The organism is Advenella incenata, assembly GCF_004217095.1.
GTDB classification, from domain to species: domain Bacteria; phylum Pseudomonadota; class Gammaproteobacteria; order Burkholderiales; family Burkholderiaceae_B; genus Advenella; species Advenella incenata.
This window is the reverse complement of sequence record NZ_SHKO01000001.1, coordinates 461,371-692,056: the sequence shown is the minus strand read 5'-3', so window position 1 is coordinate 692,056 and position 230,686 is coordinate 461,371. Positions and strand designations below refer to the sequence as shown.

Genomic DNA, 230,686 nt, shown 5'->3' with positions numbered 1-230,686 from the left:
GCGAAATGAACACCACCAAGCTCACGGCCTGGCACCGGCAGATCGCGCGGCATCTCGGCGCCACCAGCCATGATAACGGCATCAAATTGCCGATCCAGCTCGGCGGTCGTGATGACATTTAAGCCATCTTCGGTGGCATCGCCGGCGGCGCCCACGTAGGTGGATGCCTGGAACTCAACGCCTTCGGCTTCCATTTGGGATACGCGACGCTCGATCAGGCTCTTGTCCAGCTTGAAGTCGGGAATACCGTAGCGCATCAACCCGCCAATACGATTGCTTTTCTCAAAGACCGTCACACTGTGACCGGCGCGTCCCAGTTGCTGCGCAGCAGCCAGCCCTGCAGGGCCGGAGCCGACTACAGCGACTTTCTTGCCGGTTTTTTTCAATGGCGGTTGCGGCACGACCCAGCCTTCATTCCAGCCCTTGTCGATAATGGCATGCTCAATGGATTTGATGCCGACCGGATCATTGTTGATATTGAGCGTACAGGCCTCTTCACACGGTGCCGGACAAATGCGTCCGGTAAACTCGGGAAAGTTGTTGGTCGAATGCAGAACCTCGAGCGCCTGCTTCCATTGCTGGCGGTACACCAGATCATTCCAGTCGGGAATAATATTGTTGACCGGACAGCCGGTATTGCAGAACGGAATGCCGCAATCCATGCAGCGTGCGCCCTGCACCTGTGCCTGCTTGTCGTCCAGCGCCAGGACAAACTCTTTATAGTGCTTCAGGCGCGCACCGGGCGCCTCGTACGATTCGGCGACCCGCTCGAATTCGATAAAACCGGTAATTTTACCCATGATAGATCTTTCCTTAAGCTGCTTTGCGGGCGGTTTGTTCTGACTGCCAGATTTCTGCCAGTGCACGTTTATAGTCGGTCGGCATGACCTTGACGAATTGCTTGCGGGCCTTGTTCCAGTCGCCCAGCAAATCGCGCGCACGGAAACTGCCGGTCAGGCGGAAGTGATTTTCCACCAGCGTGCGCAGGATCGATTCGTCGGTCTGACGCTCCTGCCCGCGCTGGACACAATGCCAGCCTTCCTGCCGGTTTTCCTTGAGCTGATCGTCGTGTGCGGCGACCTCGCCCAGTTCGACCATTGCCATATTGCAACGCAACTTGAGATCACCTTCGGGGTCCCACACATAGGCCACGCCCCCAGACATACCGGCAGCAAAGTTGCGGCCTGTTTCGCCCAGCACCACGACCGTACCGCCGGTCATGTATTCGCACCCATGATCGCCGGTGCCTTCCACGACCGTAGCGGCGCCGGAGTTGCGCACCGCAAACCGCTCGCCAACCACGCCATTGAAATAGGCATCACCGGCCAGCGCGCCATAAAGCAATGTATTGCCCGCAATGATGTGATCCGGCCCGTAGCCGCGGAAGTCATTGGGTGAGCGCACGATAATGCGACCGCCCGAGAGCCCCTTGCCCACGTAGTCATTGCCTTCGCCAACCAGATCGAAAGTAATGCCGTGCGCCAGGAAGGCGCCAAAACTCTGGCCTGCCGTGCCGTTCAACTGAATGTGAATCGTATCGTCGGGCAGCCCTTCATGGCCATATTTGCGGGCAACCGCGCCCGACAGCATGGAGCCGACCGTCCGGTTGCGGTTGCGTATAGGTACAATGAATGACACTTTTTCACCGCGTTCGAGCGCTGCCTTGCTGCGCTCCAGCAGTTGAATATCCAGCGCCTTGTCCAGCCCGTGGTCCTGCTCTTCGGTGTGCCGCACAGAAGTGTCCACATCAGGCTGATGAAAGACATTGCTAAAGTCCAGCCCACGTGCTTTCCAGTGCTCGATGCCGGCACGCGTATCCAGCAGATCGGCGCGACCAATGAGGTCGTCGAACTTGCGGATACCCAGTTGCGCCATGATCTCGCGGACCTCTTCGGCAATGAAGAAGAAGAAATTGACCACGTGCTCGGGCTTGCCCTGAAATTTCTTGCGCAGCACCGGATCCTGCGTTGCCACGCCTACCGGGCAGGTGTTCAGATGGCATTTGCGCATCATGATACAGCCTTCAACCACCAACGGCGCCGTTGCAAAGCCGAACTCATCGGCTCCCAGCAACGCACCGATGACCACGTCCCGGCCGGTTTTCATCTGGCCGTCCGCCTGCACTCGTACGCGACTGCGCAGCTTGTTCAGCACCAGCGTCTGCTGGGTTTCCGACAGGCCCAGTTCCCACGAGGTACCGGCGTGCTTGATGGAAGAAATGGGCGATGCCCCTGTGCCACCGTCATGCCCGGCAATCACAATGTGATCGGATTTGGCTTTGGCTACCCCGGCGGCAACCGTCCCTACACCCACCTCGGAGACCAGCTTGGTGGAGATGGATGCCGATGGATTGACGTTTTTCAGATCATGGATCAATTGCGCCAGATCTTCGATGGAGTAGATATCGTGATGCGGTGGCGGGGAGATCAGGCCGACGCCCGGTACCGAGTATCGCAGTTTGGCAATGTACTCGGACACTTTATGGCCGGGCAACTGACCGCCCTCACCAGGCTTGGCGCCTTGCGCCATTTTGATCTGGATCTGATCGGCACTGGACAGATACTCTGCGCTCACGCCGAAACGGCCCGATGCAACCTGCTTGATTTTTGAACGCAATGAATCGCCATCCTGCAGCGGCACATCGGCTTCAACGCGATCTGCGCCCAGCACCGAGGCCAGCGTATCGCCTTTTTTGATACCGCTGACGCCAGTGCGCAATTCGTTGCGGTAGCGCAGCTCGTCTTCACCGCCCTCACCGGTATTGGATTTGCCGCCAATGCGGTTCATGGCCACGGCCAGCACCGAGTGCGCTTCGGTCGAAATCGATCCCAGCGACATGGCGCCAGTGGCAAAGCGCTTGACGATGTCCTTGGCGGGCTCCACCTCTTCCAGCGCAATGGCTTTGGCCGGATCAACGCGAAATTCAAACAGACCGCGGAACGTCATGTGACGGCGCGACTGATCATTGATCAGTTGGGCGTATTCCTTGTAGGTGCGATAGTTATTGGCACGGGTGGAGTGTTGCAGCTTGGCAATCGAGTCGGGCGTCCACATATGCTCTTCCCCCCGAACGCGATACTCATACTCGCCGCCGGCATCCAGGGCATTTTTCAGGACCGGATCTTCGCTGTATGCCGCCTGATGCAGACGCAGCGCTTCTTCAGCTACCTGGAAGACATCGATCCCTTCAATTTTGCTTGGCGTGCCGGAGAAATATTTAGCGACCAGCGCCGATTGCAGGCCGACTGCCTCGAAAATCTGCGCGCCTGTGTATGACATATACGTGGATATGCCCATTTTGGACATGACCTTGTTCAGGCCTTTGCCCACGGCTTTCACATAATTGTTGACTGCCTTTTCCGGCTCCGGAAAGCCAGCCAGGGTTTCCATGACCAGATTCGGATAAATCGCCTCGGCACCAAAACCACCGAGTAGCGCAAAGTGATGCACTTCGCGCGCCGAGCCGGTTTCCACAACCAGGCCGGTGGCAGTGCGCAGGCCCTCGCGAATCAAATGCTGATGCACGGCCGAGGTGGCCAGCAAAGCCGGAATAGCCACCCGCTCGCCGTCCATATTGCGATCGGACAGAATCAGGATATTAAGCCCGCTGCGAACCGCATCCACGGCACTGGAACACAGTGCAGCAACACAGGCCTCGATACCTTCGCTACCCCAGCTTGCCGGATAGGTAATATCCAGCTCGGCACTGCGAAACTTGTTGTCGGTATATTTTTCAATATCGCGCAACACCGACATGCCGGCAAAGTCCAGGATCGGCTGGGACACTTCGATCCGCTGCGGCGGATTAACGTTGTTGATATCCAGCAGATTGGGCTTGGGACCAATAAACGACACCAGCGACATCACCAATTGCTCACGAATCGGGTCGATAGGCGGATTGGTCACCTGCGCAAACAGCTGACGGAAATAGTTGTAGAACGACTTGGGACGGGATGACAGAACAGCCAGCGGCGTGTCGTTACCCATGGAGCCAATGGCCTCTTCGCCATTTTTTGCCATGGGCTGGATAATGAATTTGAGGTCTTCCTGGTTCCAGCCAAAGGCCTGCTGACGATCCAGCAAGGCAGCCGGTGAACTCACCGCTTGCGGATGGTTTTTCTCATGAATGAGAATGTCATCGAGCTTGACGCGCAGACGCTTGATCCACTGACCATAGGGACGGTTATTGGACAATTGTGATTTGATTTCATCGTCGCCAATGATGCGACCCTGCTCCAGATCAATCAGCAGCATGCGACCTGGCTGCAGACGCCATTTTTTAATAATGCGGTTTTCCGGGACCGTAAGGGTGCCGGCCTCGGACGCCAGAATCACCATATCATCGTCGGTAATCAGGTAGCGGGCGGGACGCAAGCCGTTACGGTCAAGTGTGGCGCCGATCTGGCGGCCATCGGTGAAGGCGACTGCCGCCGGGCCATCCCAGGGTTCCATCTTGGCCGCGTTGTACTCGTAGAATGCACGACGATTCTCGTCCATCGTGGCGTGCTGCTCCCAGGCTTCCGGGATCATCATCATCATGGCATGCGACAGCGAATAACCGGAGGTCACCAGCAGTTCCAGGCAGTTGTCGAACGTAGCCGTATCAGACTGCCCCTCATACACAATCGGATAGAGTTTTTTCAGGTCGTCGCCAAGCACTGCCGATTCCATCATCCCTTCACGGGCACGCAACCAGTTGAAGTTGCCCTTGACGGTATTGATCTCGCCGTTATGAGCGATCATGCGATAGGGGTGGGCCAGCGGCCACGCCGGGAACGTATTGGTGGAAAACCGCTGGTGCACCAACGCCAGCGCAGACACGGCACGGGTATCGGCCAGGTCGCGATAGTAGATGCCAACCTGGTTGGCCAGCAGAAGCCCTTTGTAGACAACGGTGCGCACCGAGGCCGAAGGTACAAAATACTCCTGACCATGCGCCAGGCGCATATTTTGAATCGCGTGGCTGGCGGTCTTGCGAATAACGTAAAGCTTGCGTTCCAGCGCATCGGGCACCATCACGTCCGGCCCGCGGCCGATAAAGAGCTGGCGAATAAGCGGCTCGCAATCGCGCACGGTGGGCGACATTTCCATATCATGATCAATGGGTACATCACGCCAGCCGAGCAGGACCTGACCTTCATCGCGCACGGCGCGTTCCAGCTCCTTCTCACAGGCCAGACGGGAAGCCGTTTCCTTGGGCAGGAATACCATGGCCACTCCGTATTCACCCTCGGCAGGCAGCGTCACGCCCTGCTTGGCCATTTCCTCACGGTAAAGCGTATCGGGAATCTGAATCAGAATCCCGGCGCCGTCGCCCATGAGCTTATCGGCGCCCACGGCACCCCGGTGATCCAGATTTTCAAGAATCTTCAGACCCTGCTGAATAATGGCATGGCTTTTGCGGCCTTTGATATTGGCCACAAAGCCGACACCACAGGCGTCGTGTTCGTTGGCCGGATCATACATGCCCTGCGCTTTGGGCATGCGATGAGGACGATGGCCAATGGCAGAGGCGTCGACAACCGACACCTGACCATCGAAAGAAGATGAATGAACTGACATAGGAAAACTCCGCAGAGTGCTGCGTAAAAAAAATGCGCCGCGATTGGACCGGGATACTTCTTAATTCTTAAAACGTCTTAAACGCTATCGTGCAGCGCAATAAGGGAGAAGAAAGAATACTGCGATTCCCTATGCGTGGCAAGAAAATTAAATAGGGACGCACCCTAATATAACACGCACTATTTTGGTTCAATTTTAATTAGGGACGGATCATTAATTATGACGGTTTCAGGTACAATAAGTCATCGATTTCATTGCGCTTTTCCTATCGCGCTTATTTTTTAGCAAGGCCGCATCGCTTGCGCCTTCGTCACCATCAGGCCACCATGTCTTTTTCCACCCTTCCCCTTTCCGACGCCCAGCAGAAAAATCTGGCCGAACTCGGCTTTAAAACGATGACGCCGATTCAGTCCGCCAGCCTGCCGGCCGTCCTGGAGGGCCGGGATGTCCTGGCCCAGGCAAAAACCGGAAGCGGCAAGACACTGGCCTTTGCGCTGGGCCTGTTGCAACGGCTGAACCCTGCCTACTTCGGTTGCCAGGCGTTGGTCCTGTGTCCTACCCGGGAATTGGCCGAACAGGTTGCACAGGAAGTGCGCAAGCTGGCACGCGCGCTGGGCAATATCAAAGTGCTTGCACTATATGGGGGCACAGCATTGAAGCCGCAAGCAGAATCGCTCCAGCATGGTGCGCATATTGTTGTGGGCACGCCCGGCCGGGTGCTGGACCTGGTTGACCGCGACGTCCTTAATTTGTCTGCCGTCAAGGTTTTGGTGCTGGATGAGGCCGATCGCATGATCGACATGGGCTTTTACGAAGACATCAGCGCGATTACCCAGGCCTGCCCGCTCAAGCGACAGAACTTGTTGTTCTCGGCAACCTTTCCGCCCGCGATTCTCAAAGCCAGCGAGGGATTCCTGATGAATCCGGTGCATGTGCGCACGGACGACAAGCCTGACCATCCCGACACCGAGTCGTGGTTCGTGGCCACCGAAGACGCCGACCGGTTTGAAACTACCGCCACACTGCTCAATGCCTATCGTCCCGTCTCTACACTGGCCTTTTGCAACACCAAGGCTCAATGCGAAGCACTCTCCGACTCCCTGCTGGAGCGCGGCATCGAAGCCCGTACACTGCATGGCGATATGGACCAGCGGGATCGCGAAGATGTGCTGGTCGATTTTATCGGGCAAAGCTGCTCCGTGCTGGTGGCCACCGATGTGGCCGCAAGGGGCCTGGATATTGCCACGCTGGATGCGGTGATCAATGTCGATATGTCGCCCAACGCCGAAACCCATATCCATCGCGTGGGCCGCACCGGCCGGGTCGCCGGACGAGGCGGACTGGCACTCACCTTGTGCACGCCCAAAGAGAAATTTCGCGCCGAGCGCATTGAACAGGCGCTGGGCAAGCCGCTGGCCTGGCTGGACATGAATACGCTCAAACGCGCTCGCGGCGCCTTCACGCCCCCGATGCGCACGATCTGCATTCGTGGCGGCAAGAAGGACAAGCTGCGCCCAGGCGATCTGCTGGGGGCGCTGACCAAAGACCTGGGCTTGCAAGCCGATCAGGTCGGTAAAATCAGCCTTTTTGATTTTGTAGCCTTCGTGGCAATTGACCGCAGCATTGCGGAAGATACGCTGCAACGCCTGAGCCAGCGTCCCATCAAGGGCCGCTCATTCCAGATGCGCTTTTTGAGTTGAACCTGGCAGCGCGGGCGGGGTCGTCCAGCCATCAGGTGCCGCTAATCGTTTGCCCAACTGCCTTTTCCCACTGCTGCATGCACGCCTGCGCCTGGTCCCGGCTCATGGCGGGCTCAAAGGTTTTATCGATACGCCACAGCTGTTCAATCTGCTCAACGTCGGACCAGATGCCGCACTGCAGCCCTGCCAGATAAGCGGCGCCCAGCGCGGTCGTTTCCACCACTTGCGGGCGTAACACCGGGATACCCAGCAGATCGGCCTGAAATTGCATCAGCGCATCATTGACACTGGCGCCGCCATCTACCCTTAACTGCTCCAGCCCCGCGCCATCACGCGCCATGGCTGACAGCAGCGCGGCGCTCTGATAGGCAATGCTCTCGACTGCTGCGCGGGCAATGTGCGCTGCGGTCGTGGCGCGATTGATGCCGACCAGCGTCCCGCGGGCGTCTGCGTTCCAGTACGGCGCGCCCAGGCCGGTAAAGGCAGGGACGAACATGACGCCACCCGTATCAGGAACCGACTGGGCCAGCGCCTGCACATCCCGACTTCTTTTAATGATCCCTAGTCCGTCACGCAACCACTGGACGGCCGCGCCGGCTACAAAGACACTGCCTTCCAGCGCGAACTCCGGCTGTGGCTGGCCATATTGAGCAACCCGGGTCGTGAGAAGCCCATTTTCAGAAGCGGTAAAACGCGTACCGGTGTGCAGCAGGGCAAAGCAACCGGTGCCATAGGTGTTTTTAGCCATTCCGGCCCGCGTACACGCCTGGCCAAAAAGCGCACTATGCTGATCGCCCGCCACGCCGCAAATGGGCAGCGCATAACCCAGCAGTTCGGCCGGGATATCGCCATAGTGGGCGCTGGAGGCCATTACCTGCGGCAACAGGCTGGCGGGAATCTGGAACAGATCCAGCAATTGCGGGTCCCACTGTCCCGTATGCACATTGAACAGCATGGTGCGCGACGCATTGGTCACATCGGTGGCGTGCACCTTGCCGCCGGTCAGTTGCCAGATCAGCCAGCTGTCAATGGTGCCGAACAGGAGTTCGCCTTTTTCGGCACGTGCCCTGGCCTGCGGCAGATGCTCCAGCATCCAGGCCAGTTTGGTCGCAGAAAAGTACGCATCCAGGCGCAGGCCGGTCTTCTCCAGAATCATGGGCTCATACCCCTGGTCGCGCAACTGACGGCACAACGGTTCGCCCCGACGATCCTGCCATACGATCGCCGGCCCCAGGGGTTCACCTGTAGCGCGGTCCCATAACACTGATGTCTCGCGCTGGTTGGTGATGCCAACTGCGCGCACCCTGGCAATGTCTACCGCGGTCTGATGCAGCACCTTTTGCATGGTGACCAGTTGGGTACGCCAGATTTCAACTGCATCATGTTCGACCCAGCCAGATTGCGGATAATGCTGCGTAAACTCCTGCTGGGCAAGACCAACAATTTGCCCGTTGCGATCAAATAAAATGCTGCGGGAACTGGACGTTCCCTGATCTAGCGCCAGCAGATAATCCATGGTTGGCTCTCCGAAAATAAGTTCAGGCTGGCGCACCCCAATACGAGTGCACGTTACCTGCGATCAACGTTGTTTCGGCACAGTATAGCTTTTATCCCGGTAAACACTGAAGGGCCACAACGCATGAGCGCGCGCCAGCCTCACCAGCGCCTCATCGGACACCATGGGTTCAAACGACTCGGGCGCCGTATAGCGAAACTGCTGCGGATCCAGATGCGGCTCCAGCACCGTCAGGTGCTCGCCTTGCAGGTAGCCGTAGCGGTCACCATATTGCATGATGGCGCGGTCAGGCGTCTGCCGGGTCAAATCCTGGCCGATCATCGGGTGTTCACAAGCGGCGCCGGCCAGCGACAATAAGGTGGGCGCCAGGTCGATCTGACTGATAAGACGATCGTCGCGACGCGGCGCGACCGTGCCACCCAGAATAACGGCAGGAATATGAAAATGCTTCAGAGGGATCAGCTCGGCGCCGAACACCCGCGAATCATGGTCGGCCACCACCACAAACACGGTATTGTTCCAGTAGTCCCGCGTTTTGGCGGTTTCAAAAAACTGCCCCAGCGCATGGTCGGCATAACGAACGGTATTTTCCACGGTAGCCGGGTTGCCGGTAGTCTGGATACGGCCCTCGGGATACTCCCAAGGCGAATGATTGCTCACGCTGAAGGCTAGCGTGAGCACGGGCTCCTTGCGCGAGGCATCCTCCTGCAGCAGGCGATCCAGCTGATTGAACATATCTTCGTCGCAATAGCCCCAGGTGCCCAGAAACGCCGGATCCTTGAACTGCGGGCCGTCAATCACCTCGCGAAAGCCATTGCCCAGGAAGAAGCCTTTCATATTGTCGAAATGGGCTTCGCCACCATACAGAAAGCGGGAATGATAGCCATGCTGCTGGCCCAGTACGTCGGCGATCGTAAAGAAGCCGCTTTGCGCTCCAGGCAATTTGAATACCGATTGGGTGATGGTGGGTGGAAAGCCGGCGGATAGCGCCTCCAGCCCACGTACGGAGCGGGTGCCAGTCGCATAGGCACGGGTAAAGCCCCATCCCTGTTCGTACAAGGCATCCAGATTGGGCGTCAGCGACTGCCCGCCCAGCGTCTGCACATATTGCGCCCCCAGGCTTTCTTCGACAATCAAAACGATATTAAGCGGCCTGGCGCTGCTGACTGACACCTCCTGCCGGTGCCGGGTTGCGGGCCCCGTGCCTGAATCAGCAGCTACGTCAATACCGGCCGCCTCGCACACAATCTGGTTCATCTGCTCGACCGGCATCTTGCCATAGACGTCTTCGGCCGACATCTCGTACTTCATTGCATAGATGGCGTACTGCAGGCTATACATGGAGTTCAACGCCAGACTATTGACCATGCCATCGCCGGCGAATGCCACGGTAGACGGGTTGATGGGGCGCTTTTTCAGCGTCCCGCGAATCATGAGAAAGCACAGAGCCGCGTAGACCAGCGATTCAATGGGCCTGAGCCACCATGGGCCAAGCAGCGCCGACGTATAGCCTGAAAACAAATGCAGGGCCAGCGCAATCATGCCGGCAAAAAACAGCAGCCCCAGCGCCAGCACTTTTTTGTATCCTCGCCACAGCATCCCGGACACCTCTTTGGGGTGTTTCAGATACTCAACGAACAACCGGTTCGGACGGGAATCGTATTCATCAATAAATTGCGGCGTGCAGATTTCCATGAATACGCAGCCGAGCCACCACACGCCGAACCAGACTGCAGTCACGGTAACGAACCACTGGCGATCTTCCAGCCAGGGCATCAGCACCGCGGGCAACGCAACGTAGGTTGCGATCTGGTTCATGTCCATGCGCAATCCGCCCAGGAACACGCGGCCGATACCGTGGGCCGCCTGAACGCGCCTGCGCTGCCAAAGCACTAATAAAACACGACTGACAAAAAATACGAGAAACAGCGCCAGGACAAACGTAAGCAGTTGATATCGCAAAATAATTCCAGAATCAGCAGGAAACAGTGGAGTATACGCAACTCTACTGGGCCGAGTGTAAAATTTTTGTAAAACCCTGACCGTTTGCTACGACCTGTTCACGACTCCTTTGCCTGTTTATGTTTGCCCGGCAAGCGTCCGGCAAATGCATATGCGCCATCACAGGAAGGATGCCCAACCCTGGCCGCCACTGACGCTTGCGACCTATTCTTCCAGTGACTGGCCCTGCTCCTGAACCGGCTGGATGCGCGGACGCCCTCGCCTGCCCTGCATTGGCCGCCGGCTGGCCACCGAGCAAAGCTGGCTGATGAATCCCGCAGAACCCAATGCCCATTGGCCGTGCAGCGCCTGTGCAATCTGTTGCAATTGACCTGACGAGAGGCCCTCGGTATAGCGATATTTGTATGCCGCCTGCCTGTCAAATGGCGTGTTGCCGGAAGACCAGTAATCGGCGTGGTCATTCAGGACCGGGCAAGAGCCCATAAAGGCCCCGGTATGAAAGCCGGCCGAAGACCACGGCCACAACTCGCTGTCACTGGCCCCCTTTTCCCGGGCTACCCACGACTCCAGCCAGATCATGGCAGGGATGACCCATACACCGGGCTCGACCAGCGTGGAACGATAGCGTCCGCTGAAAACGGGACCACTGCGCAGTGTCGTTGCCAAGTTACGGCCCAGCATCTGGATCAGCCGCGACAGGGATTTTTCATCGCCGGGCGTAGCCAGCAACAGAATACCGTCATCAGTCAGGGTCCACGCATGCAACATGACCCCGTTCCGGGCAAGCCCGTCGAAAAGCCATTTCTGCAACGTGTCCAGAATCCGGCTGCCGGCTGCGGCACGCGTGGCAAGCGGAAACAGAAACCGGGCATGAACCAGTTGTGGAATGCCGGGAGCATAAAGCCGGGGTAAACGGGCCATGGAATGTGCTGTACTTTGGATGAGAAGCCGTCATGGCCCCGAAAACCGGAAAGACCCAAGGGTTACCGGCGATTTTTTTCCTATATTGTAACTATGATTGAAACAATGCTATGGTAGAACATAGCTTTAAATTTGGCAAAAAACCGACAACAATCATCATATCAGGAGCAGGGGCCTACCCATGAGCGACAAACTTGAACTTTTAAGTGAACATTACTGTTTTGATGGCACGCAGCGCTTTTATCGCCATAACTCGCGCGAAATTGGCCTGCCCATGCAGTTTTCTGTTTATATTCCGCCGCAGGCAGCACGTGGACCGGTGCCCGCCCTTATTTATCTGGCCGGTCTGACATGTACCGAAGAAACGTTCATGACCAAGGCCGGCGCGCAACGCATGGCTGCAGAGTTGGGTTTGCTGCTGGTGGCGCCAGACACCAGCCCGCGCGGCGCCAACGTACCGAGCGAAGATGACGGCTGGGATTTTGGCACCGGCGCCGGCTTTTATCTGGACGCCACCGAACCAGGCTGGAAAGACAACTACAAAATGTACAGCTACGTGACCAAAGAATTACTGGAATTTATTCCTGAATTTGGCGGCGACCAAAGCCGTACAGGCATTTTCGGGCACTCCATGGGTGGCCACGGCGCGCTCACCATTGCCTTGAAGAACCCCGATCTATTTCGCTCGGTATCGGCATTTGCGCCCATTAGCGCCCCAATGAACTGCCCTTGGGGTGAAAAAGCGTTCACCGGCTATTTGGGGAAGGATCGCACAAGTTGGGAAAACTACGATGCCAGCAAGCTGATGGAACAAGCCAACACGCCGTTCCCAGACGGAATTCTGGTCGATCAGGGCCTGGCCGACAAATTCCTGGCTGATGGCCAGCTGTTGCCGGAATTGCTTGAGGCGGCCTGCGCCAAGGCCGGCCAGCCCCTGACGCTGCGGCGTCATGAACATTATGACCACGGTTATTACTTCATTTCCACATTCATGGAAGATCACCTGCGCTTTCATGCAGAGCGCCTGAAGTAAAGGCTGGTCAGGCAACCGGCAGACCCGCAGCGGTCTTGCCCGGTTACCGCCCCACCCGAACGACCACTCACGGCGTATAGTGAATTGTAGTGGCAAGTTGTGGCACCTTTTTAAAAGCCTGTCTTCAAGGCACATGTTGCCCCGTTGCCCTTATTGCACAATGCACCGCAGAGTCAACGGATTGGGGAACAATTGGGCGCGCCACCGGTCTTACTAAGAGCACAACGCTATTGAAGCCAAGCAGAACATTAAACCGTCTATTTAAGCGAGCGCACTCGCAGCAAAACGAAGCCGGCGCTCAACTTTACCGGTATAAAACAGGTTTTTGTTACGGATTTTTGCGTATTTCCCAAGTTCGACGCTGTCGGTGCCGGGCGATACAACAGGCAGCAGGCGCTCGGCCCCAAGGCCGGCAACACGGTGAACAACTTGCTCAAATAACCATTTGAAACGGAACTTTTTAGCTTATGCCCACTCAATATTAGCACTCGGTGACAGAGAGTGCTAATATATAAGTACTTTGAATATTCCTTGTCAGGAGATATACAAAACCATGTCAAATCAAGCGCTTACACTGCAAAACTCGATTGCCTCCGCGATTACCAATCCTGGTGCGCTGGGTACGATCGAGTCTTACATTAGTGCTGTGAATCGCATCCCCATGCTCACGCCCGAGCGCGAGCAGGAATTGGGCGCGACCCTTCAGGAAAAGGGCGATCTGAACGCTGCGCGCGAACTGATCATGTCCCATCTGCGGCTGGTTGTCTCCATTTCCCGCCAGTATCTGGGCTATGGACTGCCCCACGCCGACCTCATCCAGGAAGGCAATATCGGGCTCATGAAAGCGGTCAAACGTTTCGATGTGACCCGTGGTGTGCGCCTGGTGTCCTTTGCCGTGCATTGGATCAAGGCCGAAATTCATGAATACATCATCCGCAACTGGCGGTTAGTGAAAATCGCGACCACCAAGGCGCAACGCAAACTATTTTTCAATTTGCGCAGCATGCGCCCCGATGGCCAGACGCTCACGCCAGAGCATATCGAAGGCATCGCCTCAAAACTCAACGTGCGTCCGCAAGACGTCAGCGAAATGGAAGTGCGCCTGACCGGCCGCGACATGTCGCTGGAATCGCAAGACGACGACAGCGATGATTTCGCGCCCATTTCCTATCTGTCCGACGAAGGAGAGCAGGAACCTGGTACGGTGCTGGATCGTCGGGCCCAAGACGATATGCAGGGTACCGGCGTCTCAAACGCCCTGGCGGTCCTGGATCCCCGCTCTCGTCGCATTATCGAGGCGCGCTGGTTGCAGGACGAGGGCGGTGGCTCTACCCTGCATGAATTGGCAGATGAATTCGGCGTGTCGGCCGAACGTATACGCCAGATTGAATCGGCCGCGCTCAAGAAAATGCGTGGCGCATTTGCCTCATAACGCTGTCATGCCATCAGGCCTTCAGGACATAAGGCCGTTTCGGCAGGCAACAAAGGGCACCCACTGCGGTGCCCTTTCCTTTTTCAGCAGACAAATTCCCGATACGTAACCGTCTGAAATATTCGGGATGAAATTGCCGGAACTTCCCCATGAACTGTTTGACTAATTACTATGATTCGCTCATCCCTGTCCTTGACACATGTTCGGATCCGTCCGTTTCTGCTTCTCCTCTTTCCCCTCCCCTTTGAAACGGATGTTAAGGGTGCTTCTTCATGAAGCACCTTTTTTTTGTCCGCGCCAAAAATATCGGTCTGCACAAAAACATATCCGGGTATAGTTGATTTCCGCCGTACCAGAAATGTTCTCGCATGGAAATCCAATACTTCGTATTTGCACTGGCCGGGCTGCTGACGATTGCCTGTTTTATGCCCTCGCTGGCAAGCCGGCTGGGTTTGCCGCACACCGTCACGCTCGCAATTTTAGGCGGCGCATTGGGACTGATCGTTCAGGCCAATGGCATTCACTGGCCCTTCATTGGCGATTTCCTGCATGCCCTGCACGGGTTTTCCATTTCGTCCCAGACCTTTCTGATTGTTTTCCTGCCCATCCTGCTATTTGAAACATCCATGGCGATGAATGTGCGTCGCATTATGGTCGACATCAGCCCGATACTGACCATGGCCATTGTGGCCGTTTTGGTCTGCACCGTGAGCGTCGGCATGATCATGGCCGAGTTCTCAGGCTACAGCCTGGCGGTGTGCCTGCTGCTTGGCGCCATTGTGGCCACTACCGACCCGGTGGCCGTAGTCGGCATCTTTCGCGAAGTGGGCGCGCCCAAACGCCTGACCACACTGGTAGAAGGCGAATCCCTGCTCAATGACGCTGCGGCCATTGCCCTGTACACCGTTTTCATATCCGTTATTACCCGCGATGCCCCGCTCAGTATTGAAAACATCGCTGGTCACTTTCTGTACAGCTTCCTGATTGGCGGCCTCATCGGCTTCATTTTTGGCCATATTACCTGCCGGCTTTTTCATTACATGCGCGGCTGGCCCACTGCCGAGATCAGCCTGACCATCTGCACCGCCTATCTGACGTTCTTTATTTCCGAGCATTATTTCCATGTTTCCGGTGTCGTGGCTACTGTGGTGGCAGGACTGGTTGTGGGTTCGGCAGGCCGCACGCGGATGTCACCCTCCACCTTCGAGCAGCTTGGGCACGCATGGGAGCAGTTCGGGTTCTGGGCCAATTCGCTGATTTTCATTCTGGCAGCCATGCTTATCCCGCGACTGGTCATTGACCTCGATTTCAAGCAGGCCTTGCTGGTTGTCCTATTGTTCATCACCACGCTTGCCGCCCGTGCTGCAGTCGTCTTTGGCGTCATTCCCCTGCTGACAATGTTCAAAATGTCGACTTATGTGAGTCGTCCTTTTCGCGCAGTCATGTGCTGGGGCGGCTTAAGGGGCGCGATCTCGCTTGCACTGGCGCTGGCGGTCACGGAGCAGACGGCAATTCCGGCCGATGTGCGTCATTTTGTCGCTGCGGCAACCACCTGCTACGTGCTGGCAACACTGCTGATCAACGGTCTTACCCTGCGCCCGCTAATTTCCAAGCTCGGGCTGGATCAGCTCAGTCCGGTAGAGCAAGGGCTGCGCAACCAGGCATTGGTGATCGCCCTGGATGACGTCAAGGAACAGACCGACGAACTGGCCGGCCTGCTCAAAATGGAGGCCAGCGCCAAACAACAGGTGGATGCCATCTTTGCCAAGGGGATGGCCGACATTCAGAAAGACGAAACCGACTATCTGAGCAAGGGTGATCGACTCTCTGTCGCGCTGGCGATTATTTCCAACCGGGAAGAAGAACTGTTTTTTGATTCGCTAAAGAAACAGCTGATTCCCTGGCAGGCGGCCCAGACCCTGCTGTCCAATGCCGAGAATCTGGGCGATGCTGCCCGTGCCGGTGGCGCACGGGCTTACACCCGCGCGCTGCGCTATGACATACGTTATACGAGTGCGTTCAAAATTGCCTTGCGCATGCAGACCAATTTCAATTTCAGCCCCTGGCTGGCTCATGAACTGTCCCAGCGGATTATCAAACTAATCAGCAAACACTCAGTGGTCAGCCAGTTGATCCGCTTCTGCCGCGATGACCTGAGGCCCCTGCTGGGACAGGAAATTGCCGGCAAGGCAGAACGCATCCTGGTCGCCAGGCTGCACACGATCGACACCGCCTTGAGCGCCCTGAACCTGACTTATCCGGTCTATGCGCACTGGACCCAGGAAGATTATCTGGCCAGGATTGCCCGCTCACTGGAAGTGACGCGCTATAACGAAATGCTCGAACAGTCGCTGATTACCAAGGAAGTCTATAACAACCTGATTGCCCAGGTGAATAAACGTTGGGAGCCGCTGTTTCGCCATCCCAGCCTGGACGTGTCGCTCAGCGCCAAGGAACTGGTCAAGCGCGTGCCACTGTTCGAAGAGATGGACGATACCGCCCTGACGCAGTTGAGCAAGCTGCTGCGGCCCCGCCTGATGCTGCCTAATCAAACGGTCCCGCAAGTTGACCGGTACGGCCACAAACTGATGTTCTTTGTCGCCTCCGGGGCGGTTCTGATCACGCTACCCGACTCTTCCCGCGTGGAACTGGGCTCAGGTGAAATGCTGGGTGAGTTGAGCATGCTCACCGATAAGACCCTGACGCAAAGCGTGCGATCCATGGGCTACTCCAAACTGCTGTTCCTGCAGGCACGGGATTTTCATGCGTTGATGAAAAAATTCCCTGATATCAAGGAAAAAATTGACCTGGTGGTCAAACATCGGCTGCGGGCGCTGGAAGTGTGGGAGCAATATGCTGCCAAATCGGTAAATGCAACAGACGGTATGGACGAATCGGAAACCGCCGCCGCCCCAGGGGGAATTTCGGGTAAACAAGAAACAGACGAGCCGGCACGCGCTGCGACGGATGCTGCCGGCACACATGCTACCGCAAATAATGATAGTGACAGTGGCACCACTTCCGACGGCGCCGACACTGCCTCGCCGGAGTCGGGGTTGCGTACCGATACCGCTGCCGATAGCAACAACGACACGGACGATGCCAAAGCACGCCCATCCGTGGCGCCGGCCCCAGCACAAGCGCTGCTGACATCCGGACGCCACGACGCAACGGAGCAGCCATGATTCTAAAAAACGGCCAGCAACGTCGACTCGATATTCCCCGCAAGTGGTTCTATCTCTTGCTCTTTTCACAAACGGCTGCGATCATCGTCGTTGTCGCGACCTGGGTGACCACGACCCACCCGGCCGGTTACGCACTGGCGCTAGGCTTATGGATGCTATCACTGCCTTATTTGCTCAAGGCCAGGACAGCCTTGCGCGATGAGCAGACGCTGAAACACAAAATACTCCGGGATGGGGCACCGGCCTCGGGCACGGTGCTGCACATCGAGCGGGCTGGCGAGCAAACCTATACCGATGAGTTTTACGATATCACATTGCAAACGTCGTTTTCAGCAACGCCCGTCGTGATCCGCTCCCTGCTGCCAGATCACATACGCATTACCGCGGGCCAGATCCTGCCGTTGCGCTATCTCGCCGAGCAAGAACAAGCGATAATAATGTTTGAATCCGACGGCGACGGCGTTGCCCGAACTGATATTGCGCCCCCGCAATCTGATCTCCCCTGATACGGCATCATCCCGCGAAACACTGGTTTTTAAATTGGAAACTAGGAATGATATCCATCACGATAACGTTTCTGCGATTACTCTTTTCTACACCTGATAGCCTGACCGACGGTTTATTATTCAATTTATAGGTTGTCGAGTAATTGGCCAGATGCGAGGTCTGGCTCATAAAAACCTGCGAGGCAATACCGCCGGCAACGCCAGGTTGATCACCGAAAGAGATAATTTTCTTGGTGCCTTTGTTATGCACGGGAGCACAACAAAACAGCAGGCGAAAGCAGGGGTTAGGCGCCAACAAGTGCGTCCCGAAGTTCGGGTAAGGGATGGGGAGCATGGCTGGCGGCGTTTTACAGCAGTCCGGAAATCCCAAATATCCGCCGCCTAATGAAGTAATGTTGTACATGTTTTGTTCCTGTCTTTTCTGTCAAATTTCGGAGCGCATGCGCAACGCATGCAATTCGGCGTCTCTCAACGCCTGGTCTACCGAAGCCACGCCGGGCTTAACCGCCAGCCATGGATCGGTGCCGCTGACGCCGTGCATCGAAGTATATTCGAAGCTGGCGCCGCTAAAAACGGTGCGTTCCAGCAAGGCATAATCGAACCTGGCATAAGCCAGCGCCGCCTGGCTAAAATCGGCTCCACTGCAGTCAGCCCTTTCGAACGACGCGTAGCCAAGGCGAGCATGCCTGAAATCGGCCTGCATCAATGCGGCGTCAGTCCAGACTGTTTTTTCCAGATCGGCTTCGTATGCGCGCATACCGTGCATCGTGGCCTCTGCGAACAAAGTATATTGACCCTGAACGCGACTCAAATCGGCGCCAGATAAATCCGCCTTGGCAAAGACCGATTGCGACAGGGTTGCGCCAACAAACAAGCAATCGTTCAGCAAGGCTTCAGTGAACTGGCATGCCACGAATACCCGGTCTGAAAACTGCTGTCCTTGCAGGTTGCAGCCAATGAACATCATTTGCTTGAACTGCTGGTTAAGGAACCGGGTTCGACGCAGGTCGGTTTCGTAGAAAACCAGGCGATCCAGCTCTCTTTTGCCAAATTCCGCGTTCACAAAAGACGAATCCTTGAAAACACTTTTGGAAAAGCTGGCGACATGCAGACTGCAATTGTCAAAGCAACAGGCCTGGAAAATCGTGCTATCGATGTGGGCGTCTTTCAGGTCCGCGCCTTTCAGGTTGACCTCGTTCCACGCCGCGTCGTGTATCCGGGCCACTTGCAAACTGGCTCGCTGCAGATCGCACTGCGTGAACACGCTGTCTGTCAATTGCACGCCATCCATGCGCGCATCGTCCAGGCAGCAATCAATGAACGTGCAGGCAGTCAGGACACAGCCGGATAAATCGGCACCACGAAAATTCACATGATCAAATGCCATGCCCGACAGATCCATGGCACGCACATCCTGGCCCGAAAAATCCTGTTCCGAGCACGGTTCTCCTCTCGTTTTGAATCGTTCCAGCAACACCCTAGCCATGGCCAAACAACGCCTCCATATCGACGGCATCGCGATGCATCGGATAAAGTTCCAGTTGCTGCCGATAGGCTTTGTCCAGGCGCGTCGCCGGGTCTATCCTTGCCTTGGAAACATTAGTCCTGAAAAAAGTCGCGTGATCGAAGTTGCATCCCTCCAATCCGGCCTTTTCAAACGTCGCCTGAATCAGATCTGCCCCGCGAAACGAACTGCCCGCCAGCTCAGCCTTATGAAAGATGCAATTGCGCGCACCAACAAAATCAAAATTGCAGTCATGAAGCACCGACTTTGTAAAATCAGTACCGTTCAGGTCGCTACGGGTGAACTGGCTGGATGACATGTCTACCGCCATGAAATTGCATTCCAGCAGGCGGCTGCCAACAAACCGGCATGCCGTCAGGGTGACATCTTCTTCAAATAAAATATTGACCAGCTTACATTGCGTAAAACTGCAAGCGTTCAAGCGGCATTCCGTCCAGGAAACATCCTTGAACGTCCCCTCCTGTACAACGAGACCCTCGAACTGACTTTCTGTCCATGCCACTTTGAATAAATCGCAGTTTTTCAATTGCAGGTTCCTGGCCTCGCCATCTGTGATAATGCAGGCATTGAAGCGACACGCCTCAAATATCGTATCATGCAGAATGAGCCCTTCTGGCATCAGACTGGACAAACTGGCCTGCGAAACATACGTCCCGACGAATGACAACTGGTCAGTATTGGTTTCATGAAACAGGCAATCGCGTAACTGCGCGTCGCTTATTCGCGCCATGGCAAGATTCGCATTGGTGAAATCAATCCGATTCATCCGTGCACGTGCGAACCGCGCCCGTGTCAGTACAGCTCGCGTGAAATCGATCTGTTCCAACTGCGCATCTTCGAAATTGACGCCCTCCAGGAAACTATCGGTAAAATTCGCGCCGCTAAGACGGATCCCGCGCAAGTCCGCACCAGTCAGATCCATATCCGACAAGTCTCGATTGAACTGATAACGGCGCATGACTTCCTGTCTCACAGCAGTGCTCTGATCCACGTCAAGCACGACCGCAGGCCTCTGGTATTGCGCCGTATACAAGTACGATTTGCGAGTGTTTTTTCTAAGCTGATCGATCGTCGCCAAACTCATTGATGCCTGCGCGGCGCGATCCTGGCCCTGAGCCTGCTCGCGCAACATATCAAAATGACTCAAGTCGGGCGGACCGGCGTGATCGATCTGGATCTGAGCCAGATCGGTCTCGTCCATGTCGGCGTATTTATCCATTTGTGCGATATATTCGCCAAGTTCGGGTGTGTCCTGCTTTGCTTGCTCGGCCATTCCCCTGGCCTGGTCCCGCCCGTCCACGCCCAGTTTTGTCAATCTCGCTCGTCGGTCCAATGTCGACATATTTATAAAATCTTCCGGCGGCCCAACAAATGGTGGATAGATATCATCGTAATCAAGTCCCTGGGTCTGCATCCATTTTTTTATCTCCGTCTCTTGCGTGTTGACGAAACGCGCAAGACGGTCAGCTAACGGGGACTCCTGCATCGCCAATTCATCTTGTATGTCGGGACGCAATAAATCTGCGGTGATCAGTTCTTCATCCAGCTCATAATGCTCGGACGCCACTTCTGGATCCATTCGATATTGCATGATTTGTCGGTAATGCCCAAGCGGGCGCGGCGCATTCTGCCGCTCTATTGCTCCCATGACCACCGCCACGTCGTCGGCCTCTTCGTCCCTGATTGGCACTGTCCCATGGAACATGACAATCATGGACAGGGTATCGGGCAGCAACCAGACAGTCGACGCAACCATATTATCCACTTCCACCAGATCATTATCATCTGAATGATTGCTGCCAGCGGCTTGCTTCAATTTCAGGAAACAACGGGCCCGTAGTTCCGGCAGCGTACCTTCCCAGCAGTGCTTCTGTTCATTCATATTCCATATTTGGAAGTGCTCGCCCAAGGGTAGCTCGGCGCGATTGCGCCACTGCTGATCAGATCGGGCCATATTGAATACTTCCGGATTCATATCCGGCAGGAACCCAGGGAACTCATATTTATGCCATTGCTCGCTGTAGGTTCCCTGCATGCCGATGCGATCAGGATGCGTTAACCCGATAGGCCCGAAGCAGGCTGGCTCGGGGGTGTCCTGGCGGTGCGCGATCCTGTGCAACGGATCCTCAATATTAGGCAGCGGTATCGCCTCGATACCGTTGACCTCTACCTTCGTCGTGCCCTTGCCTGCCGGGTTGGCCGCGACCTTCTCGCCGCCAAATGCATGACTCCAGTCAATAGGCATGGCGTCAAACGGCTCGGGGGTGGATATCGATTGGTTGATCCAATACCGCTGTCCGGATACCACCAATTGTTTCTCAAGCTCACCAATTTGCGCGCGCACCATGCAAGCCGTCTTGTCTGATTGATGCGCCGTATAGGCATGCCCGCTAATCAAATACTCTGGAAACGCCTTGGGCATGATATGGTCAAGCATGCCGCCGCTATCGAGCGTCGGCAACAGATCCGCCCAGATCCGCTGGTCGTCCTGCAGGAAATGTCCCTGCTGATCTTGTTCTACCAGGGCGTAGATTGCAACGCCCAGATACGGCCGACCATGCCAGGAGTAGGGACGCGTGAGCAGGCTGAATCGATCTGCTTTTATGGTTTTCATATGTGATCAGTGTTGCGATTTCTTTTTGGTGGGCTGATAGACGAAAATGCCGCCCAACTGTTTCATATCCTTTGTCTTGTCATTCAGAAAATCGGCCCGGGATTTGTTGATGCCCTGCACTTTGAATTGCGCGATACCTGCCTGCACCCTCACCGGCGACGGCAGCAGGAAGTACTTGCCGGTATTTGTCGTCAAGCCCGAGAGGTTCATGTACATCCCCGACATATTGATGCTATATCCATACAACGATATATTGATCGGAGACATCAGGATCTTGGCAATGAACAAGGACACCTCTACCGCCCTGATTTTCATAATGGTGTAATAGGTCTCATGAACGATTGGCGCCTTGCAATGAATCCCTGTATCGGTCAGCCAGGCAAGGAAAGAGTTATGCTCATGTAGCGACGGCTTATCCACTGTCTTGTTCAGTGTATTCTTATATTCAAGATCCACTTTGCCGACATGATGGTCGGTCGCATTTCCAATAATTTTTGCCATCTTGCACCTACCAACCGTTGATCGTCAGCCCGTTGAAGGACACGGTCTTTTTGTTTATCTTTTTGATTTTCACGTGTTTTTCCCAGGAAAGCACGTGCAGTATGGGCGTAAACACATGGCTGTTCTCCTCTGCCTGCGAGTGGGTGAACTTATACGGTGAAGGATTGAAAAAAAATGCGCCCATCAGCATATAGATGCCGGCCATTTCAGTTTTATGGGTGGCGGCCGCAGCCACGTTCAAACCGTTCATCTGCAGGTTAACGAACGATGCGCCCAGCTGTATCCCGGTTACATTAGTGCTGAAGGTGTAATCCAGTTTTTTCTGATCACACTCGAATGTGATCGTATCGCCGTTGCGATAATAGATCTGCCCGCCTGCATCGACAGTCAGGCCATTCTTGTAATTCATCACGGTATGCTGATCAACTGTGATGTTTTCCGCGGCCTCGAGCTCCGTTGTCAGATTCTGCTCATAAGCATTCGTAAAGGTACTTTTATAGAAAGCCATAATTCACAGTGATGATATTGTCAGGAGACTTTTGACTTACTGGCGGTTTCATGTTCATTGCCGGTTCGCACATACCTGATTGCGTGCAAGATTTTCTTCTTTTTGCTGCGGTTGTCATATTTATGCGATAACGGTGTCGCTACCACTGTCACGAGCATTTTAAACAGATTCAAATTCACCCATGCAGCCGCGCCATGACTGGTAACGACGGTTCCTAATGAATTGGTAGCGCCGGTACTCAGGAAAAAGACGCCATATGCGTTCACGTTAACGCCTGCGATCGTAGACGTGAAGTTCTTGCTCATTGTCTTTCTGTCGGTATCAACATCGAGATGGACACCGCTTACATGGTCCACCAAGACCAAGGCGTCGATTTTCAGCTTACCTGAATCAACAGTAATATCCAGCCCTTGCTTATAATTTTGTATTGAGATGCCTTCAACCGTCTTATGTTCCATGCCCTTCACCGTATAAGTGGCGGGTCCCTGAAACTTGTCCCGGTAACTACCTTTGTAAAGTGCCATGATTTACGTCCAGATAAAAATACCCGCCTGCCCTTTGATTACAGTCGCATACAAAAGGCACCTCAACCAAAAGCATCAATAAAAACAACACGTACATGAAAAACGCACTACTGCGGCGCCTGTCCTTCAACTGGTGGACCGGCCTGCGTGCGTGGCCTGTATCTCTGACCTAAACGAATGATTTTATTGAATACTTTACGATATAGGCAGGAGTAATTTACTTATAATCAATCTGTCATCATATTCGCACTAACCCTAGAATTGAAACAATTCATTCTACCCAGGCAAAAGCGGTTTGCCTGAAAATATCATATGTGTAGATGCCGCAAGGTCTAAACAGCCAGTCAACCTTAAACGCTGAAACATTTGGTTTCTATTTGGCTGATCACCTGAAACACCGGTGCACGAACCGATCCGTCGATAACGAGACCGATTCACACAAAAAAAGCGCCTTCGCGCTCTTTTTTTTCCTGGCCTTCGTGCCTCAAAGCAATTTCTGCAAATCGGCAGCAATGTCTTCAGGAGGCGTATTCGGCTTGAACAGGAGCCTGGATTCTCCCTTGGTATCGATAACATACAACCCAGAACTGTGTTCCATCATATAGCTTTTCCCGCTATCGACCTTCTTATAATACGCCTTGAAAGACGAAGCCGCCTTGGCGATCTGGTCATCCGAACCGGTCAATCCCATGAAGGAAGGGTCAAAGGCCGCTACATATTGCTTCAATACCTGCGGGGTATCGCGCTGCGGATCGACACTGATCATGACCACTTGCACCAGATCGCGTGCTTGCGGTTCAAGTTTTTCCTTCACCTGGGCCAGCTCAGCCATGGTCGTCGGACATACGTCAGGACATTGCGTGAATCCAAAAAATACCACCAGCACCTTGCCGCGATAAGCGTCCAGCAGGTTGATCTGCTTGCCATTGTGATCAAGCAGTTTCACGTTCTTGCCAAAACCCGTACCGGTTATGTCCGTTCCGGTAACGCCTGACAATGCACTCGCGGCACCAGCAGACGCGCCTGAGTTTGTCGTACCGGCACCACCGTTATTATCGCAGGCCGACAGGACTACCGCGAGGGTCAGCGCAAGCGCAGCCCTGGCCGCGATCCGCAAACGCATAGAAGACATCATTGCAAACTCCAGTTTTTTATGACAGGGCCGTTGCATGGCGCCCTGCCCATCAGCCGGTAATACCCGACATCAAAATCCAATGATCGATCAGCAGCGCCATGAACAGCAGCGACAGATAAAGGATCGAATAGCGGAAAGTCTTACGGGCCAGTTCGTCACTATATGCCTTGTACAGCTTGTATGCATAACCGATGAAAATGGCGCCCAGTATCAGCGCGCTGGATAGATACATATAGCCGCTCATGCGAATCACAAATGGCAATATGGTGATCACCAGGAGCATGAAGGTGTACAGCAGAATATGCAGGCGAGTAAAGTCTTTGCCATGCGTGACCGGCAGCATAGGCAGGCCCGCATTGCGATAATCGTGCTCGCGATACAGCGCCAGCGCCCAGAAATGAGGCGGGGTCCAGACAAAGATGATCAGCACCAGCAGCCACGCTTCTGCGGGCACGGCATTGGCCACTGCCGCCCAGCCCAATGCCGGCGGCATGGCGCCGGACAGGCCACCGATCACGATATTCTGCGACGTACGCGGCTTGAGGATAATGGTATAGATCAGCGCATAGCCGATGAAGGTGGCAAAGGTAAGCCACATGGTCAGCGGATTCACCAGATGATACAAAACCAGCATGCCGGCACCGCCGACTACGCCCGATAGAATGATCACTTGCAAGGCGGTAATCGTACCCTTGGCTGTCGGTCTGCGTGCCGTACGCAACATGCGCGCATCAATCTCGAACTCGATCAGGCAGTTGATGGCAAACGCAGCGGCAGCAAGCAGCCAGATTCCAATCGTTGCAGCAATCAGAATCTGCACCGGCGGCAAACCTGGCGAGGCCAGGAACATACCGATGACCGCGCAAAACACAGCCAATTGGGTTACGCGTGGCTTGGTCAGGACCAGGTACTGTCGCAACAGTCCGGCATCAGGATGGATAGCAGTTGTCATAGTGGCAAAAACGACCCTTTACCACCGCGGGACATCCGCACCAGCAGGGTCACGCAGGCTATGGTAAGCCCGGCAGCACCCCCTGTGTGCAGTACCGCGATAAGCAATGGCCATTGAAAGAAAATGGTTGTCAGGCCGGTCAGCACCTGAACAATAAGCAGCCCGATCAGCAAATGGGCTGGCCCTTTCAGACCGGCTTCCCGACGCGCTACAAAAGCCAGCGCAAACAGGAAAACAAAAACAAAAAAAGCAAAATTGCGATGCGTCCAGTGTATCGCGGTCAGCGCTTCCTGAGAAATAATTTCACCGGTCGGCAGCTCACCCAACGCCCGCACCAGGGAAAAACCGCCCCGATAGTCCATCTCGGGCACCCAGGCGCCATGACAGGTGGGAAAATCCATGCAGGCAAGCGCCGCGTAATTGGTGCTGACCCAGCCCCCCAGAAACAACTGCACAATCAGCACGATGAACCCCAACGCCATCCATGGCCGCCAGGCACGCGCACGCGCGGCAATGCCCACATGGGGCTTTTCACGGGCGGCCAGCCAGGTCATCATGGCCAGCAGCAGCATGCCCAGCACCAGATGCGTGGTCACAACCAGCGGCATCAGCTTGTGCGTCACGGTCCAGGCCCCGAAGGCGCCCTGCAGGCAGACAGCGATCAGGGTAGCGGTAGCCAGCACCGGCGATCTGCCAAGCTCACGGCGATAGCGCCATGCCATGTACACAATCGCAATAATCATCATCCCCAGCAACGTACCCCAGTAGCGGTGAATCATTTCGATCCAGGCCTTTGACATGGACACCGGGCCAAAAGGTTGCTGCTGCAGTGCATTTGCAATATGTTCGGAAGCGCCCAAAGGGCTGGCCTTGCCGTAACAACCCGGCCAGTCTGGGCAGCCCAGCCCTGAATCGGTCAGGCGTACAAAGGCGCCGAACATAATCAGATCCAGCGTAAAAAACCAGGTCAGAAACACCAGCCTGCGATAGCGGCTGCGAATCCGTTCAGTTACCGTGTTCATATGCATCAGCCGATGGTCGAGGCGTGCAGCAATTTGGCCAGATCACCGCGAAAACGCACGGGATCAGACTCATTGCCGGGGTAATGCATAATCAGGTTGCCATTGGGGTCGATAATCCACAGGTAGGAATCCATTTTCTTTTCGACCGCAACCGCATCCCCTGCACGATCGGCTTCGTCCAGCAGAAAATCGCTGAGCGCCTTGGGATCGACCCGTAACATGATCGTGCCTTTGTACGCTTCCAGCACTTTTTCCGGAATAGGCTGATTATCTGTCACAAACCAGATCCGCTGAATGCGGTTGACATTCTTGCCCTGACTGGCGTGCCCGTTGCGGGTGAAATGCAGTTTCTGTGCGCATGAATCCGGGCAGGCGCCGCCATCGGAGGTGACCAGCAGCCACTTGCCTTTGAGGGTATTCAGATCGAAAGGCTTGCCATCCAGCGTGGCCAGGCTGAGCGCTTCTGACGAGGGCATGGGCCGCTGTGGCTGAACAAAATTGCCGTAATTGGTCGCACCGTCTGGTCTCAGGGAAGGCACATAGTACAGCAACGCAGCTGCAATCATGGGCACGATACAGCTCAGAATAATCAGGTACAGGGGCATATTGGAACGCTTTGCGCCCGACTGCGTGGGAGTCCCGGATGACGATGGACGGTTGGTATTCATGACGACGACATTTCCTTTGTACTTTTCAGACGCAGCCGGATCAGGCTGATCAACAAGGCCAGGGCGGCAATGGCGGCAAAACAGAACCATTGCAATGCATAGCCGATATTCTTATCCGCATCAATAGAAGGATGCGGCCAATCTCGCACCAGCCCCTGCTCGGAGGAACCGGTTTGCAGCACCACCAGTGGCAGCATACTCAAGCCACTGGCCTTGCCAAATTCGGCCAAATCCAGATTCTGCACCTGAGGCAGCGGTCCGCTGCTTTGGGGAATCTGTTCAGGCAACTGCGCCACGGCCTTGCCCAAACTCCATAGTTCGAACAGGCGCGGCACCCGCAGAGCGATCTCACCGCTTACCGTCTGCCTGCCTTCAGGCAAGGCAAATTCAGGCATGGCGGACGGCGTCAGCACTTGAGGGAACCAGCCGCGCAATACCAATACCGCATCACGCGAATCATTGTCCAGCAACAGGGGGGTGGCAAGCCAATAGCCCGGGCGACCGTTCTGGTTGCGATTGACCAATACACTGAAGGCGCCTAGCCAATGACCGGCGACTGTTGCAGGACGCCATGCCACAATATCGGAAGACGGAATATGCTTGTCAATGGCCAGCGGCGGCAGAGCCTGCCCGCTTTCAATCTGCTGCGCAGTCGCGCGGCGCTCGTCGGCGCGATGCAACTGCCATCGACCCAGAGAAACGAAAATCACAGTCAGCAATGCCAGCAGAATCAGCATCGTTACTGTTTTCCAGTTTATTAATTTCCGTTTCATTACTACAATATTCTATTCCAGTCAGGAGTTAACCCATGCGTATCTTTATCGGACTCGCCTTTCTTGCGATCATAGGCAGTCTGGCATCGGCCTTTTTCTACCTTATGCGCGACAAAGGCACAACCAATCGCACAGTCAACGCACTTACCCTGCGTATTGCACTGTCCATTGCGCTGTTTCTGTTCGTCCTGTTTGCCCATTACATGGGATGGATCGACAGCACGGGCATTGATCAGCCTACTCGTTAAAACGGCGTTCCGGAACACGGCCCGGTTACACGCCCAGGGGCTGGTCAGCGCGTTTTTACCCGCGTCAAACCAGCCTGAGCCAGCTTCAATGCAAGCCTGTTGTGGGCACCGCTATGCTATCAACACCACGTTAAACATCATACCGCCAATGACTGCGCTTTGCTGTAACAGCACCCCGTTGCGCTGAAACAGCAAAGGGTCGGTTTTCCGACCCTTTGCCTTTTATCGAACCGCTGGGTAAATCAGAACCAGTAAACGAACAGGTACAGACCCAGCCAGACCACGTCCACAAAGTGCCAGTACCAGGCAGCACCCTCAAAACCGAAGTGATGATCGGCAGTGAAGTGACCGCGAATCAGGCGGATCAGAATGACAGTCAGCATGGTTGCACCGAGCAGCACGTGGAAGCCGTGAAAGCCGGTGAGCATATAAAACAGTGAACCGTAAATACCGGAATCAAAACGCAGATTCAGTTCGGAATAGGCGTGAATGTATTCCTCGGCCTGGAAGAACACAAATGTGAAGCCCAGAACAATGGTAATGAACAGCCACAAAATAGCGCTTTTACGATGGTCGGCACGCAATGCATGGTGAGACAGGGTCAGTGTCAGGCCTGAAGACAACAGCAACAGCGTGTTGATTGTTGGCAGCCAGAAAGGACCTACTGTTTCAAAATGACTTACGATGCCCGCTGGACCCAAGTTGGGCCACTGGCCGGTAAAGCCGGGCCACAGCAGCAACTGGTGATCCATGTCGCTCAGCCAGGGCGTAGTCACTTCACGCGCATACCAAAGCGAGCCAAAGAAAGCGGCGAAGAACATCACTTCAGAGAAGATGAACCAGCCCATACCCCAGCGGTAAGACAGGTCGATACGCTTGCTGTTCATGCCCGCCTCTGATTCACGGATGGCATCGCCAAACCATTGGTAGAGCACGACAAACAGGGCAAGCAGCCCAAACAGTACGAGATACTGCCCGTAAGGCACTTTGTTAATCCAGGTCACCGCGCCGATCAAAATGATCAGCATTATGGCACTTGTCTTAACTGGATGGGCCGAATCGGCCGGCACGTAATAATACGGTGCTTCTTTTACCTGAACCGAGTGGCTCGCACTCATAATGTTCTCCCTCATGGAACGCTTTGACCAACTAGGTGAGGCTGGTTATCGCCCAGCGCGCCACCATCACCAATAAAATAATAAACAGGACTGTCGCTATGATGCCACCCAGGATCAGATGTACCGGATTCAACCGGGAAATGTCATCCTGATAGCCCGAGCCGCGGCGCACGCCGAACAGCCCCCACAGCACTGCTTTCATGGTCTGAAAGAAGTTGAGCTTTCTCTTGGACAAATCCCGTAAATCTTCACTCATAGCTACATCCTTCCCATTTGTCAGCGGCGTTAAGCCGCGGACAGTACATGACCGAAAATCGCCCACAGGAAGATTGCAACTACCAATCCGGCCAGGATCAAACCAACAATCCTGTTCCTACGTTTTTGCTCTGGTGTCATAACGCGATGTTACTTGACAACAGGCGGCGTTTCAAAGGTATGGAACGGCAGCGGAGATGGCAGTGTCCACTCCAGTCCTTCTGCGCCTTCCCATACCTGGGCAGTCGCAGTCTCGCCAGCGCCACGATATGTTTTCAAAATGATGTACAAAAACAGCAATTGCGAGAATCCGAACCAGAAGGCACCGATAGTGGCGATCTGGTGGAAGTCCGTAAACTGCGGTGCGTAATCGACATAACGACGCGGCATACCGGCCAGTCCCAGGAAGTGCATCGGGAAGAACGTCAGGTTGAAAGACAGCATGGTAGACCAGAAATGGATCTTGCCCAGTTTCTCGTTATACATACGGCCTGTCCATTTTGGCAGCCAGTAATAGGTACCAGCAAAAAGGGCAAACAGCGATCCGGCTACCAGCACGTAGTGAAAGTGAGCCACAACATAATAGGTATCGTGTACAGCGATATCAATTGGCGCAACGGCCAGAATCAGACCGGTAAAGCCACCCAGGGTGAACACGAAAATAAAGCCGACGGAGAACAGCATGGGCGTTTCGAAGGTAAGCGAACCGCGCCACATGGTAGCAACCCAGTTGAACACTTTCACGCCCGTAGGAATGGAAATGAGCATGGTTGCATACATGAAGTACAACTGTCCGGTCACCGGCATACCCGTTGCAAACATATGGTGGGCCCAGACGATGAACGACAGCACGGCAATCGCGGCAGTCGCATACACCATGGACGCATAACCAAACAGGCGCTTGCGTGAGAAGGTAGGAATGATGGCCGACACAATACCGAAGGCCGGCAGAATCATAATATACACTTCAGGGTGACCGAAGAACCAGAATATGTGCTGATACAGAACCGGATCACCACCAGCAGCGGCGTTGAAAAAGCCTGTGCCAAAATGACGGTCGGTCAGCAACATGGTAACAGCAGCAGCCAGCACCGGCATAACAGCGATAAGCAGGAATGCCGTGATCAGCCATGTCCAGCAGAACAGCGGCATTTTCATCAATGTCATGCCAGGCGCGCGCATATTCAGGATGGTCACGATAATATTGATCGCACCCATGATGGACGAGGCACCCAGGATGTGCACGGCGAAAATGGCCATGTCCATGCCAGGACCCATTTGCAGCGACAGCGGTGCGTAAAGTGTCCAGCCGGCAGCAGTGGCGCCACCAGGAACAAAGAACGAGCCGGTCAGCAAAATGGCGCCGACAGGCAGCAGCCAGAAGCTAAAGTTATTCATCCGCGCAAAAGCCATATCGGACGCGCCGATCTGCAACGGAATCATATAGTTGGCAAATCCAACCAGAGCAGGCATGATCGCACCGAAAATCATGATCAGGCCGTGCATGGTGGTGAACTGGTTGAACAGATCAGGCTGGAAGAACTGTATCCCCGGCTCAAACAGCTCGGTACGAATCAGCAACGCCAGCGCGCCGCCCTCCAGCAGCATGATGAACGAGAATAACAGGTACATCGTACCGATATCCTTGTGATTGGTGGCGAACAGCCAGCGGCGCCAGCCCGTTGGGGCTGCGTGGTGATGGTCATCGTGTCCGTGATGATCAGGAGCGTGACCCACTACTGTACTACTCATTTTTGACTCCTTGCCTGCTGCGTGCCTGGCTTGCAGATATCACAGGCGCAATATTGCGAATATAAAGTTCCGAATGTCATTTTCATTGTGCTGCTACTTTCTGCTGCTCTGCAATCCACTTGTCATAATCCTCTGGAGAAACGACGCGGACTACGATTGGCATGAAGGCATGGTTCTGACCACACAGCTCGGCACACTGGCCGCGATAAGTACCCACCTTGTCGGTGCGGAACCAGGCATCACGCAGAAAGCCGGGAATGGCATCCTGTTTCACACCAAGCTCAGGTACAAAAAATGAGTGAATGACGTCGTCGGCAGTGATCACGACGCGGACTTTCTTACCTGCGGGAACAACCAGTTCGTTATCCACTTCCATCAGGTAAGTATTGGATTTCTCGGCGCGGCCTTCGATCTGATCGTAAGGCGTTGTCATATTGGAAATGAAATTGATACCCTTGGCCTTGCCATCCAGGTACTCGTAACCCCATTTCCATTGGTAGCCGGTTGCCTTGACTGTGATATCAGCGCTGCTGGTATCTTTCATTGCAACCACGGTTTTCGTTGCCGGCAGGGCCATCGCGATCACGATAATGAACGGAACCACTGTCCAGGCCACTTCCACGCCCATGTGCTCATGGAATACGGAAGCCTTGAAACCCTTGGATTTGCGGTGCGCCCAGATTGAGTAGAACATGACGCCGAAAACGGCAATAAAAATTACAGTACAGATAATCAGCATCATGATGTGCAGACTGTACATGCTTTCGGCTATTTCGGTGACACCCTTATGCAGATTGACTTGCAATACCTTAGGACCACCTGGCATATCCTGGACCTGAGCCCACGCCGTACAGGCTGGCAGGAGCGCTCCAAGACCAAGTAAACCTTGCAACTTCTTCATGTTGACCTCATTTTTGTGCGCTGTTCCGTTTTTTCGTATGAAACTGATCGGATCGCGCCTGATTATCGTAGCTGACGGCAGCCGCATAAAAAGCGAAGCAATCATAACCCTTTGCGGTACAGGATTATACCCAAGACGCCTTAATCTGTGTCAAAGATAGTTCATTTAACCATATAAAAGCGACAGCGAACCTGCCTGCGAACTTTTTGCGAATACAATCGTTGCATGTTTGACACGACATCGATGCAACTTTGAACCGAATCCCCGCCCTTTACGCAGCCCTGTTGCAATCCATACAGGAAGTGCCGCCCGAATACTCGCTGCCGCTGACCATTGCCGGCAAACTGGCCGGCTTTATTACGCCGCAGGCGCTCAAGGCCATTGGCCATCTGCCGCAAGTGCGCACCACCGCGACCGCCGTACACTTTGTCGATCCGGGTACGCCCCGCTTCGAACTGGAGCCAATGCTGGCCGATATCGCCATTATTCTGCGCGATGCGGGCCTGCTTAAAACCTGGCGCGATGAGCTGCTCACAGTATATGCCGAAGGGGAAGATCTTGCAAAAATGGAGCGTGCTGCCATGCGCCCCCTGGGACTGCTGACCCATGCCGTTCATTTGAATGCCTGGACGCCGGACCTGCAACTGTATATAGCAAAACGCGCCATGACCAAAGCCAGTGATCCGGGCATGTGGGATACGCTGGCCGGCGGCCTTGCCAACGGTTCGGAAGACTTTGAACACGCGCTGCTGCGCGAAACCTTTGAAGAGGCAGGGCTCAATGAAGACGTGCTGACCTGCCGTACGCCATTGCGCACGCTATTGCGCATGCACCGTCGCCTGCCCGAAGGCTACCAGGTCGAGGACATTTTGGTCAGTGACTGCATCCTGCCGCCTCACGCCACGCCGCGGAACATGGACGGCGAAGTATCTGAGATTCGCATCGTCAGCCAGCAGCAGGCCGTGCAAATGATTGCCGACAGACAGATCACACTGGAAGCTGCACTTGTTATACTGGAAGGCATGCTGAGCCGTACATCCGAAACATTGCTCGCGCGGTTTCGCGCGCAGCCGCAAAATCAGGGAGAACCTCATGACAAGCAGCAACCCGTTTGATCGGCCCGGCCTGGGGCCGGACAGCGCCAGCAATCCCATCATGCAAAGCCTGGACATGATGAGCAAGGCCTGGCAGCAGTTTGCACAAGTTCAGCAGGCAAGCAATCCGGTCTTTGCCATGCCCCCCGCCCTGAACCCGGAAGAACTGGACAAGCGCATCCAGGAACTCAAAAGCATAGAAAGCTGGCTGACCATGAACCTGTCCATGCTCTCGGGCACCATTCAGGGACTGGAAATCCAGCGCGCCAGTATTCATACCTTGAAGACATTTGTTGACACCCTGCAGACGCAGAACCAGGATCGCTCGCTGGACGACCTGTTCGGCTTGAAAAAGTCGGCACAGCCCGATGCGGCAACACCCACGCGCACAACCACCACTGATCACGAAGAAAACACGACGGCCCACGACAACGCCGGTTTTGCCAACGATTCGGTCAGCCAGGCATCGCAGGCCTGGTGGGACATGCTGCAGGGACAGTTTACCCAACTGGCCCAGGTAGCGACCCAGGCCACGCAGGCAATGCACAAAGAGCCCTCCCCCGTCAAAACGCCGCCCGGCCCCGGACCCGATGAGCCAGTAGAGCCGCAGGAGCCGGTCAAGCCGGCGACAAAAAAACGCGCGACGGCCAGCCGGCCCGCGGCAAAACGCAGCACGGCAGCACGCCGCAGTTCCTGATACTTACAAGCTAACGGGGAAGGCATAATCACTTCCCCATTTTTTTATCGCCCCCTTAACTCATTTCAAACTTTACGACACGTCTATCTATGTTAAATATCGTCATTCTCGCAGCAGGTATGGGTAAACGCATGCAATCGGATCTGCCCAAAGTATTGCATACTCTGGCTGGCAAGCCCATGCTGGCGCAGGTCATCGACAGCGCCCGGCAACTATCCCCCGATCGCATCATTGTCGTGGTCGGACATGGCGCCGACGCAGTCAAGAAAGCCTTTGCCGACCAGACCGACATTGAATACGCCCTGCAACAACCCCAGTACGGGACCGGCCACGCAGTCCAGCAGGCCCTGCCGCTGCTGGTTGGTGGCGAACAGGACTCCGATACCACCATCGTACTGTATGGCGACGTGCCCCTGGTGCAGCCGGCCACGTTAAAGCGCCTGTTGCAGGCGCGCGCCGATGGCATGGCCGTACTGACCGAAACACTGCAGGACCCGACAGGGTACGGACGCATCGTTCGCAACGAAAGTGGCCAGGTGCAGCGGATCGTCGAACACAAGGATGCAACCGAGCAGGAACATAAAATCTGCGAAGTCAACACAGGCATTCTGGCGGCTCCCACCGCAAAGCTGAAAGACTGGCTGAGCCGCATTAACAACAATAATGCGCAGGGCGAATATTATCTGACCGATACCATTGCACTGTCGGTCCAGGACAACGTACCCGTCAATGCCGCCCAGCCCGATGCAAACTGGGAAACGCTGGGCGTCAACAGTCGCGTACAGCAGGCGCAACTTGAACGAGCCTGGCAGGCCGAACAGGCACAGCGCCTGCTGGTCCAGGGCGTCACGCTGGCTGATCCGGCCCGCTTTGACCTGCGCGGCACGCTCGACTGCGGACGCGATGTGTTTATTGATGTCGGCTGCGTGTTTGAAGGCAAGGTTACCCTGGCCGATGGTGTACGCGTGGGCCCACATTGCGTTCTGCGCAATGTGACGCTGGGCGCTGGCACCCAAGTAGAGGCATTCAGCCATTTGGAACAGGCCAACGCTGCCGAGAACGTCAAGATCGGCCCCTATGCGCGACTGCGCCCGGGCACAGAGCTGGCGGCAGAGTCTCACGTAGGCAATTTTGTCGAACTGAAAAAGACCACGCTGGGCCAGGGCAGCAAGGCCAACCACCTGAGTTACCTGGGCGATGCCGATATCGGTGCACAGGTCAATATCGGCGCAGGCACCATTACCTGCAATTACGATGGCGTGAACAAATTCAAAACCATTATTGAAGATGGCGCGTTCATTGGTTCGGACACGCAACTGGTCGCTCCTGTGACCGTCGGCAAAGGCGCAACGCTGGGCGCGGGCACCACGCTAACCAAAGATGCACCGGCCGACAAACTCACACTCTCGCGCACCCGCCAGACAACCGTGGAGAACTGGACACGTCCGACAAAGAAACAAGATTGATGGCATGAACCAAGCCCCCACCCGCAATCCCGACACGCCAGCCCCGGCGGCAGCACCCAGAAATTCTACCGGCCTGCCGGCCCCGGCCCGTCAGTGGGCTGCGGGCGCACTGCTGTGCTGCATTGGCGTCACTGTACTGGACGCCAATATCGCCAACATCGCCCTGCCGACGATTTCAAGGGAACTGAATGTGGGCGAGGCCGATTCGATCTGGATCGTCAACGCCTATACGATTTCCGTGATGGCTACCCTGCTGCCACTGTCAGCAGTAGCCGAGCGCGTCGGTTTCAAGCTCATGTTTCGGCTGGGGCTTGCGCTTTTTACCATTGCCTCCCTGCTGTGCGCGTTGTCCGGCAACCTGCATAGCCTGGTGGCCGCCCGCATGCTGCAAGGGCTGGGGGCCGCGTCCATGATGTGCCTGTTTGGCGGACTGGTGCGCCACATTTATCCGGCTCACAAGCTGGCCGCAGGCATCAGCATCAACGCCATGACGGTCGGCGTCATGTCCGTCGTTGGCCCGTCGGTCGGTGCTGCCATTTTGTCAGTCGCCTCATGGCAGTGGATCTTCGGCTTTACCGTGCCTATCTGCCTGTTTGCCATGTATGCCGCCGGCTATTTGCCGGAAGCGGCCTCGCGCAGCAAAGGTCGCTTCGATTACCTGAGCGCCGTACTGAATATTTTTACCTTCGCGCTGTTGCTGATCGGCCTGGATGCCATCGGCCGCAATCCCGGCCGAGGCCTGTTCATGCTGGGCCTGGCTGCCATCAGCGGCTATGTGCTAATACGACGTTCACTGCCGCAGGCAACGCCATTGGTGCCGGTTGACCTGTTTCGCTTTCCGATATTCAAGTACGCCGTCATCGTTTCTGCGCTCACCTTTACTGCGCAGATGATATCCATGCTGGCGCTGCCTTTTTATTATCAACACAATCTGGGCATGCCGCTGCAAAAGGTCGGCCTGCTGTTCGGGGTCTGGCCGGTCGGCAGTGTTGTTATCGCGTCGCTATCGGCAAAGCTATGCCGATATTTCAAGGCCTCACTGCTGGCTGGCATTGGCGCCGCCCTGATGGCCATCGGCATCATTGCCCTGATGGCGCTGCCTGCCGATATTTCCCTGTGGTATTACGTCGCTCCCATGTTTGTGGCCGGCATGGGTTTTGGCTTTTTTCAAACACCCAATAACCGCGCCATGCTGCTGTCCACCCCCTTGAAGCGCAGCGGCGCCACCGGTGGCGTACAGGCAACCACCCGCCTGTTCGGCCAGGGTATTGGCGCAGCCTGCGTGGCCATCAGTTTTCATGTCGATCCGGTACGCGGCCCCATGTATGTCATGGGCTTTGCCAACGCACTGGTTATAATCGCCGTTATCATCAATCTGTTCCGCTATATAAAAGGTCTCGACACCGATGCCTGCTGAAGCAGCCCATCCCACCCGACGCGTCACACTGGCCGTTGCGCTGATCGTCAAGAACGAAGCGCAAAACCTGGCCGCATGCCTGGATTCGGTCGCAGGCTGGGTCGATGAAATCGTGATCCTGGACTCGGGCAGCACCGATGCCACCGAACAGATCGCCCGCCGTTACACGCAGGCTTTCTACAGCAGCACCGACTGGCCGGGCTTTGGCCCGCAACGGCAGCGCGCGCAAACGCATGTGACCGCCGACTGGATCCTGTGGCTGGATGCCGACGAACGCGTCACACCAGAACTGCGCGCCAGCATTGAAGCGGTGTTGCAAAATCCTCCCGACAACACCATATACCAAGTAGCAAGACTGAGCTGGGCGTTCGGCCAATTCATTCGTCATTGCGGCTGGTATCCCGGACATGTGGAACGACTGCATCCCAGGGCCCTCACGCAATACGACAAGGCCCTGGTACATGAATCGCTTGTCCTGCCACCCGGGGCGAAACTGGAAACACTGCAAGGCGATCTGCTGCACTTTACCTACGCCACGGTCGATGAGCATCTGCGCAAATCAGCAGGCTATGCCATTGCCTGGGCAGAACAGCGGGAAGCCGCCGGCAAGAAGGGATCGCTGGCAACCGCCACCTTGCATGCCGTCGCGCGTTTTTTCAGAACCTATTTCCTGCGCCTGGGTATACTGGATGGCAGGGCCGGCTTTCTGCTGTCGGTCATGGCTGCGCAATCAGTATTTAACAAGTATGCCTGCCTGTGGTCACGCACCCGGCAGGCCAGGCCGCCCGGCTGACTCGATACCATCACAAACATCATGAAGATCCTGCAGATCAATTTCGAAAAAGGCTGGCGCGGCGGTGAACGCCAGACGCTCTACTGCATGCGGGCATTCCGGGATGCCGGCCACCAGGTGAGCCTGCTGGCCCGTGACGGCCAGCCACTGGCACAGGCTGCACAACAGGAAAACTTTACGGTTGTGACACGCCAGCGACCATTTGAACAGGCACTGTATCTACTGCGACATGCCCGCGACTTCGACATTGTCCATGCACAAACCGCAGGATCGCTTACCTGGGCCGCCATCACCCGCCGTTTTTTTGGCAAGGCCCGCTTGGTATTCACCCGCCGCACCTCCCTGCCCGTCAACCCGCAACGACAATGGCGCACCTTAAGCAAGTGGCGCAAGGCGGATCTGTTTGTGGCCATCAGCCAGATGGCTGCGGCCGAACCCCGCCGGCTGGGAATCGATCCCATCCTGATTTCCAGTGCGATCGAGCCCAGGCAGATCAACACAGCGCATGCGCAGCAGGTCCGTGACGAATTTGCGATTGGCAACAAAAAGGTGCTGGCCACCAGCGCCGCGATGGTTTCCGTCAAGGATCCACTCACTCTGATTCGGGCCATCGCCCGCCTGCACGCGCTGCGTCAGGACTTTATTTTCCTGCACTTTGGCGCCGAGGGCGATTGCTCAGAACAAGCCCGGGCGCTGATCCGGGAGCACGGCCTGCAACAGGTTTATTACCTGGCGGGCTTTCGCCAGAATATCGAAGACTTATACAGCCTGTTCGATATTTTTGTCATGGCCAGTCGTGAAGAAGCGCTGGGCAGCAGCGTACTGGATGCGTTCGCTTTGCGCATACCCGTGGTATCGACCAATGCCGGCGGGCTGGCAGAACTGCTGGACGAGGAACGCGGTTACCTGTGCGAGACCGGCAATGATGAACACATGGCCGCCGCTATGCAACAGGCGCTGACGCATCCCATAGAGGCCAGCGCACGCGCCGACAAGGCATGGCAATACGTGCAGGATCACCATGATATAGGCCGCATGAGCGCACGCTATCTGGCGCAGTTCGAGAAATTAATCGGCCAGGGACGATAGCACCCCACAGATCGTGCATCGAGGTGAATGCAGCGCCTCGTTAGGTGTTGAAAAACATCTATAGAGTAATAAAGCGATCATTCATCGCTCGCCATGATCGCCGTCACATCATGGCCCCGGCTTCATCACCAGCCTGCTCTCTTTAACGCCACCCGGCGCTTATAGCCGACACAGCCTGCATCACTCAAGTGGCAACAGTGCCATTGGTCACCACCGTCATGGCATCGGATTCCGCTTCAATTGCATTCGATGATGCTTCATTGATGCATTACCCATCCATTGCCTCGTGACGCTTGCGCTGCGCTTCACACCTCAATCAATGGCAACCTGCGTTTCGAACTTGCTTCGATGGACCGAGAAAAAACTGCGCACATTCCGCACATTTTTCTGCGCGGTAAAAAAGCGGTGTACCAGCGCATGATAGGCTGGCATATCGCGAACCTGCACAATCAATACGAAATCGGGACCGCTGGATACCCGGTAGGCCTGAAGAATGCTTTGCTCGTGGGCCACGCGCTCTTCAAAATCGCTATAGGCTTCTGCCGTCTGCACATCCAGCGTAATTTCAACAATCGCCGTCAGCGTGGTGGCCACCAGGGCCGGATCTACGATTGCCACGGTTTTCTGGATAATGCCATGCTCATGCAATTGGCGTACGCGTCGCAGGCAAGTAGGCGCCGAAGCGTGCACCCGCTCGGACAACGCCTGGTTGGTCAGGCTGCTATCCTTTTGCAGTTGCTGCAAAATACGTTTATCCAGTTCATCAAGTTCCATTTTTGTCCTTGAAAGCGCACTTTCGAGCTGCCCTTCATTTGGCTCACTGTGAGCAGGCAGCCACAAATTTGCGTCTTATTACAGCTTTGTAATGAAATATAATTTCATATTTTAATATAAATGAAATATAACGTCGTTTTCATTCGTAAATGAATTAATATTTCATATGAATATCAAATTAGAACATTAATTTCTTCACTTGAGGCGCACAATACGTTTTTCCTATTCAGAATAAATGGAGTAAACGCATGTGCGGAATTGTCGGCGCTGTGGCGCAACGTGACATCACACCAATTCTTGTCGAAGGCCTTAAACGGCTCGAATATCGCGGTTACGATTCTTGTGGTGTTGCGGTGCATATGGACGGCGAACTACGCCGCACCCGCAGCACACAACGCGTAGCGGAACTCGAAACCCAGATCAAGGAAGATAATATCGCCGGCTTTACCGGCATTGCACATACCCGCTGGGCCACCCACGGCGTGCCTGCCACGCGTAATGCTCACCCGCATTTTTCCGGCCCTGCCAATGGCAAACCCCGTATCGCACTGGTTCACAACGGCATTATTGAAAATCACGACGAACTGCGTGACGAACTCAAGGGCCACGGCTACGTTTTCGAAAGCCAGACCGACACTGAAGTTATTGCCCACCTGATTGACCATCTGTATAACGGCGACCTGTTTGAAACAGTACAGCAAACTGTACGCCGCCTGACCGGCGCCTACGCCATTGCCGTATTCTGTCACGATGAACCCCATCGCGTGGTTGGCGCACGTCACGGCTCGCCGTTGATTGTTGGTCGCGGGGATAACGAGAATTTCCTGGCTTCTGACGCATTGGCGCTGGCCGGCACCACTGACAAAATCGTCTATCTGGAAGATGGCGACGTCGTTGACCTGCAGTTGCAGAAAATCTGGATTGTAGACATCAACGGCAAAGCCGTGGAGCGCAAAGTCAATATCGTGCACGCGCATACCGCCGCCGCCGAATTGGGTCCCTATCGCCACTATATGCAAAAGGAAATCTTCGAACAGCCTCGCGCCGTGGGCGATACCATTGACGGTATCGAATCCATCGAACCTGAACTGTTCGGCGATGATGCTGCAAAGGTTTTCAAGGAAATAGACAACATTCTTATCCTGGCTTGCGGTACCAGCTATTACGCTGGCCTGACCGCCAAGTACTGGATCGAGTCCATTGCCAAAATCGCAGTGAACGTGGAGATCGCCAGCGAATATCGCTATCGTGATAGCGTCCCCAACCCCAAGTCGCTGGTCATTACCATTTCCCAGTCTGGCGAAACGGCCGATACACTGGCCGCGCTCAAGCACGCACGCACACTGGGCATGGAAAACACGCTGACCATCTGCAACGTGCAGACCAGCGCCATGGTACGCGAATGCAAGCTCAATTTCATTACCCACGCCGGTGTGGAAATTGGTGTCGCCTCGACCAAAGCCTTTACCACCCAGCTGGTTGGCCTGTTCCTGCTAGCGCTGACCATCGCCAAGGTCAAAGGCCGGCTGAACGATGTACAAGAGAACCAGTACATCAAACAGCTGCGTCACCTGCCTACCGCGATTGGCGCCGTGCTTGCGCTGGAGCCACAGATCATCGCCTGGGCCGACCGTTTTGCCAATAAGGAAAACGCCCTGTTCCTGGGACGTGGCATGCATTACCCAATTGCCATGGAAGGCGCGCTCAAGCTCAAGGAAATCAGCTACATCCACGCTGAGGCTTATCCTGCAGGCGAACTGAAACACGGCCCGCTGGCATTGGTGACAGAACAAATGCCGGTGGTCACCATCGCACCGAACGACGAGCTGCTGGAAAAACTCAAATCCAATATACAAGAAGTGAGCGCGCGCGGTGGCGAGCTGTATGTGTTTGCCGATAGTGATTCAAAAATCAAGCCCAGCGAAGGCATGCACCTGATTCACATGCCAGAGCACTACGGTAAACTGTCTCCGATTCTGCATACCATCCCGCTGCAACTGCTGTCGTATCACACGGCGGTAGCCCGTGGAACCGACGTGGACAAGCCAAGGAACCTGGCCAAGAGCGTGACGGTGGAGTAAAGGGAGGCTTACTATTGCGAGTACAAATAGGTAATTAAAAATCAATATTTAGCCGTTTAAAGAGCCAAGTTCTTTAAACGGCTTTTTTCTTGCCGTGTGATTTTTTCTACGGCCCTGATCCGAGCTTGGCTTGCACAGGTTTTTATGGCACTTACCTGCCGTGGTCCAAGTGCACGGCGCCATGTTTAACGAGATTAAATCTTTCCTCAACCTTTGGCGTGACAAAATGGCGAGTCATCAGTTCGAAATCAGCGTCGCTGACTGCGAATTCGTGCATACCTTCAGCGTTGCGTTGGCATAACCGTGACTTGCATATTTCGTCCGGCATATCCAGATAATGTAGTTGATGATATACGCCTGCTCGCTCAAAAATATGGCGCATCCACATACGATTGGGAATCGTATTTGCAGGGAAATCCAGGGCCACGGAAACGCCAGCCAGCAGAAGATGCTCTACATGTAACCCCATCGCACTTTGCAACTGCGCGCTACGTTTAACATAATCGGAAACGTCTTTTATTTCGCCCACATACAGGCGACTTAACCAATGGTCCTCGCTAATGAGCACTGCATTATGATCTCGGGCAATATTGGAGGCCAACGTAGACTTTCCGGAAGCGATCTTCCCACAGAACAAATGAAGCGTTGTCATTTATCTCTCCCCGAGAAGATCTGTTCCGTATGAATTGTCAATTACGCACAACCAGCCGCCCTGACCATCTTTACGAAATACATAAGTAGCCCGTCTTGAAATTGCGGTTGCCATACCCGTCTTATCAATCGTATCCAATTTGGTCTCCATGATGACCAATGCGGTATCTCCACCCTCTATAACCACCATTTCGCCCTGGGTGACTTTGATACTGTGATTAAAGTAATCTGCGATAGCTTCAAATGCCTTGCGAATGTTTGCCTTGCCCTGTACGTTCATACCAGGTTTGACCACAAGCGTGGCATCATCGGTATAGAAATCCATTAATGCGTCGAAATTTTCCTCAGTAATGGCATGATCTGCCGAGGCAATGAGTCTTTTAAGCTGGTGTGAAGACATGTGAAACGCTCCTGTATGGGTCGAGACGGCCAGAGACAGGAAATAAAAAACCCGCCTCTTGGCGGGTTGCTTTGAAAATGAAAATGCGCTATCCCACCATTTGGTTAATGGTGATAATAATCAAAGAGAAAGGGGCGCATAAATTCATGAACAAATGATGCTTGATCAGCTTGTATTTGTCAATCTTTTAGTAAACATGCTGACCCGCAATTAATTTGGCAACAAGTCATTCTCTTAGCGATAAGTGATCGCCGGATACCCTTAAGCGTCATATTTTTTGATAATTAACTACATCCTCTTAAAAAATGCATGCTTTTACTTATCTTCCAGCCCAGTGAGGTACATGTGAGCTGATGCTCCGTCTGAAGCATCAGTATGCTACTGTTTTACAATCGTGATATACATGTTGATCCGTATATTGTCATTCAGAGACGCTTCGTAAAGCTCTGAACGACAATATGAGTGGCCTGGCAGAGCATATCGCGTTAAAACGGGTGCAGCATTTTTTCAGCACGGCGTGCGTAGTAAGCAAAAGTGGCTTGCGTGCGACGTGGCGTATTGATCCATTGCTGTGCTTCATGGCCTAACTCTGGAGATATGGGCTGTATCGTTCCGGCCGCCATGGCCAAGAGCTGGAGACGGGCCGCCCGCTCGAACATCACACCAAGAACACACGCCTCCTCAACGCTGGCTCCTGTCACCAGTAATCCGTGATGCGCCAGGAGAATAGCTTTTTTCTCTTTTAGCGCGCCAGAGATAATCTCTCCTTCTTCATTGCCCACTGGTATTCCTGGCCATTTTTTCAGGAAAGCACATTGGCCATATAGCACGCATGTATCCATATGCGCTATTTCAAGAGGTACTTCAAGCATGGAGAGGGCCGAGACATGAGGCGCATGGGAATGCACAATACACTGAACATCAGGTCGTGCACGATACAACCAAGAATGAAAGCGATTAGCAGGATTGGCCATCCCCTCACCCTGTAATACATTCAGATCCTCATCGATCAACAACAAATTTTCCGACGTTATTTCGTCGAAACCCAGACCCAGTCGCTGAGTCCAGTAGGTACCTGGTTGTTCTGCCCGGGCAGTTATCTGGCCGGACAACCCCGAATCATGACCAAACGCAAATAATGTCCGACAGGTCTGGGCAACCGCCTCGCGAGTCGACATTTTTTGGGAATTTAAATTGGCCTCCATGCTTTTGAGGGCTGAATTGACAATGTCAGATTTGCCAAGTTGCATAGTGTCTGCTGCCATCATTATCTCCTGTTACAGTTAAAGATTGTGATCATTGTTTGGTTGAGGCTAACGGTTTAGCCATGATTTTCTTCCATTTATCATATTCGGCAACGACAGCACTGCGAAATGCCTCAGACGTCGAACTGGCTGTTGTAGTCCCTTGGTCGGACAACAAGTGGACGTAATCCGGGTCTTTCAAGGCTTGCCGTGTCGCCTCATTCAATTTGTCGGCTATCGGTTTTGGCAAGCCCGCCGGACCGATTAATCCAGATATTGATCCAGAGAGAATATCAGGGTATCCCAACTCTGCAGTAGAGGGAAGATCAGGAGCGCTGCTGATTCGCGTGGTGTTCGCCAGGGCAATTGCGCGCAATTTCCCGGTTTTAACAAATGGCATAACGACGGGAGTTGCCTCCATGGTCATGTCTACCTGCTTGCCAACCACACTCGTTACCGACTCGGCCCCACTTTTGAACGGCACATGCAAGAACCTGGATCCAGTGTGTTCCTGCATAATGATCATCCCCTGAAATGGAGAGCTTCCAATACCAGCGCTGCCAAAGCTGATGCTTTCTGGCTTATCGTTTGCCAGAGCGATCAGTTCCTTCAAGGAGTTTGCCTTCATCTCCGGATTGACGGCTATCACGTGCGGCGTTGAGGCAACGGAAGAAATATAAGTAAAGTCTTTAAGACTATCAAAAGTTATATCAGCAGTGATATGCGGATTGACGGCAACAACGCCCAGCGTAGTGAACATGAGGGTGTAGCCATCTGGCTTGGCATGTTTAAGTCGTCCTGCGGCGATATTGCCTCCTGCTCCGGGCCTGTTATCAACAATGATTGGTTGTTTAAGTTGATCTGAAAGTACCTTGGCAGTGGCCCTTGCCACTAAATCTGTGATCCCGCCCGCGCCAAAAGGGACAATCAGCGTGATGGGCCCGGACGGGTATGCAGCAAATGCCGCAGAAATGCCAAAAACATATACTGCGACAGAACGAGCCAGAACGCCAATCCCGGCCTTGCCTATTTTCATCATGGTTATTCTCCTAATATATTTTTGTATTGGGTACTCGCGCTACATCGGACACTCGCAGCAATTATGACACTCGAGTGTCATATATGCAACCATTATGATATTTAGGACACGATAATTGTTTTACAATAAACGGACAACCTAGATGAAGAGAATGCAGTGCGAACAAAAATGTCACCTGACTCACAAGCCACAAGAACACGAATTAGCAAAAAAAAATCGCCCGACCAAAATTTTTTAGCCGAGCGACTCTCCGTTTTTCGCAAGCTCAATGGGCTTAGCCTGGAGCAGGTAGCAACACGGGCAGGAATTACCAAAAGCTATCTTTCAAAACTGGAGCGCGGCCTGTCTTCACCCACAATTGCCACTTTGCTCAAGCTGGCGCAAGCTTTGGGTCGAAGTGCCGAGCAGTTGATTGGGCAGGAGGCACAGGATGACGATATCGTTTTAGTGAAAGCGGGCGAGCGCATCCCATTTACCCGCTCAAAAGAGCGTGAAGGGTATGTTTACGAAGCCATCGCTGCCAGCCGCACACAAAAGGCCATGGCGCCTTTCATAATGACGCCACCAATATCAGTCAACGAAAAAACAGATCTTGCGAGCCATGCAGGTGAAGAATTTATCTTCCTCGTAGCTGGTGTTATGGACGTAATATTTGAAGATCGTGTAGTCAGGCTCGAAACTGGAGATTCTCTTTATTTCAATGCATCAATCCCACATAGGTCCAGATCAATAGGCAAGCCCGCACAGGCATTGGTTGTCGTGAGTATTCCCGATACCAACATGACAGAACAACAGCAGATATCGATCACCGTGCAAAAATCTTGATGATTGCAATTGGGTACCTGAACGATTCAAGTCAGGCAAGAAAAAAGACCGGGTGTTAACAAAGCAAAAACTTGGCACGTCGCATGGGTAGTACTCCGTGCGACGCAAGGCAATTCAGCGATTTACATCCACCACCACCCGGCCGCGCACTTTTCCAGCGAGCAATTCACTGGCCAATGCAAGTGTCTGCTCCAGCGATACGATTTTCTGGCCGATCACCGCCAGTTTGACTGGATCGAGATTGCGAGCAATCGAATCCCAGGCAGCCTGGCGATGTTGGCGAGGACAATACACACTGTCAATGCCCGCCAGGGTAATGCCACGTAAAATGAACGGCGCTACCGTAGCCGGAAAATCCATTCCTTGCGCCAAGCCGCAAGCGGCGACAATGCCGCCATATCGCGTTCCCGCACATACATTGACCAGCGTATGGCTACCCACACTATCGACAGCGCCCGCCCAGCGCTCCTTGGCCAGCGGTTTGCCGGGCGCGCTCAGTGTATTGCGGTCGATAATGTCCACTGCGCCCAGACGCTGAAGGTAATCTGCCTCTTCGGGCCGGCCGGTAGATGCCACGACACGATAGCCCATTGTGCTCAGCAACGCCACCGCCACACTACCGACGCCGCCCGCTGCACCCGTAACCAAGATGTCGCCGTCGCCGGCCTCAAGGCCATGTTTTTGCAGCGCCATCACACAAAGCATGGCGGTGTAGCCGGCTGTGCCGATAGCCATCGCCTGCTCGGATGTAATGGCTTCCGGCCGCCGTATCAGCCACTCGCCTTGCACTTTCGCCTTCTGTGCCATCCCACCCCAATGTGTCTCGCCCACGCCCCATCCATTCATGATGACGGCATCGCCTGCTTTGAAATCGGGATGCCTGCTTTCCCGTACTGTGCCAGACAGGTCTATACCCGGAATCATAGGAAATTGGCGAACAACCGGTCCCTTACCGGTAATGGCCAGGGCGTCCTTGTAATTTAACGTGGAATGCTGAACGTCGATCAGGACGTCCCCTTCGGGCAGTTGTGCCGTGTCCAATCTGGTGTGAACAGCGCGATACCCCTTTTCGTCCTTCTCTATTACCAATGCGTTAAACATTTTCGCTCCTGTGATATTACGATTTAATTTTGTACCATCCACCGCCGCCGCGCGCGCAGTTTTAACCTTGTGCCCATGCTGCTAAATATATTAGTCAACCGTCAAAGCTGCCTGGCGCACGCCATTTCCCCAGCGTTCGTACTCAGCGGCCATGAACCGACGAAACTGCGGCGTTGGCATCGTGCGCGGCACGGCGCCTAACGCGGCGTACTTGGTACGCACCGCTTCCGACTGGATTACCTTCATTGCCGCCTTGTTCAGCCTGGCCACGCGATCTGGCGGCACTCCCTTAGGCATCATCAGGCCAAGCCACGCGCTGAGCCTGAAGTCACTTACTCCCAACTCGGCAATGGTCGGAACATCCGGGAAGGCCGGCAATCTTTCAGAATAAGTCGTCGCCAGAAGCCGTAAGTTGCCAGCACGTATCTGTGTCTGGGTGACGGCCACGGTATCGATGGCTGCCTGGACCCCGCCGCCAACAACATCTGCCATCGAGCGAGCACTGCCCGAATAGGGTATATGCGCTATTTTCATCCCCGTACGCTGCTTGAGCTCTTCCATTCCCAAATGCGACAGCGTTCCATTACCCGACGACGCATAGTTCAATTTACCCGGGCGATCTTTGACATAGTTAATCAGTTCCTGATAAGAATGCGCAGGCACCTTGGGATTGACGACCAACAGCATAGGGAGATCCGCCACCAACGCTACGGGCTCGAAATCACTAAGCGTCGCGTAGCCCACATTTTTATAAAGATGAGGATTGACCACCAGAGAAGCCAGCGCTGCCAGTACCATGGTGCGGCCGTCCGGCTCGCTGCGCTTGAGCGCCGCCAGGGCCACGCTGCCGCCTTGGCCTGGTCGATTTTCCACAATGAAGTTTTCCTGTAGTTCACGTGACAGTTCCTGCGCAAGCAGGCGTGCAACCTGGTCTGTCGCCTGCCCTGGCGGAAACCCAACAATAATCTTATTTACCTTATCGCTTTGCGCCTGGGCGATTGAAGCGGCCATCGCCATCACCAGGCAAAAAATCAGCTTTTTCATCAATAGTCTCCTTCATTTGTTGTAGACCTGATCTCGTTCCGTTGCCGTCTATATCACACCCTGATGGCGCATTTCTTCAATTTCCTGATCGTTAAAGCCCAACGAGGCATAAACGGCCTCGTTATCCTGCCCGATACCTGGCCCCGTGCTATGAACCCTTCCTGGTGTTTCGGAAAAGCGCGGCACCACACATTGCATACGCACCGGCCCCAGTTCGTCGTCGTCCACAGTAACGATGGCTTCGCGTGCTTGAAAATGCGGGTCAACCATGACGTCCGACGCATCGTAAATGGGTGAAAAACCGACATGTGCGCGATCCAGCCGTTGCTGCAGTTCCTGAAGTGTCAGGCTGGCGATGCGCTCGGAAAGCATGCCATCCAATACCTCTCGATGAATGACACGCGTGGGATTGTCCACGAAGCGGGGATCCTCCAGCAAAGCCGGCAGATCCAGGGCATGGCATAACCGTTCGTAAATGCTTTGGGTGGATGCAGCAATGGACGCCCATTTACCATCCTGAGTGCGATAGATGTTGCCGGGAGCCGCATACTGACTCAAATTGCCCGAACCGACCCGCGTTGCTCCCAACTGGTCATATTCGATGGCGAGAAAATCCAGGGTCCGTAGCATGGCTTCGGTAACAGAGACATCAATTTCCTGACCGCTGCTTTGCGGCTGCGCGCGCAAGCGACCGAGTTCAGCCAGGATGCCGATCGCGCCGAACAGGCCACCGACCGCATCCGAGATGGGATAACCCAGATGCAGTGGACTGCCTCCCTCCTCGCCGCACATGCGGGTAAAGCCGCTCATTGATTCGAAGACGCGCGCAAAACCGGGACGGTTGCGATAAGGACCTGTCTGCCCAAAACCGGTTACACGCAAGATAATGAGACGTCGGTTAATACCATGCATCCATTCCTTGGTAATACCCCAGCGGTCCAGGGTATCAGGCCGAAAGTTCTCGACGATCACGTCCAATTCTGGCAAAAGTCGTTCCAGCACGGTTTTCGCGCCCGCCTTGCGCAGATCAAGCGTTATACCGCGCTTGTTGCGATTGGTCACTTTCCACCAAAGGGGAACGCCATTCTTGTGCGGCGCCAAATCGCGCAGGCCGTCGCCTTTGCCAGGCAATTCCACTTTAAGGACTTCTGCCCCCAAGTCTGCCAGCAACGTCGACGCATAAGGCCCTGCTATAACCGTCGACAAATCAAGAATACGTAAACCATGCAGCGGGCCGTGAGCGTTGTCAGAAGTCAAAATTCTTGTTCCCATGAAGTTGTAATCTGTAGACGATTCTAGGGCGTTTCATATATGATGAATGCGCAGTTTCGGGATACCAGATATGTGATTTATGCAATTCTGCCCACAGCTCAAAACAAACAGGAAAACAACCCGATATGGCCGATGCCGTCGACTCCTCCATCGCAGTTACAGGCTTGAAAGCCGCTATCCGGGTAGCCAGCCATGGCAGTTTTTTGCGGGCCGCCATCTCGATGGGCGTCTCGCAATCCCAATTGAGCCGACGGGTGGCCGGTCTGGAGAGCCGTTTAGGCCAAAAACTCTTTCATCGCCACGGTCGTGGTGTCGCCTTAACCGATTTCGGGCAACGCATCATGCCGCGCGTTCAATCCCTGATAGCCGAACTGGAAGCTTTCGATGCTCTGGTCTCTGATACCCGGGCGCAACTATCTGGAGACGTCACGGTTGGCGTCATTCCGTTGGTGTCGCGCCATTTGGCATCCAGCCTGGTACGCCGTCTGCAGTCCACGCATCCGGGCATCCGGCTGCGGATGTTGGAAGCCTACAGCGGGCAGGTCGAGGAATGGTTAAGCTCGGGGCGCGTTGATATTGGTGTGTTCAATCGCTACGGCGGTGCCCAACCGGTTTATGCCGACCCGCTCATGCGTGGACAGGTGTCAGTCATCGGCACGCCGGATCACCCCCTATTTCGGCAGAAGGATATTCCCTTTAATGTTCTGCAGGGAATTCCAATCGCCATGCCAGCCCGTCCCAATAGTCTTACAGACCACATCCTTGGCGCTGCGGCTAATCACGGAATCTCGCTCAATATTGCCCTGGAAGCCGGTACCTCATCACTGATCCAGGAAGCCATGCTGGCCTCCGGCCTTGTCACCCTGTCCCCTGCCGGCACCTACGTCAAAGCCATCAGCAACAACCAGTTAACTGCCCGTCACTTGTGCAGCCCCAGCGTGCAGCAAACCACCTGGATCGCGACATCCAGACAGCATCCATTGACAGCAGCCTCGCGTGCTGTAGAAAAATTCATCAAAGAAATTTTGTATACGTCGACACAGTGACAGGTGGACAACAGGTACAGAAAAAATGCCAACTGTGTTTGAAGCATCGCGCCGGCACCCAATCGCCGAAATTCATACCTATTTTGGCGATTTTTTGCGCCACTTACGCAGCACGACGCATATCATCTGGACACAGAGACAATAAATGGCGACTAAAACAGGACTGCTAACTTCGGATCTCCCACCCATCGCTCAAAGAAGGTTCTAATTTCAATCAAGAGAAATATTTGCGGCCTTGATCACTTCGGTCCACCGTTTTAACTCGAAGTCGACCAACTCTTTGCAATCCTTGCTAAGTGACTGTTAATGCTTGGTTTATTAGTCGCTATCCTCACTCTCGGAATGGATCTGACACGCATCATGAGTGAATCAACTTTACGATCCGAAACGTTTTCTGACCAAATGCCCCCAGAAAGCGGCGCCTAGTAATAAATTTTTATCGCAAAAGTCATAAGTCGGACTATGCAATGCACTCTTCTGCTGTCCTGGAATGTGATTACCGATCCATCCGTAAGCGCCAGGCACGCTTTCCAGCATATAGGCAAAATCTTCTGCCGTAAGGGCCGCAGGCAGCTCGAAATGTGCCGCCTGCGGTCCCACCACGTCTTTCATTGCCTCGAACATGAACTTGGCTTCGACCTGATCATTGTTCGTAGCCGGGTAGCCATACTTGATCTTGACCTCCGCATTTGCAGCATGGGCCAGCGCGATGCCAGTCGACACGCGATGCAAGCCCTCTACCAATACCGCCTGGGTTTTCGCCGTTAGCGTACGACATGTTCCGAAAATCTTCGCTTGGTCCGGAATAATATTCTCCATGATGCCAGATTCTATTTTTCCCAAGGTCAGCACGGCCGCATCCTGCGGATCTTTACTTCTGGATATTAGTGTCTGGAGCTGGCCGACGATAGCGCACGCTATAGGTATGGGATCAATTGCCTCATGTGGTAACGCGCCATGCCCTCCTTTTCCGCAGATAATAATTTCAAAACGTACAGAAGCGCCCATGATGGGTCCCGGCCTGACCGCCATCTGGCCATGAGGAAGATCTGGCCAGTTATGGAGCGCAAAAATAGCGTCGCAGGGATATTTTTCAAACAGACCGTCCTCCATCATGGCCTTTGCACCCGCTCCGCCTTCCTCGGCAGGCTGAAAAATCAGGTGCACCGTTCCATCAAAATCATTATGGGAAGCCAACAGTTCGGCCGCGCCAAGTAACATGCAGACGTGGCCATCGTGCCCACATGCGTGCATTTTATCTGCCACTTTGCTGGCGTGTTCAAATCGATTATGCTCTTGCATGGGCAACGCGTCCATGTCGGCACGCAGTCCGATTGTGCGACCTGGGTTTGCGCGATCGCGGCCGAATCCGTGAATTGTTGCAACAATGCCGGTCTCACCGATTTTATCTTCATATGGAATATTCAGAGTATCCAGATGCTCGACGATGAGGCTGGCGGTATTGACCTCTTCGTACTTAAGTTCCGGGTTCATATGAATTTTTTTCCTGAGCGCCTGCAGTCTTTCCAGATGAATGACCTCAGATGCCAAACGCACCAATTCCATTACTATCTCCTTGATGGAACTACCTGACCATGCTCAATCTAATGAGATATTTGCAGACTTGACTACCTTCGCCCAACGCTTACTCTCAGTATCGAGCATATTTTTGTAGTCAGCACCGCTACCCATCACCGGCTTTCCAAATTGCTGGCCGAATTTCTCGCTCACAGTCTTGCTCGAAAGCGCCTTGGCAAGAGCGCTATGTATACTTTTTTGCACACTGTCACTTAAACCGGCCGGACCGACCAGTCCATATTCGCCACTCAGATACACGTCGGGCAGACCGACTTCGGGCGCACTGGGAAGTTCCGGGAGCCACTCCATCCGCTCTTTATCCACTGCAAACAACGCTCTTGCCTTGCCTGCTTTGACCATAGGAAGAATGCCGGCTGCATCACCAATGAAAATATCTACCAGGCCACTCAGCAACTCCTGCAGCGCCGGCGCTGCGCCTTTGTAGGGTACGTGCAAGAGTTTGACTTGCGCAGATTGCTCGAAAAGGGAAGTCAATACGTGTGAGGTACTACCAACTCCTGTAGAGGCATATGAAAATGCACCGGGCTTCTCTTTCGCCTTAGCGATCAGATCAGCAATATCGTTTACTTTCACATGGTTGCCGATAATGAACACATTAGGCGTTGCAACCACGTCCCCAATGAACGTCAAATCTTTGTCGGTATCGAAAAGGACTTTCGAGGTCAGCAATGGAAGAAAAACAGTTGCACCCATGCCGGCCAAGCCGAAGGTATAGCCATCGGGCTTTGCTCTTGCAACGTACTGAATGCCCAATGCCCCTGACACGCCGGGTTTGTTGACAACGATGACGGTTTGCCCCAATTCCTGTTGTAGCGCAGAGGCAAGAATTCGTGCGTAGTTGTCTGAAGGCCCCCCTGGCGGAAATGGAACAACCAGTTGAATCGGTCGGTCAGGATAGTTCGCCCTTGCAAGGCCGGGCGTTAGAACCGCGAGGGCGCCCAATCCTCTGATTGCGCCGATCAGCGCCCTTCTTCTTTTAATATCCATTACACTCCTCCTTGTTATTGGCTGCCGGGACCCCGGTACAGCACGTTCTTTCATTTGTGATTTGATCTTTCCTGCAAACTAAACTGCTTGGCTACATCCTGTCTCCCGCAAAGGGCATAAAATCCGTTGCAGCTCATAGTCGATCTCCTCTAATGCATCCATAAGTGGGGCGGGATGAGGCACTCTCTGGCTCCCACCTGCAAAGGGGAGCAGATTTCGGACAAACCTGAAGATCCTGGTGGTATTGGCCCCCAGCATAGTCTGCACTTTCCTTATTTCTACCGCTTGGGCCGCCACCTGTAGCTCAAACGCCAGAATGGATTTTGACAGTGTGGCCATCTCCATGGAGCGCCGAGCGGACAAGCTCGCCATGCTGACGCGATCAAGGTTTCCATTGGAATGGCTTGAACTAGCCAGTTCATTAACCGTGGGGGCGGCCAGGAGCCTGGCTTCGGAAGTCAGTGATTTATGCACCTGCGCCAAGCCATTGAATCCCGGCAGACCCAGCTCGTCTGCATCAATAAGCCCGACACTCAGGCCAGACCAGTACGAGTCAACAAGCTTTGCCAGTCGCTCCGTGGAGCCAGTCACCACAGGTGCCAGGGCTAGCCTAAGCGCATCAAGCGCCATCGACAGAGACAGCATGTCAAAGTTCGCTACCGACACCATCGCATCGTCTTCAATGGAAACAACGGGATTGTTCTGGCTCGCGTTAAGTTCGATGCCAATCTGCTTTTTCGCAAAATCGAGCACATCAAAAGCGTTGCCATACGTGATCGGAAGCGACCGGAAACAGAGTGGGTCCTGCAAATGCCTGGGTCCGTGTTCTTTGTAGATATAACTGCCTTCCAGTTCGCTTTTGATTAATTTAGCCGCCAGAGCAAGCCCATCAAACGGACGAGACCTCACGGCCGCATTCGAGAGGATAGAAGGGTTGGCAGCAAACCCTTCCATGCTTAACGCAGCGACAACACATCCGCTACGGAGCACCTTCTCGATATCATGGACAGCCAGCGCTGCCGATCCGATTGACAAGGCACTGGAGTTGATTAACGCGATCGCCTCCCCGGCAGCCAATTGCACATCATCATAGAGATCCAGAACAATATCAACGACTGGCGACATATCGCTTTCGCCGGTAGAACCCCAAAGGTGAACGGTAAAATAGCGATCACTATTGAGCGCGTCAACTATCTTTTCCGCCAAAATAGGTCGAACACCCAGTCGTCCACTAGCCATACTGTTGAGCAATATGACAAGCATGGAACGCACCACCTCATGTGAGGCTGTCGGCCCATGGCCGAAATTGTGCGTTTCCAGAAGCCGCTGATTGAATTCGGTGTAATTTTCAGGATCCAAAAGTACGCCCGTTTTGGCGCCAACGCTGCTTGTTACCCCGTAGACCAGATCCCCTCTTGAAACAGTGCGCTCAACGACGCCTCGTCCGCTTCTGATCTGCTCCCACGCAACCGGTGGCAGTCCAACTGTAGCGCCCTCGCGTGCAATCTTTACCATGCTCTCAATGGAGAGTGACTGGCCGTCAATGTCGACTTTGCTGTTTACCTCGTTTGCCATACGCCTGTTTCCTGTTCTCAAGCCATTTCCATCCATAAAAGTGCGTTGCGCCTCTTCCTTCCGGGCAGCGGTAGTGATTTATAAGAAATACTCTATCTAGTCCAATCAAAAGATGGGCAATGCAACTTTCCATACAGCGGCAATGGACAATGCCGTTCCTGATATATGCTGGTATAGTCTTACAGAAGGAGTGCAAATGCCCTATTTGCCGGGGTAAAGACAATGTAATGGCACTTGCAATGCAAGATAAATTAATTTAGCTTTCCAATATATTAATTATTCTTATGGATGCGTTTATCAACAGCCCCGTTACCCTCAAGCAGCTTCGAATCTTGTTATCGATAGCAGAAACAGAAAGCTTCAGCGCGACCGCCAGTGCGGTGGGATTGACGCAGTCGGCGGTAAGCCAGGCAATCAAGGCGCTTGACGAAAACCTGGGTATTTCATTGATTGAGCGCACGAGCCGGCAAGTGTCTCTTAGCGCAGACGGCCGTGAACTGATCGGCCCCTTGCGCGAAGCACTATTTAACCTGGACTTGGTAATCGAGCGTGCGAGGCAGAAAGGTTCGGCTGCCAGGGGGACACTCACGGTGGCCTGCGGCTCGACAGTCACAGGAAGAGACCTTGCAGGTCGTCTTGCTTTCGCCCAACAGTCCTATCCAGATATCAGGCTACAGCTAAGAGATCTCACCCATACCTCCGTGATTGATGCTGTCCATTCTGGCTCGGCGGAACTTGGTATCTGCGTAGACGATTCCATCCCTTCAGACCTGCACTCCGAATTGCTCCTGCACGACGATTACTCTGTTTTTTGCTGTGTCGATCATCCTTTTTCCCGGCGCTCCGAGATCCCCGTCGGTTTACTTAAATACGAGACCCTTGTACTTCTGAGCAGCAACAGCGGTGGCAGAGCGAGCCTGGACAGTTTTCTCAGTCGTTATGGAATTAACCCCGCAGTTGCTCAGGAAGTTGCGCAACCTGCCATGGCCATGTCTCTTGCTTCCGAGCGTTTTGGGGTGGCGGTATTGCCTACAAGCTGTGGTGATGCGGCGCCCAACCCAAGAGTCTGCCGTATAAAAATCAGCCCGAAACTGGATCATTGCGTTTCCATTGTGACGCGTCAAGCAGCAAACCTGTCTGAAGCTGCCCGCTTGGTAAAAGACGCATTGACACGCCGGCATCGCAAAACATCCACCGATAGTGGCATTACATTGATCGTGCCCTTCCCCCCTAACGGACCTGCGGACCGGTATGCACGCTATTTCGCCCAGGTATTCAGTGAAAAAATAGAGAGGCGAGTTTCAGTGGACAACGCAGTCGGGCTGGGTGGCCTGTTGGGCGTGCACAAGATAACGAGATCCTCACCTGATGGTCTAACTATCGGGCTGGCGGGAACAGGCGCTACGGTTTTCTCTTGCGTTGGGAAGGGAGACAATCTGTTCGACGTTTTTCACGATGTGACTTATTTGCATGGATTGGTCAACGTTCCAAACATACTGTTGGTCGGGTCTCATGTCGCCGCATGGCGTATGACGGATCTGATCGCCCAGGCACGGATGCGTCCTGGAAAGTATCAGATAGCGCACGTGGGTCAGGGCAGTTTAAGTGTACTGGCTGATCTATTTCAGAAAAAAACTGATCTACTTCTGAATGCACGTAACTATGAAGGTTTAGTGCCGGCCATGACCGACTTAATGAAACAACGGGTGGATATTGTTTTCGCCGAAGCGGCTGGCGCGATGTCTGCCATCACAAACGAAGTTGTGCGCCCCCTGATGGTGGCCGGCCATCAGCGCCCATCATGGTTGCCCGACACCCCCACTTGTGAGGAATGCGGCCTGCCAGACGTTTTTGCGGACGGCGGTTATTGTCTGGTGGCGCCTACTGGATTGAAGGAGGATATTCGACATGGGCTGACTCGCGCTATTGTTGAAACGCTTGAATCCCCAGCAATCAAGCACGATTTCATGTCTCTGGGAGGAACGCCTGATTATCGTACAGGAGACATGTATGTCGAATATATTAAGTCCGAGCACGCAAGATGGCGGGCTTTGAACGTGAGTCTTCTGGACTGATCTAATTCAGTACTCATCAACCGCTACCAAAAGACGCTGGCGACATCATCAAATAACGTCACGCTGGGTTGGTCTCTATCCTATTATGCCTATCGTTATATTACGGATAGTCCATCTACTACGCCTCATCGCACGCAACGCCCGAGCATCCTTCATATTCTGCAGTTCAGATATTCAATTTCCTTACATTGTGAAGCGCAACGTGTCCACGTAAGATCAAGTGCCAATTTGGCCATAAGAAAAACTTTGTGGACAGAGCCAATAACGCCGGTATTCCTATTCGAACGTTCGAACATGACGCCTCCTACTGAACCGGCTAACCCTTATTGCACCCACAATTGAGAAAGGAGATGGAATGAAGTTCAGTCATATGATATTCGGATTGTCCTGCATGCTGGCAGGCGTCTCGACCCAAGCCGCTGACTATCCCGAGAGAACCATATCGCTTTCAGTCCCTTACGGAAGCGGCGGCTCCACCGACGGTATTGCCAGACAGCTTGCCAGGCTTTTAGAGCAGGAGCTGGGTCAGCCCGTCGTCATACTCAACCAGCCCGGTGCGACCGGCACACTGCAACTGGGCAATCTGGCCAGGGCCAAGCCCGATGGCTATACCATCGGACTGTATTCATACAGTACCGCAACCTTCACTTCACAACTGCTGAAGGTGCCCTACACAAGGGACGATTTCGAATTGCTCGGTGGTGTAGCCGAATTCAGTTATGGCATAGTCGCCAGGCCCGAGTCGCCAATTAATAATATCGAAGATCTGATAAGCAGAGCCAAGTCCGAAGCTGGCGTCTTCTATGGCGTGACGGGCGCCCCGAACAATTTCCCCTTTTTGCAGCTGCAAAAAGTGACCGGTGGCAAGTTCGATCAGATTACCTATAAATCTTCCGCAGAATCCATCAATGCCGTCATCGGCGGATTTGTGGACGTTGCCCTGCAAGGTCCTTCTGAATACGTTGAACTTGTGAAGGCAGGCAAGCTCAAAGTCATCGCGTCTGCGAGCAACTATCGGCTGCCGTGGTTTCCCGATACGCCGACCATCAAGGAGCAAGGCTACGATGTGGGCATCACAGGAATCATCGGTGTCGCGGCGCCTAAAGGCATTCCCGAGGATGCGAAAGCCCGGCTGCAGGCCGCAATCCATAAGGTGGTTTCCGGTAGCGAATACGGGCAATTCCTGGTCAACCGGTACGGTATTAAAAGCTACCCGGCAAGCGCGGCAGATTTTTCGGTATATATCGATAAAGGTTTTTCAATCATGAAAAACATGATCAAGACCTATGATATCAAGGGCTTATGACTTTGGTCGGAGTTGGATGCCACTGTGATCGCTCATGTGGACCGTGCTGGTAACGGACAATGAGCGGGAATTCTCTCGCGTACCCAATCTACTGATGAAGAACTGGCTGGTACGATGATGCTGTTACGGTGAAACAAAACTCCCCCGGATATCAACTGGCATCTCTAAAACCCAACTACACCAGCACCGCCGCACCTGCTGTTTTGCAAAAATTACGCCGATAGTTCGATGGCGAGGTACCCAGCTGGGCCGTAAATTGCTGACGCAGGGCCAGGGTGGTGCCAAAGCCGGCCTCCGCAGTAATGCGTTCAATGGACAAGTCTGTGGTCTCCAGCAACTGCTGCGCCCGGGCCACCCGCTCGGTATTGAGCCACCGGTTGACGGTGGTGCCAGTGGCTTCCCGGAAGCGTCGGGTGAAGGTGCGCCGGCTCATCTTGGCCACGCTGGCCAGCGTATCGAGCGGCAGCGGCTCCTGCAGATGCTCACGGGCCCATTCCAGCACACCGGGCAAACGATTGTTGTCGGCTAGCTTTGGCATGGGTCGCTCAATATATTGCGCCTGTCCGCCAGGACGATGGGGCGGTGTCACCAGCAGCCTGGCCACATGATTGGTCGCCTCATAACCGTGATGCTCGCGCAGCAAATGCAGGCAGCAGTCAATAGCGGCAACGGTGCCAGCTGACGTAACAATGTTGTCATCGGCCACATAAAGCACGTCGGGACGAAACAAGGTCTGCGGAAAACGCCGCGCAAATACGTCGCGCGCCACCCAATGCGTGGTCGCTTCCCGGCCATCGAGCAAGCCTGCATCTCCCAGCACAAATGCCCCTAGACACAAACCCACAATCAACTTGCCGTTGGCGTGTGCCTGTCGCAATGCCATGGTGAGTTCCTCCGGCGCAGGCACTTCGGGGTCGCTCCAGGCGGGAACAATGATGATATCGGCCTGTTGCAACGCCGGCAGGCCATCCGGCACCTCAATCATAACCCCTTGGTCAGTACGTATCTGGCCAGGCTGTTGAGCAACATATTGCAGTTCGTATCGAACCGGGCCTGACCCGTTATTGGCGCCCAGGACAAGGCCTGGGACCGAGAGATGAAAAAGGCTGACGTCATCAAAGGCCAACACGGCCACGCGAATGGAAGACATGAGTGAATAACCGATTAAATGAAGAATTGACCTGATTTTAATCTATATATTGTTTCAGGCCATAAAATCACCCACCTTTTGGCCTGTTTTTATCTAATATTGTCATTCAGGCCACTTTTGCGAACCACCGGCGGGGAACACAATAGAGGCTCTTCTTTAACCAAGCGATACATTGGAGTAGCCACATGTCTATGAAAACCGCTATCAGTTCTCTGGCGTTGAGCCTGAGCCTGACCACGGGCGCTGCATTTGCCCAAACGCAGGCGGCCACCGCCGCATCCCCCACAGAGAAAGTCCAGTTGCAGCAGATCCGCAATGCAACGGTAAAAATCACGTACGCCAATACCACCTTTCTGATTGACCCGATGCTGGCCAAAAAAGGCACCTACCCGGGTTTTGAGGGAACCTACCGCAGCACTCTGCGCAACCCGCTGGTCGAACTGCCGATTTCTGAAAAAGAGGTCATTGCCGGCGTCGATGCAGTCATCATCACCCACACCCATCTGGATCACTGGGATGAGGCCGCCCAGAAACTGCTGCCCAAAGACATCCCGCTTTACGCGCAAAATCTGGCCGATGCAACAATGATTCGCGAACAGGGCTTTACCAACGTGCGCATCCTGTCCGATAAAACCGAATTCGGTGGCGTGACGCTGAGCAAGACGGGCGGACAGCATGGCACCGATAAAATGTATGCCGTACCAGAAGTGGCCAAGGCGTTGGGCCCTGCCATAGGCGTTGTTTTCCAGGCGCCTGGCCACAAGACACTGTATCTTGTGGGTGACACTATCTGGCGCAACGAAGTGGATGAGGCGCTGGCCCAGTACGATCCGCAAGTCATCGTGATCAATGCAGGGTACGCCATGATGAGCGACTTTGAAGATTCCATTATCATGGGCAAGGAAGACGTACTGCGTGCCTCCCGGGCAGCCCCCAACGCAACGATTGTCGCCACGCATATGGATGCCATCAACCACATGGCCCAGACCCGTAAAGAGTTAAGGGAATATGTGCAGGAAAAGGGCATACAGGAACGCGTGCAGATTCCCGAAGACGGGGCGACAGTGCAGTTTTGATTACACGCAAGGCTGCGCTGAATGTTGCAGGCAGCCGTCTCCCACTTGTCTATATTCCAGGATGGCTTGGCGTTTCACGGTAAAGAACGATTTAGCAATAAATCTTATTGTCCGACACGCCTGTGCCATACCTGTTGATGCGACCCGCCCGCAGGTCCGCTGACCAGCAAAACACGATAAAATCACCGCTACCGGCATCGTGCCGGATACGGCGGGCTTTGACCCTGTGAAAAATCGGAGTACACGTGATCAAACTGAGTGGAAAACTAATCTGTAAAAATCGTGAAGAATCCGAATTAATTCGCCATTTTCTTCCAGAACACATCCGGTTGACAAAGAATGAGCCCGGTTGCGTGGCCTTTGAAGTAGAAGAAACCGCTGACCCATTGGTGTGGACGGTTGAGGAATTGTTTGCGGATCAAAAAAGTTTTGACACCCATCAGGAACGGACAAAAAGCTCAAGATGGGGTGTTGAAACCAGCTCGATTCAACGGCAGTACGAGATACAGGAAGTCTCATAGGCACGGCATTCTTTGCCCAAACCCCATAACTACAGTTGTCATTGCTGCACATCACAAATGACAATTGACAAATGACAATTGAAATCAGTGAGCAGCGTAACTCATGACAATCCCAGCAGTGTCATCAACAGGCCAATTGCGTAATCACAGAATCTGTCCTGAGCGTGTTATGCCTTGAACAGCGGGATTCGTCACTCATCTGCGTTATTCGGAATGCGATGAATCAGCGCTCCCTTTTCCGCGCTTTGATAACGTTTCCCGACATGAACGTCGAATATTTCTGACAATACGCTTTGCAGGGTCCCAAGCGGCCGACTTTCGGCATCGGGCTTGCGCATGACCAATGCGAAACGAATGACAGGCGCATTGTGCAGCTTCTGTATGCGCACGGGATAGTTCAAATGAATACCAGGCTCGGTCAACTGCACGACCGACACGCCCAGGCCCGCACTCACCATTGAAAGAATCGCCCTCACCCCGTCAAACTCGACGCTGGCCGGCTGCACCGTCGGCCCAATATGGTGATTGACATAACGGGTCGCCAATCGGCCCGCAATCGTGCGTCGATCATACCGTATCCAGTCATAGCGCTGAAACAGCTTTGTCAGGCGCTGCTCTGGCTCATCAGGAGGCACCACCAGCGCCAGCTCCTGGGCCTGTAGAAAATGCCAGTGCATGCGCGAAGACCCGCCCGATTCGGGCTGCGCAACAACGGCTGCATCCAGCTCTCCAGCTTTCACTGCGTGGGTGAGCTCAGCACTCTTGCCACGCTGGATTTGCAAATGCAACGCCGGATATCGGCTACGCATAATGCGAGTCAGATCCGGCAAAAGCAAGGGTTGCATGGACTCGATAATACCAAGACGCACATGTCCTTCCACCACATAAGTGCGATCACGCTTGAGCAATTCCAGTTGCTCCAGGGCTTTTTGCATCACTGCTGACATTTCGAATGCAATTGGCAAAGGCTTGACCTCCAGCCCGGATCTGTCGAACAACTGTTGTCCCATATACAGCTCCAACTGCTTCATCTGAATGCTCACAGCACTGGGTGTGAGATGCAAAATGCGAGCCGCCCCGGCCAACGTCCCGGAACTCAGCACCGCAGCCAGCGAGGAAAAGGTCTCCATCTTCATAAATTTTTTTTAATTAGTGCTTAACGAAAACTCGATTGTATCTTAATAGGCCCTGACTTATTCTTGCATACATCCCCTTGATTTTATTTACGATGGAGACAATACGTCATGAATTCCGAATTACCTAGTGCATGGACAGCCCAGGATATGACCGATGACCAAAGCTGGGTCCAGCACTTAGATGCCGATGCCATAGCTGGCTTTGAACAGGCATTGAGACACGTAAGGGGCGTGAACAAGCCCATGCTCGACATGACCGCAAATGATTTCCCCCTCAATGACGCAGCTAAAAAAGCCCTGCGATCGGCCTTCGGGGCAACGCAAGGGCGCTGGGGCGTGTGCCTGCTCAAGGGATTTCCGGTGCACAATTGGTCCGAAGACGACGCGCGTCTGGTCTACTGGGGCATTGGTCTGCACGTCGGTGTAGCGCGAACCCAAAACCGGGCCAGCGATGTCATGACGTCAGTACGGGACGTTGGAGCAAGCTATAAGACAAAAAACGGCCGCGGCTATAACACGAATGCGAAACTGGATTTTCACGCCGATTCGGCTGACGTTGTTGCCCTGTTGACGCTGCGCACTGCCAGGAGTGGCGGTGAGAGCAAAATCACAAGCTCGATCACCGTCATAGAGGAAATCGAACGGCGCCACCCCGAATTGCTTGAGGTACTGCGTGCCCCTATCCACCATAGCTACCAGGGAACCCAGGCGCCCGATCAGCCGCCATATTATCAATGCCCTATTCTGGGCAGCCAGCCCACCCATTTCGCGTTGCGCGCCAATCGCAAGAACACTGTCGCGGCAGAGCGGGACTTCCCTGAGCTGCCACGCCTGACCGAACAGCAAAATCAGGCGCTGGACATGCTGGACCAATTGCTGGCTGATCCGAGCTTTTGCTATTCCATGTGGCTGGAACCTGGCGATCTTCAACTGCTCAACAACTACGTGGTATTGCACTCACGCACAGAATTTGAAGATTACGAGGAATTTCATCTCAAACGTCATTTATTGCGTTTGTGGCTGGCCATTCCCGGCTCCCAGCCGCTGCCTGAAGAATGGCAGGATTACTTTGGTGACGTGCGTGCCGGATCTGTACGGGGCGGCATGCGCGGACAGGGTATTTCAGATGAATTTCTGGCCTACGAACGACGCCAGGCCGACCACATGGGCATGCCCCTGAACATCAATCAAAACCTTCAGACCTCTAACAACAGGAAATCCGCGTGACTCATCCGACGTTGAAACAACAGCTCCAGCAAAACCGGGCAATCCTTGCCCCGGGCGTTTACGATTCGCTGACCGCCCTGATTGCCGAACAGGCGGGTTTTGATGCGCTTTATCTGTCAGGCGGTGCTGTCTCCTACACCCGCTTTGGCCGGTCCGACGTGGGCTTGACCACTGCCTATGAAGCTGTGGAGGTGCTGGCACAGATCACAGACAGGGTTCAGACGCCCGTGATTGTGGACGGAGACACGGGCTTTGGCAATGCGCTCAACACACAGCGGACTGTACGCAGCTTTGAACGTGCCGGTGCAGCCATGATCCAGCTCGAAGATCAGTCATTTCCCAAGCGTTGCGGGCACCTGGCCAACAAGTCGCTGGTTACCACAGCTGAAATGTGCGGCAAGCTCAAGGCGGCGCTCGATGCACGCCGCAGCGAAGAAACGCTTATTCTGGCACGCACGGATGCACTGGCGGTCGAAGGCTTCGAGGCTGCACTGGAGCGCGCCGAACGTTATCTGGAGTGCGGCGTGGACGCCCTTTTTGTGGAAGCCGTCCGTTCTCCGGAACAAATGGATACGGTTTGCCGCCGCTTCGCCGACCGCGTACCGCTACTGGCCAACATGGTTGAAGGCGGCAAAACGCCGATTCTAAGCGTCAGCGAACTCGAAAAATACGGCTACCGCATTGTCATTTTTCCTGGCGGCACGGCAAGGTTTGTCAGCGCTCGCCTGCAGGCGTATTTTGCCAGCCTTAAAACCCACGGCACCACCAAGCCCATGTGGGATCAAATGAACGACTTTGACCAACTCAATGAACTCATCGGCACGCCCGAACTCATTGCATTGGGCCAGCAGTACGAACAGGGCTAGCCATGCCCGGGGGAGGAGATAACACAATGACAACTTTAAAATTGAAAAAAAACCTGCTGGGCCTGGCCACTGGCCTTTCGTTGATCGCAGCACCTTATAGTTTCGCGGCGTCCTGGCCGCAGCAACCCATCCGCCTGGTCGTCCCGTTTCCAGCCGGTGGCAATATAGATGCCACGGCCCGCATTATCGCCAAGGGATTGGGTGAACAGATGAAGGCCACTGTTGTGGTCGAAAACAAAGCAGGTGCAGCCGGTTTGGTGGGCGCGCAAAGTGTCATGCGAGCCAAGCCCGACGGCTACACTGCCCTGCTTGCCTCTACTGGCTCACTGGCTGCCATGCGGGCGCTGGACCCAAACGTGCCCTTGGACCCGGCCAAAGACTTTGTTTCGGCAGGCCCGATTTCAATCGCTCCCATGCTCCTGATTGTCAATAAGGATTTGCCTGCCAGCACCTTGCCTGAGTTTCTGAAATATGCACATAGCAAATCTGGAGAACTCACGATGGGCTCTGCCGGTGCCGGCACGTCCAACCATCTGGCTGGGGAGATGTTTCAGAATCTGAGTAAAACAAAATTCCTGCATGTGCCCTATAAGGGCAGCGGCCCGGCCATGACCGACCTGATGGGAGGTCAGATCGATTTGATGTTCGACCAGATGGCGTCCTCTTTACCTCAAGTGAAAGCCGGTAAAGTTCGCGCACTGGCTGTTACTACAAACGAAAAATCCGCACTCATGCCCGAACTGCCTACCATAGCCAGCGCAGGACTGAAGGATTATGAAGCAAGCACGACGACGGGCATTCTCTTTCCCGCGGGAACGCCATCGGAAGTAACGCAGCAAGTGAACGACGCCTTGCGCACGATTCTTCGACACCAGTCCATTCGCACACAGCTTGAACAGTTAGGCACCGAAGCCAGACCCGGAACGCAGGACGACTTTCAACACATTCTTCAAAGCGAAACAGACAAATGGACCGGCATCGTAAAAGCGGCTGGCATTACCAAGAACGCTCAACAATAAGGGAGGATGATATGACCTATCCAGAATGCCTGGCACCGCTTGAAAGCGCCACACGGCCAAAAGTGCTGCTGCCCGCGGGCGCTACCGACTGCCATTGCCACGTTTACATGCAACCTGAGCGATATCCGCTGGTAGAACCGCGCAGCTATACGCCGGCTTGCGCCACCCTGGACGCTTATCTGGACCTATGCAAGCAACTGGGCCTGCAAAGAACCGTGCAAGTGAGCGCCAGCGTTTACGGCTTTGACAATAGTCTGACCACAGACGTCATTCGGCGCCTGGGCCAGGACCGGGCCCGCGGTGTTGCGGGTGTCTCTCCAGATATCGATACAAAAGCATTGGGCCAACTGCATGAAGACGGTTTCCGGGGCGTGCGGCTCTCAACATACCTGAAAGGGTACGGAGGAATGCAGGCCATGCAATTGCTCGCGCCCAAACTCAAGCCGCTGGGCTGGCACCTGCAGATACATTTGACGCGCGTTGATGAATTGCCTGCTCTCAAGAACGAACTGCTTGCCTTGCCCGTACCACTGGTTTTTGATCACATGGGTAGCGTGCGCGGAGACGAAGACCTCCATAGCCCAGGGTTCCAGACATTATTGCAATTGTTGACCGAACGCGAAGACTGCTGGGTCAAAATTTCCAGTTGGTACCGTCGCTCCTCACTGAAAGATGGCAGCGGAAACGATATGCGTCCATTCGCCGAGAAACTGGTCGCCACTCGTTCGGACCGGATATTGTTTGGCACTAACTGGCCGCACCCCAATCTATTCAGAGGCGATATCATGCCAGACGACGGTTTACTTCTGAATCGCTTCTGCCAATGGATACCCGAGAGCACAATACAAAAAAGCATATTCGTGGATAATCCGGCTGAACTCTATGGCTTTGATCCCATGTAGAAAAGCGATACCCAGGCCCGACGCAGATTGTCAGGCCCCGGTATCGCATCAAAGCGTCACGTTGGCCTGCTTTACAACTTCTGCCCAGCGCGTAATTTCAGACTGAATGAATTTTTCAAAATCTTCAGATGTGCCGCCCACCGGTGCACTGCCTTCAATTTCGATCTGCTTGACCAATTTGGGTTGTTTCAGAATTTCATTAATTTCACGGTTAAGCTTCTCTACGATCGCAGGTGGAGTGTCCTTACGCACCAGCAATCCGTTCCAGGAGCTGACCAGAAAATCCTTCACGCCAGATTCGGCCAGGGTTGGGGTATCGGGCAGCAAAGCAGAACGCGTGTCGCTTGCTATCGCAATGGGACGCAGGGCGCCCGCCTGGATCTGGCTGATCGCACCCGGGATGGTCATGAAAGACATGTCAATGAAACCACCCATCAGATCATTAAGAACCGGCCCCGCTCCTTTATAAGGAACATGACGAATGTCGATATTCGTTTTCATTCTGAACAGCTCCCCGGCCAAGTGCGGTGAGCCACCCACCCCTGTCGAACCAAAGGTCATTTCGTTCGGTTTTTCGCCAGCCTGTTTGACAATATCATCCACCGTTTTAATCGGCGATTTGGCATTAACGACCAGCACACTTGGCGCGGCAGAAAACTGAATCACGGGCTTGAAATCACGCAACGTATCATATTTCAGATTTTTATAAACCGACATATTGGTCGCGTGGGCAATTGTTCCCAACAGAATGGTATAGCCGTCCGCCTTTTCGCGTAGCACCGCTTCTGTGGCAATATTGCCGCCAGCACCGGGGCGATTTTCCACGACTACAGGTTGACCCAGGCGTCTCTGCAAATCTGCCGCCACCAACCGTGACACAATGTCGCTCGCTCCACCGGGCGGATAGCCCACGACGAACTTGATAGGATGTGCCGGGTAGCTGTCGGCCGCTGACTCAGCGGCTACTACAGCGTGACCCCATAGGGTGGTCAACCCCGTGAGTATCAGTTTCATCAATAGTTTGTGCATTATCTTGTCCCAAATGGAAAACCAATATAAACCAAGGACACATAAGGCACAATTTACGTTTTATTGATAAGCAATTAAATTATTTTTATGTAGTATATTTGAACGCGCGCTTTTTCAGACCCCGAAACGCCTAATCAGCCAGCACCGTTAATGACAGTGAAATTGCTGCCGACAAGCGCGTAATTGTAGCCATTGTCCGACCAGTATCGGGTGAGCAGCGGCCCTTCTTGCCTTTGTCCCTCTGGAAGCAACTTGTTGCCGGGACCAGGCGGCCGGATATAAAACCCGGTCAGCTGTCCGGCGTCATTCTTATATATCACGACAGCGGCAGGACCCTCCTCTGTCACCAACATACGAGCGGAAACAGGATGAAAGCCCTTGGTGGTCAGGTCAGGCAGGCGTTGCGCATTTGAAAAATTGGCAGCCACCCATTGCTGCAAATCCGTCTCTGTAGCCAGCGCGTCGGCGCGCAACGCCGGATTACCTGCAAAGACACGATATGCAGCAATGGCATCCTGCATGGGCAACGGGCGAGCTGCCAGGCCCAATTGCGCAGTCGGCACGGGACGCAGCTGCCATCCCGACAGGCCCCCGATACAAAGGGCAACGAAGATGCTGGCCGCCAGTTTCCAGCGCATGTTTGTGCGTTCTTTCAAGCGCATACGGATGGCTGCCGGGTCCAGTGCAGGATTGATCGGCGGGTCGACCGATTGCCATGCCGCCCGCAATTGCGCTGCGTCCTTGCGCCAGGCGTCCAGTTCACGCGCCTCTTGCGGGTGGGCGGCAAGATATTGGTTCATCGTTTTTTGCTGTTCTGCGTTCAATCGCCCATCTACGTAGGCGTGCCGCATTACGTCGTCAATGTGTAGATCTTCATTCATTTCATTATCCTCAGATGAACTCTGGATTCGCCGTCACCGGCATCGCGCAACGCCCCGCGCGCCCTGGACAGGCGCGACATGATGGTTCCCAGCGGCACATCAAACATATCAGCGACAGCTTTATAACTGAGTCCATCGACGCTGACCAGCCATAACAAGGTCCGCTGCGTTTCCGGCAACTGCTCAAATGCCTGCAGCGAAGCTCGGGCCTGCACATGGCGCTCGGTGGACGGCGCATCATCGGCTTTGCGAAACCATTCCAAAACCCGTGCGTAGCGTTTGGCGTGACGTTTGGTATCAATGAACTGTCGATACAAAATGGAAAACAGCCAGGCGCGCAAATCCCCGTCTGGTCTGCGCGTATGCTGGAATTTGAGGGCACGCTCTATGCTTGCCTGCACCAGGTCGTCTGCGGTGCTCGGGTCTTTGCTCAGCCACAACGCAAAGCGGTACAGCCGAGGCAACATCTCGCGCAGCGACGCATCGGACATGTCATCCGCGGCATCACATCTGGATTCGGTGTCCGGCATCAGCGGTAAATCCTCTGCGCGGGGATCATATTGCCTGTCCTCTTGGTTGAAAATTCGGTGCTTGTTCATATTCTGCCCGGGTGATTGCAAACAATGCAAGGCTTCTGTATGACGCTTGTGATTCGATATTATTCCATTATGGAATAAAAAAAATATGCAGCCGTCTATATCCACATGAGCAACAGGCCGCAAGGCCAGGGAAGTACGATGCTGGAAAACAAAGATACCCACCCGCCTGGAATGACCGCCGGGCAAAAACTAATACGATTTGCCGTGATCGGCGTTGCCATACTGGGCCTTGGCACCGCGTTTGGCTATACAGCCGGCTGGCTTGGCCCGCAACGCCTGACTGCCGATCGGATTGCCAACACCTTCGAACCCGGCGGCAAAAACCATCCCGGTTTTCGTCGCAATCACGCCAAAGGGATTTGCGTGACGGGTCACTTTGAGAGCAGTGGCGCAGCGCAAGCGCTATCGAGCGCGCCGATCTTCTTGCCAGGCTCGACCACCCCGTTGGTTGGACGTTTGGCTCTGCCTGGACCCAACCCCTATGCGCCCGACTCCAGTGTGCCTATCCGCAGCTTCGCATTGCGTTTCACCATGCCAGATGGCCAGCAGTGGCGCACCGGCATGAATAGCATGCCGGTTTTCCCGGTTGCGACACCGCAAAGCTTTTATGAACAACAGATCGCGGGTGCACCCGATCCAAAAACCGGCAAACCGGACCCGGCCAGAATCAAGGCCTTTTTTGCCTCCCATCCTGAAACGGCCAATTTCCGCGAGTGGGTCAAGACAGCGCGCCCATCGGCCAGTTTTGCCACTGAAGCATACTACAGTCTCAATGCGTTTGTGTTTATCAATCGTGAAGGCGCCCGGCAGAACGTGCGCTGGCGCATAGTGCCGCTGGGCGAGCCCGTCGCAGTCGATGCTGCGCCGGAACATGATCAGAACTATCTGGATAAGGATCTGATGCAGAGATTGTCAGAGGGACCATTGCGCTGGCGACTGATTGTAACGGTTGCCGATCCCGGCGATCCGAGCAACGATGCCACCAAACCGTGGCCCGATTCACGCCGGCAGGTGGATGCAGGCACGATCCTGATTGAAAAAAGCCAGGCCCAGGATTACGGACCTTGCCGCGACATCAACTTCGATCCCACCGTCCTGCCACAAGGGATGGCCATCTCGGACGACCCCCTGCTGCCTGCGCGATCCGCCGTTTATGCCACCTCGGTCGACCGGCGGACCCGTGAGGGCCTGAACCGCCCCTCTCCATCCTCTTCTGCCGCTACATCGGAGCACTAACAATGAATCATTCTATTGATAAAACACAGGAAGCGAGTTTCAGTCTGCCCGCCAGAGTGCTGCATTGGTTGATGGCCGCTGGGATCCTGGCGATGCTGTTTATCGGGGTGGGTATGGTCGCCTCGGTTTCCGAGCGGCACACCTGGTTGTTAGCCATTCATAAGCCGTTGGGCGCCGTGCTTCTGTTGCTCGTGTGCTTACGGCTTATTGTGCGCCTGATCAAGGGCACCCCACTATTGCCGGCTGATATTCCCGCGTGGCAGCAACGAGCCGCGCTTGCCTCGCATTGGCTGCTTTACCTGCTCATGTTTGCCATGCCGCTCATCGGTTGGGCAATGGTCTCGGCCAGCGGCACGCCAATCACCCTCATCGGCACCTGGACTGTCCCGGCCATTGCTCCAGAAAACGCAGACGTATTTGCCGTGTTGCGCGCAGCCCACCGCTATCTGGCCTATTTACTGTTCGCAACGGTATTACTACACCTGGCAGCAGGGTTGTTCCACGGGTTGATCAGGCGCGATGGCGTGTTGAAGTCGATGGTCAGCAATCGCGCCTGAAATACTATTTTTTCAATCGGAACGCGACCACCGAATCGCCCTGCTGGGTGCCCAGCGAACCATGCCCGCCGGCTGCGATAATTACGTACTGATTATTATCCGATCCCATATAGGTGGACGGCGTGGCCTGGGCGCCGGCCGGCAGTTCTGTTTCCCAAAGCAGCTCGCCTGTATTGATGTCATACGCACGAAAGAAATTGTCTGCCGTCGCGCCATGGAAAACAACGTCGCCAGCGGTTGTGAGCGGACCGCCGTGCGCCACCATGCCCATTGGGAAGCCAACGGGAAAGCGCATGGGCAGAAAGCTGGTCTTCAGGTTTTTAGTATTGCCGATGCGACGCATCCAGGCCGTTTTACCGGTGGTCAGGTCAACCCCGACCATGCGGCCCCATGGCGGCGCGATACATGGCACGCCCAGAGCTGAGGCAAACTGCCGGATCTGGGTTGCATACGTGCCGTCAAAATTCTCGTTCCAGTAGGGTGTATCCTCCTGGGTGAACAGACGTTTGTCTGCCGTTTCGGGCGTGCGCTTGATGAGGTTGTATTTATAGGCCAGACGAACCGGTGCACCGATCAGGATTTGCCGCTCGGGGTCAATGGAGATCGATCCCCAGTTGAAAGCTCCAATATTGCCCGGAAAAACCAACGAACCGGTTTCGGTTGCCGGCGTCCAGGGGTTGCTATCATATCGCAATGTGTTGAACTCGATACGGCATGCCATCTGATCAAATGGCGTCATACCCCACATGGATTTTTCGGTCAGCGGCTCGGGTATAAAGTTCAATGCCGAAACCGGCTGCGTTGGCGCGTAGGTCTCGCCTGTCACGCCCTGCGTCGAGACATCAACCTGTTTGATCGGATACACGGCCTGGCCGGATAAACGGTTCAACACAAACAGATTTCCGACTTTGGTGGGCAGCACGATCACAGGCTGCTTTTGTCCCTGGTAATCAATATCCAACAGTGAAGGCTGGGACGGATTATCACGATCCCATAAATCGTTGGCCGAAGACTGGAAGCGCCATTTGAACGCACCGGTTTTCAGGTCCAGGGCGACCAGCGCATCACGAAACTTCTCGGTATTGCTGTTGGGGTCACGCTGATCGCTCAGCAAGTCCGGAGAGGCGTTGCCGAAAGGCACATACACGATGCCATTCTTGGTATCAGCGCTCAGCGTCGTCCAGGCCACAGGCGTGTCCTGAGGATAAACCTGCCCTTGCGCAATGGGCTGGGTGTTGTCAGGATTGGCCGGATCAAAGTTCCAGACCAGTTTGCCGCTCGCGACATCATATGCGCGGATCACACCGGAAGGATTACCCTTGTCATAGCCATTATCCATGACCGAGCCACCTACAATCACCAGATTGCCCGCCACCAGAGGCGCAGCGGTCTGCATATATGCATGAGGGCGGACTTCGCCCAAATTGGCATGAAGGTCCACTACGCCATTCTGGCCAAAGTCTGCGCAGAGCTTGCCGGTATCGGCATCCAGCGCAACCAGTTTGGCATCGGCCGTGGCGCTCAGAATGCGCTTGCTGCATGCAGCCGGACTCTGAGCTGGCGCGCCGGCGGTAGCCGGTTCAGCTGGCTGCGTGCCGCCAGCCGTCGCAACATCATTGCCTGCATAATAACTCACGCCCCGGCATGTCTGATGCTGCTGCAAATAGGAGCGATTTTTCTCAGGCGCATATTTCCATTTCACCTCGCCCGTTTCCGGGTTCAGCGCATGCACTTCATTATGCGCAGTGCATAAATATACCGTGTTGTTTACCTTCAACGGCGTAGCCTCAAAGGTATACTCACTGGCGTCTTCGCCCTGACGCAGGTCGCCGGTCCGATAGGTCCAGGCCACTTCCAGATCGCCAACATTATCCTTGGTAATCTGCTTGAGCGCAGAAAACCGCAGGCCGTTATTCGTGCCGCCATAGGCTGTCCAGTCATTCTGCGCGACATCAACATCAGCGGCATTGCGATCAGTCGCCAAAGTACCGTGCTGCGGATACGGATCGTAAAACATCATGCCGATCACAAGTGCAATAGAGAAGAGGACGGTACCACCCAGGAACGGATGGAAAGAGCGAACCGCGCCTGGATTCTGTTTCCGGAACAGCGGACGCACCACCCACGGCAGTGCGAGCCAGAGCCCAATCAGGCCGATAATATCGCCACGGGGAATCCATTGCCATTTATCAAAGCCGACTTCGTAAACAATCCACCCCATCACGATCCACATGATGACGGCATAGACAGACAAAGCGATAACGCGTTTCATGAACAAAAGAACCGCGGTAATCAGCAGGCCGATTGCCAGGATGGCGTAGAACGGCGAACCGCCTACCAACCATAGCTTGCCGCCCATGTATAGCATCGCGAGTCCGACGAGCGCGATGACAATGCTCGTTAATTTATTAATCATGACAGTTCCTTGCTGCGGGATATGTTTGGGTGCAATTAACGTTGAAAACCATGGTAATTCGGCAACGACTATTCGGGCGTGTTAATCCCGGAAAAATGCATATGTGATTTTATGTGATTATGATACTCCCACTATGACAATTGTGCTGGTGCAACAAGAATAAAGTTGAAAAGTATACTATTCAGAATAATGTCAGATAGTGTGGATGGGGCTTACTTGATGTATATGAATTCCAGGGGAACTGACAAAAATCATCCGCAGGTATATAATTCATTTGACACTATTAATATATTCAATTGAATAATCTATCATGAAAACTCATCGTACGCTAAGGGAAAACCAACAAATCCCTGCCCCACCATCCTTCTGGCGTCTGGCACATGTTCATGCCCGGATGAGCGAAGGGCAACGCATCCAGTCCATCACGGCCGGTTTGAGTGTATCTTGGGCTACCGCAGCTAAATCGACCTTCGGCATGTCATCCACAAGCATCGGGCGCTTGCTCAATCTATCACTGTCTACATATGAGCGCCGTAAAAAGGATGAAAAACCTCTGGACTCAGTCGCCTCAGAACGACTGGACCGATTAGCTTCGATCGCGATCCTGGCCGAGGACGTTTTTGAAGACAAACAAAAAGCAACTCGCTGGCTGGCTGCACCTAACGACGCTTTGGGCGGCAACAGTCCAGTGATGCAGTGCGAAACAGAAATAGGGGCGAAACAGGTTCGCCGCGTCCTGAACGCCCTCGAATGGGGTGGAGTGGTTTAATGCAGGCTTGGCGTGTCACAAAAGAAAAACGGGCAACCGATTTGTCCGGCCGCGGCGCGGCGATCGAAGGCGGTCGATGGAACGATATGGATGTGCCCGCCGTTTACATGGGCCTGTCACCGGCCATCTGTGCGCTTGAAACGTTCGTGCATGCCAGCGCCCGTCCAACATTTCCGTTGAAAATCACCTGCTTTGAACTGCCGGACGACGCGAGCTTATATCTGAAGGTCGAACCACAAGCATTACCTGTCGGATGGGCTTCTTTACCTGCCGACAGAGCCAGTATGTCGTTTGGAACAAAGTGGCTGAAATCGGCAAGTCAATTAGGACTTATTGTCCCCTCGGTAGTGCTTCCCCTGGAACATAATATTGTTTTAAACCCGTTGCACCCAGCCATCTCCAACGTCAAGGTCTTGGATATCTATGATTTTTCCTATGATAAGCGGATGTTTGCGCAACGCGTTTAGGGCGGCAATCATCCTCGTCTGTTCACGCCCAGCAGCCTGCTCGCATTTTCTCCCATGATTTTCCTGCGATTCTCTTGCCGTATCGGCAGGGTTTCGAACCATTCCTTATACCCTTTGATCGGGCAGAACGGGAAAGAACTGGCGTATAGCATCCGGTCTGCCAGGAACCCGTCTGCAGCCTTCACATATTCTTCCCAACCCGCCATGCGGGAGAAATACATATCGGGCGACAGATATACATTGGTGCGCCGAAAGGCAATATGCAGTATCTGCGTCACCCACGGCCAGCCGCCGTGAGCGAGCACGACTTTCAGATTGGGAAAGTCGGCCAGCATACGGTCTGTCGGAATCGGATCGGAGTAACTCAGGTCGGGACCCGCCGTGCCACCCACCATCAGAATGATGGGAATCTGGCGATCTTCACAATGGGCATAAATGGGATACAGGCGTCGATCATCAGCGTACATGGGTATCGGATAGGCGCCAGGTTCGATATTGATCAGGCGAAAACCTGCAGCCATGGATTGGTCAATGCTGCGGCATGCTTCAATCCTGTTGGTCGGATCAATAGAGGCCGCGCCGATAAACCGGTTGCCATGCGCTTGCATCAGAGCCAGGACATCATCGTTGGAAATGCTGCCCAGCATGCCGGCAAGCCTGCCTACAACAACGCCATGATCCACCCCGGCCTCATCCATTTCCTCAAGGGTCATCTGCATGGACTGCTGCTGCGCCGCCGGCGACGGCTCAAAGCCAACCGTTCGGGTAAAGCCGTCCCGGCGTTCGCCCTGTGCATACATGAGCGTAGACAAAAACTGTCCTGCCGGCGGCCGTAGCCGAAAATCAATAATACTCATCGTTCCTTCTCCTACATTACTTCGTCTTTACGATCATTGGTCTCGCCAAACCGGTGCAGCGCAGGCGGCTTCAAGCCGGCGTAGAGCGCATCAATGCGGGCGTTGATCTGCTCGCCGTGCTGATGAAACAGCGAATTGCCTTTGATATCGCTCTCCACGATGAAAGGGCCAAAATCCTCCACTTCAAACAGCCACATGGCCTGGGCGATACCCAATTCATCCAGCCAGAACACATCGCGAACCCGCTTGATGCCACGGCCCAGAAGCGCGCCGGTGCCGTATCCCACGGTGGTCAGATAGACAGCGCCATGGGGGACCATGATATTGGCATAATCGTCGTGCGGCATGCCGCCCTTGCCGATCACAATTTTCGTTCCTGTCAGTTCAAGCCAGTTGGCCATCCACTTGGAGAACCGGAAACTGGCCGTTGCCGTGACAGCACCCACGTTGTATTGGCCATCTGGCGTGACGGCCGCAGCCGGCGAACAGTGGAAATTAACGTTGGAAAGCGTTTTCAAGTCTACGGGCAGTGCCTCGCCATTACCCATGACTTTCTGATAGACACCCTCCCTGGCGGTGTAGACCACGCCGCTCATGTAGACCACCGAGCCGATTTCCAGGCTGGCGATGTCCTCGGGTGTGGCCGGAAGATTGATTCTGAAAACCTTCAGATCTTCATCTTTATTGTTCTCTGTATCCTGGTTGCTTATCGGTTCCATTCGACTGTCTCCCTTCTCATATAAGGCGTGAACCATTCCGGATTGGTACGATATTCAACACGCCCGTCTGCATGAATCCTGGCTGTTGCCCGACGCGACGACAGGCAGAAGGTGTGAATACTGACCGGCATGCCGCCAGTATGGGTGTAGCCCACCTCGATATGACAATCGACCACCATGGATGATCCCACAAAGCCCATCGCACCCATGCCGATTGAGTTGCCGAGTTTTTTCAGCTCCATTTCCAGCTCTGCAATTTTCGGATCGGGATTACGGTTGCCCACGGTTCGCAGGCACGCCGCCTGTTTGCCCAGTTGCATACAGGTATCCTTGGAGCCGCCAATGCCGATGCCAACAATCGCCGGCTGGCAGGCCAGACCGCGTTTGCCAAATGCAATCAGGCCGTCCAGGACAAAGCGCTTGATGCCGTCAATCCCGTCGCCCGGAAACAGCATCCGGTAGTCGGTGCCGAACAACCCGCCTTTATGCACTGTGGTGATATCCACCCAGTCTGCATCCGGCTCGAATGACCATTCGATCTCCGGTGCATTGATCCCGACATTGTTGTTGTGTTCGGTGCGCCACAACGGGTGCACCCTGTTGGGCCGCAAGGGGATCTGTACCGTGGCATCTGCGGTTGCCTTGCGCAATGCCCGCTCGATACCGATGAAACCCGATTGCACACTGGCGTTATTGCCCATTTTCACGTAGTAGCGCGGTACTCCGGTATCGGCGCACATGGGGCGACGGTCCTTGGTGGCCGCGTCCCAGTTGTCCACCATGGCGTGCAGCACGAAGCGCGGCAACTTGCCCGTCTCCGTTTGCTGCATCGCCTTGATTCCCTGGCTGTAATCTTCGGGAATATCGATGGCCGCGCGCTTCATTATTTCCAGCGCTGCCTGCTCGATCGTATTTATGTCAATTGCCATTACCTGTCTCCTGATTTCCGTTTGCGTTCACGCACATTTTTCTGCCTCTTGGCCAATCAATGTATTGCCTGGAGAGACGATATCGAACTTGACCGGAACCATCTGCAGTTCAATGTTGTCTTCACTGCCGCTGACACTGGTATAGGCAGTGGTGTCCAGATTGCCGGTTTCCGGATAATCTTCCCTGAAATGCGCGCCTCGGCTATCGCTTCTGGCCAGCGCCGCCGTTGCAATCACTTTTGAAATTGTCGTCAGGCTCTCCAGGTTAAGCCAGTCATGCCAGCTCAGATTGAACCTGCGCTGCCCGTCGGCCACGCCAATCGAACGCAATGCGTCATGATGCCGGGCAATACTGGCTATGCCCTGTTCTATGCCTTCTTTGGTTCGCAAAATACCCACGTCGTTCCACATGGTTTTTGACAAGGCATCGCGCAGCGGCAGCGTCATGTCGGCTTTTCTGGAAAAGGGAAATTCGGCACGGGCAATGCCCGCTTCAATCACAGACTGATCGGGCTGCCGCCAGCTTCCCTCCTTGCGCACGTATTCGGCCATCGAGTCGCCGGCAATGCCGCCGAACACGGTTGAATTGGCGACGCCGTTGCCGCCCAGACGGTTGGCGCCATGTACCCCACCGCAATCTTCCCCGGCAGCAAACAGGCCCGGAGAGGCAGTTGAGCAGTCCACTTCAAACTCCACACCGCCCATCAGATAGTGCGCGGTAGGCACCACCTCAACCTGTCCGCCGGCAAGATCGAAACCACAATCGCCACAACGCTGCACCATGCCCGGGAATGACTTGCGTACGTGTTCCACGCCCAGATGCGACATCTGGATGTACACGCCACCCATGGGGCTGGTTCGCCCGGCGCGCATTTCTGCATAAATCCCGCGACTGACCACATCACGCGTGGCGCGTTCGCCCCGTTCGTGATAGTTGCTCATGAAGCGTTCCCCTGCGCCATTGATCAAGTAACCGCCGGCGCCGCGCAGGCCTTCCTCAAGTACAGTACCGGTCATGCGCGTATCGGGCCCGCCCAGCAGGCCAGTCGGATGAAACTGCACCATCTCCATGTCGCGCAGTTTCAGGCCATAGCGCAGCGCCATGGCCAGGCCGTCACAGGTTTTCTCGCCTGACGGCGTGTGATACAGATACATGGTTGGCCCGGCGCCCGTGCTCAGCAGCACAGCCTTGGCCTGCACAAAGCGGTATCCGCCGCTGCGCATATCGATGAACAATACGCCTGAAATACCGGAGCCGTCAGCAGCGGGGATCAGCTCGATCGCCCGATGCTCTTCAAGACGATTGACATCCAGCGCCCTGACCTTTTCCATCAGGCGATTGATAATTTCAATGCCAGTCAGGTCTGACTTATGCACCGTCCGGTCAAACGTCTGTCCGGCAAAGGCTTTCTGATGCAGCGTACCATCGGGGTTGCGATCAAAAAAGCAGCCGATTTCATTTTCCAGCTCCTGGACCCGCTCCACCGCGCCGGTTACCAGGCGCCAGGCCAGATCCTGGCGAGGCAGCCATTTGCCGCCTTCGATGGTGTCCATAAAGTGTCGCTCTACCGAGTCGCCTTCGGCCAGGGCAACGTTATAGCCGCCCTGCACCATCCGTGTACAGCCGCTTTTGCCGATTAGGCCCTTGACCGCGATCGTGACATCCAGATTCGGGTTGGCCTGCTTTGCGTGCAGGGCGGCAAACAGGCCCGCGCCACCACTACCAAGGATAAGAATATCCGTTTTCAAATTTTCTACATTCATGACCCGAATACCCCTGCAAGAAACACTGCGCCGATGATGACGCTGAACACCAACCCCCAACTGATCCAGTTCAACCGTATGGACCCTGGCGTTGGCCACTGTACAAACTCAATCACCAAAATCCGCAGTCCGAAACTCAGATGAATGGCCAGCAACAGCACCAGTCCCCATTCGGCAACCTTAACGCCGGGCAATTCGGAAAATTTCAGGAACCGGTCAAATTGATCGGTCTGCTCCAGCGCCAGGCCCAGTACATAAAAATGAATGGGAAGAAAGATGCCCAACAGCAGACCGGAAATCCTGTGTCCCAAGAAGGCAAAATAGGCTTTATGTTTATGAACGCTCCTTACCATGCCAGTCCTCCTACCGCGACCACAGCACGCAAGCCAAGCACCAGAAACAACAGGCCCAGCGCTACTGCCAGCAGATTAAGCACGGAATACGACAAGCCGGCCCACTCCCTGAGCACCTTGCGAATCCCAATTGGCGCATGAATTGACGCACTAATGACAAACAAGGTATAGAAGGCAATCCACCACCCATTGCCCTGGGTGCGCCCCAGAATTTCCTCGGCACTCAGGCCGCCACGAACTGCATAGATGATCACGCCGATATGCACAAAAATAAACGGCACCATGATCATGGCTGTTAGCCGCTGCAATAGAAAAAGTTTCATTTCCATGGCTATTTCCCGCCAAGAAACTCGAACAGCGAGCGCTTTTTCAGGCCGGCAATACTGCCTGTGGGGCTCAAACCAACGGGGCAATGCTTCATGCAACTGCCCTGGGTATGACAGGAATTGCATCCGCCAGCGGCCATTGATTTTTCAAGCACCCCTTTGGCGTCCGCATGGCGCTCGTCATTGACCAGGCTCCAGGCACGATTCAGTGCTGCCGGCCCCAGATAGTCTTTATCCCACTCAACCACATCACAGGCGGCATAACAGACCGCACAGTTGATGCACTCGATGGCGGCATCCGCCTGTTTTCTGGCCTTGCTGGCAGGATCTACCAGCGCAGGTCGCTCATGGCGTGTCCGGGTGCCGATAAACTCGCCACCGGCCTTTTTCCATTTATCAAAGAACTCCGTCATATCGACAACCAGGTCCTTGATACGCGGCATATTGCGCAGCGGTTCCAGCACGATCGTGTTATTTTTCACGACATTTTTCACATGGCTTCTGCACGTCCACCTTGGCTTGCCATTGACGGTCATTGCACAGCTGCCGCAAACGCCTACCCGACAGGAGAAGCGGTATGCCAGCGTAGGGTCTACCTGTCGCTGAATTTCTGTCACCACGTCCAGTACAGTCTGGTTCTCCCGGGAAGGAACCTGGTAAGTGACAAACTCGCCATCTTCCTCGCCCCGCCAGATTTTTACCGCCAGCATCTTTTCCATAACGTCCCACTCAGATACAAATAAATATTGGATGTTCTACATCATTACTTCGATTCGATTTTCTGCTCTGCAATAATTTTCTTCCAGAAGACTGACTCGTCTTTGACCCTGTCATTCATGTACGCCGCGCCGGTTGCCGCCTGCTCCAGGCCCAGCTCGGAAAATTTTTGCGTCATGCGACTGGACGCAATCGCCTTTTTGATGCCCTCTTCAATCTGTGCCACAACCTTTTCCGGCGTATCTTTGGGCACGACAATGCCGAACCACCCCACCACATCAAAGTCGCTGCCCAGTTGCTCCTGCACGCTTGGCACATCCGGCAGGCTCTTGGAGCGCCTATTACCGGTGACCGCCAGGGCCTTGATGTCGCCCGAGCGCACGAATGGCAGCGTCGCAGACAGGTTGGCGGTAATGACCTGGATCTGCCCGGCCACCAGATCGGTCAACGCGGCAGATTCGCCTCCATAGGGAATATGAGTCATGGTCGCGTCCGTGGCGTTCATGATGGCTTCGGACGCCATATGGCCCTGGCTCCCCACCCCTGCCGAACCAAAGTTGGTTGCGGTCCCATTCTTTTTGGCGTAGTCCAGAAACGTCTTCAGGTTGCTGGCCGGTACGTTCTTGTTGACCCCCAGAAGCAACGGCCCGGTGGTAACGATGCTGACCGGCTGAAAATCCGCGACACTGTAGGGCAGCTTTTTGTACAGATAGGGGTTGACGGTGAACATGCTGCCCGAGATCATCAGCATGGTGTAGCCATCGGGCTTGGCGCGCGCCACTTGCGAGGCGCCCACCGCACCGCCGGCGCCTACCTTGTTCTCTACCACGACGGTCTGCTTCCATGCATTGCCCAGCTCCTGGGCCAGTACGCGAGAAATAATATCGGTGGCGCCGCCCGCTGCAAATGGCACGACCAGGCGTACCGGCTGTTGTGGCCACTCGCTGGCAAATGCCGGCGCGGACAGGGTACAGGCGATAGCGACACAGGCAACACTGCTGAAAAAGCCGCCTACTGCACGATTCAGTATGGTCTTCATTTTTGTCTCTTCCTTGTTAGCTGACTTCTTGCTCGAAGCCAGGGTTGGCAGAATAAAGCCGTATTTTTGTGTTTACTGTCATGTCCACGGCATGCAGTTTTTATTATTTGTTGATTATTATTTAAATTTAAATTAAAGTAAAACCAATAATTTTTTAATTATTTAAAATTAAATTTTAAATTTATGATTACCTTAAGAACCTTCAACGTGTTTGTCGCGGTCGCTGAATGCGGCTCCTATACCGGCGCCGGCAGGAAAATCGGCCTGACCTCTGCCGCCGTCGGCCAGCAGATCAAAATGATGGAAAACACGCTGGAGGCGCCGCTGTTCCATAAGAACGGGCATCAGCTTGTACTGAACCACTATGGCGAAGCACTGTTGAAGGACGTTCAGGAACTGCTGGTCAAATATGAAGAAATCATCAAAAGCGGGGATGGCCGGCATGGCCAGCTTACCGGCACGGTGCATATCGGCGCGCTGATCTCCAGCCTGATGGGGTCTTTTTCGGATGCGCTGTGGTCCATCCGCAAGAACAATCCGGAGCTGGATGTCAAAGTGTTCGCGGGTCAATCCGGCGATTTCGCCCACAAGATCACCAGCGGACAGCTGGATGCTGCCATTGCCACCGAACCGCCGGAATATGCATACAAGGAACTGATCTGGACGCCGCTTTACGCAGAACCCATGATTCTGATTATTCCTCGCAAGCCGTTTTTTACTTTGGCGGACCAGGCCAGCAATCCTTCAATAGACATTCTGAACCATGCGCCGTTCATTCATTTCGACCAGATGACCTGGACCGGCATTCTGATCCGGCAAACGCTCAAAAAGCTGGCCGTCAGCGTGGACATTCAAATGGAAATGAATTCCATCGAAGCCATTATCGAACTGGTACGCCAGGGATATGGCGTTTCCATTGTCCCGAAACTGGCCAACCTCAATTGGGAACAGGATGAAAAACTGCTGTTCGTAGACCTGTCACCAACCCGAATTTATCGTCGCATCGGCATTCTGGAGCGCAAGTTTCATCACCGCAGCAATTTTACTAATGCGATCAGGGATCATTTTGGACAGTCCGGGCCGGCGCTCAAAGAGCGCGCCGCGTTGCGTTAGGGAGGTGCGGTGAAGGCAGGCAACTCCGGTAGGCAATGTACAAACCTTTTTCAAGGCCGCGCACAGGTGACGCCCAGCCTTAACAGCTCAAGCACAGCCGACAACGCCTTTTTCGGCCAGCCTCGCTATTGCATCTGTCGTATAACCGATCTCGCTCAGGATTTCCGAGGTATGCTGTCCCAGCAACGGCGGCGTTCGGCTCACGCCGCGGGGTTCCTTATTGAAGGTGACCGGATAAGCGATATGTTGCAAGTCTCCCAATGTCGGATGCTTGCTTTGAACCACAATATTCCGTGCCTTGACCTGTTCGTGCGACAGCGCTTGATCAAGCGTATGCAACGGCGCGACAGGAACACCAGCGCGACGCAGCCGTGATAGCCAGGATTGAGTGGTATCCTGGTCCAGAAGTTCCTGGACCAGCGCGCAGGTTTGGTCAAAGTGATTCACACGCTGCGCATTGGTACTGAAATCCGGATCGTCTGCATAGTGCGCCAGCCCGGCCTCCTGGCAAAAGCGCTGCCAAAGCCGATCGTTGCCAACACCGAGCATCAGCTCCCCATCTTTGGTGCGAAACGCCTGATAAGGGCACAGTGACGGATGCGCCGTGCCCATTCTGGACGGTGCAACACCTGAAAACCAATAGTTATGAGACATATACCCCATAAACCCCATGGCGGTATCCAGCAAGGAGACTTCTATATAACCTCCCTTTCCCGTATTTTTTTTGTGCAGAACGGATGCCAGAATACCGGAGACGGCGTGCAACCCCGTTCCCAAGTCCACCGGAGAGAAGCTGACACGGGCCTGGGGGCCGTCTTGCTGACCAATAGTGCTGATCATGCCACTGAAAGCCTGCAGCATGACATCGTATCCAGGCTCGTCGCCCCAAGGGCCATCGCGCCCGTATCCTGATATTTCACAATAAATAAGGTTGGGCTTGATGTCGCACAAGCTCTGATAGTCAACGCCAAGTCGCTGCGCTGTACCGGCGCCGAACCCCTGTATGACCACGTCGGCGCGCGCCACCAGTTCACGAACGATTTGTTTGCCTTCCTGTGACTTCAAATCCAGCGCCAGCCCCCGCTTGTTGTGGTTGACCGCCATAAATGAAGCCGATTCCCCGTCCTTTTGGGGTAACCAGCCACGCGTCTCATCGCCAGAACCGGGCGGCTCTACTTTAATGACATCAGCACCAAGATCACCAAGATACTGTCCGCATAACGGGCCGGCAAGAACTTTGCTGAGGTCTAATATTCGTATTCCTTGGAGCGGACGCATCTGTTTTTCCAATATCGTGATTGCTTATGCTTTATCTATACGCTGCCCGAAGCACTGCGCCAGGCGCGAATGTATGCGGGTCGATTACACTTGTCTTTTACGAAGCAGATATTTTTGTGTGCCTTCCAGTACAACAACTTCATTCTGATTGATAATGGTCGATTGCATCACCAGCACACCAGTTGTGCGCCCGGCAATCAGGTCAGAAACCACCAAAGAAGAATAGAGCGTATCGCCTACAAAAACCGGATTAAGAAATTTACTGCTTTGTTCGATAAAGGCCTTCAGGGACTCTTCCACGCAGTGTGGAAACAGACCGGCACCGGCCGCTGTCTGAATGAGCACCTGAAACCCATGTGCCAGCATATGCGGCATGCCATGAGCCCGACAGTATTCCACGTCATAGTGCACAGGATGATTATCGCCGCTGGCCAGTTGAAAGGCCGCAAACAACGCATCGGTCATCGTTCTTGAAGGTATATTGAACCTTTCACCGATTTCAAAATCTTCGAAGTATTTTTGCGCACACAGTGAATGCGAGATCATATTTTTTCCAGTATTTACATTGCCGTTTCCGGCTCAATTGGTTGCCATGTCAGAAGCTTTGACGACGTCGCTCCATTTTTTCTGTTCAGCAGTGATGAAATCTTTCAGGGCTTGTGGATCGGGCTTGCTTTCAAGCAACAAGCCCATCTGATCGGCCTTTTGCATTAAGCCCTCATCGTTCAGTGCCGCTTGCAGACTGGAACGCAACGCTTCAATCACGTCCTTATCTGTTTTGGCAGGCACCTGCATTGCGTTCCATGTATACGCTTCGTAGCCTGGCAATGCTTCGGCAATGGCCGGGATGTCCGGTGTCTGGGGTAGTCGCTCACTCATGGTCGTGGCGATCAGACGGACTGTTTTTGCCCGCACTTGCGCCAGCGCCGTTGGCGCGCTATCGATCATGAACTGAACATGGCCGCCAATCAAGTCTGCCATCGCGGGTGCACTGCCCTTATAAGGGATATGCCTGGCATTGAATTTTCCAACATGGTTCAGCAATGCACCGCCCAGGTGAGGCGCACTGGCGATACCGGCGGAACTGTAATCGGTCTTTTCCGAATTCTGTTTCATGTATTCAAGAAACTCGGCCAGGTTTTTAACCGGCAGATCATTGTTTACGACGAGCGCCAGCGGCGCACGCGCCGCCAGTCCGACAGGAGCAAAATCATTGTCCGAATAGGAAAGCTTGCTGTTGAGCGTCGGATTGACCGCATGAGCAACCGTGGACATCAACACGGTGTAGCCATCGGGTGCCGCCTTGGAGACAAACTCCGTACCGACAATAGTGCCCGCGCCTGCCTTATTTTCAACGATCATCGTTGTACCCAGTTTTTTCCCCCAGACATCAGCCAGCGCCCGTGCAAATGTATCGGTCGGGCCGCCGGCGGCATACGGCACCACCAGCCGGACAGGGTTTTCAGGATAGGCTGCTTGGGCAGCGATAGATACGATTCCCAGCGAAAGGGCTGTAAAAATTCGTTTGCTGAGTGATGTCATTTGTCGCCTCTGTTTATTTATAGTCGGTTCAACTATATCTATCCTCACGGAGGGCAGTCCAGTTGAAATTATCACCACAGTATTAGAGAAAATCTAATAAACTATGGTTTTATTCCAGGAACCCCGGTCCAACCATGCGCTATGAGCTGACTGATATTCGCGTTTTTATGGCCATTGCCGATGCAAAGAACCTGAGCATCGGGGCGATGAATATGCACATGACCGCTCCATCGGCCAGTTACCGATTAAAAAATCTCGAAAATGCATTGGGTGTATCGCTATTTGATCGAACCGCCAGGGGCATGGTCCTGACCTCTGCAGGGGAGTCGGTATATCGCTACGGCGAAGCCATGCTCTCGAGCGCCGATCAATTGCGAACCGAGATGACCCGCTATAACGCCGGCGTCACCGGGCATATCAAGGTTTTTGCCAATAGCAGCACATTGAGTCCGTTACCGATACCGCTCAGTCGTTTTCTGGCCAGCCACCCGACGATCAATATTGAGCTGGAAGAGCACCTGAGCGAAGAAAGCGTCAGGGCGGTACACGATGGCCTTGCCGATATCGGATTGGTAGCCAGCGTTGTCCATTTGCGAGGTTTAGAGGCCATTGAGTATGGCCATGACGAGCTCGTTTTTGTTACGCCTCGCGGCCATCCACTTACCATAGCTGATCACATCACGGTGGATATGGCTTTTGAGCACGAGCTGGTATCGGTAGGCAAACGCAGCAGCAACTTTCTATATTTACAGCAAATTGCCAATAAGCTGAACAGAAATATGAATGTCCGCGTACACCTGCCCGATTTCGATGCCGCGTTGCACTGTGTACAGGAAGGCGTGGGCATTTCCCTGATACCGCTGTCGATTGCCAGGCGATCTGCCAAAAGAAAGCTGGTCGACATTGTTCATCTGAGCGACCCCTGGGCCAAGCGCAATCAACTGATCGTCATGCGATCATTTTCCGCACTGCCCAAATATACGCAGGAATTTATTCAGATGCTCGCTGCCGGATGATCTGTCGCCCCGCCTAGCGCTCGTTTTCCAATAGAAGCACCAATAGCAGAGGCTTTACAACAGCTACAAAAACGTCTGCGCAATCTCCTGTGCCGTGCGCTGCAGTTGCGGCATCAGTTCCATCAACTGATCAAAGCTCTTTTCCTCTTCAAATGCCTGCACCGCAACTGCAGCACAGATCCGGTTCTTGCCCAATGAAACCGGAACCGCGATTGCATTCATGCCTTCCACATGCTCGTGGCGGCTGATGCCGTAGCGTCGCTTCCTGGTTCGCGCAAGCTCGGCCTCCAGTTGATCCGACTGTGTAATGCTTTGCGAGGTTCGTGCACGCAGCGGCAGCGCGTGCAACAGCCGGTCGCGCCGCTGCTTGGGCAACAGACTCAATAACAGTTTGCCGCTGGCCGAACAATGCATCGGTACGTGCGAGCCAGGTTTAAGGCCCAGCTTGATGGCCGCAGGATGCTGTGCCCGATCCAGATAAATAATTTCATGACCGCTGATCGCCGTCAGGTTGCAATTTAACTGCACCTGCTCAACCAGTTCGCTCAGCAACGCGTGTCGGGCAACGGCCAGACTGCCCGAGCTCATGAGCACCTTCACCGAAAAGTTGCGTATCCGCGCCGAGCATTCATATTTTTTACTGTCTGACACCTGCACGATCAGCCAGGCCGCCTCCAGCAGCTTGACGATACGGTGCACAGTCTGTTTTGGCAGATTGATCTGCTCGACGATTTCGCTCAATTGCATGGGTCGGCCAGCCACGGCCAGTATTTCCAGCACACGAAACGACCTGATGGCTGCCGCGTTCTCCGTTGCGCTCATATCCTTGCTTCCTCCTTTGTTTCGGGCTCTGGGGCCTCTTGTTTTTCCTCTTCACTATAGATTCTTTGTCCCGAAAATCAACAAAAAGCATTTCTTGTGCTCTGCGGCAAATGCGAAATGTCGATTATCGGGACTTTTGAGCGTTGAGCATACCCTATATTTTCAGAAATATTACAAATTCGATTTCATTAGTCCAGGGAGCAACAATGGATACCATCAACAGAAGCAGTCCGGAATACATCACGCAATCGGTCTTACAACTGGTGCAGCGGGCCCGTACTGCCCAATGCCTGTTTTCCACGTTCGACCAGCAACGCATTGACCAGGCCGTACTGGCAGTGGGCTGGGCGATCATGGAGCCCGAAAGGAACCGCCAGTTGGCTGAACTGGCGGTTGCCGACACAGGCCTGGGCAATGTGCCTGACAAGATTCGCAAGAATCATCGCAAAACCTTGGGACTGTTGCGCGATCTGGATGGTGTCAAATCCACAGGAATCATCCGCTGCGACGCCAATAGCGGTATCACGGAAATTGCCCGTGCCGCAGGTGTTGTCGCAGCCATTACGCCGTCGACCAACCCTGGCGCGACCCCGGCCAACAAAATCATCAATGCCATCAAATGCGGCAACGCCATCATCGTGGCCCCGTCGCCCAAAGGGGCCGGCACCAGCAGGCTGCTGCTCCAGTTCATTCATGCCGAATTTGACCGTATAGGCGTCCCGCGGGACCTGGTACAAATGTTGCCCGAGCCCATCAGCAAGGCCGCAACCGCCACCCTGATGCAGCACGCCGATCTGGTTGTCGCTACCGGATCCCAGGCCAATGTGCGCATGGCCCATACTAGCGGCACACCGGCTTTCGGGGTCGGCGCGGGCAATGTCACTGTGATCGTGGACGAATCAGCCGATCTGAAGGCCGCAGCCAGCCTGATTCGCCAGTCCAAGACCTTTGACAACGCCACAAGCTGCTCTTCAGAAAACAGCGTCATTATCGATGCATCAGTTTATGACGCCATGTTGGCGGCACTGACCGATGAAGGCGGCCTCATGCTTGATGACCAAGACAAGCAACGTCTGCAGGATCTTATGTGGCATGACGGCAAGCTAAGTGCCGTCTTCTCCGGCAAGGATGCCGCGCAGATGATGCAGGTCGCGCAAATCGGCGACACGCAAACGCCTGCCGCGCCTCGCTTTCTGATGGTAGAAGAGACCGGTTTCGGAAGTAAACATCCCTTTTCCGGCGAGAAGCTGGCGCCGGTTCTGACCGTCTATAAAGCCTCTGACTTTGCCGATGCAAAACGCATTGCCAGCAGCATTTACGACTATATGGGAGCCGGTCACTCCGTCGGTCTGCATACGACCCAGACAGAACGCGCACAGGACCTGGGCATGACGCTGCCGGTATCCCGAGTGATCGTCAATCAGGCGCATTGCTTTGCCACTGGCGGCAATTTTGACAACGGCCTGCCGTTTTCCCTGTCCATGGGTTGCGGCACCTGGGGCGGTAACAGCTTTTCGGACAACATGAATTATCGCCACTATATGAATATCACACGCGTGGTTCAGACAATCGCAGCCACAGAACCTCAGGCTGAGACGATTTTTGCCGACTACCTGGAGAAATTTCATCGTGCCTGAAACCACAACAACCATCACCGGCCTGCTTGATCGAAATGCAGCAACATACGAGTCCGATCCGTACCTTGTCGACGCCATCAACGAGCAGGCGATGGCCTATGGCGTTATCGCAAGTGAATGCAAGGGCTTTGCCAGACAGCTGGCAGCGCTGGGCATTGGCCGTGGCGACACGGTTTCGGTGTTCATGCCCAATGGTGTAAACACGGCCAAAATCATTGTTGCCACCATGTATGGCGGTTATGTCGTCAATCCGATCAACCTGCTCTGCCAGGAAAAGCAATTGGCGTATATTCTCGGCCACGCCGATACCAGAATCGTCTTTACCACCACAGAGCTGGAACCGGTAGTCTGCGCTGCATTGAAAGCCAGTGGCGCGCAGGCGATGGTAGTGGCCACGACGCCAGATGCGGCAACGCTACCCACATTAACGCTGGCCCCGCTGCCGTCAAGCACAGGCCAGGCCGTTAGCGCCAGTCTGCCCGCCCTGCTCATGTACACATCGGGCACCACTGGTGTTCCCAAGGGTGTCGTACTTAGCCATGCAAATCTGCTGGCCAGTGCCCGGGCCATTGCCAGCGAACACCAACTGGAAAAATCGGATCGCTGCCTTTGCGTGCTGCCGCTGTATCACATTAATGCACTTGTGGTAAACATATTGACGCCGCTGCTGTGCGGCGCCGCTGTCATTATTGATGGCAAGTTCTCGGCCACGCATTTCTGGCCCCGGGTTCAGAAATTCCAGTGCACCTGGATCAATGCCGTACCCACCATCATCAGCTATCTGATCAATGACGAGAACCCCTGCGCCATTGACCGCAGCCGAATCCGCTTCTGCCGCTCTGCATCAGCAGCACTGGCGCCCTTCCATCACAAATCATTCGAAGAAAAATTTGGTATCGGCATTATCGAGACCATGGGAATGACAGAAACGGCAGCACCCATCTTCAGCAACCCCTATGATCCGGCGCAACGCAAAATCGGCAGCATCGGTCGCCCCTCGGGCGTACAGGCCCGGGTTGTCGACAAGCAGGGCAAGGATTTGCCACCGGGAGAAAAAGGGGAAATTCTAGTCCGGGGTGACAACGTCATGCTCGGCTATTACAAATCGCCCGAACAGACCCAAAAAGCGTTTACGGCAGACGGCTGGCTGCGCACTGGCGATCTGGGATACCGCGATAGCGAGGGCTTTTATTTTATTACCGGACGTGTCAAGGAGCTGATTATCAAAGGAGGTGAGAACATCGCACCGCGCGAGATCGACGAAATTTTACTGGCCCATCCAGACATACTGGATGCCGCTGTGGTTGGAATAGACGACAAGCACTATGGCCAGAATATCGCAGCTTATATCGTAAAACGCGTGACGACCAGAAACGACGATGACCTTATCCAGGACATCAATCAGTTTTGTATCAGGGAGCTGGGCAGCTACAAATCGCCTGCCGCGTTCCGTTTTGTCACAGAGTTACCAAGAGGACCTTCAGGGAAGGTGCAACGCCTGAAATTGCTGGAGCTGTAGAAATTGCCGGAACAGAAAACATGATTCAATCATCAAGGAGACAACATGATCAGGAACATAAAAACCAGACATATGATACTGGGCCTGCTATGCGCAATGTATTTTATTGCCTATGTAGACCGGGTCAACATCGCCGTCGCAGCACCGTTTATCGCCGAAGAGTTCAATCTGTCGCCGACAGAGCTTGGTTTCATCTTTTCCGCCTTCGCCTATCCGTATCTGGTCATGCAGATATTGGGCGGCTGGCTGGCTGACCGATTCGGGCCGAAAAAAATCCTGCTTATCCTTTCGCTGATCTGGGGGCTGGCGACATTGCTGACCGGTTTCATTGGCGGCCTGATGGCACTTGTGATTATGCGCGTACTGCTGGGCGTTGGCGAAGGAGGCGCCTTTCCCACAGCCACGCGCGCCATGACCTCATGGATGCCCAAGTCCTCTCGCGGTTTTGCTCAGGGCATTACACATAGTTTTTCGCGTCTGGGCGGCGCTATCACCCCGCCTGTTGTCCTGGCCATTGTGTATTACGCCGGCTGGCGCGAGGCGTTTATCGTGCTGGGTGCGATCAGCCTGCTGTGGACGCTGGCTTATCTGCTTCTGTTTACCGATACGCCCCATCAACACAAAACCATTACCCCTGCAGAACTGGAGGAAATCGGCGAGCCGGCCCGCAAGAACAAGGCTTCAGGGAAAACGCCATGGAAAGACATGATCAGCAAAATGTGGCTGGTTACTTTTGTGGATTTTTGCTACGGCTGGTCCCTCTGGGTGTTTCTGACCTGGCTGCCCTCTTACCTGAAGGACGACCGGGGATTTGATCTGAAAGCGATGGCGCTGTTTACGACGCTGCCGCTGCTGGCCGGTGTGATCGGCGATACCCTTGGCGGGGTGATTTCAGACAAGCTGTATATCCGCACCAAACGCCTGCGCTTTGCCCGCGTATCGGTACTCTCACTGGGCCTGTTTCTGGCGTTCCTGTGCATTATGCCCATGATATTCATCCGTGATCCGCTTATTGCAATCGTCCTTATTTCCGCCTGCTTTTTCTTTCTTGAACTGACCAATCCGGTCCTGTGGAGCCTGCCCATGGATATTGCCGGCAAGTATGCGGGCACAGCAGGCGGGATGATGAATTCGGGTTTCGGCCTGGCAGGGGCAATTTCACCCGTGGTCTTCGGGTTCCTGATCCAGACAACGGGTAACTATACTCTGCCGTTTCTGATTTCCGGCGGTTTGCTGCTGATAGGCGCCATTGCAGCCCTGATGATCGATCCGAACCGGACCGTGAATGACGCGGCAACCAAGCCAGTCGACTTTCAGTTCAAGGCCAGACCAGCTCCGGCCTTTGCGCTTGGCGTATCGTCAAGCCAAAAGCGCTGATCTGGCGTGCTTTGCTGCCCGATGCCATACCTGGCGCCAGGCAGCACGCAACAAGCCGCATCCATGACAACTGGCATTACAGTGGGAACGGGCCTCGCATCCATAAAAATATGCGAGGCCCGTGCTTCATACCGGACACATTACTTCAACAACAATTCCGGCAGCCATAACGAAAAGGCGGGTACATAGGTCACCAGCGCCAGAGCAAGAATCAGTGCTCCGTAGAACGGCCAGATAGTACGCATGACAGTCCCCACCGACACCTGGCCAATGGCGCAGCCAACAAACTGCGTAGTGCCAACCGGCGGCGTATTCAAGCCCAGGGCGCAGTTAAGGAGCATCACAATTCCAAATTGCACCGGCCCCATGCCATACTGCATGCAAATCGGCAGAAAGATCGGCGTACAGATCAGAATGGTGGCGGCCATATCCAGAAACGTACCCAGTACAAACAGCGCCACATTCACCATCAGGAAGATAGCCCATGGGCTGGTGGAAATGGAGGACATCAGTTCGCCGGTTTTTTCTGCTACGCCATAAAAGCCGATCAGGTAGCCGAACGTGGCTGAAATGCCGATCAATAACAACACCACGCCGGTCGTCTTTACTGCCTTGGCAGCGGCGCGCACAAATTGCTGCATGGTCAACGAACGATACACGAGGCCGGTGAGCAGCAACGAGTAGAGCACGGCAATGGCCGCCGATTCCGTGGCTGTAAATACCCCGCTCAATATCCCGGCGATGATCAACACAATCACAAACATCCCGGGTATGGCGGCCACCATGGACGTGAACACGATACGCCATCCGGGAAACGTGCCCGCCGGATAACCGCGTTTACGCGCAACCAGGTAGGCGGCAAGCAGATTGCACAGTGTCAGGATCACCGCCGGCACGATACCGGCAGCAATCAGCGCGGCAATGGATACTTTACCGCCGGCCGCAAGCGTGTAGATGATGATGTTATGACTGGTAGGCATCAGCGCCCCGACCAGCGCAGCATGCGTGGTCACGTTGACCGCATAATCGGCGTGGTAACCTTCGCGTTTCATCATGGGAATCATGACCGAACCCATGGCCGATACATCTGCCACCGGGGACCCCGACACGCCGCCAAAAAGTGTGCATGCAATCACATTCGACATGCCCAGGCCACCTCGCACATGCCCAACCATGGACTTGGCGAAGTTGACAATGCGATCGGCGATGCCGCCGTACAGCATCAGTTCCCCGGTAAAAATGAAGAACGGAATTGCCAGGAAGGAAAAAGCGTTCATGCCAGATGTCATCTGCTGGAACGCGACGGCAATGGGAAGGTCTTCAAAAGCGATCGTGGCGATGGATGCCAGGCCAATGGCAAAGGCAACCGGCACGCCAATCACCAGAAAGCCGATGAACGACATGGAAAGAAGCGTCAAAGCCATGCGGGCACCACCTTTTTATTGCGCAATATCGCGATAATATGTTCGATCGAAAACAAGACGATCAACACACCAGAGAGCAAGGCAGGCACATACTTCCATGCCTCGGAAAGACCAAGATTGGGAATTTTCACTGCATGCACCGATTCTGCCAACTCACCGCAATACCACGCCATCATCGCGCCAAACAGCAACACCAGCATATGCACGAAAATGCATAGCCGACGCTTGAGCGAAGGCGGCAGCAGATCGGCCAGCGATTCGAAACCGATATGCCCGGCATCACGCACTCCCACGGCGGCCCCCATCATCGTCACAAACAGCACCAGCAGCAACGACAGGCTTTCAGCCCATGTAGGTGTGTTGTTCAGGACATGACGCCCGAATACCTGGAATGCCACGGCAGCAATCAGGCAGACCAGACCGGCAACGCTGGCCATCATGCACAGACGCGCCAGCAGTGCGCATCCGCGCGTATACAGATCCAGCGGAGAAGTCCGGCCGCAGCCGGGCCTCCCCGCATGAACATCGCCAACGGTTTTGGATTCAATCATTTGCGCAGTCATCACAAGTCCTATTTCACAGCCTGGATGCGCGCAACCAGATCCTTCATTTGCGGTGTCGTAATAAAGCGATCATAGACCGGCTTCATTACCGCCTGAAACGAGGCTTTGTCCGGCTCTACAATTTGCGCCCCTCCTTTTTCCACGACCGCGCGGGATTTTTCCTCACGCTCTGCCCACAGTTTGCGCATATAAGGAACCGACTCCTGAGCTGCCTGGCGAATGAGTTGCTGGTCCGCTGCAGGCAGCTTGTCCCACTGCCGTTTGGAGTACACCAGGATCTCCGGCGTCATCGTGTGCTCTGTCAGCGAAAAATACTTGGCCACTTCAAAATGATGACCGCTATCGTAGCTGGGAAAGTTATTTTCTGCTGCGTCCACCAGGCCGGTCTTAAGGGCCGTATACACTTCGCCCATCGGCATAGGTGTCGCGTTGGCACCAAGCGCTTCAACCATGGCGACCGACAGATCAGACTGTTGTACCCGGATCTTCATCCCTTTGACATCCGCAACGGTTTTAACCGGTTTGTTGCGGGTGTACATGGAGCGCGCGCCACTGTCATACCATGCCAGACCTACAAAACCAGCATCTTCGCAAGACTTGAGAATCTGGCTTCCGATATCGCTATCGAGCACTTTGTGTTGATGCTCTACTGAACGAAACAGAAATGGCAGCGACGGTACCCGTGTGGTTTCACAGATGTTATGCATGGCAGCACTACTCACCCGCGCCATGGCCAGCGCTCCCAGCTTGACCTGTTCGATCGAGTCGTCTTCGCTACCCAGCTTGCTGCCTGAAAATACCTTGACCGTAATACGGCCATCGCTTTTTTTCTTGATTAGATCGCCCATATACTCCACCGCTTTCACTGTGGGATAGTCACTGGGGTGAATGTCTGCCGAGCGCAGCTCAAGCGCCTGGGCGATGCTCATGCCTGCAAACGCAAACATGGCGGCGGTCACGATCTGACCGAAACGGCTGGGGGCCAATTGCATTGTCTTCCTCCGGGTTGGAACTGATATTGTTGTTTGATAAGAACTGATTGATTGATAAAACGGTAAAGCGTGGTTACTGCAATGCTGCGCGCCGACCAGCAAGAGCCGGTTTCTATCATTGATCACAATCGCCTAACCGCACTCGCTTAATCACGATAGCTTGGCTCCTGCATACCGCAAGTTCCCGGCTTGATGGCGAACACGGCACCATCCAGGGCGTCAGCCGCCGCATCTGCGGGGCGTATGCTGGTCACGAACAACGTATCAAGACTGCGGCCGCCAAAGGCGCACATGGCAACCCTGGGAACCGGCACCTGCACAGTGCGATCCAGAAGGCCGGCGGGCGTATAGCGATAGACCCGTCCCGCTTCGTTGCCACAAATCCAGTAGCAACCATCCTGGTCTATTGCAGCGCCGTCAGGACGTCCGGCAGGCAAGGCTTCAATGAAAACGCGCCGATTGGCCGGCAATCCGGTGTCGGGATCGTAGTCATACACCCACACCGTCTTGCGTGATGGATGGGAGTCCGACAGATACATATGGCGACCATCGGGGCTAAACGCCATGCCATTTGGCACAATCATCGGCTCGGCCAGCGGCATGGCGAGCTCACCGGCCGCGTAACGGTATAGCCGGCCTACCGGCGCGCCTGCAGCCATGTCCATGAGCATGGTGCCGGCCCAGAAGCGACCCTGGCGATCGCAGCGACCGTCGTTAAAACGCATACCCGAACGCGCATGCATCACAGTTGCCATAGGCTGCACGCTTGGGGCGGGATCGGCCGCCGTCAAATCAGAGAGAGAAAAAATTCCGGTTTCCATGGCTGCCAGCCAGCCATCGGCCCGCATGGCGATGCAGCCGGCCATCTCGGGCAAAGACCATTGATCTATCGCGCCACTCGCTGGCCCATAGCGCCACAATCGCCTGGCCGGAATGTCAGTCCAGTAAAGTGCCTGGTGCTGCGGATGCCATACCGGGCTTTCTCCCACCTGGCACAGCATATTGCCGACACGATCAACATGGGCGTGCGTCATGCAAATACTCCTGTCCTGGCCGTGCAGGCATCACACTCATCATTACCGTACGCAAGTCGTTGCAGGGTCGGCGCGCTTGCACGACAAGTGCCGCCTGTCTGGTGGAACATGGGCCGCCCATATCGATAAAGGGATATGACGTCCGATAAGATTTTCTGCCTTCGGCCCAATTTGCATCCTCCTGGAGAGTGCGAGGAAAAGTTGCCGAGCGAGCCATGCTGTTCCGTGAAAGTTTCCTTTTGCTTCATGTAAAAAGCCAAGACTCGCGGCAAGCAGAAGGAAAACAGAAAAATGGATTTCATGAGGATGATCTGCGCTTTTCATTGTATGACATCATACAAGTATGTGCGTAGTATGGAATTCAATATTTTGGCTGTCAAGCATTCATTAATTCGGGATATCCCTTGTTTGTCGCGTGAATCCACGAGGCCGTTCCCGAGTTAAAAACCTGCACAAGATTGCCCATCATCACGCGGCAAAAGCACCACATTTGCAATCGGCCAATGACATTTGTAAATCATGACAGCCTTGCATATTCCATAAACAGTACATAGCAGAAAAAGGGCCACGGTAGTGACCACAGGCAGCTTCTGCCACCAGCCGTGGCACCCCTTTTTTGATTCCTGCAAAACTGCCAAATAGCTGGACAATACTGTGATGCGCAGCAGCATCGATCGATTAGATTGAACAATTGATCTGCGGATTGGTGTATATTGGCCGATAGCTTATTCCAAATATGGAATTAGTTAAAATCAATCGCCAGTATATATACTTATTGTTCCATATATGGAATTCATAATTCTGTAATAAGTATTTTTCTATCGATTTTAGAAGTCCATAATGAAGTCACTGAAACCTGCAGTGCATCAAAACCGATTCACACTTGCGCAGATTTCTACCGATCATTTATGGAGTTAACAATCATGAAAAACGTACTTGCTTCCCTTATCTTTGGTGCCGCTTTTGCTACTGGCGCCGCCCACGCCGCCGGTTTCTCAGAAAGCCAATATGGCTTCCCTGAAAATGCGGTCAGCCCCGTGCAGCAAAATCTGATCGTTGAACAAAGCGACACCAACGATTCTGCCTACCCTGCCATTCTGGTTCGCAGCACCGATAGCCGTGCTGATGTGCAACGCGATCTGGCTGCCTATCAGGCAGAACATCCTGCAGACGAATACCTGGGTGACTAAGTCAGGAACGCGCCAGCTATTACAGCTGGCATAGCGTAAAAAAAGCCATATTCCACAACGGATATGGCTTTTTCTTTGTTGATCAGGCTATTTTTGGTTGATTGTTACGGTTGGCTGGCCAGCAGCGCTTTGATATCCGCAATTCGGTAAGCAGCATTCCCCTTCATGACCTGGCTGAATACTTCAATAAATGCTCGTGTGGCTGGCGACAGCAAACGGCGCCCGGGCGTAACGCACCAGACGATCGCTTCGGGTAAATTCCAGCCCGGCAACGCAGGCACCAGCGTGCCGTTTTCAACAAACGGCCGGGCCATGGGTTCGGGCAAACCGCCGATGCCCATGCCGTGCAGCGCCATGGTCCGCTGCAGCCCCAGGGAGTTTGAGCTGAACATGCAGGCTGGCGAGCCTTCCCAGAAATCGGTGCCGCGGCTCAATCGCCAGCGCCGAATGTCACCCATGCTATTCATCAGCATCAGTCCACGATGTGTCTTCAGATCTTCCGGCTGCTGCAGCGGGCCATGCTTGATCATATAAGAAGGACTGGCATACAGGGACGTCACCAGTGTCGCAAGACGGCGGGCGACCAGGCTATTGTCATCGGGCAAGGAGGTAGCCACACGAATCGCAGCATCGAATCGTTCAGCCAGCAGATCCACCCGTCTTGCAGACAGATCCAGCTCCAGCCGCACATTCGGATGCTGTTCTGAAAACAAAGGCAAAAACTCGGCGAGCGCATGTTCAAAAAAATCGGGAGGAAATGACACCCGCAATGTTCCCTGAGGCGTCGCCTGCCGGTTCAGGGCGAAAGCCATTGTCGTTTCCGTTTCATTGACCAGCCGTCGGGCATGTTCGAGGACCTCGCTGCCAAACTCAGTGATCATCAGCTTGCGCGTGCTGCGAGTGATCAGGCGCTCGCCCAGCTCTGTCTCCAATCCGCTAATGCGGCGCGACAGAGTGGATTTAGGCAGGCCGAGCCGGTCTGCTGCGGCGGAAAAACTACCGGAATCCATGACCTGGGCAAAAAGAATCAGGTCGTTTGCGTTAAGTGTCATGACGGTTTTGATTGTTCCAGATAAAGGAAAAAGAGTTCCGAATTTCGGTCTTCAGAATCCGTAATATACCCCATACAATAACAGTATCAGTGGTGCAACAGAGGACGCGCTGCATTCAGTGCAGATCCATTGCAAACGCAATTGAAATGCGGCCTTTGAAACACCCCAATCAATTATCAAGGAATAAATAAAATGCTAAATATCAGAAAAAGCGAAGAACGCGGTGTTGCCGAGCACGGATGGCTAAGTTCACGTCATTCTTTTTCATTCGGCGGCTATCATGACCCCGCTCATACCGGATTTGGCCCGTTGCTTGTGATAAACGAGGACCGGGTACAACCTGGACGCGGTTTTGGCAAACACGGTCATCGCGACATGGAAATTATCTCATATGTATTGGAAGGCAAACTGGCTCACTCCGATAGTATGGGCAACGGTTCGGCCATTGGCTACGGCGACGTGCAACGCATGAGCGCCGGAACCGGTATCATGCATAGCGAATATAATGATTCGGCCGAGCAACCAGTGCACTTTCTGCAAATATGGATTGAACCGGACAGAGCCGGCATCGCTCCCGGGTATGAAGAAAAAGCCTTCACACCGGCAGAGAAAAAAGGCCGCCTGCGCCTGATCGCTTCCCCCGACGGGGAGCAGGGTTCAGTGCTGATCCATCAGAATGCAAGAATATATGCCAGCATCCTGAATGGCGATCCCGCACTGAGCCACGAACTGGCTGAAGGACGTGCTGGGTATGTGCATGTGGCCAAAGGCAGCGTGACTGTCAATGGCCGGCAGCTACAGGCAGGCGATGCGTTGAAAATTACGGATGAAAAATCCGTGATTCTGGAAAATGGCAGCAACGCCGAAGTATTGGTGTTTGATCTGCCTGCGCTATTCTAAGCGTCACTGCCGCTGGCCGTTCAGACAGCAGGCACCGCATTCAGTTGCGGCCTGCAGCCAGAATGGCACCAGACGCATAGAGGTCTTGCCGCAGTTGCAGGTCAATCGCCATATAATGAAAAGCCACCGATCCGGCAGGAGGAGACAACGGGCCGGACCGATGGTAAAAACGTTGTAAAACGGATCGTTGAAAATTGATCGTTGCTAATTGATTTTATGCTATTTCAGTCGGCACGATGCGCCAGGACAGGTTCGCCTTCAATGGCTACCGATGAGGAGCCATCCGGCCCAACCGGGATATCGCCCACCAGCGTGGTACGGTAAAGCTGGCGATCAAATGCAGTGTCAAATATATCTACCGGTGGTAGATGGGCTGTAGAACGATTATCCCAAAACGCAATTGATCCGGGTTCCCATTTGAAACGTACGGTGTATTCCGGTCGAATCACATGTTCAAACAGCAACTGCAACAACTGCTCGCTTTCGCGCGGCGCAAGACCCACAATATTTTTAAGAAATGACGGGCTGACATAGAGCGCCCGCTCGCCGCTCTCGGGATGCACCCGAACCAGCGGATGGTGGCTGACCAAAGGACGTTTCCTGACATCCTGCTCAAACGCCGTCTTCGGCTGGGCGCCCTCCGGCGGCGCAAAGCGGTGCTCGCCAACCAGCGTATCTACGAATGCGCGCAGGGTTGGTGATAATCCGCGATAGGCAGCTACCAGATTGGTCCATTGGGTATCGCCTGAATAAGGGGGAATGGTTACCCCACGAAGGATGGAAGCAAAAGGCGGATTCACGGCAGCAGTGACATCAGTATGCCAGCCTGTCCACGGTCGCACCAGGCGCTGACCATCAAAGCGGTTGGCCTTGCGATTGCGTCCGACCGAATAGACTTCTGGATGACCTTGCACATAGCCAAAGACAGGATGACCAACGGTAAGCTGGCCAAATTGCCGGCTGAATGCCACATGCTGTTCATGGCTCAGGTACTGATTGCGAAAGAAAATAACTTTCCACTTGAGCAGTGCTGCGCGAATGCCAGCAATCTGCGTTGGCGTCAGGGTAAAGCGCAAGTCCAGACCATCTATTTGCGCCCCAATATGCGCGGTAAGCGGCGTAATGGACAGCTGCGTTGTCGGTAACGGGGCAGTGGCCACCGCCTGTGCATCTGTTGCTTCAAGTACATATGACATATCAAATCCTTTTAGATGATTGCACGGCTGCAACCTCAGGTTATTGAACTTGCGGTAAATTCAAGGCGCCGCCAGGGCTGGTCGTGCGAGCGCGATGGGCGCGACATCGGCCTTGGCATCGGTGGCCGGCGTCTGCGCGCCTTGCGATGCAATCACCGCATGCCGATCATTCGCCAGCGGCTTGGGCACCATGCCGTCCAGACGATTTTGGGCGACGACAATATCGTTGAATCGCGCATCAAGAAATGGGTCAACCGTTACCTTTTTCTGCAATGCACCGGTTTCGTAAAGACCGTCAGCGATCTGCTGATAAACCTGCCTGAGCCGGTTTTCTATCGGGTAGTAGGTGCCCAGCCCTGATTTGTCGTACAGATATTTACCCTGCTCATACGTCAGTCCTTGCTGCTTCACATAGCTTGCGTTGATCCATTGTGCTGCGTGACGTTGTTGCCAATTCAGGACCTGTACCGCGCGTCGTGTCAGATCTGCCAGCGCCCGCACTTTGTCCGGATCGTCCAAGACCGATTGGCGCGTGACCAATACATTGAGGCCCCAGTTATGCCCTGTGCCATCTTCAATAATCGGCGGGCTACCCAACCTGAACAATTGCTGGCCCAGGACAATGGCTGCGTCCACTGAACGCGAAGCGAACGTTGGCGCGACTTCCGATCCGGCCAGTGCCACGTTGCGGATATCCTTGCGAATATCCAGACCGGCCGAATGCAGGATACCGCTCAGGATCATATGTCGACCCGTGCCAGGCGGATAGGCAATCGTTTTACCCGCCAGATCGGATGCTTTCTGAATACCGCTACCGGGTTGGGCCACCAGAAAAATATTGCCCGGGCTGCCCGGATTGGCAATGGCGGCAATCACCTTCAGATCTTTGACGCCAGCAGCCAGCGCAATGGGCAACGGCGCTTCGCCGATGAAACCAACATCAACCGCGCCAGCCACCAGTGCTTCCAACACCGCCGGCCCGCCGTTGAAATTGGCAAATGTAATGTTGTATGGCGCGTTCGCACCCAGCCCCGAGATTTTCCATGGAATGGAAAACTGGTCGCTCTGTTCTGCGACAACCAGACGCACGCCCGCGGGAACGGCATCCTGCAGCTTTTGGGAAAGACTGGCCTGATCCTCTGTTGCCGCCACCGCCATTCCGGACAAGCACATGAGCAACAAGGTTCGGATGCCGGTGCGCAGGCGCACCTGGGCGCATATCCTGGAACGAAACCGGTTCATCTGACGGCAAAAGAGCAACTGCATGGCGACCTCTCCTTGTTAATTGATCACGAAAAAATTATTCTGCTCAGGCTTGCGCAACACCCAGTTCCTGCAACAGCGCAGCGCGCAGCTGACCGAAGCGCGGACTATTGCGTCGAACCGGATCGTCAATGGCGACGGGTTCGTCAAAGGCGATATGGCCGTCTGTCAGCACCAGAACACGATCGGCCAGCAACATGGCTTCATCCACATCATGCGTCACCAGCAGCACGGCCGGCCGGTGTCGCTCATACAGATTGCGCAATAGCACATGCATACGCAGCCGTGTCAATGCATCAAGCGCACCGAATGGTTCATCCAGCAAGAGCAGTTGCGGTTCGCGCACCAATGCCCGGGCCAGCGCGGCGCGCTGCGCCTCACCACCAGACAGCGTGCGCGGCCAGGCCTGCGCATGGCGCGCCAGCCCTACCTCATCCAATGCCTCAACAGCACGCTGGCGTGTGGACCCATTCCGGGGCAATCCAACTGTGATATTTCGCAAGACCCGCTGCCACGGCAACAGCCTGGGTTCCTGAAACACAATGGCACGCCTGGCCGGCACCCGCACCTGACCGCTGACCTCTGCGTCAAGCGCCCCCAGCACGCGTAAAAAGGTGCTTTTGCCTGAACCGCTGCGCCCGAGCAGCGCCACAAACTCGCCCTGCCCGACCGTCAATGACAGCCCGTCAAGGACCTTGCGGGTACCGAATAGCTTGTCCAGCGATTGAACCTGGACAGCAGCAGGATTACTGGCCATCAAATACCCTCCGCCATTGCAGCAACCGTGATTCCAGATACCGAACCAGGCTGAGCGAGAGCAGGCCCAGCATCGCATATACCGCCAGCAGGACAAAAATAATATCGACCCTGAAATACTCGCGTGCGTCGGACATCATCCGGCCCAGCCCCAACGGGGCATTGATGGTTTCGGCAAAGATCAGCGCCAGCCAGGCACTGGTCAGGGCAATGCGCAGGCCCACGAGAAAGCCCGGCAGCGCGCCCGGCAAAATTACAGTCGTAATCATCTCGCGGCGCCGCACGCCTAATGTGGTGGCCGCCTCTATCAGCGATGCATCAACATTGCGAATTGCACTGTAGGTGTTGATATAGATGGCCACCAGCACGCCCAGAGAGATAAGAATGATCTTTGAATCCTCGCCAATTCCGAACCAGGCAATCAGAACGGGCAACAAAGCGAAATTGGGTACCGCCCGCAGAATTTCCATATTGGCATCCACGATGTTTTCCCCGGCTCGCGACAATCCGCTTGCGATGGCGCCTGTCAGACCGACTGTCAGGCCCAGCGCCAGGCCGGCAAGCACGCGCTGCAGCGACGACCATAAATGCGTTTGTAATTCGCCTGAGGCCAGCAGCGCATAGGCAGTGCTAAGAACGCTGTATGGCGCTGGCGTCGTACGCGGATCGAAAATCTGCGCAGAACTGAACAACTGCCATAATCCCAATAGCAACAGCGGCCCGAGCAAGCGTTGCACAGAGCGCGGAATGCGACTTGGCCGCTGGCGGGTTTGTGCAATGACTGTAGGATCAACCAACCCGGCCGGTTCCATGGCGCGGCTACCGTACAGGTTCGCAGGCGATTGTCGGGTCAGCAGTTCAACTGGGTAATCAACGACCGATGAAACAATGCCGGAAGAAGGGGAAACCATCGTGTTCATGTCCACTTTCAGGTTAATCACCGGTGTCGGCCTGTTCACTGGCCGACACCCGGACTCATGCCGCCAGAAACGGCTGGCCTTCAATCGAGCTTGAGCGCTCGCCCAGCGGTCCGACTGGAACGTCGCCCACCAGGGTAATACGGTGTAATATGCGCGCCACATCCAGATGCTCAAAATCACGCGGGGCCAGGTGCAGTACCGCACGGTTGTCCCAGAAAGCGATGGACCCGGGCTCCCACCGGAATCTGTCGGTGTAGACGGGGTTGGCAATGTGTTCAAACAGCAAATCCAGGATATGACGGCTTTCCCTGGCTGATACACCGACAATGTGCCGCGTGAATGACGGATTGACGTAAATCACTTTTTCGCCTGTGTCCGGGTGTATCCGCACCACTGGATGCACCGATGCCAACGGCTTGTTGCGCACCCATTCGCCAATTTTCTCATTGCTGCGCTCAGCGTTCTGGCTGGAGCCGAAACGATGCTCGGCGCGCAGCGTGTCGATCAGATCACGTACTGGCCTGGACAGACCACGATAGGCCGCAGCCACATTGGTAAAGTGAGTATCGCCGCCAAATTCGGGCACGACTTCGGCGCGCAGGATTGAGTAGGCTGGCGGGTTGATCAGCGGCGTCACATCCGCGTGCCAGCCCGGACCGTTACTGCCCTCCTGCCGACGATACTGATCGCCATAGCGTTTCTTGTAGGCCTCAGGCGATACCGTGTGAATTTCCGGGAAACCGCTGGGCGCCAGATCACCTTCATAAGGATGTCCCGGTGTTACGTCGCCAAACTGCCGGCCGAAAGCGATATGCTGGGCGTGATTCAGGTGCTGATCCCGGAAATACACCACACCCCATTTGTTCAGCGCACCACGTATGGCGGCAATCTGCTCGCGGGAAAGCGGCTTGGTCAGGTTGGCGCCGGTGATCAGCGCACCGGTGTAACCGGACTGGGGCAGAACCTGGATCTGTTGATTGACGGGAAGTTCCCGGACCTTCAATGCTGTGGTACTCATAGGACGATTTCCTTATGGTGATTGATTACTGCTGTCCGGTGATATGGCAACTGTGATAAATATTATGCTATGACGATCACCGTCTGACAAAGTCTACGCAGGCCACTTTGAATAGGGAACGTTTTTTTCGCGATAAGAAAAGACCCGATTCGCATTAGAATTTGTGGTCATTTTCAAATGCAATGCCTGGCATGGGGAGGATGAAACAATGGCCGTTGCTGCAAGTGCCAACCCCGCCCGACCATATTGCGCACACGCAAAAAATGGTAAAGTGAAGTTGCCGTCTTTTGTATTGATGGCTGCGTATTTCAACTGACTTCCATGCCCGACGACCAGACGAGTTCCCATGAATAGCCGAGACCCCCACTTCGAAAATGAAACCCTGCAGGCCATCCTGACCCGCAAAAGCGTGCGCGGCTTTTTGCCCGATCCGGTTTCCACCGACGACATCCGCACCATTTTGCATGCGGCCGCCCGCGCACCCAGCGGCAGTAACATCCAGCCCTGGAAAGTTCATGTGGTGAGCGGCGCCTCGCGCGACGCCCTGGCGCAGGCCTTGATGCAGGCACACGACAATGGCGAGCAGGAACAGCGTGAGTACCAATACTACCCGGTAAAATGGCGCGAACCTTACCTGGCAAGACGGCGCGAAACCGGCTGGTCGCTGTACAACACGCTGGGCATCACCCGCGAGGACAAGGCCGGCATGAAACGCCAGCATGGCCGCAATTTTGCGTTTTTCGATGCACCGGTTGTCCTGTTCATTACGCTGGACAACGACATGGAGACCGGCAGCTGGATGGACACCGGCATGTTTATCCAGACCATCATGATTGCAGCCAGATCGCTGGGGTTGCATACCTGCCCCCAGGCGGCACTGAGCAACTATCCCGGAATCATTCGCCAACACCTGCAAATCGCAGACGACCAGATCATCGCTTGCGGTATTTCGCTGGGCTATGAGGATACCGAACATCCGGCCAATCAGTTTTCCACCAGCCGGATTGGGGTTGATGAATTTACGGTGTTTCACGCTGATGGACAGGAACAGGCATCATGACCGACGCCGCCCGCCCCCTGCAAGCGCCGCAGTCCAACAGCCTCCTTTGTTCACTGCTGCCCGTTTTGCAACTGCCACCACGGTATGTGCAAGAACATCTGCAACTGGGTGCGGGAAATTTTTTACCGTCCAATCTGCAGGTCAATGAACTGGCATGCGGCGCCGTGGCTGCTGCCGCATTGTCCGCCGCCGATCTGCGCCAGGCGCAGACCGTGACGGTCGAGCCCGCGCAAGTGTCTGTTGCCTTTCGCAATGATCAATTGCAAACAATCGACGGCGAGCACGCTGCGGTATTCAAGTCTCACTCAGGTTTTTTTCAAACCAAAGATGGCTGGGTCAGGTTGCATGGCAACTATCCCCATCACCGCCAGCGCCTGCTGGAGGCGCTTGGCCTGCCCGATGCGTGCCCGCGTGAACAGTTGGCCGATACCCTCAAACAGTGGCGCGCTATTGATGTAGAAGAAACAGTAACCGCAGCCAAAGGCATTGCCGTCAAGGTGCGCGATACTGCGCAATGGCAGCAGTCGGAACAAGCGCAGCAAGCCGCTGACGTGCCGCTGCTATCCATAGACAATATCGCGCGGCAAACGCCAATACCGCCCGGCCCCCAGCAGGGGCGGCCACGGGTGCTGGATCTGACCCGCGTGATTGCCGGACCCGTTGCCACGCGCACACTGGCTTATCTGGGCTGCGATGTGTTGCGGATTGATAATCCGGCCATGCCGGAGCTGCCGGTGCAACATGTGGACACCGGTGCCGATAAACGCTCTGCCCTGCTCGACTTGCGTGAACCCGAAGCATTGCACAGACTGCATGAACTATTGAGCACCGCCGATGTCCTGGTCACAGGCTATCGCCCGCAGGCACTGGCGGCTTTCGGGCTGGACAGTGCAACGCTGGCCCGAACCTACCCCCATCTGATTCACGCGACGCTATCGGCCTGGACGTTTGCAGGTCCGTGGAGGGATCGACGCGGCTTTGACAGTATCGTGCAGGCGGCAACCGGCATTGGCATGCTGGAATCTGCGGACGGTGCCACGCCCGGGGCCCTGCCTGCGCAGGCGCTGGATCATGCCACCGGCTATCTGCTGGCGGCCGGCATATTGCGTGCGCTCAAATGGCGCAGCGAACAGGGTGGCACCTGGCGCGTACAGGCACATTTGCTGGCGACAGCCAACTGGCTGCTTGCCAGTGGTGCCGCCACCGATAAAGGTATTTCACTTGCCGATGTGTCACCGTGGCAGTTGCGCCAGCCCAGCCCATCAGGAATCGTTATACAATCGCTTCCTGCCTTTGCCATAGACAGCCACGCCCGTTTTTCACAGGTCGGCGGTCTTTGGGGCAGTGACGATCCGTCCTGGCGGACCGACTAAACGGCTTGATAGCCTCCCTGCGCACCCCACTTCACCTACCTGCCTCATGCAACCTTCAACTTCCGGCACGACGCCACAACACGTGGCCCTGGCCCTGCTCGCGCTGTCCCTGGGCAGTTTTTGTATCGGCACCACTGAATTTGCCAGCATGGGAATATTACCGCTGATCGTAAGCGATCTGCAGGTAAGCATACCGACTGCCGGTCATGCCATTTCAGCCTACGCCATTGGCGTTGTGGCCGGCGCGCCGTTGCTGACCATGGCAGGCGCACGCCTGCATCGGCGACCGTTTCTGCTTCTGCTGTTTTTCATGTTCATTGTAGGCAATGTGCTGTCAGCGCTGGCACCCTCTATCGAATGGTTGATTGTGGCGCGGTTTCTGACCGGGCTGCCGCATGGCTGCTATTTTGGCGCGGGCGTTGTGGCCGGCGCCCATCTGGTCGGTAAAAGCAAGACCGGCAGGGCTGTTTCGCTGATCCTGCTGGGCCTGACCGTGGCCAATATCATTGGTGCGCCTGCTGCCACCTTTGCCGGACAGGTGCTGGGCTGGCGCAATACTTACCTGCTGGTAGCGCTGTTTGGTCTGGTGGCCTTCGGCTGTCTATGGCGCTGGCTACCCAAATCAGAGGCACTCAAGGGCAACCCGGTCAGCCAGGAACTGCATGGCTTGAAAACACCCAAAGCCTGGTTTCTGCTCCTGATTATCGCCATCGGCACCAGCAGCATTTTTGCCGTCTATACCTATATTGGCCCCATGGTGACGGATGTAGCCCATTTGCCTGCGGCGATGATTCCGGTCGCCCTGATGACCTTTGGCGCCGGCATGACCAGCGGCAACCTGCTGGGCGGCTATCTGGCTGATAAATATCAACAAAAGGGAATCATCATCGGCTTTAGCTGCGTGCTGATTGTGCTGTTTATTCTGGGCCTGACGGCAAGCTCTCCCTGGATGCTGTTGATCTGTATGTTTGGCATTGCGTTCAGCTCTATGCTGGTGGTGCCTTCCATGCAGGTTCAGATCATGTTGAGTGCCCCGCAGGCGCCGACGCTGATGGGCGCCTTGACGCATGCCGCTTTCAATGCCGCCAATGCACTGGGCGCCTGGCTGGGCGGCATCACCATTACCGCCGGTCTGGGTCTGGTTTCGCCTGTATGGGCGGGCCTGCTGATGACGCTGATCGGCCTGGTGATATTCCTGATGCGGGGTGTTATTCTGCGCAGACACCAACTGCGCACATAGCCCATTACGATGACGCTTGTGGTCACAATTACGTTTGTGATGAATATTACGATGGCGACGACGCTCGCGTGCTAGCCTGGCGCCCGATGCACTTCCGGGCGCACTGGCTGATCCAACATGGATTCTTGCCGGTTTACCAGCCCGCTTCCGTAACCAGCGTCTGCACCATTTGCGTAGCCGGCATCGCCCGGGCCAGCGCTGCGGCCTGGCCTGCCCATTGTGCGGCAAACTCATCATTACCTTTGGCGCTGGCGGCGGCGTTCAATGCCTTGGCCGCATCATAGGTCATGGAATAGCCAGGGGTGGGCGGACGGGCGCTTGCCGGTTCATCAATATACAGGCGATTGCGCAAGCCACGCGCCGCACGCCCCGACAGGGTTGTCGTAACACGAGTGTCATAAGCGCGTTCGCTTTGCAATGCCTTGCGGTAGGCGGCATTGGCGGCCGATTCCGGACACAGTATAAATGCCGTGCCGCATTGCACGCCAGCCGCCCCCAGGGCCAGCGCGGCCTTGATGGCAGCACCATCCATAATGCCGCCAGCGGCCACCACCGGTAATGCGGACTGGGTTGCCAGCATATGCACCAGGGCGAACGTACCATACTGGGCATCGCCCTTCTCCGGCTCGAATACGCCCCGGTGTCCGCCGGCTTCATACCCCTGGGCAACCAGCACATCAATGCCGGCAGCCTCTATCTGCCGAGCCTCTGTCGGCGTGGTTGCGCTGGCCATCAAGACGATGCCGGCGTTTTTCAACGCGTCAATATATTCCTGCGACGGCAGGCCGAAATGGAAACTGACCACCGCCGGACGGGTTTCCAGCACCAGTTCAAGCATATCCTGGTAATCGGGAAACGGCCGGTAAATGTCCTTCAGTTCAGACGGCGGTGTGGCCCCGAACTCTTCGAACATGGGACGCAGGTGCGCCAGCCATGCCTGGCTGGCTGCGTGGTCCGGCGTAGTCGGCCGATGACAGAAGAAATTGATGTTTACCGGCTTGCGCGTCAGGCGCTGGGTTTCGGTGATCATACTGCGCGCCTGATCCAGCGAGGCTGACGCCAGCCCTAATGAGCCCAGTGCTCCCGCCTCCGATACGGCAGCGGCCAGTGCCGGCGTGGTCACGCCCGCCATAGGCGCCTGAATCAGCGGATATGTTGTATTCAATAATTGGACGAGTGATTTGCTCATGACATTCCTTTTTGCGTGACTGCTCGGCCCGGCCGGGCCAAATGCAGCAACAGCACGGGTCAACACATGCAGCGCTTTACGATGTCCGACATCAGGTTTGCCGGCCCATCATACCAAAGCAGCAGGCAAAATTTGCCCTTGTCATACATCGCATTGGGGTTTTGGGTGAGGGCGACGTAGCCGGCATAGGCATAGTCGCTATAAACAAAACCAACAGAACAAGGCGTCGCGCGCTACCGGACAGGGCTGAGCACAAGGTAGAGCGAACCTCAGCAGCGTCGCACCCCAGGTATTCAAAAAAAAAATGGCGCCCGCCTGTGCAGCCGCCATTTTCTTTGAAAAACGGCCTGCACGCGTGCAGGCCGTCCATACTCTTACTCACCACTTGATTCAATACCCCAGGGTGACGCCATCCGGATTACGCGGATCAGAATAGCCATACATCATATTGTCGCGAATCTGTATGGTTTGCGTGCGGCCCATTGTGGGCTTGACGACGACCTTGTAACCCTGTTTTTTCAGCAGCTCGATGGTATCGGGACTGAATCCGGGTTCCAGCCGCAGTTCGTCCGGCAGCCATTGGTGGTGAAAGCGCGGCAGGGCAGCAGCAACAGCCGGGTTCATGCCAAAATCAATACTGTTGGTGAGCGTCTGCAACACAGTTGTGATAATGCGGGCACCGCCGGGGCTACCGGTCACCAGCCAGGGCTTGTTGTCCTTGAGTACCATGGTTGGTGTCATGGACGACAATGGCCGCTTGCCAGGCTCAATGGCATTGGCTTCCCCACCAATCAGGCCGAAAGCATTGGGCACGCCCGGTTTGGCCGAAAAGTCATCCATCTCATTGTTCAGCAAAATACCGGTATTGCCGGCCACAATCCCGCTGCCGAAATTCAGATTCAGCGTATAAGTGACTGCGACTGCATTGCCGTCCTTGTCTACAACAGAGTAATGGGTAGTCTGGTCGCTTTCATATTTCTGCGGCGCGCCGGGCTTGATATCCTTGGCAGGCGTCACCTTCTCTTCGGCCACCAGTTTGGCCAGATCGTCAGCATAGGATTTGGCGATCAGGCCTTTTTGCGGCACTTTGACAAAATCGGTATCACCCAGATATTCGGACCGGTCAGCATAAGCGCGCTTCATGGTTTCTGCCATCAGGCGAATGGTTTTGGCGCTGTTGGGGCCCGATTCGTTCAGCGGGAAGTGTTCCAGCACATTCAACATCTGAATGATATGGATACCGCCCGAGCTCGGAGGCGGCATGGATACAACCTTGTAACCGCGATAATCGCCGGTCACCGGCTCGCGTTCCACCACTTTGTAGTTGGCCAGGTCTTCTTTGCTGATCAGACCCTGATGCTTGCTCATTTCCTGGACGATCTGCTCGGCAATGGCGCCCTTGTAAAATGCATCACTACCCTGTTCTGCAATCATTTTCATGGAGTTGGCCAGATCTTTCATGACCAGTTGCTCGCCTGCCTTGAGCGGTTCGCCATCCTTGAAGAAAATGGCCTTTGTGTTTTCCCACTTGCCCAGGTTGTCTTTTTCCACGGCCAACGCTTCGGCCAGCGTCGGGCTGACGGCGTATCCCTTTTCTGCCAGGGCAATGGCCGGCTGCATCACCTCTGCCAGCGGCATGGTGCCCCATTTTTTCAGAGCATGCTCCATCCCTTTGACCGTCCCCGGTACGCCAACGGCAAAGTGGGTATACAGCGATTTATTATTGATGACCTGGCCCTTGTCATCCAGATACATGTCGCGGCCGGCCTTTGATGGGGCCATTTCACGAAAATCAAGCGCAATGGTCTTGCCCGACTTGGCGTCGTGCACCATCATAAAACCGCCACCACCCACGTTGCCGGCATTAGGCAAGGCCACGGCCAGGGCAAAACCCACAGCCACCGCCGCGTCGACCGCATTGCCGCCTTTTTTGAGAATTTCCAGTCCGATCTCAGAGGCCAGGCGCTGTTCGGATGCCACCATGCCGTTTTTGGCGCTGACCGGATGGAAAATATCCATGTCGTAGTCATACTTGATGGTAGGGGGTGCCGGCAAGTTGACGGTGCTTGCTGCAGCGGGTGCTTCCTGCGCCGTAACCTGGCCGGCGCCCAGCGCCAATGCGACACTGATGCAGATTGCCGACAGCGCAAGCCGGCTTATTCTTTTGTCGAACAACATGTCTGTACTCCTCGATTTTTTTAGATGTATATCCTGAACAACCTGAGAAAACTCTCGTTGTAAAGGCTGGGTGTCAATGGATTGAACACGATTGTAAAATCATCCGCAACAAATTGATAGGTGTTGGTGCCGCTGTTTAACCCCTTCTTACAATCTGTTTTTTATTGCCCCGTGCAGATTTGGCGGTGCTTACCAGTCGCCACCCTTTTTCACCTGTTCCAGCTGACGGCGATCACGCTTGGTCGGACGACCATGCTCAAGACTGAGGGCGGGTTCACCGGCCAGCCGCCGCTGTTCCTGCGCGGCCTCGCGCGCCAGCCGGCTCGCTTCGGTCTCTTCATAAAGCGTGCGTGCAACGGGTGCCGGCCCCCGTATGGCTGATAACGCCAGCACCTGAACAGTGATCGTGGTCTGATCACGTCGGACTGCCACCACATCGCCCGGGCTCACTTCACGGGCCGGTTTGGCCGGTTGGTCGTTGACCAGCACGCGGCCTTTGCCTATTTCAGTGGCCGCCAGCGAGCGCGTCTTGTAAAAACGTGCTGCCCAGAGCCATTTATCAATACGTAGTTTTTCCATAGGATAATAGGTAAGCGGTTCTGCCCAAGCGGGCTCAATGCAGGCAAGTCGTCGTATCGCATGTCGCTCGGGAGGCGACAACCTGCCGAACTATTGTAGTCGCATTTGGCAGCGGGCGCGCCGGCGATTTTCACCTGCCACCCGGGGTTTGCCCGGCAACCGTCCTGCAGCGCCCGATTGGGTGTAAACTCTTTGCCGACATTCAACTCATTCCCTTAGGTATCATGAGCATCATGAAACGAATCATTCCCGCGCTTGCCGCCTGCGCCGCGCTACTGAGCATCACCGCCCCCGCCACTGCCGCCGCCGATGATATTGGCTGCGTCAGCACCACCTGGCGTATCGTCAACAACGACAAGGTCTGCGTCCAGTCTTTCAGCGATCCGCAGATCGAAGGCGTGACTTGCCATTTGTCCTACGCCAAAACCGGTGGTGTGTCCGGCGCGCTGGGTTTTGCAGAAAACCCGTCGCGTTTCGCATTGTCATGCCGCCAGACAGGCCCGCTAAAAGCGGCGCAGCCTGTGCGCAAGGTACAGGAAGACGTGTTTACCCAGCGCATGAGCTTTCTATTCAAGGGGCTCAATGTCTCGCGCCTGATCGACACGGAAAACAAATCGCTGATCTATCTGGTTGTCAGCGAAAAACTGATCGACGGCTCGCCCTACAACAGCATTTCCGTCGTGCCGCTGATGCCCTGGGGCGATACCGAGCCGGCCATCACATTCAAGTGAGTTCGCCATGACAACGAACGCAAGCAAGGGCGCGTTGCATGATTGTTGATGTGCTGTCGGGGCTGGACACGACACGTCCATGGTGGTCGCCTTTGCGCGCCTGGCTGCCGGGCCATGCACATTGGGACGCGGCCCCAGGGGTAGCAGCGGGCATGAACTCACCCATGCCAGTTGCGCTATTGCTCAATGCGCTGGCGCCGACAACGTGCCCGGTCCGCTTTACCAGCCAGTCTGCCCTGCCTGCCGGCATGGCCTATGAGCAGTTCATCGGACAGAACGGTATGTGCCCGACGCGGGACAATTTGCATGATTTTTTCAATGGCCTGTGCTGGTTCCGGTTTCCCAAAGTAAAAACCCTGTTCAACAAGATCCAGTGCCGGCAGATTCTGCGCCAGGGGGTAGGCCAGCGACGCGGCGTGGTCCGCGATACGATCACCCTGCTTGACGAGGGTGGCCTGTTTCTACAAGCGCCATCCCCCTTATGGGACGCGATTGAGCAACGGGATTGGCGCCGTGCTTTTATCAAGGAACGCGCCTTGTGGCAGCAGACGCAGATTGCCATTATCGGCCATGCTCTGCTGGAAAAATGCGTGAATCCTTACAAGGCAATCACGGCAAATGTCATACGCATCCCGTCGGATACGCCCGCCGGCGCTATCGACGAAGTAATGGCGCAGACGTTGGCAAACCTGCTGACCGAGGAACAACTGCAGATCAAGCCACACTGCCCTTTGCCTGTCATGGGTATCCCAGGCTGGGATGCCGACAGTGAAAACCCGGGTTTCTACGACGACCCGCAGGTATTTCGCCCGCCGCGCCCTTAAGGGCTTTCCTGGCCCTTAGGGCCAGTAGAGATCATATAGCCGGTGAAAACCCGCCACGCAAATAAGAAGACCCCGTAGAAACCAATAAGATCCCTGCCCGTAGTGCGCAGCGGCCAGTGCTCGCGCAGCGCCTTTACCCGCTAAACACACCGTATTGCTGCAGTGCCTTGAACAGCATATAGGCAGCCAACGCAAACAGCAGTCCGGCAAAGACCTTGCGCAGTTTGTCTACCGGCAAGGTGTGCGCCATGCGTGCGCCTACCGGCGCCAATAACACACTCATGATCACCAGCAAGACGAGGGCTGGCCAGTAAACATAGCCCAGCATGCCGTCGCGCACGCCTACTTCGCGCAGGCCCGACAATATGTAGCCTACACTATTGGCCAGCGCGATGGGAAACCCCAGCGCGGCAGAGGTCGCAACCGCATTGCGCAGGGGCACATTGCACCAGACCATGAAAGGGACCGACAAAAACCCGCCGCCGGCGCCGACCAGGCCGGAAATAAAGCCGATGCCGGTACCCGCTGCTGTGCGTCCCACCATGCCGGGCAGTTGCCGGGACGGCTTGGGCTTTTTATTGCGCAACATGTTCACGCCCGAATAGCCAACAAACAGCGCAAAAAACAGCGACAGCGCAGCGCCATGTAAATAGGCAAACACCGCGCCGCCAGAAAGAAGACCGCCAAGCAGGATACCCGGGGCCAGCGTAAAGACCACGGGCCACAGAACCGCGCCCTGCCGATGGTGCGCTCGCATGCTGGAGATCGATGTAAAAAGGATCATGCCCATGCTGGTTGCGATCGCCGAATGAACCGCGAGATCGGGCGACATCAGGGAAGCGCCAAACAGCAGGGTCAGAAAGGGCACCAGCACCATGCCGCCGCCCACACCCAGCAGACCGGCCATGAAACCGCCAAAGGCCCCCAGACACAGCAAGGCAATAATGGTCAGCACGCTCATTGGCCGTCTCCGGCGTGGGTGTGCAAGGGCAATGGGAAAGCAGCAACCAAAACACGCCCGGTAGCGGCGCGACAGCCCCGCATTACTTCAGGTTTCCGGACAGGAACTGCTGCAGGCGTGGACTACGTGTATTGCCGAAAACTTCATCTGGTGGGCCTTCTTCTTCGACCGTACCCTGGTGCAAAAACATAACATGACTGGCCAGGTTGCGGGCAAAGCCCATTTCATGGGTCACCACAATCATGGTCCGCCCTTCTTCGGCCAGTTTCTGCATGACGCGCAGTACCTCTCCAACCAGCTCAGGATCCAGCGCCGAGGTGGGTTCGTCAAACAGCATCACCTCGGGTTCCATGGCCAGCGCACGGGCAATGGCCACGCGCTGCTGCTGGCCGCCAGACATCTGGGAGGGATATTGATTTTCCACGGCCGGCGGCAGGCCCACCTTGTTCAGGTATTGCCGTGCACGCTCGATCGCTTCGGCCTTCGGTACGCCCAGTACATGAATGGGCGCTTCAATAATGTTTTCCAGCGCCGTCATGTGTGCCCACAGATTGAAGTGCTGGAACACCATGGCCAGCTTGGTGCGAAATACCTGCAGGCGCTTTTCGTCGGAGACGCGCAAGCGCCCTCTGGCGTCCTTGCTCACCGTCAGCGTTTCACCGTTGAGCGATACCGACCCGCTATTGGGTTGTTCCAGGAAATTGATACAGCGCAAGAACGTACTTTTACCGGAGCCACTGGAGCCGATCATGGCGATCACGTCGCCGGCTTTAGCCTGCAGCGACACGCCTTTCAATACTTCGTTTTGTCCATAAGACTTATAGATGTTCTGAACATCGAGTTTATACATAACGATCCTAGTGTTGGCTGTGGCCCAGAAAGCCCAGCGTTCTCTTTTCCAGCCGGCGAAACAGTGCCACGAGAACAAACGAGACACACATATACAAAATGGCTGCCGTACCATAAGCAGCAAACGTCAGATAGGTAGCGGCGTTGGCGTCGCGCGCCACCTTCAGAATATCCGGCACAGTGGCGGTAAAGGCCAGCGACGTGGCATGCAGCATAAGAATGACTTCGTTGCTATAGGCCGGCAACGCCCGACGCAGCGCCGAAGGTAAAATAACCCGCGTATACATTTTATACCGGGACATCCCGAAAGCACGCGCGGCATCCAGTTCGCCATGCGCACTGTTTTTGATGTAACCGGCAAAAATCTCGGTCGTGTAGGCCAGTGTATTGAGCATGAGGGCCAGCACCAGGCAATTGTAGCCGCTCATGAAAAAAGTGTGCAGCAAGGGGGTATCGCGCACCACCTGCAGGCCGATGACGCCGCTGTAAATCAGCAAAATCTGCACATACAAAGGCGTACCACGGAACACGTAACTGAAGAACCAGATCGGCCAGGCGATCCAGCGATTGTTCGACACCCGCCCGACCGACATGGGAATGGCCAGCACCAGCCCCAGGGCCAGGGAGAGCACCAACACCCACAAGGTGACGGCCAGCCCGGAAAATGCAGTGCCATCCCAGAACAGCAGCGGCTTCCAGTAATCGTTCAGGATGGTCAGGAAATTATTAAGCGACTCGATCATAGCTGGGCCTCTCGCACGCCCACCGAATACTTGCGTTCCAGCAGCCACAGGACAATGTTGGACACGCTGGTGAGCACAAGATAGATGAGCCCGGCCACACAAATGAACAGGAACATGGACGAGGTGGCCCGACCGGCCCCCTGGGTTACCTGCACCAGGTCGGTAAGCCCGATAATGGACACCAGGGCCGTGGCCTTGAGCACGACCTGCCAGTTATTGCCTATGCCCGGCAGCGCAAAGCGCATCATTTGCGGAAACAGCACGCGCCGAAACACCTGGCTGCTGCGCATGCCATAGGCGCGCGCCGCTTCCAGCTGTCCGCGCGGCACGGAAAGGAAGGCACCACGAAAGGTCTCGGCAAAATAGGCACCGTAGATAAAACCGATAGTAAGCACACCGGCATAGAAAGGCTCGATTTCAATCACCTCCATACCCAGCATATCGGTGATTTCATTGAGCCCCATCTGGATACTGAAAAATATAAGCAGCATCAGCACCAGATCGGGCACCCCCCGGATCAGCGTCGTGTAGACCTGGGCCATGCCGCGCAACAGCCGGTTGCCGAACAATTTTGCGCTGGCGCCGATCAGGCCCAGCACAAAAGCGACCAGCAACGACAACAGAGCCAGCTTGATGGTTTCCCAGGTGCCGTGCAGGATTTGCGCGCCATATCCATGCAAAAACATGCTATGGCTTCACGTTGTTCAGGTTGATTTCACCCGGCTTGAAGTACTTTCCGGCAAGTTTGGCAATGGTGCCGTCCTGCTGCAATTGGCCCAGCGCCGTATCGATGGCCTGTTTGAGTTTGCTGTCCGACTTGCGCATGCCGATGGCGATTTCACCGGTCAATGCCTTGTCATCTGTAATGGCCGGGCCCACGAACGCAAAATTGCTGCCCGCAGGTTTGCTCAGAAAACCACTCTGCCCATTGGGCTTTTCAATAATGGCGGCGTCGATCCGACCGGCAGCCAGGTCGGCGAAGGTCTGGTTCTGGTCCTGATAGGAGACAATCTGCACGCCGTTGCTGCCCCATTTCTGTTTCGCATACGTTTCCTGGGTGCTGCCCTGCAGCGCGCCAACTCGTTTGCCCTTCAGGGAATCGACAGTCGGCAACAGTCCGCTATCCTTGCGAGCCATCAAGTGGGTGGGGATCCCATAGATGGGCTGGCTGAACGCCAGGATTTTTTCCCGTTGCGGCGTGATTTGCATGCTTGAGTGGATCAGCGAGATTTTGCGTGCCGCCAGGGCTGGAATCAGGCTATCGAAAGACTGCTCCACCCAGGTGCATTTGGCCTGCATTTTCTTGCAGATTTCGATCATGACATCGGCATCAAACCCCTCGATGTCCCCTGCGGCATTTTTGTACTCGAACGGCGCGTAGCCTGGCTCGATACCCACCTTCAATTCTTTCCAGTCACTGGCCAGCGCAGTTGCGCCAAAACCGGCAGACAGCCCCACCGTAACGGCGAGCAGCCAATTTTTCATATTCATCATCTTCTCACTTGCCAAATTTTGTCTTACCAAGCAAGCCTTGCGGGGGACGGTGACCAATCGCCACGGCCAGCACCCGCGCGCTTGCTGAAGTCGAAATAGTACTGATTTGTGAACCGTCTGACCACTAGGGATCACCTCTAGCGCAAATTTTGTCCGGATTGTTTTGCCCCAGGCAGTAGTCCAAAGGCCATTTACGATCGCCGGTTATTCTTTATAATGCTATCTTTTGACCCTTGGTCTACGTTGGATTTCCCTATGATCACACCCTTTCCCAAACCACTTGCGCCTATTCAGCTTGAAGGACACGGCCTCGTGCTGCAACCCATGCGTCTGGCCCATGCAGAGGGCCTGCGCAATGCGGCGGCCGATGGGCAGCTATGGAATCTGACGTTCACATCGGTGCCGGAACCGGGTCAGGAAACCGCGTATATCGAAGCGGCACTCAAAGGACAGCAGGACGGTCACATGCTGCCATTCGTGGTGCTGGATGCCAAATCCCGCAAAATTATCGGTACCACCCGCTATCACGACATTGTGCCCGAGATCGCCCGGCTTGAAATCGGCTACACCTGGTATGGTCAATCGTGGCAGCGCACGCATGTGAATACGGTCTGCAAGTATCTCATGCTGTTTTATGCGTTCGAGTCGCTCAAGGCCAATGTGGTCGGCTGGCGTACCGACAATCTGAACCAGCGCTCCCAGAACGCCATCGAGCGCCTGGGCGCCAAAAAAGATGGCGTGCTGCGCGGCCACGCCCTGCGTCGTGATGGGACGGTTCGCGACACCCATATGTACAGCGTGACGCAAGACGAATGGCCGGCAATCAAACAGCAGCTCAAGGAAAAACTGCCCAAGTAACCGCTGATCCCGCAGTCCCGCTGGCGGCGCATCTCGCGCCGCACCCTTTGCCTCCTTCTGCAGTTTCCATGACTTCTTTGCTGCTGTCCCTTTTGCCCATTGCTGCCTGGCTGCTCGCGGGCTATATCATTGGCCGTTTGCTCACACCTCGTATCGTGTCAATGCTGTCACGCGCCATCACGCCGTTTGTCTGGATCATGCTGTTTGCCATCGGTTATCGCTTCGGACAGCAATTGTCAGTCATGCATCAGGTGCTGCTTATTCTGCAAACCGCGCTACTGTATTCGGTGGGCATTACGCTGTCGTGTTCTCTGGCGCTGCTGGTACTGTTTCGCCCTGGCAGCCGTGCACAGACGGTGCAGCATGACCTGGGCATCATGCACGTGATTCGGGAATGCGGTATTGCGCTGGCCTTTTTGCTGGTCGGCCTCGGACTGGCGGTGCTCGCGACCCATTGGGCTATCTCTGTCCCCGTACCGGACTCTGAGTTTTTTCTGTACGTCCTGTTGTTTCTGATTGGCGCCGATCTGGCGCATACGCCCTTGCAGCGCAATGCCATTCGTCCGGCGATGTTCACGCTGCCATTGGTGGTTATCGTTGTTTCTCTGCTGGCGGGCGCCCTCATCGCCTGGGCCACCAACACCGATATCCGCCACGGCCTGCTTCTGAGCAGCGGATTTGGCTGGTTTTCACTGTCGGGCGTGCTCGTTACCGCCAGGCTCGGCGAATTTTACGGTGCGACGGCCCTGCTCACAGACCTGTTCCGCGAGTTGCTTGCCATTGTCGTGCTGTTCTTTGCCGGGGCCCGCTATCCCATGACGGGTATCGGCGCTGCCGGCGCAACCGCCATGGACACCACGCTGCCTATTGTTCGCAAAACAGCCGGCAATCCGTTTTTGGTAACGGCCATTTTTTCCGGCGTCGTGCTCAGCCTTGTCGCCCCCTTCCTGCTGAGCTATGTACTTTCTTTGTTTGACTGAATATGCTATAATTATTGATAATTAACGTTTAAGTTCTTTTAACTTACGCTAATTATTGCTTTAATTAATACGTCAATTAAGATTAATTTTTATTGAAAGATATTTCTATTAAGCGCTATTTCTATTAGGAGCCCTTTTATTAAAGGCTCTTTTTATTAAAGGCCATTTCTATCAAAAGCTATTTTTCTAAGCTATTTGATCGTTTTTGTTTTTTGCGCTCTTTGGCTTTTTCCGGTCCGAAAGCTTTTTTCCGCCCGGAAGTGCCCAGAAAACGGCTTAGCCCGATACATCAGGTCTGATAAAAGCACCCAACAAGCAGGCTCCTAATAAGCAGGCACCTAATAAGCGCCATGTGCCGGCACCCACCTGCCTCCTGGTGCGTAAATGCCCTTTTCAACATCGTGCAGCGGCTTTCGCTATGACACCACGTATCAGGCACCATACATTCAGGCACCTGCATAGGCACCACACATCAGGCATGTAGTCATCGCCAAAGCGCAAAACTGTTGCCGTTTCCAGCGGCCTGCTACGAGAGTCGTTTAGTTTTAACTATCGACTATATAAAAATAATAAATTTTACTAATCACAATCCGTTGCGTACAATGGATACATCTGATGAAACATCGCTATGTTATTACTAAGGCTTAACAGCCACCAGCCTGTTTTCATCTACTGTTTGTTTCACTAAATAAGGAATCCAATATGTTGCAGAATAAAGAAGGCCAACGCGTTCCATCCGTTACATTTCCCGTGCGTTCTGGTGACGACTGGAAAAAAGTGTCCACCGACGACATTTTCAAGGGCAAAACCGTTGTTGTCTTTTCGCTGCCTGGCGCATTCACCCCAACGTGCTCGTCCACGCACCTGCCACGCTATAACGAACTGGCCAAAGCGTTCAAGGAACGCGGTGTTGACGAAATCGTCTGCGTATCTGTAAACGACACCTTCGTGATGAACGAATGGAAAGCACAGCAGGAAGCCGACAATATCACAGTGATCCCTGATGGCAACTGCGAATTCACAGAAGGCATGGGCATGCTGGTAGACAAAGCCGACCTGGGCTTTGGTAAACGCTCATGGCGCTATTCCATGCTGGTCAAAGACGGCGTCGTTGAAAAAATGTTCATCGAGCCTGAAAAAGAAGGCGATCCGTTTGAAGTGTCTGATGCCGATACGATGATTCACTATATCGATAAAGACTACCAGGACAAACCTTCCATTGTCATGTTCACCAAGCCTGGTTGCGGCTATTGCGCCAAAGCCAAAGCATTGTTGAAAGAAAAAGACTTGCCCTTCGAAGAAGTGGTTCTGGGCAAGGACGCCAGCACCGTGGCCATTCGCGCCATTACAGGCAAAACCAGCACACCACAGGTTTTCATTGGTGGTCAATATATCGGCGGCAGCGACGAACTGGCAGCACATTTCGCTGGCAAGTAATGCGGTTGTTGCAGTGGCAACAGCAGGTCGCGCAGTCAGGTTAGTAACCTGAAGCGCGCCGATCTGCTCAAGTCTGCCGGAACGGCTCCGGCAGACAGCAACTGCGCTGTCCAACGGCATGTTATTGCAATCTCGATATCGCAATCACAAAGCCGATAGATCGGCAGCGGGCACACCTTGGGTGATGCCGCTGCTTTTTTTTCGCCCGCAAACCGGTAGAATCAAAGTCGGTTGCGTCATAAACATCAATATCAGGGATCGAATATGAAATCAATCAACGCCGATGTCCTTATTCTGGGCGGTGGCACGGCCGGCATGAGCGCGTTTCGCGCCGCCCGCAAATCCACAGACAATGTATACCTGGTAGAAGACCACAAGTTTGGCACCACCTGCGCACGTGTAGGCTGCATGCCTTCAAAATTGCTTATCGCCGCCGCCGACGCCGCCCATCATGTGCGCACGGCCGACCAGTTCGGCGTGCATCCCGATGGTGCCCTGCGCATTGATGGCCGCCAGGTGATGCAAAGAGTGCGTGCCGAACGCGACCGGTTTGTCGGTTTTGTACTGGAAGACGTGGAAGCATTTCCCGCCACCCAGCGGATTCTTGGCCGTGCACGTTTCAAAAATGAACATGTGGTCGTGGTCGATGACCATACCGAAATCACCGCGCAGCGTATCGTGATTGCTACCGGATCGCGTCCGTTTATCGTACCCGCCTGGCAGTCGCTGGGCGAGCGCCTGATTGTCAATGACAATGTCTTCGATTGGGAAACCCTGCCAGCCAGCGTAGCTGTGTTTGGCGCCGGCGTCATCGGTCTGGAAATCGGCCAGGCCCTGCATCGACTGGGCGTAAAGGTGTCTGTGTTTGGCAAGGACAATGCGCTGGGTGGGATTACCGACCCGGTCGTCCTGGAAAACGCGCTGGACATTTTCGGCAAGGAAATGGATCTGCATTTGGATGCGGACACACAGGTCAGCCTACTGCCCAGCGGCAAGGGTGTAAAAATTGACTATTCTGAAAACGGCACAAGCGGCTCGGTCACAGTCGATTTCCTGCTGGCGGCCACCGGTCGCAAGCCCAATGTAGACAACCTGGGTCTGGAGAATCTGAACATTGACCTGGACGCACGCGGCGTGCCCAAGGCCGACCCGTACACCATGCAAACCAGCGTGGCGCATATTTTCATCGCAGGCGATGCCTCCAACCAGTTGCCACTGTTGCACGAGGCCGCCGACCAGGGACTTATCGCAGGCAAGAACGCCGGCACATTCCCGACCGTGACAGAAGGCCTGCGCCGTTCTCAGATCAGCGTGGTCTTCAGCGATCCGCAAATTGCCAGTATCGGCCTGCGTTTCAAGGAGGTCACCAGCCAGTTTGATAATTGTGGCTGCTACGCTGTCGGGGAAGTCTCTTTCAGTAATCAGGGCCGCAGTCGTGTCATGGGTGTCAACCAGGGGCATCTGCGCATTTATGCAGAACATGGCAGCGGGCGTTTGCTGGGCGCTGAAATGGTCGGGCCGGCAGCAGAACACCTGGCGCATCTGCTGGCCTGGGCTCATCAGCAAAAGATGACTGTGGCACAGATGCTGGATATGCCGTTTTATCATCCAGTCATTGAAGAGGGTGTTCGCACCGCATTGCGTGATCTAAGCAAGCAATTGCGCCTGGCAGAGGATATGGCTGGCGAATGTGCCGAATGCCCCGGACAATAGTGGACGTGTCGTGGGCAATGACCATTGCACCATAAGGACTTATTGAAGGTTTGGTAAGAATCCTTAGGACCGATAAACGCATGCCGGTATGCTATCGGTACTGCTTATCCGACACCGGCAAACAGGGGCTGCGCAACAGTTGCGCGCCCCTGTTTTTTTGTAGGCAAAAGCCTCTTCGGCTCCCCTACGCTGGGCCCTGTGGGCAGCAAGGGTAAACGCAGCACAGCAGCGCCGACTGCCACGCGTCATCTCTTTAGCGCTTCTGCTTATTAATTGAGTGAGCGACCAATACTCACCCGGGCTTCAAAGATCCAGCCCCCAGGCATGCTCGATTTGCACCTGCACGGTCTGCCCATGCTCGAGCAGGCGGGTGTGGTAAAAGGTCACGGACTGGCCATCGGCCAGATTGGCGATATATTGGTAGCGCTCGCCCTTATAGACCCGATGCCTTACGATTACGTCGATTCCGTCATCGACAACCATGACATGTTCGGGTCTCACCAGCATCGCGCCGCGATGCATTGCTCCGCTATTGGACAACAGGCTGAGAATGTCGTCGCTTCTCAAATTTTTACCGTGCACATGGCTGGGCACATCCAGCACCGCCCCCTTGCCGATAAAGGTGGCTACCCAGCGCGAAGCGGGACGGCGATATAGATTCTCCGGCGTGTCCCACTGCTCAAGACGGCCGTGGTTCATAACCGCAATCCGGTCTGCCATTGCCATGGCTTCAGCTTGATCATGCGTCACATAAATGAATGTTGCCCCGGTGCGTTCATGAAAGTCGCGAAAGGTGGTTTCCATTGAGGCTCGCAAATGCACATCCAGATTAGCCAGCGGTTCGTCCAGCAGAACGACGTCAGGATGGGAGACCAGACAGCGCGCCAAAGCCACGCGCTGGCGCTGGCCGCCACTCAATGCCTGGGGAAAGCGATCGGCCAGGTGGCCCAAATTGACGGTTTCAAGCGCGGCAAATACCTGGTCACGATAAGGCTGGCCGCGGAGTCCGCGCAGCGCTAATGCATAACCGGCATTGTCCAGCACCGTCTTGTGGGGCCATAGCGCATACGACTGGAACACCATACTCATATTGCGCTGCTCCGGCGCGATATGCTTATCTGGTGACGCCAGCAACCGGTCATTGAGCACAATGCGCCCCTGATCAAGCTGCTCAAAGCCGGCAATCATTCTGAGAGTGGTGGTTTTGCCGCAGCCGCTGGGACCCAGCAGCGCCACAAACTGCCCTTTCTCGATGGCAAGACTGATGTTGTCGACAACCGCATGCTCGCCATAGCGTTTGCTAATATTTTCCAGGGTCAGTTGCGCCATGGAATCACTCCTCGTGGAACACGTCTGCCCAGGGCGTTCAGGCAGAGCATCAGAATCAGAACCATGAGCACAATCAGCACAGACACAGCCGATGCCAGCACCGTTTCACCGCCATCATCCAGATTGAACACCAGTACACCCAGGGTTTCGTTGCCGGCACTCCACAACAGCGCAGACACCGTCAGTTCATTGACTGCGATCAAAAAGACCAGCAGCATGCCAGCGAATGCCGCCGGCGCCAGCAGCGGAAAAACAATATCGCGCAGTCGACGCATCGGCCCTGCCCCGCAAAGTTGCGCCGCTTCTTCAAGGGCAGGATCCAGTTGCTGCATACTGCTCTGTATCGGCTTTAGACACACAGTCATGAAGCGGGACAAATAAGCAAACAGAATCAGCCCCAGCGTGCCGTACAGTGTCACCTGAATCAAAGGCAGCGGGCGGGCAAAAAGCAGAATACATGCCACCGCCAGCACCACACCGGGAAGGGCATAGGGAATATCAATCAGCCCCTGCAAAAAAGCGTTGCTGCGCGAAGGAAAGCGCACAAACAAATAGGCAAGGGGCAGGCAGAGGCAGGCCAGGATCAGCGAGGCAGAGCCGGCCAGCAGGATACTGTTACTGAAGGCCCGAAAGGTCACGCTCTGATGGAAAAGTATCTGTCCGTAGGCCTGCAGACTGACGGTTTCCAGCGACAAGGGAATCCCCATGGCCGCAACCAGCGAACTGGAAATCAAGGCGATCAGCGGCACCACGACAATAGCCAGCACCAGCAAAAACAGCGCCAGCTCTGCCAGCCAGCGCCGCGCCCCGAGCGCAAACGCGAGCGGGCTGCCTGGCATGCCGGTCAGCGGCATACGTGCGGAAAAATGCTGCTGCGCGACCACGCCCACCAGCGCAATCACGCCGATGATCACCGACAGGCTGGACACATCGGCCAGCATATCGGGCCCGAAATCGGCCATTTTCTGGTAGATCAGTGTGGGCAATACGTAATAGGACACCGGGATACCCAGCATTGCCGGAATCCCGAAATTACCCAAGGCGGAGACAAAAGCGATAGCTGTGCCGGCAAGCAGACCGTTGCGGCACAGCGGCAGGATCATATCGCGGACCACATCACGCTGCGAAGCGCCGGCCAGGCGGGCCGCTTCAATCAACTCCTTGGGCAGGGCAATCAGGCTGCCGCGAACCGCCAGATAGACCAGGGGCGCATGCTGGATGCCCATGAGCATGGAAATGCCCCACCAGGAACGCAGATGCTGCGGACTGCCCAGCGGCGGGGCCAGATGAAGCATTTGCAGCAACGTACTGCCCGGTCCGCTTAACTGCAACCAGCTCAGGGCAGTTACCTGCGGCGGGATCATCATAGGCAGCATGATCATGAATACCCAGAAGCCTTTGGCGCGGATGTCCGTAAGCACCACTAGCAATGCCAGTGTGGTACCCAGCAGCACAGAAAGCAAAGTGGCCAGACCGGCTGTCAGCAGGCTGTTGCCGGTCGCCCGCCAGGTTGATGCGCTACGCAGCATGGACCACATGGCGCCGCCATCGCCCCCCGGCAGATCGGTCATTGCCATGATCAGCAGCCGCGCCGGCGGCAGCAGGGCCAGCGCCAGCACCACGCACAGCAGCACCGACGTCAGGATCGATGCCGGGTTCCTGCCAAACGGCCGCAAAAAGGAAATAGATGTCGCCATAATGAAATTCAGGTTTGTGGTCCGGCTTGCCCGACCGCCTGATTTCGAATCGTGTTGTGTTCAAAAAATCGGATTAAGTGGCCGGGGCGGGGCTATGTCGCCCCTGATGGATCCACGGGTTCCGCGCACCGGCAAGCGTCTGCGCCATTGTACCCGTACCCTTGCGATTGATCATGAAGCCGGCAAGCGTCACAATGCAACGTTGCCCTGCACCACCCGGGAATGCGCAAGCATCAATGCTGCTCACTGGGGCAGCATGCTCCCGGGCACGATCGCACAATGCGCTTAACCGCCATAGATGTTGCTGAATCTTTCCTTGTTCGCGCCGGCATCCTGTAGTGCCGCAGCCGCATCAAAAGGCAGCAGTTTGATTTGTTCGCGCGGCGGAAAGCCCGGCGGGTTTTTCATGCCATTACGGCCGGGAATATAGCCCTGTTGCAGCACCAGCTCCTGGCCTTGCTGCGACAGCAGGAAATCGACGAATTTTCTTGCAGCGTCGGGATTTTTTGCCGATTTCATGATGGCTACGGGTTCGGTCACCAGGCTCACCCCTTCGGCAGGAAAGACAAAGTCGATCGGTGCGCCCTTCGCTTTTTCACGAATCGCCATGTAGTCCACCAAAATACCATAGGGTTTGCCGCCAGAGGTAATATCGGTCAGTACCCCGCCATTGCCTTTCTGGGAAGCTACGCCATTGGTCTTCAGATCTTCATAGTACTTCCACCCAAAATCCGGGTTGCTGGTCAAAGCCGACAGATGGATCATGGCTGCGCCCGAATACAGGGGGCTGGGCATGGACACCTGGTTTTTATAATCGGGCTTGACCAGATCCTTCCATGATTGGGGTTTTTGCACGGCCTTGGTGTTATAGGCAATGCCCGAAGTAATCAGCTTGGTGCCATGGTAATAACCGCTGTTGTCGTACAGCGCAGGATCATATTGGGCGCTTTCCGGCGATTTATAAGCCAGCAGTTGGTCTTCTTTTTTCAATTGTTCCAGCGTCACGCTGTCGGCAATCAGCAACACATCGGGCTTTGCAACGCCCGCGTTCATTTCCGCACGCAATTTGGTCATCAGCTTTGTCGTTCCGTCGCGGACCCATTCCACCTTGGTGTCTGGATGAACTTTCTGGAATGCGTCAACGGTCATCTGTGCATCAGTTGCCGGCTGGCTGGTATACAGAACCAGCGTATCGGCGGCAGCGACACCGGAAAACGCCAACAGCGCGGCTGCAATTGAGTTTACTGCGACCTTCATGAAGACCTCATTTTTAAGCGGGGAGAATTGAACGATAGTAAAAACTTTATATTTCATGATTGTGACATACCGAATAATACCTTGGTAAACCGACAATGGCGTGAAAAGAACGGATGCGACTTCCGACGCAGCCGGCAGCAACGGGACATCTTTTTCCGGTTTACAGCGAAGCGATTAATCCATAACATGGAGCCTGTTTTTCCTGCGCCAGTCCGCTTCGGACTCGCTCACACATTGTTCACTGACAGGTCACGCCATGCCACGCCACGCCACGGTCAACCCGCAAAGACGCACACGGCTGATACAGGCACTCGCGTTTGCATTGAGCGCGGCCTGCGGCAAACTCCAGGCCGCTACCACCGGCGCCGGCAGCGCCTCGGCCGATACAACAACAAAAGCACCAACACCGACCGATGCGCCGCCATCCCCTGCCGCAGCGAACACGCCCAACCCGCAGTTGCCGCCGGCCGAGCCGGCGCCGCTGCCCGCGAGCCTGGCCTGGAAAGACGCCGACAGCCTGCTCGTGCATAACCCGCACGCCATTGAAACGCGCCGTGCAGTGCTTGGTCGCCAGTTAATTACCCCGACGCAGTGCCTGTTTGTCCGCGACAACGCCCTGCCTCCGCCTGCGCGGCTGTTGGCCGAGGCAGGGCAATGGCCCGTCGCCTTTGGCGGGGTCGCCCAGCCAGATGCCTACACATTGGCTGAGCTGCAGGCAATGCCCACGCGGACGGTAGCCACGGTGCTGCAGTGTGCCGAAAACGGCCGCGCCCTGCAAAGCAGACCGGCCATTGGCACGCAATGGCAGACAGGTGCCGCCGGCTGTGTGATCTGGACGGGTGTGCCATTGACAACAGTCATACATGAACTGGGGGGCGTTGTTCCCGGCAGCCGCTTTCTCACCGCCACAGGCGCCGATAGCCTGCCCGATGGCATTGCGTCGGACTTCACCCGGGTTGAACGCTCGGTTCCATTATCCGCGCTCGAACACGCCCTGCTGGCCTGGACACTCAATGGCGCACCCATTCCCCTGGCGCATGGCGGCCCGCTGCGTCTGGTATTGCCGGGCTATGCCGGCATCAATTACATCAAGTATGTCCGGCGCATTGCCTTCACCGCCGAGGAATCCAGCGCCCACATCCAGACCGCCGATTTCCGGGTGCCGCTGCGGCCGGGCGAGCCGCGCCTGACCATCCCTGCCTGGAGGCTGCCGGTCAAATCCTGGATCACCGAACCCCTGGGCTCAGGTGAACCAGTCAAGGCGGGCACCACGCCGATCCGTGGAGTGGCCATGGGAGGCGCTTCAGCCGTAACCCGAATCGAAGTGACCGCCGATGGCGGCGCCACCTGGCACCCGGCTCAGCTTACCGGGAGCGATTTGGGCCCGTTCGCCTGGCGCCTGTTCGAGATCTCGCTGAACCTGCCACCCGGGCCCGTCGAACTGGCCTGCCGCGCCACCAATGCCGCCGGACAACAGCAGCCGGAATTGACCACCGACAATACAGGGTATTTTGTCAATGGCTGGCGCGAGCATCATGTGGCCCTGACGATCGCGCCTGCGGGATAAAACGCCGCTTCGGCTTGCAAGCCGACTGCGTGGTGGCGCATAATCGCTACTCCTGCCTCTTACCGTTACCCGGAATTTTCATGCCTTTGCGTCACTGGCTTGCTGCCCTTCTCGTTGTCCTCCTGTGGGGGCTCAACTTCGTGGTGATCAAGTTTGGTGTCGAGCAATTTCCTCCGTTGCTGCTGGGTGCCTTGCGTTTTGCCATGGTCGCCTTTCCCGCCATTCTGTTTATTCCGCGGCCGGTCATCCCGCTGCGATTGCTGCTGCTTTTCGGCCTGACCCTATGCTTTGGGCAATTTGCCTTTCTGTTCAGCGCCATTGCAATGGGCATGCCGGCAGGCCTGGCCTCGCTGGTGCTGCAGTCGCAGGCATTCTTTTCGGTCCTGATTGCAGCGCTGCTGTTGAATGAAAAGGTACGGCTGCACAGTATCGTTGCCATGGTGGTGGCCGCCATCGGTCTGGCCGTCATTGAAATGGGCGCCGACAGTACCAAGCCGGTGCCGCTGTTTGCGTTCTTTCTCACCCTGTGTGCGGCCTTCAGTTGGGGTTGCGGCAATATCGTCATAAAAAAGGCCGGCCCGGCGGTCAATATGTTCAGTCTGCTGACCTGGGGCGCCGTCTTTCCTGTCTTTCCTTTTCTGCTGGCCTCCTGGTTGTTCGAAGGCCCCCAGGCGATCGCACATAGTCTGGCCAATCTGTCGTGGACCGGCGTCGGCTCGGTCATGTACCTGGCCTATTTGGCCTCGTTCGTTGGCTATTACTTGTGGGGGCGGCTGCTGGCGCATCACCCGGTCAGCCTGGTAACCCCAATGTCATTGATGATTCCCGTGGTCGGTCTGCTGTCGGCTGAGCTGGTCCTGCACGAAAAACTGTCGCTGGTGCAATGGCTTGGCAGCGCCGTGGTTGTCGTGGGGCTGGCCATCAATATTTTCGGCAGCAGACTGTCTCGCATGCGGGCAGGCAAGGCGCTGCAAAAAAAAGGATAATCGTGTGCATACAACAACAAACAAAGGCAGATAAACCACGAAATCGCTGCAGCTATTTAAAATAAAAGTCAATATTCACACAAGGATCGCGTATAGCCGGTATGCTTTATGGACAGACTGTGGCAACGATCGCTTTACTAATATATGGAAACATTTTCCATTTGTGCGGAAATAATCCTTCCTATATGATCTGAACGTTACACACAGTCAGTAAATCCACTCATTTCAGGAGTAAAAGAATATGTCGATTATCATTACTATCGTGATTGGTTTTATTATTGGCTTGATCGCTCGTGCCGTTATGCCGGGCAACCAGTCCATGGGGCTCATTCTTACCACGATTCTGGGTATCGTCGGATCTATCGTTGCAACCTACCTGGGTCAGGCGATGGGATGGTACTCGCAGGGTGACGCTGCAGGCTGGATCGCTTCTGTTGTCGGCGCCATTATTGTTCTTTTCGTATATGGCCTGATCGCCAAGCGCTCCTGACACCGGCATGTTATAAAGAGTGCGTGCCCCAGTGGCACGCATTTTTCGTTTTATCCGCCTTATTTTCATTGATTACGGGAGGCTCATGACTCGTTACCACACGATTGACGCCAACACTCAGGACGCCGAAAAACCGGCAGGTCTTGTCAGAAAAATTGCCCGTGTCGCCAAACGTGCCGGGCGTACCGTTATTCAGAAAGCCCTGCTACTGTACTATGCTGTGCGCAGTCCGGCCACACCCGCCTGGGCCCGTCGGGTCATTTACGGAGCATTGGCCTACCTCGTGTTGCCGCTGGATGCCTTGCCGGACTTCATACCGGGCGTTGGGTATACCGACGACCTGAGCGTACTTGCCGCCGCACTGGCTGCCGTCGCCTATTACATTACGCCAGAAGTGAAGCAGCAGGCCGAGCAGGCTGCCAAACGCTGGTTCAAGCACTGACATCCAATCCCCAAGATAACCCACGCGATGGCCCGTCGTAAATTTTCATTCAAGGATTTCTGGCTGACCGAGGCCATTCGCCTGCGCGAAGATCACTGGGGGCCGCTTGATGACGCTGCCCTCATTCGCCAATTGCGCAGTGGCAACGACAGCCCCGAAGAAAAAATCGTGCGCCGTGCGCGCCTGCTCGCCGATCGCGAAAACACCACCACGCTTGTCGAACAGTGGACGCAAGGTGCGAAACTGGCCCTGCTTATCCTGGCCTTAGTGGCCCTGCTGGGTGGTGCAGGCGCTGCCGCTGGCGTACTGGGTTCTGCCAATCGCCATATCAATGTCCTGCTGGCCATTGTGACCTTGCTCGGCGTACACGGCCTGACGTTCCTGTTCTGGGTCCTTTCCCTGTTCCTGTCCTCACGGGCATTCAGTTGGCTGGGACAGCTCTGGCTGTGGCTCAGTCGCAAGATCGCGCGCGGCCCCGAAGCCGCACTGGCGCCCCAATCCTTTGTCTCGCTGCTGGCGCAAAACAGTGCCCTCAAATGGGCCTTGTCCTGTGTCAGTCATGGGTTCTGGGTGCTGTTTTTTCTTGCCGCCCTGCTGACCATGCTGGGTCTGCTGGCAGCGCAGCGCTATACCTTTGGCTGGGAGACGACCATTCTGTCTCCCGACGTGTTTGTCTCGCTGACGCGCACGTTGGGCGCGCTGCCCGCCATGCTGGGCTTTCCCATACCGGATGCTGAACTGGTGCGTCAGAGCACAGCAGGTGCAACACTATCGGAAAATACCTATGCCATCTGGTCGGCCTGGCTGTTGGGCGTGGTCCTGTGCTACGGCCTGTTGTTGCGCGTTATCAGTTTGGTGATATGTCTTTGGCAATTGCGCGGTGCGTTGCTGGCACTCAGGCTGGATATCGATCTGCCTTCGTACAGTCCGCTGGTTGCCCGGCTTGCGCCGACCAGCGAAAACCTGGGTATTGATGCGCCGGCCGGCGACGACACACGATCAGGGCCGGGTGACAACGTCACGCGCGCTTATTCGTCCGAACCGGTTTATGTGGGCATTGAGTTGCCCCCCGACACCAACTGGCCCGTGTTTCCCGTTGCTGCAGGCGTGCAGGATGGTGGCGTACTTGAATCACGTGAACAGCGTCATGCCTTGCTTGATCGGCTCCATGCCCAGCCCGTCAAAGGTCTGCTGCTGGTCGTGGACGCGGCGCAGACGCCCGATCGCGGCACGCTGCGCCTGATTTCCGAACTGGCCAGCCTTGCCCGCGCCACCCATATTTTGTTGTGGCAACGCGACGGTCAGGCTTCGCGCCAGCAAACCTGGCAGACACAACTGGCCGACGCCGGCTTTTTGCCCGATACGCTCCACTTGAGCCCTGCCTCGCTTCCTGACTGGATTGCTGCGCCATGACGACCGCAAACACCGCCCTGCGTCTGGCTGTCGTTGGCCATACCAATACCGGCAAGACCTCGCTGTTGCGCACGCTCACGCACGATGCCGGCTTCGGGCAGGTTTCAGATGCTCCCGGTACTACCCGCCACGTGGAAGGCGCGCGCCTGCTGCTCAATGGCGCTGCAGCGGTCGAGTTGTACGACACCCCTGGGCTGGAAGACGGTATCGGGCTGCTGGATTATCTGGATCAGTTGCAGACCCAAACCGGCAGCCGGCATGATGGCCCGGAAAGCATCGCGCGATTTCTTGACTCGCCCGAGAGCAAGCGGCGGTTCGAGCAAGAAGCCCGCGTGCTCAAAAAACTCATCGCCTGTGATGCGGGACTCTATGTTATTGACGTCAGGGATCCAATCCTTGCCAAGCACAAGGATGAGCTTGCCATCCTGGCCCGCTGTGGCAAGCCGCTGGTTCCGGTGCTCAATTTCATCAACGATGCCCACGCACGCAAGCAGGACTGGAAGGAGACATTGGCACGCCTGGGCTTGCATGTGGTTATTGAATTTGACACCGTCGCGCCCGCGCTCGATGGCGAAGCGCAACTTTATCAGAAGCTGGCGCTGGTGCTCGACACGCACGCGGCGACACTGCAGGCGCTGTCCGAAGATGTCGGCGTACAGCGCGAACGGCGCCGCAATGCGGCTTTTGCGCTGGTTGCCGATATGCTGATCGACGTGGCCGCGCTGCGCCTGAGTAGCCAGACCGACGACGATAGCGTCAAAAGCAGCACCCAGCTCATGCAGGACAAAGTACGGCAACGCGAGCAAGCCGGCATCAAGGCATTGCTGACACATTACCGTTTCCGCCCTGAAGATTATCCCGGCCAGCCCCTGCCGCTTGAAGGGGGGCGATGGAATATGGATCTGTTCAATCCGCAGGCTCTGCTGGACACAGGCATTCACGTTGGCAAAGGCTTTGCCGCTGGCGCCATGGCCGGCGCCGCAGTAGATGTATTTACAGCAGGCCTGAGTCTGGGAACCGCCGCGCTGATTGGCGGCGTTCTGGGCAGCGTCTGGCAGGGCACCGACAAGCTGGGAAAACGGCTGTACGGGCGCCTGCAGGGCTTTCATGAGATTACCGTCGAAGACAGCATACTGCGTCTGCTGGCCATTCGCGCACACCAGTTGATACGCGCGCTGGAGTTACGCGGCCATGCCGATATGGCGCCGGTGCAGATATCGATGCAAGCGGCCCAGGAAGAACTCAAGGAGCAGGCCCTGCCCGAACAGTTGCAAGAAGCGCGCAGCCATCCGGAATGGTCAAGACTGGGAGATCATTTTTCGTCAGGTTCGCGGCGCGACGTCGCGGTCGGGCAATTGGGCAGAACACTCGCCAGCATCGGCACTCAATAGCGATCGTGCGATCGCAGGAAACGAGCACGGCAACAACCGATGCAGGACGCCAGGAAGGCGTCCTTTATTTTTCAGTCTTTACTTTTTTAACCTTTAATTTGCGAGGCTTTAGTTTTGGGTTTTTAGCCGATTTGGTCTGTTTACTTTTTGGCCTGTTTAACCCTGAACTGCCAAACCGTTTTACGCGCGCCAGCCCGAGAAAACGGCGCGCGCTGCCTTTGTCTGCTTACAACAGGACAGGCGCATCCGGCAGATGATTACGCCCATCGTCGCCTGACGGCTGCCCGCCACACGAGGTCTGCAATACTGCTTCGATAGCAGCGATCGCCTGCAGCAACCCCTGTTCGTATTGTCTGGCGGCAAAACGCGTTTGCAATATCGTGCAAATGTCATCCCATTGCTTCGGATCCACGCCAATACCGCGATCGGCGACAATTTCGAATTTATGTTTATTCAAAGAGATATATAGCAACAGGCCGGTACGCATAGGCGTGTCCCATACCTTCAGGCGGCCAAATACTTCCAGCGCCCGGATAGAGGTCTCCCGGCTGTGCCCCGGTGTGTCATGTTCAATTGCCAGCACCAACTCGCCGGCATGGCGCGCTTCACTCTTGCGTATTTCGCCAGTCAGCCGCTCCATCATGGCGTGCGTAAACACGCGCCGCGACAGCCACCAGCCATCGAGGCCATCGAGCCCCAGCCATTCCCATTTATTACCAGCCACCTGAAGCTCCTCCGCCACCGCTGCTGCCGCCACCGCCGCCACCAAACCCACCGCCGAAGCCGCCCCCTCCGAAACCACCACCGCCGCGTCCGGCACCAAAGCCACCGCCCAGGCCGCCCAGACCACCGCCAAGAATGGCGCCGTTACGCCGTGCTCCGCGCACTGCGCCACGGGGGACAATTTTTCGGGCAATGCCGCTGATGACCAATGCCGCAATGGCGGCCAGCCCTGCCCATATAATATTGCCGGTAATTGCAAACAACATGACGCCGGCCGCTACTGCGCTGATCACGGGTGGAAAAAATGCGATCAGAAAAAAACCGAACATCAGCATGGGGCCCAACGCACCAAACAGGCCTTCATCAAACTCGCCATCGCCGGCCTGCTTTTTTTCCGGCGCAGGCAGCGCCTCGTTCTCGATCAGCGATACCAGAGCCGTGACACCGGCATTGACGCCCCCGGCATAATCATTGGTCTTGAAATGCGGGGCGACATAATCATTGATAATGCGCGAGGCCAGTGCATCCGGCACCGCCCCTTCCAGCCCGTAGCCGACCTCCAGTCGCATGCGCCTGTCATCCTTGGCGATCAGAAACAGGATACCGTCATCAACATTGGCGCGACCCACTTTCCATTGATCGAATGCGCGGCGCGAATAACTCTCGACGGTATCGGGCTGCACGGTGGGGACCATCAGTACAAACACCTGCGCGCCTTTGTTTTCTTCCAGCGCCTTGAGCTTGGCTTCAAGCGCCTCCTTCTGCCCTTGATCGAGCGTACCTGTGGTATCGGTCACTCTTGCAGTCAGTTGCGGCACCGGTACGTCCTGTTGCGCCATGGCCGGCGCAAAACCGGCCACCGCAACCAGCAGAATCAGGAGGCGAAACAGCGATTGCAAACGACACATGACACTCGATCCGCGGGATTGGAAAACGGCAGAAAGTAGCATTACTGAGCGGGTGCGGGCTGAGCGGGTGCGGGCTGAGCGGGTGCGGGCTGAGCGGGCGCAGGCTGAGCCGGTGCGGCATTACCCGCGGGCGCGCGGGCGCCCGTGTCAAATTTAACCTCGGGATTGCGCATGATTTCGTCCTGATTATCGGTTCCGAAATTGGGCTTGACCTGATAGCCCATTATCTTGGCGGTGATCAGGGTCGGGAACTGGCGAATCAGCGTGTTATATGCCTGGACGTCCTTGATGTAGCGGCCACGTGCAGTAGCGATCCGGTTTTCGGTCCCTTCCAGTTGCGCATTCAGGTCACGAAACAGGGCGTCGGCCTTCAGTTGCGGATAGTTTTCCGATACGGCGATCAGGCGCGACAGTGCAGAACCCAACTGGTTCTGGGCGGCCTGAAACTGTTGCAACTGTTCCTGCGTGGGAATCGTATCGGCAGAAATCTGTACAGTGCCCACTTTGGAGCGCGCCTCGGTGACCTGGGTGAGCACTTCGCGCTCGTTGACCATATAGGCATTTACACTGGCGACAATCTTGGGAACCAGGTCTGCACGACGTTGATACTGGTTAAGCGTCTCTGACCAGGCCGCCTTGACCTGCTCATCCAGCGTCTGGATCTGGTTATAACCGCAACCGGACAAAAACACGGCCATCATCAATGCGCAGATCATTCCGAAAAATCGTTTCATGTTGGTAGCAACCCGTAAGGTAGTGAATCGGAAAAAATAATGTCCTAATCATAGCCGTTTTTTTGCAGGCCGATGCAATTGACCCCCTGCAAACGCGTTGCAGAGTGTTAATTTCATTAAATTTAGCAGTTTGGCGTGACGTGCTGCCCACAATGCTGGTCTGTTGCGATGCTGCGGCAGTCGTCGCTTGTGCGCCCCTCACCGGCAGCGATGACCGGCAGCCGGGTAACGGATGGCTGATGATTGACGATTGATGGTTGGTGGTGGCAACGGCTTCAGTGGTGGTTCGGGCGGTGGCGCTTCAGGTCGCTGACAGCCGGCCGGGGGTAGACCTGGAGGAGGCAGCTGGCAAGCTGTCGCAGCCGTAGGCAACCTGCCTCGCATTTTCAACAACGGCCCCTCTAATGTTCAAATAGCACTTTTTATAATAATTTGTGCAATACGCACAAATGAGCTATACTTGCACTAACGTCTCACCCATCGGAGGCTTAGCCATGACTGCATTGCAACAACCCAAACCTGCGCCTGAAACCGTTCTGGCCAAGGCAGTGTTGCGCGCTGCCGAACAACTCGGCTTAAAGCAGGCAGAGCTGGCCGCGGTGCTGGGCATGCACCGCACCGCAATCAGCCGCCTCAAAACCACCGCATCGCTGGACCCTGACAGCAAGCAGGGTGAACTGGCCTTGTTGTTGTTGCGTCTTGCCCGCGCCCTCTTCGCCCTCACGGGCGGCGACCAGGAATGGATCCGCCACTTCATGCGTTCCCCAAACAAAATCACCGGCGGCATCCCTGCAGCCCAAATTGAAACCATCCAGGGAATGACCACGGTGCTGCAGTTTGTTGATGCCATCCGCGGTAAAGTGTAATGATCTGGCAAGCCTGCAACGGCCCAGACCATATCCGGTCTATTGATGGCAAGCTGTACCGGCTTGTGGAAAGCCAGGAGCAGATTGCCACGTTGGGCTATGTAGACACGCTGGACGAACAGGCCCTGCTGGAACAGATGCTGGACCAGGCCAAGCCCATTTCGCAACCAGACTGCGATCCCCTGCATTATCTACTCAAAACGCCGTTCCGCTACCCGCCGCTCAAATGGGGGTCGCGCTTTGGCCGCGTGCACGAACGCAGCCTGTTCTATGGAGGCAAGAATATCGGCGCGGTGTTGGCCGAAAGCGCCTTCTATCGTTTTGTGTTCTGGCACTCAATGGATGGCACGCCGATCAAAGACAGGATCCGCAGCGAACATACGCTTTTTTCGGTGCGCTACGGCACAGAAAAAGGGATACAGCTTCAGGAACCACCGTTTGATCAGTATCAGGCCGAACTGACTGATCCGGTCAATTACCAGGCGGCTCAACAGTTAGGCAGTGCCATGCGCGCCGCCAACGTGCAAGCCTTCGAATACTGCTCGGCCCGCGACCCTGAACAGGGCCTGTGCGTTGCCCTTTTTTCCCCCATGGCATTCAAACAAAAAAAACCACAAGAGACCAACCAGTGGTTTGGCGAGGTCAGTGCGGACCAGGTATCGTTCACACAGCTGCGCTCCGGCAAAGTCATGACCTACGGCATCGGCTTTTTTCTGGTCGATGGGGTCCTGCCCATGCCGGCCTGATATCGCTGTTGATAACCGTTTTTACCAGATGACCTGCTCCATACCGGCAAGTTCATAAGCCGATGGGGCCATATACGGCAAGCCCGTGCGCCGTTCAGTGCCCACGCACAAGCTGCGCCCGAAAAACCGGCCTCATCTTGCTCCAATAAGCTTACGCAAAGCTGAATTTATGTTAGCCTTTTACGTTTACCGCAGCATCCAAGCCCCTTCCCCATGAAACGCTACCTTCCGCAAAAAGTCGTCCATTTTTTCAATAGCGAGCCAGCCTCGGGCATCATCCTGATGGTGACGGCCGTGCTGGGCATCTGGCTTGCCAATTCCGCCATGGCCGATGGCTATTTCTCGACACTGTCGAGCTATGTGGCTGGCCTGTCGGTTCTGCATTGGATCAATGACGGGCTGATGGCCGTGTTTTTTCTCTATGTGGGCCTGGAAGTCAAACGGGAATTGCTGACCGGAGAATTATCCACCAACCAGAAGCGGCTGCTCCCTTGCATGGCCGCTATTGCAGGTGTGGTCGCCCCGGCCCTGATCTACCTTGCCTTTAACTATCACGATCCGCAACAAATCCGCGGCTGGGCTGTGCCGGCAGCAACCGATATCGCCTTTGCGCTTGGCGTGCTGGCGCTGCTTGGTTCCCGCGTACCTACTTCGCTGAAGGTGTTTCTGACTGCGCTGGCCATTATTGACGATCTCATTGCCATTGTCGTGATCGCCCTGTTTTACACGGCAGAAATACAAAGTATGTATCTTGCACTGGCTGCAGGTACCCTTATCGCGCTGGTACTGCTGAACCGCAGCAACGTCGTGCGCACCCTGCCCTACGCCATCCTGGGCGTGTTCATGTGGTGGTTCGTACTCAAATCCGGCATCCATGCCACGCTGGCCGGCGTCGCGCTGGCGCTGACGCTGCCCATGTCTGGCAAAAACCAGGATACGAACGCCAGCCCGCTGCTTAAATGGGAACACGGCCTGTCGCCGTGGGTTGCATTTTTGATCGTGCCCATTTTTGGCTTTGCCAACGCCGGCGTCTCGTTCGCGGGACTTTCCTGGAGCCAGTTGGGACACCCGGTCGTGCTGGGCATCGCTGCAGGCCTGTTCCTGGGCAAGCAACTGGGCATTTTCGGACTGGTCTGGCTGACGGTCAAATTCGGCCTGGTCAAAAAACCGGAACGGGCCAGCTGGCCGCAGATCTACGGCGTGGCCATGTTGTGCGGTATCGGCTTTACCATGAGCCTGTTCATCGGCGCCCTGGCGTTTACTGACCCGGCGGTGCAGGATCTGGCCAAGATCGGCGTCTTTGCTGGCTCGGTGCTTGCGGCCGTCCTCGGGTACTTTATTCTGTTTTTCAGCGCCAAAGAAAACCAGTAGCGGGCCACAACGCCCGATTTCCCGTATTATTGGCATAACCATTCATTGTTGATCAGCGCCATCAGCTCGACCGCAGACAGGGTATGAAGCCTTGTCTTGCTATGGCCATAAATAATCGTCAGCAGCGACTATTGTATGCCCTTGCCGACAACACAGGCGGTGCCTGCTATCCGCAAGTGCAGCCAGCCTGAACCGGATATCGTCTGGTGCAATCGACCAGCAGCCCGCCCACCGGCGGCCGACCGCAGCAATGCATGCCGGATGAATCATTTGCGTCCAGCCCCGTTTCCGAGACCAAATACACCAATTACGTTTAACATGTGGGGTTTGCAGGCAATAGGCCCATCCTTCGGGCATATTCGCCCTTGCTCCCATCTTCAAATTCAGAAAATAGCCCTAGATGTCTACTCATTCCATTCCGCAGGAAGTCGCCCGCCGTCGGACTTTTGCGATTATTTCTCACCCCGATGCCGGTAAAACCACATTAACTGAAAAACTGCTGCTGTTCGCGGGTGCGATTCAGATTGCTGGCAGCGTCAAGGCGCGCAAGGCCAGTCGGCACGCGTCTTCAGACTGGATGGAGATCGAGAAACAGCGTGGAATCTCGGTGGCTTCTTCTGTCATGCAGATGGAATATCGCGACTGCGTGATCAATCTGCTGGACACGCCGGGCCACCAGGACTTCTCCGAAGACACTTATCGGGTATTGACTGCCGTGGATGCTGCGCTGATGGTGATTGACGCGGCCAACGGTATCGAACCGCAGACGATTCGCCTGTTGCAGGTGTGCCGTGCACGCAACACGCCTATTATTACGTTCATCAACAAAATGGACCGTGAGGTTCAGGAACCGCTGGATTTGCTGGCCGAAATCGAATCGCATCTGGGCATGGACGCCGTGCCGTTTTCCTGGCCCGTGGGTATGGGCAAATCATTTGGTGGCGTGTTCGATATACGACGCAATCGCATGCGTATTTTCCGCGCCGGCCAGCAACGCCGCAACAATGACGAAGATATCATTGACGGCCTGGACAACCCTGAGATCAGCCGCCGTTTCGGCAGCGCGTTCGACAAGGCCAGGGAAGAGATCGATCTGCTGCAGGACGCCGCGCCGACCTTCGAACACGAAGCTTTTCTGGCGGGCAAGCAGACGCCGGTGTTTTTCGGCTCTGCCATCAACAACTTCGGCGTGCAGGAAGTACTGGATACGTTGGTGGAATGGGCGCCCAGACCAGGCGCGCGGCAGGCCCTGCAGCGCGTCGTGCAACCTGATGAAACCAAATTTTCAGGGGTTGTATTCAAAGTTCAGGCTAATATGGACCCTGCGCATCGGGACCGGGTCGCGTTTGTCCGTGTCAGTTCCGGTCGCTTTGAGCGTGGTATGCGCCTGAAAGTGAGTCGTACCGGCAAGGAAATCCGCCCCAATAACGTGGTGTCGTTCCTGTCCCAGCGACGTGACCTGCTTGATGAAGCCTATGCCGGCGACGTGATTGGTATTCCCAACCATGGCGTGCTGCAGTTGGGCGATGTCCTGACTGAAGGCGAAACCTTACAGTTTACCGGTTTGCCGTTCTTTGCCCCGGAGCTGTTCCAGGCCGTGGAAGTCAAGGATCCCCTGCGCACCAAGCAGTTGCGCACCGGCCTGACCCAACTGGGCGAGGAAGGGGCAATTCAGGTATTCCGTCCGCAAGCCGCGGGCGGCGCTTTGCTGCTGGGCGCCGTCGGGCAACTGCAGTTCGAAGTTGTGGCGCATCGCCTCAAGACAGAATACGGCGCCGACGCCCGCATGATCCCCTCGCGCTATACCATGGCGCGCTGGGTCACCAGCGAGAACCCGAAAGCGCTCAAGAAGTTCATCGACAGCAATGCAGCACATATTGCCTACGATGTGGTGGATGCACTGGCGTTCCTGATTACTTCGCCCGCGCAGTTGCGGGTGGCGCAGGAACTGAATCCGGAGATTAATTTTCACGCCATGCGTGAACATGGCGGCAAAGTATTTGGGGAAAACGGCTAAAATTGGCCGAATTACAACCGAGGTATGCAGATGTCCTGGCGTTTATTATTTTTGTCCCTTCTCATTGTGGCTGGCGTAGCCACATGGGGCGGCCTGCAGGCGGGAGACTGGCTGATCGAGCACGCACCGGTCTCTGCCAATGTGCCTAACGTCATGGAGTCCGATCCAAATCCCATGGTGGATGCACAAGGTCGTCCTGTTCAACTGCAACCCCAGCAGCCGCTGATGAGCGGTGCCCAGGGCGTTCCCAAACTGCCGGATCCGGTTCAATGGCGCGTGGACGCAGAACAAGGCGAGCAGGCCATTGAACAGGCCGTTACCACGACCAATAGTGAAATAACCACTGGCGAAGCGACCGATACACTTGACGGCGGCAATGCCAGCGACAGTGACCAGGACATGGTCCCTATCCGACGCTCGCCACGGGCCGGTCGCGCAGCACAAGCAGGCAACTGGGAACCGGCCTTTCATCAGGCAATGAGTGAATGTCGCGCCCTGGGCTTTTTCGATCGCCCGGCCTGCCTGTCGCGGGTACGCAATCAGTATTGCGGCGCGAACAACGCATGGGGCAATGTGTCCGACTGCCCGTCACGCTGATCGCTCCCTGACCACAAAGACCACGCGTCTTTGCAGTTCAAACAACACCTTCAACGGCCTGACAACGGCATTTGAAGGTGTTTTTTTGGCTGCACATATCCTGCCTGGCGGGATTTTTCAGGCTGATTCAGGCCAAAACAGCTTCTATTGCATTTGAAATAAATGGCGCAATCATCCAGCGCCGGGGCCCGGCTGGCCTGGCGGGCGGAAACTGTTCAGGCAGAATGAGGAATGCTATACAACGCTGACTGCACGCCACAAAATTCTATGGCCTGATCGTATACGCGCAGCGACGGGCCTTGGCCAGAATGTGTTCAACGCGCTCGACCCGCGCTTGCAGCACTTGCTCAAATACCATGAGTTCGGCCCGGCAAAACCCCTGGCACGCCGTTGCCGCCGCGCAAATCGGACAGTGGTTCTCTATCAGCAGAAAGGTGCCGTCTGCAAGCGCCTCAAACTCGGCCATATACCCTTCGCGCGTGCGCAACTGCGCCAGTCTGGCGACACGGTCTTTCAATTGGGGCAACCCACTCAGTTCACGCTGGTATAACTGGCGGCTTGTCTGCTCACGCATATCAATAAGACGGTCAATTGCCTGCTCCCCGAATGCCTGGCGCACCGTATCCAGTAGTTGCACCGTCAACTCCGAATGGGTATCGGGAAACTGCTTGTTTCCCGCCTGGGTGAGCTGCCAGAACTGGCTTGGCCGGCCCACGCCGCGCACCTGCGAGAAGGCTTCGACCATGCCCGCAGTGGCGAGTTTGGCCAGTTGCTGGCGCGCCGCTTCGGCAGTCATCCCCAGCACCGCGCCAGCATCTGCAGCTTGCTGCGGCCCCCGCGTCTTGAGCAGATGCAGCAGCCGTTGCGCAGTGGTCGATGGCGCTTTTCCTGAATTTTCCAAGTGATTGCTTGACAAAATATTGAGGCCTTCCTAATATACAAAGAGTTTACTTTTTTTATTACTGTAGCGCATCATGTCAGCGCTGGCAATGGCTGCGCCCGTTTATCTGGAGTTTGTATGGCTGCACAAGAAGCAAGCTGGGGTAATCTGCTCTCTGGCCCGAATATCGCTCATTCCATTGCGCTATCCGGCGGTGTGGCCCTTCACGCCATCAACGTCTTTATCGCCACCACGGTACTGCCTTCGGTCGTCAGCGAAATCGGCGGTCTTCAGTTGTATGCCTGGAATACAACGCTGTTTGTGGTGGCGTCGATTCTTGGCTCGGCGCTCACCCCAACGCTGCTGTCCCATTCCGGCTCACGCGGCGCATACGCAATAGCCACGATATTTTTCATCGCAGGCAGTCTGACCTGCGCACTGGCCCCAAGCATGCCGGTCATGTTGATCGGCCGCACCTTGCAAGGACTGGGAGGCGGTTTTTTGTTTGCCCTGAGCTACGCCATGATCTACGCCGTTTTCGAGGAATACCTCTGGCCCAAAGCAATGGCGCTGATTTCCGCCATGTGGGGCGTGGCAACCCTGCTTGGTCCGGCCATTGGCGGCATGTTTGCGCAAATGGATGCCTGGCGGGCCGCATTCGGCATACTTGTTCCTATAACACTGCTCTATATCGCGCTGGTATGGTGGGTGCTTCCCACACGCAACCGTGCAACAACACCCGCAACCGGTAAGCTACCGATTGCGCAGTTGCTGCTGCTGATTGCTGCGGTCCTGGCAGTCAGTGCCGGCAGCGTGTCGCCCGACCCGCTATGGAATATCGCCGGTGTATTGCTGGCGATTGTGCTCCTGCTGCTTTTGGTTTACAAGGAATCCATCAGCCAGGTGCGCCTACTGCCCCGAAACGCGCTACGGCGCAATTCACCGTTGCTGGCTCTTTACCTGACTATTGGTTTGCTGGTTATCGGCATGACCAGCGAAACATTCGTGCCGTATTTTTTGCAGACACTACATGCTCAAACACCATTGATTTCCGGTTATCTGGCCGCATTGATGGCCGCGGGCTGGACGGTATCGGAAATATGGAGTTCGAGCTACAAATATAACGGCATACGCCGCGCTATAGTGAGCGGCCCGGTGTTGGTTCTGGCCGGCATGGTGTTATTGGCCTTGACCACACCAATCCACGCCCAGGGCGGCTGGCTCGTACTGGCCTTTATCTGCCTGGGATTGACGCTGATCGGTTTTGGTATCGGCCTGGGCTGGCCGCATTTGCTCACGCGTGTTCTACAGGTTGCACCCGATGATGACCAGGATACCGCAGCCACTTCCATTACCACGGTGCAATTGCTCGCAACGGCGCTAGGCTCGGCACTGGCAGGGATGCTTGCCAACCTGGGCGGGATCAATCATCCGGGTGGTATTGAAGGCACGTCCAGTGCCGCATTCTGGATATTCGCCATACTGGCTATTGCGCCACTCATGGCCATTGGCAGTGCCGTGTGCGTGGCCAGCTCGCTCAAGCAGGAACAGCAGGTGCAGTTATCAGCAAAGGCAGCGACATGAAGAAACGATCCCGCCCTTTACGGGCAAGATAACAGCGATGGTGATCAACTGGCGGCAAGATCATGTGGCGTCTTGTTGTGAACGTGATCGTATCTGTACGATTGAGCCCGGCACTCAATGAACAAGGGGCCTGTCCGGCCCCTTTTTACAGCAATCAGTCATTGTCTCCCATCTGACTTTGCAGATAGTTCTCCAGACCAATTTTGCCGATCAGTTCAATATTGGTTTCAAGCCAGTCGATCTGTTCTTCGACGTCTTCCAGGTTTTCCTGGAACAGGTCGCGCGTGACGTAGTCGCGCACGCTTTCACAGTGTGCGATCGCTTCGGTCAGTGTCCGGTGATTGTCAATCTCGATCTTCAGATCGCATTTGAGAATTTCCGGTACATTTTCGCCGATGTGCAACTTGTGCAGGTCTTGCAGATTGGGCAGGCCTTCGAGCAGGAAGATGCGTTCGATGATCGCATCGGCATTCTTCATTTTTTCGATGGAAATATGATATTCGCTTTTGTTGTAGCGATTCAGCCCCCAGTTTTTGACCATACGGGCATGCAGAAAATACTGGTTGATTGAAGTCAACTCGTTAGTCAGTTGCTTATTCAGAAATTTGAGAACGTCCTTGTCGCCTTTCATGATAGTTTCCTTTGCTGTGAGAGGCACCGTCAGTAGCGGCTGAGTGGCTGCGAAGGCAGCCCGGTGGTGCAGTTAAGAGAAATTATAAGGGAAGACGCCAGCTTTGCTCCGGTTTACCGCAAAAGCCCTGCAGGTGGTAAATGAGAATGGAAATGAAAGTGTTTTTGTTCAGCAACCAGGCGCCATAGCCAGCCGTCCTTTGTGCCAGCATTTTCCTGTTTCGGGCGGCGGCCAATGGCAAGAGCGCAACCGTTTATTGCACGGGTGAAACGCGGCAAGGAAAATAGCATAAGTGATATTGCGAAAGTGATAACGCGACTGAATGTCGCCAACGTGGCACTACAAGCTTGAGGCTGAAAATGCTCTGCTGTAGAGAAACCATGCGCCGGGCCGCCAATGATGATGCAGGGCTGAGTACGTGCGAGTTAGTATTTGTGGCTTATTTTTGCAGCTGTTTAGTAGTGACTTAATTAGTGATGACTTATTATTTGTGGCTGATTGTTTTCAGCTTATTCTGGTTATTTGTGACTTATTTTTTAGGCTTGTTATTGCGGCTTATGATTTTAGCCAATAGCGATGGCTCATGAATTGGTGAACCTTGTGGCTTGGTGACTTGCGGTTTACAGAGCCAACCGATCAGGCAGCCGAACGCCAAAGCACCACAGATTCTGTTGCCAGCGCATCACATTTGTCTTTGCCGCAATGGTCATTGGCGCCATCATGAGCAACAGGCGCACCGGTACAGGCTGCGCGCTCCAGATAGCTACAGGCCATTTGTGCGCAACACCCGCAATTGGTGGCGACGCCCAGTTCTCGTTGCAGGTCACTCAGCGTGCTGGCGCCCTGGGAAATAGCGCTGACAACGGCGTCTTCGGTGACGGCATTACAAATGCAAATATACATGAGAGTTATTATCATCTAAGGCAAAAAAAGTTGCAAGCGCCTTGCCCTATTTGATGAAAATGTCCAACAATCCCGTTCTTTCAGGGTGTTACTGCAATTTTTTTAGATTTATCGGGAATGGCACGCAAGCGGCTGCCAGTGGGGGCCGCAGCCAAGGCGGTGCGCCGGCAAAGCCCGCACAAAGCCCGTAATAGGCAGCCAACAGATCCTGATCCCGCTTTTTGCGGCCGCAGCAGCGGGTGGACCGCGCCCTTTTGGTCCCTATTCGTGATTAAGACTGGCCCGTGCCTTGCGCAGCGATGCCGATGGAATGCCCAGTACTTCGCGGTATTTAGCCACTGTGCGACGCGCAATGGTAATACCCTCCTGAGCCAGCAGGGCGGTCAGGCGACTGTCCGATAGCGGCTTGCCCTCAGGCTCGGCCTGAATGTAATTGCGAATGCGGATCTGCACCGCGGTTGCCGATGCATTTTCGCCGCTATCTGTCGCTACGCCGGACCCAAAAAACCGTTTCAGCTCAAATACCCCATGCGGCGTCGCAATAAACTTCTGCGTCGTAGCCCGGGAGATGGTGGACTCATGCATGCCCACAGCATCGGCCACATCGCGCAGGGTCAAAGGCTGCAGGCGCGCCATGCCGTATTCAAGAAAGTCGCGCTGCTTGTCCATAATGGCACGCGAGACATCCAGAATCGTTGTAAAGCGCTGACTGACCTGGCGCATGAATCCCTTGGCTGCGGCCAGTTGCTCGCTCATTCCCGAGCCGGCTTCTTTGCCCAGACGACGAATCATGCTTTCGTACCCTTCGCTGATACGCAGCGATGGCATGACGGTCTGGTTAATGGTCAGGACCCACTCCCCTTTTATCTTGCGCACCAGGACATCGGGTACGGCATAATCGGCCGTAGGCGTGCTGAACTGCTTGCCGGGGCGCGGATCCAGTTGCCGAATCAGGGCATGGGCCTGCCGAATTCGGTCAATATCGGCGCCGGTAACGGACCGCAGTTGCGCCATATCGGCACGCCCCAGCGCCTCCAGCCCGTGCTCGCAAATAAGGCGGGCGCAAGCCAGCACCTCGGGCTCGGGCGGATTGGCCAGGGAAGACACGTTCAATTGCAACAACAGGCATTCGGAAAGCGTACGCGCGCCCACACCAGCCGGATCACACGACTGCAGCAGGCGCAGGGCAACCGCCAGATCGTCTTCACTGACATCAGCCTCTTCCGAAAACAACGTTACAATTTCCTGCAGGCTGGACATCAGATACCCGTTATCGTCCAGCTCCTCAATCAGGTATTCGGCCAGGCTGACATCCCGTTCCGACGCATGGGTCAGCCGCAACTGCTCGCGCAGATGCTCGGAAAGCGACAGTCCTACCGCTGTTTCAGGTTGAAAATACTCGTCATCGCGCGATTTCTGGCCCGGCTGCGATGCCCAGTCCTGTTGTAAAAGCTCGGCATCATTTTCGCTTGCATTTGTACTATCTTCAGATATTTGGTTATTATCGACAAGTTCAAGCATGGGGTTGTCCTGCAACACCTGTGCCAGTTCTGCCTGGAGATCCAGCGCAGAACACTGCAACAAGCGCAAAGATTGTTGCAGTTGCGGGGTCAGCACCAACTGCTGGCCGGTTCGAAGTTCTAACGCATGACGCATATCGATTTGGAATACCTATGAAATACAGCAATGCCGCGGTTCAGCAAAATGATGCCAGATTGGTAAGCAAAACGCTGCTTAAGCTGGCTACCCCAAGGATTATAATGCGTGCCGCCGTGATTATTGTCACAATCGTGATCTGGCTGTGGGTTGCCGCAAGCATCCTTGAATTCGGTGCCGCCCAGGACTACGCTTTTCTGAACAAGTTTAACGTACAACTGGTCTCTTTTTTGCAGAGTATCAATACCTACCTATGGTGGGCAGTGGTCCTGCTGGGCACGCTGATCGTCTATTTCTTCCTGAGCGCCTGGTATAGCGGAAGCGTTGAGCGTGCTGCATACAAGACCGTACCCGCAGATACAGCGGCCCAATTGATTGGCAGCCTGTCCCCCGAAGGTCGGGATGTACTCGGCTGGGTCTGGCGCGACCGCAGCGAACCCATCAATATCGGTAACCTGAAAACCACCAAGGATGAGCTGGATAACAATCGGGTTAGCAAACTGGCTCAGATCCGGGAACAGGAAAGGCTGCTGGGCCCGGGGCCCGCGGTGGCGGCAGACAATCGCATTGCCGCCACACTGGCACAAACCCAGGCGCCGGATGAGCCTGGCCCAGTGCCGACCCTGCGACCAGAACCTGCCGCGGCCAAACCCGTCGCGACCGATGCCCGCCCAACAACGCCGGCCGCCGGCGCGGCAACTGCGGGCACGCTGGGTTCAGCGTCCAGTACCGCAGCCAGTGCCCCTGCCGTTGAACCGGTAATTACCAGCACCACACCGGCAGCCCGGCCAGCAACGCAAAACGCGCCGGCCTCTGAACCGAAGCGCCCGGCCAACGTGGCAGACACAGCAACCGATGTGGTCAAGCCCACACCGAACGAACCGGCAATTGCTGAGGAACCGGCCAAAGAACAACCGACGGTCTCCAGCTCCGAACAGACGGAACCGACCATTGGCCGCCCCGAGACCACGCATCTGCGCCCGCCGCGCGATGAGGTCAAACATACCATTACCTGATCAAAACTGCGGTTAACGGCGCGCAGACGGAAAAAACACTTGCGCGCCGGGGTAATTTTTCTTATAGTTAGGGTATGAAGAGCCAGCCCCAATTTTCTCGCAACGCTTTAACCGGTCGCAACACTGCTTGCGCCAGGGCTAAGCTGTGGGCTGCTGCTACACCTGACGCAACGCTTTCTGCTGTTGCCACACCTTCTTCTCTGCTACTGCTAGCGATCGGTTGTCGAGCCTAGAGCGTTCGTGGCAGTTCGACAGCCCCTGTACAAGCCACAAGGATTCCGTTTTATTATTCTGAATCCCGGCGTCGCTGCTTAACTCCAGTCTGTTCGCACCGGGATTCTCCCCAAAATAGGTGCATCATGATCTCCAACCCCGCTTCCAAATACATTCCTTTCAAGGCGTTCGAACGCGATTTCTCGGCACGCACGTGGCCCAGTAAAAAAATCGAACATCCACCTATCTGGATGAGTACTGATCTGCGCGATGGTAACCAGTCTCTTATCGAGCCCATGAGCATCGAGCGCAAGCTGCGTTTTTTCAAGCACCTGGTCAAAATCGGCTTCAAGGAAATTGAAGTTGGCTTTCCATCCGCCTCCCAGACAGATTTTGACTTCGTTCGCATCCTGATCGAAGAAAACCTTATTCCCGATGATGTCCTGATCATCGTGCTGACCCAGTCGCGCGAAGACCTGATCAACCGGACGGTGGAAGCGGCGGCTGGCGCGCGCCAGGCCATGGTGCACCTGTATAACGCCTGCGCGCCCGCATTTCGCAAAATCGTCTTCAATATGAACAAGGACGAAGTCAAAAATATTGCCACTACCGGTACCGCATTGATCAAAAAGGCCATGAGCCGCCACCCCGAAACCCAATGGCGCTATGAATACTCTCCTGAAGTGTTCAGCACCACCGAGCCGGAATTTGCAGTGGATGTGTGTAACGCGGTCGCCGAGGTATGGCAGCCTACCGCGACAGACCGGATCGTGTTTAACCTGCCCGCGACCATCGAAGCCACCACGCCAAATATGTACGCAGACCAGATCGAATGGTTCTGCAACAACGTCAATAATCGCGAAAGCGTCATTGTCAGCGTGCACCCGCATAATGACCGCGGCACAGCCGTTGCCGCCGCTGAACTGGCTGTCATGGCCGGCGCAGACCGTATTGAGGGCTGCCTGTTTGGCAGTGGCGAGCGCACGGGCAATGTGTGTCTGGTCACCCTGGCGCTCAACCTGTACACCCAGGGCATTCACCCTGGCCTGGATTTCTCCGACATAGACGACGTGCGCCGCACTGCAGAATACTGCAACCAGTTGCCCGTACATCCGCGTCACCCCTACGCTGGCGATCTGGTCTTTACCGCCTTCTCGGGCTCGCATCAGGACGCCATCAAGAAAGGATTTGCCGTGCAAAAAGAAGACGGCGTCTGGGAAGTGCCTTATCTGCCCATTGACCCGGCCGATCTCGGACGCAGCTATGATGCGGTCATCCGGGTAAACAGCCAATCAGGCAAGGGCGGCGTCTCTTATCTTTTGGAAAACGAACGAGGCCTGAACCTGCCGCGCCGCCTGCAGATCGAGTTTTCCCGCGCCATCCAGCGCGTGACCGACGAGACCGGTACGGAAGTTAACGGCAATGCCGTGTTCGATATCTTTGAAAAAGAGTACCTGAAACAGACGACGCCATGGAAATTGGTGCGCCACCAGATCAATAGCAAGGCCGATGGCGAAGCCGGCGACCAGTTCAGCATCCGCGCCGAGCTTGAGGTGGATGGTCAGGTCAAAGTCGTGGAAGGAAGCGGCGAAGGCGCCATTTCAGCCTTCATCAACGCCCTGAATCTGCCTATCCGCTTTATGGATTATCACGAACACGCCATGGGATCCGGCGAAAAAACATCTGCCGTCTGCTATGTGGAACTGCGGCTTGGTGAATCGGCCACCGGTTTTGGCGTGGGCATCCACAAAGACATCGTTACTGCGTCATTTGTGGCCGTCCTGAGTGCGGTGAACCGCCATCTGAACCAGCAGGCCAAAGAAGGCGCCGCCCTGCGCGAAGTCGCTTAACGGTCTCGGGCGGTCAAGTCGGGCCCGTCATCTGCCTGCGGCAGGGGCGAGCCTGTATTGTTTTTTCTTGTCGCGATAAAGTGCGTTTCGGGCGCCCGGCTTGTGTCTTTGCAGCTCGGCGCCCATTTTCTTTGCTTGCTGGCGCCATGCCAGCGGACGTTGAGCGGGCAAAATCATGGGCAGCATAGGCCCGGGTTGCGACCGCTGCGTATTAACTTGCCACACAAACGCAATCGCCAGGCCAACGCGGTCTCAACCGAAAAGGGCTGATCTCTGCGCGCGTTAGCATCGCATTAATCAACCCTTGCCTGTGTATGTACCAGAAAAACCGCTAGCCAGGCCTTGTATACCGACCTGATCGGCAACGAGTCTGCCTTGCGCTGTTTACCAGGCGCTGCCTTTTTCCCAGACCACTTCCTTACCCGCTGCCTTAGCCTGACGCATCATGTCCAGCAACGGGTAGGCACGACGGCGCAAGCTCACATTTTCACTGATGGGGTGTACGGCGATCTCGTCGTCCTCGTCTTCGCGATCCTTGTCATCAAACTGATGATCGGGCGCAGAACCCGGGTCCGCATTGATAGCCTGTTCCAGTTGACGGATGGCTTCTTCCAGCTGGGCCACTGTAAAGACGCCCATTTCAGGCACGGTGTCATACTCACGGCCTGCCGCCTGCAATACCGTCCTGGCCTGCTCGGCCATCATCAGGACATCGCCTGCTATATCCGAACGAAAAGTAATCAGCATACGGTTTTCCTCATTAGATATTTTATTGGACTGCGACCACTGCAAATGCATTCAAAAGGTGATGATACGCATTTTTCAGGTTATTGGTCATGCGAACCCGTCCTCGCTCAATTTTTCCTGCTTTCAGGCACTTGATTCTGGTGCTTGCAGGCATGCTCCATTTTGCCCCAGAGGCCGTTGCCGAACAAGCAAATATTGCGCAATGCGTGCGAGCGTCCGCCGGCACCGGTCATCCGTGCCGCAGCAACAACCCTTTTACCGTGGGCGCAACTGAGCCGACCATCAATAGCGGCGCCGGCAACCCGGTTAATCTGGCCACCGGCAACAAATACCAGGAAACAGTCGATCTGCCCCTGCGTCATGACGGCTTGCTGGTGATGCGCAGCTATAACGCAATGGACCGGGCAGACCGGGGACTGGGCGTAGGCTGGCGGCACAATTTCGATATTGATCTGCAACGCACGCCAGACGGCCTGCAGATTATCCAGGCTGATGGTTCCCGCATCCAGTTTGGCAAACGGGCGGGCAAAACTGTTCCGGCTGCAGTGGCTGCCCATGGACGGCTGGCGGTTGCCGAAAGCGGCTGGGTCTGGCACTGGCCTGACGGCAGCACCATCACCTTTGACCGCCAGGGGCTGCTTACCGGACTGAACGTGGATGGACACCACCTGCAGATACAGCGATACAGCCGTGCCTCGATTTTTGCCGACAAGATCCGTCAGGTCACAAGCGATGCCGGCCACGCCCTGGTGTTTCACTACAGCCAGAACCTCCACATGCGTGCCCCCGCGCGTCTGACTCGAGTCGACACGCCCCAAGGCGCCATCCGGTATCGCTACGACTTGCCTGCCGGGCGTCTGGTGTCTGCTGCCATGGATGATAACCGCCAGACGCTCTACCTGTACGAGGTGGCTTATCAGGCAGGAGACCCATACAAACTGACGGGCATGGCGATCGTACCCCGCCACTACGGAAACGCCGGCAATAATGCCCCTGCCGACGCAGTGCCGGCGCTGGGTATCTGGACCCTGCGCGCCGAAATACCGGTCCTGGCCGGCCGCTCGGCGCTGGCGGCAAATATGTCTGCCCCCCTGTCGCAGCCCTACCGCTTGCGGACCTGGCAATATGATCAAAGCGGCAAAGTGATCCGCGCCGTGCTGCATGATCAGCCTGCCGGCCCGGGAACCCAGTTTTTCAGCTATGGCGCCGCGGGCGCGCAGCGCAGCATCACCCGCGTTACAGACGGCGACGGTCAGCGCACCCGCTTTATCTGGCGACGCATCAATAGCCGTTACCTGCTCGAGTCGATCAAAGGCCATGGCTGCATTGGCTGCGCCGCGCCAGGACTACAGGCTGCCTATGACAAGCAGGGTCGCCTATCGTACATCAATGGCCTATACATCGCCCGCTACCCCAACGGCATGCCGGCACGGCTGAGCCAGCCCCAAGGGCTCTGGCCCGGCCTGCAGTTGCACTATGACCCGCAGGGGCGCGGTATTTTCTGGTCCAGCACACTCACCGGCAGCCAGCGCATCCAGTACAACAGCAAGGGGCAGCCCACCACCCAGACCTTTGCCAACGGGGTGCGCTGGTCGTACGAGTATGATGCGCAGCAACGCCTGCGCACCTTGCGGGAATCGACCACATCCGGGCCTGCCACTGATCAGGACCCGGCACGCACGGCATCTGCGGTTGCCACAACCACCCTTCATTACACAGAAGATGGTGGCTTTACGCTAACGCATGCCAACGAAACACAAGGACATGCGATGAATTGGGCAAACGGGACCTTGCGTACCCGTATTTCCAGGCCGCGCAACACACACAACCCTTACCGGGTCTCTTATGAGGACATCATCCTGCGCCATCCGCAGAGCCGCCTGGAAATACAGCTGCTGCCCGAAGGCGGCCGCCTGCTCTACACATATACGCCGCAGCAGCAACTGCGCAGCATCGTCTGGGAAGACGCCACGCAACGGCAACACCCCATTGTGCACATAACCGCCGCTGGTGAAGCCACCTTCGGCAACCAGATCCGGATGCAGTACCGTCAGGATGCCTTTGGCCATCAGCAGTTGCATCTGGTGGCCCCTACAGGTACAACCAGCCGTCCGATCCTGGGCCTGGAACGCCTGGTGGGGCGCAACGGACGCATCCTCAAGGAAGACTATTATTATCCGGCAGTCGCCAGCGCCATTCGCCGATATTATTTTTACGGCAGCAAGCAGCGGCTGGCTGGAATGACAGAGCAGCATTACCGCTACACAAAAGGGCAACTGTCACGCGCACCGGCTACTTCCCAAAAGCGGCGAGTATGGTATGCCTGGGACCGCAGCGGCGCCAGTATCGCACGCTTTGACGGCCACCGTACGCAGCGCAGCCATATCAGGCGTGACGCCAGCGGCTTGCCGGTGCAGGTTGACCGCCTGGATACGCGCTATGGGGTTAACCGCCGCCTTAATGTGGTTTATCGGCAGGGCCGGCCGATTCAGCAAAATCTGCACAACGGCCAGGGCCTGCGCATTGCCCGCCGCGACCAGCAGGCGTTTACCCACTTTTATTATCAGAACAATCGGGTGATCGGCCACTGGTCTGTGCCTGCGGGCGCGCCGCTGCGCTCCCCAACCAATGGCGCCATTTCACGACGCTACATTTATGCCGGTGCCATCGCTGTTGCCTTTATCGACTACGCAAGGCCCGCGGCGTTCAGCGACAGATCGCAGCCGGCAGACGTGTCCGTTCAACCTGCGCTGCGCCGTATGCTGAGCGACCGGTCTGCGGCAACGCTGCATTTTATCCACACCGATACCCAGGGGCTGCCGCTGCTTGTGACCGACAGGCAGGCGCAGCCCGTCTGGCTGGCGCGTCCTGAACCGGAAGGGAAAATGACGCCACTGATTGCGCGAGTGCAACTGCCGTTGCGCTATCCGGGACAGTATGAGGACGAAGCGACCGGCTGGTTCGATAATATCTATCGCACCTACGACCCTGCCTTTGGCCACTATCTGGAACCCGATCCGATCGGCCCCGTTCCCGGCGCCGATCCCCTGGGATATGCGGCCGCGCAACCGCGCCGCTATGTCGATCCGCTCGGTTTGCTGTTATTCGCCTTCGATGGTACCCGCAACATGGGCAGCGACACCAATTCGAATGTGTACAAACTGCAAAAACTGTACGATTCGGGCCCCGTACACTACATCGGCGGACCGGGCACCAGCGACGGCCTCTATGCGTTTGCCGAGCCGGCGGTCTATGGTGCGACCAATCCCTTGCAAAGCCCATACGTGATGGGTCCGCTGGGCGTATTGCTGCGCCCTGTGGATGCCCTGGCAGCAGAATCTGTGGCCGGCATTGTGCGCACCCAGATGCATCGCCTGATCGACTCCCTGCTCAGCGATGCGCCGTCATTGCGAAACGCCAACGGTCACATCCCTATCGATGTCATCGGCTTTTCCCGCGGCGCGGCGGCAGCACGCATTTTTGCGAACCAGATTTTGCAGCAGACACAAGACGGCCTGTTCAGCGTCCGGATTCACACGCCATTTGCAAGCAACGGCCAGACCCCGGATGCTTTCATGACTGTCAGTGCCTGCCTGGATTTACGTTTCATGGGCCTGTTCGATACGGTCACGCAGCTTGGCGTGCTGGGCTCGAACAACGCAGCCTACAATTACCAGGTGTCTCCCGCCTGGCAGTGGGTCGCCCACGCAGTGGCCCTGAACGAATATAACAATATCTTTCCTTTAACCTCCATAGGCGGCAATGGACATCAGAACTTTCATGAAGTCGGCTTTATAGGCAACCACTCTGATATGGGCGGTGCGATACAGGCTGCGGACACCACGCACGTGGCCAACGCCAGTGGCCTGCCTGGCGATCTGAGTAACGTGGTGCTGCAATGGATGTACCAACAGGGACGGGCGGCGGGCATATCCTGGCGACCACTGCCGCCGACCGCCCTGCGCATCCGCAACCCGCTGGTCCATAACAATCTCATGCGCTATGAATGGCAGGACCCGGCCTGGGAAAGCCTCAAGCGAGACCGCGAAATGGAAGGCGCTGACAGAACCTCAATACGGCAGCATCAATCCGCAAGTGTCGGCCAGGCCAGACGCATGCAGGTAGAACAGTTTATCGAGCGTGATCTGCCGCAGACCCGGCCGCTGACGATCGCCGACCTGTTTTACGGCAACATGATGGCGGTGCCGCCCGGTAAAGAAAAGGCGCTGGTCAGCCAGCCGATTGTCGGTCGCGCCGATATCCAGGCCTATGCTCGGTGGCTGCGGGAAACCACGGGCTTTGAGTTACAGACAGGCCAGGTATGGTAAAATCTGCCTTTTTTCCACCCCCCGGACGCCATGCTCCCCGAGCTGCAACAACACTTACTTTCGCTGCTTCAGGCAGCCGTTCACGATACCCTTCCCGAGGCCACCCCGGTTATCAAACTGGAACGCCCCAAGCAGGCCGATCACGGCGATATTGCCAGCAACGTCGCCATGCAGATCGCCAAGCCTGCCCGTCGGAACCCGCGTGAACTGGCCCAGGAGATTGTCGCCCATGTGCTGGCCAACCCGGCCGCTGCCGGTGTGGTGGAGTCGGCCGATGTGGCCGGCCCTGGCTTTATCAACTTGCGACTGACGCAGGCAACGCACCAGCAGGTGCTGCAGACCATTGCACAGCAGGGCAGCCAGTACGGCAATGCCGCCAGGCGCAACGAGAAAGTCATTGTGGAATTTGTCTCCGCCAATCCCACCGGCCCCCTGCATGTCGGCCATGCCCGCCAGGCGGCCCTGGGCGACTGCGTCTGCCGGCTGCTTGATGCCGGCGGCTACGATGTGCTGCGCGAATTCTATTACAACGATGCCGGCAACCAGATTCACAACCTGGCGGTAAGCACGCAGGCCCGGGCCCGCGGCATCAGCCCGGACGATCCCGCCTACCCCAGTGACGGCTACCGTGGCGAGTATATTGCCGATATTGCCCGCGATTACGTCAACAAGGCGACCATTGAAGCCGACGGTCACAGCATTACTGCCACAGGCGAGCTCGATTCGCTCGAAGACATCCGCCAGTTCGCCGTAGCCTGCCTGCGTCGCGAGCAGGACCTGGATCTGCAGGCGTTCGGGCTGAAATTTGACAATTACTATCTTGAAAGCTCGCTCTATAGCGACGGCAAGGTGGAAGATACCGTCAACAAACTGATCGCCAGCGGCTACACATACGAACATGAAAACGCCTTATGGCTGAAAACGACGGAACTGGGCACCGGCGACGACAAAGACCGGGTCATGCGCAAGTCCGACGGCGGCTACACGTATTTCGTACCCGACGTGGCCTATCACGTGGGCAAATGGAATCGCGGTTATACCCACGCCATCAACATCCAGGGTACCGACCATCACGGCACCATCGCCCGCGTACGCGCTGGCCTGCAGGCACTGAATCTGGGCATTCCCAAGACCTATCCTTCCTATATTCTGCACAAGATGGTCAGGGTCATGCGCAACGGGCAGGAGGTCAAAATCTCCAAGCGCGCCGGCAGCTATGTCACCATGCGTGATCTGATCGACTGGGTTGGGCAGGATGCCGTTCGCTACTTCCTGATTCAGCGCAAGGCAGATACTGAATTTGTATTTGATATTGATCTGGCCCTGGCAAAGGGCGAGGAGAATCCGGTATATTATGTTCAGTATGCACATGCGCGTATCTGCAAGCTGCTGCGTGACTCAGCTGACCTGACAGAAGGTCTGGCCAGCGCCGACAGCAGCAAGCTGGTGGCCCCTACGGAAATCACGCTACTGAAGCGCCTGGCAGAGCTGCCTGGCCTGATTCAAACGGCAGGCCAGGAACTGTCGCCGCATCAGGTTGCATTCTGGCTTCAGGAATGCGCAGCCGATTTCCATTCGTGGTACAACGCCGAACGCATCATGCTTGACGATATCGAATTGAAACGTGCGCGGCTGCGTCTGGCCGACGCCACCCGTCAGGTCATTGCCAATGGCCTTGGCCTGCTGGGTGTGTCCGCACCCCAGCAAATGTAAGCGAGACTGTTCCACTATGGCAACACGCAAGAAACGCCCCGCCGCCCGTAGTTCCCGGTCTTCCTCCGGCAATGGCATGACATTTTCGTCTATCCTGCTGGGCCTGATCATCGGCCTGTCCGTGGCTGCCGTGGCCGCTTTCATGATCATGCGTTCGCCCTCTCCGATTCAGGACCGCCGGCAACCGGCAAATGGTCAGCCTGGCGCCCTCACCGGCCAGGCCCCACCCAGCCCGAGCGCCACACTGATCGATCCAAACGCATGGATGAACAGCGACGGCAGCATCAATTCAGCGCAGCAGCCGCCGTCCCGCCCGAAAATTGAACCACTGCCTCCGCTACTGGGCATCCCGGAAAACGCCGGCGATATGCCGTTTACAGCGGGTGGCACCTTGCCATCGGCAACGCCACCGACAAAAGCGGCGCCCAAAACAGATGACGACCAGATTGCCTCACTGATTAACACACTGCCTGGCGACAAACCGGCAGCCACCAAGGCGCCGGCCACCGCAGCTGCCCCCTCAAAAAACGCACAGACTACCGCAAACCCGGGCACCGCACCCAAGGCCACAGCAGCAAATACGCCGCCTGCCGCGCAGACTCGCAGCGGCGCACCCCGTTACCTGCAGGTGGGGTCCTATCGCGATGAGAAAGAGGCCGATGCCTTTCGCGCCCGCATGATCATGATGGGTTTCAATGTGCAGATCCAGAAAGCCAGAGTGAACAATATGGACGTCAATCGCGTCCGTATCGGCCCCTTCGATAGCGAGAAGGAACTGAGCGAGTCCCGCGCCCAGCTCTCCGGGGCTAAAATCAACTCCACCATCGTGCGCTAGGCCAGGGCACGCCAGGCGGGAACTTTACGGGGCGCAGCATGTCCTAATGCAGTACCGCCGGATCCAGTGGCGGCTCGCGGGCATGAGTGCCCGAATATTAACCAATTTCACAAACAGACTATGAAATCATCCTCCATTGTGCTCCGTTTCGTATCTGCCGCCCTGCTTACCGGTGCTGCAGCCTTTGTTCCCGTCATGGCCCAGTCCGGACCGGCATTCAAGACATTGAATACCGCCCAGCCTTCAGGATCGGGAGACAAAGTTGAAGTAATGGAATTTTTCGCCTACAGCTGCCCTCATTGCGCCGAAATGGAACCGATGGTGGAAAAATGGGTAAAAACCTTGCCTGCCAATGTCGCGTTCGTACGTGTTCCAGTCGCTTTCAATGCCGCCATGCAACCCATGCAGCAACTGTATTATTCGCTGGAAGCGCTAGACAAGCTTGATCTGCATCCGAAAGTATTCAATGCCATTCACCAGGAAGGCAAAAAACTGTTTACCAAGGATGCCATTATCGACTGGGCTGCCAGCCAGGGCATTGACAAGGCGGCCTTTACCTCTGCATTCGATTCTTTTGGCGTGACAGCCAAAGTCAAACGCGCCGCCGAAATGACCGATACCTATGCCATTGAAGGCACACCTTCGTTTGCCATCGGCGGAAAGTACGTGACCTCTCCCGGCATGACGGGCGACTATGCGTCCAGCATCACGCAGGCGCAGAAACTGCTTGATCAGGTTCTTGCCGAGAAAAAATAAACGGCAGTAAACGGGTGCTGGAACCGCGCGCTTCGCATGCTGCACAGCGTACGAAGCGCACTGCACTCGCCGGGACACTTGCGCAGTACCATGGCGCTCGCTGCCCGATCACGGCATGCGAATAACCGGGGTCAGGGTTTATACTGAATGCTGACCCGATTTTCTTTTCCAATCCTGCGATAATCCCGCATTATCGCAGTTCAAAAGAATGCAATCGCGGCTGCACAATATTGTCAAGGACGCTCACCCGGTGTGAACGCCAATGGCTGCGGCGGCAACGCGAACATTGAATGCAACAGGCCTGTCGGCAGCGAGATGACACATGAGCACACGCCCTCCTTTGGATACCCCTACCCTGCACGATCAGCACGGCCGCTGGCCGCCGGCCGAATCTGTCGACGACTTTCAGCATAATATTGCGGCGGTTCAGGCACGCATTGCAGCGTCGTGCCAGCGAGTCGGACGCGATCCGGCCAGCGTGCGCCTGCTCCCGGTAAGCAAGACCAAACCCGAAGCAAGCCTGCGCCTGGCCTACGCGGCAGGCTGTCGCCAGTTCGGCGAAAACAAACCGCAAGAGGCCTACCGCAAGTGGGAAGAAATGGCAGACCTGACCGATCTGCACTGGTCAGTGATCGGCCATTTGCAGACCAACAAGGCCAAGCTGGTCGCGCGCTTTGCCACCGAGTTCCAGGCGCTCGATAGCCTGCGCGTGGCCGAAGCCCTGGAGCGACGCCTGCAGGCCGAGGGCCGCGGGCTCGATGTATTCGTGCAGGTCAACACCTCGGGAGAGGCCAGCAAATATGGCCTGCCGCCAGAGGAAGTGGCCGCCTTTTTACAGCAGCTACCGGCATTTTCCGCCCTGCGGGTACGTGGCCTGATGACGCTGGCGCTACTGTCAGCCGAAGCCTCGCGCGTGCGCAACTGTTTCATACTGCTGCGCGAACTGCGAGAGCGACTGCGCCAGGACGCGCCTGCCAGCATCGAACTGGATGAACTGTCCATGGGCATGTCGGGCGACTACGAAATTGCCATTGAAGAAGGTGCGACCGTGGTGCGTGTCGGCCAGGCTATTTTCGGCGCGCGCGACACGCCTGACGCCTATTACTGGCCGTCAGCAGAACAAGGAGAAGCGCGTTGACCGAGCCCGTCGAACCCGGTACGGCCACCGACCCGGCCGCTTTGCTTCGTCCCCTACCCATTGACGTGGTCTCAGTTCAGTCGCAGGTCGTTTATGGTCGGGTGGGCAATAACGTGGCAGTCCCCGCACTCCAGGCACAGGGTCTGACCGTCGCCACGGTCCCGACCGTGGTCTTCAGTAACACACCACACTACCCTACGTTTCACGGCGGCGCTATTCCCACCGAATGGTTCAGCGGGTACCTGAGCGATCTGTTCGCACGTAACGCACTTGGGCAGTTGCGAGCCGTTCTGACGGGCTACATGGGTGGTCCGCAGCAGGCCCGGTTATTAGCCGAGTGGATTGTGCGTGTCCTGAAGGTCCGTCCCGCCCTGCAGGTCGTGATCGACCCCGTCCTGGGCGATCATGACACCGGACAATATGTCAGCCCCGATATGGCAGACGCCTATCTGAGCCATCTGCTGCCGCTGGCCGACGGACTCACGCCCAATGGCTTCGAGCTGCAACAGCTCACTGGCGTAGCAGGATCAGATATCGATAGTGTGGTCACTGCCGCGCGTCGATTGCTGACCGGTCGCACGCAATGGATTGTCGTCACCAGCGCGGCGCCGGCCGCCTGGCCCGACAATCAGATGCTGGTGGCCGTGGTGACGCGACATGAGCATAAGATCCTGAGCCATGCCCGCATCGATATCTCTCCCAAGGGTACGGGCGATCTGTTCAGCGCCACGCTCACAGGCCAGTTGCTAAGCGGTGCATCGCTATTTGACGCAGCCAGTTACGCCTGTGATCAACTAATTGAGGCATTGACGCTTACCCGCCAGGCGCAATCGGCCGAATTGCTGCTCCCGCCAACCGCCGGTTTTATGCCAGACCTGGCGCGGGCCGAATAGTAATCGTTGCCTGGGCACGGCAGGCGTCCAGCATGGCCATCAAGATGGCCGACGCAGCACATGCCACATGCCATGTCTCCCGCCGTTATCTATCGGGCACATCTTGGGCATATCAGCAAGACGCGTCCACCACCTGGCCTGCTTCACCAATCCCACACCACACCCGACATTGCGCCGGGGTGCCACTCCTGCTTAGACCGCACCCGCTTTGCCCAAGGCCTGCTGCAGGTCGGCGATCAGGTCGTCAACAGACTCCAGGCCAATATGCAGGCGCGCTACCTGCACATCACCATTTGCATGATCGCCAAAGTAGGCGTGGCTGCGCAATGCACCGGTATCGACCCACTGCACCAGGCTTTCGTAACCGCCCCAGGAATAACCGATGCCGAACAGCGTCAATGCATTGACGAAGGTGCGCATCTGTTCGGAAGACAGGGCCAGCGCAACCGACAATAAGCCGTTGGAGCCGGTGCAATCGCGCTTCCACAAATCATGGCCGGCATCTTCGGGCCAGGCTGGATGGAAAATCCGTTGCACCACAGACTGCTGCGCCAGCCACTGGCAGACTGCCAGCGCATTGCGCGCATGCTGTTCCATGCGCACCGGCAGCGTACGCACGCCCCGAATGGCCAGCCAGGCATCATCGGCGCTGATGGAAAACCCCATTGCATACTGATTGGTGTCAATGGTCTTGATGAGCGCCGGGTCGTTGGCAATGACTGCGCCCAGCATCAGGTCGGAGTGCCCGGCCACATATTTGGTGCCGGCCACGATACTGACATCGGCCCCCAATGCCAGGGGCTGATAGGCGTAACCAGACCCCCAGGTATTGTCGGTAACCAGGATCAGTCCGTGCCGCCGGGCGAAGTCGGCCAGCGCCGGCATGTCCAGCATTTGCATGAGCAAAGAGCCAGGCGCTTCCACATACAGTATTTTGGTGTTCGGCTTCACGTGCTGCTCCAGCGCGTGCACGTCTTTGGCCGAGGTAAAGGTAGCCTCAATGCCCATGCGCTGCAGCACAGTATTGTTCAGATGATAAACCGGCCCGTATACGCAATCGGCTGCCAGCAGGTGGTCGCCGGCGCTCAGCAGCGAAAGCAGCGCCATGCTGATCGCGCCCAGGCCCGAGGACGCCAGAAAGGCCCGTTGCCCGCCTTCGAGCGCGCAAAATATGTCTTCCAGGGCGGCGTGGGTTTCCATGCCCATGCGACCATAAGTGACCAGGCGTTCGCCGCGGCTTTTGCGTTTATAGGTGTCCTCCAGGTCCTCGAGCGTATTGAATCTGACCGTACTGGTGCGGATGGCCGGCAGGCCTACCGGCGCAACCGGATGCTGCGCGTCACACGGCGCGGTGCCCAGATGCTGTAAACGGGTATGAATGGAAGATTCAGAAGACATGGTGCGACCCTGTGGTTTATGATTCAAACAGTCAACCATTATAGCCACGTCCGATCCGGAGACATCATGATCAGTGCCGACACCGCATTCGTTTTCGCGGGTATTGCCTGCCTGCTGGCGCTCTCGCCTGGGCCCGATAATCTGTTTGTGCTGTTTCAATCCATGTTCTGGGGCTGGCGTGCCGGATTCATGATCACACTGGGTCTGTGCACCGGCTTGCTCTGGCATACCTTCATCGTGACGATCGGCATCGCCGCCCTGATCGCGGCATCGCAGACCGCGTTTCTGGTGCTCAAGCTGGTGGGCGCCGCTTATCTGCTCTATATGGCCTGGCAGGCATGGCGCGCACCGCCGGTCTTTGCCTCGGGTGAGACGGCCCCGTCGCGCCGCAGCGACCTGCAGTTCTACCGACGCGGCATTCTGATGAGCGCCACCAATCCCAAACTCAGTATTTTCTTTCTGGCCTTCCTGCCGCAATTTGCCCGCCCGCAAGCCGGCTCGGTCACGTTGCAATTGCTGATGCTCAGCGCCATATTCATTGTGTGTGCGCTCCTGGTGTTCAACCTGGTGGCAGCCTTTTCAAGTTTTGTGGGACGCTATCTGAAGCAATCGGCATTGGCCCAGCATGTGCTCAACAAACTGGCCGCCGTGGTATTTGTCGGCCTGGCAGTCAAACTGGCCACGAGCAGCAAATAAAAAGCGCCGAGCCTGCCGGGCGCACATCTGCCCTGTTCTGCCTGTTCTGCCTGTTAATATGTGCAGCCAGCTCATCCTGTCGCCGTGATGCCGTACCGCTGCGCTGCCGTGATGCTTGCTGGCGTACGGCCCTGTTGCCGCAACCGCCGCCAGCCATGGCCAGCGCCTACTTCAGGCGTATATCCAGCCGAACCACGTCGCCCCGATAAATACCATCGCCAATAAAGACAATCGTGCCGTTCTGATCAACAGCGCTTCGGTGTACATGCGCGACCGGTGCGTTCAGGGGCAATTGCAGCAGGTCGGCCAGTTCGGGGTCGGCCGAACCCAGTGTCAATGTCTGGTGGGCCTCAACAATGTCCAACCCGGGCAAGTCACGCAAAATGCGCATGGACGTTTTGGTTTCGAATGCCTTGGCCGGAATGCGCCGACATACTTTCTCGTCGATAAAAACTTCGCCCAGGTAGTAGGGACGCCCATTGCGCCAATGACGGCGGTGCCAGTACTGGTAACTTTGCGCCAGCTTGCCCAGCGTCAAGTCGGCCGAGGACGGCATGCGTCGGTCCCGGGCTGACAGAATTTCAATACTCACCCCTTCGGGAGCGATAAGCTGACCGTCCCAATTGGATGCCACTTCGCACCAGAACTGTTCCTGCGGCTTGCCGGTAACAAAGGTGCCTTTTGCGCGATACCGCTCAATCAGCTTTTCCGCTTGCAGCAAGTCCAGGGCCTGGCGTACCGTTGCGCGAGCGACCTGGCATTCCTCGGCCAATTCATCAACGGTTGGGATCTGCGAGCCGACAGGCCACTGACCCGATTCGACCCGCCGCCGAAACAGACTGGCCAGCTGTACATAGCGGGCGGCCGCGCTGCGGCTGAAATCAATTGGTGCGGTGCTGTTCCTGGTCTGCGCTTGTGTCATCTTCCTGTCCATTGTGTTGGCGCGGCCCGCCGGAAACAGAATGCATAAGCACGTTTCCGCCTGCGGCACCGCCATTAGCTAGTGCATTATACCGAGTCATGCAGCCGGCCATGTAACCAAAGGCACATCAATCAGACTATCGTCCCTTGAACACCGGCGCCCGTTTTTCGACCACGGCTCGCACAGCCTCGCGCGCATCTTCTGAATTCATCAGTTTGGTGCTGTACTGCTGTTCAAGTTCGTAGCCTTCGTCCACCGGCATGGCTTCGATCCGGTTCAGGGCCTCTTTCATGGTGACCAGGCCGATCCGGCTTTTGGAGGCAATCACCTGCGCCATGTCCATCGCAGTCGGCATCAGCAATCTTGGCGCGACCACCCGCTCCACAAAGCCTACGCGATGTGCTTCCCATGCACTGATCTGTTCGCCTGTAAACGCCATATAGCGCAAGCTGCCTTGCGGCACCAGGCGGCCGGTATGCGCGCCGCCGCCACAACGCCCGACGTTGATTTCCGGCATGGAAAAGGTGGCTTTTTCCGAAGCGACGCGAATATCGCTGCTGCTGGCCAGCACGCTGCCGGCGCCCAATGCCGGCCCATTGACCGCTGCAATGACCGGAACAACACAATGACGGATGGCATGGAACGTGGCACGCACCACTTTGGCCCTTGCTGGATCTTCCTGCGGCGTTGCGGCCAGAAACTCCTTGAGTTCGAGTCCGGCGCAAAAGGCTTTGGTGCCCTTGGCGGTAAATACGACGACATTGATATCGTCCATTGCATTGATCGATTCAAACGTCTGGGTAATGGCCTCGTAGCGCGCCAGGGTCAAGGCATTGACCGGGGGGGAGTCCAGCGTGACGATGGCGATTTTTCCCTGCTTTTCCAATTGGATTTCATTCATATTGATTTTCCTTTGCTTCAAACAATGCCGGAGTCGCGCAACTGGCGAACCTGCGCTGCGTCATAACCAAGATCGGTCAGAATTTTTTCAGTATGCTGGCCCAGCAGCGGTGGGGGCGACTCAAACTGCAGCGGCCGATTGGTGAAATTGATCGGGCAGACCACCTGTGGCACCGCGACGCCGGCAGGATGCGGCACACTGCGCAGCATGCGGCGATGCTGAACCTGCGGCTCCTGGAATACCTCAGGAATGCTGTTGATCGGGCCGCAAGGCACGCCGGCTGCGCTTAGGGCCGCCACCAGTTCGGCACGCGGCCAGCGGGAAAATTCCTCCTGCAACAGCGCAGTCAATTGGGCAACGTTGCGCGCTCGCTGGGCATTGACATTAAAGCGCGCATCGCTGGCCAGCTCGGGCCGCTGCAGTGCATCGCATAACTTGACGAATTGCCTGTCGTTGCCGACAGCCAGAATGACGTCCCCGTCCTGGCACGAATAGACATCCTGTGGCTGAATATTCGGGTGCGCATTGCCGCCGCGCTTGGGTGTGTTGCCGGACAGCAGATGATTCATGGCCTGGTTGGACAGCACAGCAGTCTGGACGTCCAGCATGGCCAGATCAATATACTCGCCTTCGCCTGTCTGCTCGCGATTGGCCAGTGCTGCCAGCACCGCCACCGCAGTATACATGCCGGTCATCAAATCGACGATGGGAATGCCCACTTTCTGCGGCCCGCCGCCGGGTTTATCGTCCCGCTCGCCGGTCACACTCATCAGGCCACCCATGGCCTGAATCAGAAAGTCGTAGGCGGCTTCGTTTTTACGGGGACCGTCCTGACCGAAACCGGTCACCGAGCAATAGATCAGCCGCGGATTCACTTGTTTCAGACTGGTGTAATCCAGACCATATTTTGCCAGCGCACCTGTTTTGAAATTCTCCAGTACGATATCGCAGTCTTTGGCCAGATCACGCACAATCTGCTGCCCTTCGGGGGTATCCAGGGCCACGGTGATGGATTCCTTGCCGCGATTGACCGACAGATAGTAGCCGGCCTCGGCCGTGTTGTTGCCCGCGCCATCCTGTAAAAACGGAGGGCCCCATGCCCGCGTATCATCCCCCTGACCGGGCCGTTCTACCTTGATGACCGTCGCCCCCATGTCTGCCAGCAACTGGCTTGCCCATGGCGCAGCCATGATGCGACTTAAGTCCAGCACCCGTACGTGCGACAGTGGCCCGCTTTTCTGACTCATCCTTCCATCTCCTTAAACTGGTATGCCCGCTTCGGTGGTGACACGCACCGCCAACACACCATGACTATTTATCCTGACGCATCTGCGCCGCATGCGCCGGCGTGCCCGACATCCGAGCACAATATCGCGTCGCACCAATAGGACATAATTATAGCCTATATAGTTCAATAATACGACCTATTGACATTACAAACAGAATACCCTAGCATGTCCGGTGTCCAGTGCTGCGATACCCGCCACAGCCTTAGATAGAAAAACAAACGGGCACAACACATTATCAATGAGGAACTCAATGAGACAGTCTTCTCCTATTTCGTCCCTTCCCCCTATTGCGGGTATGCGCATCCAGGGCGCGCTGGCAGCTGCGCTGACGCTGTGCGCTACGCTGCTGACCCCCATGCCGGCGCTGGCCGCCGACGACGCCTATCCATCCAAGCCAATCAAGGTCACCGTGCCGTTTCCACCGGGTGGCTCCAGCGATACTGCTGCACGCATTCTGGCCGACGGCATGTCCAAGCAGTTGAAACAGACCCTGGTGGTGGAGAATCGCGCCGGCGCCGCCGGCACGATTGGCATCTCCTCGGTAGTCCGCGCCCAACCCGATGGCTATAACCTGGGCGTGGGTCCGGTAGGCGGCACGATCATTGCCCGCCTGATCGGCATGAAAGTACCTTATCAGCCGCAAGACGTAGTCCCGATTGCCAACATCGGCTCGCTGCCGCTGGTGGTTGCCGTCAACAAGGACCTGCCGGTCAGCAATATCAAGGAGCTGGTGGCGCTGGCCAAATCCAAGCCCGGCAGTCTGTCTTACGGCACCTCCGGCGCTGGTACGCCCGGCCATCTGGTATTCGAGTACTTCAAGAAAATCACCGACATTGACATCGTACATATCCCATACAAAGGCGATTCTCCGCTGACCAGCGATCTGATCGGTGGCCAAGTGCCTATCGGCATTCTGACCGGGCCGGCAGCCAAGGCGCAATTGAGCAATCCCAAACTCAAATTCCTTGCTGTTAGCAGTGCTCAGCGCTATCCGCAAATGGACAAAGTCCCGACGCTGGTCGAAAGTGGTTATCCGAACTTGAACATTGAGATCTGGAACCTGCTGATTGCGCCTGCCAAAACCGATCCGGCCATCCTGGCGCGCCTGAACACCTCCATGAACGAGGTCCTGAAAGAACAAGACACGGTGTCTCGCCTGGATGCTCAGGGCTATCTGCCGCCGGTGCCCATGTCGCTGGAACAAGCCAGAGCGTTTGTTGAAACCGATCGCAAAAAATGGGAAACCATTGTCAAGACAACCGGCGTGACAATCGGGCAATAAAGGACAGTTATGGCCAGCATGCCCTTCGGCCACGAGCGCTTGCGGCCAATAGCCGGCCGGCGCGTGGCACACGGGCAGCACCGGCCGGTAGTCTGATTTTTTCAGTAGTCTGATTTTTCTGTCGCCCGCCCGTTACAAGGCGGGCGCATCTGATCAAAGGAATGTGAATGTTGCTTGTAGATACTCCTGCCGAACTGGCAACCCATTGCGGCCAATCTTTGGGCACCAGTCAGTGGTTTACTGTTACGCAGGATCAGATCGACCACTATGCACGTCTTACCGGTGATGATCACTGGGTGCATGTTGATGTCGACCGCGCACAGCGGGAGATGCCCGAAGGCAAGACCATTGCACATGGCTTTTTTATTCTGTCGTTGATTCCGGTGCTGGCCAGGGATATTTTCAAAATCAGCCAGCGCGGCAAGGGCCTGAACTATGGCCTGAATCACTTGCGCTTTGTCAGCCCGGTGCCGGTAGGCTCGCAGGTACGGCTGCAGCAGACACTGGAAGATGCGCAACCGAAAAACGGTGGCACGCTCTTTACGTTTTCCAATACATTTGAAATAAAAGGGGAAGCGCGGCCTGCACTGATCGCCACCATGCTGCTGCTAATTTATGACAAATGAAATAGCGGGCATTTGCGGGCAGGCACTCATATTGCAGCGCCCTTACCCACCGCCCTTTGCTGCACCCGACAGCAAGATAAAATTCTCTCGATAAACAATCCCGCTTTTAAACATCATTTACGAAAATTGGCTGATCCCATGTCGCCGCAGTATCAACAGAACCAAGGTCACACGCCACGCGTTACGCCACCATCGACCTTGATGTTCTGTCCCGTGATATAGCCAGCGCCTTCCGACAGCAAAAAAGCAATCGTGGCGGCAATTTCCTCGGCTTTTCCATAACGAGACATGGGCACGCTGTCGCGCCGTTCGTCCTTGGCAGGCAAGCTATCAATCCATCCTGGCAACACATTATTCATGCGAATATTCCTGGCGGCGTAGGTATCGGCAAAAATCTTGGTGAAACTGGCCAAGCCTGCACGAAAAACAGTGGAAGTCGGAAACACCTCGGTAGGCTCAAAGGCCCAGGCAGTGGAAATATTGACGATGGCACCGCCACCCTGGGCCGCCATAATAGGGGCTACCAATCTGGCAGGTCGAACCGCCCCCAGAAAGTAAACCTCCAGACCCTTGTGCCAATCCTCATCCGTAATATCCAGAATAGGCGCACGCGGGCCATGCCCCGCCGAGTTCACCAGCGCATCAATACGCCCCCACTCTTGCATTGCCAAATCAACGAGTCGCTGCAAGTCTTCATTTGACTGGTTGGAACCGGTGACACCGACACCACCCAGCTCTTTGGCAAGCGCCTCACCTTTTCCTGACGAAGACAAAATAGCAACGCGATAACCATCCTGAGCCAGTTTGCGTGCGGCGGCGGCGCCCATGCCTGAACCACCAGCAGTAATAAGTGCTACTTTTTCTACAGACACATCATTCTCCTAAAGAATATATTTCACGCTTATTATCACTCTACATCCACAAATTAGCACGCGATGAATTTATGCAATAGAATGTAGAAATTCTACTGACTTAATTTATGATCAAATCTCGCCGAAAATTACCGCCATTGAATGCATTGCGTGCCTTTGAAGTATCTGGCCGTCGGCTCAGTTTCCGGGCCGCTGCCCAAGAGCTTGGCGTCACCCAAGGTGCTGTCGCACAGCAGGTGCGAGCGCTGGAAGCGCATCTTGGCATCTCTTTGTTCCAGCGTCATGCGCGTGGGTTGGCGCTTACCACGGCAGGTGCAGCCTATCTTGTCAATGTAACCCGCGCTTTTGATACGCTCACAGAGTCGACCAATCAACTGTTCGTCCGGCCCCAGATGGTAACCATTAGTGTCACGCCGACTGTTGCAACTAAACTTCTGATTCCCCGCCTGGCCGAGCTACATGCAGCGATTCCCGGTGTGGAGTTGCGAACCGTTGCAACAGAGTCGCTATCGGATTTTGACCACGACCAGGTAGACATCGCAATACGGCTGACCGACAAACCCTTCTCTGCCGAGCTGGAGGCTAAACTGCTGTTTCGCCAGGAATTGGTGGCAGTGGCAAGCCCGCATCTGGTCAGGCATCTGAAATTACCTTTAACTATGGATCAATTGCGTAAACTTCCGCTTTTGCACGATGCCCACGATCACTGGCCAACGATATTGCCAACCAGCTCCGGTCTTTCCGGGGCGGTATTTAACCAAACAGCATTAGCGCTGGATGCGGCACTTGCCGGTCAAGGCGTCGCATTGGCCTGCCGGGCTTTTGTGGCAGCGGATCTTGAAGCTGGACGATTGCTTCAGGTAATTAAAAAGGCCCCAATAATGGGCCCTAGTTTCTTTCTCGTTCGCAAGCGCGCCATATCATCAAGAAAGTCTGTCATTGCCATATGGGATTGGTGTGCAGAGCAATTAATTTCAAACTGATGGATGAAGGCTGTTTATCACGGTTGCATAACACAAACTGAACGCTCTTTAACGATCTTTAACGATCTTTGCAAATAGCTTAACGGCGCCGCTGTCGCAGTTATTACTCACTGCGTGGCTCCAGACCCGGGCAATGTCCCTGTCGTCGGCCAAAAGCATCGCTCATCCTATCCTGCGTCATCCATGTTTCCTTGTCCGCCGTCAAAAAAATCGGAGTGTCCTCCGATTTTATGCAATGCCAAACAATTCGCAACCGCATGTGTGCTCGCAAATACAAAGTGCAGTGTCAGCTGGCGCAATGGTGAACCCTGCGTGCATCACAGGCGCTCAGCTTTAGACTCAGATAATTTTTTTCTCACGCAACTGGCCGATGGCCGCCTGATCCAATCCCAGCAGTTCATTGAGGACCTCGTCAGTATGTTCGCTCAGCGTCGGCGGCGGCCGTCCATAGCTGACCGGCGTTGCCGACAGTTTCAACGGGTTGGCAATTTGCGGGATTCGGCCCGCAGTCGTATGCTGCATGTGCATCAACATATCGCGGTGCTGCAGTTGCGGATCCTCAAACACCTGGCTCAGATCATTGATCGGCCCGCAAGGCACGTTCATGGCGTCCAGTTGATCCTGCCAGTACCGGATCGGATGCTTGACCATCTCGGCTTGCAGTAGCGGAATAAGTTCCTTCTGGTTTTGCGCGCGCAGACGGTTGAGAACAAAACGGGGGTCGTCTGCCAGTTGCGGCAACCCCAGCAGTTGTACAAACTGGCGAAACTGCGAGTCGTTGCCCACTGCGATCATGAGATAGCCATCGCTGCATTCAAAAGCCTGATACGGGCAGGTGATGGGCGAGGCCGTACCCATCCGCTTGGGGACAATGCCCGACACCAGATAATTCATGGCGATATGTCCGATGGAAGCCACCTGCGCATCGAACAGGGCAATGTCGATATGCTGGCCTTCACCCGACACGGCATCGCGATGGTTCAGCGCCGCCAGGATACCGATGATGGCGTAAAAGCCTGCCGTCAGGTCCGACACGGCGTAGCCGACTTTTTGTGGCCCGCCCCCCGGCTCTTCTGCAGGATTGCCGGTCAGGCTCATCAGACCACTCATGGACTGGAATATCGGATCGTAGCCGGGCCGATGGCTGTAGGGTCCCGATTGACCGAAGCCGGTGATAGAACAATACACCAGACGCGGATTAACGGCTTTGAGCGAGTCGTAATCCAGACCATAACGGGCCAGATCGCCAGCCTTGAAATTCTCGATCAGCACGTCGCACTGCTTGACCAGTTGGCGAATCACATCCTGACCTTCCGGGCTGGACATATTAACCGTGACCGAGCGCTTGCCACGATTCATCGCCAGAAACGATGAAGTTTCGGCGGTTTCGTTGCCGGCTTCGTCCTTGGCCCGGTAACCCTGCTGCCGAACATCGTCGCCACGACCGGGGCGCTCCACTTTGATCACGTCTGCCCCCAGGTCGGCCAGCATCTGGCCGGTCCACGGTCCGGAAAATACCCGTCCCAGGTCCAGCACCCGGATATGCGAAAGCGTTTGTGCCATGTCTACTCCAATTTCATTTCAGTTGCTATAGTCAGATGCGCCATTGAACACGCTGTTCAATGGCCATTTTCAGTTGTATTCTCGCCCTGTCCGACACCGCGATATCACACGCAATAATGGTCCGTACCGATGCCGAGCCCGCAGTTCAACGGTTGAAGCCGCGCGCTGCCAGCGAGACCATGCCGGTCACGATACAGGCAGCGCCAGCACCACTTTGGCCAGGATATTGCGCTGGATCTCGTTGGTGCCACTGAATATTTTTGCTGCAGCGGCGTTGTATAGCGGCATCTGCAAATCATCCACGGTCACGTCCCGCTCACCGGCCTCATCAACCAGCCCCTGTCCGGCACCCACGAAAGCGGCGGCGCCTGCCGTGCCCGCCTGTTCTCCTGCGGCATCCAGCAGCAGAAGCGATGCTTTCTCATGCGTTTCCGTCGCCCATATTTTCAGCAGCGACACATTGGCAGGCAACGGCTCATTGCGCCGGACAATATCGGAAAATGCCGCGTAGGCAGACGACAAATCGGCAATATCCATATGTAGCTGGGCATACTCGGCCATGAAGGCCGGATCTTCATTCAGCCCGGTCGCGCCGATCACCTTGTCAATCATGGCCAGCGTATTCTGTGCATGCTTGGGATTGCCGCTGAACAGGCGTTCGAAGCCGAGCAGCGCCTTGGAAATGGTCCACCCCTGGTTCAATTGGCCCACCAGATTCTCTTGGGGCACTTTCACATCATCAAAGAAGATCTCACAATATTCCTCGTCTCCGGCAATGGTGCGGATCGGCCTGACCGTGATGCCTGGCGTGCGCAGATCCACCATCAGAAAGCTGATGCCTGCCTGCTTCTTCACATCCTTATCGGTGCGCACCAACATAAACATATGGGTCGCATCCTGGGCCAGCGTAGACCAGGTTTTCTGACCGTTGACAACAAAATACTCGCCGTCTGCCACAGCCTCGCAGCGCAGGGATGCCAGATCGGAGCCGGCATTGGGTTCTGAATAGCCCTGCGCCCACACATGCTCGCCCGACAGGATGGCCGGCAGGTACTTTTGCTGTTGCTCTGGCGTGCCATAGCGAATCAGAATCGGCCCCAGCATGACCAGACCCTGATCGGGCGGGCGCCCCACGCCGTAGCGCTCCTGCTCTTCGATATAGGCAATCATTTTTTCCGCAGACAATGCCATACCGCCGTATTGTTTGGGCCATGAAGGCGCAATCCACTTCTGGCGCGCCAGCGTGCGGTACCAGTCGCCAATCTCGTGCCAGTGCAGGCGACGGGTGCGATGTCGCAAGTGTTCTGGATAATGCGCCCGATAAAAAGCGCGCAACATCTGCCGAAATTGGGCTTCAGGCATCGCATCCCAATCGCCGTCGGTGGGAAATGAAGTCCAGGCTTTTTCCGGCGCATCTACATTGTCGGGCGTGTCGGCGGACCCGGCCGGCTGTTGCTGCAATACCTTCAGATAGCGCATCAAGTGGGCGCGCCGGTTACCCAGCTCGCTGGACAGTGCGATGGCTTTTTTGAGCATCAGCCCGACATCGGACTCATCCGAATACCCCATGCCGCCATGCATTTGCACTGCCAGACGGGTAACGTGACCTGCGGCCTGTTCAGCACGCGCCTTCAGCCGGCTGGCCTGCATGGCCAGCACAGCGGGCGTCTGCCCCGGCGCCGCAGTGATTTCCCACAGGGCAAACTCGAGCATCTGCAATTGGATATAACTATCTACCATACGATGCTGCAGGCTCTGGAATGAGCCTATCGGTTTGCCAAACTGCACCCGCACCTTCATGTATTCCAGGGTGGAAGCAAAGGCGCGCTGCGCGCAGCCGAGCAATTGTGCCGACAGCGTAATGCGGGCGTAATCATTGGCTTTGTCCACTGCAGCCAGCACGTGTGGGCCGCGCGCAAGCACCTGCGCCTCATCAACAGGACTTGCCTGCAATTGCAATGAACCCATGCTGCCTGCATCCACTCGCAGCAAGTCGGTCAGTTGCACGCCTTCTGTGCCCGCTTGAATCCACAACAGGACATCATCGTTCTGCTCGCGCGCCAGAATCAACCAGCCGCTGGCGCCCGTGGCGGGCGACACGCTAACAAAGCGCCCCGAAACAGCGCGCACTGCGCCATCCACCGACACGACCGGGCCCGGGCATGCCTGGACCTGTCCCGGGAACTGTTGCCAGGCAGTGCCGACCACCAGGGACCCATCTGCAATCGCTGCAAGCAGGCGATCACGCAGCGGGCTTGGCGCAAGTGAACACAGCAGCGTCACGGTTTGCACCGCGACGGCGACCAGTGGTTCTGCCGGCAACGCCGCACCCAGTTCCTGGGCAATGGCGTTCATTTCACCCAGCCCCAGACCCAGCCCGCCCTGCTCTTCGGGAACCAGCACCGCCAGCCAGCCCGCTTCGGCCATTTGCTGCCAGAACGCATGGTCCAGCGTGGGCGGCTGCAGTACACGCTCGCGAATGCGCTCGGCATGATTGATGCGTGACAGAAAATCCCTGGCGCTATCGCCAAAGGCAGCAATTTGTTCCTTATCCAATGACATTTACTTTTCTGCTCCCTGAGCAAATTCATAGAGTGCCGATGGGTTGTCTACCCATACCTGCCGGCGCGTCGCATCGTTACCGAACCAATCCCAGGCCAGTTCGATCAGGCGGCCCACATCCGGGGCCCGCTCGCCCATTCGAACATAGGGCCAGTCTGATCCCCACAGCACACGATTTACATTGGCTTCAAGCAGGGCATCGTGAAACGGCCGCACATCGGCGTAGTCTGGCGCCTGAGTCGATACCCGGCACACCGACAGCTTGATCCACAAACGCTGCTCGCGCAGCAACCTGCAGACCAGCTGAAATAGCGGGTCCTGTACGCCCCGGGCCAGCACAACGCTGGCCATATGGTCGATGACCACAGGCAGACCCAGATCAGTGACGCGTTCCAGCCACGGCGCATAGCGCTCATACGGGCCCCACATTTGCACATGCATACCGGCAGCGCGCATGGCCGGTGCCAGCTTCTCGATACTGTCAAACCCCACGCTTCCCGGAAACAGATTGCCTTGCGGATCGCGCGCTTCGATAAAGCGCAGGCCGCAAATGCCGGCAGCACGCCATTGCATCAGTTGCTGTGCATCCGTGCCTGGCGCGGCCACGCCAATACCGCGCAGTTGCGCAGGTCGTCGCGCAATGGCGTCAATGATGGCCGATACATCGGTTCCGTAGGGCGCAGGCTGAACCAGTACCCCACGCTGCATGCCAACAGTATCAAGCATGCTCAGGTAACGCGTTGCGGGCGCATCCGGCGGCGCGTAGGTAGAGCGCAAGTGCAGGGGAAAATCGGCATAGGGGCCAAAGACGTGACAATGAGTATCACAACTGTCATCGGGCAACGTCACCGCAGGCGGCGTTGGCATGCGCGGCATTTCCACGCTATCGGGAATGTAGTTTTCGGTCACGCCGCGATATCCTCCAGGCTGATGGGCGCCAGCGTGCTCAGGGCCTGTACTCCGTCACGCTGCGCAGGCACCAGCGGGGCAGGCGCGTCATCAGGCAGCGGAATTTCGTGGGCATTCAGAGTCATGGACACCATGGTGTAATAGCCCACCACGGCAGTCAGTTCGACAACACCAGTCACATCGAACCAGTTGCGGATGCGCTCATATACAGCGGGCGCAACGGTACCGTGCGCCAGCAACTGCCGCGCAAACTCATAAACGGCGGCATCCTGCGGCTCGGTAAAACCCGGCGGCTCGCAGCGCTTGATTTCATCTGCAATTGCCTGTGGCAGGCCGGCCGACAGCGCAGCCTGCTCGTGGATATACCACTCAATCTGACTGTTCCAGTAGCGCGCTGTCACCAGAATGGCCAATTCATTCAGCCGTGGCGGCAGACTGGTGCCAAAGCGCAGCATTTCGCCCAGCTTCTGCCAGCGCTGAGCCAGCTCCGGATTGTGCAGAACGGCGCGCAATGGCCCAACCAGCCGACCACGCGGGCCGCTCACAATGTCGTCATAGACGGCACGCTGGGCTTCGTTCATGGTCTCTACAGTGGGAAAAGGGATACGACTCATAAATTTTCCTGGAGTTGTTGCGGTGATATCTTTTGAAAACAAAGGGCAGGCAGTCTGGCAATCAGGGGGTTTCCGCTGGCTCGGTGGCAGCAACGGAAGGGCGGCGCACAAACACATCGGCATGCCAGCGCGCCAGATCCGGCGCACGCTGGCGCCAGTTCAGATCGGCAAACCGGTAGTCAAGATAGGAGAGCGCGCAGCCAATCGTGACGGCCCCCATATCAAATTCCCCTTGCTCAAGCTCGCCTGCGTTGTCCTGCAGAAAATTAAGCGTCGCTTCGGTTTTGAGCGCAAAGGCGCTTAACCAGGCGGGCGTCTGTTTCTCTTCGGTCTTATTGCGTTCCTGGCGAAACAGCAATAGGGCATCCATGAAGCCATCGCCCAGCGCCTGCTGCCTTAATACACGCACGCGTTGTTGCGGGTCTGCAGGAAATAGCGTCAGGCCCCGTTCTGCAGCGCGCCAGGCCAGATACTCGCAAATGACGCGCGAATCAAACAGGCTGTAACCATCATCAAGCACCAGCGTGGGCAGCTTGATCAGCGGATTGTCCGGGAGCAATGTCAGATTCGGTTCAGCCATGGCAACCGGCGTGCGAACCAGCTCGACGGCGTCGGCCTGGCCGGTTTCGTGAAGAACGATCATTACTTTGCGCACGAACGGCGAGCGGGGTGACCAATGCAGTTTCATCATGTCTCTTGAGTGTTAAGTGGCAGTTTTCAGGCGTCCTGCAGTGGATCAGGACACAGTTTTTTTATAGGGAATACGGGCCAGCTGGAAAGAATCCCGGGTGTGCGAATACCAGCCAGCGCCATGCATGCGCCCGACCAGGTCCAGCTTATTGCCATCGATATAGCATTTATCGGCGTCAATCACGGCGGCATCATCCACGTGCAGGCCTTCGACCCGGGCAAGCAAAATGATGCGCTTGCTATCGACATCAATCTCCTTCCACAGCCGGCATTCCAGCGCTACGGGGCTGCCGGCGATCCGGCCTGGCTTGACCTTTTCCGATGGCAGCGTAGCCAGCCCAGCTTGTTGCAGTTCATCAATGTGAAAGGGATACTCGGTGGCTGTGATATTCATGGCATCCATCAGCGAGGCCGGCACCAGATTGATCACAAACTCGCCGGTGCGTTCAATATTGCGCAGGCTGTCTTTCTTTTCGTCACCATGATGGCCGATGCCAAGCGCCACGACAGGCGGGTCACCGGACAACACGTTGAAAAAGGAAAACGGCGCAGCATTGTAGGCGCCGTCCTCAGCCTGGGTAACCACCCAGGCGATGGGGCGCGGCAGCACGACGCTCCCCAACAGTTTGTAGGTATTTTTTCCTTCCAGGGCCTGCATATCGAAATACATATCTGTCTCCGTGTGTGTCAAAGTCATGGTTTTGCCCGACGCCAGGGCCACATCGATGAATGCCGCGAGTGTGAATGCGTCATGACGAATGCTTGATTAAAAAAACAAAAGGCGAAAAAGCCATACTTATGACCTTTTAAATATAACATCAATCCCGCGCCTGAACAAGTGTCAAAGCGGCGGGAAAGACTTAAAGCAGAAAACCTGTGGACAATGCGCTACCGGCCGGCTCTTGCAGCCCAGCCGGACCGCGGGACACGTGGGTCCATGTCATGGCCAGGATGATGCCCGGACATGATTCCCCGATACGACACGACCAACGTCGCGTCAAACCGACCGCAGCCGGGCCTTAGAACTAAGCCGTCGCAGAGAACCTCAGCACGCCCTTGTCATCCTCGGCGCGGGTCAGTTTACCCTCGTGATAAAGCGTATGCAGGTGGGCCAACGCCTCGCCCATGGCAAATGTCATCTGATGCAGATCCAGCTTGCGCTTGAACATCAGCGGCACCACGTCGGATGCTGACATCGGTTTCTCAGTACACCATTGCAGCACTTCGCTCAGCCGTTCGGCATGGTGGTCGCGCTGCTGACGTAGCCGTTCGTGCAAGCCCTTGAAGGGGCGCCCGTGCGAAGGCAGCACCAGCGTATCTTCAGCCAGCGGCTCGTAGCTGTCCAGCGATTGCAGATACAGCTTCAAAGGATCCGCGTCGGGTTCATGATCGAAGACGCTGACGTTGGTCGAGATACGCGGCAGTACCATGTCGCCGGAAATCAGCACCTTGAGCTCGGGACAATTCAGGCTGATGTGTTCCGGCGCATGACCGTAGCCCGCAATGAACTCCCACACGCGGCCACCAATGCGCAGGCGCTCACCACCGAGCATCCGCACGAAACGCCGTGGCATGCCTTCAACCAGCGAAGGGTAGTAGCTGGCGCGCTGGCGAATCTGCTCCTGGGCGGTGGCATCGGTCAGACCATGGCGCGCAAAATGCGCCACCGCCACATCCCCGCCGGTGCCCGCACCGCCTGCGGGCCGTGACGACCAGAGCGAGGCGACGTAAAAATCAGTCATGCTCATATGCAGGGGCGCGCTCCAGCGCTCACAGATCCATGCCGCCAGACCGGTATGGTCCGGATGCATATGGGTGACGATCAGGCGCAAAACCGGCAGGCCTTCCAGCGCATTTTCAAAAATGGTTTCCCACAGGGCCTTAACTTCGGGTTTGGCAATGCCAGTATCCACTACCGTCCAGCCCTGGCGGCCGTCCACTTCATCCCGGAGCAACCATAGGTTGATATGATCCAATGCAAACGGCAGGGGCATGCGAATCCATTTGACGCCGGGGGCGATTTCCCTGGCCTGCCCCGGTTGTGGCAGCTCATCGCCGAAGGGATAATCCAGTCTTGCTTCAAGTTCGTTCATGCGTACCGCTCCTCATTGACATTTGGTTTTAATTCATAGATCATAGTTTACGTTAACGTAAACATGCAAGCCCGAATCCCCTTGCGGGCTGCTTTGCCCCCCTATGAACCCACGCACCTGGTCTATTTCCGAACTCGCGGAAGAATTCAATATCACGCCGCGAACGCTTCGTTTCTACGAAGATCACCGCATTGTCAATCCCATCCGGGATGGACAAAAGCGTATCTATACCCATCGGGACCGGACACGCCTGAAGCTGGCCTTGCGTGGCAAACGACTGGGACTGCAATTGTCCGAAATCTGCTCGCTTATCGGCATGTACGAGGGCCCGGGCAGTACGCAGCCGCAATTGCAAAGCTACCTGACGATCCTTACCCGTCATAAACTGCAATTGATGCAGCAAAAGCAGGACCTGGACCAGACCCTGGCCGAAATCGACGAGCAGGAAAAAAATTGCCTGAAACTGCTGCGCGAAGTGGACGCCGCCGCTGCGTCCAAGTGAGTGAATAAAAGCCCCTGGCACGGCTAGCCACCCCGGAAATGAGGGACCGCAGGCTCAACTGCGTCAGGCACAATCCAGCTACCTCGCCTGAGCGGACCCCGCTCAAGTCTTACTAACGCATCGTTCTACCGGTACCTGTCAAGACGGCCTGGATACGCTGCGCGCATTGTCCCAGCACCTTGAAACGCAGCACCCGCTTACGGGTTTATCCTGATCCGCCCCTTATTGACGTTTACGTAAACGTAATGATATATTGAGCGCTTATCCCGGACAGCTGCGGTACCCATGATCAGTGGGCCATTTCCACACTGGCGATTACCCTTGTTTACCCACTTCGGTCATCAAGCCGTGATCCGGTTCACGTAAACTTATATCTGTCAGTGCGGCCTCATTCTGTGGGTCCACTCACACACCACAACGACGGAGACTTTTCATGACGCTTCCCGGTTTGAATTTTGATCTGGGCCAGGATCTGGATATGTTGCGCGATGCCGTAGCCGATTTTGCCAAGGCAGAAATCGCCCCACGTGCGGCCCAGCTGGATCGCGACGACCAATTCCCCATGGACCTGTGGAAAAAATTCGGCGATCTGGGTGTCCTTGGCATGACAGTGAGCGAAGAATATGGCGGCGCCAACCTTGGCTATCTGGCCCATATGATCGTCATGGAAGAACTCTCGCGTGCCAGTGCCTCGGTGGCCCTGTCCTACGGCGCGCACTCCAATCTGTGCGTCAACCAGTTGCATCGCAACGGCACCGAAGCGCAAAAGAAAAAATATCTGCCCAAACTCATCAGTGGCGAGCATATCGGCGCACTGGCCATGAGCGAACCGGGCGCCGGTTCCGACGTGGTCAGCATGAAACTGCGTGCCGAGAAAAAAGGCGACCGTTATGTGCTCAATGGCACCAAAATGTGGATCACCAACGGCCCGGATGCAGATACCCTGGTGGTATACGCCAAAACCGACCCACAAGCCAACGCCAAAGGCATCACCGCCTTTATTATCGAAAAAGGGTTCAAGGGATTTTCCGTCGCCCAGAAGCTGGACAAACTGGGCATGCGCGGCAGTCACACCGGCGAACTGGTCTTTGAAAACTGCGAAGTTCCCGAAGAAAATATACTGGGCCAGCTCAATGGTGGCGTAAAGGTACTCATGAGCGGGCTCGATTATGAGCGTGCCGTGCTGGCCGGCGGACCGCTGGGCATCATGCAGGCCGTCATGGACATCACCGTTCCTTACGTACATGACCGAAAGCAGTTCGGCCAGCCTATCGGCGAATTTCAATTGATTCAGGGAAAAATGGCCGATTTGTACACCACGCTGCAGGCAAGCCGGGCCTTTTGCTACACCGTCGGAAAGCACCTGGATCGCCTGGGCGCAGGCCATGTGCGCGAGGTACGCAAAGATTGCGCCGCCGTTATCCTGTATTGCGCAGAAAAAGCCACCTGGATGGCTGGTGAAGGCATCCAGATCCTGGGCGGCAACGGTTATATCAACGAGTACCCCACGGGACGCCTGTGGCGAGATGCCAAGCTGTACGAGATCGGCGCCGGCACCAGTGAAATCCGCCGCATGCTGATCGGGCGCGAGCTGTTCAACGAAACACGCTAGTCATTTGGCCTGGTCGGCGAACCGGGCCACTAGCTGCACGACAAAAGACACATGACTATGCCGCTCACCGCAGATCACCAGCAAGTCCGACAAGTCGAGCCGCCCGTGCCAGAACCTGCTGCGCTGGCCGCGGAAATTCTGGCCGGCTTCAACCGGCACTATTCGCTGTTTCGCTTCGTCGCGCAACGGGCCAAAGCGCTGTTTGAGTCACACGACTGGCATGGCATGCAACGGGTCAACCGCGAGCGGATAGACTACTACGACACGCGGGTGCGCGAATGCACACGGCAGATCACCCAGTTGCTGGACAGGACCCGCATGGCCATGCAGGATCCGAGGGTCAGCGGCGCGTTCACTGAAGAACAAAGCCAGTACTGGCAGGATATCAAGCAAGCTTTTACGCAACTGCTGCTGGAGCATAGCCAGCCCGAGTGTGCAGAAACCTTCTTCAACTCGGTGTGCAGTCGGATCATGCATCGCGACTACTTTCATAACGACTTTTTGTTTGTGCGTCCTGCTGTTGCCACCGATTACATCGATGCGCAGGGCAGTTCCTATCGCGTTTATTACCCGCACACGCATGGCATTGTATCCACGGTCATCGATATGGTGGCCGATTTCGGGCTGGCCCTGCCTTACCATGACCTGCCCAAAGATGCGCATCTGCTTGCCCGTCGCGCCGTCGGCGTGCTGCGCAGGGAGATCATCAAAACCGGCGGCTCGCGCATTGCGCCCGACTGCCAGATTCATGTGCTGCGCAGTCTGTTTTTCCGTAATAAGGGCGCCTATATCATTGGCCGCTTCATCAACAACGGACAGCTCTATCCGTTTGCCATTCCCCTGCTGCACACGCCGGCGCACGAAGTGAGGTTGCATGCACTGCTGCATACCCGCGCCGATATCAGCACGCTGTTCAGCTTTACCCGTGCCTATTTTCTGGTAGACATGGAAACGCCCTCCTCTTACGTCGCGTTCCTGCACACGCTGATGCCGGCCAAACCCAAGGCAGAACTGTATACGGCTATCGGGTTGCAGAAACAGGGCAAGACCCTGTTCTACCGCGATTTCCTGCATCACCTCACGCATTCGACCGATACTTTCGACATTGCCCCAGGTATCGAAGGGATGGTGATGACCGTATTTACACTGGGCTCCTATCCCTATGTGTTCAAACTCATCCGCGACAAGATCCGCAAGGATGGGATGGCGCACAAGACCGTTCGCCAGAAATACCAGATGGTCAAACTGCACGATCGGGTCGGACGCATGGCCGATACCTGGGAATATTCGCAAGTTGCCTTGCCGCTACACCGGTTTTCCGATGCCTTGCTCAAAGAGCTGCGCACCGAAGTGCCCAGCCTGATCGAGGAGACCGAAAACGCCATCGTCTTTCGGCATGTCTATATCGAACGCCGCATGACGCCGCTGAACCTGTATCTGAACCGGGCCAGCGATGCGGCGCTGGAAGACGCCGTCAAAGGCTACGGGGATGCCATCGCCGAGCTGGCCGCGGCCAATATTTTTGCAGGCGATATGCTGTACAAGAATTTCGGTGTTACCCGTCTGGGTCGCGTCGTGTTTTATGACTATGACGAAATACAGCCGGTCACCGAGATGGTTTTCCGCAAGATCCCGCCGGCGCCCAATGAAGAAGCCGAAATGTCCGACGAGCCCTGGTACGCCGTTCACGCCAATGACGTTTTCCCCGAGGAATTCGAACGATTCCTGCTGGGAGACCCGCGCGTGCGGCGGGCATTCCTGAAACACCATGCGCAACTGCTGGATTACCAATGGTGGCAGAACCGGCAGAACCGGGTGGCGTCCGGTAAAATTGAAGATATCTTTCCCTACCCCGCCGAGCGCTGTCTGCATCGTGCAGACGTGCCGCGGCAACATAATTCATTAAAGGAATCGACATGAATGATCCTATCGTAATCGTTTCTGCTGCCCGCACCCCCATGGGGGCAATGATGGGCAGCCTCTCCGGGCTGGCCGCACATGAACTGGGCGCCACCGCCATCCGCGCCGCAGTAGAGCGAGCAGGCATCAAGGCCGAAGATGTCCAGGAAGTGATCATGGGCAACGTCCTGCAGGCCGGACAGGGTCAGGCGCCGGCGCGCCAGGCGGCATTGGGCGGCGGATTGCCTAAAAGCGTGGCCTGCACCACGATTCATAAAGTGTGCGGTTCGGGCCTGAAAGCGGCCATGCTTGCACATGACCTGTTGCTGGCCGGCAGTGCTGAGGTCGTGGTTGCCGGTGGTCAGGAAAGCATGAGCAACGCCCCGTATCTGCTCCTCAAAGGCCGCCAGGGCTATCGCTATGGTCACTCTACCGTCTATGATCATATGGCGCTGGACGGGCTGGAAGACGCCTACGAGCGCGGCACCGCGATGGGCGTCTTTGCTGAAAAATGTGCTGATAAATACACCTTTAGTCGTCAGGACCAGGACGCGTTTTCCATCGAGTCGCTCAAGCGCGCCAATGCCGCCATTGCCGATGGCAGCTTCGAATGGGAAATTGCCCCCGTGACCGTCAGTGGCCGAGGCGGCGACACCATCGTCAGCACCGATGAGTCGCCCGGCAAGGCCAAACCCGAAAAAATTCCCGCCCTCAAGCCTGCTTTCAAAAAAGACGGCTCGGTCACCGCAGCAAACTCGTCCTCCATTTCCGATGGCGCGGCAGCACTGGTCATCATGCGTGAATCCACCGCAAAAAAACTGGGGGCAACGCCTATCGCGCGTATTGTGGGCCATTCCCAGCACTCTCATGAACCCGAATGGTTTACCACTGCGCCGGTCAGCGCCATCAAAAAACTGCTGGACAAGCTTTCATGGAGCAAAGACGACGTTGACCTTTACGAAATCAACGAAGCCTTCGCCGTGGTCACCATGGCCGCCATGAAAGAGCTGGAACTGGATCACGCCAAAGTCAATATCCATGGCGGCGCCACTGCACTGGGCCATCCTATCGGTGCATCCGGCGCACGCATTCTGACCACATTGATTGGCGCGCTGCGCAAGACCAAAGGAAAACGCGGTGTGGCTTCTTTGTGCATCGGCGGCGGGGAAGCGGTGGCGCTGGCCGTCGAAATGATCTGACCTTGTGGCTTATCCGTGTCGGGCGACCATCTGCCCGGCGCGGCGTACACCAAACCATCCACCCTGTTGCTCGCGCCGGTCGGCACGCAGCTGCCGGCTACTTGCATGGAAATGTTTTATGCCCGTTATCACCTCAAAAATCAACGTCCGTTCTGCTGGCTTTCTGGAAAACGCACAGGCAATGCAGCAACAGATTGACGATCTGAAGCAGCATCTGGAAAAAACCGCGCTGGGTGGCAGCGAAAGCGCCCGCGCCAAACATGTGGCGCGCGGCAAATTGCTGCCTCGCGACCGTGTTGAACGCCTGCTGGACCCCGGTTCGCCTTTTCTGGAACTCTCGCCTATGGCAGCGCACGGGATGTATGAGGGCGACGCGCCCGGCGCCGGCGTCATTACCGGCATTGGTCGGGTCAATGGCATCGAGTGCGTTATCGTATGCAATGATGCCACGGTCAAAGGCGGCACGTACTACCCCATGACGGTCAAGAAACATTTGCGGGCCCAGGAAATCGCCCAGCAGAATCGCCTGCCCTGCATTTATCTGGTGGATTCGGGTGGCGCCAACCTGCCGCGCCAGGATATGGTGTTCCCGGATCGCGATCATTTCGGACGCATTTTTTACAATCAGGCGGTCATGTCCTCCATGGGCATCGCGCAAATAGCCGTTGTCATGGGCTCGTGCACCGCCGGCGGCGCCTATGTGCCTGCCATGAGCGATGAATCGATCATCGTCAAAAACCAGGGCACCATCTTTCTGGGTGGCCCGCCACTGGTAAAAGCGGCAACGGGCGAAGTCGTCACTGCCGAAGACCTGGGCGGCGGCGATGTGCACACGCGCCTGTCGGGCGTTGTTGATCATCTGGCCAACAGCGACCTGCATGCCCTGCAACTGGCGCGTGACACGGTGGCGCGCTTAAATATCAAAAAGAACATCCCCCTTAAACTGCAAGCGGTGCGTGACCCCCTGTACGACCCTGCGGAACTGAACGGCATCATTCCGGCCGATACCCGCAAACCTTACGACGTTCGCGAAGTGATTGCGCGCATTGTCGACGGCTCTGAATTCGATGAGTTCAAGGCGCGCTTTGGCACCACACTAATTACCGGCTTTGCCCATCTGCATGGCATGCCGGTCGGCATCATTGCTAACAACGGCATCCTGTTTTCCGAAGCTGCGCAAAAAGGCGCGCACTTTATTGAACTGTGCTGCCAGCGCAAGATCCCGCTTATCTTTTTGCAGAACATTACCGGTTTTATGGTGGGTCGCAAATACGAAAACGAAGGCATTGCCCGTCACGGCGCCAAAATGGTCACCGCCGTGTCCACCGCTTCAGTCCCCAAGATCACCGTGCTCATTGGCGGCTCTTTCGGTGCCGGCAACTACGGCATGTGCGGCCGCGCCTTCAATCCGCGCATGCTCTTTATGTGGCCCAATGCCCGCATCTCGGTCATGGGCGGCGAGCAGGCGGCCAGCGTGCTGTCTACCATCCGCCGCGACGGCATCGAGGCCAAGGGCGGCAGTTGGTCTGCCGACGAAGAGGAACTATTCAAGGCCCCGATTCGCGATCAGTACGAACGCGAAGGTCACCCTTACTATGCCACTGCACGCCTGTGGGATGACGGCATCATCCAGCCTGCCGACACCCGCCGGGTGCTGGCGCTGAGCCTGTCCGCAGCCCTGAACGCCCCGATAGAAGACACCCGTTTCGGCGTGTTCCGTATCTGACCGGAGACAAGACCATGTTCCATACCATCCTGATTGCCAATCGCGGCGAAATCGCCTGCCGCGTGGCCGCCACTGCCCGCCGCATGGGCATTCGCACTGTCGCGGTCTACTCCGATGCCGATGCCAACGCAGCGCACGTGCATGCCTGCGATGAATCGGTTCATATCGGCGCCGCCGAGCCTCGCGCCAGCTATCTGCTGGGCGATGTGATCCTGAACGCTGCCCGGGCAACCGGCGCCCAGGCAATTCACCCCGGTTACGGTTTTCTGTCTGAAAACGAAGCCTTTGCCCAGGCCTGCGGGCAGGCCGGTGTCACCTTTATCGGACCACCCGCTTCCGCCATTGCCGCCATGGGCAGCAAGTCTGCCGCCAAATCTCTGATGGAACAAGCCGGCGTCCCGCTGGTGCCGGGTTATCATGGCAAAGACCAGGACCCTGCCTTTTTGCATCAGCAAGCCGACAGCATCGGCTATCCGGTACTGATCAAGGCCAGTGCCGGCGGCGGCGGCAAGGGCATGCGCGTGGTCAATAGCTCAGAGGAGTTTATTGCCGCACTGGCTTCATGCAAACGTGAAGCGATCAGCAGCTTTGGCGACGACATGGTTCTGATCGAACGCTATCTGACCAAGCCGCGCCATATCGAAATCCAGGTATTTGCCGACAGCCAGGGCAACGCCGTGTACCTGTTCGAGCGTGACTGCTCGGTTCAGCGCCGCCACCAGAAAGTCATTGAAGAGGCGCCAGCCCCAGGCATGACTGCCGAGCGTCGCAAACAAATGGGCGAGGCAGCAGTGGCTGCCGCCAAGGCCGTGGGCTATGTGGGCGCCGGTACGGTCGAGTTCATCGCTGAGCCCGACGGTCGCTTTTACTTCATGGAAATGAATACCCGCCTGCAGGTGGAGCATCCGGTCACAGAGATGATCACCGGCCTGGACCTGGTTGAATGGCAATTGCGCGTCGCCGCCGGCCAGCCCCTGCCATTGACGCAAGCGCAACTGACCATGCAGGGCCATGCCATTGAAGCGCGGATCTACGCAGAGAATCCGGACAACGGCTTTCTGCCTTCCATCGGCACGCTGAGCCATCTGCGCCTGCCGGATCATGTCACCTTCCGCAACGGCACGGTTCGTGTTGATGGCGGCGTGGGCCAGGGCGATACCATCTCGCCCTATTACGACCCCATGATCGCCAAGCTGATTGTCTGGGGTGAAAACCGGGAACAGGCCATTGCGCGCATGCATACAGCGCTGGCGCAAACCCATGTTGTTGGCGTTCGCACCAATCTGGCGTTTCTGGGACGGCTCATGGAAAACACAGCATTTGCCACCGCCGACCTGGATACGGGATTGATCGAAAAAAATCGCGAACAATTGCTGCCCGAACATACCGAAGCCACGTTGCCGGCACTTGCGTGCGTGGCGGCCACCTGGATCAGTGCGCAGGGTCAAACCGGCCACAATAGCAACCAGGGCGATCACAGCATCGACCCATGGGACAGCACCGACGGTTGGCGCCTATCGGGCTCCTACCAACAGACGCTGCAACTGCAGGATGGCGATATTGCACACACGCTGCACATGCAGCGCGTTGATGGACAGTGGCAACTGGTGCACCAGGATCGTAGCTATCCCCTGTCCTGGTCTGCCCAAGCCGATGGCGCCAGCTGGCATACACAGGTCAATCTGGATGGCCGCAATTATCGCGGCACCGTCGTACGCGAGGGAGAACAGGCCTGGTTGTTTGGCACTGGACCCACCGGCGGCACCCGCATTTTCGGCCTGCCGGACCTGCTGCGCCATGCCGCCGACGAGAGCGCCGACCATGGCGGCAACCTGACCGCCCCCATGCCAGGCAAAATTATCTCGCTGTCGGTCAAGGCCGGCGATACCGTAAAAAAAGGCGATGCCCTGATGGTCATGGAGGCCATGAAAATGGAACACGCCATTACCGCACCCACATCGGGTATTGTCGAGGAAGTGTTCTTTGCCGTTGGCGATCAGGTAACGGATGGAGCGGAACTAATCAGGATTGAAGAGGCTGACACCTGAGTTACCGCATCCGCCTTCACTGAAACCCGAACGCAAACCGACCCAGGGTAATGTGAAAATCGGAGCCCATTTGCGCAGAGAGAAATTCCGAGACCTTGTCTCGGAATTCTCATTGACGCATCTTTACTGCTTGTCGTCATCCAGATGAATATTGCCGCCTTCGTTGGCCCAGTCAGCATCACGCTGTTGCTCAATGTCATCTGACAGCGTATCGAGCAGTTCGGCGATCTCGTCCTGATAGGTTTCAATCATATCGTCCGGCAAACCCAAAGACTCCTGGGCCTCCAGAAAACTTTCGGCACAGATATTCAGCGAATTGCGTACGGCCTTTTTGTCGCTCACATTCGCCAGCAACGCATACACCGCATGCTGGAGCGCCGCCTGCTGCGCCATGCATTGATTCAGATTATCCGACAGCTCGATTACCAGTTCTTTGAGTTCCATCTCGTTCTGCATGTCTGCTCCTTGTCATCCGTTGGGAGAAACCGAATGGATTCAGCCATCCGGTTAGCTCATTGCCCTGTCGGCAGACAGGGATCGATCAGGCTCTGACCTGGGCAATGACTTCGTCCAGCCACGCCAGCATCAGCTTGAGTTCGTCTTCGGTCATATTCAATGCGGTCATAAAGCGCAGCAGATTCGGCCGCGGCGCGTTCAGCAGCATGCCTTCCGGACCGCGCTCGCGCGCTGCGTCCACAATTGCCGGTCCGTCGTCCTTGTCCAGAATCAACGCGCGCAACATGCCCATGCCACGCTCGCCTTTCATGCCCCATTTTTCCGACAGCGCCAGCAGACCTTGCGACAACTGTTCGGAGCGGGCCTGAACACTTTGCATAAACCCGGGTGCCGTCAGCACATCGAAAACGGCAATGCCACCGGCAGTGATCAATGGGTTGCCATTGTAGGTTCCGCCCTGATCACCATGTTCAAAGCAGGACACTTCTTCGCGGGCCAGCATGGCAGCCAGGGGAATGCCGCCGCCAATACCTTTGCCCAGGGACATGATATCAGGCTCAATGCCATAAGCCTGATAGGCAAACAGTTCGCCGCAACGGCCCATGCCTGTCTGCACTTCATCCACGATCAGCAGCATATTGTTCTCGCGAGTCAGTTCGCGCAGCGCTTTCATGAACGCCATCTCTGCAGGAATGACACCGCCTTCGCCCTGCACCGGTTCCAGCATGATGGCAACGGTATTGTCATCAATCAACGCCTTGACCGATTCCAGATTATTCATTTGCGCCTTGGGAAAGCCATCGACCTGCGGCGCAAACTTCGTGTCCCAACCAGCCTTGCCCGAGGCAGACATGGTGGCCAGTGTGCGGCCATGAAAACTGTGGTCGAACGTAATAATCTTGTAGGCGCCTTTTTTGTTTTTCTGGCCCCATTTGCGCGCCAGCTTGATCACACCCTCGTTGGCCTCGGCGCCACTGTTGGTGAAAAACACCCGATCGAAGCACGACGCATCAATCAGCCGCTTGGCCAGCGCCACAGACGGCTCGTTGTAAAACGCAGGCGAAGGGTTGATCAATTTTCCGGCCTGGTCGTTAAGTGCCTTGATCAATTGCGGCGGACAATGCCCCAGGCAATTGACCGCCCAGCCCTGAATGCAATCCAGATATCGCTTGCCAGTGTCGTCCGTCAGCCAGGAACCCTCGCCGCTGACGAAATACAAAGGCGGACGGGTGGTAATTTCCATTAGCGACTGGGCGTCGGCAGAACTGAATGACATGGCATTTCCTTATAAATGCAAATGGGGGACGAAGTAAGTTTTCATTGTATTCAAATTCCCCCCTGCTGTCCGGTCTGCATGAAAAATACGCGCTTACACAGGTTGGTTGCCGCGCCCCATCGATCTGCCAGAACGCGATCTTTACGCTCGTCGCTTTAACCCGCCAGCCTTTAACTTCCGGTTCTTATCCTGGCGTTAACTGCCAGAGCTTAACTCGTCGCTTTAATTTATCGCTTCGCCTTGGCTCCCGGTTTAACTGGCGGCGCTCACTCCCGGTTTGCGCGCCTGGTCTGGCCCCTGGATGTTCTTTGCGCAGTCGCTTGCCGACACGCCAGCTTATCTTGTTTGCCCGCTCTGGCCCGCTCGCGTCAGTACGGTCAAATATGACGTTATGTATGATGGCGTCATCTATGCGTTTTTTGCTCATTTTTTGCGCTGCTGTGTCCGCCAGTTATGTAAACTGCAATCGACTGAAACAGAACGCGCAGCGGCCAGACAACGCTATTGTCATCGAAAAGTCTTTTGGAATCATGGTCATGGAAGACACTGTGATGTTTTTTTATGACGAGATCCAATAAACCGTTGCCTGCCCACTCAAAAACCCGTACAGTATAATCATTAAGCCTGCGTAACGGCTGACGGGTGTAGCCTGTCAAATAGCACCATTTATCTACGCTTTCAGCTTAATTAAAGAATTTTGAAGGCAGGATGGTGTCATTTGACTGAAGGGCTATCATTGAATAAACCTTTTGGGGAAAACGCATTATGTATGATGTCCTGGTTTATCTCTTCGAGAACTATTACACTCCAGAATCCTGCCCTTCCGCAGACGTCCTGACCAAAAGGCTCATGGCCGCTGGCTTTGAGCACGATGACATTGACGATGCGATCGGCTGGCTCTTCGGTCTGGCCGAATCCACAGAAAAATGCGTGGAACTGACCAGCATGTCAGACTCCAGCACACGCTTTTATACACCAGGCGAGCAACAACACCTGGGCGTGGCGGCACTCGGGTTCATGAGTTTCCTGGAGTATAGCGGGGCGGTTGCGCCACCGCTGCGCGAAATCATTATTGATCGGGCCATGGCAGCACCGGAAGCCCCCCTGTCCTTGCAGCACATCAAAATTATCACGCTGATGGTGTTGTGGAGCCAGGAGGCGGAGATTGATCATCTGATCCTGGAAGAACTGGTTACCGACGACGAAGAAAAACTATTTCACTGATCCACTGGTTCGGCGGCGTGGTTGCCCCATGTAACGCATAAAGCGAGCATGAGGCAGGCACGCCGCCATAACCTATACAAATATAATCACTTGTGCAGTCAAGTCAATTGCTGCTCGCGTCTACTTATCTACTTGCGCCCCGCTGATTTTGTCCAACCCGTTTTACACCACCTGCGCCCCCTATACGGGGCGTTTTGCGCCCAGCCCCAGCGGTCCCCTTCACGACGGGTCGCTGGTCGCGGCCATGGCCAGCTTTCTGGACGCTCGCGCCCATCACGGCCGCTGGCTGTTACGCATCGAAGATATCGATACCCCGCGCGTGGTGCTGGGTGCAGACCAGATCATCCTGTCGCAATTGCAACAACTGGGCATGCGCTGGGACGGCGATATTATCTGGCAGTCGCAGCGGCTGTCTCGCTATGCAGACATATTTGAACTACTTGATAACCAAGGCCTGATTTACGGATGCGCCTGTACGCGTCAGGAAATCGCCAGCAACGCTGTACAGGCCGGGCTGTTGGGAGAGGATGGTGAGCGCCCCTACGCCGGCACCTGTCGGGCCGGTATTGCTGCGGGCCGCTCGCCCCGGGCCTGGCGCGTGAAAATGCCCGACGCGGGCTATTCCTTTACCGATCGCTGGGTCGGTGCACGAACCCAAAACGTTGCCCAGGCCGTTGGCGACATGATCGTCAAACGCGCCGATGGCCTGTTCGCCTATCAGCTCGTGGTCGTTGTGGACGATCACGATCAGCAGGTGACGGACATTGTGCGAGGCCAGGATCTGCTTTCTTCTACAGCCAGGCAGCATCAACTGGCCCGCATGCTGGGTTTTGCACCACCGCGGATGATGCATGTTCCCCTGGTGCTGGACAGCGATGGCAGAAAGCTCTCGAAACAGAACCACGCACAGGCCATTGATATGCACAATCCTATTAAAAGCCTGCAGCGAGCCTGGGCCGCGCTGGGTTTTGATGTATTGCCCGTAAATACGGTGAACGACTTCTGGGACGCAGCTGTGGCGGCATGGCGCCAACGTTTTACGATACGCTGATGCCCGTTTTTTACCGTTATTTTTGGCTGTTATTTCCCGCGGCTATTTTGGCCATTTATTTTGGCCACCCAATCTAGCCACCCAATTTAGCCACCCAATTTAGCCATTCATTTTGGCCGTTTATTTTCGCTGTTATTTCGTGCCCGTTATGCAGTGACCAATAACGCCAGCTCGCACGCCCCAAAATATGCGATACGGGCAATGTACCCGAAAGCGAACTGCCGCCGAGCCACTGCCGCGTCCTTGGTGAGTACTGATCTGGCCCTATAGCCGATTCTGCTTTTCGTCCAGCAACCCGGTTAACAATGCCACGCCATCCTGATTGACACGAAATTCCCCATAGCGGGCACGAGCAAAGTGTTCTGCCTGCCCTTCCGGGAAAAAATACGCATCAGTCACAAACAGCACCCGCTCATCCAATTGCCTGCGATAACGAACCAGCACGTTGCCGGATTGCGCTGGCGGCGCCATTTGCGGCAGCGTGCGGGTAAAGTGATAGACACCCTGTGCATCGGGTTTCAGTTCGACATACCGGTGTGAATAATCGGAAAACAGGTCCCCATCTTCGCCCGCCTGTGACGCAAAATTTAACGTCATATAGTCGCCCTGCATCAAAGAGCGCGGATCCACCGGCCGCAATGCAACCACGAAACGCGTCCCGTCGCGGATAATGGCTTCTTTTTGCACGACATCCACATTGGCCGCGGCCAGCACGGCAACCAGCCCGGCCACGATGCTCGCAAGCACCGGCACCGATGACCGCCTGCGGCCCGCTCTGGCCTGAGATGCGGACAAACCGTCACGCACAGGCAAGCGAGCACCCTCACGCCCGGCGGGCGTATCGGCGATCGGATCCAGTGCGCCACTGTGATCGGTAGGCCTCCCGCCAATAGCCGCAACGGGACGCAACCGGTACCACAGCAGCGCCATCACCAGCAAAACGGCGCCCTGAGCGATCAGAAAGTACGCTTTATCCAGCAGAAGAAAATGCAATTGAAAATAAAACTGCGCCAGAAAAACGATAATGCTGATCACCCCGACAACCAGCATGCTGCGGTAATGCAACTCGTAACCCAGCAGACACAACAACAAGCCCAACTGCACCCCGGGCAGATCGCCCCACAACACGCCCAGCACCAGCAGGACAAGCAGCACGACGGCCTGATCCGCTGCGGGAACGCGTCGCCGTCTGGCTGACAGCCACGCGACCCCCATAGGCAAGAGGCAAAACACCAGATTACACAGGTAAGCCATCGGGAAGCGTGTGGGCAGAGCCCATTTATTCAACACCATGGCCAGCATGTTCTGACCATCTTGTACGCTCTGATTGCTGCTGTAGGATAACGCCGACATATCAATAACATAGGCACCAAGCGGGACGCACAACAACGCCCATGCGAGCGTTTTGTAGCGACGCAGCCAGGCATGCGGCAACCCCATCAGAATCACAGTGGCCAGCACAATATAAACAGGTGCCAGTTCGCTCAAGAACGACAACCAGTCTGCGTCATGGCCATAGCCGGACAGGCCGGCATCTGCACGATCGAATGCAAGACCGGGACTGTACTGCGGCCACAGAATGGCAAAGAGCACCAGCGCTGCGACCGCACACTGAAACTGAAACCACGGTATTTGATACATATGGTACAAAATCAGCAGGCCGGCAATCAGTCCCAATATTGGCAAAGCGCGTTCCGTATAGTCTATATGCGTTCCACTGAAAACTTCGAATGCCAGCAACAGCAAACCGACCAGCATCAGCGTCACACCGCTGACACGCCATTTTCCGCCAGGAGAGAAGTATGCCAACAGCCCGGCCACCAGAGCCGCGCCTGCAGCCCCTGTGAGCGGTATCTCCAGGACCGCTATAAGGGCTAAGCCCAGCAAAAATATAAAACCGAATGAAAAGAGGAATAACAACGGCGAACTGCGCGCAGGGGTAACCGCAGACTCAGTCTTAACCGTGTTTGCGTTTGGGGCTGTATCTATAGCGGTGACCGCAGCAGGCAGGGCTGCTGAGCCGCCCGAAAGGACGGGCTGGCCGGGTGCGTCAGACTGCGATTGATACACTTTCCTGAGCCAGGACACACAACCGAGCATCCCGCCAAGCGCCACTACAAAGGCCAGCGCCACGCTCAGCTCGATCGACTCGGCGAACAGCCAACTGGCGATGAGCACGTAGGTACCCGCATACAGGACCGTAAACACGGCCAGTTGCGAAAGAATGAAAAAATCGGGTGTAAGGCGGCGATAAAGATAGAACCCGGCTGAGACAACCGCCCCAACCAGCACTGCCTGCAGCAGCATGGCCTGATTGGACTCACCGTCAAACAGAGATTCCACAGACGCGGCCAGTGTACAAAACAAGGCAATCAGTATGATAAGCACCAGCAGCCGGGGAACCACCCGATAGGGATCGCCATAGCGGCTGCGCAAACGCTCGGCGCCTGCCAGCAGACCCGCATTGATTGCTGCCACCACCCATGCATAGCCCATTGGCGTGTAACGCTGCGGGCTTATCAACACCTGCGTACCCAGCAGCAATATGATGGCGGTATTTAGCACAACCAGCCACAGAACGATGACAAACCAGCTGCGGGCGACCAGAAGCCAGGGCACCGCCAGCAAGGCCCACCAGCCAAATAACGTCCAGGGATCGGCGCCGGTCTGATAGGTTTGCCCCAGAAGCGCCAATAAGCCACCGGTAACGACACAGGCGAGAAACAATGCGCCGGCAAAAGCCGGTACGCCCTGGCTGCCAGAACTTGCGGGCTGCGAAGCGCCGGCGATATGGCCAGACTTGCGCCCACCCCGCCAGGCCTGCACCAGGGCAACAGCCACAACGGCGATCAGCAACAGCTGGACACCCGCAATACGCTCAAATTTGCCAAGTCCGTCCCAGTTTGCCGCGATCCAGGTCACAATGCCGCTGGCCAGCAACCCAATACCCAGCACCCGCAATCCCATATTGAAAAAGAGACGCCACCGGAAGATTTGATCATGCCCGGATTGTGCAGAATGAGCCGTTTGAGCTTGCATCAATTGAATTACCTCTCGTATTATCCGCGTTTGGGCTGCCGGGAAAGTGCCGGCCACCAGAAACAGCACGGCAAGCGATTATAGCTGTGTGGAAAATAGCCGTGTAGTACACTCGGTGAAAAATAACACATCCGCTTGCGGTTCATAACTTCGGAAAACCATGACGAAAACCCTGATTATCGCTGAGAAACCTTCAGTTGCACTCGATATCTCCCGTGCTTTGGGCGGCATGCATCGTGAAGGTGACTACTTTGAGAACGACCAGTATGTCCTGTCGTCCAGCGTAGGGCATTTGCTAACCCTGACCAATCCCGACGATGTTGTCCGCGGCAAATGGTCCTTCAATCATCTGCCGGCCATCCCGGCCAAAGCGTTCGATCTAAGACCGTCCGACAAAAGGGCCACCGACCGGCTCAAAATGCTGGTGCGCCTGCTCAAACGCAAAGATGTCACTGCCATTATCAACGCATGTGACGCCGGACGCGAGGGAGAGTTAATCTTCCGTTACATTATCCAGTACTCGGGCGTCAATAAGCCCATCAAGCGGCTCTGGCTGCAGTCCATGACACGCAACGCCATTATTGAGGCCTTTGACAATCTGCGCGACGACAGCGTGATGAAGCCGCTGGAAGCGGCAGCCCGCTCGCGCGCGGAAGCCGACTGGCTGATCGGCATCAACGGCACGCGCGCCATGACCGCCTTTAACAGCAAGGACGGGGGTTTTTTCAAGACGCCTATCGGCCGGGTCCAGACGCCGACCCTGGCCATTGTGTTCGAACGTGAAGAAAAAATCCGCCAGTTCAAATCCCGCGACTACTGGGAAGTGCATGCCACCTTCGTGGCAGCCGGCGGCCTGTATGAAGGCAAGTGGTTCGACCCGGCCTTCAAAAAGGATGAACACGATCCCGAGAAAAGGGACAACCGCCTGTGGTCGGCCGCCAGTGCACAATCGGTGGTTGTTGCGTGTCGCCATAAAGACGGCACGGTTACCGAAGAATCCAAGCCCTCGACATCCATGTCGCCAGGCCTGTTTGACCTGACATCGCTGCAGCGCGAAGCCAACTCCCGTTTCGGCTTTACCGCCAAAACGACACTGGCGCTGGCCCAAAGCCTGTACGAACGCCACAAGGCGCTGACTTACCCGCGTACCGACTCACGCTACCTGCCCGAAGACTATCAGAGTACGGTCAAACAAACCTTTGAGGCCATCGCAGGCGCCGAATCGTCGCTGGGACGGCGCAATGCGCCCTTTGCAAAGAAGATCCTGCAAAACAGCTGGGTCAGACCCAACAAGCGTATTTTTGACAACAAAAAGATCTCCGATCACTTTGCCATTATCCCTACCCTGCAGGTACCCAAGGAGCTGAGCGAAGCCGAAGCCAAGATCTATGACCTGGTCAGCAAACGCTTCATGGCCGTGTTCTTCCCGCCTGCTGAATTTCGGGTCACCACAAGGATCACGATTGTGGCCAGCCATCACTTCAAAACTGAAGGCAAGGTACTGATCAAGCCGGGTTGGCTGGAAATTTACGGGCGCGAGAACCAGGAAAGCGATGCCACGCTGGTTCCCGTCGCTGAAAATGAAACCGTCAAAACCGAAGATATCGCCGCCAAGGAGCTGGCAACCCGTCCACCCGCCCGCTATACAGAGGCAACGTTGCTCTCGGCCATGGAAGGGGCCGGCAAGCTGGTAGACGACGATGAACTGCGCGAAGCCATGTCCGAGCGCGGGCTGGGTACGCCAGCCACCCGCGCCACCATTATCGAAGGCCTGCTCAATGAACAGTACCTGCGCCGCGAAGGCCGCGAGCTGATTCCCACAGCCAAGGCGCGCCAGCTCATGACGCTGCTGGTCGGACTGAACGTGCGCGAGCTGACCTCGCCCGAACTGACGGGCGAATGGGAACACAAGCTCAAGCAAATGGAACAGGGCCAGCTGGACCGCGAAGCGTTCATGCGCGAAATTGCGCAAAGCACGCAAATTATCGTCAAGCGGGCCAAGGAATACGAGCAGGACACCGTGCCCGGCGACTACGCCACGCTCACAACGCCATGCCCGGCCTGCGGCAGCGTCGTCAAGGAAAACTACCGCCGTTACGCCTGCACCAACTGCGATTTTTCCATTACCAAGCATCCCGGCGGCCGCACCTTTGAAATTCCCGAAGTGGAAGAGCTGCTGCAAAACAAAACCCTGGGCCCGCTCAGCGGTTTCATCAGCAAAATGGGACGCCCCTTTTCCGCCATTTTGCGCATTACGCCCGAAAATAAGCTGGAATTCGATTTTGGCCAGTCTGACGACGACAACAGTGAACCACTGGACGTCTCCCAGCTAACGCCCGTCGGCCATTGCCCCAAATGCAGTGGTAACGTTTACGACACGGGCATGAGCTATGTCTGCGAAAATTCGGTCAGCGAAAAGAAAACGTGCGACTTCAAGTCTGGTCGCGTGATCCTGCAACAGGAGATCAGCCACGACCAGATGGGCAAATTGCTCAGTCAGGGTAAAACCGACCTGCTCGACGGGTTTGTGTCCAATCGTACCAACCGCAAGTTCAAAGCCTACCTTGCCATGTCGAAAGCGGGTAAAATAGAGTTTGAATTTGAGCCCCGCCCCGCCAAAACGGCAAAAGCGGCGTCGAAATCGGCTGCCAAAGCCGCCAGCAAGTCTGCGGCAAAAAGCACCGCGGCAGAGGCCGACAGCGGCAAAGTGGTCAAAAAAGCAGCCAAGAAAACTGCCCGCAAGACCGCAAGCAAAACTGCCACCAAGAAAACAGCTGTCAAGAAGACGGCTGTCAAGAAAGCCACTGCAAAGAAAGTCGCAGGCAAAAGCGCGACTGCCCGCAAGCAGACTGCCAAAACCGCCGACCCGGACGATACCGAGCCCGCATTTTAAGCGACCCCCGCCTCACCCCGGGGGCGCATGTACAGAATGAACACACTTATTCAGAAATACAACATCCCCGGTCCTCGTTATACGAGCTACCCCACCGTGCCGTACTGGGACGAAAGTAGTTTCGATAGCGACGCTTATCTGCAGACCGTCAGGCGCAGCTTTACAGAATCGAACGCCCAGGAAGGCATCAGTCTGTATATCCACCTGCCTTTCTGTGAGGTGCTCTGTACCTTCTGCGCCTGTCATAAGCGCATTACCAAAAAACACAGTGTCGAAGAGCCGTATGTCGAGGCGGTCCTCAAAGAATGGGCCATGTACCGCAAGCTGCTCGGCGACAAACCGGTCATCAGGGAAATTCACCTGGGTGGCGGCACGCCCACTTTCTTTAGCAGCGCCAACTTGCAGCGCCTGCTTACCGGTATTCTGGACGATGCCATCGTTCACGAACACCACGAGTTCAGCTTCGAGGGGCATCCCAACAATACCCGCAAGGAGCATCTGCAGGCCCTCTACGATCTGGGCTTTCGCCGGGTCAGCTACGGCGTGCAGGACTATGATCCCATGGTCCAGAAGGCCATCCATCGCATTCAGCCCTACGAAAACGTGCTCAATGCAACCGACGCAGCCCGCGCTATCGGCTATACCAGTGTCAGTCACGACCTGATCTTTGGCCTGCCCTTTCAGAGTTGGGCTGCCATGGAATCGACCATCAAGAAAACCATCTCCCTCAAGCCCGATCGCCTGGCCTTTTACTCCTACGCCCACGTTCCCTGGATCAAGGGCAACGGACAGCGCGGTTTCGACGAAAATGATCTGCCCTCCGGCGAGGAAAAGCGCGCCCTGTACGAAAATGGCAAGCGCCTGCTCGAAGAGCTGGGCTACGTGGAAATTGGCATGGATCACTTTTCGCTGCCATCCGATTCGCTGTATCAGGCCATGCTGGAAAAAAGCCTGCACCGCAATTTCATGGGCTACACCTCCTCGTCAACGCAGTTGATGATCGGCCTGGGCGTATCGGCCATCAGTGATACCTGGTACGCCTTTGCGCAGAACGAAAAAGTACTTGAAGATTATTATGCCCGCGTCGAAAGCGGTGCGTTGCCGCTGTTCCGCGGTCATTTGCTGGACCAGGAAGATCTGATCATCCGCCGCCACATTCTGAACCTGATGTGCCAACTGCAGACAAGCTGGGCCGATCCGGCCATGCAATTTCCCGAGCTGCCCGAGGTGCTGGAACGGCTGGAGGAAATGCAAAGCGACGGCCTGATCCGCATTGGCGCCGACCGTATTGATATTACCGAAGCCGGGCGCACCTTTGCCCGCAATATCTGTATGGCATTTGATCTGCGCATGCTGCGCAAGCAGCCAAATGCACGCATTTTCTCGATGACGGTATAAAGGCGCAGCATGACCCTGATTCCGGAAATCAAGCCGCAGCAGTCTTTGGAACTGCTCAAGGAACTGCATATCCTCACGCGTGAGGGAAAGATCAACCAGGACACGCGGCGCAAACTCAAGCAGGTATACCACCTGTACCAGTTCATTGAGCCCCTTATGCAAACCGTACTGGACCAGGGGCAGGCGCTTTCACTGGTCGACCACGGCGCCGGCAAATCCTATCTCGGTTTTATTTTGTACGATCTGTTTCTCAAGGAACACGATAACGCCACGGTGTACGGCATTGAGTCGCGTGCCGATCTGGTCAAAAAATCGGAAGACCTGGCCCGGCGCCTGGGCTTCGAAGGTATGCAGTTCAAGGATATGACCGTAGAGCAGTCCATTACTTCTACCGATCTACCCGAAAAAATAGACATTGTCACCGCCCTGCATGCCTGCAATACCGCCACAGACGACGCCATCCGCTTTGCCCTGGCTCGCGATGCGCGTTTCATCGTGCTGGTGCCCTGCTGCCAGGCCGAAGTGGCCGCAGCACTGCGCGCCACCAAGGGCAATACCCTGGGCAAAACGCCTTTGTCCGAACTGTGGCGCCACCCCCTGCACACCCGCGAGTTCGGCAGCCAGATCACAAATGTATTACGCTGCCTGCAACTGGAAGCGCGCGGCTACCAGGTGACCGTAACGGAACTGGTGGGCTGGGAACATTCCATGAAGAACGAGCTGATCATCGCCAAAAAAACCGGCGGCTTCAAAAAAAGCGCGCGCGAGCGGCAACTGGCGATATTAAAGGAGTGTCATCTGGAAGCGCTGCAGGAGCGGTTTGCTTATTAAGGAAGACTGAATTTTCTGGACAAAATGGGCTAGGAAGACAATTTCACGCTCGAGGGGCGGCATAACCATCTTCACCCGCTGCGTCCCTACCTCGACAGTCAGTTGGTATATGCCTAATATTCTGAAGCAATGTCTCAATGTATACTATTATAATTTCGTAAATTGGCGTGTGCCGCAAAAAATCGGAGAATAGCCATGGATGTCGTATACGGTAAAAAGCTATTTGGATACACGATGTTGAAGCGAGAGAAAATCGTCCCATCCAAATCGTTGCCTTCATCCAAATCACCTGAAGGTAAGTTAGAAACCTCTATTGCTGCAAAAAAAGTCATTGATCAGCACCGCAAGGTTTTGATCGCGTTGCGGGATCGATAATTGTTAGTCCCGTTGTTAGAGCCGGAATTTGTCATTGCCGTTCATGATGAAATTATCACTGAAACGGGTGGACTACGCGGTCTGGCAGGAGGAGGGCTCGGAGCGGTCGAGGCAGCGCTTTACCGTATCGAAATGCACGCTCAATATGCTGCACTAGATGATGTGTTTGGCATTGCCGGGCTTTATGCGGAAGCCATTGCACGTGGTCACATTTTTAACGATGGAAATAAACGTACTGCGCTGACCTGCGCATTGACCTATTTGTATCGACAAGGCATACAGGTTCCCCGTATCGATGCATTAGAGGACATCATGGTCGGAATTGCGTCCGGAGAAATCACCGGTGAAATGTTCGCAGACTTTCTTAATGCTGTTTGGCAAAAACACAATCAACCACTTGCTAACAGTAAAAACGATAATCGTACGATCAACAACGATAGATGAGCGCGATGGCAAGCACGTGTGCTTTCCCCATACGGGATGCGCAGGTCTCGCGTACGGATCTGCCAGCCTAATCGCATTCACCCTTCCTCTTATGGACTGCTCACGACGATGAACTGATTACTCCGCCGGAAAAACAGGCTCGCCCAGATTCTGCATCAGGCGATTGGCCCAGCCGAACACCGATACGGAATGAATCAAATCCAGCATTTCTATTTCGCTAAAGCCCTGGTTCTTCAATACCTGCAAGTTCTCGGCATCAAACCCGGCCACATCGCGCGTGAGGGCTGTCGCGACATCGATAACGGCAGCATCGCGTTCATTTTTTGCTGCGCTAGCAGGATCCACAAACACGTCGTGCACGATTTCATTACGCTTGGCCAGTTGCTCGAAGCGCTGCGCATGCACTGAAGCGCAATAGACGCAACCGTTGATGCGCGATACCGCCAGGGCACCCAGTTCGCGATCAGCGCGATTTAACCCGCCCGGCGCATACATGATGGCGTTATAGGTGAAAGAGCGCTGATCCAGAATGTGCGGCTCGTGCACCAGCAGCAGATAATAATCGGACGTTTTGGCCTGCGGATGACTCGCTTCCAGTACCTTGTTCTGTTCGGGTGTTGCGGCATTGGCATCCACCACATCCAGCCAGGCTTTCCAGCCCAGCGTCTGGTTGGTAAATCCGTTGACTTTGATTACATCGCTCATGCTGCCTGCTCCAGTTTCTGCATTGCCTTCAATCCGGCTACCAGACGTATCTGGTAGGCCAGAAACCCGATCAATTGCCCAAGCACAACGACGTCCTGCGTAGACATGCCTGATTTTTTCAGCGTCAGCAACGCTTCTTCGTTGCCTTCTATCGGGTCCAGAATCAGTTTTTTGGTAAATTGCAGGACACTGTTCAATTCACATTTCACAATATCCTCAACATGGTCTTCGGTCACGATCTGAACCAGCTTCTCGTCGATACCTGCCAGCAGCGCCTGCTCGGTATAGTGTGCCGTCAGCTCGGGCGCGTTCATCAGGCTGCTTGCATACAGGGCAACCAGCCAACGATCCTGTAGCGGCAAACTCAGGTCGGACGAAAACAGTGCGGCATAGCTTGCCTGCGTGCCGTTTTTAACTTTTTCCCTGAACTGCCGGGCCTGCCAGATTTTACTGTCTGGCTTCAGATTGAGCAGCGTATCGATCAGATCGAATGCCTCTGCGCTTTGCATAATATTTCCTTTGCGTTGTTGCTCGTAAATTCATTACGTATGCGATATGACATTCTAACGGAGACAGCAAAAAAATTCGCGCGCCTGTACGCTGCCGTTGTTATCAACCGGATGCGCTTTGGTCATTTTATGCAGCCATATGAAGCCAATGCCGCAATTTCATCCTTTATTATTTGTACCACGGCTTTCTGACGCGTCACGGTAAACCTGGCCTCGACCGACGACACGCTGATGGCAAACCTGGGGCGTCCACCTCTGTCGGCGATGGCCACGCCCACCCCAAGCACGCCCTGTACGGCAGCGTTACCCACCGCAGACCATCCTCGCTCTCGCGTCGCCTTGATCAGCAAGCGCAGCTTTTTCACTGAAATTGCGCCATAGGGATAGAGTTTTTGTTCATTCTCGGCAAGGATGCGCTCCTGCTCTGACTCGGGCAGATAGGAAAGCAATGCTAGCCCGGCCGCCCCCACGCCCATCGGCTGCTTATGATCAATCTGAATGGAGAGAACCTGCAGCGGGTAAGTGCCGATTTCCCGATGGATGCATAAAGAATCCGCATTATCCTGCCTGATCAGAAAAGACGAATCTCCCGTCTTCTCGCTGATCTTTCTCAATACTTCCTTAAATTGCTCGGATTCAGCACCAGAATCAGCGATCTGATTCAGTTTGTCCCGATTGTATGTGTAGCGACCTGTGTCAGAAATCTCATTGATATATCCGTTATTGAGCAGCACGCTGACAAAACGGTACACCGTCGGCCGCGATATTTGGGTTCTGGCTGCAATTTGTGCAATCTTCAATCCAGAGGCATCGGCAGTGCTAAGCGCCTCCAGTATGGCCAGGCCGCGTACCAGCGTTTTGGGCTCATCCTTGTAATGCATATCTGCTCCTTATGTCCAAATTATGGACAAATTGATTTTGTCACACTATTGAACCTGACTAGAATGCAGCTGCATATCAACACAATAAAACATGAGACTGGAGACATGATGAAAACAAAATGCTTTGGCTTGACGGCGCTGACGCTGGCGCTACTGTCAGCCTCCCCTGCTGTGGCAGCGGCCTATCCCGATCGACCAATCAACCTGGTTGTCGGCTATTCCGCGGGAGGCGCCACCGATATCCTCGCAAGATTGATCGCCAAAGGCCTATCCAGCCAACTGGGCCAAACGGTTATTGTAGAAAACAAACCCGGGGCCAACAGCAACATTGGCACTGAATACGTCGCCCGGGCAAAGAATGACGGCTATACCTTGCTGGTCGGAAGCATTGCCAACACGATCAACCGTTCACTTTATAAAAACCTGAATTACGATTATCTGAAAGACTTCAAAAGTGTCGGCTTCATCGCGTCCATCGGCAATGTGCTTGTAGTCAATCCGAAGAAAAACATCAACTCAGTGGACGAATATATTTCGTATGCAAAAAAGAATCCGGGAAAGCTCACCTGCGCCTCATCAGGCATAGGGTCGTCTATTCATATGTCATGCGAGCTGTTCAAGATCCTTACGGGCACGAACATTCTTCATATTCCATACAAAGGCAGCGGCCCCGCAGTCAACGATTTGCTGGGCGCCCAGGTCGATTCAATGTTTGACAACATTCCTTCGTCTGTAGCAAGAATCAAATCGAACACGCTCGTACCGCTGGCGGTGACAACAGAAAAGCGTGATCCCGCGCTCCCCGAGGTGCCCACCTTCAAGGAACAAGGAATTGACAACTTCCTGGTCAGTTCGTGGTTTGCAATTGCAGCCCCCAAAGGGACTGACGACAAGATTATCAGCAAGCTCAATGATGCATTGAACAAAGTAATCGACAGCCCCGAAGTCAAGGATAGCTTTGCCAAAAACGGCTATACCGCAGCGCCCGTAGAGAACACCCCGGCCTATCTGGATCAATTTACCCGGGACGAAATTGCGAAATGGGAAAAGGTCGTGCGCCAGGCAAACCTGCAGGCCAACTGAAAGAAGGTAACAGCAAGATGTATCCAATCGATTTTTTTTACAGAGCAGCCCTGCGTTATCCCGAAAGGATGGCCATTGAGTCAAGGAACGAAAGCGTCAGCTATGCCGCATTGGCTGACCAGGTAAGCGCCCTGGCTGGCGCGATTCGCAAACTGGACGATGAACCTGGTTCCATGGTCGGCCTGTGTGCGCAGAACTCGGTCGCCTATATTGTTGCCATGCTTGCCATTATGGCTGCCGGCAAGGTATGGGTGCCACTCAATTACCGAAGCACACCGACAGAAATCAGAAGAATTACAACCGTAATCAAGCCGTCTATTATCATTCAGGACAGCTATGGCTCAGCATTGACCGACGGCCTGGAGAACGTACATATCATCAATACAGATGATATCCCCCTCTTGATCGAACAGTTTACCGGACTGCATCTTCCCGAAGCGATCAGAAGCGATGACGATATCCAGGCCATCAAATTCACGGGCGGCACGACCGGTATGCCCAAGGGGGTTATGCAACCGTACCGGGCCTGGGTTGCCGTGATTATCAATCAGATCCACGGCTGGAAAATAACAACCAATGACAAATTTGTTATTTGCGCACCCATCAGCCATGGGACCGGAACTTATGTTTTACCTGTACTGGCACAGGGCGGCTGCCTGGTGCTTTCCGAATCAGCAGAAGCGGCCGACATTGTGCATGCATTCAGAGAACAAAAGGGCACCATGACCTTCATGCCCCCGACACTCATCTACAAGCTGATCGCCGCAGCCAAATCAGAAAAGGATTTCCCGTGCCTGCGACTACTGATATACGGCGGAGCTGGCATGCCGGCAGAAAAAATAGCACGCGCGCAGGATTTTTTCGGCAACGTACTTGCCACAACCTATGGGCAAACGGAAGCACCGCAAATAGCCACGTTGATCGGGCCGGAAACACTGGCGCAGCCGCAATACCGCGCGTCGGTCGGACAAGTCAGCTGGTTTACCGACATTGCGATTGTGGACCAACAGCAGCATCGTCTGCCCCCGAATAAAACCGGTGAAATCGTGATCCGCGGTGATCTTGTGATGACCGGCTACTGGCGCCTGCCCGAGAAAACAGCCGAGACCATAAAAAACGGCTGGCTGCATACGGGCGATGTCGGGTTTATAGACGAAAAGGGGTTTCTGTTCATCAAAGACAGAATTCGCGATGTGATTATCACCGGTGGTTTCAACGTCTATCCGATAGATGTTGAGAATGTTCTATCTCAGCACGTCGGCGTGTACGAGTCAGCAGTATTTGGAATCACAGATGAAAAATGGGGCGAGTCAGTGAACGCCGCTGTTCAATTGCACGCAGACAGTGCTGTGACAGCGGACGAACTCAAGCGACTAGTCAGAGAAAAACTGGGGCCGGTTCACACGCCGAAAAATATCTATTTTTTTGCAAGCCTGCCCAGATCGCCGGTGGGCAAGGTGCTCAAAAAAACCATTCAGGAACTGGTCCTGGCCGGCATGCAGGACACCACCGAAACACGCCAATTGTAAAAAGGAGTACACGATGAAAGAGCCCGTCACTGAACTATGCGCACACTCGCTTACCGGCATGAACTACCGCGACAAGGACCTTGTTAATGATCTGATCGGAGAAGCGAGCTTCACCGAGGTCATGTTCCTGCAGATCATGGGAAGAAAAGCCCGCCCAGTCGACATCAAAATTGTGGATGCAGTCCTGGTCACCCTCATGGAACACGGACTGACGCCAAGCGCCATTGCAAGCAGACTGATTTACATGAGCGCGCCGGAAAATCTGCAGGGCGCAGTGGCCTCGGGGCTGCTGGCTGTCGGTAGCCAGTTTGTAGGAACGATGGAAAACTGCTCGATATTGTTGGACGAGATCATTACCTCACCCGATCAGCAAGAAGCAGCGCTGGCCATTGCGACAAGATATAAACATCAGAAAAAACCTCTGCCGGGATTCGGTCATCATCTGCACAAGCCCGACGATCCCCGTTCATTGAAGCTGCTCGACCTTGCCGATAGCGAACCGACGCTGGAGCGCCAATACATTGAGGCGCTCAAACAGTTGAGCCGCGCCGTGGATCAGGTATATGCCAGGCACATTACGATCAACGCGACCGGGGCGGTGGCTGCCCTGCTTGGCGCCATTGGCGTGCCATCACGGCTGATGCGCGGTTTTGCAGTCATCTCACGCGCTGCCGGTCTGGTTTCCCATATCGCCGAAGAACAGAACATCCCATCTGGCCGTTTCATCTGGGAGACCATTGATCAGGCCATTCCATACTCCAAAAGGGACACTGACAATGAGTGATCCAAACAAGGTGGTACTGGTCGCCGGCGCCGGCAGCAGTGCACCGGGATGGAGTATCGGCAAGGCAACGTCAGTACTCATCGCCCAGTCCGGCGCAAAAGTCATTGCCCTGGACTGCAATGCCGATGCGGCCCGGGCGACCGCCCTGGAAATCGAACGTATCGGCGGAACCTGTCTACCCGTGCAAGGCGATATTACCCGTCCCGACGAAATGGATTGCGTGTTGAAGACTGCCACGGAGCGGTTTGGCCCCATCTCGACCTTGATCGCCAATGCTGGCATCGGAAAAACCGGTGGCATCCAGGAAACATCTGTTGCCGATCTCCAACGCATCCAGCAGACCAATGTCGAAAGCCTGTTGCTGCTTTCAAAGCGCTTGATACCGGGTATGATCGAGCGCGGCGCAGGCTGTATTGTGTCTGTTGCCTCAGTAGCGGGCATCCGTTATGTGGGATATCCACACCTGGCTTATAGCGTTACCAAAGCGGCATTGATACAGATGACAAAACTGATCGCCCATGAATATGCTGATCGAAATATAAGAGCCAATACCGTTATCCCGGGGCTGATTGACACGCCCAGGATCCAGAAAAATGTTGCCGCTGCTTTTTCCTCATCCAGTGACATGGATGAAGTTCGAGAAAAAAGAAATGCCCAGGTTCCGATGAAAAGAATGGGCTCCGCCTGGGAAGTGGCCCATGCCATCGCATTCCTGGCCTCAGATCAGGCTTCATACATCACGGGTACGGAACTGATCGTCGATGGCGGGCTCACCGGAAAATATTAGCGTCTGCGGGGCAAGTCACTCACACTCGGATCAGCCCTGCGCTTCGCGCCTGATGGCTCAAGCCTGATCCGTCGCCATACAAAGGCTAATACGACTGCCTTTCTTTAAGGTGCGCCCTCACGGCATTCTGCAGGAACTCCTGGACTGCGGTCCAGCTATGCTCGTCGGACTGCGCATTGGCTGTGGGTGTTCCGCCACCGGTGTTGATTTTTCCGGAAACAGGGTGCGCATAAACCAGCTGGGTTGTCGGTACATAGGGAAACACAATGCTGTGGCCCCCGTCCTTGGTGTCCACCCACTGCACGACATGCCCAAACCCAACCTGGCCCAGGTGGTCATAAATCATTTTGCTGTACAAACTGGATGGCCAGGCACCGTCATCGGTGGCCGAAAGCAGAATGATCGGTCCCTGGATCTTTTCGACCTCAATGCGCGCGCGAGCGACCGCCTCGCTATCCTGCAGCGCAGTCATGATGGCTCGTGCATGGCGGTGCGGCGACGGGCCTTCGTCAAATGGCGCCCAGGTGGCCGTTTTATTGTCCTGCCAGACGTGCGTCAACGGCTTGCCGTTAAGCAGCCAGGCCGGGCCATCACGACCGATTTTCGGATCTGCGGCGTTCTGTCCACTGTGCACCACTGCCCCAGGCACATACGCCACAACGGCACTCACGTCCAGAGGATAGATGCTGGCCAGAAGTAGTACCAGCTCTCCGCCACGTGACTGACCGCTCAGGGCAACAAAGCCGCCCAGCGGGCGCTGCGTTCGGCGCAACCAGTCCATGCCTTTCCTGAAATACTCCAGTGGCGTATTAGAAATATAATCGGACAATCCCGGCGCCTTGAAGTAACCCAATGCAAATGCAATATAACCACGCGACGCATACAATGCAGCGCGCGGCTCGTTAATACCGCCACCCGAGCCGTTCAGAATCATGACGGCCGGATGAGGCCCCGGCGTGGCGGGCAAGAACAGTGTGCCTACCAGGCCATCCTCGCGTACCTCAATGCGTTCCACGCCCTCTTGCATCAAACGCTGCGTCAATGTTGCCCGCAATGTATTGGTGGCTGTGGTCACGGTCAGTTCAGTGATCAGCGGCTGCGCCATCGTGTCTGCAAAGACTTCGCGGCAATTATCCTGCGCTGGCACCTGCGACCACAGCAACCCCATGGCAGACACGTCCTGGTAACTGCCGGCCAGCGGCGCCTGGCGCGTCAAATCCACAACGCCTTGTGCATCTGCCTCAAATTCGGCCTGGCTGCGCCATATCACACCACCGGCGCGCTCAGTCTGGCTCGCAATCGTAATACGCTCGCCAGCCGACAAACCCTCAACGCGAATCGCGCGTGGTTCGTCGATCAGCGCATCAGCCGGCGTTACCGACAGTATTTCATTTGACATAAATCTTCCGTTAAATTCTACAGCTGCGCCATCATCACCGGCCCGCGGCAGATGTAAAATCTGCGCGTCGGGCCGGCAAAGCATTGATGACGGAGCGCGGGTACTGCCGCTGCTATCGGCTTATTCCTTGGTTACCATGACCGGTACTGTACGATCCGAACTCAAGGGTTTGACAACAAGCCCTTTGCGCGCTGCCCAGATGTTTTTGTAATGGAACATGGGAATCACACCCACCTCGTCGGATACCACCTGGGCCGCGTCCTGCATGATTTTTTCACGTTTGGCATCATCGAATTCTTCGGTGGCCTGCTTCAGATAATCGTCGTGTTTCTGGCTGCTGTAGTGACCCCAGTTGGAGGCCCCCAACCCTTTTTCCGGATTTACGGTAGCCAGAATATTGACCATCGCGTAGCTGCCCTCGCCGGTTCCGTTACCCCAGGCAATTACAGACATGGCATATTCATTTTTCCGGGCTGCGCTTGAGTACACGGCCCATGGCACCACGGAAACCTGGGTTTTCACGCCGATACGACTCCAGAACTGGGCCACTGCCTGCACGGTCTCTGGCGCCAAGGGATAGCGATCTGTCGGCACATGCACAGTCAGGTTAAAGCCATCCGGGTAGCCGGCTTCCTTCAGCAAATCCTTGGCTTTCTGGGCGTCAAAGGCAATCGGCTTGATATTCGGGTTGTAGCCAATCGAATCCTTGGGCATCCACTGGTCGGCGACCGTCACACTGCCCTGCAAAATGCGATCAGCGATGGCATCGCGATTGATCGCAAGCGACAATGCCTGCCGCACTTTCAAATCGAGCAGCGGATTTTTATCCAGTGGTTTGCCGCTGTTATCTGTAATGAATTTATTGGGTTTCGGATTAAAGCTAGGTTGCAGCAAAAAAACGCGCAGTCCGTTATAGGCATACACCTTCACTTTCTCATCGCCTTCCAGTTTTTTCAGATCGGCGACCGACACTTTATCGATCACGTCAACATCGCCGGACAGCAAGGCCGTGGAACGCGTTGCGGCGTTGGCCACATAACGATAGGACACCTTGTCCCACACGGGTTTTTCACCCCAATAGGTGGGGTTGGCTTCAACCTGAAAGCCGGCGCCCGGCGTGTAGGAAACCAGTTTATACGGACCGGTACCGATCAGCGCCTTTCCTGAATTGAAGTCGTCGCTTGTCGCGTTCTCGGTGCTTTTTTTCTGTACCAGATGAACAGAAGCCAAATTCAGCGGCAAGCCCGGATTGGGAATCGTGGTTTCAAATACCAGCGTGCCAGGTTCTTTTTCTGTCACGCTCTTGATCGTGCGTACATAGCCTGTGAATGGCGCAACTGAACCGGGCACCTTGCGGATGCGCTCAATGGAATAGATAACATCTTGCGCCGTGAACGGTGTGCCATCGCTCCATTTGACATCTGGACGCAACTTGAATTCCCAGGTCGTCGGGCTCGTGTTTTTCCATTCCCTTGCCAGGCCCGGCAGCAGTTTGTTATCGTAATTATTGACCAGCATGTCAAAAAAGAACAGGCCGGCAGAGCGATCACCCGCGAAGTTATTCAGTTGTGGATCCAGCGAAGACAGATTGTCGGCAAAGGCGATTTTCAGTTCTTCTGCGTGGGCCATATTGCCTGCGGCCAGCAGGCTTGCTGCAATGGCAGCCAATACGCGCTTTTTCATTTGTATTCCTTTAAAAGGTTACTGCTACTTAATCAATATAATCAACACGATCGAAATCGGACAGTTAATCCCTGATGCCCACTCAGGTTTGGTCATTCAGGTGGCAGGCACTCATATGTCCGCCGGCCACGGCTTTAAGCAGCGGGACTTCGGCACTGCAGCGGGGCATGGCATGCGGACAACGTGGATGAAAATGGCAACCCGCTGGCGGATTAAGCGGGCTGGGTATTTCACCCTTGATAATCGAAAACACTTTCTTGCGATCCCGCATTTTGGGAATCTCGGCCAGCAGGGCCTGGGTGTAAGGATGATTGGGCTTGCTGAAAATCTCGGCAACCGGTGCCTGTTCTACGATGCGCCCCAGATACATGATCACCACGCGATCGGACAAATGCTCCACCACACCCAGGTCATGACTGATAAACAGATAGGTCAGGCCCAGTTCCGCGCGCAGTTGCATGAACAGGTTCAGAATCTGCGCCTGAATGGATACATCCAGAGCGGCAACGGCTTCGTCACAGACCAGCATGTCGGGCGCCACGGCCAATGCCCGCGCGATACCGATACGCTGGCGCTGACCGCCGCTGAACTGATGCGGAAAACGGTTACGCAGGCTGGCCGACAGCCCGGCGCGCTCCAGCTGTTCAGATACATACTGGTCCAGGCCACGTGCCGACACCATGTTGTGCAATCGAGGCGACTCACCCACAATATCGCGCACGCGCATGCGCGGGTTCAGGCTGGCATAGGGGTCCTGGAAAATCATCTGGATTTTCAGGCGCGCCGCCTCTGCCTCGCGCCTGGGCAGCGTTTTCAGGTCCTGGCCGTTGACCAGCACCTGACCGGCAGTCGGCTCCATAATGCCGGCCACCATCCGGCCCAGCGTCGACTTGCCGCAACCGGATTCGCCCACCAGGCCGACGACTTCGCCTTTGGCAATATCCAGGCTGACATCATCCACTGCACGCGTCAGCGCCGAGGGACGCGTCAATCTGAGCTTTTGCAGCCAAGGATCCAGTATCCCGTCACTGGCATGACCAAAGGTCTTGGACACATGGCTAACCCGCATCAGCGGCACTTTTATTTCATCTATCATAGGGCCACTTCCGTTTCGGGAACCGCGCCCGGATGATAGCAACGCACCCGATGACCGGCCGCCAGTTCATCCAGCGCCGGCATCGTGTCACAGACTGCAGTACGCCGCGGGCAGCGCGATGCGAACGCACAGCCGGCGGGCAATGACAGCAGATTGGGCGTCATGCCCGCGATCTGCCGCAGTGGCTGGCCTCGTACATTATTGGCGGGCAGGCTTTGGATCAGGCCCTGGGTGTACGGGTGCTGCGGATTGTCCAGCACCTGGTCTACCGTACCGGCTTCCACAATTTTTCCGGCATACATCACATGTAAATCATCGGCGAGCCCGGCAACCACCGACAGATCGTGGGTAATCCAGATCAGGGCCGTGCCGTATCGGGCCGACAGTTTCTGTATTTCCGACAAGATCTGCGACTGAATCGTGACATCCAGCGCCGTTGTGGGCTCGTCTGCAATGATCAGATCGGGTCGCAGCAACAGCGCGATGGCAATGGCCACCCGCTGCCGCATGCCGCCCGACAACTGGTGCGGATACGCAGACAGTCGAGCCTCGGGGCTGGGAATGCCCATCAGGCCCAGCATGTCGCGCGACTGTTCCCAGGCCTGTTTGTGACTGATTTTTTCGTGCGCGCGCAGGGTTTCGATCATTTGCGTATCCACTCGCAGCACCGGATTCAATGTCATCATTGGATCCTGGAAAATCATGGAAATGCGGTTGCCGCGCAGATGACGCAATTGCTTTTGCGGCAGTCCGAGCAGATCCTGGCCCTTGAACAGAATCTGTCCGCCCACAATACGGCCCGGTTCATCGACCAGACCCATGATGGAGAAACCCGTGACGGATTTGCCTGAACCCGATTCACCGACCAGCCCCAGAATACGCCCCGACTCCAGCTGCAGAGATACGCCGTCCACCGCTGGCACCTGGCCCGCCCGGGTCATGAAATGCGTGCGCAGATCGCGCACGTGCAGCAAAGGCGTCGTACTCATCGCTGCCTCCGCGGATTAAAAATTTCCCGCAGGCGATCACCCACCAGGTTCAGCGCCACGATGGTCACCAATAGCGCCACGCCTGGAAACAGGCTGATCCAGTACTGCCCCGAGAGCATGTACTGATATCCATTGGCGATCAGCAATCCCAGCGAAGGCTCTGTCACGGGCACGCCCAGTCCCAGGAAACTCATGGTTGCTTCCAGCGTAATCGCGCGAGCAACCTGCAAGGTACCGATCACAATCAAAGGCGGCAGACAATTGGGCAGGATGTGCCGCAGCATGATCCGCCATTGGGGGATATTCAGGCTTTTTGCCGCCTCTACATATTCTTTCTGTCGCTCTGCCAGCGCCTGGCCTCTGGCGGTGCGCGCATAATAGGCCCACTCCAGTATCACAAGCGTCAATATCACATTACCGATACCCTTGCCCAGGTACGCCAGAATCATCATCGCAATCAGAATCGATGGGAACGACAGCATCAAATCCACCGTACGCATGATAAAGCTGTCAATCCGGCCCCCGGCATAGGCCGACAACACGCCCAGCACTGTTCCGACCACACTTGCAATAAGCGCTGAACCCACGCCCACCGTCAGACTGATGCGCAGGCCGTACAGGATGGCAGACAGCAGATCTCGCCCCTGTCCATCTGTTCCCAGCCAGTAGTTATAGGTGCCGGCACCGTTGGCGCTGCCTGGCGCCAACCGCGAATCCAGGATATCCAGTTGCATCAGGTCATAAGGATTTTGCGGTGTCAGCCAATGGGCGAACACCGAACCGAAAGCCAGGAGCAACAGCAGCGTAAAGCCAATCACGGCACGCTTGGAAGAGAAAAAATCGGCCAGCCGTTCGCGAAATAGCGAAGGCTTGGGCGCAGCAATCACCGCTTGCACGGCAGACTCGGTCACGGGCTGATTCATCGCGCGCCCTCCAGCCGAACGCGCGGATCCAGCATGCGATAGGCAATATCCACCAGTAAATTGATGGTCACGAACACACAGACAATAACCACCAGATAGGCCAGAATAACCGGTCTATCCAGGCCATTGATACTGTCCAGGATCAGTTTGCCTGCGCCAGGCCAGGAGAAAATACTCTCGGTCACCACTGCACCGGCGATGGTTGAACCAAACTCCAGGCCCAGTACGGTAATCAGGGGGATCATGATATTGCGCAGCACATGCACGCCAATCACCCGCAGATTGCTCAGGCCCTTGGCACGGGCAAAACGGATATAGTCCAGCGGCAGTACTTCCTGCACGCCGGCATAGGTAAGCCTGATCACAAGTGAAACCTTGAACAGCGCCAGATTGACTGCCGGCAACAACATGTGCCGCAGACCATCGAGCGTCAGAAACGACCATTGATAGCCAAACAGCGTCACGGTTTGCCCTCGCCCTGACGAGGGCAGCCATCCCAGGCTCACACTGAATGCCATGATCAGGACCAGTCCGACCCAGAAGGTTGGCAGGGAAAAGCCCAGGATGCTGCCGGTCATGATGCTGCGGGAAACAATACTCTCTGAATAAAGTCCGGCGATCAGCCCCAGCGGCACACCTACCACAATTGCAATAACCAGGGCAGCCATGGCCAGCTCCATGGTCGCAGGCAATCGATGCAGCACCAGTTGCAGGGCCGGCTGGTTATACACAAAGCTGTTGCCCAGATCACCCTGCACCGCACTGCCCAGGAAATGAAAATATTGCAACCATAACGGCTTGTCCAGGCCCATCTGCGCGATGATGCGGGCACGGTCTCGCTGATCGGCATCGGGTCCGATCAAAATATCGATCGGGTTGCCAACGGCGTGCAGGCCGATAAAAACGATCACTGTCATCAACAGGATAATGAGCAGCGCCTGCAGGACGCGTTTAATCAGCCATAGCGTCATTGCGCCTCCACAGGCAAGGGCGGACCGGCTGCAGTCCACTCATCGCCATCGAGCTCGGGCTCGGCATAGGCTTCCAGTTGCGCATAATAAGCGGCGACATCTTCCTGATACAGGGAGCCGGCAATGGCGCGGGCAATGGCAGATGCCCCTTCTGAAATGGCCGGGATATCGCCCGAGACCGTGCCATGCGAGGCCACGGCAGGGTAGCTGAAACAATGAATATGCGCCAACCCAGGTGCATCCACGCCCGCACGGGGTTGGAATTCGAAACCCGGCCCCAAATCGGGACAGGCAGCCAGTTCGGCATCTTCCTGTCCTGGCTGCGGATGAAAACGCTGCGCCCAGGTTCGCACCAGCGGCGCCAGTTCGGCATACTCCGGACGCAGGTGCCAGTCGATGTTAAAACCGGTGGCAAAAATGAGGAAATCCAGAACAAATGTGCCCTTGGGCGTGGTCAGATAGATCACGTCCTCGCGCACGTCAATATCCAGTACCGGACAGCCGACATTGAAGCGGGCATTATGATGAGAAGCCACACGCAAGGTACTGCCTTTGGGCGGCGGCACTTGCTGCACATTGATGTAATGGCGAATACGCCACTTCCAGTCGTCCGATAAGCCTGCATAGCCGTGCACCAGGCCGGGACTGCCAGAGCCCTTGCCCTTATTGATACGAGGAATCTCGTTACGCCGGATGATCAAATCCACACTATGGGCACCGGCTTCCAGCGCAGTGGCTGCGCTGTCCATGGCCGAAGCGCCTGCGCCGATCACCCCGATCCGCTTGCCGGCAAGCGTGTTGTAGTCAAAGAAATCCGAAGAATGCGCACGCAGATGAGCCGGCACCTTATCGGCAAACGCCGGATAGCCCGGCCCGCCCAGGCCATCACGGCCGGTTGCCAGAATCAGGCGCCGGGCAGCCACCACTTTTTGGCCCTCTGGGGCCTGCAGCGTCAGTTCAAGATAATTGTCGGGATGCAGATGGACATGACGAACGTGATGTTCATTGCGCACATCCACATTCATGACTTTGCGATACCAGCGCAAATAATCCATCCATTGCAAGCGTGGTATTTTATCGAGCGCCTCCCATTCCTGGCGTCCGTATTGCGCTTCGAACCAGGCCCGAAACGTGAGCGAAGGCAGCCCCAGGGCGGGCCCCGTCAGCTGTTTGGGCGAGCGCAGGGTTTCCATGCGCGCCGTCGTTGCCCATGGCCCTTCAAAGCCAACAGGCCCACGATCGAAATTACAGGCGCCCACACCCAGATTGCGCAAGGCAACAGCGGCAGTCAACCCGGCCATCCCGCCGCCAATAATGGCAACATCGAGCAAGCGTTCACCGTTCACCACCCGAGGTTGCACCCAATCCTTGCCGGGCAGATCAAGACGAGAAAGATCTTCCTGCAAACGTGCTTCAAGGCCGGGCAGTCCGTCTATTTCGGGAGGGTGATAACTCATTCTGCAACTCAATGAATAAATGCAAGGGTTTTCCCTCGCTGGTTTTATTTGATTATTACGCAATGATATAAAGGAATGCGTAACCAGCCATTTTAAAGAATATGGCCAGTTTAATATATATTATTTAGTAATTAATATATATCAATAATAATAAACAATGTCATAGGAAAAAGGCGGCGCAATCACAGATGCAATTGAAACGAAGAGTGGTATTTAAGGCGATGGTCAAAGCGCATTGAACCCACATATCAAAAAAAAGCCCGGCCATAACAATGACCGGGCTGCAGTTCAAACAGGACACGCCGTCATAATTATTCTTCCACGTACCACGTATCCTCAGAAAGCATGACCTGCTGATGTCCGTAGCCAGCCGGCATCATGGGGAAGCAGTTCTCCTGCGGCTGCACTTCCACATTCAGGAAATAAGGACCGTCATAGTCAAAGCAGTCACGGATGGCATCTTCCAGCTGCAGTGGATCAGACACCGTGGCGGCCCCCCAGCCAAAAGCCGTGGCCAGCGCGACAAAATCGGGAATGGAAGCGTTGTAGCTGTGGCTATAGCGCCCCTCGTGAATCAGTTCCTGCCACTGGCGGACCATGCCCATATGCCGGTTGTTGCACAGGATCACTTTGACCGGCGTCTCGTGCTGGATTGCGGTCGACAGCTCCTGGATATTCATGAGTACTGACGCATCGCCGCTGATGCAAACCACCAGTGAATCCGGATTGCCCACTTGCGCGCCGATCGCGGCAGGCACGCCGTACCCCATGGTGCCGGCGCCGCCCGAGGTCAGCCAACGATTGGGCTCACGAAACTTCAGGTACTGCGCGGCCCACATCTGGTGCTGGCCAACGTCGGTGCTCACGATCACATCCCGGCCTTCAATCAGGTCATTGACCGTTGCCAGCAGATGCTGCGGCAGAATCACGTCATCCGACGGCGTAAAGCCAAGACAGTTGGTGCTGCGCCATTTTTCAATGCGCGTCCACCAATCGTCGATCAACCCGGGTTCGCGCTCCAGCGACTTGACCTCATTAAACAGTGACTTGAGCACCGGATAACAATCGCCTACCAGCGCGACGTCTGCCCGCACCACTTTATCAATGGATGCCGGATCGATATCCAGGTGAATCTTGACCGCATGGGGACAGAAATCTGACAGACGCCCGGTAATACGGTCATCAAAGCGAGCACCGATACACACGATCAGATCGGCATGATGCATGGCCAGATTGGCCTCCAGCGTTCCATGCATGCCCAGCATGCCCACGAACTGTTTGTCGTTGGCCGGAAAAGCGCCCAGCCCCATTAGCGTGAGCGTGCATGGCGCACCGGTGTAACTGACCAGATTGGCAAAGACCTCGCAGGCATCCGGGCCGGAATTGATCAGACCGCCACCGCCATAAAACACCGGGCGCTTGGCATTGGCAATAAGCGAAGCGGCGCGCTTGATGGCCGCCTGCATTACAGAAGAGGTCATTTGGCCTGCCGTATTGACGGCGGGCTCGATCACTTCGCTCTCCGGCTCCTGCGGCGCCTGCGCCATCTGGATATCTTTGGGAAAATCAATCAGCACCGGCCCGGGCCGGCCGGCAGCCGTCATGTTATAGGCTTTGGCGGTCATGGCAGCCACGTCTTCAACACGCTTGATCTGGGCGTTCCATTTTGTGACCGGCCGGGAAATACCCACCGCATCGCACTCCTGGAAGGCATCGGTACCGATGGCGCTGGTTGCCACCTGTCCGCTGATACACAGGACCGGGATCGAATCGCACAGTGCATCGAGCAACCCTGAGGTGGTATTGGCCATGCCCGGTCCGGAGGTGACCAGTACGACGCCAGGCCTGCCGGTCGAGCGCGCATACCCCTCGGCCGCATGCATGGCAGCCTGTTCGTGGCGAACCAGCACGTGATGGATGCGCGGCTCGGAATACAGCGCATCGTACAGCGGCAATACGGCACCCCCGGGATAGCCGAAAATGGTATCGACCCCGTTTGCAATCAGGGTTTCAAGCATCAACCGGGCGCCGTTGAAGGCGGGCGTATCGTTCTGGGGTGTGTTCATTATTCAAATCCAACTGACAGACAGGTTTTCATAGAGAAGCTTAAATAATATCCTTTTTGTCATGCACTGACAGTAAACCCGCGATTACACGGTAAACTTACCCCTTCGCCATGTGGCCGCAGGCGGCCAGCCGTATTTCCAGAAAGGTGCTTTTGATGAGTGTGCATACCACAGCAAAACGAATTACCGTCCCGCAATTGCGGGCCTACAAAAACCAGAAAAAAATCGTCTCGCTCACATCCTATACCGCGCCCTTTGCCCGGGTGCTGGACGAGTACCTGGATATGATTCTTATCGGGGACTCCACCGCGATGGTCGGCTACAACATGGAGAACACGCTGGCCATCACGCTGGAACAGATGGCTGCCCACGCACGGGCCGTGGTGCGCTCCACGCAAAATGTCTGCGTCGTGGTAGACATGCCCTTTGGCAGCTATCAGGAGTCGCCCGAACAGGCCTTTCGCAACGCCGCGTTCCTGCTCAAGGAATCGGGCGCCGATGCCGTCAAATATGAAGGCGGTACGCCGCTGGCTGCCACCACGCGTTTTCTGGTCGACCGCGGTATTCCCGTGCTGGCGCACATCGGCTTGATGCCTCAGTATCTGAACACCTTGGGCGGTTTCAAAGCCCAGGGCATGTCAGATGAGGCGGCCGAAATCATCTATCAGGATGCGCTGGCACAGGAACAGGCCGGTGCCTTTGCCGTGGTGATCGAAGGCACCGCAGAGCCCCTGGCGCGCCGCATTACACAGGCATTGAGCATTCCTACCATCGGCATTGGCGCTTCGCCCGAATGCGATGGTCAGATCCTGGTGGCAGAAGATATTTTCAATCTGACGCCCAACCGCATTCCCAAATTCGCACGCCAGTTTTCCGACGTGCAGGCAGCCATTCGCGAAGGCGTGCAAGCCTACGCCAATGAAGTACGCGAAGGCACTTTCCCGACACTGGACCATTGTTTTGGCGTCAAGAAAAAATGATCGAAAAAAAGAAAAATATCGCCAATCCACCCTGGCATGTCGTGCGCAAATCCACGTTGCATGGCAACGGTGTATTTGCTGCCCGCAATATACCGCAAGGCACGCGCATCATTGAATACACAGGCAAACGCATCAGTCCAAAACAGGCCGATGACATGCACCCGGTCAATCCTGATGATCCGTTTCACACCTTCTTTTTTTCCACCAGTGGCGGCAAGATCATTGACGGCGGCAATGGTGGCAACGACTCGCGCTGGGTCAATCACAGTTGCAATCCCAATTGCGAGACGCAGGAAGGCAGCGGCGGCAAACGCGTATACATATACGCCATTCGCGACATTCTGAAGGGCGAAGAACTTTTCTATGATTACGGGTTGATCATGGACGGCAGAATCACCAAGACACTGCGCGAACAGTACAAATGCCTGTGCGGCGCGCTGGCCTGCCGCGGCACCATGCTGGCTTTACCCGAGAAAAAGAAGGCGAAGCGCAAAGGCACCAAGTAAAAAGCCAGGCACCCGCCAGGATGACGAACCCTGTTGCGGGCCCGCCTCCCGCATCATGATCCGCCTGCCTGCTGTGCCTGCATCGCCTGCAAACACGCCAATGCATCACCGTGCACAATCTGCGTGCTGCAGGCAATCATCAAATTCAGATTCATCCCGAAATCCTCTACCGTGTAACCCTGCGCATCAACAACATGCCCATCCTGCGACTGCACGCCAGCCTGGGCCACTAACGGTTGTACCTGTTCGGTATAGGCCCAAACGGGCTTGCCCTTGGCCACGGCATAACCCACCTCGAACACGGTTCCGGAATCGGGTTCCAGACCGCGAAAGGGATTCAAATTGGCCATGACACAATCGGCTTGCTCGATCAGCGCGATATTGGCCTGGTAAATCCAGTCGGCCAGCGCCGCGCCGCTCAGTTGCTGTGGCGCGGCGTTGTCCAGCGGATACAACCCGGCAAACCCATGACGCGCGCATAACGTTTTGAGCCACTGGCCATAGCTGGCCGCGTCCGGCCGAAAGACGTCAAAGCCGGCAAGGTAGACTTTTTTCATTTACAATTCATCCACAGTTTCATTCGGGCAATTTCCCCGCAAGCCACATCTTACATTCCGCAACATTGCGCCTGCAATCGGGCAGCCGGAATATTAAACTCATTGGGGCATGCCGCAACATCATTGAATGTTGCACATCACAAATATCATGGGCAAAAAAATCACCAAGACACTGGCTGCCGTTGTGCTGCTGGTTATACTGGGCTACTTCGGTGGCACATGGTATAGCGGCACAAAAGTGGATGAACAGGTCATCCGTCGCACACAGAAAATCAACGCACAACTGCGCAGCAACGGGCTGCCCGTGCAAGTGACGTCCGAGAAAAAAGATGCCGGCCTATTCTCATCCACTTACACACTGACCCTGCGCATTGACAATGGCGGACAGTCGCATTCGCTGGACTTTAACGTGCAAGTCGAACATGGTCCCCTGCCCCTGTCCAGGCTGCAGCAGGGCAAGCTGGAACCGGTGCGGGCGCTCAGCCACGTCACACTGATCAACAATGAAAAAACCTCGCGACTGTTCGAACTGAGCCAGGGGCAGCCACCGCTTGAATTGTTGTTGACCACCCATCTAGACGGACAAACGCGGTATCGCGGCAGCGTAGCCTCGCTGGCCTTCAATAATACCCGGGACGGACAACTGCATTTTGATGGCATGGATTTTGAAGGCACAGTGGACGCAACAAACCAGGTGGCCCAGTTTTCCGGAAACATGCCATTGATTCAGGTTACGCCACCGAAAACTGAAGACGGCACAAGCACATTGATTTTCCGGGATCTTGCCATGTCGTCCCATTATGACGGCCGCAATACAAAGAACCCGCTATGGCGCCAGCAATCAACATTGGCAACGTTCTCGCTTGCCAGCGCCAATGCGAAATTGGAAATTGACGGGTACCAGACCGATTCAAAAGCGGACACCCAGGACAGCCTGCTGGCGCTGCAGCAAAATACCGTATTGGACCGGGTCCGCATCAACGGCACCGATCTTGGCAAACTGCAATATGCCGTGGCCGCGTCGGGACTGGAGCGGGCCGGCGCCATGCAGTTTATAACGCAAGCCTGGCAACAGTTGCTCAATGCCGGCCAGCCCGGCGACCAGGCAGTACCACAACAACAATGGATGGCTTTGCTGGCCAGCCTGGACCTGATGCTCTCGGGCAAGCCTGAACTCACTGTAGGACCCATTACCTGGACCCTGCCGGAAGGATCAGCCAAGGCCTCGATCAACGTGGCGTTGAACAACCCGGTTCCGCTGCTGTCCCAGTTTGGTAACGATCCCTACGCCTTGCTGCTCAATGCCCTGCGCTCGGTCCGGATTCAAATGCAGGCGGACCAGGCCATGCCGCAAGGCGCCGCCGACAGGGTCAGTCAGCTTGGATCCGGCGCTCTGCCCTCACCCGGATCCACCACCGAGCCCACGACAGCAGAAAAGCTGGACACAATTATCGATATTCTGGTCAGGAACCAATTGCTGTACCGTAAGCAGGACGAGATTGGCCTGAGCTTGAATATTAACGGCGACCCCTCGCTGGCCTCTGCCGGCGCGGTAGAGATGAACGGCGAGCAGTATGATCCGGTCGGGTTTGTCAGTGCCGTGCAGACACGTGCAGCGGCGGCCGAATTACAAATCAGGCAACTGACACCACCCCCTGTGCAGCAAGACGCGCCTGGACAAGAATCCCCTGAACAGCCGGCACCCGGGCAACAAGCACCTCAGCACGACGTTCCCGAGCAGCAAGTACCTGAACAAGAAGACCCCAGGCAAGACTGAAAACAGTTTGCGTCGCGCAAGAAAGCCAGCAGCGACAAGGGGCGATGGCCTGGCCAATAGCAGCACAGCCCATGGCTAACGAGACGCGCCGGCAACGCGCTGGGTTGCGCCGGTGAGCGCACCCACGACCGCAGCCTATTATCTGGCAGCGCAACATGACATTTGCCATCCGGCACCGGGCCCAAAACGATGTGGCGCCCCGGCGTCCCGCCCCGCAACGTGCTCGTGCCGGAATGCGAGGCACATTATTTCATTTTATATTCCCCGAATTTGCAGTATGCTTTGCCAGGCAGTTTCTTTCATGCGGTATTTTTTCAATTACACTTGCAAGGAAATTCATTGCTATGTCTGCTTCTTTCGAACTCAAAAAATCCGTTGATGGCCAGTTTCATTTTTCCCTGCACGCAGCAGATGGCGCATCTGTCCTCAGAAGTGAAACCTATACGACCCTTGCTTCGGCCAAAAACGGGATCGAGTCGGTTCGCAAGAATGCAGGAACGGACAGCCGCTACGTCTTTGAAAAATCCGCCAATGGCAAGACCTATTTCAATCTGAAAGCGGCCAACGGCCAGATCATCGGCAGCAGCCCACTATTTTCCGATCCCCACGGCGCCAGGCAGGCAGCCGACACAGTCAAGCATCACGCTGCCACTGCTCCCTTACACGAAGCCTGAATCTGACTCAATGCCTTCCCCCTTGTAAATCAGAGGCAGGCGTGCTGGCTGGCTTGCGCAACCACGCTCAATAGCGCCGGCAATGATGTCGCAGGCCTGCCCGTTGCGCATCCCGAATGGTAAAACCTTGTCAATCGGCCATGCCTGGCGCTGATCAGCCCTGCTGCCAGGCGGCGAGCGCATCCCATAAATGGGGATGATCATAACTGCTGACCGACAGACGCAGGTAGGTGCTGACGCGCTGATCAGGATAAAACAGGGAACCGGGCGTGGCTGGAATGTCGTGCTGATTCAACTGACGAGCCAGTGGCTCGGCATCACGGGACATGTCGAGCCAGAGAAACAGCCCGGCTGCAGGAGGCTGAGCCAGGACATAGCCCAGATCGCCCAATCGCTCCAGCATCTGGGTGCGTGCCCAATTGATGCGTTGCCGCAGCCGTTCTATATAAGAGCGATAATGCCCGCCGTGAATGATTTCATGAATAACACGCTCATTCAGGCTTGAGGTGGACAAGCCGGAAAGCAGCTTGAGCATGGCTATTTCATTCAGAATCTTTGCAGGCCCGGCAATAAAGCCCACTCGCATGGCAGCCCCCAGTGTCTTGGAATAATTGCCTAGCAGAAACGTGCGCTCGCACTGATCCAGCGTGCTGATACGCAGCGGTGGACCCGCACTCAGTTCGCTGTAGGTATCGTCCTCGACAATCCACATGTCATATTGCTGGGCCAGCCGCAGCACATCGTGCGCGGCACGTGCGCTCAAGGTGAAACCGGTTGGATTATGCACGGTGCTGTTGCAGATGAACAGAACCGGCTTATGCTTGCGACAATGCGCCTCCAGTTGCGCTGTATCGGGCCCCTGCGGGGTTCGCGCCACCGTCAGAATGTTCACACCGACCATGCGCAAATAGGCAAACACGACAAACCAGCACGGCTCTTCAACCACCACGTAATCGCCAGGCCGCACCAGTTGACGAATCAACAGGTCCACCGAATGCGTCACACCGGTGGTCAGCAGCACCTCGCCCGCCGGCTGCACATGCAAGTCGTGTGCAGCCAATTGGGCCATGATAGTCTGGCGCAGCGGTGCAAAACCAAAGGGCTCGCCATACATCAGCGCAGATGGCTGCATCTTGCGGGCCACCTTGCGAATGGAACGCGCAACGATCTCGGTATCCAGCCACTCCTGCTTGAGACCCAGATTGTTCTGCTGCGAAAAAAGGCGATTCAGAATCCAGGGAACATCAATTCTATCCTGGGACGGTATCGGTACGATTTCGCCGCTTTTGATGCCCCTTGCCGGCTGTCTTTTATGCTGAACGAAATAACCGGACCGGGCGTTGGCCGTAATATGATTGGTCGCAACCAGCCGATCATACGCTTCAACAATCGTATAGCGACTGACATTCAATTCCTGCGCCAGCAGCCGCACGGACGGCAGGCGACTGCCCTGCCTGAACACATTCTGTTCAATGCAAACGACAAAACGATCCACAATCTGGTCCACCAGGGTATGGGAACTCGATCGTACCGGTTGCCAATGCGCCAGCAGGGGCGCCCCCGGGGCTTGAGGGCCGAGATCGCCTTGGGCATCAACGCCCCCTGTGGGCGTAGATTGGGATTGGTCATTGCGAGAGCCATCGCTGGCAGCAGATCGCTTGAGCAAATGAGCAGGAACGGGAGGGCTGGGCTGGCTTGTCATCAATCTGTTCCGGTAAAAGCAGCAGTACAGGAAGGAAAAAACAGTACATAACTGTATCGGTACTGTACCGGTATCTTGTCATATAGTGTCTGTTCACGCAAGACCTGTATCGAGACTCTCATGACTTACACCATGCTCATGGCATTTGCCATTTTTATTGCCGTCTCTTCGGTAACCCCGGGGCCTAACAACCTCATGCTGCTGTCCTCGTCGGTCAACTTCGGGGTGCGCCGAACCATTCCACATTGCCTGGGAATCAGTGCAGGCATGGGGCTTATGATCGTGCTGATGTCTTTTGGTCTGCATTGGGTCATGCTGCACGCCGGCTGGCTGATAGATCTGCTGAAAATCATCTCGCTGGCTTACTTGCTGTGGTTGGCCTGGAAAATCGCTTCCATTACCCCGACGCCGCTTTCCGTCCAGAACGAAGCATCTCCTTTCGGTTTCTGGAACGCTGTACTTTTCCAGTGGATCAACCCCAAGGCCCTGATCATGGTGATCAGCATGTTCAGCATCTATGTACCGGACAATATCGGACAGCTGACCCTGCTGCAGATTTCCCTGATGGCAATTGTCATCAATCTGCTGTGCATCAGTGTGTGGATGTTCGGCGGAACCCTTATGCGCAGGCTGTTTACCACGCCGGCAACGCAACGCGGCTTCAACATCGTGATGGCGCTGCTGCTCGTTGCCTCTGTCGTACCCATGGTGTCCGCCGATCTTGGCATATAAGCGCGTTCAGGCGCGTGCGCTGCGGCAGTCCGGTGACGGAATCGGCCTCAGGGTTGCAGCGTCTCGGGCGACAGGAGAACACAAGTGAAATTTCTACGCTTTATTTCCCGCAGCAGATCGGGCAGGATTTGCGGAGTGACCGCCGGGTAATCATGCAACAGCACAACGGCGCCAGGCTTCAGTCTGCCTGTGATACGCGACAGCAGGGGCGCCGGACGGGCAGTCGCCGTATCGAAAGAGCGCAATGACCAGCCCACGCACGGAAGCCGGCTGGCCCGCACTGCCTGACCAATCCCTGGGTTAACCACACCAAATGGGGGTCGGTACATACGTGGTGTCACGCCGGTAATGGCCGTTATGGTCTCGCTGCAACGCTGTATGTCAGCAAGAATCGTGGCCGGCCGCTTAAAAGGCAGGGTATGGGCGTGGCTATAGCTGTGGTTGCCAATGGCATGCCCCTCCTGGACGATCTGCCGCAACAGGTCCGGACGGGCAGCCGCATGGGCGCCCACAATAAAAAACGTCGCCTTCACGTCATGCGCTTTGAGTATGGCCAGAACCTGCGCGGTCCCGTCGGTGGGGCTGTCATCGAAACTGATGGCAATCTGCCCGCCGGGCTCTCCGGTTGCGCCCCCATCAGGATGAACATGCCTGAGGGTATCCACAAACAGATTGGTTGCCATATTCATGCTGGCTACGCCAAGTACGACCACATAAAGGGCAATGGTCAGGAATGCGGCTACCGGCCACAGCGAATACAACAGCACGGCAAGCGCAATGACAAGAAAATGGGCGGCCAGCGTGTGGCGGCGGAACCATGAAATCACAGTGATATTTATCTTCACAGGCAAGCGGGTCCATAACAATAGCCAGTGCCCCCGCTGTCGTCAAGCGATATTGTGCGCTTATATGGCCATCCGATCCTCGCTAAGCTGCCACACCTGCTGTAGCCGGTCTGCCTCAGTGTGCCGATGATTCATCATGGCGCAAAGAAAATGCACGCGTTTCAGATAAAAATGCACGTCGCATTCCCAAGTCATGCCCATCGCGCCATGCACCTGCAGGGCGTTTCTCACGGCCGCGCTTGCAGCCAACTGGATCGTATGTTCAGCCAATATCGCCACCAGAGTCGTTTCGGCTATGTATGCCGCGCCCGCCACCCCCTTTGCACCCTGGGCCACCCCGTCCGGAGTCTCTGTGCCCAACGCGGGAGCGGCCGGCGCGTCGACGCTGCGTGCTTGCTGATCTGGCAGTTCATAACCAGCCTGCGCCAGGCCTGTATTTGCCGGCTCCATACTTGCTGCAGCCTGTGTCAGTAACAAACGCGCATTGTCCAGATCGATCCAGTCCTGGGCCAGCCGATGCTTGATCGCCTGAAAACTGCCGATGGGACGACCAAACTGCTGCCGCTCCCGTGCGTATGCACTGGCAATATCCAGGGCCCGCGTCGCCACGCCCAATAGCTCGGCGGCCACCAGCATACGGGAACGAAGCTCGAAGGCATCCCAACTGACCTTATCGCATGCGAAATCATCCTGCATTTGCCATGCAGGTGCTTCCAGCCAGCCGTTACGTATAAAAGGATCAATGCCGGGGCCGCCAGCAATACCTTCGGCCACCCTGGCCCAAACTTTTCCTTGCGCATAACTCAGGGTCAATATCTGGCTGTCAGGACGACAATACGGCACAAACAGCCTGTTTTCTCCAGAACGGATGGCAAATCCTGCAAGGCGTCCGTCATGCATGCAGCGATCAAGCCATTCAGATATAGGGGAGTGCGCCGCCTGCTCAGATAGAAAAGCGCTCGTGTTCATCCACGTGCCCAATGGCAGCGGCAGCAATGCGCTGCCTGCCAGCTCCATGACCTTGACGGCCTGCGGCATGCCCAGTCCGATACCGCCGTGGGCTTCCCCCACCAGTAACCGCGGCCAGCCCAGATCGCACAACTGCGACCACAGCCTGGTAAAAATAGGGTCATCACAACTGGCATCATCGGCGGCGATATTGCCGCTCGGCAGCGATGCCGACCCGGGCGCTGGCCCTAATGCGCCCGCTGCGAGTGATTTGTCTGTCGGCAAGGCGCTACGCAGCGTGGTCAGTGGGCATTGCTCTGCAAGAAACCGTCGGATCGGGTCAAGCAGCAAATCGTCATCGGTATGTTGCATCTCTATCCCTTAGCCAGTCCCAGTACTTTTTCACCGATAATGTTGCGCTGAATTTCCGAGGTGCCGGCCAGAATGGTCTCGGCCCGTGACCACAGGCTGGCATGCGCAAAGAATGCCGCTTCGGCCTGCATCTGCATGGCAGGCGCGCACAGGTTCAACCCAAGCAATTCCAGCGCCAGATCCAGCATGCGCTGATGCGCCTCGCTCCAGTGCACCTTGGTTGACGAACCTTCAGGGCCTGGCGGATCTCCGTTCATGGCGGCCAGCAAAGCGCGACGTGATTTCAACTGTAATACCATGCTGTCGGCGAACAAGGCTGCCCAGCGTTGCCGGTAGCTCTGCAGCGAGATCGGGCTCAAACCGTGCGCCACGCTATCTATCAGTCCACGCACCCGCCCCAACTCGCCTTCGAACTGAACCAAGCGGGGAATGAAATAGGTGCCGCGTTCGAAGCTGGCGGCAGCCATCGCCATGCGCCATCCATCTCCCTCCTGGCCCAGCAGACAGTCCGATGGCACGTTGACCTGTTCAAAAAACACCTCACAGAACTCTGCCTCGCCAGTCAGTTGCCGGATGGGCTCGACCCGGACACCGGGCTGGCGCATGTCCACCAGCAGAAAACTCAAGCCGCGGTGTCGTTGTGAGTTTGGGTCGGTGCGAACCAACGCAAAACAGTAGTCAGCAAGATTGGCAAAGGACGTCCAGATTTTGTGCCCATCCAGAACATAGCCGCTGTCCGTTTTACGCGCCCGGCTGGTTACCGCAGCCAGATCGGAACCAGCCCCCGGTTCCGAATAACCCTGGCACCAGATCGCTTCGTTGCGTAAAATGCCCGGTAAATACCGCGCCTTTTGCGCCGGCGAACCAAAGTGCAATAGCGTCGGCGAGAAAATGCCATGTCCGATCAGATTGACCCCGAGAGGCGCCCCACTGCGGGCCAACTCCTCCAGATATATGGCCTGATGAGAAAGCGGTAGCGCCTTGCCCCCATATTCCGGCGGCCAGCCAAGTCCCGACCAACCGTGGCGGCACAGGGTATCTTCCCAGGCTCGCCGGTAGTGCAGCGAGACCGGATCAATCCTGCCGGGCCAGTCACGCTGGAACTGCGCATAATGCTCCGCCATCCACGCCCTGACATAAGCACGGAATGCCTCGGGTCTTTGTGGCAGCGTTTCATCTGTCATTATGGGTTCACCGTAATATTGGCCTTGCGAATCACTTCGCCCCAAGTTTTGACATCCTTGCTGATGAACTGGCCAAAAGTGGCCGGATCACTGGCAATCACATCCAGCCCCAGCGTTTTGAACTTCGCTTTGACATCGTCCTGTTGCACGCTCTCATGCACGGCCGTGTAAATCACCTGCGCGACCTCGGCAGGCGTACCTTTGGGAGCGACCAGTCCCAACCAGGGCATGGCAGAAAAACCCGGCACCGCCTGGGCTATGGTTGGCATATCGGGGATGGAAGGCGACGGTTTGTCCGTCGTGACAGCCAGCACCTTCACTTTGCCTGCCTTGGCATAAGGCCCGGTTGATGCCCAGGCATCGAACATGACCTGTACCCGCCCGGAGATCAGATCAGTCAACGCCAGCGAACTGCCTTTATAAGGAATATCCTGCATGTCGACATTGGCCATATTCTTGAACATCTCGGCTTCCAATTGAGTCGAGGAGCCGGTGCCCAGCGAGGCATAGCTCACCTTGCCTTTATTTTTCTTCAGATATTCGATCAGCTCTTGTACATTCTTGACCGGAACCTCAGGATTGACAGAGATAACATGGACCACCGAGGCAACCTGGGTGATCGGTACAAAGCTTTTCACCGGATCATATTTGACGTTCTTGTTGATGCTGGGAATTGTCCCCAGCGAAGAGGCGGCCAGCAGTAACGTATAGCCATCAGGCTTGGCGTTTGCCACGTGCTGCGAGGCGATCAGCGTGCCTGCGCCCGGTTTGTTTTCCACAATGACCGGCTGCTTGACCTTCTGGCCAATCTTGTCGGCAAGCAATCGGCCCAGGGTATCGGCAGCACCGCCAGCAGCAAAGGGGATCACAATCGTAATGGGCTTGTCCGGGTACGCCGCCCGCGCCGCTTGCGGCAAGATTGCCAACGCACCTGCTGCCAGCAGCAAAGCCGGGCTCATCCATTTGGGTAAAGTTCGTTTTTTTTGCATTGTCTGTCTCCGTTCTGTTTTAATCAATTGCTTCAAACTACATGTGGGTGCCACAACTGCCTATCGGGTACGTCACTTTCATGACAACTGTACTTATGAATACCTCTGCGCCTCTTGTTTGTATGCCTGTCTTCACCCATTCCTATATCAACTCTGCGCCCGCCCGGACACTGGGGCAGAAAGTAGTGCCACCACCGGAAGAGACCATCCACGCGCACCAGGCCGCTGCCGGACGGTCACCCCTGCACCACTGATGCCAGCGCCGCGGTATCTGCGATCAGCAGGGCATCCAGCATAGCTACGCCCGAGCCGGCTTGCCGCACCAGCAACGGATTGATTTCAATCTGATCCAGTACCGGCTGGCCTGCCACAAATGCTTGCCCTACAGCCACCATGGCCTGTGCTGCAGCATCCACGTCTGCGCGTGGCCGGCCACGAAAGCCGTCCAGCAAGGCAAAGGCCTTCAGGCTGCGCAGCAGTTGCACAGCTTCGCCGTGCGTGACCGGCAGCAAGGCATGTGCCGTATCACGATATATTTCAGTCATGATTCCGCCCAGTGCCACCGTCAAGACCGGTCCGAATACAGGGTCGCGGGTGGCGCCCACCAGCAGTTCAGCCACGCCTTGCTGCATTGGCGTAATCATCACACCTGCAATCGCCGCGTCTGGCTGATAGCCGCGGCAGTTTTCCAGAATTTGCTCATATGCCTGCGCTGCAGCCTGCGCGCCCGTGATATTGAGCAGCACTCCGCCAGCTTCTGTCTTGTGTGCCAGATCGGCGCTGACCACTTTCATCGCCAGTGGCACGCCCAACTGGTCAGCAAGCGCAGCTGCTTCTTCACGTGTCCCGGCAATATGAACATCCGGATCAGGCAAACCGAAACCAGCCAGGTAACGGCGGGCGTCTCCTTCGTGACAAGGCAAACTGGGCACATCAACCCGGGCATGGCTGCTCGCTGTATTGGTTCGCCCGGCCACCGGTTGCACATCGATCTGCGCATGACCATCACAAGTGTCATCGACTGGCGCAGTCCACTGGCCGCGCCGTTGCTGCCAGGTCAAAAACGGGCCCAATGCCCTGACCGCATGTCCCAAATCATCGAACACGGCAACGCCAGCCTCACGCAAAGCGTCACGGCAGCTCGCGTTGCCGGTATCGATTGCAACAAAAAGACGCGGATATTTCTGTACAACTTCAATCAGCGGCTGCGCCATGCGGTCCAGCATATACCCGGGCGCATTGATCACCACCGTGTCCAGTGCCGGTGTCACTGCCAGCGCTTGCAGCACCTGCACGATAAATTGCGGATCATTGACAATATTGCCAGTCACATCCACTGGGTTGCCAACCATGCCATACGCGGGAATCCCCTGGCGCAGTTGCGCCTGTACGTCGGCGGGCAAATCGGGCAACTGCAGGCCGGCCTGTATGAAACGATCGGTCAGGATTGCACCCAGTGCACCCGACATGGTCACAACACCAATGCGCGCGCCTGCGGTCCGATGCCGTAGCCGCGCCAACATAGCAATATTGGCCATTTGCGCGAAGTCGTCTGCAGCAATCACATTCAGATCGCGAAAGGCTGCTTCGTATATCTTTTGATCGCCCGCCAAAGCAGACGTATGCGATTGCACGGCCACCGCCCCCTTTTCGGTCACGCCTGCCTTGAGCACCACCAGCACTTTGCCTTGCGCCTGAAAGCGTCGACACGCGTCAATGAATCGCCGGCCATCGCGAATTTGTTCTACATACCCCAGCACAATCTCGGTCTGCGCATCCTCTGCCAGATATTCCAGATACTGTGCAAAATCCACTGTTGCCTCATTGCCCGTATTGATGAAATGAGAAACGGGTAAATCCTGGGCACGCACCAGCCCGTATAGCGCAGAACACACATTGCCGCTTTGCGTGAGCACGCTGACGCAGCCTGTATCGCTTTGCATACTGGCGGTTTTGAAGATGGCGGCAAACGCCGTGAACGCTCGCGTATTCAGGTTGGCCAGACCCATGCAGTTGGGGCCGGCCACCTGCATGCCACTTTCCTTGCAAAACTGCACCAGTTCCTGCTGCAGTAGCAAGCCTGCTGCGCCCTCTTCGGCAAACCCTGCGGCGTATACCACGGCAGCGCGAATGCCAACGGCATGACAGCGTCGCAACATGGCGGTCACATCACGGGCGCCAATGGCCAATACAGCCAGATCCGGCACGGCAGGCAAATCTTCGACCTGCGCATAACAGCGATAACCGAACACTTCGGCATATTTTGGGTTGACCGGATAGACCTCCCCGGCAAAACCGAAGTGCGACAACAGTTCCAGTGGCATGCCGCCAATGCGACCGGCCTTATCGCTGGCCCCGATCATGGCAATGGAACGTGGATTCAATAACGGTTCCAGACTCATGCACTGTCACCACTTTTGTTGCGCTGGATCGCCTGGGCCAGGCCTTTTTTCTTGACTTGAGCAAACTCGTCGCTCATGTGCGACAGCTGATGAACGTCAAAATGAGCAGAAAGTGCGGTGCGCAAACCCTGTGCATCCAGCGTCCGGTTCAACGACTTTTTGACCAGCGTGAGGGCAAACGGCGGCGCCGCTGCAACCCGTCGCGCCAGCGCCATGGTTTCCTCGTTCAGTTGCGCGCGCGCGACAACCCGATTGACCATACCCATTTGCAAAGCCTGCTCGGCGGTAACCCGCTCGCCGGTAAACAGCATTTCTTTTGCGCGACGCAATCCCATGACCCATGGATGAATCAGGACCTCGGTGGCTGCCGCCGCCAGCGTATGACAAACGGGATCGGAAAAAAACGCGTCGTCGGAACAGACCACCAAATCGCACATATTGGCGATCATGAAGCCGCCTGATACGCAGGCCCCTTGCACCCGGGCGATGACCGGCTTGGGAAAATCCCAGATTCTCATGCAGTAATCAAAGTACCGTAGCGACTCGTAGGCCCAGCGCTGCTCCACACTGAAATCAGCGCGGCTGGCCTGGGCTTCCTTCAAATCATGGCCGGCCGAAAAATGATCGCCTTCGCCACCAATGATAACAACCCTGACGGTATCGTCGCCAGCAGCCTCGCGCATGGCCTGGTCCAGTTCATCCAGCAGCGCCTGGCTCTGCGCATTGCGCGCCCCGGCCCGTGCCAATGTCACCGTCCGTATGGCGTCCTGATTCGATACTTCTATATGCTGATAGCCCATTGTCTCTTCCTTTATGATCCATGCCGGGGTCTGTTGAATATCGCTTTTGATTGCATTAACGCACCAACCACTCCTACAATACAAAATGTTTTTTAATAAATTCCCACATTATGGACATCAAACAGCAAGCCGGCGCGCAGAGCATCCGCCGCGCGCTCTCGCTGCTGCGCCTGATCGCGCAGCACAACGAACAAGGCCTGACGCTGAGCGAACTGACCGCCTTAAGCGGCCTGGAACGCTCTACAGCGCATCGGCTGCTCACCTGCCTGCTTGAAGAAAATTTTGCTCGGCGCGAAACCGACGGCAAACGCTTTCAACTGGGCATCGACGCCATGCAAATGGGGTTTTCGACCATGCACCATGCGCCGGTGATCGATCAATTGCGCCCGCTGGCCATGAAGCTGTCGCGTCTGTCCGAAGATACGGTCTTCCTGGTCATACAGCAGGCCGATCAGGTGCTGTGCCTGCTTCGCGAACATGGTGCATTTCCGGTACGCATCTTCACCATTGGCGTCGGCGAAAAGCGGCTTCTGGGCATCGGCGCGGGCGGTCTAGCTTTACTGGCAACACATACCGATGCCGACATTGAGATGATCTACCGACGCCATGAACAGACGTATCGAAAGTCAGGGCTGTCATTGCCCATGCTGCTGGAAAAATGCCACCTGACGCGGCGCAATGGCTATTCTTCGATTGAAAGCACCATCACGCCCGGCGTTGCCGGGGTGGGTTATGCATTTTCGGTCTCGGCCATCACGCAGGTGGCCTTCAGCTTTGGCGCGATCACGCCGCGCCTGACGGGCCAGCGACGCACGCAAATGGGCCGCCTGCTGATTGACGAGTGCACAATCTGGCAGCAAAAACGCCGGATTACGTCAATCGCCTTGCAAAACACGTCAGTCTCCGTATGATGTAACTTTCCGGTTACTGACGCCCCGCAAAAGGGGAAGCTACAAAGGAGATCTGCATGCAGATAGGGATAGTAAAAGAACAACTTGCCGGGGAGACGCGCGTTGCCGCCACGCCCACCTCGGTAGAACAG

205 protein-coding genes and 1 pseudogene (2 of these 206 running past the window's edge) are annotated in these 230,686 nt (G+C 55.8%); 92 read left to right on the top strand and 114 right to left on the bottom strand.

Going from position 1 to position 230,686, the window contains the following annotated elements; translation table 11 throughout:
• Positions 1 to 800, bottom strand: partial view of a glutamate synthase subunit beta gene (locus EV681_RS03085; RefSeq protein WP_130303280.1) — the 5' portion only. The gene continues 667 nt to the left of window position 1, outside the view; the window shows 800 of its 1,467 coding nt (coding positions 1-800); it begins with the start codon at positions 798 to 800; the stop codon falls past the left edge of the window.
• A gap of 13 nt (positions 801 to 813) precedes the next feature.
• Complete coding sequence (locus EV681_RS03080; protein ID WP_130303279.1) at positions 814 to 5,562, bottom strand: glutamate synthase-related protein; 4,749 nt, start codon at positions 5,560 to 5,562, stop codon at positions 814 to 816.
• Between the two features lie 326 nt (positions 5,563 to 5,888).
• On the opposite strand from EV681_RS03080, the gene dbpA reads away from it, so the two are divergent.
• On the top strand, positions 5,889 to 7,262 hold the full coding sequence (dbpA, locus tag EV681_RS03075; protein WP_128393880.1) for an ATP-dependent RNA helicase DbpA: 1,374 nt from the start codon (positions 5,889 to 5,891) through the stop codon (positions 7,260 to 7,262).
• A 31-nt stretch (positions 7,263 to 7,293) separates the two neighbouring features.
• Here the strand turns inward: dbpA and glpK are convergent, their stop codons facing one another.
• The 3 genes from glpK to EV681_RS03060 form a co-directional block, all read right to left on the bottom strand.
• Entirely contained in the window at positions 7,294 to 8,778 is a 1,485-nt protein-coding gene (gene glpK / locus EV681_RS03070; RefSeq protein WP_130303278.1) for a glycerol kinase GlpK, read from the bottom strand.
• Between the two features lie 63 nt (positions 8,779 to 8,841).
• On the bottom strand, positions 8,842 to 10,740 hold the full coding sequence (locus EV681_RS03065; protein ID WP_130303277.1) for an LTA synthase family protein: 1,899 nt from the start codon (positions 10,738 to 10,740) through the stop codon (positions 8,842 to 8,844).
• A 204-nt stretch (positions 10,741 to 10,944) separates the two neighbouring features.
• Positions 10,945 to 11,661, bottom strand: a complete 717-nt coding sequence (locus EV681_RS03060; RefSeq protein WP_128393877.1) for a hypothetical protein — start codon at positions 11,659 to 11,661, stop codon at positions 10,945 to 10,947.
• Positions 11,662 to 11,842: 181 nt separating this feature from the next.
• On the opposite strand from EV681_RS03060, the gene fghA reads away from it, so the two are divergent.
• From fghA to EV681_RS03040, 4 genes are all read left to right on the top strand, one after another.
• A complete protein-coding gene (gene fghA, locus EV681_RS03055; protein ID WP_128393876.1) occupies positions 11,843 to 12,694 on the top strand; it encodes an S-formylglutathione hydrolase in 852 nt (283 codons plus the stop codon).
• 553 nt (positions 12,695 to 13,247) lie between these two features.
• Positions 13,248 to 14,126: an RNA polymerase sigma factor RpoH gene (gene rpoH / locus EV681_RS03050; RefSeq protein ID WP_128393875.1), complete on the top strand. Its 879-nt coding sequence runs from the start codon at positions 13,248 to 13,250 to the stop codon at positions 14,124 to 14,126.
• Positions 14,127 to 14,494: 368 nt separating this feature from the next.
• A complete protein-coding gene (locus EV681_RS03045) occupies positions 14,495 to 17,311 on the top strand; it encodes a cation:proton antiporter domain-containing protein (protein ID WP_128393874.1) in 2,817 nt (938 codons plus the stop codon).
• Complete coding sequence (locus tag EV681_RS03040) at positions 17,308 to 17,817, top strand: hypothetical protein (RefSeq protein WP_128393873.1); 510 nt, start codon at positions 17,308 to 17,310, stop codon at positions 17,815 to 17,817. Before EV681_RS03045 ends, EV681_RS03040 begins: the two co-directional genes overlap by 4 nt.
• Positions 17,818 to 17,824: 7 nt before the next feature.
• Here EV681_RS03040 and EV681_RS03035 read toward each other — a convergent pair whose 3' ends face one another.
• From EV681_RS03035 to EV681_RS02985, 11 genes are all read right to left on the bottom strand, one after another.
• Complete coding sequence (locus tag EV681_RS03035; protein WP_128393872.1) at positions 17,825 to 18,220, bottom strand: DUF4150 domain-containing protein; 396 nt, start codon at positions 18,218 to 18,220, stop codon at positions 17,825 to 17,827.
• 21 nt (positions 18,221 to 18,241) lie between these two features.
• A complete protein-coding gene (locus EV681_RS03030) occupies positions 18,242 to 19,303 on the bottom strand; it encodes a pentapeptide repeat-containing protein (RefSeq protein WP_165392925.1) in 1,062 nt (353 codons plus the stop codon).
• On the bottom strand, positions 19,296 to 21,956 hold the full coding sequence (locus tag EV681_RS03025) for a DUF2169 family type VI secretion system accessory protein (protein WP_128393870.1): 2,661 nt from the start codon (positions 21,954 to 21,956) through the stop codon (positions 19,296 to 19,298). The genes EV681_RS03030 and EV681_RS03025 overlap by 8 nt, the downstream gene beginning before the upstream one ends.
• A gap of 6 nt (positions 21,957 to 21,962) precedes the next feature.
• Positions 21,963 to 22,457: a hypothetical protein gene (locus EV681_RS03020; RefSeq protein WP_128393869.1), complete on the bottom strand. Its 495-nt coding sequence runs from the start codon at positions 22,455 to 22,457 to the stop codon at positions 21,963 to 21,965.
• A gap of 7 nt (positions 22,458 to 22,464) precedes the next feature.
• Positions 22,465 to 22,965 carry a hypothetical protein gene (locus EV681_RS03015; RefSeq protein WP_128393868.1) on the bottom strand — a complete coding sequence of 167 codons (501 nt, stop codon included), beginning with the start codon at positions 22,963 to 22,965 and terminating at the stop codon, positions 22,465 to 22,467.
• 20 nt (positions 22,966 to 22,985) lie between these two features.
• Complete coding sequence (locus EV681_RS03010) at positions 22,986 to 23,489, bottom strand: hypothetical protein (protein ID WP_128393867.1); 504 nt, start codon at positions 23,487 to 23,489, stop codon at positions 22,986 to 22,988.
• A 484-nt stretch (positions 23,490 to 23,973) separates the two neighbouring features.
• On the bottom strand, positions 23,974 to 24,624 hold the full coding sequence (locus tag EV681_RS03005) for an SCO family protein (protein WP_130303275.1): 651 nt from the start codon (positions 24,622 to 24,624) through the stop codon (positions 23,974 to 23,976).
• Between the two features lie 49 nt (positions 24,625 to 24,673).
• Complete coding sequence (gene cyoE, locus EV681_RS03000) at positions 24,674 to 25,576, bottom strand: heme o synthase (RefSeq protein WP_128393865.1); 903 nt, start codon at positions 25,574 to 25,576, stop codon at positions 24,674 to 24,676.
• A complete protein-coding gene (locus EV681_RS02995; protein WP_128393864.1) occupies positions 25,573 to 26,598 on the bottom strand; it encodes a COX15/CtaA family protein in 1,026 nt (341 codons plus the stop codon). Before EV681_RS02995 ends, cyoE begins: the two co-directional genes overlap by 4 nt.
• A 5-nt stretch (positions 26,599 to 26,603) precedes the next feature.
• Positions 26,604 to 27,266: an SCO family protein gene (locus EV681_RS02990; protein WP_207226997.1), complete on the bottom strand. Its 663-nt coding sequence runs from the start codon at positions 27,264 to 27,266 to the stop codon at positions 26,604 to 26,606.
• Positions 27,263 to 28,039 (bottom strand): SURF1 family protein, encoded by a 777-nt coding sequence (locus EV681_RS02985; protein ID WP_278044073.1) that lies wholly within the window; start codon positions 28,037 to 28,039, stop codon positions 27,263 to 27,265. Before EV681_RS02985 ends, EV681_RS02990 begins: the two co-directional genes overlap by 4 nt.
• A gap of 35 nt (positions 28,040 to 28,074) precedes the next feature.
• Here EV681_RS02985 and EV681_RS02980 point away from each other — a divergent pair, with 35 nt between their 5' ends.
• Positions 28,075 to 28,287: a twin transmembrane helix small protein gene (locus EV681_RS02980; protein ID WP_128393863.1), complete on the top strand. Its 213-nt coding sequence runs from the start codon at positions 28,075 to 28,077 to the stop codon at positions 28,285 to 28,287.
• Between the two features lie 242 nt (positions 28,288 to 28,529).
• Here the strand turns inward: EV681_RS02980 and EV681_RS02975 are convergent, their stop codons facing one another.
• From EV681_RS02975 to coxB, 5 genes and pseudogenes are all read right to left on the bottom strand, one after another.
• A complete protein-coding gene (locus tag EV681_RS02975; RefSeq protein ID WP_128393862.1) occupies positions 28,530 to 29,405 on the bottom strand; it encodes a cytochrome c oxidase subunit 3 in 876 nt (291 codons plus the stop codon).
• A 31-nt stretch (positions 29,406 to 29,436) separates the two neighbouring features.
• Complete coding sequence (locus EV681_RS02970; RefSeq protein ID WP_014749294.1) at positions 29,437 to 29,661, bottom strand: DUF2970 domain-containing protein; 225 nt, start codon at positions 29,659 to 29,661, stop codon at positions 29,437 to 29,439.
• 29 nt (positions 29,662 to 29,690) lie between these two features.
• Entirely contained in the window at positions 29,691 to 29,801 is a 111-nt protein-coding gene (locus EV681_RS22665) for a cytochrome oxidase small assembly protein (RefSeq protein WP_226817222.1), read from the bottom strand.
• A gap of 9 nt (positions 29,802 to 29,810) precedes the next feature.
• Entirely contained in the window at positions 29,811 to 31,412 is a 1,602-nt protein-coding gene (gene ctaD, locus EV681_RS02965; RefSeq protein WP_128393861.1) for a cytochrome c oxidase subunit I, read from the bottom strand.
• Between the two features lie 88 nt (positions 31,413 to 31,500).
• Positions 31,501 to 32,313: pseudogene (gene coxB, locus EV681_RS02960) on the bottom strand (cytochrome c oxidase subunit II); the annotation flags it as partial.
• 251 nt (positions 32,314 to 32,564) lie between these two features.
• Between coxB and EV681_RS02955 the strand changes: the two are divergent.
• From EV681_RS02955 to EV681_RS02930, 6 genes are all read left to right on the top strand, one after another.
• Positions 32,565 to 33,428 (top strand): NUDIX hydrolase, encoded by an 864-nt coding sequence (locus tag EV681_RS02955; RefSeq protein WP_128393859.1) that lies wholly within the window; start codon positions 32,565 to 32,567, stop codon positions 33,426 to 33,428.
• Positions 33,406 to 34,104, top strand: coding sequence for a PhaM family polyhydroxyalkanoate granule multifunctional regulatory protein (locus EV681_RS02950; RefSeq protein ID WP_130303274.1), 699 nt, complete (start codon positions 33,406 to 33,408; stop codon positions 34,102 to 34,104). Before EV681_RS02955 ends, EV681_RS02950 begins: the two co-directional genes overlap by 23 nt.
• Before the next feature lie 89 nt (positions 34,105 to 34,193).
• On the top strand, positions 34,194 to 35,570 hold the full coding sequence (gene glmU, locus EV681_RS02945; RefSeq protein ID WP_130303273.1) for a bifunctional UDP-N-acetylglucosamine diphosphorylase/glucosamine-1-phosphate N-acetyltransferase GlmU: 1,377 nt from the start codon (positions 34,194 to 34,196) through the stop codon (positions 35,568 to 35,570).
• Positions 35,571 to 35,574: 4 nt separating this feature from the next.
• Positions 35,575 to 36,987, top strand: a complete 1,413-nt coding sequence (locus EV681_RS02940) for an MFS transporter (protein ID WP_130303272.1) — start codon at positions 35,575 to 35,577, stop codon at positions 36,985 to 36,987.
• Positions 36,977 to 37,780: a glycosyltransferase family 2 protein gene (locus tag EV681_RS02935; RefSeq protein ID WP_130303271.1), complete on the top strand. Its 804-nt coding sequence runs from the start codon at positions 36,977 to 36,979 to the stop codon at positions 37,778 to 37,780. The genes EV681_RS02940 and EV681_RS02935 overlap by 11 nt, the downstream gene beginning before the upstream one ends.
• A gap of 21 nt (positions 37,781 to 37,801) precedes the next feature.
• A complete protein-coding gene (locus EV681_RS02930) occupies positions 37,802 to 38,869 on the top strand; it encodes a glycosyltransferase family 4 protein (RefSeq protein WP_130303270.1) in 1,068 nt (355 codons plus the stop codon).
• A 312-nt stretch (positions 38,870 to 39,181) separates the two neighbouring features.
• On the opposite strand, the gene EV681_RS02925 is transcribed toward EV681_RS02930, so the two are convergent.
• Positions 39,182 to 39,643: an Lrp/AsnC family transcriptional regulator gene (locus tag EV681_RS02925; protein ID WP_128393853.1), complete on the bottom strand. Its 462-nt coding sequence runs from the start codon at positions 39,641 to 39,643 to the stop codon at positions 39,182 to 39,184.
• A gap of 248 nt (positions 39,644 to 39,891) precedes the next feature.
• On the opposite strand from EV681_RS02925, the gene glmS reads away from it, so the two are divergent.
• A complete protein-coding gene (gene glmS, locus EV681_RS02920; RefSeq protein WP_130303269.1) occupies positions 39,892 to 41,724 on the top strand; it encodes a glutamine--fructose-6-phosphate transaminase (isomerizing) in 1,833 nt (610 codons plus the stop codon).
• A 151-nt stretch (positions 41,725 to 41,875) separates the two neighbouring features.
• On the opposite strand, the gene EV681_RS02915 is transcribed toward glmS, so the two are convergent.
• The 4 genes from EV681_RS02915 to EV681_RS02900 form a co-directional block, all read right to left on the bottom strand.
• Complete coding sequence (locus tag EV681_RS02915) at positions 41,876 to 42,376, bottom strand: P-loop nucleotide/nucleoside kinase family protein (protein WP_128393851.1); 501 nt, start codon at positions 42,374 to 42,376, stop codon at positions 41,876 to 41,878.
• Positions 42,377 to 42,775, bottom strand: coding sequence for a YybH family protein (locus tag EV681_RS02910; protein WP_128393850.1), 399 nt, complete (start codon positions 42,773 to 42,775; stop codon positions 42,377 to 42,379).
• A 485-nt stretch (positions 42,776 to 43,260) separates the two neighbouring features.
• Positions 43,261 to 44,040, bottom strand: a complete 780-nt coding sequence (locus EV681_RS02905) for an aldolase (protein ID WP_128393849.1) — start codon at positions 44,038 to 44,040, stop codon at positions 43,261 to 43,263.
• Positions 44,041 to 44,071: 31 nt separating this feature from the next.
• Entirely contained in the window at positions 44,072 to 45,058 is a 987-nt protein-coding gene (locus EV681_RS02900) for a Bug family tripartite tricarboxylate transporter substrate binding protein (protein WP_242612121.1), read from the bottom strand.
• Between the two features lie 156 nt (positions 45,059 to 45,214).
• On the opposite strand from EV681_RS02900, the gene EV681_RS02895 reads away from it, so the two are divergent.
• Entirely contained in the window at positions 45,215 to 45,883 is a 669-nt protein-coding gene (locus EV681_RS02895) for a helix-turn-helix domain-containing protein (RefSeq protein WP_242612120.1), read from the top strand.
• A 114-nt stretch (positions 45,884 to 45,997) separates the two neighbouring features.
• Here EV681_RS02895 and acuI read toward each other — a convergent pair whose 3' ends face one another.
• From acuI to EV681_RS02880, 3 genes are all read right to left on the bottom strand, one after another.
• Positions 45,998 to 46,984, bottom strand: a complete 987-nt coding sequence (gene acuI / locus EV681_RS02890) for an acrylyl-CoA reductase (NADPH) (RefSeq protein WP_130303267.1) — start codon at positions 46,982 to 46,984, stop codon at positions 45,998 to 46,000.
• Between the two features lie 90 nt (positions 46,985 to 47,074).
• Positions 47,075 to 48,028 (bottom strand): Bug family tripartite tricarboxylate transporter substrate binding protein, encoded by a 954-nt coding sequence (locus tag EV681_RS02885; RefSeq protein WP_130303266.1) that lies wholly within the window; start codon positions 48,026 to 48,028, stop codon positions 47,075 to 47,077.
• 48 nt (positions 48,029 to 48,076) lie between these two features.
• The gene (locus EV681_RS02880) at positions 48,077 to 49,285 is read right to left on the bottom strand and encodes a CaiB/BaiF CoA transferase family protein (RefSeq protein WP_128393846.1); all 1,209 of its coding nucleotides are present in this window, start codon (positions 49,283 to 49,285) and stop codon (positions 48,077 to 48,079) included.
• 140 nt (positions 49,286 to 49,425) lie between these two features.
• Between EV681_RS02880 and EV681_RS02875 the strand changes: the two genes are divergently transcribed.
• Positions 49,426 to 50,346, top strand: coding sequence for a LysR family transcriptional regulator (locus tag EV681_RS02875; RefSeq protein WP_128393845.1), 921 nt, complete (start codon positions 49,426 to 49,428; stop codon positions 50,344 to 50,346).
• A 375-nt stretch (positions 50,347 to 50,721) separates the two neighbouring features.
• Here EV681_RS02875 and EV681_RS02870 read toward each other — a convergent pair whose 3' ends face one another.
• The 3 genes from EV681_RS02870 to EV681_RS02860 form a co-directional block, all read right to left on the bottom strand.
• Complete coding sequence (locus EV681_RS02870; protein WP_130303265.1) at positions 50,722 to 51,912, bottom strand: amidohydrolase; 1,191 nt, start codon at positions 51,910 to 51,912, stop codon at positions 50,722 to 50,724.
• A 33-nt stretch (positions 51,913 to 51,945) separates the two neighbouring features.
• Positions 51,946 to 52,932: a Bug family tripartite tricarboxylate transporter substrate binding protein gene (locus EV681_RS02865; protein WP_165392923.1), complete on the bottom strand. Its 987-nt coding sequence runs from the start codon at positions 52,930 to 52,932 to the stop codon at positions 51,946 to 51,948.
• A gap of 78 nt (positions 52,933 to 53,010) precedes the next feature.
• The gene (locus tag EV681_RS02860; RefSeq protein ID WP_165392922.1) at positions 53,011 to 54,507 is read right to left on the bottom strand and encodes an aromatic amino acid ammonia-lyase; all 1,497 of its coding nucleotides are present in this window, start codon (positions 54,505 to 54,507) and stop codon (positions 53,011 to 53,013) included.
• Between the two features lie 284 nt (positions 54,508 to 54,791).
• On the opposite strand from EV681_RS02860, the gene EV681_RS02855 reads away from it, so the two are divergent.
• On the top strand, positions 54,792 to 56,582 hold the full coding sequence (locus EV681_RS02855; RefSeq protein WP_130303264.1) for a tripartite tricarboxylate transporter substrate-binding protein: 1,791 nt from the start codon (positions 54,792 to 54,794) through the stop codon (positions 56,580 to 56,582).
• 355 nt (positions 56,583 to 56,937) lie between these two features.
• The gene (locus EV681_RS02850; protein ID WP_242612119.1) at positions 56,938 to 57,888 is read left to right on the top strand and encodes a Bug family tripartite tricarboxylate transporter substrate binding protein; all 951 of its coding nucleotides are present in this window, start codon (positions 56,938 to 56,940) and stop codon (positions 57,886 to 57,888) included.
• A 175-nt stretch (positions 57,889 to 58,063) separates the two neighbouring features.
• Here the strand turns inward: EV681_RS02850 and EV681_RS02845 are convergent, their stop codons facing one another.
• Entirely contained in the window at positions 58,064 to 59,038 is a 975-nt protein-coding gene (locus tag EV681_RS02845; protein WP_130303263.1) for a GlxA family transcriptional regulator, read from the bottom strand.
• Between the two features lie 185 nt (positions 59,039 to 59,223).
• Here EV681_RS02845 and EV681_RS02840 point away from each other — a divergent pair, with 185 nt between their 5' ends.
• Entirely contained in the window at positions 59,224 to 60,114 is an 891-nt protein-coding gene (locus tag EV681_RS02840; RefSeq protein WP_130303262.1) for an MBL fold metallo-hydrolase, read from the top strand.
• A 245-nt stretch (positions 60,115 to 60,359) separates the two neighbouring features.
• A complete protein-coding gene (locus tag EV681_RS02835; RefSeq protein ID WP_130303261.1) occupies positions 60,360 to 60,635 on the top strand; it encodes a putative quinol monooxygenase in 276 nt (91 codons plus the stop codon).
• A 191-nt stretch (positions 60,636 to 60,826) separates the two neighbouring features.
• Here the strand turns inward: EV681_RS02835 and EV681_RS02830 are convergent, their stop codons facing one another.
• Positions 60,827 to 61,771, bottom strand: a complete 945-nt coding sequence (locus tag EV681_RS02830) for a LysR substrate-binding domain-containing protein (protein WP_130303260.1) — start codon at positions 61,769 to 61,771, stop codon at positions 60,827 to 60,829.
• 108 nt (positions 61,772 to 61,879) lie between these two features.
• On the opposite strand from EV681_RS02830, the gene EV681_RS02825 reads away from it, so the two are divergent.
• The 4 genes from EV681_RS02825 to EV681_RS02810 are packed head-to-tail and all read left to right on the top strand — an operon-like array spanning position 61,880 to position 65,785.
• Positions 61,880 to 62,998 carry a TauD/TfdA family dioxygenase gene (locus tag EV681_RS02825; RefSeq protein WP_130303259.1) on the top strand — a complete coding sequence of 373 codons (1,119 nt, stop codon included), beginning with the start codon at positions 61,880 to 61,882 and terminating at the stop codon, positions 62,996 to 62,998.
• A complete protein-coding gene (locus EV681_RS02820) occupies positions 62,995 to 63,864 on the top strand; it encodes an isocitrate lyase/PEP mutase family protein (RefSeq protein ID WP_128393834.1) in 870 nt (289 codons plus the stop codon). Before EV681_RS02825 ends, EV681_RS02820 begins: the two co-directional genes overlap by 4 nt.
• Positions 63,865 to 63,890: 26 nt before the next feature.
• On the top strand, positions 63,891 to 64,883 hold the full coding sequence (locus EV681_RS02815) for a Bug family tripartite tricarboxylate transporter substrate binding protein (RefSeq protein ID WP_165392921.1): 993 nt from the start codon (positions 63,891 to 63,893) through the stop codon (positions 64,881 to 64,883).
• An 11-nt stretch (positions 64,884 to 64,894) separates the two neighbouring features.
• A complete protein-coding gene (locus EV681_RS02810) occupies positions 64,895 to 65,785 on the top strand; it encodes an amidohydrolase family protein (RefSeq protein WP_165392920.1) in 891 nt (296 codons plus the stop codon).
• A 48-nt stretch (positions 65,786 to 65,833) separates the two neighbouring features.
• Here the strand turns inward: EV681_RS02810 and EV681_RS02805 are convergent, their stop codons facing one another.
• From EV681_RS02805 to EV681_RS02795, 3 genes are all read right to left on the bottom strand, one after another.
• On the bottom strand, positions 65,834 to 66,814 hold the full coding sequence (locus EV681_RS02805; RefSeq protein WP_128393831.1) for a Bug family tripartite tricarboxylate transporter substrate binding protein: 981 nt from the start codon (positions 66,812 to 66,814) through the stop codon (positions 65,834 to 65,836).
• A gap of 134 nt (positions 66,815 to 66,948) precedes the next feature.
• Positions 66,949 to 67,695, bottom strand: a complete 747-nt coding sequence (locus EV681_RS02800; protein WP_128393830.1) for an anti-sigma factor family protein — start codon at positions 67,693 to 67,695, stop codon at positions 66,949 to 66,951.
• The gene (locus EV681_RS02795; protein ID WP_130304001.1) at positions 67,692 to 68,186 is read right to left on the bottom strand and encodes a sigma-70 family RNA polymerase sigma factor; all 495 of its coding nucleotides are present in this window, start codon (positions 68,184 to 68,186) and stop codon (positions 67,692 to 67,694) included. Before EV681_RS02795 ends, EV681_RS02800 begins: the two co-directional genes overlap by 4 nt.
• A 246-nt stretch (positions 68,187 to 68,432) precedes the next feature.
• Here EV681_RS02795 and EV681_RS02790 point away from each other — a divergent pair, with 246 nt between their 5' ends.
• Positions 68,433 to 69,530 carry a catalase family peroxidase gene (locus tag EV681_RS02790; protein WP_130303258.1) on the top strand — a complete coding sequence of 366 codons (1,098 nt, stop codon included), beginning with the start codon at positions 68,433 to 68,435 and terminating at the stop codon, positions 69,528 to 69,530.
• Between the two features lie 2 nt (positions 69,531 to 69,532).
• The gene (locus EV681_RS02785; protein ID WP_130303257.1) at positions 69,533 to 70,087 is read left to right on the top strand and encodes a cytochrome b; all 555 of its coding nucleotides are present in this window, start codon (positions 69,533 to 69,535) and stop codon (positions 70,085 to 70,087) included.
• 4 nt (positions 70,088 to 70,091) lie between these two features.
• Here EV681_RS02785 and EV681_RS02780 read toward each other — a convergent pair whose 3' ends face one another.
• The gene (locus EV681_RS02780) at positions 70,092 to 72,503 is read right to left on the bottom strand and encodes a membrane-bound PQQ-dependent dehydrogenase, glucose/quinate/shikimate family (RefSeq protein ID WP_130303256.1); all 2,412 of its coding nucleotides are present in this window, start codon (positions 72,501 to 72,503) and stop codon (positions 70,092 to 70,094) included.
• A 310-nt stretch (positions 72,504 to 72,813) separates the two neighbouring features.
• Here EV681_RS02780 and parS point away from each other — a divergent pair, with 310 nt between their 5' ends.
• Both parS and EV681_RS02770 read left to right on the top strand, forming a co-directional pair.
• Positions 72,814 to 73,272, top strand: a complete 459-nt coding sequence (gene parS, locus EV681_RS02775; RefSeq protein WP_130303255.1) for a type II RES/Xre toxin-antitoxin system antitoxin — start codon at positions 72,814 to 72,816, stop codon at positions 73,270 to 73,272.
• Positions 73,272 to 73,739, top strand: coding sequence for an RES family NAD+ phosphorylase (locus EV681_RS02770; protein ID WP_130303254.1), 468 nt, complete (start codon positions 73,272 to 73,274; stop codon positions 73,737 to 73,739). Before parS ends, EV681_RS02770 begins: the two co-directional genes overlap by 1 nt.
• A gap of 8 nt (positions 73,740 to 73,747) precedes the next feature.
• Here the strand turns inward: EV681_RS02770 and EV681_RS02765 are convergent, their stop codons facing one another.
• The 8 genes from EV681_RS02765 to EV681_RS02730 are packed head-to-tail and all read right to left on the bottom strand — an operon-like array spanning position 73,748 to position 80,443.
• Complete coding sequence (locus tag EV681_RS02765; RefSeq protein ID WP_130303253.1) at positions 73,748 to 74,596, bottom strand: amidohydrolase family protein; 849 nt, start codon at positions 74,594 to 74,596, stop codon at positions 73,748 to 73,750.
• An 11-nt stretch (positions 74,597 to 74,607) separates the two neighbouring features.
• Positions 74,608 to 75,315, bottom strand: a complete 708-nt coding sequence (locus EV681_RS02760; protein ID WP_128393824.1) for a fumarate hydratase C-terminal domain-containing protein — start codon at positions 75,313 to 75,315, stop codon at positions 74,608 to 74,610.
• Entirely contained in the window at positions 75,303 to 76,244 is a 942-nt protein-coding gene (locus EV681_RS02755) for a fumarate hydratase (protein ID WP_128393823.1), read from the bottom strand. The genes EV681_RS02760 and EV681_RS02755 overlap by 13 nt, the downstream gene beginning before the upstream one ends.
• A gap of 27 nt (positions 76,245 to 76,271) precedes the next feature.
• A complete protein-coding gene (locus EV681_RS02750) occupies positions 76,272 to 78,008 on the bottom strand; it encodes an L-aspartate oxidase (protein WP_128393822.1) in 1,737 nt (578 codons plus the stop codon).
• Entirely contained in the window at positions 78,005 to 78,361 is a 357-nt protein-coding gene (locus EV681_RS02745) for a succinate dehydrogenase/fumarate reductase transmembrane subunit (protein ID WP_128393821.1), read from the bottom strand. The genes EV681_RS02750 and EV681_RS02745 overlap by 4 nt, the downstream gene beginning before the upstream one ends.
• Positions 78,355 to 78,690 (bottom strand): succinate dehydrogenase, encoded by a 336-nt coding sequence (locus EV681_RS02740; RefSeq protein ID WP_128393820.1) that lies wholly within the window; start codon positions 78,688 to 78,690, stop codon positions 78,355 to 78,357. Before EV681_RS02740 ends, EV681_RS02745 begins: the two co-directional genes overlap by 7 nt.
• 2 nt (positions 78,691 to 78,692) lie before the next feature.
• Positions 78,693 to 79,406: a succinate dehydrogenase/fumarate reductase iron-sulfur subunit gene (locus tag EV681_RS02735; protein ID WP_128393819.1), complete on the bottom strand. Its 714-nt coding sequence runs from the start codon at positions 79,404 to 79,406 to the stop codon at positions 78,693 to 78,695.
• A 44-nt stretch (positions 79,407 to 79,450) separates the two neighbouring features.
• A complete protein-coding gene (locus EV681_RS02730) occupies positions 79,451 to 80,443 on the bottom strand; it encodes a Bug family tripartite tricarboxylate transporter substrate binding protein (protein ID WP_128393818.1) in 993 nt (330 codons plus the stop codon).
• Between the two features lie 183 nt (positions 80,444 to 80,626).
• Between EV681_RS02730 and EV681_RS02725 the strand changes: the two genes are divergently transcribed.
• Positions 80,627 to 81,556: a LysR family transcriptional regulator gene (locus tag EV681_RS02725; protein WP_128393817.1), complete on the top strand. Its 930-nt coding sequence runs from the start codon at positions 80,627 to 80,629 to the stop codon at positions 81,554 to 81,556.
• A gap of 87 nt (positions 81,557 to 81,643) precedes the next feature.
• On the opposite strand, the gene EV681_RS02720 is transcribed toward EV681_RS02725, so the two are convergent.
• The 3 genes from EV681_RS02720 to EV681_RS02710 all read right to left on the bottom strand — a co-directional run bounded on the left by EV681_RS02720 (position 81,644) and on the right by EV681_RS02710 (position 84,376).
• Positions 81,644 to 82,834, bottom strand: a complete 1,191-nt coding sequence (locus tag EV681_RS02720) for a CaiB/BaiF CoA transferase family protein (RefSeq protein ID WP_130303252.1) — start codon at positions 82,832 to 82,834, stop codon at positions 81,644 to 81,646.
• 84 nt (positions 82,835 to 82,918) lie between these two features.
• A complete protein-coding gene (locus EV681_RS02715) occupies positions 82,919 to 83,380 on the bottom strand; it encodes a MaoC family dehydratase (protein WP_130303251.1) in 462 nt (153 codons plus the stop codon).
• Between the two features lie 33 nt (positions 83,381 to 83,413).
• Positions 83,414 to 84,376: a tripartite tricarboxylate transporter substrate binding protein gene (locus EV681_RS02710; RefSeq protein WP_130303250.1), complete on the bottom strand. Its 963-nt coding sequence runs from the start codon at positions 84,374 to 84,376 to the stop codon at positions 83,414 to 83,416.
• A 134-nt stretch (positions 84,377 to 84,510) separates the two neighbouring features.
• Between EV681_RS02710 and EV681_RS02705 the strand changes: the two genes are divergently transcribed.
• On the top strand, positions 84,511 to 85,392 hold the full coding sequence (locus tag EV681_RS02705) for a LysR family transcriptional regulator (RefSeq protein WP_130303249.1): 882 nt from the start codon (positions 84,511 to 84,513) through the stop codon (positions 85,390 to 85,392).
• Positions 85,393 to 85,455: 63 nt separating this feature from the next.
• On the opposite strand, the gene EV681_RS02700 is transcribed toward EV681_RS02705, so the two are convergent.
• Positions 85,456 to 86,214 (bottom strand): IclR family transcriptional regulator, encoded by a 759-nt coding sequence (locus EV681_RS02700; RefSeq protein WP_130303248.1) that lies wholly within the window; start codon positions 86,212 to 86,214, stop codon positions 85,456 to 85,458.
• A 206-nt stretch (positions 86,215 to 86,420) separates the two neighbouring features.
• Between EV681_RS02700 and sauS the strand changes: the two genes are divergently transcribed.
• The 3 genes from sauS to EV681_RS02685 are packed head-to-tail and all read left to right on the top strand — an operon-like array spanning position 86,421 to position 90,747.
• Positions 86,421 to 87,851 (top strand): acylating sulfoacetaldehyde dehydrogenase, encoded by a 1,431-nt coding sequence (sauS, locus tag EV681_RS02695; protein ID WP_130303247.1) that lies wholly within the window; start codon positions 86,421 to 86,423, stop codon positions 87,849 to 87,851.
• Entirely contained in the window at positions 87,844 to 89,370 is a 1,527-nt protein-coding gene (locus EV681_RS02690; protein WP_242612118.1) for an AMP-binding protein, read from the top strand. The genes sauS and EV681_RS02690 overlap by 8 nt, the downstream gene beginning before the upstream one ends.
• 45 nt (positions 89,371 to 89,415) lie before the next feature.
• Positions 89,416 to 90,747 (top strand): MFS transporter, encoded by a 1,332-nt coding sequence (locus tag EV681_RS02685; RefSeq protein WP_130303246.1) that lies wholly within the window; start codon positions 89,416 to 89,418, stop codon positions 90,745 to 90,747.
• A 140-nt stretch (positions 90,748 to 90,887) separates the two neighbouring features.
• On the opposite strand, the gene EV681_RS02680 is transcribed toward EV681_RS02685, so the two are convergent.
• From EV681_RS02680 to EV681_RS02665, 4 genes are all read right to left on the bottom strand, one after another.
• On the bottom strand, positions 90,888 to 92,171 hold the full coding sequence (locus EV681_RS02680; protein ID WP_128393813.1) for a TRAP transporter large permease: 1,284 nt from the start codon (positions 92,169 to 92,171) through the stop codon (positions 90,888 to 90,890).
• Positions 92,162 to 92,722 carry a TRAP transporter small permease gene (locus EV681_RS02675; protein ID WP_207226996.1) on the bottom strand — a complete coding sequence of 187 codons (561 nt, stop codon included), beginning with the start codon at positions 92,720 to 92,722 and terminating at the stop codon, positions 92,162 to 92,164. The genes EV681_RS02680 and EV681_RS02675 overlap by 10 nt, the downstream gene beginning before the upstream one ends.
• A 20-nt stretch (positions 92,723 to 92,742) precedes the next feature.
• On the bottom strand, positions 92,743 to 93,726 hold the full coding sequence (locus tag EV681_RS02670; protein WP_423191189.1) for a TRAP transporter substrate-binding protein: 984 nt from the start codon (positions 93,724 to 93,726) through the stop codon (positions 92,743 to 92,745).
• A gap of 146 nt (positions 93,727 to 93,872) precedes the next feature.
• Positions 93,873 to 94,760 carry an SMP-30/gluconolactonase/LRE family protein gene (locus EV681_RS02665; RefSeq protein ID WP_130303245.1) on the bottom strand — a complete coding sequence of 296 codons (888 nt, stop codon included), beginning with the start codon at positions 94,758 to 94,760 and terminating at the stop codon, positions 93,873 to 93,875.
• A 923-nt stretch (positions 94,761 to 95,683) separates the two neighbouring features.
• On the opposite strand from EV681_RS02665, the gene EV681_RS02660 reads away from it, so the two are divergent.
• On the top strand, positions 95,684 to 95,950 hold the full coding sequence (locus EV681_RS02660; protein WP_128393810.1) for a hypothetical protein: 267 nt from the start codon (positions 95,684 to 95,686) through the stop codon (positions 95,948 to 95,950).
• A 104-nt stretch (positions 95,951 to 96,054) separates the two neighbouring features.
• Here EV681_RS02660 and EV681_RS02655 read toward each other — a convergent pair whose 3' ends face one another.
• Positions 96,055 to 97,002, bottom strand: a complete 948-nt coding sequence (locus tag EV681_RS02655; protein ID WP_128393809.1) for a LysR family transcriptional regulator — start codon at positions 97,000 to 97,002, stop codon at positions 96,055 to 96,057.
• A 192-nt stretch (positions 97,003 to 97,194) separates the two neighbouring features.
• Between EV681_RS02655 and EV681_RS02650 the strand changes: the two genes are divergently transcribed.
• Complete coding sequence (locus tag EV681_RS02650; RefSeq protein WP_130303244.1) at positions 97,195 to 97,902, top strand: pirin family protein; 708 nt, start codon at positions 97,195 to 97,197, stop codon at positions 97,900 to 97,902.
• Between the two features lie 224 nt (positions 97,903 to 98,126).
• On the opposite strand, the gene EV681_RS02645 is transcribed toward EV681_RS02650, so the two are convergent.
• From EV681_RS02645 to EV681_RS22470, 6 genes are all read right to left on the bottom strand, one after another.
• Positions 98,127 to 99,098: a TauD/TfdA dioxygenase family protein gene (locus tag EV681_RS02645; protein ID WP_128393807.1), complete on the bottom strand. Its 972-nt coding sequence runs from the start codon at positions 99,096 to 99,098 to the stop codon at positions 98,127 to 98,129.
• Between the two features lie 60 nt (positions 99,099 to 99,158).
• The gene (locus EV681_RS02640; protein ID WP_128393806.1) at positions 99,159 to 100,364 is read right to left on the bottom strand and encodes an ABC transporter substrate-binding protein; all 1,206 of its coding nucleotides are present in this window, start codon (positions 100,362 to 100,364) and stop codon (positions 99,159 to 99,161) included.
• 43 nt (positions 100,365 to 100,407) lie between these two features.
• The gene (locus EV681_RS02635) at positions 100,408 to 101,118 is read right to left on the bottom strand and encodes an ABC transporter ATP-binding protein (protein ID WP_130303243.1); all 711 of its coding nucleotides are present in this window, start codon (positions 101,116 to 101,118) and stop codon (positions 100,408 to 100,410) included.
• Entirely contained in the window at positions 101,108 to 102,076 is a 969-nt protein-coding gene (locus tag EV681_RS02630) for an ABC transporter permease (protein WP_242612117.1), read from the bottom strand. The genes EV681_RS02635 and EV681_RS02630 overlap by 11 nt, the downstream gene beginning before the upstream one ends.
• A 16-nt stretch (positions 102,077 to 102,092) precedes the next feature.
• Complete coding sequence (locus tag EV681_RS02625; RefSeq protein ID WP_130303242.1) at positions 102,093 to 103,055, bottom strand: TauD/TfdA dioxygenase family protein; 963 nt, start codon at positions 103,053 to 103,055, stop codon at positions 102,093 to 102,095.
• Between the two features lie 93 nt (positions 103,056 to 103,148).
• On the bottom strand, positions 103,149 to 103,403 hold the full coding sequence (locus EV681_RS22470) for a hypothetical protein (RefSeq protein ID WP_165392919.1): 255 nt from the start codon (positions 103,401 to 103,403) through the stop codon (positions 103,149 to 103,151).
• Between EV681_RS22470 and EV681_RS02620 the strand changes: the two genes are divergently transcribed.
• The 3 genes from EV681_RS02620 to EV681_RS02610 are packed head-to-tail and all read left to right on the top strand — an operon-like array spanning position 103,402 to position 106,728.
• Complete coding sequence (locus tag EV681_RS02620; protein ID WP_130303241.1) at positions 103,402 to 104,115, top strand: nitroreductase family protein; 714 nt, start codon at positions 103,402 to 103,404, stop codon at positions 104,113 to 104,115. The genes EV681_RS22470 and EV681_RS02620 overlap by 2 nt on opposite strands.
• Entirely contained in the window at positions 104,112 to 105,488 is a 1,377-nt protein-coding gene (locus EV681_RS02615) for a CoA transferase (RefSeq protein ID WP_130303240.1), read from the top strand. The genes EV681_RS02620 and EV681_RS02615 overlap by 4 nt, the downstream gene beginning before the upstream one ends.
• Positions 105,489 to 105,534: 46 nt before the next feature.
• The gene (locus EV681_RS02610) at positions 105,535 to 106,728 is read left to right on the top strand and encodes an MFS transporter (protein WP_130303239.1); all 1,194 of its coding nucleotides are present in this window, start codon (positions 105,535 to 105,537) and stop codon (positions 106,726 to 106,728) included.
• Between the two features lie 133 nt (positions 106,729 to 106,861).
• On the opposite strand, the gene EV681_RS02605 is transcribed toward EV681_RS02610, so the two are convergent.
• The 3 genes from EV681_RS02605 to EV681_RS02595 all read right to left on the bottom strand — a co-directional run bounded on the left by EV681_RS02605 (position 106,862) and on the right by EV681_RS02595 (position 110,674).
• Positions 106,862 to 107,917, bottom strand: a complete 1,056-nt coding sequence (locus EV681_RS02605) for an NAD(P)H-dependent flavin oxidoreductase (protein ID WP_130303238.1) — start codon at positions 107,915 to 107,917, stop codon at positions 106,862 to 106,864.
• A gap of 390 nt (positions 107,918 to 108,307) precedes the next feature.
• Positions 108,308 to 110,095, bottom strand: coding sequence for a gamma-glutamyltransferase (gene ggt, locus EV681_RS02600; protein WP_207226995.1), 1,788 nt, complete (start codon positions 110,093 to 110,095; stop codon positions 108,308 to 108,310).
• 189 nt (positions 110,096 to 110,284) lie between these two features.
• Entirely contained in the window at positions 110,285 to 110,674 is a 390-nt protein-coding gene (locus EV681_RS02595) for an RNA-binding S4 domain-containing protein (protein WP_128393799.1), read from the bottom strand.
• Positions 110,675 to 110,907: 233 nt separating this feature from the next.
• Between EV681_RS02595 and EV681_RS02590 the strand changes: the two genes are divergently transcribed.
• Together EV681_RS02590 and EV681_RS02585 are read left to right on the top strand one after the other, a co-directional pair.
• Positions 110,908 to 111,405 carry a CreA family protein gene (locus tag EV681_RS02590; protein ID WP_242612116.1) on the top strand — a complete coding sequence of 166 codons (498 nt, stop codon included), beginning with the start codon at positions 110,908 to 110,910 and terminating at the stop codon, positions 111,403 to 111,405.
• 38 nt (positions 111,406 to 111,443) lie between these two features.
• Positions 111,444 to 112,229, top strand: coding sequence for a DUF3025 domain-containing protein (locus EV681_RS02585; protein WP_130303237.1), 786 nt, complete (start codon positions 111,444 to 111,446; stop codon positions 112,227 to 112,229).
• 133 nt (positions 112,230 to 112,362) lie between these two features.
• Here EV681_RS02585 and EV681_RS02580 read toward each other — a convergent pair whose 3' ends face one another.
• The 5 genes from EV681_RS02580 to EV681_RS02560 all read right to left on the bottom strand — a co-directional run bounded on the left by EV681_RS02580 (position 112,363) and on the right by EV681_RS02560 (position 116,276).
• Positions 112,363 to 113,190 (bottom strand): sulfite exporter TauE/SafE family protein, encoded by an 828-nt coding sequence (locus tag EV681_RS02580; protein WP_128393796.1) that lies wholly within the window; start codon positions 113,188 to 113,190, stop codon positions 112,363 to 112,365.
• 82 nt (positions 113,191 to 113,272) lie between these two features.
• Complete coding sequence (locus EV681_RS02575) at positions 113,273 to 114,040, bottom strand: ABC transporter ATP-binding protein (protein ID WP_128393795.1); 768 nt, start codon at positions 114,038 to 114,040, stop codon at positions 113,273 to 113,275.
• Positions 114,041 to 114,047: 7 nt separating this feature from the next.
• On the bottom strand, positions 114,048 to 114,782 hold the full coding sequence (gene hisM / locus EV681_RS02570; RefSeq protein ID WP_128393794.1) for a histidine ABC transporter permease HisM: 735 nt from the start codon (positions 114,780 to 114,782) through the stop codon (positions 114,048 to 114,050).
• The gene (locus EV681_RS02565) at positions 114,779 to 115,468 is read right to left on the bottom strand and encodes an ABC transporter permease (RefSeq protein ID WP_130303236.1); all 690 of its coding nucleotides are present in this window, start codon (positions 115,466 to 115,468) and stop codon (positions 114,779 to 114,781) included. Before EV681_RS02565 ends, hisM begins: the two co-directional genes overlap by 4 nt.
• Position 115,469: 1 nt before the next feature.
• Complete coding sequence (locus EV681_RS02560; protein ID WP_128393792.1) at positions 115,470 to 116,276, bottom strand: transporter substrate-binding domain-containing protein; 807 nt, start codon at positions 116,274 to 116,276, stop codon at positions 115,470 to 115,472.
• Positions 116,277 to 116,531: 255 nt separating this feature from the next.
• On the opposite strand from EV681_RS02560, the gene EV681_RS02555 reads away from it, so the two are divergent.
• The 4 genes from EV681_RS02555 to EV681_RS02540 all read left to right on the top strand — a co-directional run bounded on the left by EV681_RS02555 (position 116,532) and on the right by EV681_RS02540 (position 121,264).
• Positions 116,532 to 117,134, top strand: coding sequence for a GNAT family N-acetyltransferase (locus EV681_RS02555; RefSeq protein WP_128393791.1), 603 nt, complete (start codon positions 116,532 to 116,534; stop codon positions 117,132 to 117,134).
• 68 nt (positions 117,135 to 117,202) lie between these two features.
• The gene (locus tag EV681_RS02550) at positions 117,203 to 118,114 is read left to right on the top strand and encodes a LysO family transporter (RefSeq protein WP_165392918.1); all 912 of its coding nucleotides are present in this window, start codon (positions 117,203 to 117,205) and stop codon (positions 118,112 to 118,114) included.
• A gap of 702 nt (positions 118,115 to 118,816) precedes the next feature.
• Positions 118,817 to 119,551: a glutathione peroxidase gene (locus tag EV681_RS02545; protein ID WP_128393789.1), complete on the top strand. Its 735-nt coding sequence runs from the start codon at positions 118,817 to 118,819 to the stop codon at positions 119,549 to 119,551.
• A 264-nt stretch (positions 119,552 to 119,815) separates the two neighbouring features.
• Positions 119,816 to 121,264 (top strand): dihydrolipoyl dehydrogenase, encoded by a 1,449-nt coding sequence (locus EV681_RS02540; RefSeq protein WP_130303234.1) that lies wholly within the window; start codon positions 119,816 to 119,818, stop codon positions 121,262 to 121,264.
• Between the two features lie 303 nt (positions 121,265 to 121,567).
• On the opposite strand, the gene EV681_RS02535 is transcribed toward EV681_RS02540, so the two are convergent.
• Positions 121,568 to 122,593 (bottom strand): ABC transporter ATP-binding protein, encoded by a 1,026-nt coding sequence (locus tag EV681_RS02535; RefSeq protein ID WP_128393787.1) that lies wholly within the window; start codon positions 122,591 to 122,593, stop codon positions 121,568 to 121,570.
• Complete coding sequence (locus EV681_RS02530) at positions 122,581 to 124,290, bottom strand: ABC transporter permease (RefSeq protein WP_128393786.1); 1,710 nt, start codon at positions 124,288 to 124,290, stop codon at positions 122,581 to 122,583. The genes EV681_RS02535 and EV681_RS02530 overlap by 13 nt, the downstream gene beginning before the upstream one ends.
• 94 nt (positions 124,291 to 124,384) lie before the next feature.
• Between EV681_RS02530 and EV681_RS02525 the strand changes: the two genes are divergently transcribed.
• The gene (locus EV681_RS02525) at positions 124,385 to 124,579 is read left to right on the top strand and encodes a hypothetical protein (protein ID WP_128393785.1); all 195 of its coding nucleotides are present in this window, start codon (positions 124,385 to 124,387) and stop codon (positions 124,577 to 124,579) included.
• Here the strand turns inward: EV681_RS02525 and EV681_RS02520 are convergent.
• Positions 124,576 to 125,547 carry an ABC transporter substrate-binding protein gene (locus EV681_RS02520; protein ID WP_130303233.1) on the bottom strand — a complete coding sequence of 324 codons (972 nt, stop codon included), beginning with the start codon at positions 125,545 to 125,547 and terminating at the stop codon, positions 124,576 to 124,578. The genes EV681_RS02525 and EV681_RS02520 overlap by 4 nt on opposite strands.
• Before the next feature lie 256 nt (positions 125,548 to 125,803).
• Between EV681_RS02520 and EV681_RS02515 the strand changes: the two genes are divergently transcribed.
• From EV681_RS02515 to EV681_RS02490, 6 genes are all read left to right on the top strand, one after another.
• The gene (locus EV681_RS02515; protein ID WP_130303232.1) at positions 125,804 to 127,114 is read left to right on the top strand and encodes a sulfite oxidase; all 1,311 of its coding nucleotides are present in this window, start codon (positions 125,804 to 125,806) and stop codon (positions 127,112 to 127,114) included.
• Positions 127,115 to 127,194: 80 nt separating this feature from the next.
• Positions 127,195 to 128,100: an EamA family transporter gene (locus EV681_RS02510; RefSeq protein ID WP_130303231.1), complete on the top strand. Its 906-nt coding sequence runs from the start codon at positions 127,195 to 127,197 to the stop codon at positions 128,098 to 128,100.
• 241 nt (positions 128,101 to 128,341) lie between these two features.
• Positions 128,342 to 128,590 (top strand): GlsB/YeaQ/YmgE family stress response membrane protein, encoded by a 249-nt coding sequence (locus EV681_RS02505; protein ID WP_128393781.1) that lies wholly within the window; start codon positions 128,342 to 128,344, stop codon positions 128,588 to 128,590.
• A gap of 85 nt (positions 128,591 to 128,675) precedes the next feature.
• Complete coding sequence (locus EV681_RS02500) at positions 128,676 to 129,032, top strand: YkvA family protein (protein ID WP_207226994.1); 357 nt, start codon at positions 128,676 to 128,678, stop codon at positions 129,030 to 129,032.
• A gap of 27 nt (positions 129,033 to 129,059) precedes the next feature.
• Positions 129,060 to 130,445: a DUF2868 domain-containing protein gene (locus tag EV681_RS02495; RefSeq protein ID WP_130303230.1), complete on the top strand. Its 1,386-nt coding sequence runs from the start codon at positions 129,060 to 129,062 to the stop codon at positions 130,443 to 130,445.
• Positions 130,442 to 131,836 carry a GTPase/DUF3482 domain-containing protein gene (locus tag EV681_RS02490; RefSeq protein ID WP_128393779.1) on the top strand — a complete coding sequence of 465 codons (1,395 nt, stop codon included), beginning with the start codon at positions 130,442 to 130,444 and terminating at the stop codon, positions 131,834 to 131,836. Before EV681_RS02495 ends, EV681_RS02490 begins: the two co-directional genes overlap by 4 nt.
• Before the next feature lie 226 nt (positions 131,837 to 132,062).
• On the opposite strand, the gene EV681_RS02485 is transcribed toward EV681_RS02490, so the two are convergent.
• From EV681_RS02485 to EV681_RS02475, 3 genes are read right to left on the bottom strand one after another with little or no spacing between them, the layout of a single operon-like run.
• Positions 132,063 to 132,560, bottom strand: a complete 498-nt coding sequence (locus EV681_RS02485) for a TPM domain-containing protein (RefSeq protein ID WP_128393778.1) — start codon at positions 132,558 to 132,560, stop codon at positions 132,063 to 132,065.
• Positions 132,550 to 133,467: a TPM domain-containing protein gene (locus tag EV681_RS02480; RefSeq protein ID WP_242612115.1), complete on the bottom strand. Its 918-nt coding sequence runs from the start codon at positions 133,465 to 133,467 to the stop codon at positions 132,550 to 132,552. Before EV681_RS02480 ends, EV681_RS02485 begins: the two co-directional genes overlap by 11 nt.
• Positions 133,468 to 133,508: 41 nt before the next feature.
• Positions 133,509 to 134,201: a LemA family protein gene (locus EV681_RS02475; RefSeq protein WP_165392916.1), complete on the bottom strand. Its 693-nt coding sequence runs from the start codon at positions 134,199 to 134,201 to the stop codon at positions 133,509 to 133,511.
• A 494-nt stretch (positions 134,202 to 134,695) separates the two neighbouring features.
• Between EV681_RS02475 and EV681_RS02470 the strand changes: the two genes are divergently transcribed.
• The 5 genes from EV681_RS02470 (at position 134,696) to EV681_RS02450 (ending at position 139,798) form a co-directional block, all read left to right on the top strand.
• Positions 134,696 to 135,067, top strand: a complete 372-nt coding sequence (locus EV681_RS02470; RefSeq protein ID WP_130303229.1) for an MbcA/ParS/Xre antitoxin family protein — start codon at positions 134,696 to 134,698, stop codon at positions 135,065 to 135,067.
• Positions 135,067 to 135,813, top strand: a complete 747-nt coding sequence (locus tag EV681_RS02465; protein WP_128393774.1) for an RES family NAD+ phosphorylase — start codon at positions 135,067 to 135,069, stop codon at positions 135,811 to 135,813. The genes EV681_RS02470 and EV681_RS02465 overlap by 1 nt, the downstream gene beginning before the upstream one ends.
• A 213-nt stretch (positions 135,814 to 136,026) precedes the next feature.
• A complete protein-coding gene (gene nhaA, locus EV681_RS02460) occupies positions 136,027 to 137,184 on the top strand; it encodes a Na+/H+ antiporter NhaA (RefSeq protein WP_130303228.1) in 1,158 nt (385 codons plus the stop codon).
• A gap of 400 nt (positions 137,185 to 137,584) precedes the next feature.
• On the top strand, positions 137,585 to 139,201 hold the full coding sequence (locus EV681_RS02455) for a peptide chain release factor 3 (RefSeq protein WP_128393772.1): 1,617 nt from the start codon (positions 137,585 to 137,587) through the stop codon (positions 139,199 to 139,201).
• 51 nt (positions 139,202 to 139,252) lie between these two features.
• Entirely contained in the window at positions 139,253 to 139,798 is a 546-nt protein-coding gene (locus EV681_RS02450; RefSeq protein ID WP_128393771.1) for a hypothetical protein, read from the top strand.
• A gap of 265 nt (positions 139,799 to 140,063) precedes the next feature.
• Here the strand turns inward: EV681_RS02450 and EV681_RS02445 are convergent, their stop codons facing one another.
• A complete protein-coding gene (locus EV681_RS02445; protein ID WP_242612114.1) occupies positions 140,064 to 140,699 on the bottom strand; it encodes a helix-turn-helix transcriptional regulator in 636 nt (211 codons plus the stop codon).
• Positions 140,700 to 140,816: 117 nt separating this feature from the next.
• On the opposite strand from EV681_RS02445, the gene EV681_RS02440 reads away from it, so the two are divergent.
• Positions 140,817 to 142,262, top strand: coding sequence for an MFS transporter (locus EV681_RS02440; protein WP_130303226.1), 1,446 nt, complete (start codon positions 140,817 to 140,819; stop codon positions 142,260 to 142,262).
• 154 nt (positions 142,263 to 142,416) lie between these two features.
• Here the strand turns inward: EV681_RS02440 and bfr are convergent, their stop codons facing one another.
• The 3 genes from bfr to rpoN form a co-directional block, all read right to left on the bottom strand.
• Entirely contained in the window at positions 142,417 to 142,893 is a 477-nt protein-coding gene (gene bfr, locus EV681_RS02435) for a bacterioferritin (RefSeq protein ID WP_128393768.1), read from the bottom strand.
• A gap of 636 nt (positions 142,894 to 143,529) precedes the next feature.
• Entirely contained in the window at positions 143,530 to 143,796 is a 267-nt protein-coding gene (locus tag EV681_RS02430) for a (2Fe-2S)-binding protein (protein ID WP_014749194.1), read from the bottom strand.
• A gap of 261 nt (positions 143,797 to 144,057) precedes the next feature.
• Positions 144,058 to 145,452: an RNA polymerase factor sigma-54 gene (rpoN, locus tag EV681_RS02425; protein WP_128393767.1), complete on the bottom strand. Its 1,395-nt coding sequence runs from the start codon at positions 145,450 to 145,452 to the stop codon at positions 144,058 to 144,060.
• Positions 145,453 to 145,469: 17 nt separating this feature from the next.
• On the opposite strand from rpoN, the gene EV681_RS02420 reads away from it, so the two are divergent.
• Together EV681_RS02420 and leuA are read left to right on the top strand one after the other, a co-directional pair.
• Positions 145,470 to 146,468 (top strand): hypothetical protein, encoded by a 999-nt coding sequence (locus EV681_RS02420; protein ID WP_130303225.1) that lies wholly within the window; start codon positions 145,470 to 145,472, stop codon positions 146,466 to 146,468.
• Between the two features lie 359 nt (positions 146,469 to 146,827).
• Complete coding sequence (leuA, locus tag EV681_RS02415) at positions 146,828 to 148,531, top strand: 2-isopropylmalate synthase (protein WP_130303224.1); 1,704 nt, start codon at positions 146,828 to 146,830, stop codon at positions 148,529 to 148,531.
• A 384-nt stretch (positions 148,532 to 148,915) separates the two neighbouring features.
• Here the strand turns inward: leuA and EV681_RS02410 are convergent, their stop codons facing one another.
• Positions 148,916 to 149,278 (bottom strand): DUF1840 domain-containing protein, encoded by a 363-nt coding sequence (locus EV681_RS02410; protein WP_128393764.1) that lies wholly within the window; start codon positions 149,276 to 149,278, stop codon positions 148,916 to 148,918.
• Positions 149,279 to 149,367: 89 nt separating this feature from the next.
• Between EV681_RS02410 and EV681_RS02405 the strand changes: the two genes are divergently transcribed.
• The 6 genes from EV681_RS02405 to pdxK all read left to right on the top strand — a co-directional run bounded on the left by EV681_RS02405 (position 149,368) and on the right by pdxK (position 158,941).
• On the top strand, positions 149,368 to 153,606 hold the full coding sequence (locus EV681_RS02405; RefSeq protein ID WP_130303223.1) for a phospholipase effector Tle1 domain-containing protein: 4,239 nt from the start codon (positions 149,368 to 149,370) through the stop codon (positions 153,604 to 153,606).
• A gap of 30 nt (positions 153,607 to 153,636) precedes the next feature.
• The gene (gene argS, locus EV681_RS02400; protein ID WP_128393762.1) at positions 153,637 to 155,319 is read left to right on the top strand and encodes an arginine--tRNA ligase; all 1,683 of its coding nucleotides are present in this window, start codon (positions 153,637 to 153,639) and stop codon (positions 155,317 to 155,319) included.
• 76 nt (positions 155,320 to 155,395) lie between these two features.
• On the top strand, positions 155,396 to 156,154 hold the full coding sequence (locus EV681_RS02395; protein ID WP_165392915.1) for an SPOR domain-containing protein: 759 nt from the start codon (positions 155,396 to 155,398) through the stop codon (positions 156,152 to 156,154).
• 120 nt (positions 156,155 to 156,274) lie between these two features.
• Positions 156,275 to 156,910: a thiol:disulfide interchange protein DsbA/DsbL gene (locus tag EV681_RS02390; RefSeq protein ID WP_130303222.1), complete on the top strand. Its 636-nt coding sequence runs from the start codon at positions 156,275 to 156,277 to the stop codon at positions 156,908 to 156,910.
• 322 nt (positions 156,911 to 157,232) lie between these two features.
• Positions 157,233 to 158,048: a YggS family pyridoxal phosphate-dependent enzyme gene (locus EV681_RS02385; protein WP_130303221.1), complete on the top strand. Its 816-nt coding sequence runs from the start codon at positions 157,233 to 157,235 to the stop codon at positions 158,046 to 158,048.
• Positions 158,045 to 158,941 carry a pyridoxine/pyridoxal/pyridoxamine kinase gene (gene pdxK, locus EV681_RS02380; RefSeq protein WP_130303220.1) on the top strand — a complete coding sequence of 299 codons (897 nt, stop codon included), beginning with the start codon at positions 158,045 to 158,047 and terminating at the stop codon, positions 158,939 to 158,941. The genes EV681_RS02385 and pdxK overlap by 4 nt, the downstream gene beginning before the upstream one ends.
• Positions 158,942 to 159,133: 192 nt before the next feature.
• On the opposite strand, the gene metC is transcribed toward pdxK, so the two are convergent.
• Positions 159,134 to 160,339 (bottom strand): cystathionine beta-lyase, encoded by a 1,206-nt coding sequence (metC, locus tag EV681_RS02375; protein ID WP_130303219.1) that lies wholly within the window; start codon positions 160,337 to 160,339, stop codon positions 159,134 to 159,136.
• A gap of 66 nt (positions 160,340 to 160,405) precedes the next feature.
• On the opposite strand from metC, the gene EV681_RS02370 reads away from it, so the two are divergent.
• A complete protein-coding gene (locus EV681_RS02370; RefSeq protein ID WP_128393756.1) occupies positions 160,406 to 161,035 on the top strand; it encodes a LysE family translocator in 630 nt (209 codons plus the stop codon).
• Positions 161,036 to 161,201: 166 nt separating this feature from the next.
• On the opposite strand, the gene EV681_RS02365 is transcribed toward EV681_RS02370, so the two are convergent.
• From EV681_RS02365 to EV681_RS02355, 3 genes are all read right to left on the bottom strand, one after another.
• Positions 161,202 to 161,957, bottom strand: a complete 756-nt coding sequence (locus EV681_RS02365) for a GntR family transcriptional regulator (RefSeq protein ID WP_128393755.1) — start codon at positions 161,955 to 161,957, stop codon at positions 161,202 to 161,204.
• A gap of 136 nt (positions 161,958 to 162,093) precedes the next feature.
• Positions 162,094 to 162,858: an enoyl-CoA hydratase-related protein gene (locus tag EV681_RS02360; protein WP_128393754.1), complete on the bottom strand. Its 765-nt coding sequence runs from the start codon at positions 162,856 to 162,858 to the stop codon at positions 162,094 to 162,096.
• Positions 162,859 to 162,875: 17 nt separating this feature from the next.
• Complete coding sequence (locus EV681_RS02355) at positions 162,876 to 164,105, bottom strand: CaiB/BaiF CoA transferase family protein (protein ID WP_128393753.1); 1,230 nt, start codon at positions 164,103 to 164,105, stop codon at positions 162,876 to 162,878.
• A gap of 292 nt (positions 164,106 to 164,397) precedes the next feature.
• Here EV681_RS02355 and EV681_RS02350 point away from each other — a divergent pair, with 292 nt between their 5' ends.
• Together EV681_RS02350 and EV681_RS02345 are read left to right on the top strand one after the other, a co-directional pair.
• Entirely contained in the window at positions 164,398 to 165,429 is a 1,032-nt protein-coding gene (locus EV681_RS02350; protein ID WP_165392914.1) for a Bug family tripartite tricarboxylate transporter substrate binding protein, read from the top strand.
• A gap of 167 nt (positions 165,430 to 165,596) precedes the next feature.
• The gene (locus EV681_RS02345) at positions 165,597 to 166,055 is read left to right on the top strand and encodes a MaoC family dehydratase (protein ID WP_130303217.1); all 459 of its coding nucleotides are present in this window, start codon (positions 165,597 to 165,599) and stop codon (positions 166,053 to 166,055) included.
• A 167-nt stretch (positions 166,056 to 166,222) separates the two neighbouring features.
• Here the strand turns inward: EV681_RS02345 and EV681_RS02340 are convergent, their stop codons facing one another.
• Positions 166,223 to 166,927 carry an SDR family oxidoreductase gene (locus tag EV681_RS02340; protein ID WP_128393750.1) on the bottom strand — a complete coding sequence of 235 codons (705 nt, stop codon included), beginning with the start codon at positions 166,925 to 166,927 and terminating at the stop codon, positions 166,223 to 166,225.
• A 146-nt stretch (positions 166,928 to 167,073) separates the two neighbouring features.
• Here EV681_RS02340 and EV681_RS02335 point away from each other — a divergent pair, with 146 nt between their 5' ends.
• Complete coding sequence (locus tag EV681_RS02335) at positions 167,074 to 167,910, top strand: LysR substrate-binding domain-containing protein (protein WP_242612113.1); 837 nt, start codon at positions 167,074 to 167,076, stop codon at positions 167,908 to 167,910.
• Between the two features lie 339 nt (positions 167,911 to 168,249).
• On the opposite strand, the gene EV681_RS02330 is transcribed toward EV681_RS02335, so the two are convergent.
• The 7 genes from EV681_RS02330 to EV681_RS02300 all read right to left on the bottom strand — a co-directional run bounded on the left by EV681_RS02330 (position 168,250) and on the right by EV681_RS02300 (position 176,341).
• Positions 168,250 to 169,473, bottom strand: coding sequence for a CaiB/BaiF CoA transferase family protein (locus EV681_RS02330; RefSeq protein WP_130303216.1), 1,224 nt, complete (start codon positions 169,471 to 169,473; stop codon positions 168,250 to 168,252).
• A 186-nt stretch (positions 169,474 to 169,659) separates the two neighbouring features.
• Complete coding sequence (locus tag EV681_RS02325) at positions 169,660 to 172,035, bottom strand: acyl-CoA dehydrogenase family protein (RefSeq protein ID WP_130303215.1); 2,376 nt, start codon at positions 172,033 to 172,035, stop codon at positions 169,660 to 169,662.
• Positions 172,036 to 172,944 carry an amidohydrolase family protein gene (locus EV681_RS02320; protein ID WP_130303214.1) on the bottom strand — a complete coding sequence of 303 codons (909 nt, stop codon included), beginning with the start codon at positions 172,942 to 172,944 and terminating at the stop codon, positions 172,036 to 172,038.
• The gene (locus EV681_RS02315; protein ID WP_130303213.1) at positions 172,941 to 173,558 is read right to left on the bottom strand and encodes a carboxymuconolactone decarboxylase family protein; all 618 of its coding nucleotides are present in this window, start codon (positions 173,556 to 173,558) and stop codon (positions 172,941 to 172,943) included. The genes EV681_RS02320 and EV681_RS02315 overlap by 4 nt, the downstream gene beginning before the upstream one ends.
• A gap of 61 nt (positions 173,559 to 173,619) precedes the next feature.
• A complete protein-coding gene (locus EV681_RS02310) occupies positions 173,620 to 174,246 on the bottom strand; it encodes a glutathione S-transferase family protein (RefSeq protein ID WP_130303995.1) in 627 nt (208 codons plus the stop codon).
• Between the two features lie 48 nt (positions 174,247 to 174,294).
• Positions 174,295 to 174,945 (bottom strand): flavin reductase family protein, encoded by a 651-nt coding sequence (locus EV681_RS02305; protein ID WP_242612112.1) that lies wholly within the window; start codon positions 174,943 to 174,945, stop codon positions 174,295 to 174,297.
• A gap of 328 nt (positions 174,946 to 175,273) precedes the next feature.
• The gene (locus EV681_RS02300; RefSeq protein ID WP_128393743.1) at positions 175,274 to 176,341 is read right to left on the bottom strand and encodes an MBL fold metallo-hydrolase; all 1,068 of its coding nucleotides are present in this window, start codon (positions 176,339 to 176,341) and stop codon (positions 175,274 to 175,276) included.
• A 103-nt stretch (positions 176,342 to 176,444) separates the two neighbouring features.
• Here EV681_RS02300 and EV681_RS02295 point away from each other — a divergent pair, with 103 nt between their 5' ends.
• From EV681_RS02295 to EV681_RS02270, 6 genes are all read left to right on the top strand, one after another.
• Positions 176,445 to 176,843 carry a MerR family transcriptional regulator gene (locus EV681_RS02295; protein ID WP_128393742.1) on the top strand — a complete coding sequence of 133 codons (399 nt, stop codon included), beginning with the start codon at positions 176,445 to 176,447 and terminating at the stop codon, positions 176,841 to 176,843.
• Between the two features lie 433 nt (positions 176,844 to 177,276).
• A complete protein-coding gene (locus EV681_RS02290; RefSeq protein WP_128393741.1) occupies positions 177,277 to 178,455 on the top strand; it encodes an isovaleryl-CoA dehydrogenase in 1,179 nt (392 codons plus the stop codon).
• A gap of 57 nt (positions 178,456 to 178,512) precedes the next feature.
• Positions 178,513 to 180,375 (top strand): bifunctional isocitrate dehydrogenase kinase/phosphatase, encoded by a 1,863-nt coding sequence (gene aceK / locus EV681_RS02285; protein WP_130303994.1) that lies wholly within the window; start codon positions 178,513 to 178,515, stop codon positions 180,373 to 180,375.
• Positions 180,372 to 181,553, top strand: a complete 1,182-nt coding sequence (locus tag EV681_RS02280; RefSeq protein ID WP_128393740.1) for an acetyl-CoA C-acyltransferase — start codon at positions 180,372 to 180,374, stop codon at positions 181,551 to 181,553. Before aceK ends, EV681_RS02280 begins: the two co-directional genes overlap by 4 nt.
• A 118-nt stretch (positions 181,554 to 181,671) precedes the next feature.
• Entirely contained in the window at positions 181,672 to 183,279 is a 1,608-nt protein-coding gene (locus EV681_RS02275; protein ID WP_128393739.1) for a carboxyl transferase domain-containing protein, read from the top strand.
• Positions 183,280 to 183,293: 14 nt separating this feature from the next.
• Complete coding sequence (locus EV681_RS02270) at positions 183,294 to 185,327, top strand: acetyl/propionyl/methylcrotonyl-CoA carboxylase subunit alpha (RefSeq protein WP_128393738.1); 2,034 nt, start codon at positions 183,294 to 183,296, stop codon at positions 185,325 to 185,327.
• A gap of 123 nt (positions 185,328 to 185,450) precedes the next feature.
• Here EV681_RS02270 and EV681_RS02265 read toward each other — a convergent pair whose 3' ends face one another.
• Positions 185,451 to 185,783 (bottom strand): hypothetical protein, encoded by a 333-nt coding sequence (locus EV681_RS02265; protein ID WP_128393737.1) that lies wholly within the window; start codon positions 185,781 to 185,783, stop codon positions 185,451 to 185,453.
• A gap of 85 nt (positions 185,784 to 185,868) precedes the next feature.
• On the bottom strand, positions 185,869 to 187,059 hold the full coding sequence (locus tag EV681_RS02260; protein WP_128393736.1) for an acetylornithine transaminase: 1,191 nt from the start codon (positions 187,057 to 187,059) through the stop codon (positions 185,869 to 185,871).
• A gap of 765 nt (positions 187,060 to 187,824) precedes the next feature.
• Between EV681_RS02260 and EV681_RS02255 the strand changes: the two genes are divergently transcribed.
• Together EV681_RS02255 and gluQRS are read left to right on the top strand one after the other, a co-directional pair.
• Complete coding sequence (locus EV681_RS02255; protein WP_128393735.1) at positions 187,825 to 188,283, top strand: Smg family protein; 459 nt, start codon at positions 187,825 to 187,827, stop codon at positions 188,281 to 188,283.
• Between the two features lie 148 nt (positions 188,284 to 188,431).
• Complete coding sequence (gluQRS, locus tag EV681_RS02250; protein ID WP_242612111.1) at positions 188,432 to 189,334, top strand: tRNA glutamyl-Q(34) synthetase GluQRS; 903 nt, start codon at positions 188,432 to 188,434, stop codon at positions 189,332 to 189,334.
• Between the two features lie 264 nt (positions 189,335 to 189,598).
• Here the strand turns inward: gluQRS and EV681_RS02245 are convergent, their stop codons facing one another.
• On the bottom strand, positions 189,599 to 192,373 hold the full coding sequence (locus tag EV681_RS02245; RefSeq protein WP_242612210.1) for a GDYXXLXY domain-containing protein: 2,775 nt from the start codon (positions 192,371 to 192,373) through the stop codon (positions 189,599 to 189,601).
• Between the two features lie 160 nt (positions 192,374 to 192,533).
• Here EV681_RS02245 and EV681_RS02240 point away from each other — a divergent pair, with 160 nt between their 5' ends.
• From EV681_RS02240 to EV681_RS02220, 5 genes are all read left to right on the top strand, one after another.
• Entirely contained in the window at positions 192,534 to 195,266 is a 2,733-nt protein-coding gene (locus EV681_RS02240) for a DNA topoisomerase III (protein ID WP_128393732.1), read from the top strand.
• Positions 195,267 to 195,302: 36 nt separating this feature from the next.
• Positions 195,303 to 196,664, top strand: a complete 1,362-nt coding sequence (gene hemN, locus EV681_RS02235) for an oxygen-independent coproporphyrinogen III oxidase (protein WP_128393731.1) — start codon at positions 195,303 to 195,305, stop codon at positions 196,662 to 196,664.
• A 9-nt stretch (positions 196,665 to 196,673) separates the two neighbouring features.
• The gene (locus EV681_RS02230; RefSeq protein WP_128393730.1) at positions 196,674 to 197,495 is read left to right on the top strand and encodes a class I SAM-dependent methyltransferase; all 822 of its coding nucleotides are present in this window, start codon (positions 196,674 to 196,676) and stop codon (positions 197,493 to 197,495) included.
• Positions 197,496 to 197,690: 195 nt separating this feature from the next.
• Positions 197,691 to 197,870, top strand: a complete 180-nt coding sequence (locus tag EV681_RS02225; protein WP_128393729.1) for a hypothetical protein — start codon at positions 197,691 to 197,693, stop codon at positions 197,868 to 197,870.
• The gene (locus tag EV681_RS02220; protein WP_242612110.1) at positions 197,871 to 198,314 is read left to right on the top strand and encodes a type II toxin-antitoxin system death-on-curing family toxin; all 444 of its coding nucleotides are present in this window, start codon (positions 197,871 to 197,873) and stop codon (positions 198,312 to 198,314) included.
• A gap of 117 nt (positions 198,315 to 198,431) precedes the next feature.
• Here the strand turns inward: EV681_RS02220 and EV681_RS02215 are convergent, their stop codons facing one another.
• From EV681_RS02215 to EV681_RS02205, 3 genes are all read right to left on the bottom strand, one after another.
• Entirely contained in the window at positions 198,432 to 199,019 is a 588-nt protein-coding gene (locus EV681_RS02215; protein WP_128393728.1) for a peroxidase-related enzyme, read from the bottom strand.
• Positions 199,016 to 199,528 (bottom strand): CMD domain-containing protein, encoded by a 513-nt coding sequence (locus EV681_RS02210; RefSeq protein ID WP_130303210.1) that lies wholly within the window; start codon positions 199,526 to 199,528, stop codon positions 199,016 to 199,018. The genes EV681_RS02215 and EV681_RS02210 overlap by 4 nt, the downstream gene beginning before the upstream one ends.
• Positions 199,529 to 199,650: 122 nt before the next feature.
• On the bottom strand, positions 199,651 to 200,409 hold the full coding sequence (locus EV681_RS02205) for an IclR family transcriptional regulator (protein ID WP_128393726.1): 759 nt from the start codon (positions 200,407 to 200,409) through the stop codon (positions 199,651 to 199,653).
• 108 nt (positions 200,410 to 200,517) lie between these two features.
• On the opposite strand from EV681_RS02205, the gene EV681_RS02200 reads away from it, so the two are divergent.
• The 4 genes from EV681_RS02200 to EV681_RS02185 are packed head-to-tail and all read left to right on the top strand — an operon-like array spanning position 200,518 to position 204,592.
• Positions 200,518 to 201,492, top strand: a complete 975-nt coding sequence (locus tag EV681_RS02200; protein WP_130303993.1) for a Bug family tripartite tricarboxylate transporter substrate binding protein — start codon at positions 200,518 to 200,520, stop codon at positions 201,490 to 201,492.
• Positions 201,450 to 203,021: a class I adenylate-forming enzyme family protein gene (locus tag EV681_RS02195; protein WP_341273429.1), complete on the top strand. Its 1,572-nt coding sequence runs from the start codon at positions 201,450 to 201,452 to the stop codon at positions 203,019 to 203,021. The genes EV681_RS02200 and EV681_RS02195 overlap by 43 nt, the downstream gene beginning before the upstream one ends.
• Positions 203,022 to 203,034: 13 nt before the next feature.
• Positions 203,035 to 203,805 (top strand): citryl-CoA lyase, encoded by a 771-nt coding sequence (locus tag EV681_RS02190; RefSeq protein ID WP_128393725.1) that lies wholly within the window; start codon positions 203,035 to 203,037, stop codon positions 203,803 to 203,805.
• Positions 203,798 to 204,592, top strand: a complete 795-nt coding sequence (locus EV681_RS02185) for an SDR family NAD(P)-dependent oxidoreductase (protein ID WP_130303209.1) — start codon at positions 203,798 to 203,800, stop codon at positions 204,590 to 204,592. Before EV681_RS02190 ends, EV681_RS02185 begins: the two co-directional genes overlap by 8 nt.
• 85 nt (positions 204,593 to 204,677) lie before the next feature.
• On the opposite strand, the gene EV681_RS02180 is transcribed toward EV681_RS02185, so the two are convergent.
• The 8 genes from EV681_RS02180 to ilvB form a co-directional block, all read right to left on the bottom strand.
• Positions 204,678 to 205,991, bottom strand: coding sequence for an acyl-CoA thioester hydrolase/BAAT C-terminal domain-containing protein (locus EV681_RS02180; protein WP_130303208.1), 1,314 nt, complete (start codon positions 205,989 to 205,991; stop codon positions 204,678 to 204,680).
• Between the two features lie 120 nt (positions 205,992 to 206,111).
• Entirely contained in the window at positions 206,112 to 207,674 is a 1,563-nt protein-coding gene (locus tag EV681_RS02175; RefSeq protein WP_130303207.1) for an ABC transporter substrate-binding protein, read from the bottom strand.
• Between the two features lie 82 nt (positions 207,675 to 207,756).
• On the bottom strand, positions 207,757 to 208,770 hold the full coding sequence (locus EV681_RS02170; protein WP_207226992.1) for an ABC transporter ATP-binding protein: 1,014 nt from the start codon (positions 208,768 to 208,770) through the stop codon (positions 207,757 to 207,759).
• Positions 208,767 to 209,759 carry an ABC transporter ATP-binding protein gene (locus EV681_RS02165; protein ID WP_130303206.1) on the bottom strand — a complete coding sequence of 331 codons (993 nt, stop codon included), beginning with the start codon at positions 209,757 to 209,759 and terminating at the stop codon, positions 208,767 to 208,769. Before EV681_RS02165 ends, EV681_RS02170 begins: the two co-directional genes overlap by 4 nt.
• Entirely contained in the window at positions 209,756 to 210,682 is a 927-nt protein-coding gene (locus EV681_RS02160; RefSeq protein WP_207226991.1) for an ABC transporter permease, read from the bottom strand. The genes EV681_RS02165 and EV681_RS02160 overlap by 4 nt, the downstream gene beginning before the upstream one ends.
• Positions 210,679 to 211,653 carry an ABC transporter permease gene (locus EV681_RS02155; protein ID WP_128393720.1) on the bottom strand — a complete coding sequence of 325 codons (975 nt, stop codon included), beginning with the start codon at positions 211,651 to 211,653 and terminating at the stop codon, positions 210,679 to 210,681. Before EV681_RS02155 ends, EV681_RS02160 begins: the two co-directional genes overlap by 4 nt.
• A complete protein-coding gene (locus EV681_RS02150; RefSeq protein ID WP_130303205.1) occupies positions 211,650 to 213,110 on the bottom strand; it encodes an NAD(P)-binding domain-containing protein in 1,461 nt (486 codons plus the stop codon). The genes EV681_RS02155 and EV681_RS02150 overlap by 4 nt, the downstream gene beginning before the upstream one ends.
• A gap of 311 nt (positions 213,111 to 213,421) precedes the next feature.
• Positions 213,422 to 215,176: a biosynthetic-type acetolactate synthase large subunit gene (ilvB, locus tag EV681_RS02145; RefSeq protein ID WP_128393718.1), complete on the bottom strand. Its 1,755-nt coding sequence runs from the start codon at positions 215,174 to 215,176 to the stop codon at positions 213,422 to 213,424.
• 155 nt (positions 215,177 to 215,331) lie between these two features.
• Here ilvB and panB point away from each other — a divergent pair, with 155 nt between their 5' ends.
• Complete coding sequence (panB, locus tag EV681_RS02140; protein ID WP_130303204.1) at positions 215,332 to 216,156, top strand: 3-methyl-2-oxobutanoate hydroxymethyltransferase; 825 nt, start codon at positions 215,332 to 215,334, stop codon at positions 216,154 to 216,156.
• Positions 216,153 to 216,662: an SET domain-containing protein gene (locus EV681_RS02135; RefSeq protein WP_130303203.1), complete on the top strand. Its 510-nt coding sequence runs from the start codon at positions 216,153 to 216,155 to the stop codon at positions 216,660 to 216,662. The genes panB and EV681_RS02135 overlap by 4 nt, the downstream gene beginning before the upstream one ends.
• 53 nt (positions 216,663 to 216,715) lie before the next feature.
• Here the strand turns inward: EV681_RS02135 and EV681_RS02130 are convergent, their stop codons facing one another.
• On the bottom strand, positions 216,716 to 217,219 hold the full coding sequence (locus EV681_RS02130; protein ID WP_130303202.1) for a nucleoside 2-deoxyribosyltransferase: 504 nt from the start codon (positions 217,217 to 217,219) through the stop codon (positions 216,716 to 216,718).
• Positions 217,220 to 217,346: 127 nt separating this feature from the next.
• Between EV681_RS02130 and EV681_RS02125 the strand changes: the two genes are divergently transcribed.
• Together EV681_RS02125 and EV681_RS02120 are read left to right on the top strand one after the other, a co-directional pair.
• Complete coding sequence (locus EV681_RS02125) at positions 217,347 to 218,996, top strand: YdgA family protein (RefSeq protein ID WP_130303201.1); 1,650 nt, start codon at positions 217,347 to 217,349, stop codon at positions 218,994 to 218,996.
• Positions 218,997 to 219,340: 344 nt separating this feature from the next.
• Complete coding sequence (locus tag EV681_RS02120) at positions 219,341 to 219,670, top strand: YegP family protein (protein ID WP_130303200.1); 330 nt, start codon at positions 219,341 to 219,343, stop codon at positions 219,668 to 219,670.
• A 154-nt stretch (positions 219,671 to 219,824) separates the two neighbouring features.
• On the opposite strand, the gene EV681_RS02115 is transcribed toward EV681_RS02120, so the two are convergent.
• On the bottom strand, positions 219,825 to 221,372 hold the full coding sequence (locus tag EV681_RS02115) for an aminotransferase-like domain-containing protein (RefSeq protein WP_130303199.1): 1,548 nt from the start codon (positions 221,370 to 221,372) through the stop codon (positions 219,825 to 219,827).
• 120 nt (positions 221,373 to 221,492) lie between these two features.
• Here EV681_RS02115 and EV681_RS02110 point away from each other — a divergent pair, with 120 nt between their 5' ends.
• On the top strand, positions 221,493 to 222,104 hold the full coding sequence (locus EV681_RS02110) for a LysE family translocator (protein ID WP_130303198.1): 612 nt from the start codon (positions 221,493 to 221,495) through the stop codon (positions 222,102 to 222,104).
• Positions 222,105 to 222,151: 47 nt separating this feature from the next.
• On the opposite strand, the gene EV681_RS02105 is transcribed toward EV681_RS02110, so the two are convergent.
• From EV681_RS02105 to EV681_RS02080, 6 genes are all read right to left on the bottom strand, one after another.
• Positions 222,152 to 222,949, bottom strand: a complete 798-nt coding sequence (locus EV681_RS02105; protein WP_130303197.1) for a polysaccharide deacetylase family protein — start codon at positions 222,947 to 222,949, stop codon at positions 222,152 to 222,154.
• 60 nt (positions 222,950 to 223,009) lie between these two features.
• Positions 223,010 to 224,269, bottom strand: coding sequence for an acyl-CoA dehydrogenase family protein (locus EV681_RS02100; RefSeq protein ID WP_242612109.1), 1,260 nt, complete (start codon positions 224,267 to 224,269; stop codon positions 223,010 to 223,012).
• Between the two features lie 2 nt (positions 224,270 to 224,271).
• Positions 224,272 to 225,453, bottom strand: coding sequence for an acyl-CoA dehydrogenase family protein (locus tag EV681_RS02095; RefSeq protein ID WP_130303196.1), 1,182 nt, complete (start codon positions 225,451 to 225,453; stop codon positions 224,272 to 224,274).
• The gene (locus EV681_RS02090) at positions 225,453 to 226,442 is read right to left on the bottom strand and encodes a Bug family tripartite tricarboxylate transporter substrate binding protein (protein ID WP_128393707.1); all 990 of its coding nucleotides are present in this window, start codon (positions 226,440 to 226,442) and stop codon (positions 225,453 to 225,455) included. Before EV681_RS02090 ends, EV681_RS02095 begins: the two co-directional genes overlap by 1 nt.
• A gap of 236 nt (positions 226,443 to 226,678) precedes the next feature.
• Positions 226,679 to 228,844 carry an acetate--CoA ligase family protein gene (locus EV681_RS02085; protein WP_130303195.1) on the bottom strand — a complete coding sequence of 722 codons (2,166 nt, stop codon included), beginning with the start codon at positions 228,842 to 228,844 and terminating at the stop codon, positions 226,679 to 226,681.
• Positions 228,841 to 229,644, bottom strand: a complete 804-nt coding sequence (locus EV681_RS02080; RefSeq protein WP_128393705.1) for an enoyl-CoA hydratase — start codon at positions 229,642 to 229,644, stop codon at positions 228,841 to 228,843. Before EV681_RS02080 ends, EV681_RS02085 begins: the two co-directional genes overlap by 4 nt.
• Positions 229,645 to 229,754: 110 nt before the next feature.
• On the opposite strand from EV681_RS02080, the gene EV681_RS02075 reads away from it, so the two are divergent.
• Together EV681_RS02075 and EV681_RS02070 are read left to right on the top strand one after the other, a co-directional pair.
• Positions 229,755 to 230,555: an IclR family transcriptional regulator gene (locus EV681_RS02075; RefSeq protein ID WP_128393704.1), complete on the top strand. Its 801-nt coding sequence runs from the start codon at positions 229,755 to 229,757 to the stop codon at positions 230,553 to 230,555.
• A 56-nt stretch (positions 230,556 to 230,611) separates the two neighbouring features.
• Positions 230,612 to 230,686, top strand: partial view of a Re/Si-specific NAD(P)(+) transhydrogenase subunit alpha gene (locus EV681_RS02070; RefSeq protein WP_130303194.1) — the beginning only. It continues 1,470 nt past the right edge of the window; the window shows 75 of its 1,545 coding nt (coding positions 1-75); its start codon is at positions 230,612 to 230,614; the stop codon falls past the right edge of the window.

Bases quoted from the DNA above. Each gene is read 5' to 3' on its own strand.
- EV681_RS02270 (WP_128393738.1), top strand. From the start codon at position 183,294: ATGTTCCATACCATCCTGATTGCCAATCGCGGCGAAATCGCCTGCCGC.
- EV681_RS02240 (WP_128393732.1), top strand. From the start codon at position 192,534: ATGACGAAAACCCTGATTATCGCTGAGAAACCTTCAGTTGCACTCGAT.
- EV681_RS03060 (WP_128393877.1), bottom strand. From the start codon at position 11,661: ATGGCCCGTTTACCCCGGCTTTATGCTCCCGGCATTCCACAACTGGTT.
- EV681_RS02385 (WP_130303221.1), top strand. From the start codon at position 157,233: ATGAGCACACGCCCTCCTTTGGATACCCCTACCCTGCACGATCAGCAC.
- EV681_RS02260 (WP_128393736.1), bottom strand. From the start codon at position 187,059: ATGTCATTCAGTTCTGCCGACGCCCAGTCGCTAATGGAAATTACCACC.
- EV681_RS02115 (WP_130303199.1), bottom strand. From the start codon at position 221,372: ATGACAAGCCAGCCCAGCCCTCCCGTTCCTGCTCATTTGCTCAAGCGA.
- EV681_RS02610 (WP_130303239.1), top strand. From the start codon at position 105,535: ATGCAACCTTCAACTTCCGGCACGACGCCACAACACGTGGCCCTGGCC.
- EV681_RS02805 (WP_128393831.1), bottom strand. From the start codon at position 66,814: ATGCACAAACTATTGATGAAACTGATACTCACGGGGTTGACCACCCTA.
- EV681_RS03020 (WP_128393869.1), bottom strand. From the start codon at position 22,457: ATGGCAAAAATTATTGGAAATGCGACCGACCATCATGTCGGCAAAGTG.
- EV681_RS02280 (WP_128393740.1), top strand. From the start codon at position 180,372: ATGAATGATCCTATCGTAATCGTTTCTGCTGCCCGCACCCCCATGGGG.
- EV681_RS02300 (WP_128393743.1), bottom strand. From the start codon at position 176,341: ATGAACGAACTTGAAGCAAGACTGGATTATCCCTTCGGCGATGAGCTG.
- EV681_RS02330 (WP_130303216.1), bottom strand. From the start codon at position 169,473: ATGGCACAAACGCTTTCGCATATCCGGGTGCTGGACCTGGGACGGGTA.
- EV681_RS02700 (WP_130303248.1), bottom strand. From the start codon at position 86,214: ATGAGCGCAACGGAGAACGCGGCAGCCATCAGGTCGTTTCGTGTGCTG.
- cyoE (WP_128393865.1), bottom strand. From the start codon at position 25,576: ATGACAACTGCTATCCATCCTGATGCCGGACTGTTGCGACAGTACCTG.
- EV681_RS02915 (WP_128393851.1), bottom strand. From the start codon at position 42,376: ATGACAACGCTTCATTTGTTCTGTGGGAAGATCGCTTCCGGAAAGTCT.
- EV681_RS02090 (WP_128393707.1), bottom strand. From the start codon at position 226,442: ATGCAAAAAAAACGAACTTTACCCAAATGGATGAGCCCGGCTTTGCTG.
- EV681_RS02490 (WP_128393779.1), top strand. From the start codon at position 130,442: ATGACGACCGCAAACACCGCCCTGCGTCTGGCTGTCGTTGGCCATACC.
- EV681_RS02900 (WP_242612121.1), bottom strand. From the start codon at position 45,058: ATGATGAAAATAGGCAAGGCCGGGATTGGCGTTCTGGCTCGTTCTGTC.
- EV681_RS03030 (WP_165392925.1), bottom strand. From the start codon at position 19,303: ATGGCTAGGGTGTTGCTGGAACGATTCAAAACGAGAGGAGAACCGTGC.
- EV681_RS02255 (WP_128393735.1), top strand. From the start codon at position 187,825: ATGTATGATGTCCTGGTTTATCTCTTCGAGAACTATTACACTCCAGAA.
- EV681_RS02275 (WP_128393739.1), top strand. From the start codon at position 181,672: ATGCCCGTTATCACCTCAAAAATCAACGTCCGTTCTGCTGGCTTTCTG.
- EV681_RS02535 (WP_128393787.1), bottom strand. From the start codon at position 122,593: ATGGCGCAACTGACCCTGGAAAATATTAGCAAACGCTATGGCGAGCAT.
- EV681_RS02655 (WP_128393809.1), bottom strand. From the start codon at position 97,002: ATGACACTTAACGCAAACGACCTGATTCTTTTTGCCCAGGTCATGGAT.
- EV681_RS02800 (WP_128393830.1), bottom strand. From the start codon at position 67,695: ATGAATGAAGATCTACACATTGACGACGTAATGCGGCACGCCTACGTA.
- EV681_RS02830 (WP_130303260.1), bottom strand. From the start codon at position 61,771: ATGAAGATGGAGACCTTTTCCTCGCTGGCTGCGGTGCTGAGTTCCGGG.
- EV681_RS03010 (WP_128393867.1), bottom strand. From the start codon at position 23,489: ATGGCACTTTACAAAGGTAGTTACCGGGACAAGTTTCAGGGACCCGCC.
- EV681_RS02180 (WP_130303208.1), bottom strand. From the start codon at position 205,991: ATGTCAAATGAAATACTGTCGGTAACGCCGGCTGATGCGCTGATCGAC.
- EV681_RS02530 (WP_128393786.1), bottom strand. From the start codon at position 124,290: ATGGCGACATCTATTTCCTTTTTGCGGCCGTTTGGCAGGAACCCGGCA.
- EV681_RS02355 (WP_128393753.1), bottom strand. From the start codon at position 164,105: ATGAGTCAGAAAAGCGGGCCACTGTCGCACGTACGGGTGCTGGACTTA.
- EV681_RS02085 (WP_130303195.1), bottom strand. From the start codon at position 228,844: ATGAGTCTGGAACCGTTATTGAATCCACGTTCCATTGCCATGATCGGG.
- EV681_RS02510 (WP_130303231.1), top strand. From the start codon at position 127,195: ATGCCTTTGCGTCACTGGCTTGCTGCCCTTCTCGTTGTCCTCCTGTGG.
- EV681_RS02560 (WP_128393792.1), bottom strand. From the start codon at position 116,276: ATGATGAATATGAAAAATTGGCTGCTCGCCGTTACGGTGGGGCTGTCT.
- EV681_RS02840 (WP_130303262.1), top strand. From the start codon at position 59,224: ATGTCTATGAAAACCGCTATCAGTTCTCTGGCGTTGAGCCTGAGCCTG.
- EV681_RS02625 (WP_130303242.1), bottom strand. From the start codon at position 103,055: ATGAGTACCACAGCATTGAAGGTCCGGGAACTTCCCGTCAATCAACAG.
- EV681_RS03005 (WP_130303275.1), bottom strand. From the start codon at position 24,624: ATGATGTCTTCTATGCGTTTGCGGATCGCGGCCAGGGCTGCGCTTGCG.
- EV681_RS02475 (WP_165392916.1), bottom strand. From the start codon at position 134,201: ATGAAACGATTTTTCGGAATGATCTGCGCATTGATGATGGCCGTGTTT.
- hemN (WP_128393731.1), top strand. From the start codon at position 195,303: ATGAACACACTTATTCAGAAATACAACATCCCCGGTCCTCGTTATACG.
- EV681_RS02975 (WP_128393862.1), bottom strand. From the start codon at position 29,405: ATGAGTGCGAGCCACTCGGTTCAGGTAAAAGAAGCACCGTATTATTAC.
- dbpA (WP_128393880.1), top strand. From the start codon at position 5,889: ATGTCTTTTTCCACCCTTCCCCTTTCCGACGCCCAGCAGAAAAATCTG.
- EV681_RS03045 (WP_128393874.1), top strand. From the start codon at position 14,495: ATGGAAATCCAATACTTCGTATTTGCACTGGCCGGGCTGCTGACGATT.
- EV681_RS02715 (WP_130303251.1), bottom strand. From the start codon at position 83,380: ATGATCTCGCATTCACTGTGTGCGCAAAAATACTTCGAAGATTTTGAA.
- EV681_RS02125 (WP_130303201.1), top strand. From the start codon at position 217,347: ATGTTGCACATCACAAATATCATGGGCAAAAAAATCACCAAGACACTG.
- EV681_RS02770 (WP_130303254.1), top strand. From the start codon at position 73,272: ATGCAGGCTTGGCGTGTCACAAAAGAAAAACGGGCAACCGATTTGTCC.
- rpoN (WP_128393767.1), bottom strand. From the start codon at position 145,452: ATGCGTCATGCGTTAGAACTTCGAACCGGCCAGCAGTTGGTGCTGACC.
- EV681_RS02950 (WP_130303274.1), top strand. From the start codon at position 33,406: ATGACAAGCAGCAACCCGTTTGATCGGCCCGGCCTGGGGCCGGACAGC.
- EV681_RS02440 (WP_130303226.1), top strand. From the start codon at position 140,817: ATGGCTGCACAAGAAGCAAGCTGGGGTAATCTGCTCTCTGGCCCGAAT.
- EV681_RS02345 (WP_130303217.1), top strand. From the start codon at position 165,597: ATGTTGCTTGTAGATACTCCTGCCGAACTGGCAACCCATTGCGGCCAA.
- EV681_RS02185 (WP_130303209.1), top strand. From the start codon at position 203,798: ATGAGTGATCCAAACAAGGTGGTACTGGTCGCCGGCGCCGGCAGCAGT.
- EV681_RS02680 (WP_128393813.1), bottom strand. From the start codon at position 92,171: ATGGCTTTGACGCTTCTTTCCATGTCGTTCATCGGCTTTCTGGTGATT.
- EV681_RS02295 (WP_128393742.1), top strand. From the start codon at position 176,445: ATGAACCCACGCACCTGGTCTATTTCCGAACTCGCGGAAGAATTCAAT.
- EV681_RS02360 (WP_128393754.1), bottom strand. From the start codon at position 162,858: ATGAATGAAATCCAATTGGAAAAGCAGGGAAAAATCGCCATCGTCACG.
- ilvB (WP_128393718.1), bottom strand. From the start codon at position 215,176: ATGAACACACCCCAGAACGATACGCCCGCCTTCAACGGCGCCCGGTTG.
- EV681_RS02825 (WP_130303259.1), top strand. From the start codon at position 61,880: ATGAATTCCGAATTACCTAGTGCATGGACAGCCCAGGATATGACCGAT.
- EV681_RS02350 (WP_165392914.1), top strand. From the start codon at position 164,398: ATGAGACAGTCTTCTCCTATTTCGTCCCTTCCCCCTATTGCGGGTATG.
- EV681_RS02455 (WP_128393772.1), top strand. From the start codon at position 137,585: ATGTCTACTCATTCCATTCCGCAGGAAGTCGCCCGCCGTCGGACTTTT.
- EV681_RS02665 (WP_130303245.1), bottom strand. From the start codon at position 94,760: ATGACGCACGCCCATGTTGATCGTGTCGGCAATATGCTGTGCCAGGTG.
- EV681_RS02595 (WP_128393799.1), bottom strand. From the start codon at position 110,674: ATGGAAAAACTACGTATTGATAAATGGCTCTGGGCAGCACGTTTTTAC.
- EV681_RS02790 (WP_130303258.1), top strand. From the start codon at position 68,433: ATGCTGGAAAACAAAGATACCCACCCGCCTGGAATGACCGCCGGGCAA.
- EV681_RS02580 (WP_128393796.1), bottom strand. From the start codon at position 113,190: ATGAGCGTGCTGACCATTATTGCCTTGCTGTGTCTGGGGGCCTTTGGC.
- nhaA (WP_130303228.1), top strand. From the start codon at position 136,027: ATGAAACGCTACCTTCCGCAAAAAGTCGTCCATTTTTTCAATAGCGAG.
- EV681_RS03040 (WP_128393873.1), top strand. From the start codon at position 17,308: ATGATTCTAAAAAACGGCCAGCAACGTCGACTCGATATTCCCCGCAAG.
- EV681_RS02265 (WP_128393737.1), bottom strand. From the start codon at position 185,783: ATGCAGAACGAGATGGAACTCAAAGAACTGGTAATCGAGCTGTCGGAT.
- EV681_RS02075 (WP_128393704.1), top strand. From the start codon at position 229,755: ATGGACATCAAACAGCAAGCCGGCGCGCAGAGCATCCGCCGCGCGCTC.
- EV681_RS02860 (WP_165392922.1), bottom strand. From the start codon at position 54,507: ATGGCAAACGAGGTAAACAGCAAAGTCGACATTGACGGCCAGTCACTC.
- EV681_RS02745 (WP_128393821.1), bottom strand. From the start codon at position 78,361: ATGGTAAGGAGCGTTCATAAACATAAAGCCTATTTTGCCTTCTTGGGA.
- EV681_RS02605 (WP_130303238.1), bottom strand. From the start codon at position 107,917: ATGAGCAAATCACTCGTCCAATTATTGAATACAACATATCCGCTGATT.
- EV681_RS22665 (WP_226817222.1), bottom strand. From the start codon at position 29,801: ATGACACCAGAGCAAAAACGTAGGAACAGGATTGTTGGTTTGATCCTG.
- EV681_RS02760 (WP_128393824.1), bottom strand. From the start codon at position 75,315: ATGGAACCGATAAGCAACCAGGATACAGAGAACAATAAAGATGAAGAT.
- EV681_RS02465 (WP_128393774.1), top strand. From the start codon at position 135,067: ATGATCTGGCAAGCCTGCAACGGCCCAGACCATATCCGGTCTATTGAT.
- aceK (WP_130303994.1), top strand. From the start codon at position 178,513: ATGCCGCTCACCGCAGATCACCAGCAAGTCCGACAAGTCGAGCCGCCC.
- EV681_RS02765 (WP_130303253.1), bottom strand. From the start codon at position 74,596: ATGAGTATTATTGATTTTCGGCTACGGCCGCCGGCAGGACAGTTTTTG.
- fghA (WP_128393876.1), top strand. From the start codon at position 11,843: ATGAGCGACAAACTTGAACTTTTAAGTGAACATTACTGTTTTGATGGC.
- EV681_RS02430 (WP_014749194.1), bottom strand. From the start codon at position 143,796: ATGTATATTTGCATTTGTAATGCCGTCACCGAAGACGCCGTTGTCAGC.
- EV681_RS02080 (WP_128393705.1), bottom strand. From the start codon at position 229,644: ATGGGCTATCAGCATATAGAAGTATCGAATCAGGACGCCATACGGACG.
- metC (WP_130303219.1), bottom strand. From the start codon at position 160,339: ATGTCTTCTGAATCTTCCATTCATACCCGTTTACAGCATCTGGGCACC.
- EV681_RS02110 (WP_130303198.1), top strand. From the start codon at position 221,493: ATGACTTACACCATGCTCATGGCATTTGCCATTTTTATTGCCGTCTCT.
- EV681_RS02755 (WP_128393823.1), bottom strand. From the start codon at position 76,244: ATGGCAATTGACATAAATACGATCGAGCAGGCAGCGCTGGAAATAATG.
- EV681_RS02660 (WP_128393810.1), top strand. From the start codon at position 95,684: ATGAAAAACGTACTTGCTTCCCTTATCTTTGGTGCCGCTTTTGCTACT.
- EV681_RS02405 (WP_130303223.1), top strand. From the start codon at position 149,368: ATGCGAACCCGTCCTCGCTCAATTTTTCCTGCTTTCAGGCACTTGATT.
- EV681_RS02550 (WP_165392918.1), top strand. From the start codon at position 117,203: ATGACTTCTTTGCTGCTGTCCCTTTTGCCCATTGCTGCCTGGCTGCTC.
- EV681_RS02590 (WP_242612116.1), top strand. From the start codon at position 110,908: ATGAAACGAATCATTCCCGCGCTTGCCGCCTGCGCCGCGCTACTGAGC.
- EV681_RS02670 (WP_423191189.1), bottom strand. From the start codon at position 93,726: ATGCAATTGGCCCCCAGCCGTTTCGGTCAGATCGTGACCGCCGCCATG.
- EV681_RS02545 (WP_128393789.1), top strand. From the start codon at position 118,817: ATGTTGCAGAATAAAGAAGGCCAACGCGTTCCATCCGTTACATTTCCC.
- ctaD (WP_128393861.1), bottom strand. From the start codon at position 31,412: ATGAGTAGTACAGTAGTGGGTCACGCTCCTGATCATCACGGACACGAT.
- EV681_RS02310 (WP_130303995.1), bottom strand. From the start codon at position 174,246: ATGAAACTGCATTGGTCACCCCGCTCGCCGTTCGTGCGCAAAGTAATG.
- EV681_RS02135 (WP_130303203.1), top strand. From the start codon at position 216,153: ATGATCGAAAAAAAGAAAAATATCGCCAATCCACCCTGGCATGTCGTG.
- EV681_RS02130 (WP_130303202.1), bottom strand. From the start codon at position 217,219: ATGAAAAAAGTCTACCTTGCCGGCTTTGACGTCTTTCGGCCGGACGCG.
- sauS (WP_130303247.1), top strand. From the start codon at position 86,421: ATGGATACCATCAACAGAAGCAGTCCGGAATACATCACGCAATCGGTC.
- EV681_RS02650 (WP_130303244.1), top strand. From the start codon at position 97,195: ATGCTAAATATCAGAAAAAGCGAAGAACGCGGTGTTGCCGAGCACGGA.
- EV681_RS02470 (WP_130303229.1), top strand. From the start codon at position 134,696: ATGACTGCATTGCAACAACCCAAACCTGCGCCTGAAACCGTTCTGGCC.
- EV681_RS02910 (WP_128393850.1), bottom strand. From the start codon at position 42,775: ATGTCTTCACACCAGCTTAAAAGACTCATTGCCTCGGCAGATCATGCC.
- bfr (WP_128393768.1), bottom strand. From the start codon at position 142,893: ATGAAAGGCGACAAGGACGTTCTCAAATTTCTGAATAAGCAACTGACT.
- EV681_RS03015 (WP_128393868.1), bottom strand. From the start codon at position 22,965: ATGGCTTTCTATAAAAGTACCTTTACGAATGCTTATGAGCAGAATCTG.
- EV681_RS03080 (WP_130303279.1), bottom strand. From the start codon at position 5,562: ATGTCAGTTCATTCATCTTCTTTCGATGGTCAGGTGTCGGTTGTCGAC.
- EV681_RS02730 (WP_128393818.1), bottom strand. From the start codon at position 80,443: ATGAAGACCATACTGAATCGTGCAGTAGGCGGCTTTTTCAGCAGTGTT.
- EV681_RS02875 (WP_128393845.1), top strand. From the start codon at position 49,426: ATGGCCGATGCCGTCGACTCCTCCATCGCAGTTACAGGCTTGAAAGCC.
- EV681_RS02710 (WP_130303250.1), bottom strand. From the start codon at position 84,376: ATGACATCACTCAGCAAACGAATTTTTACAGCCCTTTCGCTGGGAATC.
- EV681_RS02540 (WP_130303234.1), top strand. From the start codon at position 119,816: ATGAAATCAATCAACGCCGATGTCCTTATTCTGGGCGGTGGCACGGCC.
- EV681_RS02925 (WP_128393853.1), bottom strand. From the start codon at position 39,643: ATGGAACTTGATGAACTGGATAAACGTATTTTGCAGCAACTGCAAAAG.
- EV681_RS02150 (WP_130303205.1), bottom strand. From the start codon at position 213,110: ATGAGTTATCACCCTCCCGAAATAGACGGACTGCCCGGCCTTGAAGCA.
- EV681_RS02870 (WP_130303265.1), bottom strand. From the start codon at position 51,912: ATGGAATTGGTGCGTTTGGCATCTGAGGTCATTCATCTGGAAAGACTG.
- EV681_RS02970 (WP_014749294.1), bottom strand. From the start codon at position 29,661: ATGAGTGAAGATTTACGGGATTTGTCCAAGAGAAAGCTCAACTTCTTT.
- glmU (WP_130303273.1), top strand. From the start codon at position 34,194: ATGTTAAATATCGTCATTCTCGCAGCAGGTATGGGTAAACGCATGCAA.
- EV681_RS02735 (WP_128393819.1), bottom strand. From the start codon at position 79,406: ATGGAAAAGATGCTGGCGGTAAAAATCTGGCGGGGCGAGGAAGATGGC.
- EV681_RS02515 (WP_130303232.1), top strand. From the start codon at position 125,804: ATGCCACGCCACGCCACGGTCAACCCGCAAAGACGCACACGGCTGATA.
- EV681_RS02705 (WP_130303249.1), top strand. From the start codon at position 84,511: ATGCGCTATGAGCTGACTGATATTCGCGTTTTTATGGCCATTGCCGAT.
- EV681_RS03035 (WP_128393872.1), bottom strand. From the start codon at position 18,220: ATGTACAACATTACTTCATTAGGCGGCGGATATTTGGGATTTCCGGAC.
- EV681_RS02325 (WP_130303215.1), bottom strand. From the start codon at position 172,035: ATGTCATTGGATAAGGAACAAATTGCTGCCTTTGGCGATAGCGCCAGG.
- EV681_RS02230 (WP_128393730.1), top strand. From the start codon at position 196,674: ATGACCCTGATTCCGGAAATCAAGCCGCAGCAGTCTTTGGAACTGCTC.
- EV681_RS02645 (WP_128393807.1), bottom strand. From the start codon at position 99,098: ATGTCATATGTACTTGAAGCAACAGATGCACAGGCGGTGGCCACTGCC.
- EV681_RS02495 (WP_130303230.1), top strand. From the start codon at position 129,060: ATGGCCCGTCGTAAATTTTCATTCAAGGATTTCTGGCTGACCGAGGCC.
- EV681_RS02245 (WP_242612210.1), bottom strand. From the start codon at position 192,373: ATGCAAGCTCAAACGGCTCATTCTGCACAATCCGGGCATGATCAAATC.
- EV681_RS02195 (WP_341273429.1), top strand. From the start codon at position 201,450: ATGGGAAAAGGTCGTGCGCCAGGCAAACCTGCAGGCCAACTGAAAGAA.
- EV681_RS02585 (WP_130303237.1), top strand. From the start codon at position 111,444: ATGATTGTTGATGTGCTGTCGGGGCTGGACACGACACGTCCATGGTGG.
- EV681_RS02990 (WP_207226997.1), bottom strand. From the start codon at position 27,266: ATGAATACCAACCGTCCATCGTCATCCGGGACTCCCACGCAGTCGGGC.
- EV681_RS02635 (WP_130303243.1), bottom strand. From the start codon at position 101,118: ATGGCCAGTAATCCTGCTGCTGTCCAGGTTCAATCGCTGGACAAGCTA.
- EV681_RS02725 (WP_128393817.1), top strand. From the start codon at position 80,627: ATGATTACCTTAAGAACCTTCAACGTGTTTGTCGCGGTCGCTGAATGC.
- EV681_RS02200 (WP_130303993.1), top strand. From the start codon at position 200,518: ATGAAAACAAAATGCTTTGGCTTGACGGCGCTGACGCTGGCGCTACTG.
- EV681_RS02120 (WP_130303200.1), top strand. From the start codon at position 219,341: ATGTCTGCTTCTTTCGAACTCAAAAAATCCGTTGATGGCCAGTTTCAT.
- EV681_RS02810 (WP_165392920.1), top strand. From the start codon at position 64,895: ATGACCTATCCAGAATGCCTGGCACCGCTTGAAAGCGCCACACGGCCA.
- parS (WP_130303255.1), top strand. From the start codon at position 72,814: ATGAAAACTCATCGTACGCTAAGGGAAAACCAACAAATCCCTGCCCCA.
- EV681_RS02520 (WP_130303233.1), bottom strand. From the start codon at position 125,547: ATGAAGGTCGCAGTAAACTCAATTGCAGCCGCGCTGTTGGCGTTTTCC.
- glmS (WP_130303269.1), top strand. From the start codon at position 39,892: ATGTGCGGAATTGTCGGCGCTGTGGCGCAACGTGACATCACACCAATT.
- EV681_RS02980 (WP_128393863.1), top strand. From the start codon at position 28,075: ATGCGTATCTTTATCGGACTCGCCTTTCTTGCGATCATAGGCAGTCTG.
- EV681_RS02215 (WP_128393728.1), bottom strand. From the start codon at position 199,019: ATGAGCGATGTAATCAAAGTCAACGGATTTACCAACCAGACGCTGGGC.
- EV681_RS02785 (WP_130303257.1), top strand. From the start codon at position 69,533: ATGAATCATTCTATTGATAAAACACAGGAAGCGAGTTTCAGTCTGCCC.
- EV681_RS02640 (WP_128393806.1), bottom strand. From the start codon at position 100,364: ATGCAGTTGCTCTTTTGCCGTCAGATGAACCGGTTTCGTTCCAGGATA.
- EV681_RS02575 (WP_128393795.1), bottom strand. From the start codon at position 114,040: ATGTATAAACTCGATGTTCAGAACATCTATAAGTCTTATGGACAAAAC.
- EV681_RS02370 (WP_128393756.1), top strand. From the start codon at position 160,406: ATGATCAGTGCCGACACCGCATTCGTTTTCGCGGGTATTGCCTGCCTG.
- EV681_RS02225 (WP_128393729.1), top strand. From the start codon at position 197,691: ATGGATGTCGTATACGGTAAAAAGCTATTTGGATACACGATGTTGAAG.
- EV681_RS02210 (WP_130303210.1), bottom strand. From the start codon at position 199,528: ATGCAAAGCGCAGAGGCATTCGATCTGATCGATACGCTGCTCAATCTG.
- EV681_RS02175 (WP_130303207.1), bottom strand. From the start codon at position 207,674: ATGAAAAAGCGCGTATTGGCTGCCATTGCAGCAAGCCTGCTGGCCGCA.
- EV681_RS02620 (WP_130303241.1), top strand. From the start codon at position 103,402: ATGAATAGCCGAGACCCCCACTTCGAAAATGAAACCCTGCAGGCCATC.
- EV681_RS02315 (WP_130303213.1), bottom strand. From the start codon at position 173,558: ATGAGTCGTATCCCTTTTCCCACTGTAGAGACCATGAACGAAGCCCAG.
- EV681_RS02395 (WP_165392915.1), top strand. From the start codon at position 155,396: ATGACATTTTCGTCTATCCTGCTGGGCCTGATCATCGGCCTGTCCGTG.
- EV681_RS02855 (WP_130303264.1), top strand. From the start codon at position 54,792: ATGGATGCGTTTATCAACAGCCCCGTTACCCTCAAGCAGCTTCGAATC.
- EV681_RS02750 (WP_128393822.1), bottom strand. From the start codon at position 78,008: ATGAATGTAGAAAATTTGAAAACGGATATTCTTATCCTTGGTAGTGGT.
- EV681_RS02865 (WP_165392923.1), bottom strand. From the start codon at position 52,932: ATGGATATTAAAAGAAGAAGGGCGCTGATCGGCGCAATCAGAGGATTG.
- EV681_RS02505 (WP_128393781.1), top strand. From the start codon at position 128,342: ATGTCGATTATCATTACTATCGTGATTGGTTTTATTATTGGCTTGATC.
- EV681_RS02780 (WP_130303256.1), bottom strand. From the start codon at position 72,503: ATGATTAATAAATTAACGAGCATTGTCATCGCGCTCGTCGGACTCGCG.
- EV681_RS02525 (WP_128393785.1), top strand. From the start codon at position 124,385: ATGTCGCCCCTGATGGATCCACGGGTTCCGCGCACCGGCAAGCGTCTG.
- EV681_RS02985 (WP_278044073.1), bottom strand. From the start codon at position 28,039: ATGAAACGGAAATTAATAAACTGGAAAACAGTAACGATGCTGATTCTG.
- EV681_RS02205 (WP_128393726.1), bottom strand. From the start codon at position 200,409: ATGCATTACAAGGATGAGCCCAAAACGCTGGTACGCGGCCTGGCCATA.
- EV681_RS02095 (WP_130303196.1), bottom strand. From the start codon at position 225,453: ATGACAGATGAAACGCTGCCACAAAGACCCGAGGCATTCCGTGCTTAT.
- EV681_RS02995 (WP_128393864.1), bottom strand. From the start codon at position 26,598: ATGAACACGGTAACTGAACGGATTCGCAGCCGCTATCGCAGGCTGGTG.
- EV681_RS02100 (WP_242612109.1), bottom strand. From the start codon at position 224,269: ATGCAACATACCGATGACGATTTGCTGCTTGACCCGATCCGACGGTTT.
- EV681_RS02720 (WP_130303252.1), bottom strand. From the start codon at position 82,834: ATGCGTCCGCTCCAAGGAATACGAATATTAGACCTCAGCAAAGTTCTT.
- rpoH (WP_128393875.1), top strand. From the start codon at position 13,248: ATGTCAAATCAAGCGCTTACACTGCAAAACTCGATTGCCTCCGCGATT.
- EV681_RS02480 (WP_242612115.1), bottom strand. From the start codon at position 133,467: ATGTGTCGTTTGCAATCGCTGTTTCGCCTCCTGATTCTGCTGGTTGCG.
- hisM (WP_128393794.1), bottom strand. From the start codon at position 114,782: ATGATCGAGTCGCTTAATAATTTCCTGACCATCCTGAACGATTACTGG.
- acuI (WP_130303267.1), bottom strand. From the start codon at position 46,984: ATGTTTAACGCATTGGTAATAGAGAAGGACGAAAAGGGGTATCGCGCT.
- EV681_RS02190 (WP_128393725.1), top strand. From the start codon at position 203,035: ATGAAAGAGCCCGTCACTGAACTATGCGCACACTCGCTTACCGGCATG.
- EV681_RS02885 (WP_130303266.1), bottom strand. From the start codon at position 48,028: ATGAAAAAGCTGATTTTTTGCCTGGTGATGGCGATGGCCGCTTCAATC.
- EV681_RS02795 (WP_130304001.1), bottom strand. From the start codon at position 68,186: ATGTCCGATGCGTCGCTGCGCGAGATGTTGCCTCGGCTGTACCGCTTT.
- EV681_RS02500 (WP_207226994.1), top strand. From the start codon at position 128,676: ATGACTCGTTACCACACGATTGACGCCAACACTCAGGACGCCGAAAAA.
- EV681_RS02420 (WP_130303225.1), top strand. From the start codon at position 145,470: ATGAAATACAGCAATGCCGCGGTTCAGCAAAATGATGCCAGATTGGTA.
- EV681_RS22470 (WP_165392919.1), bottom strand. From the start codon at position 103,403: ATGGGAACTCGTCTGGTCGTCGGGCATGGAAGTCAGTTGAAATACGCA.
- EV681_RS03025 (WP_128393870.1), bottom strand. From the start codon at position 21,956: ATGAAAACCATAAAAGCAGATCGATTCAGCCTGCTCACGCGTCCCTAC.
- EV681_RS02935 (WP_130303271.1), top strand. From the start codon at position 36,977: ATGCCTGCTGAAGCAGCCCATCCCACCCGACGCGTCACACTGGCCGTT.
- EV681_RS02615 (WP_130303240.1), top strand. From the start codon at position 104,112: ATGACCGACGCCGCCCGCCCCCTGCAAGCGCCGCAGTCCAACAGCCTC.
- EV681_RS02815 (WP_165392921.1), top strand. From the start codon at position 63,891: ATGACAACTTTAAAATTGAAAAAAAACCTGCTGGGCCTGGCCACTGGC.
- EV681_RS02555 (WP_128393791.1), top strand. From the start codon at position 116,532: ATGATCACACCCTTTCCCAAACCACTTGCGCCTATTCAGCTTGAAGGA.
- panB (WP_130303204.1), top strand. From the start codon at position 215,332: ATGAGTGTGCATACCACAGCAAAACGAATTACCGTCCCGCAATTGCGG.
- EV681_RS02905 (WP_128393849.1), bottom strand. From the start codon at position 44,040: ATGGCAGCAGACACTATGCAACTTGGCAAATCTGACATTGTCAATTCA.
- EV681_RS02160 (WP_207226991.1), bottom strand. From the start codon at position 210,682: ATGAATCAGCCCGTGACCGAGTCTGCCGTGCAAGCGGTGATTGCTGCG.
- EV681_RS02740 (WP_128393820.1), bottom strand. From the start codon at position 78,690: ATGGAAATGAAACTTTTTCTATTGCAGCGGCTAACAGCCATGATCATG.
- leuA (WP_130303224.1), top strand. From the start codon at position 146,828: ATGATCTCCAACCCCGCTTCCAAATACATTCCTTTCAAGGCGTTCGAA.
- EV681_RS02940 (WP_130303272.1), top strand. From the start codon at position 35,575: ATGAACCAAGCCCCCACCCGCAATCCCGACACGCCAGCCCCGGCGGCA.
- EV681_RS02290 (WP_128393741.1), top strand. From the start codon at position 177,277: ATGACGCTTCCCGGTTTGAATTTTGATCTGGGCCAGGATCTGGATATG.
- EV681_RS02305 (WP_242612112.1), bottom strand. From the start codon at position 174,945: ATGACTTTGACACACACGGAGACAGATATGTATTTCGATATGCAGGCC.
- argS (WP_128393762.1), top strand. From the start codon at position 153,637: ATGCTCCCCGAGCTGCAACAACACTTACTTTCGCTGCTTCAGGCAGCC.
- EV681_RS02675 (WP_207226996.1), bottom strand. From the start codon at position 92,722: ATGATTGAATCCAAAACCGTTGGCGATGTTCATGCGGGGAGGCCCGGC.
- EV681_RS02165 (WP_130303206.1), bottom strand. From the start codon at position 209,759: ATGAGTACGACGCCTTTGCTGCACGTGCGCGATCTGCGCACGCATTTC.
- glpK (WP_130303278.1), bottom strand. From the start codon at position 8,778: ATGGATTATCTGCTGGCGCTAGATCAGGGAACGTCCAGTTCCCGCAGC.
- EV681_RS02410 (WP_128393764.1), bottom strand. From the start codon at position 149,278: ATGCTGATTACTTTTCGTTCGGATATAGCAGGCGATGTCCTGATGATG.
- EV681_RS02170 (WP_207226992.1), bottom strand. From the start codon at position 208,770: ATGATAGATGAAATAAAAGTGCCGCTGATGCGGGTTAGCCATGTGTCC.
- EV681_RS02930 (WP_130303270.1), top strand. From the start codon at position 37,802: ATGAAGATCCTGCAGATCAATTTCGAAAAAGGCTGGCGCGGCGGTGAA.
- EV681_RS02845 (WP_130303263.1), bottom strand. From the start codon at position 59,038: ATGTCTTCCATTCGCGTGGCCGTGTTGGCCTTTGATGACGTCAGCCTT.
- EV681_RS02155 (WP_128393720.1), bottom strand. From the start codon at position 211,653: ATGACGCTATGGCTGATTAAACGCGTCCTGCAGGCGCTGCTCATTATC.
- EV681_RS02565 (WP_130303236.1), bottom strand. From the start codon at position 115,468: ATGTTTTTGCATGGATATGGCGCGCAAATCCTGCACGGCACCTGGGAA.
- EV681_RS02365 (WP_128393755.1), bottom strand. From the start codon at position 161,957: ATGACACAAGCGCAGACCAGGAACAGCACCGCACCAATTGATTTCAGC.
- EV681_RS02390 (WP_130303222.1), top strand. From the start codon at position 156,275: ATGAAATCATCCTCCATTGTGCTCCGTTTCGTATCTGCCGCCCTGCTT.
- EV681_RS02685 (WP_130303246.1), top strand. From the start codon at position 89,416: ATGATCAGGAACATAAAAACCAGACATATGATACTGGGCCTGCTATGC.
- EV681_RS02850 (WP_242612119.1), top strand. From the start codon at position 56,938: ATGAAGTTCAGTCATATGATATTCGGATTGTCCTGCATGCTGGCAGGC.
- ggt (WP_207226995.1), bottom strand. From the start codon at position 110,095: ATGTTGTTCGACAAAAGAATAAGCCGGCTTGCGCTGTCGGCAATCTGC.